Annotated in this window: 226 protein-coding genes, 1 tRNA gene and 3 pseudogenes (1 of these 230 only partly in view); 106 read left to right on the forward strand and 124 right to left on the reverse strand. The window is 61.7% G+C overall.

Going from position 1 to position 226,002, the window contains the following annotated elements; all coding sequences use genetic code 11:
* Positions 1-108: 108 nt before the first annotated feature.
* Complete coding sequence (locus tag N5D53_RS01455) at positions 109-366, forward strand: PAAR domain-containing protein (protein ID WP_003250871.1); 258 nt, start codon at positions 109-111, stop codon at positions 364-366.
* 134 nt (positions 367-500) lie between these two features.
* Here N5D53_RS01455 and N5D53_RS01460 read toward each other — a convergent pair whose 3' ends face one another.
* Positions 501-1,271 carry an IclR family transcriptional regulator gene (locus tag N5D53_RS01460; protein ID WP_190869155.1) on the reverse strand — a complete coding sequence of 257 codons (771 nt, stop codon included), beginning with the start codon at positions 1,269-1,271 and terminating at the stop codon, positions 501-503.
* A gap of 156 nt (positions 1,272-1,427) precedes the next feature.
* Between N5D53_RS01460 and N5D53_RS01465 the strand changes: the two genes are divergently transcribed.
* From N5D53_RS01465 to N5D53_RS01485, 5 genes are all read left to right on the forward strand, one after another.
* Positions 1,428-2,237 (forward strand): shikimate dehydrogenase, encoded by an 810-nt coding sequence (locus tag N5D53_RS01465; RefSeq protein ID WP_104962002.1) that lies wholly within the window; start codon positions 1,428-1,430, stop codon positions 2,235-2,237.
* Between the two features lie 4 nt (positions 2,238-2,241).
* A complete protein-coding gene (locus N5D53_RS01470) occupies positions 2,242-3,975 on the forward strand; it encodes an FAD-dependent oxidoreductase (protein ID WP_190869154.1) in 1,734 nt (577 codons plus the stop codon).
* Entirely contained in the window at positions 3,960-4,280 is a 321-nt protein-coding gene (locus tag N5D53_RS01475; protein ID WP_003250862.1) for an NIPSNAP family protein, read from the forward strand. Before N5D53_RS01470 ends, N5D53_RS01475 begins: the two co-directional genes overlap by 16 nt.
* Positions 4,281-4,321: 41 nt before the next feature.
* On the forward strand, positions 4,322-6,010 hold the full coding sequence (locus N5D53_RS01480) for an FAD-dependent oxidoreductase (protein ID WP_266025046.1): 1,689 nt from the start codon (positions 4,322-4,324) through the stop codon (positions 6,008-6,010).
* A 241-nt stretch (positions 6,011-6,251) separates the two neighbouring features.
* The gene (locus N5D53_RS01485) at positions 6,252-7,577 is read left to right on the forward strand and encodes an MFS transporter (RefSeq protein ID WP_012052802.1); all 1,326 of its coding nucleotides are present in this window, start codon (positions 6,252-6,254) and stop codon (positions 7,575-7,577) included.
* 148 nt (positions 7,578-7,725) lie between these two features.
* Here N5D53_RS01485 and N5D53_RS01490 read toward each other — a convergent pair whose 3' ends face one another.
* The 3 genes from N5D53_RS01490 to N5D53_RS01500 all read right to left on the reverse strand — a co-directional run bounded on the left by N5D53_RS01490 (position 7,726) and on the right by N5D53_RS01500 (position 10,538).
* Positions 7,726-8,541: a sugar phosphate isomerase/epimerase gene (locus N5D53_RS01490; protein WP_190869153.1), complete on the reverse strand. Its 816-nt coding sequence runs from the start codon at positions 8,539-8,541 to the stop codon at positions 7,726-7,728.
* A gap of 29 nt (positions 8,542-8,570) precedes the next feature.
* Positions 8,571-9,623: a Gfo/Idh/MocA family oxidoreductase gene (locus tag N5D53_RS01495; protein WP_190869152.1), complete on the reverse strand. Its 1,053-nt coding sequence runs from the start codon at positions 9,621-9,623 to the stop codon at positions 8,571-8,573.
* A gap of 138 nt (positions 9,624-9,761) precedes the next feature.
* Positions 9,762-10,538 (reverse strand): IclR family transcriptional regulator, encoded by a 777-nt coding sequence (locus N5D53_RS01500; protein WP_104962007.1) that lies wholly within the window; start codon positions 10,536-10,538, stop codon positions 9,762-9,764.
* A 194-nt stretch (positions 10,539-10,732) separates the two neighbouring features.
* Between N5D53_RS01500 and N5D53_RS01505 the strand changes: the two genes are divergently transcribed.
* Positions 10,733-12,445, forward strand: a complete 1,713-nt coding sequence (locus N5D53_RS01505) for an FAD-dependent oxidoreductase (protein WP_190869151.1) — start codon at positions 10,733-10,735, stop codon at positions 12,443-12,445.
* Between the two features lie 108 nt (positions 12,446-12,553).
* On the opposite strand, the gene N5D53_RS01510 is transcribed toward N5D53_RS01505, so the two are convergent.
* From N5D53_RS01510 to N5D53_RS01525, 4 genes are all read right to left on the reverse strand, one after another.
* Entirely contained in the window at positions 12,554-15,460 is a 2,907-nt protein-coding gene (locus N5D53_RS01510) for an HD domain-containing phosphohydrolase (RefSeq protein WP_279839404.1), read from the reverse strand.
* A 152-nt stretch (positions 15,461-15,612) separates the two neighbouring features.
* Entirely contained in the window at positions 15,613-17,106 is a 1,494-nt protein-coding gene (locus N5D53_RS01515) for an aldehyde dehydrogenase (RefSeq protein WP_279839406.1), read from the reverse strand.
* Between the two features lie 195 nt (positions 17,107-17,301).
* A complete protein-coding gene (locus N5D53_RS01520; protein WP_004575424.1) occupies positions 17,302-18,684 on the reverse strand; it encodes an aspartate aminotransferase family protein in 1,383 nt (460 codons plus the stop codon).
* 42 nt (positions 18,685-18,726) lie between these two features.
* Entirely contained in the window at positions 18,727-19,569 is an 843-nt protein-coding gene (locus N5D53_RS01525) for a helix-turn-helix transcriptional regulator (protein ID WP_010953510.1), read from the reverse strand.
* 282 nt (positions 19,570-19,851) lie between these two features.
* Here N5D53_RS01525 and N5D53_RS01530 point away from each other — a divergent pair, with 282 nt between their 5' ends.
* From N5D53_RS01530 to N5D53_RS01540, 3 genes are all read left to right on the forward strand, one after another.
* Entirely contained in the window at positions 19,852-21,234 is a 1,383-nt protein-coding gene (locus tag N5D53_RS01530) for an APC family permease (RefSeq protein ID WP_104887420.1), read from the forward strand.
* Between the two features lie 153 nt (positions 21,235-21,387).
* Entirely contained in the window at positions 21,388-22,968 is a 1,581-nt protein-coding gene (locus N5D53_RS01535; RefSeq protein ID WP_104962011.1) for an aldehyde dehydrogenase (NADP(+)), read from the forward strand.
* A gap of 160 nt (positions 22,969-23,128) precedes the next feature.
* Entirely contained in the window at positions 23,129-24,502 is a 1,374-nt protein-coding gene (locus N5D53_RS01540; protein ID WP_029615658.1) for an 8-oxoguanine deaminase, read from the forward strand.
* Positions 24,503-24,615: 113 nt separating this feature from the next.
* On the opposite strand, the gene N5D53_RS01545 is transcribed toward N5D53_RS01540, so the two are convergent.
* Positions 24,616-25,107, reverse strand: a complete 492-nt coding sequence (locus N5D53_RS01545; RefSeq protein ID WP_279839412.1) for a GNAT family N-acetyltransferase — start codon at positions 25,105-25,107, stop codon at positions 24,616-24,618.
* 162 nt (positions 25,108-25,269) lie between these two features.
* Between N5D53_RS01545 and N5D53_RS01550 the strand changes: the two genes are divergently transcribed.
* Positions 25,270-25,860, forward strand: coding sequence for a biliverdin-producing heme oxygenase (locus N5D53_RS01550; protein ID WP_121161850.1), 591 nt, complete (start codon positions 25,270-25,272; stop codon positions 25,858-25,860).
* Positions 25,861-26,061: 201 nt separating this feature from the next.
* Complete coding sequence (locus tag N5D53_RS01555) at positions 26,062-26,436, forward strand: hypothetical protein (protein WP_104962013.1); 375 nt, start codon at positions 26,062-26,064, stop codon at positions 26,434-26,436.
* A 28-nt stretch (positions 26,437-26,464) separates the two neighbouring features.
* Here N5D53_RS01555 and N5D53_RS01560 read toward each other — a convergent pair whose 3' ends face one another.
* Entirely contained in the window at positions 26,465-26,620 is a 156-nt protein-coding gene (locus N5D53_RS01560) for a DUF2986 domain-containing protein (RefSeq protein ID WP_064493526.1), read from the reverse strand.
* 211 nt (positions 26,621-26,831) lie between these two features.
* On the opposite strand from N5D53_RS01560, the gene N5D53_RS01565 reads away from it, so the two are divergent.
* A complete protein-coding gene (locus N5D53_RS01565) occupies positions 26,832-28,586 on the forward strand; it encodes a phosphoethanolamine transferase CptA (protein ID WP_104962014.1) in 1,755 nt (584 codons plus the stop codon).
* A 10-nt stretch (positions 28,587-28,596) separates the two neighbouring features.
* Here N5D53_RS01565 and N5D53_RS01570 read toward each other — a convergent pair whose 3' ends face one another.
* From N5D53_RS01570 to N5D53_RS01585, 4 genes are read right to left on the reverse strand one after another with little or no spacing between them, the layout of a single operon-like run.
* Positions 28,597-29,127 carry a PqiC family protein gene (locus tag N5D53_RS01570; RefSeq protein WP_104962015.1) on the reverse strand — a complete coding sequence of 177 codons (531 nt, stop codon included), beginning with the start codon at positions 29,125-29,127 and terminating at the stop codon, positions 28,597-28,599.
* 11 nt (positions 29,128-29,138) lie between these two features.
* Entirely contained in the window at positions 29,139-30,779 is a 1,641-nt protein-coding gene (locus N5D53_RS01575) for an MlaD family protein (RefSeq protein ID WP_279839423.1), read from the reverse strand.
* Positions 30,779-31,408, reverse strand: coding sequence for a paraquat-inducible protein A (locus tag N5D53_RS01580; protein ID WP_020190923.1), 630 nt, complete (start codon positions 31,406-31,408; stop codon positions 30,779-30,781). Before N5D53_RS01580 ends, N5D53_RS01575 begins: the two co-directional genes overlap by 1 nt.
* Positions 31,405-32,001, reverse strand: a complete 597-nt coding sequence (locus tag N5D53_RS01585; RefSeq protein ID WP_104962018.1) for a paraquat-inducible protein A — start codon at positions 31,999-32,001, stop codon at positions 31,405-31,407. The genes N5D53_RS01580 and N5D53_RS01585 overlap by 4 nt, the downstream gene beginning before the upstream one ends.
* A gap of 150 nt (positions 32,002-32,151) precedes the next feature.
* Here N5D53_RS01585 and N5D53_RS01590 point away from each other — a divergent pair, with 150 nt between their 5' ends.
* The gene (locus N5D53_RS01590; protein ID WP_014591473.1) at positions 32,152-32,625 is read left to right on the forward strand and encodes a YMGG-like glycine zipper-containing protein; all 474 of its coding nucleotides are present in this window, start codon (positions 32,152-32,154) and stop codon (positions 32,623-32,625) included.
* 45 nt (positions 32,626-32,670) lie between these two features.
* On the opposite strand, the gene N5D53_RS01595 is transcribed toward N5D53_RS01590, so the two are convergent.
* Positions 32,671-33,582, reverse strand: coding sequence for a LysR family transcriptional regulator (locus N5D53_RS01595; protein ID WP_014591474.1), 912 nt, complete (start codon positions 33,580-33,582; stop codon positions 32,671-32,673).
* Positions 33,583-33,859: 277 nt separating this feature from the next.
* On the opposite strand from N5D53_RS01595, the gene N5D53_RS01600 reads away from it, so the two are divergent.
* On the forward strand, positions 33,860-34,246 hold the full coding sequence (locus N5D53_RS01600; RefSeq protein ID WP_003250815.1) for a VOC family protein: 387 nt from the start codon (positions 33,860-33,862) through the stop codon (positions 34,244-34,246).
* Positions 34,247-34,287: 41 nt separating this feature from the next.
* Positions 34,288-34,857 carry a hypothetical protein gene (locus tag N5D53_RS01605; protein ID WP_104887412.1) on the forward strand — a complete coding sequence of 190 codons (570 nt, stop codon included), beginning with the start codon at positions 34,288-34,290 and terminating at the stop codon, positions 34,855-34,857.
* Between the two features lie 238 nt (positions 34,858-35,095).
* Here the strand turns inward: N5D53_RS01605 and N5D53_RS01610 are convergent, their stop codons facing one another.
* The 3 genes from N5D53_RS01610 to N5D53_RS01620 form a co-directional block, all read right to left on the reverse strand.
* Positions 35,096-36,772 carry an MFS transporter gene (locus N5D53_RS01610; RefSeq protein WP_064490777.1) on the reverse strand — a complete coding sequence of 559 codons (1,677 nt, stop codon included), beginning with the start codon at positions 36,770-36,772 and terminating at the stop codon, positions 35,096-35,098.
* Between the two features lie 261 nt (positions 36,773-37,033).
* A complete protein-coding gene (locus N5D53_RS01615; protein WP_003250810.1) occupies positions 37,034-37,453 on the reverse strand; it encodes a VOC family protein in 420 nt (139 codons plus the stop codon).
* A 75-nt stretch (positions 37,454-37,528) separates the two neighbouring features.
* Positions 37,529-38,455, reverse strand: a complete 927-nt coding sequence (locus tag N5D53_RS01620) for an alpha/beta fold hydrolase (RefSeq protein ID WP_010953494.1) — start codon at positions 38,453-38,455, stop codon at positions 37,529-37,531.
* A 182-nt stretch (positions 38,456-38,637) separates the two neighbouring features.
* On the opposite strand from N5D53_RS01620, the gene N5D53_RS01625 reads away from it, so the two are divergent.
* Positions 38,638-43,527 carry an NEL-type E3 ubiquitin ligase domain-containing protein gene (locus N5D53_RS01625; protein ID WP_347881661.1) on the forward strand — a complete coding sequence of 1,630 codons (4,890 nt, stop codon included), beginning with the start codon at positions 38,638-38,640 and terminating at the stop codon, positions 43,525-43,527.
* A gap of 6 nt (positions 43,528-43,533) precedes the next feature.
* On the opposite strand, the gene N5D53_RS01630 is transcribed toward N5D53_RS01625, so the two are convergent.
* A complete protein-coding gene (locus N5D53_RS01630) occupies positions 43,534-46,038 on the reverse strand; it encodes a UvrD-helicase domain-containing protein (RefSeq protein WP_266024311.1) in 2,505 nt (834 codons plus the stop codon).
* A 185-nt stretch (positions 46,039-46,223) separates the two neighbouring features.
* On the opposite strand from N5D53_RS01630, the gene N5D53_RS01635 reads away from it, so the two are divergent.
* Positions 46,224-46,922: a pirin family protein gene (locus tag N5D53_RS01635; RefSeq protein ID WP_010953491.1), complete on the forward strand. Its 699-nt coding sequence runs from the start codon at positions 46,224-46,226 to the stop codon at positions 46,920-46,922.
* A gap of 214 nt (positions 46,923-47,136) precedes the next feature.
* Positions 47,137-49,908 (forward strand): amino acid adenylation domain-containing protein, encoded by a 2,772-nt coding sequence (locus N5D53_RS01640; protein ID WP_190869142.1) that lies wholly within the window; start codon positions 47,137-47,139, stop codon positions 49,906-49,908.
* Between the two features lie 26 nt (positions 49,909-49,934).
* On the opposite strand, the gene N5D53_RS01645 is transcribed toward N5D53_RS01640, so the two are convergent.
* Positions 49,935-50,420, reverse strand: a complete 486-nt coding sequence (locus N5D53_RS01645) for an isochorismatase family protein (RefSeq protein WP_020190308.1) — start codon at positions 50,418-50,420, stop codon at positions 49,935-49,937.
* A gap of 161 nt (positions 50,421-50,581) precedes the next feature.
* A complete protein-coding gene (locus tag N5D53_RS01650) occupies positions 50,582-61,408 on the reverse strand; it encodes a peroxidase family protein (RefSeq protein ID WP_279839436.1) in 10,827 nt (3,608 codons plus the stop codon).
* A 543-nt stretch (positions 61,409-61,951) separates the two neighbouring features.
* Here N5D53_RS01650 and N5D53_RS01655 point away from each other — a divergent pair.
* Genes N5D53_RS01655 through N5D53_RS01665 form a run of 3 tightly spaced genes read left to right on the forward strand, consistent with a single transcriptional unit; the run spans position 61,952 to position 66,365 of the window.
* Complete coding sequence (locus N5D53_RS01655; protein WP_190869141.1) at positions 61,952-63,688, forward strand: type I secretion system permease/ATPase; 1,737 nt, start codon at positions 61,952-61,954, stop codon at positions 63,686-63,688.
* Positions 63,689-63,694: 6 nt separating this feature from the next.
* A complete protein-coding gene (locus tag N5D53_RS01660; RefSeq protein ID WP_010953486.1) occupies positions 63,695-65,035 on the forward strand; it encodes an HlyD family type I secretion periplasmic adaptor subunit in 1,341 nt (446 codons plus the stop codon).
* A 1-nt stretch (position 65,036) separates the two neighbouring features.
* Positions 65,037-66,365, forward strand: a complete 1,329-nt coding sequence (locus tag N5D53_RS01665) for a TolC family outer membrane protein (protein WP_266024301.1) — start codon at positions 65,037-65,039, stop codon at positions 66,363-66,365.
* Positions 66,366-66,558: 193 nt separating this feature from the next.
* On the opposite strand, the gene N5D53_RS01670 is transcribed toward N5D53_RS01665, so the two are convergent.
* On the reverse strand, positions 66,559-68,955 hold the full coding sequence (locus N5D53_RS01670; protein ID WP_266024299.1) for a hypothetical protein: 2,397 nt from the start codon (positions 68,953-68,955) through the stop codon (positions 66,559-66,561).
* Between the two features lie 63 nt (positions 68,956-69,018).
* Positions 69,019-69,252 carry a hypothetical protein gene (locus N5D53_RS01675; protein ID WP_190869140.1) on the reverse strand — a complete coding sequence of 78 codons (234 nt, stop codon included), beginning with the start codon at positions 69,250-69,252 and terminating at the stop codon, positions 69,019-69,021.
* Between N5D53_RS01675 and N5D53_RS01680 the strand changes: the two genes are divergently transcribed.
* Genes N5D53_RS01680 through N5D53_RS01690 form a run of 3 tightly spaced genes read left to right on the forward strand, consistent with a single transcriptional unit; the run spans position 69,251 to position 72,164 of the window.
* Complete coding sequence (locus N5D53_RS01680; RefSeq protein ID WP_104887408.1) at positions 69,251-70,114, forward strand: sensor domain-containing diguanylate cyclase; 864 nt, start codon at positions 69,251-69,253, stop codon at positions 70,112-70,114. The genes N5D53_RS01675 and N5D53_RS01680 overlap by 2 nt on opposite strands.
* A 17-nt stretch (positions 70,115-70,131) precedes the next feature.
* Positions 70,132-71,484 (forward strand): chromate efflux transporter, encoded by a 1,353-nt coding sequence (gene chrA / locus N5D53_RS01685; protein WP_190869139.1) that lies wholly within the window; start codon positions 70,132-70,134, stop codon positions 71,482-71,484.
* Between the two features lie 11 nt (positions 71,485-71,495).
* A complete protein-coding gene (locus N5D53_RS01690; protein WP_266024296.1) occupies positions 71,496-72,164 on the forward strand; it encodes a class I SAM-dependent methyltransferase in 669 nt (222 codons plus the stop codon).
* Between the two features lie 68 nt (positions 72,165-72,232).
* On the opposite strand, the gene quiC is transcribed toward N5D53_RS01690, so the two are convergent.
* The gene (gene quiC / locus N5D53_RS01695; protein WP_003250790.1) at positions 72,233-74,140 is read right to left on the reverse strand and encodes a 3-dehydroshikimate dehydratase QuiC; all 1,908 of its coding nucleotides are present in this window, start codon (positions 74,138-74,140) and stop codon (positions 72,233-72,235) included.
* Between the two features lie 289 nt (positions 74,141-74,429).
* Here quiC and N5D53_RS01700 point away from each other — a divergent pair, with 289 nt between their 5' ends.
* Positions 74,430-75,803, forward strand: coding sequence for an MFS transporter (locus tag N5D53_RS01700; protein ID WP_014860854.1), 1,374 nt, complete (start codon positions 74,430-74,432; stop codon positions 75,801-75,803).
* A 113-nt stretch (positions 75,804-75,916) separates the two neighbouring features.
* Here the strand turns inward: N5D53_RS01700 and N5D53_RS01705 are convergent, their stop codons facing one another.
* The 5 genes and pseudogenes from N5D53_RS01705 to N5D53_RS01725 all read right to left on the reverse strand — a co-directional run.
* Positions 75,917-77,329: a DOPA decarboxylase gene (locus N5D53_RS01705; RefSeq protein WP_266024293.1), complete on the reverse strand. Its 1,413-nt coding sequence runs from the start codon at positions 77,327-77,329 to the stop codon at positions 75,917-75,919.
* 149 nt (positions 77,330-77,478) lie between these two features.
* Positions 77,479-78,423, reverse strand: coding sequence for a LysR family transcriptional regulator (locus N5D53_RS01710; RefSeq protein WP_190869137.1), 945 nt, complete (start codon positions 78,421-78,423; stop codon positions 77,479-77,481).
* 137 nt (positions 78,424-78,560) lie between these two features.
* Positions 78,561-79,274: a YebC/PmpR family DNA-binding transcriptional regulator gene (locus tag N5D53_RS01715; protein ID WP_004575404.1), complete on the reverse strand. Its 714-nt coding sequence runs from the start codon at positions 79,272-79,274 to the stop codon at positions 78,561-78,563.
* 97 nt (positions 79,275-79,371) lie between these two features.
* The gene (locus N5D53_RS01720; protein WP_190869136.1) at positions 79,372-80,763 is read right to left on the reverse strand and encodes an FAD-dependent oxidoreductase; all 1,392 of its coding nucleotides are present in this window, start codon (positions 80,761-80,763) and stop codon (positions 79,372-79,374) included.
* Between the two features lie 80 nt (positions 80,764-80,843).
* Positions 80,844-82,094 (reverse strand): annotated as a pseudogene (locus tag N5D53_RS01725) (MFS transporter); the annotation flags it as partial.
* Between the two features lie 243 nt (positions 82,095-82,337).
* Between N5D53_RS01725 and N5D53_RS01730 the strand changes: the two are divergent.
* Both N5D53_RS01730 and N5D53_RS01735 read left to right on the forward strand, forming a co-directional pair.
* On the forward strand, positions 82,338-83,207 hold the full coding sequence (locus tag N5D53_RS01730; RefSeq protein ID WP_064490792.1) for a LysR substrate-binding domain-containing protein: 870 nt from the start codon (positions 82,338-82,340) through the stop codon (positions 83,205-83,207).
* A 157-nt stretch (positions 83,208-83,364) separates the two neighbouring features.
* Complete coding sequence (locus N5D53_RS01735) at positions 83,365-83,736, forward strand: DUF2784 domain-containing protein (protein ID WP_104962032.1); 372 nt, start codon at positions 83,365-83,367, stop codon at positions 83,734-83,736.
* Here the strand turns inward: N5D53_RS01735 and tam are convergent.
* Positions 83,726-84,502, reverse strand: coding sequence for a trans-aconitate 2-methyltransferase (gene tam, locus N5D53_RS01740; protein ID WP_019438830.1), 777 nt, complete (start codon positions 84,500-84,502; stop codon positions 83,726-83,728). The two genes, N5D53_RS01735 and tam, sit on opposite strands and share 11 nt — an antisense overlap.
* Before the next feature lie 114 nt (positions 84,503-84,616).
* Here tam and N5D53_RS01745 point away from each other — a divergent pair, with 114 nt between their 5' ends.
* Positions 84,617-84,796, forward strand: a complete 180-nt coding sequence (locus tag N5D53_RS01745) for a hypothetical protein (protein WP_004575401.1) — start codon at positions 84,617-84,619, stop codon at positions 84,794-84,796.
* Positions 84,797-84,799: 3 nt separating this feature from the next.
* Here the strand turns inward: N5D53_RS01745 and N5D53_RS01750 are convergent, their stop codons facing one another.
* Positions 84,800-86,212, reverse strand: coding sequence for an amino acid permease (locus N5D53_RS01750; RefSeq protein ID WP_004575400.1), 1,413 nt, complete (start codon positions 86,210-86,212; stop codon positions 84,800-84,802).
* 324 nt (positions 86,213-86,536) lie between these two features.
* Between N5D53_RS01750 and N5D53_RS01755 the strand changes: the two genes are divergently transcribed.
* Positions 86,537-87,961, forward strand: coding sequence for a PLP-dependent aminotransferase family protein (locus N5D53_RS01755; protein WP_104962033.1), 1,425 nt, complete (start codon positions 86,537-86,539; stop codon positions 87,959-87,961).
* 116 nt (positions 87,962-88,077) lie between these two features.
* Here N5D53_RS01755 and N5D53_RS01760 read toward each other — a convergent pair whose 3' ends face one another.
* The 3 genes from N5D53_RS01760 to N5D53_RS01770 are packed head-to-tail and all read right to left on the reverse strand — an operon-like array spanning position 88,078 to position 91,672.
* Positions 88,078-89,100: a histone deacetylase family protein gene (locus tag N5D53_RS01760; protein ID WP_104962034.1), complete on the reverse strand. Its 1,023-nt coding sequence runs from the start codon at positions 89,098-89,100 to the stop codon at positions 88,078-88,080.
* Positions 89,100-90,341, reverse strand: coding sequence for a Zn-dependent hydrolase (locus N5D53_RS01765; protein ID WP_121161852.1), 1,242 nt, complete (start codon positions 90,339-90,341; stop codon positions 89,100-89,102). The genes N5D53_RS01760 and N5D53_RS01765 overlap by 1 nt, the downstream gene beginning before the upstream one ends.
* 26 nt (positions 90,342-90,367) lie before the next feature.
* Positions 90,368-91,672 carry an MFS transporter gene (locus tag N5D53_RS01770; RefSeq protein WP_064490797.1) on the reverse strand — a complete coding sequence of 435 codons (1,305 nt, stop codon included), beginning with the start codon at positions 91,670-91,672 and terminating at the stop codon, positions 90,368-90,370.
* 273 nt (positions 91,673-91,945) lie between these two features.
* On the opposite strand from N5D53_RS01770, the gene N5D53_RS01775 reads away from it, so the two are divergent.
* A complete protein-coding gene (locus N5D53_RS01775) occupies positions 91,946-92,854 on the forward strand; it encodes a LysR family transcriptional regulator (protein WP_014591500.1) in 909 nt (302 codons plus the stop codon).
* Positions 92,855-93,065: 211 nt separating this feature from the next.
* The gene (locus N5D53_RS01780) at positions 93,066-93,620 is read left to right on the forward strand and encodes a WYL domain-containing protein (protein ID WP_041167176.1); all 555 of its coding nucleotides are present in this window, start codon (positions 93,066-93,068) and stop codon (positions 93,618-93,620) included.
* 11 nt (positions 93,621-93,631) lie between these two features.
* On the opposite strand, the gene N5D53_RS01785 is transcribed toward N5D53_RS01780, so the two are convergent.
* The 4 genes from N5D53_RS01785 to N5D53_RS01800 form a co-directional block, all read right to left on the reverse strand.
* On the reverse strand, positions 93,632-94,408 hold the full coding sequence (locus N5D53_RS01785) for an SDR family oxidoreductase (protein ID WP_010953470.1): 777 nt from the start codon (positions 94,406-94,408) through the stop codon (positions 93,632-93,634).
* 167 nt (positions 94,409-94,575) lie between these two features.
* Positions 94,576-95,502 carry a LysR family transcriptional regulator gene (locus N5D53_RS01790; RefSeq protein ID WP_274139228.1) on the reverse strand — a complete coding sequence of 309 codons (927 nt, stop codon included), beginning with the start codon at positions 95,500-95,502 and terminating at the stop codon, positions 94,576-94,578.
* Positions 95,503-95,628: 126 nt separating this feature from the next.
* Entirely contained in the window at positions 95,629-96,351 is a 723-nt protein-coding gene (locus N5D53_RS01795; protein ID WP_190869134.1) for a hypothetical protein, read from the reverse strand.
* Between the two features lie 79 nt (positions 96,352-96,430).
* Positions 96,431-96,733: a DUF3077 domain-containing protein gene (locus N5D53_RS01800; protein ID WP_190869133.1), complete on the reverse strand. Its 303-nt coding sequence runs from the start codon at positions 96,731-96,733 to the stop codon at positions 96,431-96,433.
* A 198-nt stretch (positions 96,734-96,931) separates the two neighbouring features.
* Here N5D53_RS01800 and N5D53_RS01805 point away from each other — a divergent pair, with 198 nt between their 5' ends.
* Complete coding sequence (locus tag N5D53_RS01805) at positions 96,932-97,555, forward strand: glutathione S-transferase (protein WP_010953466.1); 624 nt, start codon at positions 96,932-96,934, stop codon at positions 97,553-97,555.
* A gap of 53 nt (positions 97,556-97,608) precedes the next feature.
* On the opposite strand, the gene N5D53_RS01810 is transcribed toward N5D53_RS01805, so the two are convergent.
* Positions 97,609-98,784 (reverse strand): MFS transporter, encoded by a 1,176-nt coding sequence (locus N5D53_RS01810; protein ID WP_104887405.1) that lies wholly within the window; start codon positions 98,782-98,784, stop codon positions 97,609-97,611.
* 94 nt (positions 98,785-98,878) lie between these two features.
* Here N5D53_RS01810 and N5D53_RS01815 point away from each other — a divergent pair, with 94 nt between their 5' ends.
* The gene (locus N5D53_RS01815) at positions 98,879-99,778 is read left to right on the forward strand and encodes a LysR substrate-binding domain-containing protein (protein WP_104962039.1); all 900 of its coding nucleotides are present in this window, start codon (positions 98,879-98,881) and stop codon (positions 99,776-99,778) included.
* Between the two features lie 52 nt (positions 99,779-99,830).
* On the opposite strand, the gene N5D53_RS01820 is transcribed toward N5D53_RS01815, so the two are convergent.
* Complete coding sequence (locus N5D53_RS01820; RefSeq protein ID WP_190869132.1) at positions 99,831-100,451, reverse strand: TetR/AcrR family transcriptional regulator; 621 nt, start codon at positions 100,449-100,451, stop codon at positions 99,831-99,833.
* 129 nt (positions 100,452-100,580) lie between these two features.
* Between N5D53_RS01820 and N5D53_RS01825 the strand changes: the two genes are divergently transcribed.
* The 3 genes and pseudogenes from N5D53_RS01825 (at position 100,581) to N5D53_RS01835 (ending at position 104,531) form a co-directional block, all read left to right on the forward strand.
* Entirely contained in the window at positions 100,581-102,263 is a 1,683-nt protein-coding gene (locus N5D53_RS01825) for an amidohydrolase (RefSeq protein WP_190869131.1), read from the forward strand.
* Between the two features lie 14 nt (positions 102,264-102,277).
* Positions 102,278-103,435, forward strand: a complete 1,158-nt coding sequence (locus N5D53_RS01830) for a YbfB/YjiJ family MFS transporter (RefSeq protein WP_190869130.1) — start codon at positions 102,278-102,280, stop codon at positions 103,433-103,435.
* A 110-nt stretch (positions 103,436-103,545) separates the two neighbouring features.
* Positions 103,546-104,531 (forward strand): annotated as a pseudogene (locus N5D53_RS01835) (D-2-hydroxyacid dehydrogenase family protein).
* Positions 104,532-104,538: 7 nt separating this feature from the next.
* On the opposite strand, the gene N5D53_RS01840 reads toward N5D53_RS01835, so the two are convergent.
* Positions 104,539-105,024: a hypothetical protein gene (locus N5D53_RS01840; RefSeq protein ID WP_104962042.1), complete on the reverse strand. Its 486-nt coding sequence runs from the start codon at positions 105,022-105,024 to the stop codon at positions 104,539-104,541.
* A gap of 142 nt (positions 105,025-105,166) precedes the next feature.
* Here N5D53_RS01840 and N5D53_RS01845 point away from each other — a divergent pair, with 142 nt between their 5' ends.
* From N5D53_RS01845 to N5D53_RS01855, 3 genes are all read left to right on the forward strand, one after another.
* A complete protein-coding gene (locus N5D53_RS01845; RefSeq protein ID WP_104962043.1) occupies positions 105,167-106,162 on the forward strand; it encodes a 5'-nucleotidase in 996 nt (331 codons plus the stop codon).
* A gap of 82 nt (positions 106,163-106,244) precedes the next feature.
* Positions 106,245-107,522, forward strand: a complete 1,278-nt coding sequence (locus N5D53_RS01850; RefSeq protein WP_004575388.1) for a bifunctional O-acetylhomoserine aminocarboxypropyltransferase/cysteine synthase — start codon at positions 106,245-106,247, stop codon at positions 107,520-107,522.
* 64 nt (positions 107,523-107,586) lie between these two features.
* Positions 107,587-108,351 carry a hypothetical protein gene (locus tag N5D53_RS01855; protein WP_003250736.1) on the forward strand — a complete coding sequence of 255 codons (765 nt, stop codon included), beginning with the start codon at positions 107,587-107,589 and terminating at the stop codon, positions 108,349-108,351.
* Between the two features lie 81 nt (positions 108,352-108,432).
* Here N5D53_RS01855 and N5D53_RS01860 read toward each other — a convergent pair whose 3' ends face one another.
* The gene (locus tag N5D53_RS01860) at positions 108,433-108,906 is read right to left on the reverse strand and encodes an anti-virulence regulator CigR family protein (protein ID WP_012052855.1); all 474 of its coding nucleotides are present in this window, start codon (positions 108,904-108,906) and stop codon (positions 108,433-108,435) included.
* A gap of 146 nt (positions 108,907-109,052) precedes the next feature.
* Here N5D53_RS01860 and N5D53_RS01865 point away from each other — a divergent pair, with 146 nt between their 5' ends.
* Positions 109,053-110,216 (forward strand): AAA family ATPase, encoded by a 1,164-nt coding sequence (locus N5D53_RS01865; RefSeq protein WP_104962045.1) that lies wholly within the window; start codon positions 109,053-109,055, stop codon positions 110,214-110,216.
* Between the two features lie 31 nt (positions 110,217-110,247).
* On the opposite strand, the gene N5D53_RS01870 is transcribed toward N5D53_RS01865, so the two are convergent.
* Together N5D53_RS01870 and glsB are read right to left on the reverse strand one after the other, a co-directional pair.
* Entirely contained in the window at positions 110,248-110,904 is a 657-nt protein-coding gene (locus tag N5D53_RS01870) for an HD domain-containing protein (RefSeq protein WP_129931931.1), read from the reverse strand.
* A gap of 66 nt (positions 110,905-110,970) precedes the next feature.
* Positions 110,971-111,879 (reverse strand): glutaminase B, encoded by a 909-nt coding sequence (gene glsB / locus N5D53_RS01875; protein WP_014591518.1) that lies wholly within the window; start codon positions 111,877-111,879, stop codon positions 110,971-110,973.
* Between the two features lie 391 nt (positions 111,880-112,270).
* On the opposite strand from glsB, the gene N5D53_RS01880 reads away from it, so the two are divergent.
* From N5D53_RS01880 to N5D53_RS01890, 3 genes are all read left to right on the forward strand, one after another.
* A complete protein-coding gene (locus tag N5D53_RS01880) occupies positions 112,271-113,620 on the forward strand; it encodes an aromatic acid/H+ symport family MFS transporter (protein WP_266024266.1) in 1,350 nt (449 codons plus the stop codon).
* 21 nt (positions 113,621-113,641) lie between these two features.
* A complete protein-coding gene (locus N5D53_RS01885; RefSeq protein ID WP_004575382.1) occupies positions 113,642-114,904 on the forward strand; it encodes a gallate dioxygenase in 1,263 nt (420 codons plus the stop codon).
* A 131-nt stretch (positions 114,905-115,035) separates the two neighbouring features.
* The gene (locus N5D53_RS01890) at positions 115,036-116,283 is read left to right on the forward strand and encodes an OprD family porin (RefSeq protein WP_190869129.1); all 1,248 of its coding nucleotides are present in this window, start codon (positions 115,036-115,038) and stop codon (positions 116,281-116,283) included.
* 15 nt (positions 116,284-116,298) lie between these two features.
* Here N5D53_RS01890 and N5D53_RS01895 read toward each other — a convergent pair whose 3' ends face one another.
* A complete protein-coding gene (locus N5D53_RS01895) occupies positions 116,299-117,492 on the reverse strand; it encodes a LysR family transcriptional regulator (RefSeq protein ID WP_010953450.1) in 1,194 nt (397 codons plus the stop codon).
* 117 nt (positions 117,493-117,609) lie between these two features.
* On the opposite strand from N5D53_RS01895, the gene galB reads away from it, so the two are divergent.
* From galB to N5D53_RS01910, 3 genes are read left to right on the forward strand one after another with little or no spacing between them, the layout of a single operon-like run.
* Positions 117,610-118,386: a 4-oxalmesaconate hydratase gene (gene galB / locus N5D53_RS01900; protein WP_104962049.1), complete on the forward strand. Its 777-nt coding sequence runs from the start codon at positions 117,610-117,612 to the stop codon at positions 118,384-118,386.
* Complete coding sequence (locus tag N5D53_RS01905) at positions 118,383-119,099, forward strand: 4-carboxy-4-hydroxy-2-oxoadipate aldolase/oxaloacetate decarboxylase (protein WP_012052864.1); 717 nt, start codon at positions 118,383-118,385, stop codon at positions 119,097-119,099. The genes galB and N5D53_RS01905 overlap by 4 nt, the downstream gene beginning before the upstream one ends.
* Before the next feature lie 2 nt (positions 119,100-119,101).
* Positions 119,102-120,187, forward strand: coding sequence for a 4-oxalomesaconate tautomerase (locus N5D53_RS01910; RefSeq protein ID WP_190869128.1), 1,086 nt, complete (start codon positions 119,102-119,104; stop codon positions 120,185-120,187).
* A 23-nt stretch (positions 120,188-120,210) separates the two neighbouring features.
* On the opposite strand, the gene N5D53_RS01915 is transcribed toward N5D53_RS01910, so the two are convergent.
* From N5D53_RS01915 to N5D53_RS01930, 4 genes are all read right to left on the reverse strand, one after another.
* Entirely contained in the window at positions 120,211-120,669 is a 459-nt protein-coding gene (locus N5D53_RS01915; RefSeq protein ID WP_190869127.1) for a DUF3429 domain-containing protein, read from the reverse strand.
* 35 nt (positions 120,670-120,704) lie between these two features.
* Positions 120,705-121,265: a GTP cyclohydrolase I FolE gene (folE, locus tag N5D53_RS01920; RefSeq protein ID WP_014591526.1), complete on the reverse strand. Its 561-nt coding sequence runs from the start codon at positions 121,263-121,265 to the stop codon at positions 120,705-120,707.
* A complete protein-coding gene (locus N5D53_RS01925) occupies positions 121,250-121,663 on the reverse strand; it encodes a DUF393 domain-containing protein (RefSeq protein WP_274139238.1) in 414 nt (137 codons plus the stop codon). Before N5D53_RS01925 ends, folE begins: the two co-directional genes overlap by 16 nt.
* A 148-nt stretch (positions 121,664-121,811) precedes the next feature.
* Entirely contained in the window at positions 121,812-122,528 is a 717-nt protein-coding gene (locus tag N5D53_RS01930) for a hypothetical protein (protein ID WP_190870160.1), read from the reverse strand.
* A 176-nt stretch (positions 122,529-122,704) separates the two neighbouring features.
* On the opposite strand from N5D53_RS01930, the gene N5D53_RS01935 reads away from it, so the two are divergent.
* From N5D53_RS01935 to N5D53_RS01945, 3 genes are all read left to right on the forward strand, one after another.
* Positions 122,705-122,923 carry a hypothetical protein gene (locus tag N5D53_RS01935; RefSeq protein WP_014591528.1) on the forward strand — a complete coding sequence of 73 codons (219 nt, stop codon included), beginning with the start codon at positions 122,705-122,707 and terminating at the stop codon, positions 122,921-122,923.
* Positions 122,924-123,397: 474 nt separating this feature from the next.
* Positions 123,398-123,640: a hypothetical protein gene (locus N5D53_RS01940; RefSeq protein WP_104962054.1), complete on the forward strand. Its 243-nt coding sequence runs from the start codon at positions 123,398-123,400 to the stop codon at positions 123,638-123,640.
* Between the two features lie 149 nt (positions 123,641-123,789).
* The gene (locus tag N5D53_RS01945; protein ID WP_003250694.1) at positions 123,790-124,053 is read left to right on the forward strand and encodes a DUF3077 domain-containing protein; all 264 of its coding nucleotides are present in this window, start codon (positions 123,790-123,792) and stop codon (positions 124,051-124,053) included.
* A 169-nt stretch (positions 124,054-124,222) separates the two neighbouring features.
* On the opposite strand, the gene N5D53_RS01950 is transcribed toward N5D53_RS01945, so the two are convergent.
* Entirely contained in the window at positions 124,223-124,939 is a 717-nt protein-coding gene (locus N5D53_RS01950) for an SDR family oxidoreductase (RefSeq protein ID WP_119713495.1), read from the reverse strand.
* 45 nt (positions 124,940-124,984) lie between these two features.
* Positions 124,985-125,470, reverse strand: coding sequence for a DUF2165 domain-containing protein (locus N5D53_RS01955; protein ID WP_014591530.1), 486 nt, complete (start codon positions 125,468-125,470; stop codon positions 124,985-124,987).
* Between the two features lie 367 nt (positions 125,471-125,837).
* On the opposite strand from N5D53_RS01955, the gene N5D53_RS01960 reads away from it, so the two are divergent.
* The gene (locus N5D53_RS01960) at positions 125,838-126,875 is read left to right on the forward strand and encodes a sensor domain-containing diguanylate cyclase (protein ID WP_190869126.1); all 1,038 of its coding nucleotides are present in this window, start codon (positions 125,838-125,840) and stop codon (positions 126,873-126,875) included.
* Positions 126,876-127,032: 157 nt separating this feature from the next.
* Here N5D53_RS01960 and N5D53_RS01965 read toward each other — a convergent pair whose 3' ends face one another.
* Entirely contained in the window at positions 127,033-127,242 is a 210-nt protein-coding gene (locus N5D53_RS01965) for a 4-oxalocrotonate tautomerase family protein (protein WP_010953438.1), read from the reverse strand.
* Positions 127,243-127,311: 69 nt separating this feature from the next.
* Complete coding sequence (locus N5D53_RS01970; protein WP_190869125.1) at positions 127,312-128,043, reverse strand: SDR family NAD(P)-dependent oxidoreductase; 732 nt, start codon at positions 128,041-128,043, stop codon at positions 127,312-127,314.
* Positions 128,044-128,156: 113 nt separating this feature from the next.
* Between N5D53_RS01970 and N5D53_RS01975 the strand changes: the two genes are divergently transcribed.
* Positions 128,157-129,083: a LysR family transcriptional regulator gene (locus tag N5D53_RS01975; protein WP_190869124.1), complete on the forward strand. Its 927-nt coding sequence runs from the start codon at positions 128,157-128,159 to the stop codon at positions 129,081-129,083.
* Between the two features lie 497 nt (positions 129,084-129,580).
* Here N5D53_RS01975 and N5D53_RS01980 read toward each other — a convergent pair whose 3' ends face one another.
* From N5D53_RS01980 to N5D53_RS02000, 5 genes are all read right to left on the reverse strand, one after another.
* On the reverse strand, positions 129,581-129,880 hold the full coding sequence (locus N5D53_RS01980; RefSeq protein WP_279839507.1) for a hypothetical protein: 300 nt from the start codon (positions 129,878-129,880) through the stop codon (positions 129,581-129,583).
* Entirely contained in the window at positions 129,877-130,170 is a 294-nt protein-coding gene (locus N5D53_RS01985; protein WP_012052974.1) for a hypothetical protein, read from the reverse strand. The genes N5D53_RS01980 and N5D53_RS01985 overlap by 4 nt, the downstream gene beginning before the upstream one ends.
* A gap of 73 nt (positions 130,171-130,243) precedes the next feature.
* Positions 130,244-130,468 carry a hypothetical protein gene (locus tag N5D53_RS01990; protein WP_279839510.1) on the reverse strand — a complete coding sequence of 75 codons (225 nt, stop codon included), beginning with the start codon at positions 130,466-130,468 and terminating at the stop codon, positions 130,244-130,246.
* 170 nt (positions 130,469-130,638) lie between these two features.
* The gene (locus N5D53_RS01995; protein WP_279839513.1) at positions 130,639-131,172 is read right to left on the reverse strand and encodes a DUF2514 family protein; all 534 of its coding nucleotides are present in this window, start codon (positions 131,170-131,172) and stop codon (positions 130,639-130,641) included.
* Positions 131,169-131,615: a structural protein P5 gene (locus tag N5D53_RS02000; RefSeq protein WP_279839515.1), complete on the reverse strand. Its 447-nt coding sequence runs from the start codon at positions 131,613-131,615 to the stop codon at positions 131,169-131,171. Before N5D53_RS02000 ends, N5D53_RS01995 begins: the two co-directional genes overlap by 4 nt.
* A gap of 219 nt (positions 131,616-131,834) precedes the next feature.
* On the opposite strand from N5D53_RS02000, the gene N5D53_RS02005 reads away from it, so the two are divergent.
* Positions 131,835-132,545, forward strand: coding sequence for a hypothetical protein (locus N5D53_RS02005; protein ID WP_279839517.1), 711 nt, complete (start codon positions 131,835-131,837; stop codon positions 132,543-132,545).
* Positions 132,546-132,665: 120 nt separating this feature from the next.
* On the opposite strand, the gene N5D53_RS02010 is transcribed toward N5D53_RS02005, so the two are convergent.
* Genes N5D53_RS02010 through N5D53_RS02035 form a run of 6 tightly spaced genes read right to left on the reverse strand, consistent with a single transcriptional unit; the run spans position 132,666 to position 139,645 of the window.
* Positions 132,666-133,430 (reverse strand): hypothetical protein, encoded by a 765-nt coding sequence (locus tag N5D53_RS02010; protein WP_279839518.1) that lies wholly within the window; start codon positions 133,428-133,430, stop codon positions 132,666-132,668.
* Between the two features lie 14 nt (positions 133,431-133,444).
* A complete protein-coding gene (locus tag N5D53_RS02015; RefSeq protein ID WP_279839520.1) occupies positions 133,445-135,214 on the reverse strand; it encodes an SGNH/GDSL hydrolase family protein in 1,770 nt (589 codons plus the stop codon).
* A 55-nt stretch (positions 135,215-135,269) separates the two neighbouring features.
* The gene (locus N5D53_RS02020; protein WP_279839522.1) at positions 135,270-138,323 is read right to left on the reverse strand and encodes a host specificity factor TipJ family phage tail protein; all 3,054 of its coding nucleotides are present in this window, start codon (positions 138,321-138,323) and stop codon (positions 135,270-135,272) included.
* The gene (locus tag N5D53_RS02025) at positions 138,301-138,696 is read right to left on the reverse strand and encodes a hypothetical protein (RefSeq protein WP_279839524.1); all 396 of its coding nucleotides are present in this window, start codon (positions 138,694-138,696) and stop codon (positions 138,301-138,303) included. The genes N5D53_RS02020 and N5D53_RS02025 overlap by 23 nt, the downstream gene beginning before the upstream one ends.
* 2 nt (positions 138,697-138,698) lie before the next feature.
* A complete protein-coding gene (locus N5D53_RS02030) occupies positions 138,699-139,178 on the reverse strand; it encodes a DUF1833 family protein (protein ID WP_279839526.1) in 480 nt (159 codons plus the stop codon).
* The gene (locus tag N5D53_RS02035) at positions 139,175-139,645 is read right to left on the reverse strand and encodes a transposase (protein WP_279839527.1); all 471 of its coding nucleotides are present in this window, start codon (positions 139,643-139,645) and stop codon (positions 139,175-139,177) included. The genes N5D53_RS02030 and N5D53_RS02035 overlap by 4 nt, the downstream gene beginning before the upstream one ends.
* 132 nt (positions 139,646-139,777) lie before the next feature.
* On the opposite strand from N5D53_RS02035, the gene N5D53_RS02040 reads away from it, so the two are divergent.
* Entirely contained in the window at positions 139,778-139,984 is a 207-nt protein-coding gene (locus N5D53_RS02040; protein ID WP_265977884.1) for a hypothetical protein, read from the forward strand.
* A 15-nt stretch (positions 139,985-139,999) separates the two neighbouring features.
* Here N5D53_RS02040 and N5D53_RS02045 read toward each other — a convergent pair whose 3' ends face one another.
* From N5D53_RS02045 to N5D53_RS02055, 3 genes are read right to left on the reverse strand one after another with little or no spacing between them, the layout of a single operon-like run.
* A complete protein-coding gene (locus N5D53_RS02045; RefSeq protein WP_279839531.1) occupies positions 140,000-140,398 on the reverse strand; it encodes a hypothetical protein in 399 nt (132 codons plus the stop codon).
* A gap of 21 nt (positions 140,399-140,419) precedes the next feature.
* Complete coding sequence (locus N5D53_RS02050) at positions 140,420-143,341, reverse strand: phage tail length tape measure family protein (RefSeq protein WP_279839533.1); 2,922 nt, start codon at positions 143,339-143,341, stop codon at positions 140,420-140,422.
* A gap of 42 nt (positions 143,342-143,383) precedes the next feature.
* Positions 143,384-143,695 carry a hypothetical protein gene (locus N5D53_RS02055; RefSeq protein ID WP_279839535.1) on the reverse strand — a complete coding sequence of 104 codons (312 nt, stop codon included), beginning with the start codon at positions 143,693-143,695 and terminating at the stop codon, positions 143,384-143,386.
* A 128-nt stretch (positions 143,696-143,823) separates the two neighbouring features.
* On the opposite strand from N5D53_RS02055, the gene N5D53_RS02060 reads away from it, so the two are divergent.
* Positions 143,824-144,012, forward strand: coding sequence for a hypothetical protein (locus N5D53_RS02060; protein ID WP_279839536.1), 189 nt, complete (start codon positions 143,824-143,826; stop codon positions 144,010-144,012).
* Positions 144,013-144,052: 40 nt separating this feature from the next.
* On the opposite strand, the gene N5D53_RS02065 is transcribed toward N5D53_RS02060, so the two are convergent.
* The 16 genes from N5D53_RS02065 to N5D53_RS02140 all read right to left on the reverse strand — a co-directional run bounded on the left by N5D53_RS02065 (position 144,053) and on the right by N5D53_RS02140 (position 155,800).
* Complete coding sequence (locus N5D53_RS02065) at positions 144,053-144,685, reverse strand: hypothetical protein (protein ID WP_279839538.1); 633 nt, start codon at positions 144,683-144,685, stop codon at positions 144,053-144,055.
* An 82-nt stretch (positions 144,686-144,767) separates the two neighbouring features.
* Positions 144,768-145,010, reverse strand: a complete 243-nt coding sequence (locus N5D53_RS02070; protein ID WP_279839539.1) for a hypothetical protein — start codon at positions 145,008-145,010, stop codon at positions 144,768-144,770.
* Positions 145,011-145,117: 107 nt separating this feature from the next.
* Positions 145,118-145,603, reverse strand: coding sequence for a hypothetical protein (locus N5D53_RS02075; protein ID WP_279839541.1), 486 nt, complete (start codon positions 145,601-145,603; stop codon positions 145,118-145,120).
* Between the two features lie 57 nt (positions 145,604-145,660).
* Positions 145,661-146,830 carry a phage tail tube protein gene (locus N5D53_RS02080; protein WP_279839542.1) on the reverse strand — a complete coding sequence of 390 codons (1,170 nt, stop codon included), beginning with the start codon at positions 146,828-146,830 and terminating at the stop codon, positions 145,661-145,663.
* 61 nt (positions 146,831-146,891) lie between these two features.
* A complete protein-coding gene (locus tag N5D53_RS02085) occupies positions 146,892-147,296 on the reverse strand; it encodes a phage tail terminator-like protein (protein ID WP_279839544.1) in 405 nt (134 codons plus the stop codon).
* A complete protein-coding gene (locus N5D53_RS02090; RefSeq protein ID WP_279839547.1) occupies positions 147,293-147,682 on the reverse strand; it encodes an HK97 gp10 family phage protein in 390 nt (129 codons plus the stop codon). Before N5D53_RS02090 ends, N5D53_RS02085 begins: the two co-directional genes overlap by 4 nt.
* A 2-nt stretch (positions 147,683-147,684) precedes the next feature.
* A complete protein-coding gene (locus N5D53_RS02095; protein WP_279839549.1) occupies positions 147,685-148,068 on the reverse strand; it encodes a glutamate 5-kinase in 384 nt (127 codons plus the stop codon).
* Between the two features lie 3 nt (positions 148,069-148,071).
* A complete protein-coding gene (locus N5D53_RS02100; protein WP_188036180.1) occupies positions 148,072-148,464 on the reverse strand; it encodes a protein singed in 393 nt (130 codons plus the stop codon).
* Between the two features lie 39 nt (positions 148,465-148,503).
* The gene (locus N5D53_RS02105; protein ID WP_274141033.1) at positions 148,504-149,100 is read right to left on the reverse strand and encodes a hypothetical protein; all 597 of its coding nucleotides are present in this window, start codon (positions 149,098-149,100) and stop codon (positions 148,504-148,506) included.
* Between the two features lie 42 nt (positions 149,101-149,142).
* Positions 149,143-150,090 carry a major capsid protein gene (locus N5D53_RS02110; protein WP_049273187.1) on the reverse strand — a complete coding sequence of 316 codons (948 nt, stop codon included), beginning with the start codon at positions 150,088-150,090 and terminating at the stop codon, positions 149,143-149,145.
* A 10-nt stretch (positions 150,091-150,100) separates the two neighbouring features.
* Positions 150,101-150,820: a hypothetical protein gene (locus N5D53_RS02115; RefSeq protein WP_274141035.1), complete on the reverse strand. Its 720-nt coding sequence runs from the start codon at positions 150,818-150,820 to the stop codon at positions 150,101-150,103.
* A gap of 116 nt (positions 150,821-150,936) precedes the next feature.
* On the reverse strand, positions 150,937-151,983 hold the full coding sequence (locus N5D53_RS02120) for a phage minor head protein (RefSeq protein ID WP_100774005.1): 1,047 nt from the start codon (positions 151,981-151,983) through the stop codon (positions 150,937-150,939).
* Positions 151,984-153,402: a DUF4055 domain-containing protein gene (locus N5D53_RS02125; protein ID WP_279839559.1), complete on the reverse strand. Its 1,419-nt coding sequence runs from the start codon at positions 153,400-153,402 to the stop codon at positions 151,984-151,986.
* 8 nt (positions 153,403-153,410) lie between these two features.
* Positions 153,411-154,712, reverse strand: coding sequence for a terminase family protein (locus N5D53_RS02130; protein WP_012052999.1), 1,302 nt, complete (start codon positions 154,710-154,712; stop codon positions 153,411-153,413).
* Entirely contained in the window at positions 154,699-155,160 is a 462-nt protein-coding gene (locus N5D53_RS02135) for a DUF2280 domain-containing protein (RefSeq protein WP_012053000.1), read from the reverse strand. The genes N5D53_RS02130 and N5D53_RS02135 overlap by 14 nt, the downstream gene beginning before the upstream one ends.
* Before the next feature lie 31 nt (positions 155,161-155,191).
* Positions 155,192-155,800 (reverse strand): putative metallopeptidase, encoded by a 609-nt coding sequence (locus N5D53_RS02140; protein WP_172229371.1) that lies wholly within the window; start codon positions 155,798-155,800, stop codon positions 155,192-155,194.
* Positions 155,801-156,220: 420 nt separating this feature from the next.
* Between N5D53_RS02140 and N5D53_RS02145 the strand changes: the two genes are divergently transcribed.
* A complete protein-coding gene (locus N5D53_RS02145) occupies positions 156,221-156,550 on the forward strand; it encodes a hypothetical protein (protein WP_172229369.1) in 330 nt (109 codons plus the stop codon).
* Between the two features lie 17 nt (positions 156,551-156,567).
* Here N5D53_RS02145 and N5D53_RS02150 read toward each other — a convergent pair whose 3' ends face one another.
* The 18 genes from N5D53_RS02150 to N5D53_RS02235 form a co-directional block, all read right to left on the reverse strand.
* A complete protein-coding gene (locus N5D53_RS02150; protein WP_279839565.1) occupies positions 156,568-156,999 on the reverse strand; it encodes a proteasome subunit beta in 432 nt (143 codons plus the stop codon).
* Between the two features lie 8 nt (positions 157,000-157,007).
* Entirely contained in the window at positions 157,008-157,238 is a 231-nt protein-coding gene (locus N5D53_RS02155; protein WP_279839567.1) for a hypothetical protein, read from the reverse strand.
* Between the two features lie 312 nt (positions 157,239-157,550).
* A complete protein-coding gene (locus N5D53_RS02160) occupies positions 157,551-157,814 on the reverse strand; it encodes a hypothetical protein (protein WP_279839568.1) in 264 nt (87 codons plus the stop codon).
* Between the two features lies 1 nt (position 157,815).
* Complete coding sequence (locus N5D53_RS02165) at positions 157,816-158,139, reverse strand: hypothetical protein (protein WP_012273046.1); 324 nt, start codon at positions 158,137-158,139, stop codon at positions 157,816-157,818.
* 80 nt (positions 158,140-158,219) lie between these two features.
* A tRNA-Gly gene (locus tag N5D53_RS02170) sits at positions 158,220-158,293 on the reverse strand.
* 371 nt (positions 158,294-158,664) lie between these two features.
* Positions 158,665-159,336: a hypothetical protein gene (locus N5D53_RS02175; RefSeq protein ID WP_070572895.1), complete on the reverse strand. Its 672-nt coding sequence runs from the start codon at positions 159,334-159,336 to the stop codon at positions 158,665-158,667.
* On the reverse strand, positions 159,333-159,479 hold the full coding sequence (locus N5D53_RS02180) for a hypothetical protein (protein WP_279839574.1): 147 nt from the start codon (positions 159,477-159,479) through the stop codon (positions 159,333-159,335). The genes N5D53_RS02175 and N5D53_RS02180 overlap by 4 nt, the downstream gene beginning before the upstream one ends.
* Positions 159,476-160,081 carry a recombination protein NinG gene (locus tag N5D53_RS02185; RefSeq protein WP_279839576.1) on the reverse strand — a complete coding sequence of 202 codons (606 nt, stop codon included), beginning with the start codon at positions 160,079-160,081 and terminating at the stop codon, positions 159,476-159,478. The genes N5D53_RS02180 and N5D53_RS02185 overlap by 4 nt, the downstream gene beginning before the upstream one ends.
* A complete protein-coding gene (locus N5D53_RS02190) occupies positions 160,078-160,308 on the reverse strand; it encodes a hypothetical protein (protein WP_279839578.1) in 231 nt (76 codons plus the stop codon). Before N5D53_RS02190 ends, N5D53_RS02185 begins: the two co-directional genes overlap by 4 nt.
* Positions 160,305-160,775, reverse strand: coding sequence for a hypothetical protein (locus N5D53_RS02195; RefSeq protein WP_279839580.1), 471 nt, complete (start codon positions 160,773-160,775; stop codon positions 160,305-160,307). The genes N5D53_RS02190 and N5D53_RS02195 overlap by 4 nt, the downstream gene beginning before the upstream one ends.
* Positions 160,772-161,173 carry a DNA translocase FtsK gene (locus N5D53_RS02200; RefSeq protein WP_265977914.1) on the reverse strand — a complete coding sequence of 134 codons (402 nt, stop codon included), beginning with the start codon at positions 161,171-161,173 and terminating at the stop codon, positions 160,772-160,774. Before N5D53_RS02200 ends, N5D53_RS02195 begins: the two co-directional genes overlap by 4 nt.
* Positions 161,173-161,382 (reverse strand): hypothetical protein, encoded by a 210-nt coding sequence (locus N5D53_RS02205; protein WP_279839583.1) that lies wholly within the window; start codon positions 161,380-161,382, stop codon positions 161,173-161,175. Before N5D53_RS02205 ends, N5D53_RS02200 begins: the two co-directional genes overlap by 1 nt.
* Positions 161,382-162,143 carry a replication protein P gene (locus N5D53_RS02210; protein WP_279839585.1) on the reverse strand — a complete coding sequence of 254 codons (762 nt, stop codon included), beginning with the start codon at positions 162,141-162,143 and terminating at the stop codon, positions 161,382-161,384. Before N5D53_RS02210 ends, N5D53_RS02205 begins: the two co-directional genes overlap by 1 nt.
* On the reverse strand, positions 162,140-162,916 hold the full coding sequence (locus tag N5D53_RS02215) for a DnaT-like ssDNA-binding domain-containing protein (protein WP_274082958.1): 777 nt from the start codon (positions 162,914-162,916) through the stop codon (positions 162,140-162,142). The genes N5D53_RS02210 and N5D53_RS02215 overlap by 4 nt, the downstream gene beginning before the upstream one ends.
* Positions 162,913-163,152 (reverse strand): hypothetical protein, encoded by a 240-nt coding sequence (locus tag N5D53_RS02220; RefSeq protein ID WP_274082957.1) that lies wholly within the window; start codon positions 163,150-163,152, stop codon positions 162,913-162,915. Before N5D53_RS02220 ends, N5D53_RS02215 begins: the two co-directional genes overlap by 4 nt.
* The gene (locus N5D53_RS02225) at positions 163,149-163,874 is read right to left on the reverse strand and encodes a Rha family transcriptional regulator (protein ID WP_274083001.1); all 726 of its coding nucleotides are present in this window, start codon (positions 163,872-163,874) and stop codon (positions 163,149-163,151) included. The genes N5D53_RS02220 and N5D53_RS02225 overlap by 4 nt, the downstream gene beginning before the upstream one ends.
* Before the next feature lie 428 nt (positions 163,875-164,302).
* Positions 164,303-164,497, reverse strand: a complete 195-nt coding sequence (locus N5D53_RS02230; RefSeq protein ID WP_016487783.1) for a hypothetical protein — start codon at positions 164,495-164,497, stop codon at positions 164,303-164,305.
* 30 nt (positions 164,498-164,527) lie between these two features.
* Entirely contained in the window at positions 164,528-164,767 is a 240-nt protein-coding gene (locus tag N5D53_RS02235; RefSeq protein WP_100633219.1) for a hypothetical protein, read from the reverse strand.
* 38 nt (positions 164,768-164,805) lie between these two features.
* On the opposite strand from N5D53_RS02235, the gene N5D53_RS02240 reads away from it, so the two are divergent.
* The 19 genes from N5D53_RS02240 to N5D53_RS02330 all read left to right on the forward strand — a co-directional run bounded on the left by N5D53_RS02240 (position 164,806) and on the right by N5D53_RS02330 (position 175,106).
* Entirely contained in the window at positions 164,806-165,603 is a 798-nt protein-coding gene (locus N5D53_RS02240; RefSeq protein WP_337994535.1) for a S24 family peptidase, read from the forward strand.
* Between the two features lie 3 nt (positions 165,604-165,606).
* Positions 165,607-166,047, forward strand: coding sequence for a hypothetical protein (locus N5D53_RS02245; protein WP_279839593.1), 441 nt, complete (start codon positions 165,607-165,609; stop codon positions 166,045-166,047).
* A gap of 2 nt (positions 166,048-166,049) precedes the next feature.
* Positions 166,050-166,274 carry a hypothetical protein gene (locus N5D53_RS02250; RefSeq protein WP_279839595.1) on the forward strand — a complete coding sequence of 75 codons (225 nt, stop codon included), beginning with the start codon at positions 166,050-166,052 and terminating at the stop codon, positions 166,272-166,274.
* On the forward strand, positions 166,271-166,507 hold the full coding sequence (locus N5D53_RS02255; RefSeq protein ID WP_020193007.1) for a hypothetical protein: 237 nt from the start codon (positions 166,271-166,273) through the stop codon (positions 166,505-166,507). The genes N5D53_RS02250 and N5D53_RS02255 overlap by 4 nt, the downstream gene beginning before the upstream one ends.
* A 23-nt stretch (positions 166,508-166,530) precedes the next feature.
* Positions 166,531-166,737, forward strand: a complete 207-nt coding sequence (locus N5D53_RS02260) for a hypothetical protein (RefSeq protein ID WP_279839806.1) — start codon at positions 166,531-166,533, stop codon at positions 166,735-166,737.
* A 154-nt stretch (positions 166,738-166,891) separates the two neighbouring features.
* On the forward strand, positions 166,892-168,037 hold the full coding sequence (locus N5D53_RS02265) for an ImmA/IrrE family metallo-endopeptidase (protein WP_064614157.1): 1,146 nt from the start codon (positions 166,892-166,894) through the stop codon (positions 168,035-168,037).
* Positions 168,024-168,500 (forward strand): DUF4411 family protein, encoded by a 477-nt coding sequence (locus N5D53_RS02270; RefSeq protein ID WP_279839599.1) that lies wholly within the window; start codon positions 168,024-168,026, stop codon positions 168,498-168,500. Before N5D53_RS02265 ends, N5D53_RS02270 begins: the two co-directional genes overlap by 14 nt.
* Positions 168,501-168,692: 192 nt before the next feature.
* Positions 168,693-169,001 (forward strand): outer membrane protein assembly factor BamE, encoded by a 309-nt coding sequence (gene bamE, locus N5D53_RS02275; RefSeq protein ID WP_274082951.1) that lies wholly within the window; start codon positions 168,693-168,695, stop codon positions 168,999-169,001.
* 420 nt (positions 169,002-169,421) lie between these two features.
* Positions 169,422-169,763: a hypothetical protein gene (locus N5D53_RS02280; protein ID WP_279839601.1), complete on the forward strand. Its 342-nt coding sequence runs from the start codon at positions 169,422-169,424 to the stop codon at positions 169,761-169,763.
* A gap of 192 nt (positions 169,764-169,955) precedes the next feature.
* Positions 169,956-170,210: a hypothetical protein gene (locus N5D53_RS02285; RefSeq protein ID WP_279839603.1), complete on the forward strand. Its 255-nt coding sequence runs from the start codon at positions 169,956-169,958 to the stop codon at positions 170,208-170,210.
* Between the two features lie 64 nt (positions 170,211-170,274).
* Entirely contained in the window at positions 170,275-170,919 is a 645-nt protein-coding gene (locus tag N5D53_RS02290) for a hypothetical protein (protein WP_279839604.1), read from the forward strand.
* 531 nt (positions 170,920-171,450) lie between these two features.
* Positions 171,451-171,705, forward strand: coding sequence for a hypothetical protein (locus tag N5D53_RS02295; RefSeq protein WP_279839606.1), 255 nt, complete (start codon positions 171,451-171,453; stop codon positions 171,703-171,705).
* Positions 171,702-171,932 carry a hypothetical protein gene (locus N5D53_RS02300; protein ID WP_279839608.1) on the forward strand — a complete coding sequence of 77 codons (231 nt, stop codon included), beginning with the start codon at positions 171,702-171,704 and terminating at the stop codon, positions 171,930-171,932. Before N5D53_RS02295 ends, N5D53_RS02300 begins: the two co-directional genes overlap by 4 nt.
* Positions 171,929-172,123: a hypothetical protein gene (locus tag N5D53_RS02305; protein ID WP_279839610.1), complete on the forward strand. Its 195-nt coding sequence runs from the start codon at positions 171,929-171,931 to the stop codon at positions 172,121-172,123. Before N5D53_RS02300 ends, N5D53_RS02305 begins: the two co-directional genes overlap by 4 nt.
* Positions 172,124-172,243: 120 nt before the next feature.
* A complete protein-coding gene (locus tag N5D53_RS02310; RefSeq protein ID WP_193774200.1) occupies positions 172,244-172,390 on the forward strand; it encodes a hypothetical protein in 147 nt (48 codons plus the stop codon).
* Positions 172,391-172,400: 10 nt separating this feature from the next.
* Positions 172,401-173,267, forward strand: a complete 867-nt coding sequence (locus tag N5D53_RS02315) for an ATP-binding protein (protein ID WP_064614147.1) — start codon at positions 172,401-172,403, stop codon at positions 173,265-173,267.
* Complete coding sequence (locus N5D53_RS02320; protein WP_098090833.1) at positions 173,264-173,935, forward strand: 3'-5' exonuclease; 672 nt, start codon at positions 173,264-173,266, stop codon at positions 173,933-173,935. The genes N5D53_RS02315 and N5D53_RS02320 overlap by 4 nt, the downstream gene beginning before the upstream one ends.
* An 8-nt stretch (positions 173,936-173,943) precedes the next feature.
* The gene (locus N5D53_RS02325) at positions 173,944-174,498 is read left to right on the forward strand and encodes a single-stranded DNA-binding protein (RefSeq protein WP_279839617.1); all 555 of its coding nucleotides are present in this window, start codon (positions 173,944-173,946) and stop codon (positions 174,496-174,498) included.
* Positions 174,499-174,740: 242 nt separating this feature from the next.
* On the forward strand, positions 174,741-175,106 hold the full coding sequence (locus N5D53_RS02330) for a hypothetical protein (protein WP_279839619.1): 366 nt from the start codon (positions 174,741-174,743) through the stop codon (positions 175,104-175,106).
* A gap of 161 nt (positions 175,107-175,267) precedes the next feature.
* Here the strand turns inward: N5D53_RS02330 and N5D53_RS02335 are convergent, their stop codons facing one another.
* Complete coding sequence (locus tag N5D53_RS02335; protein WP_279839621.1) at positions 175,268-175,774, reverse strand: hypothetical protein; 507 nt, start codon at positions 175,772-175,774, stop codon at positions 175,268-175,270.
* Between the two features lie 110 nt (positions 175,775-175,884).
* Between N5D53_RS02335 and N5D53_RS02340 the strand changes: the two genes are divergently transcribed.
* The 3 genes from N5D53_RS02340 to N5D53_RS02350 all read left to right on the forward strand — a co-directional run bounded on the left by N5D53_RS02340 (position 175,885) and on the right by N5D53_RS02350 (position 177,801).
* Positions 175,885-176,430, forward strand: coding sequence for a hypothetical protein (locus tag N5D53_RS02340; RefSeq protein WP_279839623.1), 546 nt, complete (start codon positions 175,885-175,887; stop codon positions 176,428-176,430).
* Between the two features lie 78 nt (positions 176,431-176,508).
* A complete protein-coding gene (locus N5D53_RS02345; protein ID WP_279839625.1) occupies positions 176,509-176,859 on the forward strand; it encodes a hypothetical protein in 351 nt (116 codons plus the stop codon).
* An 18-nt stretch (positions 176,860-176,877) separates the two neighbouring features.
* Positions 176,878-177,801, forward strand: a complete 924-nt coding sequence (locus N5D53_RS02350) for a DNA cytosine methyltransferase (RefSeq protein WP_279839626.1) — start codon at positions 176,878-176,880, stop codon at positions 177,799-177,801.
* Here the strand turns inward: N5D53_RS02350 and N5D53_RS02355 are convergent.
* Entirely contained in the window at positions 177,798-178,061 is a 264-nt protein-coding gene (locus tag N5D53_RS02355; protein WP_279839627.1) for a hypothetical protein, read from the reverse strand. The two genes, N5D53_RS02350 and N5D53_RS02355, sit on opposite strands and share 4 nt — an antisense overlap.
* Positions 178,062-178,108: 47 nt before the next feature.
* Between N5D53_RS02355 and N5D53_RS02360 the strand changes: the two genes are divergently transcribed.
* Positions 178,109-178,852 (forward strand): hypothetical protein, encoded by a 744-nt coding sequence (locus tag N5D53_RS02360; RefSeq protein ID WP_279839630.1) that lies wholly within the window; start codon positions 178,109-178,111, stop codon positions 178,850-178,852.
* A gap of 12 nt (positions 178,853-178,864) precedes the next feature.
* Here the strand turns inward: N5D53_RS02360 and N5D53_RS02365 are convergent, their stop codons facing one another.
* The 3 genes from N5D53_RS02365 to N5D53_RS02375 all read right to left on the reverse strand — a co-directional run bounded on the left by N5D53_RS02365 (position 178,865) and on the right by N5D53_RS02375 (position 179,892).
* Positions 178,865-179,089 carry a hypothetical protein gene (locus tag N5D53_RS02365; protein WP_110160043.1) on the reverse strand — a complete coding sequence of 75 codons (225 nt, stop codon included), beginning with the start codon at positions 179,087-179,089 and terminating at the stop codon, positions 178,865-178,867.
* Between the two features lie 106 nt (positions 179,090-179,195).
* Complete coding sequence (locus N5D53_RS02370) at positions 179,196-179,498, reverse strand: hypothetical protein (protein WP_279839633.1); 303 nt, start codon at positions 179,496-179,498, stop codon at positions 179,196-179,198.
* Positions 179,499-179,655: 157 nt separating this feature from the next.
* A complete protein-coding gene (locus N5D53_RS02375; RefSeq protein ID WP_279839635.1) occupies positions 179,656-179,892 on the reverse strand; it encodes a hypothetical protein in 237 nt (78 codons plus the stop codon).
* Between the two features lie 157 nt (positions 179,893-180,049).
* On the opposite strand from N5D53_RS02375, the gene N5D53_RS02380 reads away from it, so the two are divergent.
* From N5D53_RS02380 to N5D53_RS02425, 10 genes are all read left to right on the forward strand, one after another.
* Positions 180,050-180,301, forward strand: coding sequence for a hypothetical protein (locus tag N5D53_RS02380; RefSeq protein WP_279839637.1), 252 nt, complete (start codon positions 180,050-180,052; stop codon positions 180,299-180,301).
* Positions 180,298-180,633 carry a hypothetical protein gene (locus N5D53_RS02385; RefSeq protein WP_279839639.1) on the forward strand — a complete coding sequence of 112 codons (336 nt, stop codon included), beginning with the start codon at positions 180,298-180,300 and terminating at the stop codon, positions 180,631-180,633. Before N5D53_RS02380 ends, N5D53_RS02385 begins: the two co-directional genes overlap by 4 nt.
* Positions 180,630-181,094, forward strand: coding sequence for a DUF2591 domain-containing protein (locus N5D53_RS02390; protein WP_279839641.1), 465 nt, complete (start codon positions 180,630-180,632; stop codon positions 181,092-181,094). The genes N5D53_RS02385 and N5D53_RS02390 overlap by 4 nt, the downstream gene beginning before the upstream one ends.
* Positions 181,082-181,414 (forward strand): hypothetical protein, encoded by a 333-nt coding sequence (locus tag N5D53_RS02395; RefSeq protein WP_084850563.1) that lies wholly within the window; start codon positions 181,082-181,084, stop codon positions 181,412-181,414. The genes N5D53_RS02390 and N5D53_RS02395 overlap by 13 nt, the downstream gene beginning before the upstream one ends.
* A 46-nt stretch (positions 181,415-181,460) precedes the next feature.
* A complete protein-coding gene (locus N5D53_RS02400; protein ID WP_279839646.1) occupies positions 181,461-181,820 on the forward strand; it encodes a hypothetical protein in 360 nt (119 codons plus the stop codon).
* Positions 181,821-181,876: 56 nt separating this feature from the next.
* Positions 181,877-182,293 (forward strand): hypothetical protein, encoded by a 417-nt coding sequence (locus N5D53_RS02405; RefSeq protein WP_012273088.1) that lies wholly within the window; start codon positions 181,877-181,879, stop codon positions 182,291-182,293.
* 38 nt (positions 182,294-182,331) lie between these two features.
* A complete protein-coding gene (locus N5D53_RS02410) occupies positions 182,332-182,508 on the forward strand; it encodes a hypothetical protein (protein WP_274119424.1) in 177 nt (58 codons plus the stop codon).
* A gap of 17 nt (positions 182,509-182,525) precedes the next feature.
* Positions 182,526-182,927 carry a hypothetical protein gene (locus N5D53_RS02415; RefSeq protein ID WP_230849534.1) on the forward strand — a complete coding sequence of 134 codons (402 nt, stop codon included), beginning with the start codon at positions 182,526-182,528 and terminating at the stop codon, positions 182,925-182,927.
* Positions 182,849-183,976 (forward strand): tyrosine-type recombinase/integrase, encoded by a 1,128-nt coding sequence (locus N5D53_RS02420; protein ID WP_223255154.1) that lies wholly within the window; start codon positions 182,849-182,851, stop codon positions 183,974-183,976. Before N5D53_RS02415 ends, N5D53_RS02420 begins: the two co-directional genes overlap by 79 nt.
* A gap of 303 nt (positions 183,977-184,279) precedes the next feature.
* On the forward strand, positions 184,280-185,671 hold the full coding sequence (locus N5D53_RS02425; RefSeq protein ID WP_279839651.1) for a site-specific integrase: 1,392 nt from the start codon (positions 184,280-184,282) through the stop codon (positions 185,669-185,671).
* Positions 185,672-185,810: 139 nt separating this feature from the next.
* Here N5D53_RS02425 and N5D53_RS02430 read toward each other — a convergent pair whose 3' ends face one another.
* The 3 genes from N5D53_RS02430 to N5D53_RS02440 all read right to left on the reverse strand — a co-directional run bounded on the left by N5D53_RS02430 (position 185,811) and on the right by N5D53_RS02440 (position 188,208).
* Positions 185,811-186,584 (reverse strand): pyrroline-5-carboxylate reductase, encoded by a 774-nt coding sequence (locus N5D53_RS02430; protein WP_279839653.1) that lies wholly within the window; start codon positions 186,582-186,584, stop codon positions 185,811-185,813.
* 95 nt (positions 186,585-186,679) lie between these two features.
* The gene (locus N5D53_RS02435) at positions 186,680-187,408 is read right to left on the reverse strand and encodes an SDR family NAD(P)-dependent oxidoreductase (RefSeq protein ID WP_279839655.1); all 729 of its coding nucleotides are present in this window, start codon (positions 187,406-187,408) and stop codon (positions 186,680-186,682) included.
* A 116-nt stretch (positions 187,409-187,524) separates the two neighbouring features.
* On the reverse strand, positions 187,525-188,208 hold the full coding sequence (locus tag N5D53_RS02440; protein WP_347881662.1) for a transporter substrate-binding domain-containing protein: 684 nt from the start codon (positions 188,206-188,208) through the stop codon (positions 187,525-187,527).
* A gap of 474 nt (positions 188,209-188,682) precedes the next feature.
* On the opposite strand from N5D53_RS02440, the gene N5D53_RS02445 reads away from it, so the two are divergent.
* From N5D53_RS02445 to ppsA, 3 genes are all read left to right on the forward strand, one after another.
* A complete protein-coding gene (locus tag N5D53_RS02445; protein WP_279839659.1) occupies positions 188,683-189,207 on the forward strand; it encodes a heme-degrading domain-containing protein in 525 nt (174 codons plus the stop codon).
* Positions 189,208-189,300: 93 nt separating this feature from the next.
* Positions 189,301-190,701, forward strand: a complete 1,401-nt coding sequence (gene gabP, locus N5D53_RS02450; protein ID WP_279839660.1) for a GABA permease — start codon at positions 189,301-189,303, stop codon at positions 190,699-190,701.
* Between the two features lie 32 nt (positions 190,702-190,733).
* A complete protein-coding gene (gene ppsA, locus N5D53_RS02455; RefSeq protein ID WP_279839662.1) occupies positions 190,734-193,157 on the forward strand; it encodes a phosphoenolpyruvate synthase in 2,424 nt (807 codons plus the stop codon).
* Between the two features lie 80 nt (positions 193,158-193,237).
* Here the strand turns inward: ppsA and N5D53_RS02460 are convergent.
* The 5 genes and pseudogenes from N5D53_RS02460 to N5D53_RS02480 form a co-directional block, all read right to left on the reverse strand.
* A pseudogene (locus tag N5D53_RS02460) lies at positions 193,238-193,345 on the reverse strand (AsnC family transcriptional regulator); the annotation flags it as partial.
* 194 nt (positions 193,346-193,539) lie between these two features.
* Positions 193,540-195,480: a methyl-accepting chemotaxis protein gene (locus N5D53_RS02465; protein WP_279839664.1), complete on the reverse strand. Its 1,941-nt coding sequence runs from the start codon at positions 195,478-195,480 to the stop codon at positions 193,540-193,542.
* A gap of 314 nt (positions 195,481-195,794) precedes the next feature.
* The gene (locus N5D53_RS02470) at positions 195,795-197,099 is read right to left on the reverse strand and encodes an aspartate aminotransferase family protein (RefSeq protein WP_279839666.1); all 1,305 of its coding nucleotides are present in this window, start codon (positions 197,097-197,099) and stop codon (positions 195,795-195,797) included.
* Between the two features lie 120 nt (positions 197,100-197,219).
* Entirely contained in the window at positions 197,220-198,716 is a 1,497-nt protein-coding gene (locus N5D53_RS02475; protein ID WP_279839668.1) for a CoA-acylating methylmalonate-semialdehyde dehydrogenase, read from the reverse strand.
* A 76-nt stretch (positions 198,717-198,792) separates the two neighbouring features.
* Complete coding sequence (locus N5D53_RS02480) at positions 198,793-200,139, reverse strand: aspartate aminotransferase family protein (protein ID WP_279839670.1); 1,347 nt, start codon at positions 200,137-200,139, stop codon at positions 198,793-198,795.
* 101 nt (positions 200,140-200,240) lie between these two features.
* Here N5D53_RS02480 and N5D53_RS02485 point away from each other — a divergent pair, with 101 nt between their 5' ends.
* The 11 genes from N5D53_RS02485 to N5D53_RS02535 all read left to right on the forward strand — a co-directional run bounded on the left by N5D53_RS02485 (position 200,241) and on the right by N5D53_RS02535 (position 211,441).
* A complete protein-coding gene (locus tag N5D53_RS02485) occupies positions 200,241-201,161 on the forward strand; it encodes a LysR family transcriptional regulator (RefSeq protein WP_279839671.1) in 921 nt (306 codons plus the stop codon).
* A gap of 217 nt (positions 201,162-201,378) precedes the next feature.
* The gene (locus N5D53_RS02490) at positions 201,379-202,215 is read left to right on the forward strand and encodes a transporter substrate-binding domain-containing protein (protein WP_279839673.1); all 837 of its coding nucleotides are present in this window, start codon (positions 201,379-201,381) and stop codon (positions 202,213-202,215) included.
* A gap of 53 nt (positions 202,216-202,268) precedes the next feature.
* Positions 202,269-203,090, forward strand: a complete 822-nt coding sequence (locus N5D53_RS02495) for an amino acid ABC transporter ATP-binding protein (RefSeq protein WP_279839675.1) — start codon at positions 202,269-202,271, stop codon at positions 203,088-203,090.
* Positions 203,091-203,100: 10 nt separating this feature from the next.
* Complete coding sequence (locus N5D53_RS02500; RefSeq protein ID WP_279839677.1) at positions 203,101-203,772, forward strand: amino acid ABC transporter permease; 672 nt, start codon at positions 203,101-203,103, stop codon at positions 203,770-203,772.
* Between the two features lie 10 nt (positions 203,773-203,782).
* Positions 203,783-204,448, forward strand: a complete 666-nt coding sequence (locus N5D53_RS02505) for an amino acid ABC transporter permease (protein ID WP_279839679.1) — start codon at positions 203,783-203,785, stop codon at positions 204,446-204,448.
* Between the two features lie 49 nt (positions 204,449-204,497).
* On the forward strand, positions 204,498-205,373 hold the full coding sequence (gene dapA / locus N5D53_RS02510) for a 4-hydroxy-tetrahydrodipicolinate synthase (protein WP_279839681.1): 876 nt from the start codon (positions 204,498-204,500) through the stop codon (positions 205,371-205,373).
* 57 nt (positions 205,374-205,430) lie between these two features.
* The gene (locus N5D53_RS02515) at positions 205,431-206,711 is read left to right on the forward strand and encodes an FAD-dependent oxidoreductase (RefSeq protein ID WP_279839683.1); all 1,281 of its coding nucleotides are present in this window, start codon (positions 205,431-205,433) and stop codon (positions 206,709-206,711) included.
* On the forward strand, positions 206,708-208,189 hold the full coding sequence (locus N5D53_RS02520) for an aldehyde dehydrogenase family protein (protein WP_279839684.1): 1,482 nt from the start codon (positions 206,708-206,710) through the stop codon (positions 208,187-208,189). The genes N5D53_RS02515 and N5D53_RS02520 overlap by 4 nt, the downstream gene beginning before the upstream one ends.
* A 10-nt stretch (positions 208,190-208,199) precedes the next feature.
* Positions 208,200-209,219: a proline racemase family protein gene (locus N5D53_RS02525; RefSeq protein WP_279839686.1), complete on the forward strand. Its 1,020-nt coding sequence runs from the start codon at positions 208,200-208,202 to the stop codon at positions 209,217-209,219.
* Between the two features lie 571 nt (positions 209,220-209,790).
* Entirely contained in the window at positions 209,791-210,495 is a 705-nt protein-coding gene (locus N5D53_RS02530) for a GntR family transcriptional regulator (protein ID WP_279839687.1), read from the forward strand.
* A 307-nt stretch (positions 210,496-210,802) separates the two neighbouring features.
* Positions 210,803-211,441, forward strand: a complete 639-nt coding sequence (locus N5D53_RS02535; RefSeq protein ID WP_279839689.1) for a cupin domain-containing protein — start codon at positions 210,803-210,805, stop codon at positions 211,439-211,441.
* Here N5D53_RS02535 and N5D53_RS02540 read toward each other — a convergent pair.
* On the reverse strand, positions 211,430-212,362 hold the full coding sequence (locus N5D53_RS02540) for a LysR substrate-binding domain-containing protein (protein WP_279839808.1): 933 nt from the start codon (positions 212,360-212,362) through the stop codon (positions 211,430-211,432). The two genes, N5D53_RS02535 and N5D53_RS02540, sit on opposite strands and share 12 nt — an antisense overlap.
* Positions 212,363-212,466: 104 nt before the next feature.
* Between N5D53_RS02540 and N5D53_RS02545 the strand changes: the two genes are divergently transcribed.
* Positions 212,467-213,546 (forward strand): FAD-dependent oxidoreductase, encoded by a 1,080-nt coding sequence (locus N5D53_RS02545; RefSeq protein WP_279839691.1) that lies wholly within the window; start codon positions 212,467-212,469, stop codon positions 213,544-213,546.
* A gap of 71 nt (positions 213,547-213,617) precedes the next feature.
* Here N5D53_RS02545 and N5D53_RS02550 read toward each other — a convergent pair whose 3' ends face one another.
* The 4 genes from N5D53_RS02550 to N5D53_RS02565 all read right to left on the reverse strand — a co-directional run bounded on the left by N5D53_RS02550 (position 213,618) and on the right by N5D53_RS02565 (position 219,660).
* Positions 213,618-215,495 (reverse strand): methyl-accepting chemotaxis protein, encoded by a 1,878-nt coding sequence (locus tag N5D53_RS02550; RefSeq protein WP_279839693.1) that lies wholly within the window; start codon positions 215,493-215,495, stop codon positions 213,618-213,620.
* A 28-nt stretch (positions 215,496-215,523) separates the two neighbouring features.
* Entirely contained in the window at positions 215,524-216,951 is a 1,428-nt protein-coding gene (locus N5D53_RS02555) for a Na+/H+ antiporter NhaC family protein (RefSeq protein ID WP_279839694.1), read from the reverse strand.
* A 55-nt stretch (positions 216,952-217,006) separates the two neighbouring features.
* Complete coding sequence (locus tag N5D53_RS02560) at positions 217,007-218,245, reverse strand: MFS transporter (protein WP_279839695.1); 1,239 nt, start codon at positions 218,243-218,245, stop codon at positions 217,007-217,009.
* A gap of 92 nt (positions 218,246-218,337) precedes the next feature.
* Positions 218,338-219,660: a tetratricopeptide repeat protein gene (locus N5D53_RS02565; protein WP_279839696.1), complete on the reverse strand. Its 1,323-nt coding sequence runs from the start codon at positions 219,658-219,660 to the stop codon at positions 218,338-218,340.
* Positions 219,661-219,938: 278 nt separating this feature from the next.
* Between N5D53_RS02565 and N5D53_RS02570 the strand changes: the two genes are divergently transcribed.
* Entirely contained in the window at positions 219,939-220,739 is an 801-nt protein-coding gene (locus tag N5D53_RS02570; protein ID WP_279839698.1) for a helix-turn-helix transcriptional regulator, read from the forward strand.
* 113 nt (positions 220,740-220,852) lie between these two features.
* Positions 220,853-222,046: an MFS transporter gene (locus tag N5D53_RS02575; RefSeq protein ID WP_279839699.1), complete on the forward strand. Its 1,194-nt coding sequence runs from the start codon at positions 220,853-220,855 to the stop codon at positions 222,044-222,046.
* 47 nt (positions 222,047-222,093) lie between these two features.
* On the opposite strand, the gene N5D53_RS02580 is transcribed toward N5D53_RS02575, so the two are convergent.
* The 5 genes from N5D53_RS02580 to N5D53_RS02600 form a co-directional block, all read right to left on the reverse strand.
* Entirely contained in the window at positions 222,094-222,444 is a 351-nt protein-coding gene (locus N5D53_RS02580) for a DsrE family protein (RefSeq protein ID WP_279839701.1), read from the reverse strand.
* Between the two features lie 81 nt (positions 222,445-222,525).
* A complete protein-coding gene (locus tag N5D53_RS02585; protein ID WP_279839703.1) occupies positions 222,526-223,302 on the reverse strand; it encodes an amino acid ABC transporter ATP-binding protein in 777 nt (258 codons plus the stop codon).
* 13 nt (positions 223,303-223,315) lie between these two features.
* Positions 223,316-224,605: an amino acid ABC transporter permease gene (locus tag N5D53_RS02590; RefSeq protein ID WP_279839704.1), complete on the reverse strand. Its 1,290-nt coding sequence runs from the start codon at positions 224,603-224,605 to the stop codon at positions 223,316-223,318.
* A 1-nt stretch (position 224,606) separates the two neighbouring features.
* Positions 224,607-225,851 carry an ABC transporter permease subunit gene (locus N5D53_RS02595; protein WP_279839705.1) on the reverse strand — a complete coding sequence of 415 codons (1,245 nt, stop codon included), beginning with the start codon at positions 225,849-225,851 and terminating at the stop codon, positions 224,607-224,609.
* A gap of 100 nt (positions 225,852-225,951) precedes the next feature.
* Positions 225,952-226,002, reverse strand: partial view of an amino acid ABC transporter substrate-binding protein gene (locus tag N5D53_RS02600; RefSeq protein WP_279839706.1) — the end only. The gene runs 972 nt beyond the window's last position; the window shows 51 of its 1,023 coding nt (coding positions 973-1,023); its start codon lies off the right edge, out of view; it ends in the stop codon at positions 225,952-225,954.

A 226,002-nucleotide genomic window follows, 5' to 3' on the forward strand; every position in this document is an offset into this window, starting at 1 on the left:
ATTTGCTGGTACGGCATCTGCCGCCTGTTCAACGTCCGAGCAGCGCCACCGCCACCCGAAGCATTTGAGGAAGCCCCAGCGCATTCAACCCGGCAAAAGGAAGCGCAAATGAAACCCATCGTACTGGTAGGCCATCGTCATAGCTGCCCGCTCCATGGCGAAGGCACTGTGGAAACCGGCGCAAATGCAACATTCGTGGATGGCAAGGCCGTCGCTCGTGTGGGCGATCGCATCAGTTGTGGCGCCGTTATCGAAACCGGCGCTGCCTGCACGATCATCGAGGGCCACCCCGCAGCAAGGGAGGGTGACACTACCAGTCATGGAGGGACGTTGATCGAGGGGGACCAGGGTTGGCTCATTGATTGAAAGCCACTACCGGCCACCGAGCCGGAAGCTGAAGTTTGGGCCGTCCAGCGGCCCAAAAGGCGAGCAAAGCCACCTTTCCAGGTGACCCGTTCTCACAACCATGGCGCCAGCCCACAAACTGCGCCATGTCTGCGTCAATCCAGCACTGGCCGAAGCAACGCCTGTGCCTCATACAGGGTCGGTAAATACCGCAACCGTATCTCATCAATACTCAACCGCGATGCATGAGTAGTGATGGTCAGCGTCGCTTTCAACTGACCGGCCCGCCCCAGCAATGGCACCCCCAGCACCCGCATACCGATTTCATATTCCTGATCAACGATACAGAACCCCTGCCCCTTCACGCGCTGTAGCTCAGCGTCCAGCTGCGCCCGGTCTGTCAGTGTGTAGGGCGTCAACGCCCGCAGCGGGTGACGGGCAAAGTATTCGTCCCGCTCCCCCTCATCCAGCCAGGCCAGCCAGATTCGCCCGCTGGCCGTGCAATACATGGGTACCCGCGAGCCCGGCCTGATCGACAAAGACGCCACATGGCTATACCGGCTACGCACCAGATGGATGATCTCATCGCCATCGCGGGTACCCACCGATACGTGCTCCTGGGTCTGCCGCGCCACCTGTTCAACAATCGGCCGCAGCATGCGCGGCAATTGCGCCGAGTCCACATAAGCCTCGCCGATACGCAAGGCCTTGGGGGTCAGCCAGTACTCACGACTGTCTGTTTCGGCAAAGCCCTCATGCACCAAGGTCAGCAGAAACCGCCGCACCGCACTGGGCGTAAGGCCAGATAACCTGGCCGCCTGCGGCACACTCAGACGCGGCTGCTCGGCGCTGAACAGTTGCATCAGCGCCAGGCCTTTCTGCAAGCCTGCGATCAGGTCACGGGGATGGATGACGGGTGTGTTCATGCATTCGACTCGCTACCAGAGGCATAAAAACAGCCGATTACTGCGATAACCGGATCATGACTGCGATTATCGCATTAAGTGGCCGCTTGGCGCATTGTTGCTCACGCCCCTCTGCCTCACCCTTGGCGCCATAACAACGCCAATAAGGAGGTCAGCATGATTCGAGGTTCCACTGAACTGGTCGCCATCGTCGGTTCGCCCATCGCCCAGGTGAAGTCTCCGGAAAACTTCAACACCTGGTTCAACCACAACAACTGCAACCTCGCCATGCTGCCCTTCGACCTGCACGAGGCGGCGCTGGACAGCTTTGCGGATACCCTGCGTGGCTGGCAGAACCTACGCGGTTGCGTGGTCACCGTGCCCTACAAGCAGGCGCTGGCCAACCGCGTGGACGGCCTGAGCGTGCGCGCAGCTGCCCTGGGTTCGGTCAATGTGATACGCCGCGAGCGCGACGGACGCCTGCTGGGCGACAACGTGGACGGCGCCGGCTTCCTCGGCGCTGCGCACAAGCATGGCTTCAAGCCGGCGGGCAAACGGGCACTGGTGATCGGTTGCGGCGGTGTTGGCAGTGCCATTGCCTATGCACTGGCTGAGGCAGGGACCGCCAGTATTACCCTCAGCGACCCCAGCACAGCACGCATGGGTGCTGTATGCGAACTGCTCGGCAACGGCTTCCCCGGGCTTACGGTCAGCACACAGTTCAGTGGGCTGGAAGACTTCGACCTGGTGGCCAACGCGTCCCCAGTCGGCATGGGCACCCGCGCAGAGCTGCCGTTGTCCGCCGCCCTGCTGGCTACCCTGCTGCCAGACACTCTGGTTGCCGACGTGGTCACCTCACCCGAGATCACCCCGCTGCTGAACCGCGCGCGGCAAGTAGGTTGCAGGATCCAGACTGGCCCGGAAATGGCCTTCGCCCAACTGGGCCACCTTGGCGCCTTCATGGGCGTCACGCCGTTGGAGATCTGAGGCCATGACGACTCTGGAGCACACACACAACAGCTTCGACCTGGTTGTGCTGGGCAGCGGTGCCGGTGGTTTTGCCGCTGCCGCCACCGCGGCCCGCCGTGGGCTGAAGGTGCTGATGGTGGAAAAGGCCGAACGCTTTGGCGGCACCTCGGCGATTTCTGGCGGCGCGGTGTGGCTGTACGGCACCGACCAAGCCCGTGACGCCGGCGCCAAGGATTCCCCCGAGGCAATGCGCACCTACCTCAAGCAGGTCATCGGCGACGGCTACGACCCCGCCTTGGGCGACGCCTTCATCGAGCATGGCCACCAGGCGCTGCGCTGGCTGGAGCAGAACACCGAACTGCGTTATGCCCTGCGCCCACTCTCGCCCGACTATTACCCGGATGCACCCGGTGCCACTCAGTTCGGCCGGGCGCTGGAAATGGTCGAATACGACGGCAAGCACCTCGGCACACGCTTCCAGGACCTGCAGATGCCACCGCCCGGCATGCTGCTGTTCGGCGGCATGATGGTCAACCGGGTGGATATCCAGCATTTCCTCAGCATTCGCCGCTCACCCAGGTCACTGTGGCATTGCCTGAAGCTGATGGCGCGTTACGCGCGCGACCGCCTGCAGCACCCACGCGGCACCCGGCTTACCACCGGCAACGCATTGATCGCCCGCCTGGCCACCAGCGCCTTCGCCCACGGCACGCAGTTGTGGTTGCGCAGCGAAGCCGTGGAGCTGATCGCCGAGCGCGGCGTGATCACGGGCGTGGTCGTACAGCGCGAGGGCCGCCGTGAGCGGGTAATGGCCCGTGGTGGCGTGGTGTGCGCCATGGGCGGATTCGCAGCAGGCGCAATGGCCGCCGACTACCGCCCGGCTCAAAAGGCGCCGCACCTGACCCTGTCACCACCGGCCAACGACGGAGCCGCCCTGCGCCTTGCCCAGGCCGTGGCAGCAGCCGAGGGCGAGGGCCTGGCGGCCAACTTCTTCTGGGCACCGGTTTCCGAACTACGTCATGCCGATGGTGAACGTGAGCGCTTCCCGCACCTGGTCACAGACCGCGCCAAGCCGGGCGTTATTGCGGTAGACCAAGCCGGGCGGCGCTTCGTCAACGAGTCCGACTCCTACCACCACTTCGTGCACACCATGTTCGCCAAAGGCATTGCCAGCTGCTGGCTGGTCTGCGATGCCGAGGCAATGAACCGCTACGGGCTTGGCCTGGCGCGGCCCAAGCCCGTCAACAACCAGGCGTTGATCGACGCAGGCTACCTGTATCGCGCCACCACATCGCAGGCACTGGCCCTGGCCATCGGCGTCGATCCACAGGTGTTTGCGCAAACACTTTCACAGTTCAACAGCGATGCCGGCAATGGCATCGACCGCGCCTTTGGCAAAGGCGGCAACAGTTACAACCGCTACATGGGCGACCCACAACATACGCCCAACCCATGCTTGGCACCCCTTACCAAGGGGCCGTTCTACGCCATCCGCATTCACACCGGCGACCTCGGTTCAGCCCGTGGCCTGGTGACCAACGCCGATGCCAACGTGCTGAACCGCAACGGCTTGCCGATTCCCGGGCTGTATGCGGTGGGCAACGACATGAACTCACTGATGAAGGGCACCTACCCCGGCCCCGGCATCACCCTGGGCCCTGCCCTCACCTTCGGCTGGCTTGCTGCCAACCACGTCACCGCGCGCCTGCAGGCGCCGGCTACCCCTACGGAGAACCCGGCATGTACTACGAACTGAGAACCTACACCCTCGACCCATTGAAAATGGCCGACTGGCTGGCCCTGTACCAAAGCCACGCACTCGAGGTGCAGAGCGAACACCTGGGCAACCTGGTGGGCTTTTTCACCAGCGAGTTCGGCGACGTCAACCAAGTGGTGCACATCTGGGGCTATGCCAGCCTCGACGACCGCATGGCACGCCGCGCAGCCATGGCGGCAGACTCGCGCTGGGCGGAATTCTCGCGACGCAACCGCGAGCTGGGCGCGGTACTGCGCCTGCAATCACGGCTGCTGCGCCCGACCGGTTTCTCGCCGCTGCAGTAAGCCACACGCCACTTCTTCCAACAGCCGAGCGGACCCCTTCCATGCCCCCCCTTGAATGTGACGTACTCGTCATCGGCTCCGGCGCCTCTGGCCTGGCTGCCGCCGTAACCGCCGCGCATCATGGCCTGACAGTGGTCGTCGCGGAAAAAGCCAGCCAGCTGGGCGGCACCAGCGCCTGGTCGGGGGGCTGGTTGTGGATACCGCGCAACCCGCTGGCCATCGCCGAAGGCATCGTCGAAGCCGACGATGCCCCGGAGCGCTATCTGCGTGCGCAAACCCACACACGCGAGCTGGACCCGCGTCAACGCGCCTTCCTGCGCCATGGTCCGGAAATGGTGGCGTTCTTCGAGCAACACACAGCCGTGCAGTTCCAGTGCGGTAGCCGTATGCCCGACATGCGTGAAGGCGATGGCAGTGCACGCGGCGGTCGCTCGCTGTGTGCATTACCTTACGACGGGCGACGGCTGGGGCCTTGGCTGCACACGTTACGCCCACCGCTGGACATCGTCAGCCTGGCCGGCATGGGCATTGCCGGGGGCGCCGACATGGCTGCCTTCTTCAACGCCACACGCTCGCCCAAGGCAGCGCTGCATGTTGGCAAGCGCCTGCTGCGCCATGGCCGAGACCTGCTGCTGCACCGTCGCGGCCTGCATCTGGTCAATGGCAACGCGCTGGTGGCGCGCCTGCTGCGCAGCGCCCTTGATCGTGGCGTGACATTGCTGACCGAGAAAGCGGCCAGCCGTCTGTTGTTGTGCGAAGAACGGGTCAACGGCGCGCTGTTTGCCGATGGCCAAGCGATCTACGCACGGCGTGGTGTGGTGCTGGCCTGCGGTGGCTTCCCACATGATCGCCAGCGTATCTCGCAGCTGATGCCGCACGCGCCGGACGGTGACCAGCATTACTCCGCTGCGCCCAGGGAGAATTGCGGTGATGGTTTGCGCCTGGGCGAACAGGCGGGTGGGCGGGTGTCTGCGGCAGGCGCCCACGGGGGCGCCTGGGCGCCGGTATCGCAGGTACCGCGCCGCAATGGCCATTTCGGCCATTTCCCACACCTGATCGACCGTGCCAAGCCCGGTTTCATCGCCGTGCGCCGCGATGGTCGGCGCTTCGTCAACGAAGCCGATTGCTACCACGACTTCATGAACGCGCTGTTCGCCGCCACGCCGCAGGCTGAGCAGCCGGAGGCCTGGCTGATCTGCGACCATGCTGCGCAACGGCGCTATGGCATCGGTTGGGCCAAGCCCTTTCCCTTCCCTACCCGCTTCTATCAGCGCAGTGGCTATTTGCACAGCGGCGCTACCCTGGCGCAACTGGCGCAGCGCTGCGGGATCGACGCCGAGCAGTTGCAGCGCACGGTGGAGGGCTTCAACCATCATGCGGCACAAGGTGAAGACCCTACCTTTCTACGTGGCGCGTCGGCCTACAACCGGGCCCAAGGCGACCCGCAGCAGGCACCTAACCCGTCGCTTCGGCCGTTGCTGAAGGGGCCGTTCCATGCGGTGAAACTGCTGCCAGGCAGCCTTGGCACCTTCGCCGGCCTGGATACAGACGCCTCAGCCCGCGTACTGGACCACGCAGGGCAGCCGATACCCGGGTTGTTTGCAGTGGGTAACGACATGCACAGCGTGATGGGTGGGTACTACCCGAGCGGCGGCATTACCCTTGGCCCTGGGATGACCTTCGGGTATCTGGCCGGTAGAGCGTTGAGCGGGGGCTGTGCACATCATTGATGTCGGTGTTGCGCCCATCAGGCAACGAGGGCCAAAGCCTTCTACCCTTCAGTGAGGTGAATACCTGCCGCGCCCGCAGGCCAACGCAACCGTTCGATAACCGAACAGTAGCCCGTCTCTTGAATTGACGCTGCCGTCTTCACTGCTCACCATGCACCGGCCTTGCGTGCCCCCCTGCCTGGGAAACGGTCACGTACCCGTAGCACCGCAGCTGAATACAATTTCAAGAAACGAGCAGTCTATGAACCACTCCAAGATCCCCCCCGCCGCGCCCCGGATGTCCCAGGGCTCGATCGGCGACAAGCTCCGCGGCGCCTTCGGCGTCGGCAAGACCCGTTGGGGCATGCTGGCCCTGGTGTTCTTCGCCACCACCCTGAACTACATCGACCGCGCCGCCCTCGGCATCATGCAGCCCGTGCTGGCCAAGGAAATGAGCTGGACGGCGATGGACTACGCCAACATCAATTTCTGGTTCCAGGTCGGCTATGCCATCGGCTTTCTGCTGCAAGGCCGACTGATCGACAAGGTCGGGGTCAAACGGGCCTTCTTCTTCGCTGTACTGCTGTGGAGCCTGGCCACGGGTGCCCACGGCCTGGCCACCTCGGCGGCAGGTTTCATGGTCTGCCGCTTCATCCTCGGCCTGACCGAGGCCGCCAACTACCCGGCCTGCGTCAAGACCGTGCGCCTGTGGTTCCCGGCGGGTGAGCGGGCGATTGCAACGGGGCTGTTCAACGCCGGTACCAACGTTGGCGCCATGGTCACCCCCGCGCTGTTGCCGCTGATCCTGGCTGTGTGGGGCTGGCAGGCTGCGTTCATCGCCATGGGCAGCCTGGGCCTGGTGTGGGTCGTGTTTTGGGTGCTGAAATACTACAACCCTGAAGACCACCCCCGCGTGCGTCAGAGCGAGGTGCAGTACATCCAGCAGGATGATGAGCCCGAGCCGACCCGCGTGCCGTTCAGCCGTATCCTGCGCCTGCGTGGCACCTGGGCTTTTGCAGTGGCCTATGCGATTACCGCGCCGGTGTTCTGGTTCTACCTGTACTGGCTGCCGCCGTTCCTGAACCAGCAATACAGCCTGGGCATCAACGTGACCCAGATGGGCATCCCGTTGATCATCATCTGGCTGACGGCAGACTTCGGCAGTATCGGGGGAGGCATCCTGTCGTCGTGGCTGATCGGCCGTGGCGTGCGCGCCACGACAGCGCGCTTGGTGTCCATGCTGATCTTTGCCTGCACCATGCTCAGCGTCATCTTTGCCGCCAACGCCAGTGGACTGTGGGTCGCGGTGGCGGCCATCTCGATCGCGGTAGGCGCGCACCAGGCGTGGACGGCGAATATCTGGAGCCTGGTGATGGACTACACACCCAAGCATCTGGTGAGCACCGTATTCGGCTTCGGCAGCATGTGTGCGGCAATTGGCGGGATGTTCATGACGCAGATTGTCGGCAGCGTGCTGACCGCTACCAACAACAACTATGCCGTGCTGTTTACCATGATCCCCGCCATGTACTTCCTGGCGCTGGTGTGGATGTATTTCATGGCACCGCGCAAGGTCGAGAGCGCCTGAGAGCGCTAGCCACTTACCTCTACGGGGCCCTTGCGGGCCCTTTTTTTGGCTTGGCGTTTCTTGAGAAGCGGACAACGACAATGCAGCGTTCGGTGTGGGTTCACTCGCGAACGTGGCGTAACCAGTGCCATGCGCCACGTTCGCACGATCAGACCGCGGCCAACACCGCCTGGGCTTTCTCCAGCGCCATGCGCGCGCGCTGTTCGCCGCTGATGCCCTGCTCCAGCAATTGCCGCGTGGGGATTTCCAGGCTCAGCGGCACGCTCGGCGGCAAGGCGCGTAACAGGCCAACCAGGTCGGCATCGCCATCACCCGGGAAGCGTCGCTCGTTACGCGCCTGGCGCAGGATCTCGTCCATGTCGGCCGGTACCGGACCAGCAACGTCACACAGTTGGGCATAGCGCATGCGCTGCGGCTTAAGCTGCGCCAGGTCGTCCAGCGAAGACCCGGAGCGGTTGAAGTGGAAGGCATCCACCAGTACGCAGCCATTGGCGCGGTCGGCGTTGGCCACCACCCGCATGGCTTGGCGCAGGTCACGTACGTCGGTCCAGGGCATGAACTCCAGGTGAGGGTGAATGCCGTATTGCGCCGCCAGCTCGCACAATGCGGCAAAGCGTTCGGTCAGGCGCGCTTCGTCGGGGTCGTTGCCCGCTACCAGCAATTCAGTGCCACCCAACCCGGCGCCCACCGCCAGGATCGCTTCGAAATCGGCCACACAGGTTGCCGGCTCAAGACGCAGGATCTCCAGGTCGAGCACCTTGATGCCCGTGTCGCGCAGGCGCGCCTGGGTTTGCCGACGCAGTTCGGCATCGGCAACCAACGGGAAATGCCGCTCCTGTTCGGTGGCTGGCACCAGCCGTAGGCCGACATGGCTGTAACCCGCTCGGGCGGCGGCCTCGACCATGTCCGGTGGAGACAGCTCGAGCACCGTCAGGGCCGCGAGGGAAAAAATTCGATCAGTCATTTATCATCACCAGCAATAGTAAGGTTGTATCAGCCAATGTGCTCGGGCGCGCAAGCCCGACCGCTTTGGGCTGCCTGCCTTATCGCTTCGATCAGCGCCAGTGTGCGCCCCCCGTCGGCAGCGTCGATCAGCGGCGCCTGTTCACCCCGGGCAACCCGCACAAAATGCTGCAATTGCAGGGTCAATGCCTCGCCGGCAGGGATGCTTTCCGAACTTTGCAACAGGGGCGTATGCCAGCCCGAGCCTGCCTCGGCGTAATGCCAGCGCTTGAGCTGGGGAATGCTCAGTGCTCCTTGGGTACCGGCCAGCAGATAGCACGGCTGGCCATCCTGGCGCGGGTACACGGGGCTTTCGCCAGTGTCCAGCTCCCAGCTCCACGGAGCAGCCACCGCGTCAGACCCGGTCAGGCTGCCCAGGGCACCGTTGGCAAACTGCAACAGCACTGCGGCGCTGTCTTCGTTGGCAAAACCGCGTACATCGTTGCGGGTGAAGGCTTGCACCTGCACCACCTCGCCGCACAGGTAACGCAACAGGTCAAGGTCGTGGATCAGGTTGGTCAGCAAGAAACCGGCCCCTGGCTCGCGGCGCCAGGGCGTTTCGAAATAGCTGTCGGGCTTTTGCAATTGCCACAGCGCGGTGACGTTGATCAGACGGCCAAGCTTGCCTTCGTTGATAACCTGGTGCGCCTTGGCGATCAGCGGATTGTGTCGGCGATGGTGCCCTACAAGCACCGGCACACCTCGGCGGCGTGAGGCTTCCACCAGTGCACGCACTTCATCCAGGTTCACGCCCACCGGTTTTTCCAGCAGCACCGGCACCCCGGCCTCGACACAATCCAGGGCGGTCGCGACATGCAGGTTGTTGGGGTTGGCGACGATCACTGCCTCGGGGCGCACCTGCTCCAGCATTTGCCGATGGTCGGCAAAGCAGGGCACGCCGCACTCGGCAGCGAAGGCCTCGGCCTGCGGGCCGGGGTCGGCCACGGCACACAGTTGGGCTTGCGGTACATTGCGCAAGTGCTGGTAATGCTGCCGGCCCATGATGCCGGCGCCAATCAAGGCAATACGAAGGGGTGCGTTCAACAGCCTGTCCTCTTGTCATTGTTGTCATGAAATTCTGAAACCTGGTTCCACAATTCATACTCGACAATTTAGAACCAAGTTCAGCTTTTCAGAAGAACGGGCGCAACAGACTGTGCGGTAATCGACCGGAATATCCCCTCAGGCAAACAGCTCGCTGGCTGGGCTGGCCGCCGACAGCTCTTCTGCCGCCGCCAGCAATAGCGGTGCCAGCGCTGTAAGGCGGCTCTGTGCCAGCCGCGCGCTGGGCCCGGCGATGCTCAGCACGCCAATCACCTCGTCACTTTGCGGGCGGCGCACCACTGCGGCCAGGGCTGAGGTGCCGATGGCGGAGGTTTCCTCGACCCAGGCATAACCACGCTCGCGGGCGCGGTGCAGGTAGGCGAGCAGCTCGTCGGTGGAGCGTGGCGCGTTCGGGCCGAACTGGTCGGGGTCGGCAATACCTTGGCGCAACACCATCTGCAGCGCCTGCTCATCGTCCAGGCTGGCCAGCCAAGCATGCCCGGAGGCGGTATAGAACAGCGGCGCGTCGCGCCCCATATCCGGGTCATAGCGCAGCCCGGAGCGGGCCCCCTGGGACTTGGCGATCCAGGTTTGCCGGGCACCGTCGATCACCCCAAGGCGCACGAGTTCGCCGCTGTCCTGGGCCAGGCGGTCAAGAATCGGCTGGATGATGTCGGCACCGCTGCTGGCCAGGTAACGAAAGCTCAGCGCTACCAGCTTGGCCGACAGCTGATAGCGGCTGTTTTCCCGGTTCTGGCGCACATAGCCCAGCCGCACCAGCTCTGTGAGCATGCGGTGCGCAGCGCTTTTGGGAATGTCCAGGCGCTCGGCCAGGGTTTGTAACGGCAGCCCTTGGGGCTCACCGGTAAGGCTTTCTACAAGACTGAAGGCGCGTTCGATCTGACTACCAGCCATGTCACAGGTCCCTGATTTTTTTGCGAATTCTAGAAGATGATTCCACATCGTCGCTAGCCAGCGCAGCTCGGGCCACCTCGAATGTCCGATGATCGCCCAGTTCTTGCCTGACATGACCAACCTGACCTTGCAGGACCACCCGCTGCTGATAAGAATGTGGAACATTGTTCTAATAAAAGCACAGGAAACCCGCAATGCCTTCCGCTCCTCTCGAAACCGAATGCGATGTACTGGTCATAGGTTCTGGCGCCGCCGGGCTGGCGGCGGCCGTCACGGCTGCCTGGCATGGGCAGAAGGTGATCGTGGCGGAGAAAGAACCGGTGTTTGGCGGTGCCACCGCCTGGTCCGGCGGCTGGGCCTGGGTGCCACGCAACCCGCTGGCGCGCAGGGCCGGCATCGAGGAAGACATCGAACAGCCGCGGACTTATCTGCGCCATGAGCTGGGGGCAAACTACAATGCCGAGCGCGTCGATGCCTTCCTTGAGGCGTGCCCGCACATGGTGGCGTTTTTCGAGAAGTACACGGCGTTGCAGTTTGCCGACGGCAATGGCATCCCGGACATGCATGGCGATACGCCGGGGGCAGCCCTTGGCGGCCACCAGGTGATCGCCGCGCCCTACGATGCCCGCGAGGTTGGCGCCCTGCTGCCACGCTTGCGCAAGACCATGCGCGAAACCTCGTTCATGGGCATGCCGATCATGGCCGGTACCGACCTTGCCGCCTTCCTTAACATGACCCGCTCGCCCAAAGCCCTGCTGCACGTGTGCAAGCGCTTTGGCCGCCACCTGTACCACCTGGCCCGCCATGGTCGGGCCATGCACCTGGTCAACGGTGTGGCACTGGTGGCGCGCCTGGCTAAATCGGCACAGGACCTGGGTGTGCACCTGCAAGCGTCGGCGCCGGCCAAACGCCTGCTGATCGAGGGTGGCCAGGTGCGCGGGGCGTGGGTCGCGACGCCACAGGGCGAGCAGCTGATCCGCGCCAAGGCCGTGGTGCTGGCGGCAGGCGGTTTCCCCAATGACAACGCTCGGCGCCAGCAACTGTTCCCGCGCGATGCCAGCGGCCACGACAACCTGGCGCTGCCGCCCAAGGGGTGTTCTGGCGATGGCCTGCGGCTGGGCGAGTCCGCCGGCGGCGTGGTTGCCACCGACCTGAGGTCGCCAGTGGCTTGGGCACCGGTTTCACAGGTGCCGTATCGCGACGGCAGCGTCGGCCACTTCCCGCACATTATCGAGCGCGGCAAACCGGGCGTTATCGGCGTGCTGGCCAACGGCAAGCGTTTCGTCAACGAAGCGCATGGCTATTACGACTATGTGTCGGCCATGGTCGCTGCAGTGCCGCAGGGTCAGGAGGTGTGCTCGTGGCTGGTTTGCGATCATCGCTTCTTGCGCCGCTATGGCCTGGGGCATGCCCGCCCGGCACCGCTGCCGGTAGGGCCGCATGTGCGCAACGGCTACCTGAAACGCGGCGCCACGCTCGAGCAACTCGCCCAGGCCTGCGGCATTGACCCTTCCGGGCTGCGGGCCACGGTCACTGACTTCAATAGCCATGCCCGTAACGGCCAGGACCCGGCGTTTGGCCGTGGTTCCACGCCGTTCAACCGCAAGCAGGGTGACCCTCAGCACAAGGGCCCTAACCCTTGCGTGGCGCCCATCGAGCACGGGCCGTTCTATGCGGTGAAAGTAAAGCCCGGCTGTTTTGGCACCTTTGCCGGGTTGCGCACCGACGGCAATGCCCGCGTACTGGATGAGGCCGGGCAACCGATTGCAGGCCTGTACGCAGCAGGTACCGACATGGCCAGCGTGTTTGGTGGCTGGTACCCGTCGGGCGGTATCAACCTGGGGCCGGCGCTGACCTTTGGCTATGTCGCCGGGCGGCACATTGCCGGGGTGCAGGGGTACGAGTGAGCTGACCCACAATACCCGGGTGGTCGGCGCTCTGCTGGAGGACGCAGGGAAAGGTCGTGGCGCTTGAATCGAGCGCCACGCGGTCTGATTGTTCAGCGCTGTCGCCCCTCAGCTCACAGGTCTCGCCGCGCTGCGCTCCTGAATTTGCGCCAGCCAGTAGGCCACATCCACCTCGTCGATCTGCTCGGTGCGCAGGAAGCGCTCGGCATATTGGCGGTATACCCCGCTGCTGAGGAACAGCTGTAGCAGTTGCCCGTCGACGTGCCCCTCACGGGCCATGGCCACCAGGATCTTCACCGATTCGGACAGCGTCTTCGGGGGTTTGTATGGCCGGTCTGCTGCCGTCAGTGCTTCGAAGATGTCGGCAATCGCCATCACTCGCTCGGCAATGCCCAGGTCCTGCCCGTCCAACCGGCGCGGATAGCCGCTGCCGTCCATCTTTTCGTGGTGGTTGCCGGCGATGTCGGGTACCCGCTTGAGCTGGCGCGGGAGCGGCAGTGCACTGAGCATGATGATGGTCTGCACGATGTGTTCGTTGATCTTGAAGCGTTCTTCGTCAGTCAGCGTGCCACGGCGGATCGACAGGTTGTACAGCTCGCCGTAGTTGCTGGCGTGGCCTGGCAGGTGCATGTCGAACCCCCAGATATTACGCGGGTCGCCCTTCACCACCGGCGGCGTGCGGGTACCCCAGGGCACGCAGTGCTCGGGGCGGTCGGCCAGCAATGGCTCCTCTGTCGGTAGTTCAGGCTGCGGCACGCCAACAAGGCGTTCCGCCTCGTCACGGGAGATGCCCAGGCGGTTATCGAAATGGCGCAGCCAGCGGCGCTTGCCGATCACCTGCAAGCGCTGGATATCGGTGTCCTGCATGAACTCGCCGCCGATGTTGGCCTGGGCGACGAAAGCGAAGTCGTCCTGCAGCTCGGCCTGGCTTCGGCTCAGGGCGGCTTTCAGTACCTGCTGGTCGACGCCGCTGGCCAGGCCTTGCCAATAAGCCAGCTCCGCATCGCGCCACAGCACTTCGAAACGCATGCGTACTTCGTGAATGCGGTTGTACAGGGTCTCCAGCTTGGTCGCCTTGTCCACCACGTACTCGGGGCTGGTGACCTTGCCACAATCGTGCAGCCAGGCTGCCACATGGAACTCGTATCGCTCTGCCTCGGTCATGCTGAAGCTGGCGAACGGGCCGCTGTCGGCTGCCACTGCCTGATCCAGCAGCATCTGCGCCAGCTGAGGCACCCGCTCGCAGTGGCCACCGGTGTAGGGGCTCTTGGCATCGATGGCGTCTGCCAGCAGCTTGATCATGGCGTCCAGCAGGCGTTGCTGGGCTTCGACCAACTGGCGGGTTTCGATAGCCACCGCAGCCACTCCGGACAATTCCTCGACAAAGCGCCGGAATGCCTCGCCCACCCGCTCCTGCGCCTGCTCTTCGCCCATTTGCAGGACCAGGATGCCCAACAGTGCCCGGCTACGGTCATTAAGCACCACGGCCAGGCTGCGCTCGTGCAGGCCGAGGGCCTGGGTCACTGTTGCAGCCAAGTGCTGCCGGGCGCCTTCATCCACTGCCAGCTCGCTTGGGTAGTGTTCACCGCGGCACGAGGCGGCCAGGCGCAGCAAAGCCTGTTCAGCGTCGTACAGGTAAACCCCGCCGGCGTCGCCCCCGGCAGCTTCTACCAGATGGCTCAGCACGCCATCGAGCATGCGCTCCAGGTCTCGCTCGCGGCTGAGCGCAAGGGTAATCGCCTGAAAGTGGCGAATAGTACCGGACATGCGGCTCAGCACGCGGCTCAACTCGCGCACCTCGGAAACCCGCGAGTGCACGCCCACTTCACGGCTGAAATCAAAGCTGGCCAAGCCTTGAACCTGCTCGCGCAACAGCCGCAGCGGGCGGCCAATGCGCCGGCCAAGCACACCGCCGAGCACCAGCAACACGGCCATCAGCGCCACGGTCCAGAGCAACTGCTCGAACAAGACTTTGCGTGCCCCCACCAGCAGCTCGTGGCCTGGTACGGCAATCAGCACGTGCAAGTCGTGCCCGGCCAGGGTGGTCAGCTGCACACGAATGCCATACCAGGTCTGGCCGTCCACCTGATAAGGCTGAGGCTGGTTGCCCTTCGGCAGGTCAGCGTATAGCTGCGCCAGGCTGGGAGCGCCCAGCTCGGCGACACGTGACAGGCGCACGCCTTGCCCATCGTGCACGATTGCCCGCTGCGGGTCCGGATAAGCCACAACATCGCCTTGGTCATCGACCACAACGATCTCGGTACCCGGGGTCATGCGCAGGTCCTGAATCTCACTGGCCAAGTCATTGACCGAAACGTCCAGGCCGATCACGGCCCCACCGTCGACGCTACGTTGGGCCATGGTCAAGCCGACCTCGCGGGTGGTGAAGAACACATAGGGGCGCGTCAGCACAGTAGAGGGTTGTACCGTGGCTTCAGCGAACCAGGGGCGCAGGCGTGGATCGTAGCGATAGTCAGGTTTGGCCTGGGCCTGCAACAAGTTCAGCGCCCGATCATAAAAGCGCCACTCGCCCTGCACCTTGGCGCCGTCGCCATGGCTGACGCTCTGCACCAGAAAAGCCGTGCCCGGTGGAGCGGCGAAACGCTGCATCAGCTGCGGGTCATGCAGGCGACGCACCAGCAGGAACTCGCCGCTGGGGTAACCCAGATAGGCGGCGCTGAGCATGCGGTTGGCGTCCAGCATTTCCACCAGCTGTGGCAGCCGATCCATGCGCTGTGCCTGGGTGTGAAGCGTCGTGTTGTGGGCAAGCAGGCGGATGCTGCTTTGCGCCGGCTCGATCAGGCGCCTGGCGCGCTCATCGATGGTCTTGGCAACCTGCTGGGCAGCATCGCCAGCAGCAGCCACGAGGGTCTGGCGAATACCGCGATAGCCCTGCCAGGCCAGGGCGGCGCCGAGCAGCAGCATGCCCAGCACGATAGCCAGCGCCACCAGCCACTGCAGTGAAATACCACGTCCTGTATTGCCAACAACACGCCTCGTCGACACGCAGCCCATCCCAGGTACTCCATGTGCGGCACATTGCCTTGGCTGATGTCTGCAGCAGTGTAGAGTGCGCGTGAGCGTTCTGCCGGGCCGGCAACACGTTTACAGACGAGCGTGCAAGGCTTTGTACCGCGACACAGGCGACGTGGGCCATGATCAGGGCATCAGCCGCGCAACTGGTACCAGGTGGTCTTGAGCTGCGAATACTTGTCGAACGAATGCAGTGACAGATCGCGGCCAAACCCCGACTGCTTGCCCCCACCGAACGGCACCGTCACATCCAGCGCATCGACCGTGTTCACCGATACGGTACCGGCTTTCAAGGCCCGCGCTACCCGGTGCACCTGGTTGAAATCGTCGCTCCACACCGAGGCTGCCAGGCCATAGATGCTGTCGTTGGCAAGGCGCACCGCTTCTTCTTCGGTGTCGAAGGCGCTGACCGCCAGTACCGGGCCGAACACCTCCTCGCGTGCCAGGCTCATGCGGCCCTCGACACCGGCAAAAATGGTCGGCTCGATGTAGTTGTCCGAACCTTCGATGGTCAGGCGTCGGCCGCCACACACCAATCGCGCGCCCTCTTGCCCGGCACGCACAATGGCGGCCTCGATGCGGCCGGTCTGCCCGGCATCGACAATGGCCCCGGCGCGGCTCGCCGGATCCAGCGGGTTACCGGGCAGCCACTGGCGAGCCTTGGCCTGCAGCCGCTCGATGAACTCATCGTGGATGGCACGCTGCACGTACAGCCGCGAGTTGGCCGAACACACCTCGCCCTGGTTGAAGAAAATGCCGAAGGCGGCCTTTTCCGCAGCCAGGTCCAGGTCCTGGCAGTTGTCGAACACCAGGTTTGGGCTCTTGCCGCCGCACTCCAGCCACACCTGCTTGAGGTTGGACTGCGCCGAGTACTGCATGAAGTACTTGCCCACCTGGGTGGAGCCGGTGAATACCAGGCAGTCCACATCCGGGTGCAGGCCCAGCGCCTGCCCGGCCTGCTCGCCCAGGCCCGGCACCACGTTCAGTACGCCTTCCGGCAACCCCGCTTCCAGCGCCAGTTGGGCCAGGCGCAGGGCCGAAAACGGTGATTGCTCGGCGGGCTTGAGTACCACGCTGTTACCGGCAGCCAGCGCCGGGGCCAGCTTCCACGCGGCCATGTCGAGGGGGAAGTTCCACGGCACCACGGCCGCGACCACACCGAGTGCTTCGCGGGTGATGGTGGCCAGCGCATTGGCAGCAGTGGGCGCCACCTGGTCATACAGCTTGTCCAGCGCCTCGCCGTACCAGGCGAACACATGGGCAGAGCCCGGCACGTCGATGGTGTAGGCATCCATCACCGGCTTGCCCATGTTCAGCGAGTCCAGCAGGGCCAGCTCCTCGCGATGGGCCATGATCAGCTCGGCCAGGCGCAGCAGCACTTTCTTGCGCTCGCCAGGCGCCATGCGCGGCCAGGGGCCTTGCTCGAAGGCTCGACGGGCGCTGGCGACGGCCAGGTCGACCTCGGCATGGCCGCAGGCGGTAACCTGTGCCATTACGTTGTTGGTGGCGGGGTTGATGGCAGCGAAGGTGGCGCCATCCTGTGCGTTGACGGGTTTGCCGTCGATCAGTGCATGGGCCGGAAGGTAGAGGTCCGAGGCGCGTTGTTGCCAGAATTCGAGAGTGTACATTTGTACTCCAGACGACCGTCGTGGCGGTCCTTCTTGCGCAAGTAACAGGTACCACACAGTCCGCAAGCACGCCGCACTCCCTCTGTGGGAGCGGGCATGCCCGCGAATCAGGCGACACGGTGGATGGCACCGGCTTCGCCGGTGTTCGCGGGCGTGCCCGCTCCCACAGGGAAGTGCGTTGCCCTTGTCAGCGGCTTAGAGCTTGCCGACCAGCCGCGCCGTGCGGTCTACGGCTATCCGGGTCTTCTCCACCAGCTCATCCAGCTCGCTGTGGTTGGCAATCAAGGCCGGGGCCATGATCATCCGGCCCAGGGTCGAGCGAATGATCACCCCTTCCTCGAAACCAAAGGTGCGGCACTGCCAGGCCAGGTCGTTCTCGTTGGCAAAGCGCTTGCGCGTCGGCTTGTGCTCGGCGAACTGCAGCGCCGCCACCAGTCCGGCCCCTTGCACCTGGCCGATCAATGGGTGGTCGGCAAACACTTCCCGCAGGATGCGCTGCAGGTACGGCCCCGTGTCGTCCTTCACCTGGCGCACGATGCCTTCGTCACGCAGCGCCTTCAGGTTGGCGATGGCCACTGCCGCCGCCACCGGGTGGCCGGAATAGGTCAGGCCGTGGGCAAACACCCCGCCGCGTTCCACCAACGCCTCGGCAATGCGCTTGCTCAGCACCAGGCCGCCCATGGGCACATAGCCGCTGGTCAGGCCCTTGGCAATCGACAGGGTGTCGGGCTCGAAGCCGAAGTATTCATGGGCGAACCATTCGCCGGTGCGGCCAAAGCCACCGATCACCTCGTCGGCGCACAGCAGCACGTCGTACTGGCGGCAGATACGCTGGATTTCCGGCCAGTAGCTTTCCGGCGGGAAGATCATGCCGCCGGCCCCCTGGAAGGGTTCGGCAATGAAGCCGGCAACGTTTTCGGCACCCAGTTCGAGGATCTTTTCCTCCAGCTGCAGGGCGCAGCGGCGGCCGAACTCGGCCGGGGTCAGTTCACCGCCCTCGGCGTACCAGTAGGGTTCGTCGATGTGTGCCACATCCGGAATCAACCCGCCCATGTCGTGCATGAACTTCATCCCGCCCAGCGCCGTGGCCGCCAGGGTCGAGCCATGGTAGCCGTTCCAGCGGCCGATCATGACCTTCTTGCCTGGCTGGCCAACCACCTGCCAGTAGCGGCGCACGGTGCGGATCAGTACCTCGTTGGCCTCGGAGCCGGAGTTGGTATAGATCGCGTGGCTGTAGTGCCCCGGCAGCAGGCTGAACAGCAGTTCGGACAGTTCGATCACCGCCGGGTGGGTGGTGTGGAAGAACATGTTGTAGTAGGCCAGCTGATCCATCTGCGTGGCTGCGGCGGCCGTCAGGTCACGACGGCCATAACCGAGCTGGGTGCACCACAGGCCGGACATGCCATCCAGGTAACGCTTGCCCTCGCTGTCCCACAGGTGCAGGCGTTCGCCCCCGACGATCACCCGCGGCCCTTCGGCGTTCAGCGCCTTCTGGTCGAGGAAGGCATGAATGTGGTGGGCGGCATCGGCTGCCTGATAGTCACGGGTCTGGCGTTGCGGGGCGAAAGGCGCGTTCATTGTTGGTTTTCCTTTGCGGTGGGGTTGCAGGGCAGCTGGCGCTCAGCGCAGCTTGCCCATGTAGCTTTCCAGCGGGTCCTTGCCCAGCACGCCCTGGGCATTGGCCAGTGCATCGATGAACAGGGAGAACAGTTCGGACTGGGTGCCGATGTCGAGCTTGGCGTAGACGTTCTTGCGGTGCGACTTGATGGTGTCCTCCGACACTCCCAACCGCTCGGCCAGCGACTTGGTCGAGTGGCCACGCAGGATCAGCTGGGCGATACGGCATTCACGCTCGGTCAGCAGCGAGCTGCCGAAGTTGTTCAGCGCGGCATGGATACGTTGTTCGAGGATGTTCTCGAAGCGCCCTGCGCGGCTGTCCAGCCCGGCAAAATGCTTGCCGAGTACCGCCAGCACCCAAGGCGTGATGAGCCCGAACCGCGTGCGGCTTTGCCCATCCAGCTTGTCGGTGAAGGCCAGCGACACCGCCAGGCTTTGCCCGGGCGCCACCTGCAGGATGTAGTTGAGTTCATCCTCCAGGTGCGAGTGGCGGTAAAACGATTGGTAATATTCGCTGACCTCGAAGTGGTCGGGTGCCACTTCGAACAGGCCGTAGCAGCCGGATTCGACCTGTTCCACACAAGCACCGTAGAACGGGTCGAGCAGGTAGAAGCCCGACAGGTAGCGGCTGACATTGCCCTCGGGCTGCCAGGGCGCCTTGTCATCCTGCTCGAACAGCGCACAGGGCATGCCGTCGTGCGGGTACAGGTACACCGTGGTCGCCTGGATCGGCCGGATCACACCCAGTGCTGCAAACAGGCTGGCGGCAAAGCCCGGCCGGCCGATCGCCTCGGTGACCTTGGCCTGGTGCTCGAACCATTGTTCTGAAAGCAATTGATTGGTCACTGTAAGCCTGCCGTTTCTTCTCAGTGGCACCGCCGCCAGTGCGGTGCGTCGTTGAGCAGATACTCCCACGGCGCTGCAGGCACCGGAATCACCCTTTGGGGTGAGCCGGGCAAGGGCTGTGTCCGCTCACCCCAAAGGGTGATTCCGGGTGCCTGCAGGGTGTGGGAGCATCAACCCGCCCCAGCGCTGCGAGCTTTCGGCTCGACCTCCTTGCACAACACCTGACGGTCGCGAGCCTGCTCGCCTGCCGCGGTGTCCTGCATCCCTTTTCAGGAGTTAGCAATGCATACAACAACAAGTACAGCCCATAGCCCCGCCCCGCATGCACCCTCGCAACCCGGCACCAGCACCGGCCGCTTCCGCAAATCCATGAGCATGACCGCCCTGGTGCTGTTTGGCCTGGCCTACATGGTGCCCCTGGCCGTATTCACCACCTACGGGCTGGTCACCCAGATGACCAAAGGGCACCTGCCCACCGCCTACCTGCTAACGCTCGCCGCCATGCTGCTGACCGCCTACAGTTACGGCCGCATGGTCCAGGCCCACCCCTACTCCGGCTCGGTCTACACCTACACGCGCAAGGCCTTCGGCAGCCATATCGGCTTCATCACCGGTTGGACACTGCTGCTCGACTACATCTTTCTACCGCTGCTCAGCTACCTGCTGATCGGCATCTACATGTCGGAATACTTCCCGACCATCCATGCCTGGGTGTGGGTAGCGGGTTCCATTGCCCTGGTCACCTTCCTCAACCTGATCGGCATCGAGTCGATCACCCGGGTCAACTGGATCCTGGTGGTGGTGCAACTGGTGTTCATCATCGTCTTCGTCGCTTTGTCCATTCTCAAGCTCAGCGGACAGGCGGAGCCGGTGTCGCTGCTGGCCCCTTTGCACCACGATGGCTTCAGCGTGCCGTTGATCATGACCGGCGCCGCCGTGCTGTGCCTGTCGTTCCTCGGCTTCGATGCGGTGTCGACCATGGCTGAGGAAACCAGTAACCCGACCTACCGCATTCCCGTGGCGATTCTGGCGGTGTCGTTGATCGGCGGCCTGCTGTTTCTGGTGGTGTCTTATTGCGCGCAGATGGTGTTCCCCGACTGGGGCAGCTTCGCCGACCCGGATTCGGCGTCGGTGGACGTGATGCGCCGGGTGGGCGGCGAGCTGCTGGTAACCGCCTTCACCGCTACCTACGTGGCGGGCTGCTTCGCCTCGGCCATGGTGTCCCAGGCCAGCGTGTCGCGCGTACTGTTCGCCATGGGTCGCGACGGCGCATTGCCGCGGGCATTCGGCCAGCTGGTGACGAAAAAGCGCGTGCCGGCCACTGCCATCCTGGTGGTCAGCCTGCTGTCGCTGATCGCCCTGGTAATCACCCTGGATACCGTGGCGAACATGATCAGCTTTGGCGCACTGTTCGCCTTTTCGGCGGTGAACCTGGCGGTGGTCAAGCACTACCTGGTTGACCAGAAACTGCGCGGTTGCCGCAACTACCTGCTGTACGGCGCCATTCCCGGCCTGGGCTTTCTCAGCACGTTGTGGCTATGGAGCAGCCTGACCAGCCTGTCGTTCACCATCGGCCTGTGCTGGATGGGCCTGGGCCTGTTGGTGCTACTGGGGCTGACCCGGGCGTTGCGCGTGAAGCTGCCAGAGTTGCAGATGGCCGAGTGAGCCCTGACGCCTTGCATGACCGCTCCTGCAGGGCATCGCGAGAACCCGGGTGATAACTGCTCGTTATCGCCCGATCCGTATTAATCATTATTCAGCCCCCCGTTCGCCCCCTACAGTCCTGACCAACGATTGTCATTGCCAACGGGAAACGAAATGTCCATCGAACACCGCCTGAACCACATCGCCGGCCAGCTCAGTGGCCACGGTGACGTGCTGCTGCACAGCCTCGACGCCCACACCGGTGAAACACTGCCCTACGCCTTCCACCAGGCGACTGGCGATGAAGTCGAGGCCGCCGCCCAGGCCGCCGAGGTGGCCTACCCGAGCTACCGCAGCACCCACCCGGACCAGCGCGCCGCTTTTCTCGACGCTATCGCCAGCGAACTGGACGCGTTGGGTGATGACTTCATCCAGGACGTGATGCGCGAAACCGCACTGCCTGAAGCACGCATCCGCGGCGAACGCAGCCGCACCAGCAACCAGCTGCGCCTGTTTGCCGAGGTGGTACGGCGTGGCGACTTCTACGCTGCACGCATCGACCGCGCCCTGCCCCAGCGCACCCCACTGCCGCGCCCGGACCTGCGCCAGTACCGCATCGGCGTGGGCCCGGTGGCCGTATTCGGCGCCAGCAACTTCCCACTGGCCTTCTCCACCGCTGGCGGTGACACCGCTTCGGCGCTGGCCGCCGGCTGCCCGGTGGTGTTCAAGGCACACAGCGGGCACATGCTCACTGCGGCCCAAGTGGCCGCGGCCATCGACCGTGCAGTGACCGGCAGCGGCATGCCGGCAGGCGTTTTCAACATGATCTACGGTGCCGGTGTGGGCGAAGCACTGGTCAAGCACCCAGCCATTCAGGCGGTCGGCTTTACCGGCTCGCTGCGCGGTGGCCGCGCCCTGTGCGACATGGCCGCAGCGCGCCCGCAGCCGATCCCTGTGTTCGCCGAAATGAGCAGTATCAACCCGGTGATCGTGCTGCCGCAGGCTCTGCAGGCTCGCGGTGAACAGGTGGCGACCGAGCTGGCCGCCTCGGTGGTGCTGGGCTGCGGGCAGTTCTGCACCAACCCGGGCCTGGTGGTGGGTATCCGGTCGCCACACTTCGAGCATTTCCTGCAAACGCTGGTGGCACGCATGGCCGACCAGAGCCCGCAGACCATGCTCAACGCTGGCACCCTGCGCAGCTACCAGAACGCTGTGCAGCACCTGCTGGCGCACCCGGGTATCCAGCATCTGGCCGGCCAACCGCAAACCGGTAACCAGGCTCAGCCGCAGTTGTTCAAGGCCGACGTGAGCCTGCTGCTCAATGGCGACCCGCTGTTGCAGGAAGAAGTGTTCGGCCCTAGCACCGTGGTGGTTGAAGTGGCCGATGCCCAGCAATTGGCCGAAGCATTGCGTCACCTGCAAGGTCAGCTGACTGCCACCCTGATTGCCGAACCTGACGACCTGCGCACCTTTGCCTCACTGGTGCCGTTGCTGGAACGCAAGGCCGGGCGCTTGCTGCTCAATGGCTACCCGACCGGTGTGGAGGTTTCCGATGCCATGGTGCATGGCGGCCCCTACCCGGCCACCTCCGACGCCCGCGGCACTTCGGTCGGCACCTTGGCCATCGACCGCTTCCTGCGCCCGGTGTGCTTCCAGAACTACCCGGACGCACTGCTGCCGGATGCGTTGAAAAACGCTAACCCGCTGGGGATTGCCCGGTTGCTGGAGGGTGTGAGCAGCCGCGAGGCGGTGTGATCTTTCATGGCTGCAACCCGTGCCGGCCTCTTCGCGGCTATAGCCGCCAAGAGGCCGGCACTGGCGCTTCGAGCTGTATACAATCAGTAAAAAGCTTGCTTACAATACCGAGCGCCTATGACATCGGTAATCGCCGATGCGTATTGCGCAGGCTTGCACCATGTCATCTACAAACCCTGCAAAAACGCTCCTCGTCAAAAACGCCGCACTGCTGGTCACCATGGACGGCGAACGCCGCGAAATCAAGAACGGCGGCCTGTTCATCGAAGACAACCTGATCAAGCAAGTCGGCCCCAGCGAAACCCTCCCGCAGCACGCCGACGTGATTCTGGACATGGCCGGCAAGGTGGTCATCCCAGGCCTGGTCAACACCCACCATCACATGTACCAGAGCCTCACCCGCGTGGTACCGGCAGCTCAGGACGGCGAGCTGTTCAACTGGTTGACCAACCTGTACCCGATCTGGGCGCGCCTGACCCCCGAGATGATCGCGGTGTCGACCCAGACCGCCATGGCCGAGCTGATCCTGTCCGGCTGCACCACCTCCAGCGACCACCTGTACATCTACCCCAACGGCTGCAAGCTCGACGACAGCATCCACGCGGCGGCCGAGATCGGCATGCGCTTCCATGCCGCGCGCGGCAGCATGAGCGTGGGCCAGAGCCAAGGCGGCCTGCCACCTGACTCGGTGGTGGAAAAGGAAGCCGACATCCTCAAGGAATCGCAACGCCTGATCGAGGACTACCACGATGCCAGCCACGGCTCGATGCGCCGCATCGTGGTCGCGCCATGCTCGCCGTTCTCGGTCAGCCGCGACCTGATGCGCGAGGCTGCCGTGCTGGCGCGCCAGTATGGGGTGTCGCTGCACACCCACCTGGCCGAGAACGTCAACGACATCGCCTACAGCCGCGAGAAGTTCGGCATGACCCCTGCCGAGTACGCCGAAGACCTTGGCTGGGTCGGCCATGATGTATGGCATGCCCACTGCGTGCAGCTCGACCAGCACGGCATCGAGCTGTTCGCCCGCACCGGCACCGGCGTCGCCCACTGCCCATGCTCGAACATGCGGCTGGCCTCAGGCATCGCCCCGGTACGCAAGATGCGCGACCACGGCGTACCGGTGGGGCTGGGGGTCGATGGCTCTGCCTCCAACGACGGCGCCAGCATGATCGGTGAAGTGCGTCAGGCCCTGCTGCTGCAACGGGTGGGCTTTGGCCCTGACGCGATGACCGCACGCGAAGCACTGGAGATTGCCACCCTGGGTGGCGCGAAAGTGCTCAACCGCAATGATATTGGCGCCCTGGCCCCGGGCATGGTCGCCGATTTCGTCGCCTTCGACCTGGGCCATGTGGCGTATGCTGGCGGCCACCATGACCCATTGGCGGCACTGGTGTTCTGCACCCCGACCCAGGTGCATACCAGCGTGATCAACGGCCGCGTCGTGGTGAAAGACGGCCAGCTGGCCACCGTCGACCTGCCGCGCGTACTGGAACGCCACAACCAGCTGGCCCATCAGCTGGTCAGTGGCACTTGAGGCCAGGCATCAGCTCGGCATCGCCGGGTTGAATGAAGGGCATGCGCAGCCCTTTGGGCTGCGCTGTCACCTAGGCAAGCTGCGGGTAGCGCACACTACGATGTCATGTCCACTCAAAGGTCCATGACCATCTCATGCCAGGCCATGCCGCCGTGGTCCGACGGCGACGGTTTCACGTATCGGTAGCCAAGCTTCTGGTACAGGGCCACATGCTGCTCCTTGCACATCAGGTGAATGGTCTGCTTGCCCGCCGCGTGCATGCGCCCGATGAATTCGTTCATCAACAGTTTGGCGTAGCCTTTGCCCTGGTGGGCCGGGTCTACAACCACCGACATGATCACCACGTTCGCGGCCGCCGGGTGATGGCCAACCAGCTCTTTGAAGGCCTCGTCGGACATCACGACCTCGTGGGCGCAGCCACTGTTGATGAAACCAACAATCTCGCCGTCGCTTTCCAGCACCAGGAAGCCTTGTGGGTACTGCGTGATACGCGTGCGGATTTTCTCCAGCGTGGCCGCCTCATCCCCTTCATAGGCGCCAATTTCGATGGCGTAGCAACGCTCGGCATCGGCGGGAACGGGGGTGCGGAACTGAAGGGCGCTCATGGCAGGTATCCTTGGCAATGGTAAAAGCAGCCGCCATGATAAATGAGCATCGACCTTGCACTCCATCATTGCGAACTCGGTCAGGTCGAGTGTGTGACGCTTGCTGCCTGCCAAGGAGGGCAAGCATCATGGGGACCTTGCTCTATTGCCACGGATACGCCGATGACCGCTGTAACTTTCCCCTTCACCGAACCCAGCCGCTGCAAACGCCTGAAAGCGGCCAGCAGCAGGGATCATGACAGCGTCGATCAACTGGTGATGGCAGCGCGGCCTTTCGAGAACCGCGAGCGTTATGGGCGCTTCCTGCAGGTGCAGCACCGCTTTCATGGCAGCCTGTTGGCGTTGTATCAGGATGAACAGCTCAACCAGCAACTGCCGGGGCTGGAGGCGCTGTCACGGTTCGCGGCAGTCCAGGCCGACCTGCGCGACCTCGGCCTGCCGCTGCCAACGCCCGCCCAACTGGTCCGTGTCAGCTCGGCCCAGGCCCTGGGATGGCTGTATTGCAGTGAAGGTTCGAACCTGGGGGCGGCGTTTCTCTACAAGCAAACGCAACGTCTTGGGCTGGAGGGTGACAAGGGGGCCCGCCACCTGGCCCCTCACCCGGATGGCCGAGCGCTGCATTGGCGCGAATTTGTTGCCAGGCTGGACAGCCTGGTGCTGGGGGAGCAGGAGGAAGCAGAGGTGGTAGCGGGGGCGATTGCAGCGTTCGACAGTTATCGGGGGCATCTGCGTGAGGTATTTGCAGGCAGTTGACCGAGTGCAATGGCACCTTTAGCGGGTGCTGCACAGCACCAACTGCCACGGCGATTTTCTACAAGTTGTTGCTGTAGCGAACTTTTTCTTGATTCCCTGTCTATGTGTGAGGCACAGAAAGGTAGCGGAACGCGAGACAAGGTTCGCCCCCCACACCTGCTGGCCAGATGGCTCATTCGTTATCAGAGGTTGGCTACGCTCATGAAAATACGTGTCGCAAGGTTGGTGCTGCTCGGCCTGTTCTCGCTCGCGGCGGTGGGCACGGCATCGGCAACGCAAATGAAAGCAGCCGAACCGGTTTCACCGGCCGTCCAGTCACCGTTGAAGCCAGCCGGCAACCCTTGGTCGAGCGTGGCCAGCGTGGCCGTTGAACAGCCGGCCACGCTCCTGGCGCATGATGACGATCGCTGGCACGACCACCGAAGCGACTGGCGGCGCGAACAGTGGCGGCGTGAACAAGCCCGCCGGGACTGGGAGCGGCGGCGCGACTGGGAACGGCGCCGTGATTGGGAGCGCCGCCATGAGCGCGCCATGCGCCAGCGTCATCATGACGCGCATTATTACTACCGCCGTTGAAGCCCATGCGATCGGTGCAGGGGCGGTGTCAGTCAGCCAGCTGGGAACTCTCGCTCACCGCCTCTGCCTCCATCTTCAAGCGATCCGCCTTGCAGATATACTTGGGCTTGCGTGGCGCCAGCTTGGCACTGGCCTTTTTGGCATGCGCCTGCAATAGCTGCTTGATCTTCTTACGACGGTTCATGGTCTAGGGGCCTGTCAGTACGTTTTCGCTGCCGCCATCATACCCCGGCGGCGAGGGGAAAACGCGGTGAACGGCCCAGCGTATGCCTGCTACGGCCATGCAGGTCGCAGGATTAAACGCGTTTACGTTATTTTCACAGTCCGCAGATTAGCGTCACGCCCTTTCCGGCCACGCGCACAACCGCTGGCCGCCAAGGTACGACGAGGCATACGTGTCACACACTACATCCCCCGCCGCGCACAAGCGCGTGGACTGGGCCGGCCTCGGCTGGCTCTTGCTGTTCTTCTGGTATTTCTCCGGTGTAACCCAAGCGTTGCTGCTGTTCAGCGGGACGACCGGCTTCGCCGGTTTTCGCGATGCGTTGTTCCTCAGCAGCCTGTGGCTGGCGCCCGTCCTGTTGCTGCCGCGCTTCACTCGCGCCACCGCGGCAATCATCGGTCTGGTGCTGTGGGCGGCTTCGCTGGTGGGCCTGAGCTACTTCGGCATCTATCGCCAGGAATTTTCACAAAGCGTCATCTTTGTGATGTTCGAGTCCAACACCGCCGAGGCTGGTGAGTACTTCAGCCAATACTTCAGCGTGGGGCTGGGCCTGGCACTGGTGCTGTACACGCTGGTTGCGGTCCTGCTGTGGCGGCGCGTGCGCCCGGTCAGCCTGCCACTGCGCAGTCGCCTGCCGGTGGTCGTGCTATTGCTGGTGGCCAACCTGGTCGTGCCGTTCTACAAGCAGATGGTCACCCAGGAGCGCAACTTCGCCGATGCGCTCGAAAAAGTGCAGCAGCGAATGGAACCGGCCGTCCCTTGGCAGTTGCTGGTCGGTTACCGACAGTACCGCCAGCAACTGGACAACATGCAGAAACTGCTGGCCCAGAATGCCGCACTGCCACCGCTGCAAAACCTGCGCGACAGCAGTGGTACAGCGCCACGCACCCTGGTATTGGTGCTCGGCGAGTCGACCACCCGCGAGCACATGCACCTGTATGGCTATGACCGCGACACCACGCCCAACCTCGACGCGCTGGCCGCCAGCGATACGGGCCTGACCGTGTTCCGCGACGTGGTATCGCCGCGCCCGTACACCATCGAAGTGATGCAGCAGATCCTCACGTTCGGCGACGAGCAGAACCCGGACCGTTTCCTCAGCGCCCCGTCGCTGATCAACCTGCTGAAACAGGCAGGTTACAAGACCTTCTGGATCACCAACCAGCAGACCTTGACCAAGCGCAACACCATGCTCACCACCTTCTCGCAGCAAACAGACGCGCCGGTGTACCTGAACAACCAGCGCAACCAGAATGCCCGCCAGTACGATGACGTGGTGCTGGCGCCGTTCGAGAAAGCCCTGCAAGACCCTGCGCCCAACAAGTTCATCATCGTGCACCTGCTGGGCACGCACATGGACTACCGCTACCGCTACCCGGACGACTATGCGCACTTCAACGACAGGCAGGGTGTGCCAGCCAAGCTGACAGCGGACCAGGTAAAAACCTACAACTTCTATGACAACGCGGTGCGCTACAACGACTATGTGGTGTCGAGCCTGATCAAGCGTTATGCGGCAGGCAACCCCAACGGGTTCCTGATGTACCTGTCCGATCATGGTGAAGACGTGTACAGCTCCGGTGACCACGACCGCCTGGGGCGCAATGAAGGCGCACCGACCCGGCCGATGTACACCATCCCGTTCCTGCTGTGGACCTCGCCTAGCTGGCAGGCCGAACACCCGCGTGACTTGCAGGCAATGGCCAACCGCCCCTACAGCAGTTCGCATCTGATCCATACCCTGTCAGACCTGGCCGGATTGAGCTACGACCGCTATGAACCGGCCAAGAGCCTGGTGAGTCCACAGTTCGTGGCAGCACCACGCTGGATCGGCGATCCGTACCGCAAGGATGGCTTGCGCGAGTTCGATCAGCTGCCGCAGGACAAGGCCGACGGGGCACAGGAAACAGCCAGCACCCGGCAGTAATAAGGCCGGTTCATGCCCGGCAGCTACCCTGCAGGGCACTCCCCCGCACCGCCTCGGCCAACTTGCGCAGGTTGGCCTGGTGCGCATTCACCAGGCTGGTGATGCTGTTGTCCGCAGCAGTCTGCACTGACGTACGGCAGGTCAGCTCGACCTGCCCTTGCTGCTTCAGGCGCCACACGGCCTCCAGCGACGCGTAGCGCCCTGGTACCGTGTCGAAGCGTTGCACATCCACCCGCAGCGACGCCTTGCCGCCACCCGCCGGGCCGCCCAACAGGTCCTGCAGGGCGCTGCGGAATTCATCCACCAGGTTGGCGCCCCACCACTCCGTCTCCAGAATGGCCAGGCCGCTCTGCCCTTGCCGCACCACCAACTGTGGGCGGTCGACCTGGGGCGGCACAGCCACCCTGACCACCTGAATGCGCTGGCCGCTGTCACGTACCGGGTCGCTCGGTACCAACGTGTGGTAGTTGTTCGGCGTACTGCTGCAGCCCCCGAGCCACACCAGCAGGCTGGCCACACATGCATTGCGCAGTCGTTGCATCGGCTGTCTCCTCAGGGTTCAAGGTCTGCAGGCCCGGCCGATTTCGGCCGGCCACGAATCAGCGACTCGGGGTGGCGGCCCAGGTAATCGGCAAGGTCACGTAGCGAACGCGACATGCGCTCCAGCTCGTCCAGCGTTTCACCCATTCGCTCGCGCTGCGGCGAGTCTTCGGAAATTGCCGAGTTGGCCGTGCGCAGGGTCTTGTGCACCTCGTCCAGCGCCACTTTCACCTCCGGCAACGTCTGGCCATTGAACTGCTTTAGGCTGGCGCGCAGTTCACGCAGGCTGCCGTCCAGGTTACCGGCGATGCTTTCCAGCGGCAGCTTGGCAATGCGCTCCACTACCCTCTGCAGCTGTTCCTGCAACTGCTCAAGGCTGCCGGGCAGCGTCGGGATCATGATGGGGTTGGCAGCCATGTCGAAGGCCACCTTGGGGGCATCGGGGTAAAAGTCCAGCGAAATGAACATCTGCCCGGTGATCAGGTTGCCGCTACGCGCCTGGGCCCGAAGCCCATGCTCGACAAAGGTGCCAATCAGTTTCCGCGCCCCTTGCATATCGCCCTCGGTGTGCTTGAACACCGCCAGCATCTTGCGGTGCACCGGCCCTAGCCGCTGCGGGTAGATCACCGCATCGACCACTACCGGGAAGCTCTGCCGCGTAGCATCGTAATCGAGCTGGATCGAGGTGACCCGGCCAAACTCCACCCCCTTGAACTCCACTGGCGCGCCCACCGACAGGCCGCGCATGGCCTGGTCGAAGCGCAACTGCAGGTACTGCGCCTGGCCATGCGGAGGCGACAGCGCCATGTCGCGGTCGGCGAATAGCTGGAAGCGGGCCTGGTCGGCAGCAGGCTCGGCTTGCGCCGCGAAATCGGGCGAGCCGAAGGCCAGCCCGCCCACCAGAATCGACGACAGCGATTCGGTATCGACCTTCAGGCCATTGGCACCGATCTGCATGTCGATGCCACTGGCATTCCAGAAGCGCGTGTCAGCAGTGACGAACGTGTCGTAGGGCGCCTGCACGAACACGCCAATCTCTACCCCCTTGCCATCGTCCTGGAGGGCAAAGGACACCACCTCACCCACCGGGATCTTGCGGTAGTAGATCGAAGAGCCGATATCCAGCGAGCCGAGGTCGCTGGCGACAAGAACAAAGCGCTTGCCCTTTTCGTCATAGGTGATCGGCGGTGGCAGCTCCAGCCCGACAAAAGACTTTTCCGGCACCTTCGACTCGCCGGAATCAGCCCCGATGAAACTGCCCGAAAGCAGCGTGTCCACCCCGGAAACCCCGCCCACGCCGATGCGCGGTCGCACCACCCAGAAGCGCGCTCCCCGGGTAGCGAATGAACGGGCATCGTTGGAGAGCTGAACCTTGGCCACCACGCTCTTCTTGTCGTCGGCCAAGTCCACCGTGGTCACTTCGCCAATCACCACGCTGCGGTATTTTACCTGGGTCTTGTGCGCCACCAATCCCTCCCCGCTGTGGAAAGAAATGGTAATCACCGGCCCTTGCTGCATCCAGTTGCGCACCACCAGCGAAGCGCCGATCAGGATCGCCAGGATCGGCACGATCCATACCAGCGACACACTCCAACGTCGGGTGCGCACTTCAACCTGCCCAGGGCCCTCGCGCTTGTCAGTCTGTTGCCCCATCAATGCGGCCTCCCCTCGTTGGCATGGCTATCCCAGATCAGGCGTGGATCAAAGCTCATCGCAGAGAACATGGTCAGCACTACCACCATGCCAAAGAACAGAATGCCCACACGCGGCTCGATGGTGCCCAGCCCGCGCAGTTGCACCAGCGCAGCCACCAGCGCCACTACCATCACATCGAGCATGGACCAATAGCCGATCAGCTCGACGAAGCGGTACAACTGCGAACGCTGCCGGCAGGCCCAGGAAGAACCACGCTGGGCAGTGAACAGCAGCAGGCCAAGGGAGAAGAACTTGATGGCGGGCACACCCACGCTGGCAATGAAAATGATCAGCGCGATGTCCCAGGCCCCGGCTTCCCAGAACTCCAGCACGCCACCGCCAATGGTGCTTTCTGTACCACTGCCGAGCATTTCGGTGTGCATCACCGGCAGCAGGTTGGCGGGGATGTAGAAAACCAGGGCTGCCAGCAGAAACGCCCAGCCACGGCTGATGGCATTGGCCTTGCGTCGGTGAATGACGGCGCCGCAACGGTTGCAGGTGTGCGCGCCACTGCGCGTGTCGCATGCCTGGCCACAGCCATGGCACAGACACAAGCCAAGGTCGTGCGCCTTGACCGGGGCAGTCATACCTGTTCCCACAAGTCGCGGATGTCCTTGCCGGCAATGTGGATGATCAACATGCTCAATGCGGCCAGGGCCAGCAGGCCGATACCGGGGATCACATCGAGCAGCCCCGCCAGTTTGATCACTGCCACCATTGCCCCCAGCAGACACACCTCCAGCATGCTCCAGGGCCGCAGGCTTTCCAGGCCACGCATGCACAGGGCAAAGCCGGGGGCACGCTGGCCGGCAAGGGCAAAACCCAACACCCAGCACAACAGGGCAATTTGCAGCAGCGGCGCAAAAATGATCGACAGCGCCATGACCAGAGCGATGAAGGTGATACTGCCATGACTGAGGATCTGCACGGCGTCCCACAATGTGGCCGAGTGGGTCAGCCCCTGCATGCCGATGGTCATCACCGGGTAATAGTTGGCGAACACCAGCAGGACACCGCCAGTCACACTCAGTGCCAGCCGCTGCTCGATAGTCAGTGACCTGTGCCGGTACAGCACGCCGCCACAGCACGGGCAAAGGGCACGTTGATGTTTGAGCAGCGGTGCACGGTGGTACACCGTGTCGCAATACTCGCAGATGATCACATCTTGCGTCTGGCTCATGGTTTGCCCACAGGTAGCCTTGGATCAGGCCAAGAGGCTAATCGGAACGGCGTCTGATATCCGGTGTAGACCATCTGGGCAAAACTTCCATCACGACATCAAAGGCGAACTATTCTGTGAGGCGGGCTTTCCGCCCGGTGGAGGTGTGCCATGCGTACGTTCACGTGGAGTTACCTGTTGATGCTGCTGTGCGCAGCATCGGCCGCCCAGGCGCAGTCGGTGGTGCCGCTCAAGGGCCAGAGCAGCCAGCAGATGCAACTGGATATCAACGATTGCAATACCGTAGCCACCAATGCCGCAAACGGCACAGCGACGTCCAGCGACCCACATGTCGGTGGCCGGGTTCGCGGTGCAGCTGCGGGTGCCGCCGCCGGTGCTGTAGGCGCGCAGGTGCGCGGCAACCAGCATGACGAGTTGTATGACCGGGTGGGTGACGATGCCAAGCAGCAATACCGGCAGAACCGTGCCGGCGAAGTGGCCGCCGCCGGGGCCGCGGTCGGTGGCATGCGCCAGCGTCAGGACCGGCGCCAGGACCGGCGCGGCCAGGACGAGGCCAAAACCCAGGCCCATGCCAGTGCCTACAGCGGTTGCCTGCAAGGGCGCGGCTACCAGGTCAACCCCTGAGCAATCGCCACGCCATGCTCCTCCTGCCGGGGTGGCATGGCGTGCTCAGTTCAGGAACTTCGCCAGCTCTTCGCGACAAAATTCCACGAACAACTGCGCCGGCTTGGTCAGCTGGACTCGCTTCAACCACGCCGCAGCCAGCCCCGACAGCGCCACCGGCTCGGCAATGTCGAGCATCGCCAGGCGTTGGCCGTCATAGGTGTATTCCGAGTGCGGACGGGTTACCAGCAACGAAAAACCGAAACCCTGACCGACCATGCCGCGCACCATCTCGATCGACGGCGAACTGAAGACGATGTTCGGTGCCAGGCCCATCTCGTTGAACAAGCTGACGAAGTAGGTGCGGCTAGGGGCCACGTCCAGCAGGATCATCGGCTCGGGGCACAGGTCGCGCAGCGAGACCTGGGCCTGGCTGGCAAAGCGGTGGTTCTCGGGTAGCAGCACATAGGGCTTCTGCGGCGGCATCAGCGGCTCGGCCTCGATGGTGCCATCCAGGTCGTGGTCATAGAGAAATGCCAGGTCGAATGTTCCAGCGGTCAGGCCCTGGATCAGGTCCTGCTGCTCACCGTCGCGCAGGCGAATGTCCACACCCGGGTAGCGCTGGCGAAAGCCGGCGATCAGGCGCGGCAGGTACAGTGGCGCCACGGTTTCGAAACAGCCAATGTCGATCTGCCCGGCGACGGTATCGTTGTCGGCCAGGGCGTTCTGTTCGAACTCATGGGCCATCTGCAGCAGCGACTTGGTCTTGGCGTAGAAGCGTTTGCCGCTGGGCGTCAATGACACACCCTGGGCGTGGTGGCGGATGAACAGCTGCACACCGAAACTTTCCTCCAGGCTCTTGATGGCCGTGGAGATGGACGGCTGGGCGATGTACAGCTGGCGTGACGCTTCGGCCACACTGCCCGCTTCCACGGTGGTGACGAAGTACTTCAGTTGTCGCAAGGTATAGGCAGCCACAGGGTACCTCTCTGACGCGGGTCTGGGCAGGCTGGGATCATGCCTCACACTTTACCCTTGGCTGCCGCTCTGCGGGGGCTGAGCGCTGAAGGATTTACCTATGCCTTGAGCAGGTTTTTTGTAGGGTCTGCCAGTACCTCGGCTCACAGGCCTGCGCAAACCGGCGCCGCACCACGCTTGCGCCTGGAACGGGGCCCCGTGGCACAGCAACCACTGGTCAAAAACGCCCGAACGTCTTTACTGATAGTCATCGGCCCCAGGTAAACGGTGTGCGCTTATGAAGATCGTGGTCACCAGCATCCTCGTCGACGACCAGGCCAAGGCCCTGGCTTTCTACCACTACGTACTCGGTTTCGAGCCCAGGCACGACATCCCCATGGGCCGGCACCGCTGGTTGACCCTGACTTCGCCCAACGACCCCAATGGCGTCGAACTGCTGCTGGAACCCGACGCGCACCCGGCGGCCAAGGTGTACAAGGCCGCGCTCAAGCAGGATGGCATCCCCGCCACCTCGTTCGGCGTGCGTGACATCCAGGCCGAATACACCCGGCTATGTGCGGCCGGTGTGCAGTTCATCCGGCCACCAACCCCAATGGGGCCGGTTACCGTGGCGGTGTTCGATGACACGTGCGGCAACCTGATCCAGATTGCCCAGAAGCATTAGCCGGTTGCCCTTAACCCAATGCGCACCCACAAGGAAAACAGATGCGCCACGAATTCAGCGAAGTGCTCAACGACCTGGTCGACTACTTTCTGCTTGGCGATATCCAGTTGCTCGAACGCTTCAAGCAAGACCAGCAACTGCCCGACGACCTGGCCCATGCGTTCACCCACGGTGACAGCGGCGACCAGGCTGTGCGCGAAGGCATCGTGCTGCCGCTGGCCGGTGTCGACAACCTGCCCTACCGCATCCTCTTCACCCTCGATAACCACACACCGGCCCTGCGCGAGGCCGGCAGCCGCCTGAAGCACCGGCGCAATGGCTATGTACTGCGGATCGAGCACGGTGCGCTGATGCTGTACACCTGGCGCATCCTGCAGCACTTCACGCCCAAGACCCTGGGTGACCTGATGGCGCGTTACCGGCTGCCTGGGCGGCCGATCATCGAGCTGGACAATGGCTGGTACGACGTGGAGGTACTGGCGGGGGCACTGGTGCGCGACGGGTTGTACGAGCCAGCGTTCGAGTTCGTGCTGAAGAAGCGCTGGAGCCGGGGTGAGGCGACAGCTGTGGATACCGGGTATGCATTCGGGCTTCGTGGCTACTTCGACTGATTGATCGCCTGTGCCGGCCTCTTCGCGGGTGAACCCGCTCCTACGGGGGGCACAGGGGTTCAGAGATTGTTGGGGCTGCTTTGCAGCCCTTCGCGGGTGAACCCGCTCCTACGGGGGCCGCAGGGGGGCAGAGATTGTTGGGGCTGCTTTGCAGCCCTTCGCGGGTGAACCCGCTCCTACACGGTACCTGTAGGAGCGGGTTCACCCGCGAAGAGGCCGGCACAGGCAAACTCGACCTTCAGGTGTGAGTGATATCCCGATCCTTGGTCTCCGGCAGGAAGAAGATCCCCAGCACCGCCGTCATCACGGCAATCACGATCGGGTACCACAAGCCGTAATAGATATCCCCGGTCGCTGCCACCATGGCAAACGCCACGGTCGGCAGGAAGCCGCCGAACCAGCCATTCCCGATGTGGTAAGGCAGCGACATCGAGGTGTAGCGGATGCGCGCCGGGAACAGCTCCACCAGCCAGGCGGCAATCGGCCCGTAGACCATGGTCACGTAGATCACCAGAATGGTCAGCAGCAACAGCACCATCGGGTAGTGGATTTTCGCCGGGTCGGCCTTTTCCGGGTAGCCCGCCTCTTTCAATGCACCACTCAGGGTTGCGGTAAACGCTTCGCTTTGCACCTTGAAGTCCGCCGCCGCCAGGCTGCTGCCATCAAAGCTCGGCAATACCCGTTCGCCAATGCGGATCTGTGCCACGCTGCCGGGTTCCGCCGCTTCATTGGTATACGGGATGGCGCGCTTGGCCAGCAGGCTCTTGGCAATGTCGCAGGAGCTGGTGAATTTGGCCTTGCCCACCGGGTCGAACTGGAATGCACATTGGCCCGGGTCGGCCACCACCACCACCGGGTTCTGCTCCTGGGCAACGAATACATCCGGGTTGCCATACTCGGTCAGTGCCTTGAAGATCGGGAAATAAGTCAGCGCGGCGATGATGCAGCCGGCCATGATGATCTTCTTGCGGCCAATCCGGTCGGACAGGCTGCCGAAGAAAATGAAGAACGGTGTGCCGATCAACAATGAACCGGCAATCAGCAGGTTGGCGGTCTGCGCCTCGATCTTGAGCGTCTGCAACAGGAAGAACAACGCGTAGAACTGCCCGGTGTACCACACCACGGCCTGGCCGGCGGTGCCGCCGAGCAGCGACATGATCACCACCTTGAGGTTGTCCCAGCGGGCGAACGATTCGGTCAGGGGCGCCTTGGATGCCTTGCCCTCGGCCTTCATCTTCATGAACACTGGCGACTCGTTCAGCTGCAGGCGGATGTACACCGAAATCGCCAGCAGCAGAATCGACAGCAGGAACGGTATCCGCCAGCCCCAGGCCTCGAACGCTTCCGTCCCCATGGCGGTGCGACAGGCCATGATCACCAGCAGCGACAGGAACAGCCCCAGGGTGGCAGTCGTCTGGATCCAGGCAGTGAAAAAGCCGCGGCGGCCCTTGGGCGCATGCTCGGCCACGTAGGTGGCCGCGCCGCCGTACTCACCGCCCAGCGCCAGCCCCTGCAGCAAGCGCAGGGTGATCAGGATGATCGGCGCGGCCACGCCGATCGTGGCGTAGCCCGGTAGCAGGCCCACCACTGCGGTGGACAGGCCCATGATGACAATGGTGATGAGGAAGGTGTACTTGCGCCCGATCATGTCGCCCAGGCGGCCGAACACGATGGCGCCGAACGGTCGGACGGCAAAGCCGGCGGCAAAGGCCAGCAAGGCAAAGATGAACGAGGTGGTTTCATTGACGCCAGCGAAGAAGTGCCTGGCGATAATCGCGGCGAGTGAGCCGTACAGGTAGAAGTCGTACCACTCGAATACCGTGCCCAGGGACGAGGCGAAGATGACCTTGCGCTCCTCCTTGGTGATACCGCGTTGGGGCGCGCTGCCCGTGGATGTGCTGTCGAGAACCGCCATGGGTTGCCTCCGTCATGTTGTCATGCAGGCCGGAGCACCTCACAACCACTTCACCGTCGCACCCAGGCCCTGGCGCTTGCTTTGGTTGCGCGAAGCACGACGAGGCTGGCCGCCTCGGATCGCAGCAAGGTTCATGAAGCATAATCGGGATTGGCTGGATATCCACCCGCCGGGCCCTGCACGAGAGGGCGGCCTGGACGACACGCAGCACCGGGGTGCCGGGCGATAGCGGGTTGGCTGACGATTTTGGCGGGGGCGGTTTCACCCGCCAGGCACTACCGGCCCCTTCAACTCGACCTGATTACCATCCGGGTCGTAGCAGTACAGCGAAAGCCCCTCGCCTTCGGCACCATACCGCTTCTCGGCAGGCTCCACCTTTACCCCGGCGGCTTCCAGATAGGCCGTCAACGCGGCCTCGTCGAACGGCTCGATGCGCAGGCAGAAATGGTGCAGGTTACGCCCTTCCACGCCCGGTGCCGCTCCGCCTGGCTGCCCCAGTGGGCCATCCAGGGTCACCAGGTCGATCATCGCCGTGCCCGTGGCCAGGTGCACCATACCCAGGTCTTCGCGCACGCGGCTGACGGTGCAGCCAAGCAGCTCGGTGTAAAAGGCAACACTGCGCGGCAGGTCGCTGACCCGCAACACCAGGTGGTCGATGTGCTTGATGGTGAAAGGCCGCATGCCGGGCTCCCTGTGGCGTGTTTGCGAATAGGTTCGCCACCATAGCGCAGGTTCACGCGGCGTGACCAGAATCAGCTACTCGTTCACCAAGCGTTGCAGTACGCCCCCTTCATGGCGCGTCAGGATACGCAGCAATTGGTCGACCAGCGCCCGGTCCGGCGCATCCAGGTGGAAGTGGTGCCCGCCTGGGTGCCAGGAGACTTTCGCCTGGCTGGGCAAGGCGGCCTGACGCCGGGTAAAGGCCTCGCCGGTGAAGGCCCCCTGGCGGCCGAACAGCAGGTACAACGGGCAGCGGATCTGGCTGAGCAGGTCGCAGGCTTCGCGCTCGGTCAGTGGCATGGGTTCGGGCAATACCAGCCGCGGGTCGTGGCGCCAGCAATAGCCATCGTCCAGCTGTAGCAGGTCGCGCAGCGCCAGCAGCCGAGCGGCACCTTCCGACAGTTCGGTGTCCAGCCGCTCGCGGCGTTGCGCCAGGGCGTTGTCCAGGTCGTCGAAGCGACCAACATCCGGCTCGGCAAAACCCGGCAACTGGCTGCGCTGTACCATGCGCTTGAGCCGGTAGGCCCGCGCCAGGTGCTGCACGCGATCATCTTCGGCCACCGTGAACGGTGCGCCCATGCCGTCGAGGAAGGTCATGCTGGCAATGCCACTGGTCATCGCCGCCAGCAGCGACGCTATACCGGTGCCCATCCCATGGGCCAGCACATGAAATTGCGCCAGGCCCAGGCTGTCGGTCACCGCCAGCATGTCTTCGGCATGCTCCCACAGGTAATAGCCGCTGTCGTGGCGACGATGGCCAGAACGGCCATGGCCGATCAGGTCGGGGGCCACCACGAAGCAGCCGTCCAGCATCGGTGCCAGGCGCTCGAACGAGGCAGCGTTATCCAGCCAGCCATGCAAGGCCAATATGGGGATACCGTCTTCTGCCCCCCAGGTGCGAACCGCTATTTCAACGCCATCGAGGTCTAGCAGGTGGTCTTTCGGACTGCACAGCGAACGCATTGCAATTCTCCTTGGCTGAAGCCTGCACCATGACCTGCCTCACCCTCTCGCAGATCCTCCCTCGCTGCCAGCCCGCCACCGACCCGCGCATGCGCAGGACCGACCGCAGCCAACAACTATCTACCGCACCCCGGCGCCTTGATCAGCGTGGACTATCTCCCCCCACAAAAGAGATGGTGACCATGACAACCCCGACACCGTTGCATCAAAGCCAGATAACCCGATCGTTACCGAAATGGAGCAAGGCGCTCCAACCCACGCATACACGCAAAGTGGTGCAGAGCCTGTACAAGGAATATCTCGATGAAGATGGCAGCCCTTACGCGTGGTATGCCACTGCCGATGAGCCAACGCGTGAGCAGTTGCACAACGCATTGCAAACCCGTAACAAACGGCTGGCGCAAGTCAAACAGGCGCTGGGCGAGTTCAAGGACATCATCGCGTTCTGCGGCCCGCTGTTGACCGAGCGGTTGAAGCTGAATGTGCCTGTAGACAGGGCGCAGTATGTCTTCCAGCCCTTTGAGTCAGAGGCCAACATCTGGGTCGGCGTTCCCGATGTGGAAACGCCTTTGGTCCCGGACGTGGAAGCGGATGTGCTGGCTACTCGCCCGGTCGGCCAGCCGCAAACACGCAGCTTGCTGGAGGCTGCCCTGCACAACTTCGAGGGGCTGGACGAAGTAGGCCCCTACAGCAGGCTCACCAACGCCGCTGGCAGCGACACGCCCCTGGCAGGCCTGACGATGGCGGACTTCGTCAGACATTGTCGGGCGCTGGACCTTGGCAAACGTTATCAAGACCATCTGCTTGCAACCCATGAAGGCGCCAATCGCGCTGAAATCCAGCGCCTGTCGATTGCAGCGAACCGTGAGGCCTTGAGGGTCCAGGCATTGATCGCCAAGCTCAAAGGCCTGCTGAGCGAGGCCGGGCTCGATGCGCTTGGGCAACTGTGCGACGGCAAGTCTCACCCCACCTATGAAAACGAGGCGTTGCATTGCTGGCACTTCAACCTGTTCGATATCCCCGTCCACGAAATACTGTTCATCGGGCCAGACAACCCTTACCGCACGAACCCCTGCATTGTGTATGTCCCTGGCGACAGCGAGCACCCGGTAAGGGAGTTCGCTTCTCGTCAGGAGGCGGGCAAGCACCTGCGCAGCCGGCTATTGCAAAGCGAGTTTCGCCGCGCCTTGGTGCATTTCGCCTACAAGGACAGGCAAAAAGAACTTGCCGTAAAGCTGGAAATTGCGCTGTTCGAAGAGGATGAAGCGGGCATACGCAAACCCCGAATCATGCCAGTGATCCCTTTCACGCTCTCGCCAATCCGAACCGACCCTTGGACGAACCTATACAACGCACACCTTGCGCGCATGAAGGCCGACGCAAAAACCATTGCAGTCCCTACCGCCGAAGTCGACGCCAACGCCCGCAATGAGCGTCTGAAGTACTGGTTCGACCTGGGGATGAACGTGCTGAATGTCGCCGCGTTCTTCGTGCCGGGGTTGAACACGGTCATGCTAGGCGTTTTTGCTTACGACCTGATGAGCTCTGTTTTCACCGGATTCGAGGCCTGGGAAGAAGGTGATACCCGGCAGGCGCTGGCGCAGCTGGAATCATTGGCCATCAACGCGGGCGTGATTGCCGGCTTTGCAGTGGGCACCAGGATCGTCCAGGCGTCTGGCTTTGTCGATGCACTGAAAAGTGTATGGCATGAAGACAAGGAAGTGCTTTGGCACCCCGACATGAAACCCTATGCGAGCACGGCGGCTATTCCTGAGGAGGCTCAACCCGATTTGCTCGGCCATGTGCACGTCGACGGGAAGACCTACCTGAAGCTGGATGGGACCCTGTACGAGGTGTTTCAGGGCGCTGATCAGCAATGGCGCGTGCGCCACCCCGAGGATGCGCAGGCCTATGCCCCACGCTTGCTGCATCATGGTAACGCCCGTTGGCAACTGGCCCATGAACAGCCTCTGGAATGGGACCGTGAACAGCTTGCGCGCCGCCTCGGCAGCCATAGCGCAGGCCTGGACGACAGCGAACTGGACCATGCCATGCGCACTACCGGTACCGATCCAGACGTGCTGCGCCGTGCCCAGGCAGCGGGCCTGCGTCCACCCGCTTTGTTGCTCGACGCGCTGCAGCGGTTGCAACTGGACAATCAGACCCAACAGATCATCAACTGCGTACGCCATGGGTTGCCGCTGGCTGCGTACAAGAACTTTGCCTTGCCTGAGTTGCTGCGCCTGCCGGGGTGGCCAGAGGGACGCGTGCTGAAGGTTTACCAAGGGCCAGAACCCTGGGGCGAATCGGTGCGCTACGGCCCCCCTCACACGCTGGGCCATACAGAAATCGAAATTACCCGTACCGACCTGGACAATGGCCAGTTGAGCCAGACCGTGCTGGATCAGATGGATGAAGAAGCCATTGAGCAGTTGCTCGGTGACACACCCACTGAGCACCGATCGTCCGCACTGAACAACAAGCTCGCGCAACACCTGGAACAGCATCGCGAGGCGCTGTTCGAGAGCCTGCAACAACGACGCCGTCCCACACACCCACCCACTGCACAAACCCTCGCCCGGCAGTTTCCTGGGCTGCCGGACAGTGCGCTTGAAGAATTGCTTGCCAACCTCAGCAACACCGAACGGGAACGCCTGACAAACGGACGGGTGCCGCTTCGCGTTGCCGAGGAAGCACGTCTTCTGCAAGCTCGAGCGCGGCTTGACCGCGCCCTCCTCGGCCTGTTCAGGCCCAGCCTGGCCAACGACGACAGTCTACGCATCAAGCAGGCGCTGCAAGCCGCGCACCCGCAGGCTGAACCGGCCCGGTTGCTGCAACTTGCCCTTGGTGATCGCCAGCACTGCGCCTCACTGCTTGGCCAACAGCCCATCAACCCCAGGTTCCGCTCCCCTTTGCGATTGGCCAACGGCCAGCTGGGCTATCCCCTGAGCGGCCGTGGCCTGCAGGGACGAGCCTTGCCGGCTGCACGTCGACTCCGGGCGCTCTACCCCGAACTCAGCAGCGAGCAAATCACCGGGCTACAAGCCGAACTGGCTCGAGGAGGCGACCTGGGTAGTGCGATCAACCAGCTGGAGGTCGAGCAGCGTACTCTCAACCGAGATCTCAACCGTTGGGTAAGCACCGCCCGCACCCTTGAAGAGCGCTTTGATCGCCAGCAATGCACCGAGCGACTGATGAGCGCTTCCCGCCGTGAAGGTGGCGCGCAAGCCGAAACACTGGTACTGGACCGTATGCAGCTCGAAGCGCTACCCGCTTTCACTGCACGCATGCCGCATATCCGCAATCTCAGGCTCGAGGGGCTGCAGATGCGGCGCCTGGAGGGCAGCTTCCTGGCAAACTTCCCTAACCTGGAAACCCTGGAAATCGTCGGCAACCCGGACATCGATGCCGAGACATTGTTCGAGGCGCTCAGGTCGGCACCGCGGCTACGCGAGCTGGGCCTGACCGACAATGGCCTGACCACCCTTTCACCCACCGCCCAACAGGCCATCGGAGCAATGCCCGGCTTGCGACTCCTGTGGCTCAGCCGCAACCGGCTGCAACTCGACACCACCAGTTTGGGCTTCCTGACGCGCTTGCCCCTGGATGCCCTCGGCCTGGCCCACAATCAAATCACCCTCGACGAAAGCCTTGCTGCCCAGTTTCAGGACATGATCCACCCCGTACTACTGCACTTTTCAGGCAACCCACTGCAACTGGCACCCGACCTGCGCTTCATGGCCCGTCTTGTCCACCTGGAGCTTGAGCGTTGCGAACTGCAGCAGTGGCCCGACAGCCTGACCGTCCTGATGAGCCAGCCCCAGTACCAACTGCGCTATCTGAACCTTTCGTCCAACCGCATTCGTACCCTGCCAGACTTGCCTGGTGTGCTGCGTACCCCTTTTGCCCGCGATGTCGCCGCGCACTTGCCGGAGCGCCGTTGGCTGTTCAACTACAACACCCTGGAAGCCCAGACACGTGCACGCCTGGGCAGCAGCGGCGTCAACGTCTTCGAACACGCAGAAGACGTGCCACTGTGGCAAGGCGTTTTCCGTGGCGAGGCGAGCAATGCCGAGGAGCAGCTGTGGAGCGACCTGTTCGACCAAGGTGAAAACGCAGCGCTGCTGGGCGTACTCGAACGTCTTGCCCAGTCGGCAGAAGCGCAGCGTGATGGCGAGGCCCTGAGGGCGCGCGTCTGGAAGCTGCTGGATGACGCTGCCCACGACACCGTGCTGCGTGAGCGCCTCGCCACCGTGGCCGGCGACTTCCCGCCAACCTGTGGCGACGCGGGTGCCGACGCGTTCAGTGCCTTGGAGATAGAAGTGCTGGCCCACGAAGCCGCAGCCGTCGCCGGCAGTCGGCCGGCTGATCTACTGAGCCTGTATGGCAAGTTGTATCGACGCAGTCAGGTCAATCAACTGGCCGATCGCATCAGCTGGAGAAGGTCCTTGCGCAAACAGGCGCTGCTCGACGGGGCCTTCGATGAAAACCTCCCCCCCTACGATGAGCTCGACGACCCCTCAGCCTTTCCGGACAGCGAACTTCAAACGGGGCTGGTGGACGATGTGGAGGTACGTTTGGCCTTGCGCCAGTCGTTGGCCAGCGCGCTGGACTACCCCGAGCCGAGCCGAGGCATGCTGTACCGCAATACGGCCAGAATCAACGACACAATCATCGAAATGGTGAAAGCTGCGGTCCTTTCCCTGGACAGGGATGCCATCGCTCGGGAGCAATGGTTGACCCAGCAGCCGGGCTGGGTCGAGTACTTGAAACGAGAGCATGCGGCACAGTTCAGCCTGATCACCGACTTCTGGCGGCCAGGCCTTGATTACCTCTATTACTGCCTGGATGAAACCGCCGAGCCGGTGACATACCTGGACAGCTCGGTGCGACGAGCCTTGGCCAGGGTCATGCCTGAAAGCCCGGTGGATGCTGACGGCAGGCTGCGTCGCGTGGTGCTCAACGAGCAGCAGTATCGCCAGGGCGTTGACGCGCTGACTGCCGAGCAGCAGCAGGTTGAAACCGGTCTGCTGACCAGCCTCACCCGCCAGACGCAAACAATCGGCCGCTGACCCCACTCACTGCCCGCGCAGGTCTTCGAAGAAGGCCTGCTTGCCGTCCACCTGGCTGGACGCCCGTGGGGCCGCTGCGGCGTCACCATTGGCGGCCTCCACGTGCCAATAGCAGTGCTGTACTGCACGGGTCACCGCCACGTAGGCCAAGCGCTGCACTTCTTCCTTCTGTGCCGTATCGAACGGTTGGGCATCACCTGCCTTGCCCAGCCCGGCCTGGCGGTATACCTGGTTCTTGTAGGGTGAGCTGGTCAGGTACTGGCAGTCACCCAGCATGAATACCGCATCGGCCTGCAAACCCTTGGCACTGTGATAGGTCAGCTGGCGCAGCCGGCGCTGTTCGGCCGGTAGCGCCGCCTCGGCGTGCAGCACGCTTTGCAGGTGCTCGTTCATCAAGGCCCGGTCACTGCCCTTGCGGTACAGCATCATGACCGTCTCACCCCGCTGGTAGTGCTCGACAAGCGTTTCGCCCAACGCAGCCTCGTCACGGTCGAACACCTTGACCGGCGAGCCGGGCAACTCGGCCGCCGGGCCACTGGCGCGGGCTTTCTTGCCGGCAATCGCCGGGGTGCCCTTGACCAGGTGCTCGGCCGCATCGATCACCTGTTGCTGGCAGCGGTAGTTGTCGACCAGCATCACCCGCGTGTTGGCCGGCGACGGGAACGCCTTGGTGAACTCCATGAAATACTTGGGCGAACTGCCACGCCAACCGTAGATCGATTGCCAGTCGTCACCCACGCACAGCAACGACGAATGCTGGGCATGGCGCCCGGTGTGCATGGCCGGGCCGCGGCGCCGTATTTCAGCGAGGCTGGCACGCAACCAGCTGACGATCTGCGGCGATACGTCCTGGAACTCGTCGATCATCAGGTGCGCCAGCGGCCGCAGCAACGGATCGGGCAGCAGGCGCAGGTTTTCCGGGTTGTTCTCGCCAAACAGGGCGAACATGCGGTTGTAGCTCATCACCGGCGGCGACTGGTCCAGCAGGTGCGCTTCCAGGGCCTTCCAGTACAGCGCCAGAGCCTCGAAGAACAGTGCATCGCTATCGCCGGACGGGAAGCTCATCGCCGCCACCGCATTGTTCACCTCCAACCCAAGGTTTTCGATGAAATTGGCGGCACTGACGAACGCATCCAGCAGCGGCGCCGGGGCCAGTTCGCCCTTGACCTTGTACTCGAAGCCAGGACCGGCCACGGCATCGCCCGCCAACGATGCCGCCAGGCGCCTGGCCATGGCGTAGTTGTCGAGCCAGATCAGCGGCCTGTCGCAGAACGCCTGCAACAGTGTGCGCTTGACCGCCCACTCGGCACGCACGGTCAGCTTGGCGCCGGGGCGCTGGTATTGCGCGCTTTGTGCGGGGTCGAAGCCCAGCACCACCAAAGGCCCCTGGCCTTCCAGGCGGCCGTGCACATGGAAGCGGCTGCCACGGATGTCGACCGTTTCGCGGCAGGGCTCGATACCCTTGATCGGCCAGACGCCGGCGGCAAACCACAGGTCCTCGATCACGTCGCACAGTTCTTCGTCGCGCTGGGCGGCCAATTGGGTCACCTGTGCGCGCTTCTGCACATCGGGGTTGTTCGGGTCCAGCGGTTTCAGTTGCAAGGCTTCGCTGCGCAACTGGCCGACCAGCTCGGCAAAACGCGGGCTCTCGCCCAGCAAGCTGCTGTAGCACTGGTTCAGCTGCTGGCGCTGGGCATCGTTCAGGCGCAGGTCGAACGGGTTGCTGTCGGCCTCGGCCTCACGCCCCGCAGGCATCTCGTGGCCCAGTGTTTCAAATGCACGCACCTGGCCGAAGCCCGGCAGGCTGCGCACCAGCGGCAGGATGCGCGAATGGAACGTGCGCACCAGCTCGCGGGCCTGCACAGGCTGCAGGTTGATCTGCCAGAGGGCGAACACCTGCAGCAGGCGCTTGATGAAGTCCTTGCGCGATTCGCGGGTGAAGGTGACCACGGTCATCGCATCCAGCTCGTAACCCAGGTAATGACGCAGCAGCAGGATGCGCAGCACCAGCGACGTGGACTTGCCTGCCCCGGCGCCTGCCACCACGCAGGTAGACGGGGTGTCACTGAAGATCAGCTTCCATTGCGCGGCGCTGGGCTGGGCTTCGGCGGGCAGACGCTGGGCGACATCGGCCTTGAAGCGCTTCTTCAACTCGGCCGTCAACGGCAGGCGCCAGTCGTCGAACAAGTTGTCATCCTGGCCTGGCACGGCGGCGCTGTCGGGGCGCGTATCGCGTATCACCAGCACCTGGCGCCCCGCTTCATAGCCCTCCACCCGACCACGCTCGAACCCTTCACGCACGCCATCGGCATGGCCAGTGCGCTGGCCTGTGGCGTGGCCGAGGAACCACGAGTCGCGGTGCTGGGCTTGCAGGCGAGTCAGGCCACGCCCCAGCAGGCGGGCGGCCAGGCGGCGAAACCAGGGCAACTGGGCAGGAGGGGTAAGGTCGGCGGGGGCCAGGGGTTGCTCGTGGGCCACGGTCACTCCGTTGAAATTCAAAACAGCAGGCATGTTCGCCGCATCGACGAAAAATCGCCAGCGAATGCTTGCAGATCAGTGGATTAGGCGATGAAGCGAATAAAACGCCGCAGAAAAAGCATCTATAAATCAGATTGTTTTAAGCCGATATTTACGCTTATTTTCGATGTTTCGATAGCGCATCATGGCGTCATTCCACTGATTCAAGGAGCACGACCATGCTGCAACTGCGACCCTTCGAAAGCCTCGGCCACGCCAACCATGGCTGGCTCGATGCCCACCACCATTTCTCGTTTGCCGAGTACTACGACCCGGCACGCATGCACTGGGGTAACCTGCGGGTTTGGAACGACGACCTGATCGCGGCCGGCAGCGGCTTCCCACCGCACCCGCACCGCGACATGGAAATCATCACGTATGTGCGTGAAGGCGCGATCAGCCACCAGGACAGCCTGGGCAACAAGGGCCGTACCGAAGCCGGTGATGTTCAGGTCATGAGCGCCGGTACCGGCATCGTGCACAGCGAGTACAACCTGGAAGATATCGATACACGTATTTTCCAGATCTGGATCGTGCCGGAGCGCACCGGTGAAGCACCGCAGTGGGGTAGCCGGCCGTTCCCCAAAGGCGAGCGCGGTGAGGGCTTCGTGACCTTGGCCAGCGGCCGCGCGGGTGACGAGGACAGCCTGCAGATCCGTACCGATGCCCGCCTGGTGGCTGCCACCCTGCGAGCCGGTGAAACCGCCGAGTACCGCTTCGATGCCGAACGCCGGGGTTACCTGGTGCCGGCCAAGGGGCTGGTGGAGATCAACGGATTGCGGGCCAAGGCGCGCGATGGCGTGGCGATCGAGCAGGAAGCGGTGCTGCGGGTGACCGCCATCGAGGACAGCGAGATCGTGCTCGTGGATGTGGCCTGAAAACCAGGCCTGTGACAATCCATGTCGCAGCACAAGGCGGCTCCCCTGGAACAACCGCTAACCCGTCGGTTTAGCAGTGTTTCGTGGGGGCTGGCTTGCTGCGCTGGAGCTCCCGGCTATCGCAAGCAGCGATCATGCATTGGCGCCATCAGCCAGCCTGCACTAGCGTTGTGCTACCAGCCAGCCCAACGTTCCTGCGGAGCACTCGATCATCATGCCGGACCTGCGCCCGAACCCGACGCTGTGCCTGGCGTACCGTGCCGAACAGCCCATTCACCACGCGTTCATCAAGCAGGCCAGCCGCTGCCCGGCGGCCATTGCCATCATTGGCCAGCACACAACCTGCAGCTACTCCCAACTGGAGCAGATCAGCGCGGGCATTGCCGCGTTTCTGGTTAAAAACGCCGCCAGCGGCACCGATCGTGTGGTCATCGTCACCCGTCGCAGCGCCGCCCTGGTTTACGCCATGCTCGGCTGCCTGCGGGCCGGCCTGGCCTTCACCGTGGCTGACGCCGCTTACCCAGCCGCACGTATTGAGCAAATCGTCAGCACCCTGAAGCCTGCGGTGATACTGCGCTGCGCCGAGGCCACCGTCGACGTCGGCCAGCCCAAGGTCGTCACGGTGCCTGAAGCCCCCGCTGAAGCGCTGCAGGCCTTCCCTCGCCAACCTGTCGCGCTGCCCACTGTCAGCCCTGAGCAGCCGGCCTACATCACCTTCACCTCGGGCAGCACCGGTGAGCCCAAGGGCATCGTTACCCACCACGCACCGCTGGTGCACTTCATCGACTGGCATGTGCGCCAGCACGGTTTTACCCAGGCCGACACCTTCTCGCTGCTTTCTGGCCTGGGCCACGACCCGGTATACCGCGACGTGTTCACACCACTGTCGCTGGGCGCGACCATTGCCTGCCCGGCCCAGTCGACCCTGACCGACCCCTCACGGCTGGCCAGCTGGCTTCACCAGCACGGTGTGAGCGTGATCCACCTCACACCGCCGCTGGGCAAGCTGATCGAAACTGGCGCACATCTGAACGGCCAGGTTCTCGACCACCTGCGCTCCCTGTTCTGGGGTGGCGATGCACTCAGCCCGACGCAGTACCAGCAGGTCCGCGCCATCGCACCGAATGCCGTCAATGTGAACTTCTACGGCACCACCGAAACCCCACAGGCCATGGCTTTCCACACCCTCGACCCGGAAATGGACAATGCCCGGGTGCCCTTGGGCAAAGGCATTGCCGATGCACAGTTGCTGGTGGTCAACCCGGCCAACCAGCTGGTCAACGAGGGCGAGACAGGCGAAATCCTGATCCGCAGCCCCTACCTGTCGCGGGGATACTGGGACGACCCGGGGCTGACCGAAGCCAAATTCATCGCCAACCCGTTCACCGCTGACGCGGCCGACCGCTGTTACCGCACGGGTGACCTGGGCACCTATCTGGCCGATGGCAGCGCCCGTTTTCTGGGGCGTGCTGACAGCCAGGTGAAAATCCGGGGGCATCGCATCGAGCTGGCGGAAATCGAGAACGCCATCTGCCGTCACCCGCACATAGGGCAATGCGTTGTCCTGGCCAACCACGAGGGTGCATCGACCCGGCTGGTGGCTTATTGCGTCGCGCAGCAGGCCATCCGTGCTGACGAACTGCGCCAGGCCCTCAGCAGCCAGCTGCCTGACTACATGGTTCCGGCGCTGTTCGTGTTCCTTGATGCCCTGCCGCTCACCCCCAACGGCAAGGTCGACAAACGCGCGCTGCCTGCGGCATTTGACGACAGTATCAACCCACCGTTGTCACCCTTGGCCGAAAAGCTGAGTACAGCCTGGGCCCGCATCCTCCAGGTACCGCGCCTGGACGCCAGGTTGAGCTTTGTCGAACTGGGCGGCGACTCGCTGTCGTTCGTGCAGGCCTCGCGTGTGCTGGAGGCGCTTATCGGTCACCTGCCTGAACGTTGGGAAACCCTGCCGGTGTGCCAGCTGGCCGAGCTGAGTGCGCCGCCCAAAGGCGCGTGGCGGGTAATGGAAATGCCGGTGTTCATCCGCATGCTCGCCATCATCCTGATTGTGGTCGGCCACCTGGGTGATTTCGACCACTGGCCGATACTCGGCGAAACCTCGGTGCTGTTCCTGGTCTCCGGCATCGCCCTGGCGCGCTTTCAGCTCAAGGCCATCGAAGCGCGTGGCGATGCACGCACGCTGCTCAGGCCACTGGCAGCCATCGTGGTACCAACACTGTTGTACAGCGCATTGATCCAGCTGGTATTCGCCCGGCTGCACTGGCAATCGCTGCTGCTGGTTTCCAACTGGTTCCCCGCCAGCGAGGTCAGCCTGTTCAACTATTGGTACATCGAAGTGTTGGTGCAGATGATCGTGATCATTGGCCTGGTGCTGTCGATCAGGCGCGTGCGCCAGGTGCTGATTGCCGACCCGTTTCGCTGGCTGATCATCGCTGCCTGTGCACTGGTGGCGCTGGATGTGCTCCTCAACCAGTTCGTATTCGACGCCAGCGCCCTGCTCAACCGGGTGCCCCAGCACTTCCTGGCGGTGATGGTACTGGGCATGGCCGTGCACCATGCCGACACGACCTCACGCAAATGGGTGGCCAGTGCAGTGGCCGTGCTGGTGGTTGGCGAGTTGGACCTGATGGCGCTTGCCGGTGTTGGCTGGCAAGCGTTTACACACTATGTCGACATCGCCCTGCCAGCGATGCTGGCACTTGTCTGGTTCCGCTCGGTGCCGGTACCCGCCCTGGTTGCACGGGCAGGTGCGGTGATCGCTTCGTCAACCTTGTATATCTACCTGACGCATTTCCAGTTCGAGTCGGTAGCGGAGCATGTTTTCAGGCACCCGCTGTTCGAGATAGCCCTGGCACTCGCTGGAGGGGTACTGGTGAGCTATTGCTGGAACACCCTGTTGCGTCTGCTGTTTACCCGCAGGCGCAAGCAGCATCAGGCGCGTGGAGCCGATCCAGCTGAACGCGCCACCTCTGCCTGAACGAAGATGACCCGCCAGCGCATGCACTACTCGCGTCCGGCCAGTTCAGCCAGCACCTCGGCCGAGGTGGTGACCTGGCGGAAGTGGTGCTTCCACAGGTCGGTACCCAGCTTGCCCGAGCGGTCCAGCGACGACCCTATTGTCATGTCTGTCACCAGCGTGGGCATCAGCCCTGCATCGAACAGGGCAAAGCCGGCGGCCAGCACGCAGGTTTCGGTCTGCAGCCCACACACCAGCACCCGCTCTACACCCAGTTGCCGGATGTACTCGATAGCTTCGGCACTTTGCCCATAGCCATGCTTGACGAACACCTGGTCGGCCTCGACCAGGCTCTCGTCCTCGGCCGCCGGGTGCCAGCCGAGCTGGCGCTCGAACGGCGTGACCTGTTCATCGTGCAACTCGACCGAGGCTATGGTGGGAATGTTCGCTGACAACCGCCGCAAACCATCGACCAGCCACTCGGGCGGGCTGAAGGTGGACTGAACATCGACGATGAGCAAAACCTGGCGCATGGGCGGATTCCGGCACGGGCAAAAGGCGCGGAGTATAACGCGAAGCAACTGCCGTGGTCGCTGGACAAGCCCGAGGCAACATTCGGCGACCCCTTGCGCGGGAAAAGGGGGCTGTTGCGCAGCCCCCTGCTGTACCCGTAACAGCTAACCCCTGCGCCCCCTCAACCGGCCAGGATGAAGTCTGCGGCGGTCACCGTGGTTGCATCTGCCACCCCCACCAAACGTATGGAGTCGGCAGCACCGATGCTTACCAAGGTGTCCGCACCAACATCGGCGATGGTCACACTGGCACCAAAGGTGGCTGCGGTGATGTTGAGGGCGGTGATATCCAGCCGGTCCTGGCCACCCGCCGCAATGGCATCGAAATTGATGATCAAGTCGTTGCCAAAGCCTGCAGCGAACTGGAACACATCGTTGCCATCGGTGGCGATCATGGTGTCGTTACCGGCCCCACCCACCACCGTATCGTTACCTGCCGCACCGTTGAGGAAGTCGTTGCCGGCCCCCCCGATCAGGGTGTCGGTACCCACGTCGCCGAACAATGTGTCGTTACCATCGCCGCCCTGCAGGGTGTCATTGCCGTTGCCGCCATCCAGGCTGTCATCGCCAGCGCCCCCGTTCAGGTTGTCGTTACCGGCCTGCCCCAGCAACGTGTCGTTGCCGTCACCGGCATCGAGGCTGTCGTCACCTCCCCCACCGCGCAGTTGGTCGTCACCCAGGCCGCCGAACAGCTGGTCGTTCCCGGTGTCGCCGTTGAGGATGTCGTTGCCGGCATTGCCGTTGAGCACATCGTTACCGCCGTCGCCGCTGAGCGTGTCATTACCTGCCCCACCGTCGATGATGTTGGCCAGCCCGTTACCCGTGCCGGTGAAGTTGCCCACCCCGGTATAGGCCAGGTTCTCGACGTTGGCGGCCATGGTGTGGCTGGCCAGCGTGGTACGCACAAGGTCCGTACCGGCCCCCGTCGCCTCGACCACCACATCCCCGGCGTCATCCACCACATAGGTGTCGTTGCCCACGCCACCCACCAAGCGGTCGGCACCCGCACCGCCGTTGAGCAGGTCGTTGCCGGCCCCCCCCGTGAGGGTGTTGGCCAGCGCGTTACCGGTACCGGTAAAGCCGCTGCTGCCGGTATAGGTCAGGTTCTCGACGTTGGCGTCCAGGGTGTAGCTGGCCAGGCTGGTCTGCACCTGGTCCGTGCCACCATTGAGTGCCTCGGTGACCGTATCCCCGGCGTTGTCGACCAGGAAGGTATCGTTGCCGGCACCGCCATTCATGGCATCTGCGCCAAGCCCGCCGTTGAGGGTATCGTTGCCATCCTCGCCATTGAGGAAGTCAGGGTCGTCACCGCCATTGAGGATGTCGTTGCCAATGCCACCGAACAGCTGGTCGCTGCCGCCCAGGCCGTTGAGCGTGTCGTTGCCGCCCAAGCCCGAGATCACGTCATTGCCTGCGCCACCGGTCAGGGTGTTGGCTCCATTGGTACCAACCAGTACAACACCCGGTGGCACGGTGACTGCAGCGGTCGCCGCCGAGGTCAGCGACTCCAGGGTGCCGAAGCCGTCGGTGTAGCGCACGATCACCCGCAGCTGCTGGTTACCCTGGGCGAAGCCAGGGGTGAAGGTGGCCGCCGTAGCCCCGGCGATATCGGCGAAGGTGCCGCCGGTACCTTGCTGCCACTGGAAGCTGAAGGCCCCCAGGCCGTCGATGTCGGCAATTGCGCCGGTGAGTGCGGTCAGCGTCTGGCCCTGGTCGGGTGTGGTGTCACTGATCAGCAACGCACCGGTCGGCGCATCGTTGACGTTGGCCACCGGGTCGAGGATGTCGGAGGCGACGCTTTCCTGCACGCCAAAGTCATCCACGTAGCTGACCACCACGCGCATGTTCTGCCCCACTTGCGCCTGGGTCAGGACGAACGTGCTGCTGATCGCGCCAGCGATGTTGACCCAACCCACACCCCGGTTGGACTGCCACTGGAAGCTGAACTGAGGGTTGCTCAGGCCGTCAGCATCGACGATGGTGGCCGGGTTGGCGGTGAGCGTCTGGTTCTGCACCAGCAGCCCGGTCACGGTCGGCCCGGCGCTCGGCGCGCTGTTCGGCGACGAATCGACGATTTCCAGCGTGCCCTTGGCATCCTGGTACACCGCACGCACGCGGATGTTCAGGCCGGCGACATCGTCCGTGACGCGGTAGGTCGTACCGGTGGCCCGTGTCGCTTCACCAGCGGCCACTACCGTGATGTCTTCATAAACCCCGGAACCCGGCAGCGCCTCGACTTGCCAGTAGTAGGCCACGGGGCCGTTCACCGCACCGGTCGCATTGGTTGCGCTGACATTGTCCGCGTCATGCACGGCGAGGTTGCTGACCCTCAGCAGCTGGCCACTGACTGGCGTATCGTCGCGCAGGCCGGTGGTAGCATCGAGAATCGCCAGGTTGCCGGTGGGGCCGGCGTTGACTGCCGTACCGACGCCAGAGGCCTGCGAACTGTCAGAGAACTGCAGGCGCTCGATGCCGGTCAGGTGGTCGACGCCGTCACGACCGGCCACCAGGTCGGTGACGATCACCGAGTTGCCATCGACCACCACGCTGTAGTCGGTGGACACCCCTGAGAACACCGCCGTGTCGTAGTGGTCGGTACCGCTGAGGATCTCCCGCACGATCACCAACTGGCCAGGGTTGTAGGTGCCATTGAGCATGAACGGCACCATCGGCTCCATGCTGTTGAAGCTGGCGATTTCCGGGCCGGTGCCATCAGGGTTGGCGCGTACGCTGATGCGCACGTTCAGCCACTTGTCGCCGTCGAGGATATCGTCGCCACCCCGACCTTCGAGCAAGTCGCTGCCGCTGCCGCCGAGGATGATGTTGCCGCCGTCATAGAAGGTCGCACCGGCCGCCAGCAGGCCGGCCAGGCCGTCGATCAGGCTGATGTTGGTCAGCACGCTGCCGGTAGCACCTGCAGTAGGCAGCGAGGTGGCGTCTTCGCTGTCACCGCGCAGGTAGTCGCCATGCGCCGACCCCGACAGGCCTTCCATGATGTCGAACCGCACCAGCGTCGAAGCGCCCGAACCCGGTACCGGTGGCACATCGAAGAAGCGGTCGCTCATGTCGATGGACACGCCCTGGGCCAAGTCCTTGAAGGTTGCCCAGTCGTAGCCCGAGCCACCAATGTAACGGTCGCCAAACCCCAGGCTGCCGACCATGATGTCGTCGCCGCCTTCACCGTTGAACTTGTCGTTCTCGTTGCCGCCGACAAATACGTCGTTGCCGATGACCGGGTCGTTGCCGAGCGGGTCGAAGTTGTCGCCAGGCGCGCCGTCCGAGGTGCCCTTCTCGATCCAGTCGTCACCTTCGTTGCCCATGTCCTGCTCGTTGGCCTTGCTGCCGAGGATGAAGTCATTGCCTTGGCCGCCGATGGCTTCGGAGGCGTCCTCACCGGTGACGATGAAGTCATTGCCGAAACCGCCGATGATCAGGTTGACGCCATTACCGCCGTGCAACACATCGTTGCCGTCGCCGCCCTGGATGTTGTCGTCACCGCCCATGTCGCTGATGATGTCGTCGCCGGCCCCACCGCGCAGCTGGTCGTTGCCGTCGCCACCCTCGATGCGGTCGTTGCCGGCATCACCCCAGACCGTGTCGTCGCCTTCGCTGGAGACCAGAATATCGTCCCCGTTGGTGCCGCCCAGCACGATGTGCTCGGCACCGGCATAACGGATGTAGTGGGTGTCTGGGCCAGCCGTCAGCGGGCTGTCGCGGAACACCACCTGCTCGCCGTTTTCGCCCAGCGGATCGGCGCTGCCAAGGCCCTCGTTGTACTGCTTGGTCTGGTCCAGTTCCAGGTAGAAGCCAGGGTCGGAGAACACCAGGCCTGGCAGGTGGGTGGCCGAGCTGTTGGCCATGATCAGCTTGGCAAACGAGTTGCTTTCCAGCTCGGCGTTCATCGACAGGCCCGCCGTGCGCTCCAGGTAGTAGAAGCGGTCGCCGTCCTGCAGTTTCTCCATCTGGTTCTCGAACACGAAGTTGAAGGTGCTGCCGAGCATGCCGCCAAAGGGCGCTTTTGCTTCCGCCAGGCCGCCGATCCACAGGTCGATGGCATCGACACCGGTCACGGTGACTGCCTTGAGGTCATCGGCAGTACCCAGTACACCGTCCTTGCCGGGCAGGGTTACGTTGGCCCAGGCGCCGCTGCTGTTGAGGAAGTCCATGCGGTCGGCGGGTGCGCCATCGCCGCCGAACACCAGGGCCATGGCCGCGGCGCGTTTTTCCAGCAGGGTGGTGGCATTGGTGATGGTGCTGTGGGTGCCGTAGGCCGCGATGAAGTTGATCAGCGACTCTGGGTGCTTCAGGTGTTGCACCAGGTCGACCCAGCTGGTGTACGGCTTGAGCTGGGTATCGCCGGTTTGCCCGTAGATTTCACGGCGCACAGCGTTCAGCGAAGGGATACCGACGTCGCGGCCACGGGCGATGTTGATCGCTGGCAGGTCCAGTGGCAGGCCGAGCAGGTTGTTGCGCAGCGCCTCGGTGACGAACTCGTCGATTTCGTTACCGGCCTGGCGGGTGACCCCGCGCACGATGGCGCTGGTGGCGTCCTCGGGGGTAACGCCACTGGCGGCATAAGCCAGCGGGTTGAGGAAGGCCGCGATCAGCCCCAGTTGCTGGTCGGGGTTGGCGCTGGCCGGGTCCTGGATGACGTTGAAGTCGATGTCGAAGCGGTCGACAGTCTCGGTCAGCATCGAGTGGCCGAAGCGGTATACGGTGTGGGCGAACTCGGCCACGATCGAGGCATCGAGGTCGACGTCGTATACCTGGGTCGGGGCAAAGAACAGGTCGACCCGAGGTTGCACGGTGCGGGCGAACTCCTCGAACACCAGGTGCTGGTACTGCATTTCGGTGCCGAACTTGGCCGCCTGGAACAGCCGCTCGCCATTCCACACCAAGGCATCGATCTCGGCCGGGGTGACTGGCAAGGCGCTAACCGGGTTGAGCAGCCATTCGTTGAGGAAGGCCAGGTCACCCGAGTCGAGCACGGTGTCCATCGTCTGCGCCACCAGCCGGTTGTGCTCGGAGTGGAAGATCGCATGCACGGCGGTCAGGCCGATGTTCTCGTTGACCCGGCCGTCACCGGCGATGTAGTGCGCGTCCAGCAGTTCGTTGTCGTAGGCCAGGTTGGCACCGGTCTGCGGGTTGGCCGGCACGGCATTGCCGGCCACGTTGTCGGCATCCGGCGCCAGCACGCCGCCACTGAACACCGGCGCGGCATTGTGGGCGATGTCGGCAAGGAACTGATGCCCGGTACGCACGGCGTTGGTCAGGTCGAGCGGTGCCAGCGGGTTGCCTTCGACCTCTTGGTCATCAGCGGTGCCGGCAATACCGTCCAGGCCTTTCATCACCACCATCGGGTAGCCGTTGGGGCCTTTGATGAAGTTGCCGTAGGCGTCGGTGGCCAGCAGCGGCACGTTGTCGACGTCGGCATCGGTCAGGTTGATGCCGAGCAGGTCGCGGGCCTGGGCCTTGACCACTTTCCAGGTGGCCATGCCGCCAATTTCGGTGTCGTCGGCCGTGCCGAACCTGCCATCAGCGCCCAGGTCGCGATTGGTGATCAACCGTCCCGTGGCGACCGGGCCGTCGTCAGTCATTACATAGGCGCGCAGGAACACCTGGTGCGAGGGATGCGAGCTGTAGGTCTGGTTCTGGTCAACGAATGGCGTGGTGGTGTTGGTGTGTTCGCGGATGTCGTCGGCGTTGCCGAGGATGCCGTCCGGCCCAGGCAGGTTGGTGGCACGGGTTACCACCATGAAGTTGGTGAAGCCACCCTCCACGTACAGCGGGTCATCCGGTTGCAGCGGGATGTAGATGGTACCGGAGCCGCCCTTGGTGACCAGGTCCAGGCCATGGTCGAAGAACTGCCCGAAGAAGGTCATCCACGCGTTGAACGGCGCAGACAGCCCGGCATCGGCAGCGGTGTTCTCGAACAGGTACACGTCATGGTCGTCGGTGGTGCCGAACTGGCCGTCCATACCTGGGCTGGCGACGATGCGCACGCCATCCTTGAGCACGTCGTCGTTGCCTGCGGCGCCGAAGTTGAGCACGCCATCGGCACCCGGGTCATAGGCGGTGGCATAGGCTGCCGGGTTGTTGGAGGTCTGGTCGACAATCAGGTTGCTGATGGTACGTGGCTGCGAATCGAACACCGGCCCGCTGGTCTGCTGGTACGACGAGCCCGGGATCGCGGGGGAACCTGGGCCGAAGAAACCGGCTGGCGCACCTTCGGCCGGGTTGAATACCGGGTCGGTCACGCGCGGGAAGACGTTGTCGGCGGCACCGTATTGGGTGTTGTTGTTGCCGTTCAGGTTCATCAGGTTGTTGTTCGAACCATCCACCGCACGCAGGCCCAAGGCTGCGCGGACGTTGGGGATCAGCGAGAGGATGTCCTGCCCGGCGGCATCGGCCTCGGCAATCTTGATTTGCGCGAGGATGAAGTTCAGGTCGGAGCGCACCATGTGCAGGCCGGCACCGCCGTCACTGGCATCCACCACCGGGGTGGCCGCTGTCGGCACCACGGGCGCGCCCGGTTGCACCACGGTGGTAGGCTGCGAGTACAGCACTTCGGTGGTGCCATGGGCATCCTGATAGATCGCCTTGACCCGCAGGCTCAGCCCGGCCAGGTCTGGAGACACCTTGAACGAAGTGCCATCGGCGCTCTGGAAGGCCAGGTCGCCGGCCGGTAGCAGGATGATGTCCTGGAACACACCGCTGCCCGGGTCGGCCTCGAACTGCCAGTAGTAGGACACCGAACGGTCGGCGAGCGAGCCCGTCGGGTTGCCCGCACTGATATTGTCGGCGTCGAGCACAGCGGCCACGCTCACCGTCAGCATGTCACCCACGGTAATCGCACCGCCGTTGCTATCGAGCAGGGTCGGGCTGCCGGTGGGTTGTGCGTTCACCCCCTCCACCAGTACGCGCTGGCTATCGGCAAACTGCAGGCGTTCGATGTGCAACAGGGTATCGACGCCATCGCGGCCGGCCACGGTGTCGGTCACGGTCCAGACGTCATCGGCAACATCGGCGGTGCCCTTGGTGTTCTGGGTCACCACGTACTCGCTCTGTAGCCCAGAGAATATTGCCGTGTCGAAGGCGGCCCCGCCGGTCGAAGTGCCGGGCAGGATTTCGCGCACGGCCTTGAGCTGGCCGGGGTTGTAGGTGCGGTCAAGCATGAACGGAATCATGTCGGCCATGCTGTCGAAGCTGGCGATTTCCGGGCCGGTGTGGTCGACGTCGCCAGGGGCGTACACGGCGATGCGCACGTTGAGCCACTTGTCGCCATCGATCAGGTCATCGCCACCCCGGCCTTCGATCAGGTCACTGCCATTGCCGCCGAGCATGATGTTGCCGGTGGCAAAGCCGGTGGTGGGCAGGCCGGCATCCGCCAGGAACTGCTGCAGCCCACGTATCAGCGCCACGTTGGTCAGCGCACTGCCGGTGGCGCCGCCATGGTTGAGAATGGTCACGGCATCGACGTCGTCGCCCTTGAGCACATCGGCGTAGGCCGAACCGGACACCCCTTCGACCTCGGCGAACCTGTCCAGAATCGATGCCGGCGAAGCGCCCACCGGGTTGAACACGCCAGCGTTCTGGTTAGGCGCGTTGCCATGGGGCTGAGCCAAGGCGGCCAGGCTGAGGTCCACGGTGACACCCACGCGGTCATTCTTGTTGGTGACCCAGTCGAAACCGGACATGCCGTCCATTTTGTCTTGGGCATCGCTGCCGACGAAGATATCGTCGCCGCCCTCACCGATCATTTCGTCAAAGCCGCCGCCCCCGACGAAGATGTCGTTGCCAATGACTTCGTCACCCAGCAAGGGCGCGAAGTTGTCACCAGGTGCGCCGTCCTGGGTACCCTTCTCGATCCAGTCGTCACCCTCGTTACCGGTAGGTGGCAGGTTGGTCTTGGCGCCGAGGATGAAGTCGTCGCCCTGGCCACCGAAGGTGGTGCTGATGTCCTCGGTGGTGATGATGAAGTCCTGGCCATCGCCGCCCAGGATCAGGTTACCGGCAACCCCCATGCTGCCAGCGACGATCACGTCGTTGCCGGCGTTGCCTTCAAGGCGGTTGTCGCCGAACGAATCGGTGATGATGTCGTCGCCCGCGCCGCCCAGCACCGCGTCGTTGCCGGCGCCGCCTTCGAGCACGTCATCACCGGCATCGCCATAGAGGGTGTCGTCACCTTCGCCGGAGATGATGATGTCGTTGCCCGCGGTGCCACCCAGCACCACATGGTCTTCACCGGTGTAATGCAGGAAGTTGCTGTCTGGCCCGACGGTATCGGGGTTATCGCGGATCACCAATGGGACGATTTCAACCCCGTTGATCTCGATGCCGCCAGTGGGGTCGGCCTTGCCGTCGGCGCCCAGCCCGGTGAACTGGTTGGCCTGGTTCACTTCCAGGGTGAACGTGGGAGTGAGGAACACGGTGTTGGACAGGTGGGTGACGTCGGAGTTGGCCATGATCAGCTTGGCAAAGGAGTTGTTTTCCAGCTCCGTACCAAAATTCATGCCCGCCGTGCGCGACAGGTAGTAGAAGCGGTCACCGTTCTGCAGCGCTTCCAGCTGGGTTTCGAAGACAAAGTTGAAGCTGGAGCCAAGCATGCCGCCAAACGGCATTTTCTTCTCGGCCAGGCCGCCGACCCAGAAGTCGATGGCGTCGACCCCGGTCACGGTCACCCCGGCAATGTCGTCGGCCGTGCCGGCGATGCCGTCCGCACCGGCCAGCGTCACGTTGGCATAGGCACCGGTGCCGTTGAGGAAGTCAAGGCGGTCGAGGGGTGCGCCGTCACCGCCAAGTACCAGTGCCACGGCGGCGGCGCGCTTGGCGGCCTCGGTAGTGGCCCCGGTAATGCTGCTGTGGGTGCCGTAGGCGGCAATGAAGTTGATCAGCGACGCCGGGTGCTTGAGGTGATCGGCAAAGTCGACCCAGCTGATGTAGGGCTTGAGCTGGCTGTCGCCGGTGGCGGCATAGAACTCGCGGCGGGCCTCGTTCAGGCTGGGGATGCCGGTATCACGACCGCGGGCGATGTTCAGCGCAGGCAGGTCAAGTGGCAGGCCGAGCAGGTTGTTGCGCAGGGCTTCGGTGACGAACTCGTCGATCTCGTTGCCCACCTGGCGGGTAACGCCGCGGATGATTGCGCCCGCCGCTTCATCGGCCGTGGCCCCGCTACCGGCGAACGCCAGCGGGTTGAGGAACGCGGCAATCAGGCCCAACTGCTGGTCGGGGTTGGCCGGGTCGGCAGAAACCGGGTTGAACGCCGGGTCGTAGCGGTCGACGGTTTCGGTCAGCATCGAGTGGCCGAAGCGGTACACCACATGGGCGAATTCGGCGAGGATGGCCGGATTGATCGAGGTGTCGTAGCCGTTGGGGGCGAGGAACTCATCGATCTGCGGCTGGATGGTGCGGGCGAACTCTTCGAACACCAGGTGCTGGTACTGCATCTCGGTGCCGAACTTGGCAGCCTGGAACAGCCGCTCGCCATCCCACACCAGCGCGGCGATGTCGGCAGGCGCGGTGGGGATAGCGGTGACGTCGTCGATCAGCCACTCATTGAGGAACGCCAGGTCGCCCGCGGCCAGCAGAGTATCCTTGGTCTGCTGCACCAGGCGGTTGTGCTCGGAGTGGAACACATGGTGCACGGCGGTCAGGCCGATGTTCTCGTTCACCCGGCCGTCACCGGCGATGTAGTGCGCGTCGAGCAATTCGTTGTCGTAGGTCAGGTTGTTGCCACCCTGCCCGACCGGCTGTGCGTTGCCCACCAGGGTGTCGGCGTCAGCCTGCAGCACACCCCCAACCACCACGGGCGCGGCATTGTGGGCGATGTCGTCAAGGAAGCCATGCCCGGTGCTCACGGCATTGGCCAGGCTGATCGGCGCATTGCGGTCGCCCTCGACCAGCTGGGTGACGTCATCGGCGGTGCCAGCAATGCCATCGGCGCCGTTGTTCACGCGCATGACCACCTGCGGCATGCCGTTGGGTCCGCGCAGGAAGTTGCCGTAGGCATCGGTGGCCAGCAGCGGCACGCTATGCACGTCGGCATCGGTCAGGTTGATACCCAGCAAGTCGCGGGCCTGGGCCTTGACCACTGCCCAGGTAGCCATGCCACCGCTTTCGCCGTTGCCATCGTCGGCGGTGCCGAACTTGCCATCGGCGCCCAGATCACGGTTGGTGATCAGGCGCCCGGTTGCCACCGGCTCACCTGCGGCGTTGACCGTGTATTCGCGCAGGAACACCTGGTGCGAGGGGTGCGAGCTGTAGGTCTGGCTCTGGTCGACAAAGGGCGAGGTGGTGTTGGGCTGGCTATCGTCGGCGGTACCCACCACGCCATCGGCGCCGGCGGTGCGCACGGCGCGGGACAGCACCATGAAGTTGGTCGGGCTGCCGGCCACGAACAGAGGGTCGTCCGGGCGCAGCGGGATGAACACGATGTCGGTGCTGCTCTTGCTGACCAAGTCCAGGCCGTGGTCGAAGAACTGGCCGAAGAAGGTCATCCAGGCGTTGAAGCCGGCGGTCAGCCCGGCGTCTGGCGACACGTTGGGGATGAAGAACACTGGCTTGTCGTCGGCGGTGCCGAACACGCCGTCGATACCCGGGCTCATCACCGGCGCGGCACCGCCGTTGGCCTCGACTGCGGCCGGGTTGTTGGCTGTCTGGTCGACGATCAGGTTGCTGATGGTGCGCGGTTGCGAATCGACGACATTGCCGGTGCCGACATAGTTGGCGCGGTAAGACGCTTCGAGCAGGCGCAGGAACGAGTTGTCGGCTGCGCCGAACTCGCTCTGCCCGGTGACCAGGTTGTTGTAGCTGCCGTCCACCGTGCGCAGGCCAAAGGGTACCTGGCTGTTGGGCAACAGATCGATCAGGCTGGCGCCGTCGGCGTGTGCCTCAGCGATGAAGATCTGTTTGAGGATGAATTCAAGGTCCGACTTGCTGAAATTGGCCATTGCAGTTGCCCTCGATCTGTCCGGAGATGACACAGGGCAGCAGGGTCCTTCCCGCGCCCAGTCAGTGTTGACGTGCGCAGAATCTGGTTGGGTGTACCGGGCTCAGTAGCGCAGCACTCGTGTGCTGAAACCTCTGACCTCTTCTTGGCAAGCAGGCACCCCGTTGCGGAGGGCCCCTGTAAACCGTGCGCAACAGGTGTAACGCACGTGCATCGATCCCAGCTCGCACAGGGCCCGAATACTTCAGACTAAAGTCGTAGGCCAAAAGCTTGTCAATATTTCGTCAAAAAAAATGTTAGACGATGATAATGCGATGCAACTCACTGTTTTTCTGCAACTTATAAAAAGTTCAAAGTATTTATAGAGCGAAATGATATTACTGGATGTTTCGTTGCAACCTACGCTGCTGTCTGTGGGAGCAACGCAGCGTTTGGGCAATATCGCCATCAGTGCGACCCGCCTGCGAGCCGACCAAGAAGCCACAACAGCCGTTGTACGGGGCGCCGCAAGGGCTTCCCGTTTTGTGATAAAGGGAGGCCTCAGATGCCTAAGCCACCACGCACCCGCTCCGAACTGGCCGACGTGCTGTTTCGCTTGCGCCGCAGCTTCTACGCCCTGGCCGCCTTCAGCGGCGTGATAAACGTCATGATGTTGACGCCAGCCATTTATATGTTGCAGGTGTACGACCGCGCCCTGGTCAGCCGCAATGTCACGACCTTGGGCATGCTCACCTTGCTGGTGGTCGGGCTGTTCCTGCTGATGTCAGCCCTGGAGATGGTTCGCACCCGGGTGTTGATAAGGGTGGGCAACGGCCTGGACATGAGCCTGAACCGGCGCATTTTCAGCGCTGCCTTCGAACGCAACCTCAGCCGTGCCGGAGGTAACCCGGCCCAGGCCCTGCAGGACTTGGCGCAGGTACGGCAGTTTCTCACCGGTAACGGCCTGTTCGCGTTCTTCGACGCCCCCTGGACGCCGATCTACCTGCTGGTTTGCTACCTGATCCACCCGTGGCTCGGGCTGGTCACCACGATTGGCTCGCTGATCCTCGTCGGCCTGGCCTACCTCACTGAAAAGGCCACGCAAAAACCCTTGGCCGAAGCCAACCAGGCAGCCATGTCGTCGGCCAGCTACGCCAACAACAACCTGCGCAACGCCGAAGTGATCGAAGCCATGGGCATGCTGCCGTCAATCGGCAAGCGCTGGTACCAGGGCCACTTGCGTATCCTGCAGATGCAGACCCTGGCCTCCGACCGCGCAGCGCTGATCAGCAGCATCGGGCGCTTCGTGCGCATCACCCTGCAGTCGCTGATCCTCGGCACCGGCGCGCTGCTGGCGATCGAGGGCACGATCACCCCCGGCATGATGATCGCCTGCTCGATCCTGACCGGCCGAGCCCTGGGCCCAGTGGAACAGGTGATCGCCGCGTGGAAACAACTGCTGGGCTGCCGCCTGGCCTGGGGCAGGCTCAATGACCTGCTGCAGGACTACCCGCAACGGCCACCGAGCATGTCGCTGCAGCGGCCAATGGGCATGCTGGCCGTGGAGAACGTGATCGCCGGCGCCCCTGGCAGCAGCACCAGCATCGTACGCGGGGTGAGTTTCAGCCTGGCCCCGGGTGACAGCCTGGGTGTCATCGGCCCTTCGGCCTCGGGCAAGTCTACCCTCGCCCGCCTGTTGGTAGGCGTGTGGCCGGCCCAGGCCGGCAAGGTGCGCCTGGACGGCGCCGATATCTTCACCTGGAACAAAGCCGAACTGGGCCCGTGGCTGGGCTACCTGCCGCAGGACGTGGAGCTGTTCGAAGGCACCATCGCCGAAAACATCGCCCGCTTTGCCGAGGTGGACAGCGACGCGGTGATCCGTGCCGCCCGCAGCAGCGGTGTACACGACATGATTCTGCGCTTCCCGCAGGGTTACGACACCCGCCTGGCCGCCGATGGCAGCCCATTGTCTGGCGGCCAGAAGCAACGCATCGCGCTGGCCCGCGCCCTGTATGGCGAGCCCAACCTGGTGGTGCTGGACGAACCCAACGCCAACCTCGATGACGTGGGTGAAAAAGCCCTGGTCGATGCCCTGGCCGAGCTCAAGGCACGCGGCGCCACGGTGGTGCTGATTTCCCACCGGCCCAATGTGCTGTGCGCGGTCGACCAGATACTGATGCTGCGCGACGGTGGTGTGCACATGCTTGGCAGCCGCGACGAAGTGTTCGCCGCGCTGCGCAAGGCCGCGGTGATTCCGGCAACGGCTGCGGCACCGCTGGCTTCGGTCAAAGTACGGGAGTAACCGACCATGCAGATGACTCAACATGCCGAACTGATCCCCGCCGAGAGCAGCCACCTGATCGATCTGGACGCGGGCCGCCCGGTACGCTGGGGCGTATGGCTGGTCATCGCCGGCTTCGGCGGTTTCCTGCTGTGGTCCTGCCTGGCGCCACTGGACGCCGGCGTGGTCGCCACCGGTACGGTCAAGGTCACCAGCAACCGAAAGGCGGTCCAGCACCTGAGCGGTGGCACCGTTGAGGCGATCATGGTGCGCGAAGGCGATGTGGTGAAGAAAGGCCAGGAAGTGGTGCGCCTCGATGCCCTGCGTGCAGTGGCCGAACAAGGCGCACTCAGCGCCCAGTACATCGTCAGCAAGACCGTGGAAAACCGACTGGAAGCCGAGCGCGATGGCCGCGATACCGTCACGTTCGACCCTGCCCTGCTGGAACACTACGCCAATGACCCACGCCTGCTGGCCGCCATGGACCTGCAACAGCGCCTGCTCGATACCCGCCGCGCGGGCCTTGCCGGTGAACTGAGCATCCTTGAAGAAAACCTCACGGCCTCGGCAGTGCAACTGAAGGGCCTGCAGCAGGTGTACGGCGCCCGCGCCTCGCAGATCGGCTTCCTCAACCAGGAACTGCAGGGCACTCGGGTACTGGCCGCCGAAGGTTATGTACCCCGCAACCGCCTGCTGGAGCTGGAGCGCAGCAATGCCGACCTGTCCGCCGGCCAGGCCGAAAACCTCAACAACATTGCCCGGGCGCGCAGCCAGGCCACCGAGATCAAGCTGCGCATCCTGCAGCGCCAGCACGATTACCTGAAGGAGGTGGAGTCGCAACTGACCGATACCGCCAAGGAAAACACCACCCTGGCCGACCGCTTGCGCGCACTGGACTATGAAGTGACCCACACGGTGATCCGCTCGCCGATCGACGGCATGGTCCAGGGCCTGAGCATCGCCACGGTCGGCGGCATCATCCAGCCCGGCGCCAAGATCATGGAAGTGGTGCCGCTCGACCAACCGCTGCAGGTCGATGCGATGATCCCGGTGCAGGCGATCGACAAGATGGTCCCAGGCCTTGCCGTGGACATCGCCTTCCCGGCCTTCAACCATGCGCAGACGCCGAACATTCCCGGCCGGGTAAAAACCATTTCCGCCGACCGGCTGCTCGACGAAGAAAGCAAGCAGCCGTTCTACCTGGCCCAGGTGGAAGTGACGCCGGCCGGCATGGGCTTGCTGGGCAGCAACCACATCCGCCCCGGCATGCCTGCCACCGTCACCATCAAGACCGGCGAGCGCAACCTGCTCAGCTACCTGCTCAAACCAATGCTCGAACGTGTGGACGCCGCGTTCAAGGAGCAATGACATGAAACGCCCATGCCTGATGGTGTGCCTGCTGGGAGTTGCCGTACAGGCCAGTGCCATGGACCTGAAGCAAGCCTGGGACCTGTTGCAGTACCAGGGCCCGATCTACCGCGCTGCCGTGCATGAAAAACAAGCCGGTGGCGAAAACCGCGCCATCGGCGAGGCCGGCCTGCTGCCGCAGATCAACGCCTCGGCCTACTTCAACCAGGTCAATGGCAGCCAGCGCCAGCATGGCCAGGACAATGACCTCGACTATGACTCCAAGGGCGCCAACGTGCGCCTGCGCCAGCCGCTGTTCAACAAGCAGAAGATGGCCGAGTACCGCCAGGGCCAGCAACGGGCCGACTACAGCGTGGCGGTGTTCGACGCCAAGAGCCAGGACGCAGCGGTGCGCCTGGCCGACGCTTACTTCGACGTGCTGCTGGCCAGCGAAACCATCACCCTGGCCAAGGCCAAGCTGAACGCTTTCGAGGAACAGCTGGCATCGGCGAAGCGGCGCAAGGAACTGGGCGCCGGCACCATCACCGACATCGACGAGTCGGTGGCCCGGCGCGACCTGGCCGAGGCCGACCTGATCGACGCCCAGGACAACCTGGTCAATGCCCGGCGCAAGCTGGAGGAATACATTGGTGAAACCCCGCAGGCGTTGACCACCCTGCAGGCGGGCTTCAGCACCCCGCCGCTGATGCCGGGCAACCTGCAGGAGTGGCTGGTCAAGGCCCAGGCTGACAGCCCGCTGATTCATGCACGCCGGCACAGCTACGCGCTGGCCGAGGAAGAAGTCAACCGCACCCGTGCCGGCCATTACCCGACCCTGGATTTCGTTGCGGGCTACACCGCGGGCAGCAGCCAGTCGATTTCCGAGCTGAACCAGCGCAACCACTACAGCTCGATCGGGCTGGAGCTGAACATCCCGCTGTACAGCGGTGGCAGCACCAGTGCCCTGGCCCGCCAGGCCAGCGCCAACAGCTCCAAGGCCCTGGATGAGCTGGACGCCACTCGCCAGGAGGTGATTTCCAACACGACCCGCGAATACCGTGGCGTACAGAGTGGCGCCCTGCGCATTCAAGCATTGGAAAAGGCCGTGGCCTCCAACGAACGTTCGCTGACCTCGACCCGCAAGGGCTTCAAGGAAGGTGGCACCAGCACCAACTCGGATGTGCTCAATGCCGAGGAGCTGCTGTATGACGCCCGCCATGACCTGTTCGAGGCCAAGCTCAACTACCTGATGTCGCGCCTGCGGCTGGCCTCGTCGGTGGGCAGCCTGGGGGATGATGATATCGAGCAGATCAATGATTACCTGGGGCCGGAGCTGATAGTCAGCAATTGATAGCCACCTCAAGCCATGCAGTGTCCCTGCACGAGCAGCCTTGAACTGCGAACAGGCCAGCAAGGCCTGACCGGTGGCAACGGTCCCCAAGGCTGATCAGCAGCGCGCCGGTGGGCGCGGAGTATTACGCGTGGCGCCAGGGCCTGGTCAACGCTCATTGGCGCAGTGGGGGTTGATACCATCTACCCATCGTTCAATCTGCCTGAACGCTTGTGATATTTCGGTGTTCGGCAAGTGGCAGGACTAGCAGGACATACCCTTCGAAAACACCGTAATCACCGCTATCGAAGGTTGCGCTTATCAATGCGAAGCGGGCTGTCTCGTCTATACCCGGTGTATAAACTCCTGCCGAAACGCTACCGGGTCCGTAGCGCACCTCCCAGTTGAAGCCCTCCGGCGGGAACGGGGTTTGACTGACATCCAACACCGCTTTCGTACCAGCCGGGTCAACAGTGGCGCTCAACGTCATGGGCGTCAACTGCCCCATCTCGGTGATCAGTACACAGGTACTGGTTTGTTGGCTTTCAGGGTCTGTCACCTGGATTTCTTCGACGACATAAGCAACCGTGCCCGTGTCGGCTGGGCTGGTGACCGTCACTGCCTGCCCCGTGCCCACAGGTTCGTCCTGATAACGCCATTGCAAGGTCGCAGGATTGCCGAGCGTCCAGGCATTGAAATCGACGTTTCTGCCTGCCTGGGCAACCACAACCGCAGGGTTGGCTTGCAGCGTTTCGCGAACCACGGTGATCAAGGCCTTGCTTTGAATTGCCGGAATCAAAATATTGGTGGCTGTTACCAGCAGGTGTGCGCATGACTTTGTCATGTCGCTGGCACTGGGTGCGGTAAAGAAGCCTCCGTTGATAGAAAGAGGAACACCTTCTGCAATGCCGGAAACGGCCTCAACGGACCAACGTACCCGCGCCCAGGCAGGCTCGGCCTCGAATTTCGTGGTTTTACCTGCGAGCAGGGTAGTTTCCATCGGACTGACGTTGAAATAACCAGCAGCGGGATTTACCTTGCCGAAAAAAGCTATATCGTGCGGGGCCAAGAGTTTTGTCCCCGTAAAAATGCTCTGAAAATTTAACCTCAGCACATCGCTCGCTATTTTACTTGTGCGAGACTCGAAAATCAGATTGGTTTTCAGGTTTTCCACCAAACCATCCTGAAGCGAGACAAACCCCGAAGTACCAAAGCTGGTAAGACGTTTCCTGAGCGACAAACTTAACCAGAACATCGCCGGCCCTACCAAATACGCGAGAAACTCGCTCGCAGAGCCGGAAGAATCACGTGCAGGCGGAGGCTTTATGTTGCCAAAAACCGGTTGAAAGCCAACCTGTTCGGCAAATTCATAGGATTCGCACACCAGTTGTGTCACGCCTTCGGGATCAAAGCTGTATGCCAGCTCTGCGTCATAGTGAAAATCTGCTTGCACAGGCGCCAGGAAATCATCCAGGTCAAAGTCTTCAAAGATCAGTCTGTTGCGTAGTTCGCCCGTGGCATCATCGATATTATTATACTGAACCTTCAGGTTGCCACGCATAGACAAATTCATCTTCCACTGGTCACCTTCATTGCTGATGGTCAACGCATCGGCCATGTCTATGTTGGCTTCGAAAAACTCAAAAGTCCCCGTCACTTCCCACAGAGTGTCAAACGCAATAGTCAGTATCGTCTCGTCAACCCACTGGTGCGGCAGTGTAATATATCCCGCCTTGCAGGTAACTGTCGGTAAATCGCCATCATGCCGGAGCAACTCAAACTCAGCATCCTTGATCACACGGCTCGCGGCGGCCACTAACTGCGCAAGCAACAAACGCTCCTTATTGAACAGCACAGTTGCCGAATAGTCACCATCATTGGGTATTGCGTACTTGTAATCCGCGCCAGGAAAATCCCCCCCCGCTCCATCCTTCATATCGACAAACAGCACGACTGCACCCTCCACATCGGTGGGCCCCCTTCCCCTGGCCTGGGTACGCAGGCTAAACGAGACGGGGCGATGCAAATCGACATTGAGCTTTGACAAATGGCCAATCGGAAACTGACGCTGTTCATCAGGCAGCGCCGAAAATTTCTGCCTGAAAAACTCGGTCAACAAGCGGGTCTCGCCGGTGTAGCACGGCATGGAAAAATTTTCCGTTTCACTGAGATCCAGACTGATCGTGTCAGTTTCATCCACGTGGCCACCAGACGCTTCCAGATCAATGTCCAGACTCAGATCAGCGTGTTGCACACCCCCTAGCACATCCAACTGGCGCACTTGCCACTGTTGACTCTTGTACATCAGCGAGTACACATTGGCTTCAGCAATTGTCATCAGCAGGTGCGCCTTGTTACCGGCAAGGTTCACATCGAAAATCAATCTGGGCAAAGTGAGATTACAATTGGACAAGGCAAAACGATAGTCAGCCCCGTTGCTGATGAATCCGGAAATGGGCGGTAAACGATCCGCTGTATTGAAGCGCCGGATGGATGTTTGCTTCAATAGCGCATTAATCTTTCCTCCATCAAAGAAGAAAACCATGTCCCAGCCCAACAGACGTGATTCTTCACCTAACCACTTGACCAGTTCTTCGGTAGAATAGTCCATGGCACTCTCCATTTGTACATGCGGGAGTCAAACACTCGAGCGGCTGTTCAGAACACTCGCGCATCATTTGATGTGTGGACGGACTTTGTTGCAACTGGCAGTTTTGTCAGGTGCCATGCCATTTACCTGGTTCATTTTGCCCCTGCCTAGGCCCGAACCACCGCTGTACAGACCGCCCTTTTCGATGCGGTCGTTCACGGTTTCAAGGAAGGTGGTACCAACCCTGAAGGCTGCCGTAGCTGCGACGTATTCCTTCAGGCTATGATCGGTCACCCTGCCGCGGACACCCTGAGCCATGCCCGTAGACCTGCAAGCGTTGTATCCCAGGCTGATCCACCTGATGCTGGATACGGTATTCGTGGTCGACAGGGACAACCAGATCGTGTTCGTCAGTGATGCCTGCAAGACACTGCTGGGCTACGAGGCCTGCGAACTGATCGGTACGCCGATCACCCGCTACATGCACCCTGACGACCTCGCGGCCACGCGCGCCTCGATCATGCGGGTGATGAACGGCCAGCCGCACTACGACTTTTGCAACCGTTACCTTCGCAAGGACGGCAGCGTGGTGCACATTCTGTGGTCGGCCTGCTGGTCTGATGAGGCCCAGGCGCGTATCGGCGTGGCACGGGACGTTACCGCCCAGCGCAAGGCCGAAGACGAACTGCGCTTCCTCGCCCATCATGACCCGCTGACCCGGCTGGCCAACCGCGCCATGTTCAATGAACGGCTGGACACCGCCCTGGCCGCGGCCCGGCGTCACAACCGCAGGCTGGCCTTGCTGTTCCTCGATATCAATGACTTCAAGCAGATCAACGACAACCACGGCCACAGCGTGGGTGACCGGGTACTGTGCACGCTGGCCCGCCGCCTGGAACGCTGCGTAGGGGCGGCTGGCACGGTAGCGCGGATGGGCGGCGACGAATTCACCGTACTGTTGCCCGACTGCCCGTCGCCGGAGGCCATTGCCACGCACGTACAGCACATTCTCGCGGTCATGGCCGAACCGCTCGACGCCGAGTTTGCCGGCATCGATGCACCGTCCTGCAGTATTGGCGTGGCCCGCTTTCCCGAAGACGGCAACGATGCCGACATGTTACTGCGCCATGCTGACGGGCACATGTACCGAATCAAGCGCCAACGCGCTGCGACTGGCTGAAAGCAAGGGCACACCGCATGGCTGAACACCTGCAAGAAACTGCCGGGCAAACACCCGCCTCTGTCGGCCTGGGCCAGGCATTGCTGTTCTGGCTGAAGCTGGGTTTCGTCAGTTTCGGCGGCCCGGCCGGGCAGATTGCGATCATGCACCAGGAGCTGGTGGAGCGGCGCCGCTGGATCAGTGAGCGGCGTTTCCTGCATGCCCTCAACTACTGCATGTTGCTGCCCGGGCCCGAAGCCCAGCAACTGGCCACCTACATCGGCTGGCTGATGCACCGCACCTGGGGCGGGGTGATTGCCGGCGCTCTGTTCGTGCTCCCGTCGCTGTTCATCCTGATCGGCCTGTCGTGGGTGTACCTGACCTGGCGCGAAGTTCCGGTGGTCACCGGGCTTTTCGAAGGGATCAAGCCGGCCGTGACCGCCATCGTCGTGCATGCCGCCCACCGCATTGGCACGCGGGCGTTGAAGAACGGCTGGCTATGGGCGATTGCCGCGGCCTCGTTCGTGGCCATTTTCGCGCTTGACGTCCCCTTCCCGCTGATCGTGCTGGCGGCCGCACTGCTGGGTTATGTCGGCGGCCGGCTGCGGCCAGCACAGTTCGCGCCCGGTGGGGGCCACAGCGCAGTCAGGGCCCGCCAGTGCCCGGCGCTGATAGACGACAATACCCCGATACCCGCGCACGCCTGCTTCAGCTGGGGCCGCCTGGTGACCTTGCTGCTGACGGTTGCGGCGCTTTGGCTTCTGCCCATGGGCCTGCTGATGGCGACCTTTGGCTGGCACGGCACACTGACGCAAATGGGCTGGTTCTTCACCAAGGCGGCGCTGCTGACTTTCGGCGGTGCCTATGCGGTGCTGCCCTATGTCTATCAAGGGGCTGTCGGCCACTATGGCTGGCTGTCGCCCACGCAGATGATCGATGGCCTGGCGCTGGGCGAGACCACGCCCGGGCCGCTGATCATGGTGGTGGCCTTCGTCGGTTTCGTCGGTGGCTACCTGCAGCCGATGTTCGGCGCCCACCAGGCGTTCCTAGCGGGCGCAGTGGCAGCGAGCCTGGTGACCTGGTTCACCTTCCTGCCCTCGTTCCTGTTCATCCTCGCCGGAGGCCCGCTGGTGGAGTCGACCCATAACGAACTGAAGTTCACCGCCCCACTGACCGGGATCACTGCGGCGGTGGTGGGGGTAATCCTCAACCTTGCGCTGTTCTTCGGCTACCACGTGCTGTGGCCGAACGGGTTCGATGGCGCGTTCCACTGGTCCTCGGCGGTGATAGCGCTCGCGGCGGCTGTGGCGCTGTTCCGCTACAAGCGCGGGGTGATACACGTGTTGATCGGCTGCGCCGTTGCCGGGCTCGCCCTTCACCTTTTCCGCTGATGGAGCCGATCATGCGCAACCCTGAAGACGCCTTGCTCGACAGTTGGCACCATAACGCCCAAGTCTGGATCGACGCCGTACGCAACAGCGCCATCGAGAGCCGTCGCCAGGTCACTGACCAGGCCATCCTGCTGGCCATCCTTGGCCGCCAGCCCGAACGGGTGCTCGACCTGGGCTGCGGTGAGGGCTGGCTGCTGCGCACGCTGGCCGACCGGGGTATCGAGGCCGTGGGCGTCGACGGCGACAGAACGCTGGTGGATGCAGCGCGTGCTGCGGGCGCGGGTGAGGTGCACCTGGCCAGCTATGCGCAGTTGGCTGAGGCGAAGGTGCATGTTGGCAAGGACTATGACCTGATCTGCGCCAACTTCGCGCTGTTGCACCAGGACATCATTGAACTGTTGTCGGCCATGCGTACTTTGCTGGTGCCAGGCGGTGCGCTGGTGATCCAGACCCTGCACCCGTGGAGCGTGGCCGGCGGGGATTATCAGGATGGCTGGCGAGAGGAGTCTTTTGCCGGGTTTGCCGGGGATTGGCAACCGATGCCTTGGTATTTCCGCACCCTGGCCAGCTGGCTGAATGCGCTGGACATGGCGGGGTTGAGGCTGGTCAGCCTGCAGGAACCGCAGCATCCGCAGAGCGCGCTGCCGCAGTCGTTGTTGATGGTGGCTGAGCATCACTGAATCGGGCCGCAATAATCCTGTGGAAGCAGGGTTCACCCCACTCCCACAAGACAGACCGGTGCAGGCGACTACAGCACCGGCTTGCGCGCCGCCCCGCTACGGGCCTTGGCCATGGCTGCCAGGCGCACCGCAACGTTGGCAGCGCCGTAACCAGCGTACCCCGCCTTGCGCTGAATGATCTCGAAGAAGAAACGCTCCTCGAACGGCTCGGTATAGACGTGGAACAGTTCGCCACCTTGAGCGTCGCGGTCGTACAGCACGTTGTAGTACGCCAGCTCACTGAGGAACTCGTCGTCGAAATCGAAACGCGCCGCCAGGTCGTCGTAGTAGTTCAGCGGGATTTCCAGCAGCGGTACCCCTGCCAGCTTGGCCCGCGCCACTTCGCGGAAGATGTCGTCACAATCGAAAGCGATGTGATGCACGCCCGAACCACGGTAGCTTGACAGCGCATGGGCGATGGCGGTGTTGCGGTTTTCCGAGATGTTCAGCGGCAGGCGCAAGGTGCCGCACTGGCTGCGCAGGGCGCGGCTCTTGACCAGGCCATACGGGTCGGGCAGCACCACTTCGTCGTCGGCGGCGAAGTCGAACAAACTCTTGTAGAACAGCACCCAGCTGTCCAGCGACTCGGCCGGCAGGGCCAGGGCCATGTGGTCGATGCGGCGCAGGCCGCCGGTAGCGGTTGCGTTGTTGTCCAGGCTGAAGTCGGTGTCGTACAGGGTGTGGCCGGCAGTGCCCTGCTCTACCAGGTACAGCAGGCTGCCATCGGGCGCACGCACCGCCGGCACTTCGCATTCGTTGGGGCCGACCAGGCCGCGGAACGGCTGGCCACGGAAGGCGGTGGCCCGCTTCAGGGCCGCTTGCTGGTCCTTGACCCGCAGCGCTGTGGCGCACAGCGACGGGCCATGCGCCTCGAAGAAGTTGTGGCCGAAGGAATACGGTTCGGCGTTCAGCACAATGTTGATGTCACCCTGGCGCAGCAGTTGCACTTCTTTGCTGCGGTGCTTGCCGGCTTCGGCAAAGCCCAGGCGCTTCAGCCAGTTGCCCAGGCGCGCGCCGACGGCTTCGTCGACCGCGAACTCCAGGAACTCCACGCCGTCATAAGCGCTGGCCGGCGGCGGGGAGAACAGCACGCCAGGTTCGATCGGCGTGTTTTCCTGCTCCAGGCGCAAGCGGGTCTGCTCTTCGAGGTACAGCAGCGAACGCAAGCCGTCGGCGGCATTCTGCCGGGTCGGTGCGGCGCGGAAGCCGTCGTTGAAGATTTCCAGCGACAGCGGGCCACGGTAACCCGTGGCGAGGATCGGCGCCAGGAAACCGGCCATGTCCATTTCGCCCTGCCCCGGGAAGCAGCGAAAGTGGCGGCTCCACTCCAGCACATCCATGGCCAGGATCGGCGCATCGGCCATTTGCACGAAGAAGATCTTGTCGCCGGGGATGTCGCGGATCGCGCTGGGGTCACCTTTGAGCGACAAGGTGTGGAAGCTGTCGAGGATCACCCCGAGTGCCGGGTGGTCGGCCTGGCGCACCAGGTTCCACACTTGCTGGTAAGTGTTGACGTGGCGGCCCCAGGCCAGCGCTTCGTAACCAATGCGCAGGCCACGCTTGCCGGCATGTTCGCCCAGCAGGCGCAGGTCGTCGACCAACAGTTGCTCGTCACCCAGGGCATCGGCCTGGACGTTGCTGCACACCAGCACCAGGTCGGTACCCAGCTCCTGCATCAGGTCGAACTTGCGTTCGGCGCGGTCGAGGTTTTTCTGCAGGCGGTCACGGCGGCAACCTTCAAAGTCGCGGAAAGGCTGGAACAAGGTGATGGCAATGCCCAGGTCGGCGCACATCTGGCGCACCTGGCGCGGGCTGCCAGCGTAATAGAGCAGATCGTTCTCGAAGATCTCGACGCCGTCAAAACCGGCGGCGGCGATGGCTTCGAGCTTTTCCGGCAGAGTGCCGCTCAAGGACACGGTAGCGATCGAACGCTGCATGGCGGGAGTTCCTTGTTGTTGGAGGAATACGGTGCCATTCGGGCAAACAACCCCTGTAACAGTTTATGGCACGATCGATTATTCGCAGGTAAAGTCGTCGCTTCAATCTCTTTGTACGGAATGGTTAGTTTTGCGTTCGATTATCGCACAAAACCCGTTCTAGCGAATTGCTAGACCGCGGGCCCGTGGTCAACATGGACCACAGACGCAGGCACACCGACCGTTGCCTCCTGCCTTGGCATAACCTCTGGCGGAACCTGCGCAAACAACAATAACAACGGAGACAACGATGGCTCACTCCAGCTCGCAAGCAAAGAAAGCGACCGCCAGTGGATGGATAGGCTCGGCACTCGAGTACTACGACTTCTTCATCTACGCCCAGGCCGCTGCGCTGATTTTCCCGCAGATTTTCTTCCCTAACACCGACCCGAAAATGGCCATCATTGCCTCGTTGGCCACCTATGGCGTGGGCTACCTGGCACGCCCGATCGGCGCTTTCGTACTGGGCCACTGGGGTGACACCCGCGGTCGCAAGAACGTCCTGCTGCTGTGCATGTTCCTGATGGGCCTGTCGACCATGGCTGTCGGCCTGCTACCCACCTACCACGACATCGGCTACCTCGCACCGGCCTTGCTGGTGGTGTTGCGCCTGATCCAGGGCTTTGCCGTGGCCGGGGAAATTTCCGGTGCCAGCTCGATGATCATGGAGCACGCGCCGTTTGGCCGAAGAGGCTACTACGCCAGTTTCACCCTGCAAGGTGTGCAAGCGGGCCAGGTCCTGGCGGCGGCGGTATTCCTGCCACTGGCTTACTTCATGCCCAGCGAAGCCTTTACCGAATGGGGCTGGCGCATTCCGTTCCTGATGAGCGCCATCGTGCTGATTGCCGGCTTCATCATCCGTAAGGAAGTGCACGAAACCCCAGCGTTCGTTCAAGAAGAGAAACAGGACAAGGTTGCCAAGTCGCCCATCAGCGAGGCCTTCCGCCACAGCTGGAAGCACATGGTGCTGGTGATGTTCATGGCCCTGATGAACGTGATCCCGGTCGTGGCCACCATCTTCGGTGCGGCCTACGCGGTGCAGCCGGCGTATGGCATCGGCTTCGACAAGAGCGTGTACCTGTGGATTCCGGTGGTCGGCAACATCGTCGCGGTGCTGGTGATCCCGTTCGTGGGCAACCTGTCGGACAAGATCGGCCGTCGCCCGACCATGATCGCTGGCTGCCTGGGCTCTGGCCTGCTGGCCTTCGTCTACCTGTATGCGATCAGCATCCAGAACGTGCCAATGGCGTTCGCCGCCTCGATCGTCATGTGGGGCATGGTCTACCAGGGTTACAACGCGGTGTTCCCAAGCTTCTACCCAGAGCTGTTCCACACCCGCTACCGCGTTACGGCCATGGCCATCGCGCAGAACATCGGCACCATGCTGACCGCCATGCTGCCCGCGCTGTTCGCAATGGTTGCCCCACCCGGCTCGGACAACATTCCGCTGGTAGTCGGTGGGCTGGCCTTCTTCATCACCGGCGTGTGCGCCCTGGCGGCCTACATTGCCCCGGAAACCCACCGCCTGGCGATGGACGACCTGGGCAACCCAGACGCCAAGCCGATGGAAAAGGCTGCCTATGAAGCCAGCCGTAAAGGTAGCTTTCAGGCGGTGAGTCACTGATAGATTGCAGGGGCTGCCTTGCAGCCCCTTCGCGGGCAAGCCCGCTCACACAGGTACCGTACAGGCTTCAGCCCTGATGCGATGCTGTGAGAGCGGGCTTGCCCGCGAAGGCTTCAGCCTTTGATCACGTCCTGCAGACGTGCCCACAGCCGCTGCACATCCTCCCGCTCGGTCGGCAGCGCACCGATCGAAACCCGCACCATCCACCGCCCGTCCAGTGTAGCCGGCGTCACATAAGCATCGCCGGATGCATTCAGCCGCTCGGCCCAGCCCTTGGTATGCGCATCCAGCGCCTCCCCTTCAAGCCCCGCCGGTCGATGGCGAATGCACAAGGTCTGCAGCGGTACTGGCGCCAGCACTTCCCACTCCGCCGCCGCCTCGACCTGCCCCGCCAGCCACTGGGCATTATCCAGGTCACGCCGCAGCCGCGCCTGCAATGCGTCGACACCCTCGCTGCGCAACATGAACCACAGCTTCAACGCACGGAACCGACGGCCCAGCGGAATGCCCCAGTCGCGCAGGTTCTTCACCTCGCCATCCACCGCCGACTGCAGGTAGCTGGGATTGGTGCTCATCACCCGGATCAGGTGCTGCGGATCGCGCACGTAGTAGATCGAGCAATCGAAGGCCACACCCAGCCATTTGTGCGCGTTGACCACCACCGAATCGGCCAGCTCGATGCCGTCCCACATCCAGCGGCACTCGGGCAGGATCATCGCCGAACCGGCCATGGCCGAGTCAACGTGCAACCAAAGCCCATTGGCCTGGGTGATTTCGCCCACCGCGCGCAGCGGGTCGAGGGCAGTGGTCGTCGTGGTGCCGGTGGTGGCAACCACGGCGCACGGCTGGTTGCCGGCAGCCAGGTCCTGTTCGATCGCCGCCTGCAGTGCCTCTGGGCGCAGGGCATAGCGTTCGTCGGTGGGAATCAGGCGGATATTGTCGCGGCCAAAACCTGCCAGCAGTGCAGCCTTGTCCACCGAGCTGTGGGCGTGGGCGCTGACATACACGATCAAAGGCTTGGGCTCGGCCTGCAGGCCACCACGTACCAGGGCGTAGTCAGTGGCGCGTTCACGGGCACTGATCAGCGCCACCAGGGTGCTGGTCGAGGCGGTGTCCTGGATCACCCCACTCCACCGGCCAGACAGGCCAAGCAACTGGCGCAGCCAGTCGAGGGTAGTTTCTTCCAGTTCGCTCAGGGCCGGGCTGGATTGCCATGACAGGCCCAGCACGCCCAGACCGGTACTGAGGAAGTCCCCCAGCACCGAGGACAGGGTGCCATTGGAAGGGAAATAGCCATAGAAGTCCGGGTGCTGCCAATGGGACAGGCCGGGCATGACCAGGTTATTGACGTCGTCGAGAATGGACGCGAAAGGTTCGCCTTGTTGAGGGGCAGTTGCGGGCAAGGCAGCCTTGAGGTAGCCAGGTTCGACCTGGGCCATGACCGGGCGTTCGCCCACGGTCTGACGGTAGTCGGCAATCAGGTCGATCAGTTGGTGGCCGTACTGGCGGAATTGTTCGGGGGTCACGCTAGCTCTCCTGGGGGTTATCCATTGCCTGTGCTGGCCCTTTCGCGGGTAAACCCGCTCCTACAGCCGCGAAGAAGCAGCACAATCAACACAATGCCCCAGTCTAGGCACCTATCCCCAGCCGAATAACCCCGCTTCACGCATAGCTGCTATGGCGAACCCGCATGCCCACCCTGTACCCCGAACTGCGACTGGCGCCACAACTCGAATACCCGGTTACGCAACCAGCGGTGCTCGGCCGAGGCCTGCAGGCGCTGGTGCCATACGACCCAGTACCGCTGGCTGTGGTCGATGAAGCCCAGTGGTCGCCAGGCCAGGTCATGCAAACGGCTCAGCTGTCGGGCAATGTGCTCGGGGACCGTGGCCACTGCCTGACTGTTGGCAATCACTTTTACCGTGGCGCAAAAGAACGGCACCTCCAGGCTGACCCGCCGCTGCAGGCCCTGTGCACGCAAGTGCCGGTCGATGAAGCTGTCCTTGTCGCCACCGCCCGAAATGCGCACATGCTTGTACGCCAGGTAGTCGGCCTGGCTGAGCGCGGCCTGCGCGGCCAGCGGGTGATCCTGGCGCATCAGGCATACCGCGCGGTCCTCACCCAACAGCCGTCCATGCAGGTTGGGCGGCGACTCGTCGAACAAGGTGGTCGCCAGGTCGATTTCTCCGCTGGCCAGCAAGGCGTACTGGCCGGCCTGCCAGGTGCGGTACTCCAGCGACACACCTGGCGCTTCGCGCTCCAGCGCCGCCATCAGCAGCGGCAGCATGTGCTCGGCCACATAGTCCGAAGCGGCCAGGCAGAACCGCCGCTCGCAACGCGCCGGGTCGAAGATGGCGGGCTGGCGCAGCGCGTGCAGTTCTTCGAGCACCTGGCGCAAAGGCTCGACCAGGGCTTCGGCGTGTTCGCTAAGCACGTAACCACGCCCTTGGCGCACCAGCAACGGATCATCGAAGGCTTCGCGCAGGTGGGCCAGCTGGCGGCTCAGGGCCGATTGGCTGACACCCAGGCGCTCGGCCGCGTGGCTGAGGTTTTTAAGCTGCAACAGGTGGTCGAGGGTGCGCAGGTGGGCGAGGCTGAGGGAGGCGAAGGTGGGGTTCATGCAGGCTCCCTGCGGTGGAATTCAAGGGCCCTCTCGCGGGCAAGCCCGCTCTCACAGGGTTCTCACACGGTTCAGCATCGTGAAAACCCTGCGGGAGCGGGCTTGCCCGCGAACAGGCCGCAACGCGGCCCCGACGATTACTCGGTCAGGCCAACATAGACGTTCTGCACGTCATCGTGCTCGTCGATTGCCTCGAGGAACGCTTCGACCTCGGCCAACGCTTCAGCACTCAGGCTGGCCGCGCTTACCGGGTTTTTAGGGGTGTAACCGATTTTCGCCGCGGTCACGGTGAAACCATGCTCCGGCAGGGCCTTCTGCACCGCGTCCAGGTCGGTGGTGTCGGTAATGAACAGGGTCGAGCCCTCTTCTTCACCTTCCTCGAAGTCCTGGGCACCGGCTTCGATCGCGGCCATTTCCGGATCAGCGTCAGCGCTCGCAGGCGTGGCTTCGATCAGGCCTACATGGTTGAAGTCCCACGCTACAGAACCGCTGGCACCCAACTGGCCCTTGCGGAACAGCACGCGGATCTGCGCGACGGTGCGGTTGATGTTGTCGGTCAGGCACTCGACGATCAACGGCACCTGGTGCGGAGCGAAACCTTCATAGCTCACCGCATGGTATTGCACGGCATCACCGTCCAGGCCAGCGCCCTTGCGGATTGCCCGATCCAGGGTCTCGCGGGTCATCGAAGCCTTCTTGGCTTGCACGATGGCCAGGCGCAGGCGCGGGTTCATGTCGGGATCGGCACCCGACTTGGCCGCGATCTGGATTTCCTTGGACAGCTTGCCCATGATCTTGCCTTTGGCATTGGCCGCTGTTTCTCTATGTTTGGCTTTCCACTGTGCGCCCATGTCGACTCTCTTGTTTCAGCGGCCGGTTCAGGAAGCGACCGGCCAAAAGTGGGTGCATTTTATACGCCCTCGAGCATGGGATCGACAAGAAATCTCATCAGCCTTTATCGGCCTTGCCCGCCGCTGCGGCAAACCGCGCCAACCGCACGTCCAGCCTTCGCGGGCGCACACCACGATCTTCGGCCTGCTCCTTGCGGCGGATGGCATTGCGCACCATCAGCGAGCCCAGGTAGCGGATCGGCTCGGGCGGGAACAGCCCCAGCGGCCCTTTGACCAGCGGCGACCGGGTCCACGGGTTGTCCAGCCCCAGCGCCAGCGACGAAAGAATCTGCCCGCCCATGTGGCACGGGCCAACACCGCTGCCGGAGTAACCAAAGCCGTAGAACACGTTGCCCTGCCCGTCCAACCGACCAAAGAACGGCAGGCCGGTCACCGAGCGATCTGACGGCCCGTTCCAGCTGGCCGCCAGTGGCACCTCGGCCAAGGCCGGGAAAAAGCCGCCAAGGCTTTCGCGCAGCAACCGCCGATACGGCGACGGCTGGTCGAATACCGGCAACATGCGCCCGCCATAGGCAAACGTGTTGCCGCCCTTGCCGAGCATCAGCCGGCCATCGGAGGTGTTGTGGTAGTAGTGCACGAAAATACGCGAGTCGAGCACGCTGATCCCGCTGTCCAGGCCGATCTGGCGCAGCAGCTCGGGGCACGGTTCGGTAATGACCATGTCGCTGGAAACGATTGCCACACTGCGCTCGAACTGCGGGAAGACGCGCGCCATCCAGGCATTGAGGCCCAGCACTACACGGTCGGCGCGCAGCGTGCCGTGGGCCGTGCGTACCTGCACCGGGGCGCCGTGTTCCAGGCCGGTCATAGCGGTGCCTTCGTAGAGGCGCACGCCGCGCTGCAAGGCCACCCGGCGCAGGCCGCGCACCAGTTTGCCCGGCTGCACGGTGGCGGCGGCCGGCGAGAACCAGCCTTCCAGGTGCCGTGCCGAACCGGCCAGGCGCTGCACCTGCTCCAGCGGCAAGCGGCGGAACGAGTTGATGCCCTTGTGCTCCAGCGCGGCGATCACCGCGTCGGTGGCACCGACCTGGGCTGCGTTGGTGGCCGTGTACAGCGTGCCGTCCAGGCGGAAGTCGCAGTCGATGCCATTGGCCGCACAGAACACCCCGATGTCTGTGATGCTGCGCTCCGACTCGCGCACCAGCCGCACCGCCTCCGCCGCCCCAAACAGGCGTTCGAGGGTGAAGTACTTGGCCGACCAGGACAACGCACAGCCCCCATTGCGGCCGCTGGCACCGGCACCACAGATGTCGGCCTCGATCAGCACCACATCCAGGGCCGGTACCGCTTCCTTGAGCATCAGCGCCGTCCACAGGCCGGTGTACCCACCGCCGACAATGCACACATCGCAACGGGTATCGCCTTGTAGCGGCGGGCATACCGCCTCCTGCGCCGATTCAAGGGCCTGTTGCAGCCAGAAGGGTCTCATTCGCTCGCTTTCCTTTAAGTACGCAGTGGCTTGATTGCCATGCTGGTGTTCGGTGCCACGTCAGTGCCTTGCGCGCTGCTGGCCGGGCGGCTGTTCCAGTGCGGCAGCAACACCAGCGCCGAGAACAGCGCGCAGCCCGCGAACACGATGAACACCGTGACGCCGTCGAAGTAACCCGGCAGCAGCCCGCCCAGCACCGCGCCCACCGAGCCACAGCCGTTGACGAAACCTGCTGCGGTGGCGCCGGCCTTGGCGGTGCCGAAGTCGATGGCTGCAGCGCCGCTGATCATCGAGTCCGGCCCGTACAGGGTCAGGCCCATGACGAACAGCAAGGCCACCACCAGCAGCACGCTGCCGGTGTGCATGGCCGCCATGAACAACGCCAGTGTCACGGTCAGCAGCACCAGGCTGATCACGCAGGCCGGCATGCGCCGGGCGCCAAACAGTTTGTCCGAGGCCAGGCCGATCATGATCGGGCCAAGCAGCCCGGCCAGTTCGAAAGCAGTCGGGATGATTGCCGCGCCCACTTTGCCCACTGAGGGCATCTGCTCGAAGACGATCACAGGGCCCCACAGCAAGATGGCGTAGCGCGCCGGCTTCAGCAGGAAGTACGCCAGGCCCAGGGTCAACACCGTGCGGTTGCGCAGGATCTCCCTCAGGGGTGCCCACACGCTGCACAGGTTGCCGGCCGGAGCCATGCTTTGCGGCTCGGGCTCAACCGCCGGCAAGCCGACGTCCTCGGGTTTGTTGCGCTGCAGGAAGAAGAACAGCACCGCCACCAGCGCCACCACTGCCGCGCTGGAGAAGAACGCCGCGTGCCAGGTACCCACCAGGGTGTAGGCCCACCAGCCCGCGAACGGCGAGGCCACCAGGCCGCCGAAGGCATAGCAGGAACTCCACAGGCCCAGCACCCGCCCGCGCTGCGAAGCCGGGAAGAAGCTGCCGATGTTCTTGCACAAGCCGGCCCAGCCGGTGGATTGCGCCAGGCCCTGCACCAGCATGCAGGTAGCGAAGATCGGGAAGGTTGCGTAACTGCCCATCACGACTGCCGCCGCCGCAGAAATCAGCAACCCGCCCAACACGACCACGCGCGGGCCAAAGCGGTCGGCAAGCATGCCCCAGGTGAATTGGCCCACGGCATAGGCGGCCAGGTAGATGGCGTCCAGGTTGGCCATGGCGGCCTTGTCGAGCATGAAACCTGGGTCTTCAGCGATGCCCAGCTTGGCCACCGAGAAGGCTTTGCGGGTGAAGTAGAAGGCGGCGTAAGCCAGCCAGGTGATGGCGAAAATCTGGATGCGCCAGCGTTTGAACGCGGCTAGGGATTGATTCATGTAAGTCTGACCTCTTGCTCAAGTGTGCCGGCAGAATGTGAAGAAACGCCTGTCTTGTTCTTGTGTTACGCACAGCGATGACGAGGCTGTCATCGGGTCAGGTGGCGCCGTGTGAGCGCCATGGCCCTGGCGGCATTCGTGGTGCCAGCGTCGGGCTGAAATCCATGGAAACAGTTGCTGTAAGATAAATAAAATCGATTTATCGTATTACACACATAAGCCCAGCTTGTTACTGAGGTCGTCATGTCGGTTTCCCACGCTCAACTCAAGGCTTTCCATGCGGTGGCCGTGCACGGCAGCTTTACCCGCGCCGCCGAAAAGCTGTTTCTTACCCAGCCTGCGGTGTCCGACCAGGTGCGCAAACTGGAGGAGCGCTTCGGCGTATTGCTGTTCCACCGCAACAAACGCTCGGTGCAGCTCACCGACCTTGGCGAGCGGCTGCTGGGCATCAGCCAGCGCCTGTTCGCCTGCGAGGCCGAAGCCCAGGAACTGCTGCACGACTCGCGTGCGCTGCACACCGGCAGCCTGGTGCTGGCAGTGGATGCGCCGGTGCACGTGCTGCCGCAGATCGCCCGCTTCTGCCAGCGCTATCCGGGTATCCAGGTGAAGATCGAAACCGGCAATACCGACGAATCGCTGGCGCGGCTGTTCAGCTATCAGGCCGACCTGGCCCTGCTGGGGCGGGATGTCGACGACGAGCGCCTGCATTGCCTGCCGCTGCGTCGTGACCCGATGGTGGCGTTCGTTTCCCACCACCACCCATGGGCCAGCCGTGGCTCGATCAGCCTGGCCGACCTCGATGACACGCCACTGGTGCTGCGCGAGCCCGGTTCGGTGACGCGGCAGACGCTGGAGGAAGAGATGCAACGTGCCGGCCTGCGGATACGCGCAGCGATCCAGGTGGAAGGCCGGGAAGCGGCGCGTGAAGCGGTGGTGGTAGGCATTGGCGTGGGCGTGGTGTCGGCGGCGGAGTTCGGTGCCGATGCGCGGGTGTGTGCATTGCCGATCGTCGATTGCCAGCGGCATTTGACCGAGACCCTGGTGTGCCTGAGCGAGCAGCGTACGCGCCGGGTGGTGGCGACTTTCCTGCAGATGGTCGAGGAAGGAGTCTAGGCCTGTGCTGGCCTTTTCGCGGGCTCGCCCGCTCCCACAGGTCCTGCGCGGCATCCGGAATCTGTGGTGATGCTGTGGGAGCGGGCGACCCTGCGAAGGGGCCAGATCAGGCAACCCGACTATGCTGGGATAACCCCAATCCCCGGGCACCCAACCCATGCTCTACCGCCTTGCCGCCGACACCCTGGTGCTGCTGCACCTGGCCTTCATCCTGCTGGTGCTGTTCGGCGGGCTGCTGGTGCTGCGCTGGCGCCCTGCCCTGTTGCTGCACTTGCCGGTCCTGGCCTGGGGCCTGGCGGTGGAGTGCCTGCACCTGGGCTGCCCGCTCACCACCTGGGAAAACCGCATGCGCAATGCCGCCGGTGATGCAGGTTACCAGGGCAGCTTCGTCGAGCACTACGTCTGGCCACTGATCTACCCCACCGGCCTGACCCCGCAGATCCAGCTGCTGCTGGGCACCCTCGTGCTGGCGCTGAACCTCGGCATCTACAGCTACGTGGCCTGGCGCTGGCGCCGCCCTAGCGGGTAGCGATCACGAACAACCGCGGGAAGGGCAACAGGACCTTGCCATCAGAGGCCGGCGGATAGTCGCGCTGCATGGCCTGCAGGTACATCTGCAGGAAGTCGGCCTGCTCCTGCTCATCAAGCCTGGCCAGATAAGGCCGCAACGCCGAGCCCTTGAACCATTCCACTACCGCTTCGGCGCCCCCCACCAACGGGTGATGATAGGTGGTGCGCCACACGTCCACCCGCGCGCACAGCGGGCTGAGCAAGTCGTAGTAGAACGCCGCGTTGTGCCGTGGCGGCAGCTGCAAGTCGGCGAACTTCGCCGCCCAGGGGCCTTGGCTTGCGATCTCGCGCAACTGCCGGTGGGCCGGCTCGTCGAGGTTGTCCGGGGTCTGCACAGCCAGGCTGGCGCCTTCGCTGAGCTGGCGCACCAGGTGCGGATACAGCAAGGCGTGGTCAGGTACCCATTGCAGCGAGGCATTGGCCAGGATCAGGTCCTGCGGCTCGGGGGCAGTCCAGCCGGCAATGTCGGCAATGACCGTGCGCACACGCGGGATGCACAGCCGCTTGCGCTCACGGGCCTTGTCGATCATGTCCGGGTCGCTGTCCAATGCCGTCACCTGGGCATCGGGGTAACGCTGCAGCAGCACTTCGGTCGAGTTGCCGGGGCCGCACCCCAGGTCGGTGGCGTGGCGCACCGGCCGTGGCGGGATGGCGGCAATCAGGTCGCGTACGGCGCGTGTGCGTTCGTCTTCGAACAGGGAATACTGGTTGGCGGACCAGGCCATGTGCGGCTCCTTTGGGCGGGCAATGTGCCTAGCATATGCCATCTGTCGCCCGGCGGGACGGTTGCGAACGGATTACGCCGGAACTGATCACCTGTGCTTGAAGTCAGTCCTTGCATGCGCACGCCCGTGAAGACCTACATCGCCCTCGCCATCCTGGCCCTGATCGCTGCGGCCGCCCTGCTCGGTTCACCGTGGATGAACCAGCGTTTCCACATGCCCGCAGAAAAAGCCCAGGCCCAACAACGCGAAACGGCCGGGTCCCCAAGGGAGCCGGCCGTTTCCAGACGCGAGTGACGCTTAGTGCTGCTTGCTACCAGAGCGGATCTGGTGCACCACACCCATCGCCACCACGACCGCCGCAGCGATACCGGTGGAAATGACCAGGATCTGGTAGTCAGGCATGAAGGCCATGGTGACCAGGGCAGCCACGATGAACGCGATCACCAGGTAGGTCAGCCACGGGAACAACCACATCTTCAGGCGTACTTCCTTGCCCTCGGCAATCAGCTTGCGGCGCATGCGCAGCTGCGAGAAGGCGATAACCAGGTACACCAGCAGGGCGATCATGCCGGTGGTGTTCATCAGGGTGTCCAGCACGTCTTTCGGGCGCAGGGTCTCGCTGAAGTTGATCAATGCACACACCACGGCCACGGCGCACGAACCCATGATCGCGTACACCGGTACACCGGTACCGGCGCGGGTGATCTTGAAGAACGACGGCGCATCGCCACGCTGGGCCAGGGAGAACAGCATGCGCGAAGCGGTGTAGTGGCCCGAGATCAGGCAGCTGCTCACCGAAGTCAGCACCACGAAGTTCATCAGCAGCTCGGCATACGGCACGCCCAGCAGTTCCAGGGTACGGCGATAGGCGCCATAGCCAGAAACACCCAGGTGCGGGTCGTTCCACGGTACCAGGCAGACGATCAGGAAGATCGAGCCGACGTAGAACAGGCACACACGCCAGACCACCGAGTTGGTGGCCTTGACGATCTGCGCAGCCGGGTCTTTGGCTTCGGAAGCGGCGATGGTGACGATTTCGGCGCCGAGGAAGGCGAACATCACCCCGAGCAAGGCACCGATCACAGTGGTGATGCCATTGGGCATGAAGCCTTCGGCGGTGAGGTGGCTGATGCCACGCACTTCACCGAACTGCCAGATGTTCATCACGGCAGCCGTACACACGATCAGGAAGCAGACGATCGCAATCACCTTGATCAAGGCGAACCAGAACTCGAACTCACCGTAGTGCTTGACGTTGAAGAAGTTGACGGTGATCAGCAACAAGGTCGTGGCCAGCACGAACACGTTGACGCTGACGTCGGGGAAGAAGCCATGCAGGATCTTGCCCGCCACATAGGCTTCCCAGGCCATGAGGATGACCCAGTACCACCAGTACAGCCAGCCAATGGTGAAACCGGCCCAACGGCCAATGGCGCGGTCGGCGTAGGTTGAGAACGAGCCGGTGTCAGGCGAGGAAGTCGCCATTTCACCCAGCATGCGCATGATCAGCACCACCAGGATGCCGCCTGCCAGGTAGGCCAGGACAGCGGCTGGGCCGGCACTGTGGATCACGCTGCCGGAACCGACGAACAAGGCGCCGCCGATAACCCCGGCGATCGACATCATCGTCAGGTGGCGCGACTTCAGCGAGGCACTGAGCTTGCTCTCGTGCCCGCTTTTCGCGGTGGTGGTTGTGGATGTTGCGTCCATCAGTTGTGTACCCCGTGCTTCTTCTTATCCAAGGAAAACTGTGAAATCCCGATGGCTGGCGATTTCACCTGTACATCAGTGCTAATGCGGGCAGGATGGTGTGAATTACACACGCAGGCCTTCCATGGCGGCCTGCTGACGCGCCCCAGGGCGACTGCCTGAGGCGAACTGAACATGCTTTATGTGGCGATATCCGACACCTAATGTAAAAATGTCCGACGCAGAGAGCCATGCACAGTGGCATGAATCTCGCACTGCACTGTATAGGTCGCCCATGCAGTACACCCTGCAGACGCCAGGCGATACGCACCCTGAAGGCCCCGAATGTTCGAATTACATCCAGACTCCTCAACCCCGCTGGTCAACCAGATCATCGATGGGCTGCGCGAGCTGATCGACAACCAAACCCTCAAGCCAGGCGCCAAGGTCCCGTCGATTCGCGCCTTTGCCGCAAGCTATTCGGTGAGTACCTTCACCGTGGTCGAGGCCTACGACCGCCTGGTCGCCCAAGGGCTGCTGGTGAGCCGTGGCAATGCGGGGTTCTTCGTCAACCGTGCGGCGGGCGAACTGCTGGAGCAGCACAACACCGAGGCCGACACCAGTCGACCAACGTTCAACTCCGAGTGGTACCTGCAGCAGATTTTCGAAATCCGCCAGTTGCCGTACAAACCGGGGTGCGGCTGGCTGCCCAACGACTGGATGTACGAAGACGGCCTGCGCCGCGGCCTGCGCCAGGTGGCCGGCAGCCCGCTGGAGTTGTCGGGGTACGGCGACCCCATGGGCCTGATGGAGCTGCGTGCGCTGACCGCCCAGAACCTGCAACAAGAGCTGTCGATCGTCGCCAACCCGGCACAGCTGATGCTCACCCACGGCGCCAGCCAGGCCCTGGACCTGGCCGCACGCACACTGGTGCGCCCGGGCGATGTGGTGCTGGTGGACGACCCCGGCTACCCGAACCTCATGAGCATCCTGCGCACCCAAGGCGCAACCCTGGTAGGCGTGCCACGTACACCGGCCGGCTACGACCTGAACCAGCTGGAGCAATTGCTCAGCCACCACCGCCCGACGGCGTTCTTCACCCAGCCGCACCTGCACAGCCCGACGTGCTCGCGCACCCCGCTGCCGCAGTTGCACCGCCTGCTGCAGCTTGCCAGCCAGCATGGCTTCCGCCTGGTGGAGAACAACCTGTACGCCGACATGGTCGCCGAGCCGCAGCCATGCCTGGCCAGCCTCGACCATCTGCAGCAGGTAGTGTACGTGGGCAGCTATTCCAAGAGCATTTCGCCCAACGTGCGGGTCGGCTACATGCTGGCCAACCCCGAGCTGATGCAAAAACTGCTGCACCTGAAGATGCGCTCAGGCCTGACCACCTCGCAGGTGATGGAGCGCGTGGTGTATGCGGCGATCATCGACGGGCGCTGGCGCAAGCACCTCAAGCGCCTGCGCCAGCGGCTGGCCGAGGCGCATCAGGAAGTTGGCCGGCATCTGCATCGATTGGGCTTCGAACTGTTCACCGAATCGGATGAAGGCATGTACATCTGGACCCGCCACCCGGCGATTCCCGACAGTGCCGCGTTGCTGGACGATGCGCTGGAGAAAGGCATCATGCTAGGCCCTGGGCAGTTGTTCATGGTCGACGCCAAGGCGACCGGGTGGATGCGGTTCAACGTGGCGTTCAGTACGGACCCGGCGATGTGGGAGTTGTTGGAGAAGGTGTTGGTGAAGCATGTGCGACGGGGTGGGATGTAGGGGGTGTCGCCCCCTATCGATGGCGGGCAAAAACTCGAAAGCCGCAAAGCGCCCATGGGAATGGGTTCAGACGCGAAAAGGCCGGCAGCCAAACCACCGATGCCGGCCTCTGGCACTTATCGCCAGTCCGCCTGTTCAGCAAAGAACGCCTGCGCATTCACCTCCAGGCTCTCCAGGTGATAGCCCCCCTCCTGGACAATCAGGCAAGGCAAGCGCAACGCCCGAATTCGCTCACCCAACGCAGCGAACCCTGCAGTGGTCACAGCCACCTTGCTCTGCGGGTCCAGTTCGTAGATATCGAACCCCAGCGACAGCACCAGTACCTCGGCACCAAAGTCCGTCACTGCAGCCAGCGCAACCTCCAGCTGCCCCATGAAGTCCGCCTCGCTCGCCCCATGCGCCATCGGCAGGTTGAGGTTGTAACCCTCCCCCTCACCCCTGCCACGCTCGTCCGCGAACCCGGCCACGCCCGGGTAGAAGTTGGTCGGGTCGCCATGGGTCGACACATACAGCACATCACGGCGATCGTAGAAGATCTCCTGAATCCCTTGTCCATGGTGCATGTCGGTATCGAGGATCGCTACACGGTTGTAGCGGCTGCGCAGGGCCTGGGCGGCCACGGCGGCGTTGTTGATGTAGCAGAAGCCGCCAGCGGCATCGAACCGCGCATGGTGCCCCGGTGGTCGGCACAAGGCATAGGCGGCAGGCTCCCCGTCGAGGATGGCCTTGGCCGCTGCAACCGCGCTTTGCGCCGACCAATAGGCCGAGTGCCAGGTGTGTTCGCCCACCGGGCAGCTACCGTCTGCCAGGTAGCGGCCGGCCTGGGCGAGGATGCCGCGCAGAGCGTTGGGCTCACGCACGAAAATGTTGGACATGACCTCGTCACCCCAGTCTTCGGGCACTTCTTTCCAACGTGCATGGGCCTCTTCGAGAAAGGCCAGGTAGGCCTCACCATGCACGGCCTTTAGCGGTTCAAGGCCGGCATCGTCGGGCTGGCGGATGTCGAAACCCAGGTCTTTGGCCGCCTTCAGCAGGCGCTGGGCGCGCTCGGGGACTTCCTGCGGGGTGCGCATGGCGCCGCGCGAGTAGTAACTGCGTGGGTGGTGCAGCAGTTGTTCGGGGTGGAAGTAGCAACGCATCAGCCTTCTCCTTGTTCGACACGGCCCGCACGGGCCAACACGGCGTTCAGCAGCACATCGGCACCCTGTCGGGCATCGTCGGGTAATACGTCTTCGGCTTCGTTGTGGCTCAGGCCGCCGACGCAGGGGATGAACACCATGGCCGTCGGGCAGTATCGGGCCAGCAGGATGGCATCGTGACCGGCACCGCTGACGATTGATTGCTGGGCGTAGCCCAGTTCGTCCACCGCCTGCTGCACGGCAGCCACACATGCAGGGTCGAACGGCGTGGCCGGGCTGACCCAGTGGCGTTCGATGCGTACCTGCAGGCCGCGCTGGCTGGCAATGGTTTGCAGCTTCAGGCTCAGGTCGCGCTCCATGGCTTCGATGGCTTCATCGCAGTGGTGGCGCAAGTCGACCGTAAAGCGCAGCAGACCAGGAATGGTGTTGCGCGAGGACTTGGCAATCGACAACTCGCCCACAGTGGTCAGCCCTTCGGGTGCGAAGTCCGCTGCCAACTGCTCGACCGCCTGGATCATCCGCGCCGCGCCATACAGGGCATCCTTGCGCAGGGGCATCGGTGTCGTACCCGCGTGGGCCGCCATGCCTTCGACCGTGACGTCCAACCAGCGAATCGCTTGCCCGCCGCTGACGACACCAATGGCCTTGGCGTTGTCTTCAAGGATCGGACCTTGCTCAATATGCGCTTCAAAATAGGCATCCACCGGGCCACCTAAAGGGCGCTGGCCGGCGAAGCCCGTTCGCTGCAGTTCGTCGGCGACGCTGAGGCCATCGGCATCGCGGATAGCCAGCGCTTCGGCCAGCGCGAGGCTGCCGGTGAACACTGCCGAGCCAAACATGGCCGGCGTGAAGCGCGCGCCCTCCTCGTTCGTCCACACGGCAATTTCCAGCGGCTTGCGAGTGTGGATGTTCAGCTCGTTGAGGCGGCGCACCACTTCAAGCCCGGCCAGCACGCCATAGACACCGTCGAAACGACCGCCTTCGGGCTGAGTGTCGAGATGGCTGCCCATCATTACCGGTGCGGCATTCGGGTCACGACCTGGACGACGGGCGAACAGGTTGCCTATGGCATCCACCGTCAGCGTCAGGCCGGCTTCGCGGCACCAGTGGCTGAACAGTTCACGGCCCGCCTTGTCCTCGTCGCTGAGCGCCAGGCGGCAGCTACCGCCGCGGGCGGTGGCGCCGATTTCGGCCATGGCTATCAGGCTCGCCCACAGGCGTTCGCCATTGCTTTTCAACATGTGCGGGTACTCCAGAGTCAATCGGATCAGGCCAGTTCCAGGTGCTGGCTACGGGCGTACTGGCGCGCCAGGGCAAGCACGCAGACCAGCGAAAGGGTGGCGATGAAGGTGTAGAACACTGCCATCGGCCACCACTGGCCACTAAAGGTGTGGGCCAACCAGGTGCCGATCAGCGGGGTCAGGCCGCCGGCAAGGGCGCCGCAGATCTGGTAAGCCAGGGAAATGGCGGTGTAGCGCACGCGGGTTTCGAACATGCCACTGACGTAGCCGGCGATCACCGCGTAGAAAGAGGCCATGCAGGCAGCGGCCAAGGCGATGCCTAGCACAATCAGGGGCCCGTGGCCCGAGCTCACCAGCACAAACATCGGGTAGGGCGAGGCCATCGCCAGCAGGGCGACCAGGGCCAGGAAGCGAGTTGCACCGATCTTCTCCGACAGCCAGGCCGCCAGGGGCTGCACACAGAACTGGATGATCGCCACGAAGAACAGGCATTCCAGAATCAACGAGCGCTCCAGGTGCAATTGCTGGGTGGTGTAACTGATCATGAAGGTATTGGTGAAGTAGACCCCGGCAATGCCCAGGGTATTGGCGCCGATACACAGCAACAGCGGGCGCCAGGCGGTGCGCAGCACCTCGAGGGCCGGAGCCTGCTCCTTGCACCTGGCCTTTTCTGCCTGCTCGCGGCTGGCCATGAACTCGGGCGACTCATTCACGCCCAGGCGAATAGCCAGCCCCACCAGTAGCAGCAGTGCACTGGCCAGGAACGGCACGCGCCAGCCCCAGCTCATCAGCGCCTCTTCAGGCAGACGGGTGACCGCACCAAACGCCAGCAGCGACAGGATAAGGCCCGCCGGGCTACCCAACTGGGCGAACGACGCGAAGAAGTTGCGGCGGCCCTTGGGCGCATGCTCGCCGGCCATCAGTACCGCCCCGCCCCACTCGCCGCCCACGGCAATCCCCTGGACGATGCGCAGCAAGATCAACAGCACCGGCGCGGCCGCACCGATTTGTGCGTAAGTCGGCAGCAGGCCGATGCAGACAGTGACGATGCCCATCATCAGCAGGGTGATGACCAACGACTTCTTGCGACCGATACGGTCGCCCACGTGACCGAAGATGATGCCGCCAAGCGGCCGGGCGAAGAAGCCCACGGCGAAGGTACCGAACGCGGCCATGGTGCTGAACAGGCTGTCGTCGGAGGGGAAGAACAAGGCACCGAAGACGAGCGCGGCGGCGGTGGCATAGATGTAGAAATCGTACCACTCGATCATGGTGCCGATGAATGCGGCGGCGGCGGCACGACGCGGTTGAGCGGAAGCGGTCGGCTTCATGGGGGCTCCTTTGCTTGTTGTTCTGGCAGGAGTTGCAAGGGTCACGGGGCGCTCTGCTGGCGCTTGGCCTGTTGACTCGATGGTGCCTTTTCAGCGGGACAACCCGCTTCCACAGCGTCTGCGCGATCACTGCAGGCGGGGATTCACCCGCGAAGAGGGGCAACGTCGATCCAACAGGTTTCGATGACTGCGATTTATCGGCCGGAGGCTATGATTAGTCAATTTTCTATTTATTATGCGCACTATTAGCCATGCTTATCATCGAGCCCTGCCATGCCTGACCGCTTGCTCAACGACCGCCTCGACTGGAACCTGCTGCGCACCTTCCGGGTCATCGGCCAGGAGCTGTCCATCAGCCGTGCCGCCGCCCGCCTGCACCTCACCCAGCCGGCAGTGAGTCAGGCGCTCAAACGCCTTGAAGAGCAGCTTGGCCGCCAGCTCATTGCCCGTCGCGGACCGCGCTTCGTATTGACAGAAATGGGCGAGCAGCTGTTCCAGCTGGCTGGCGAGGTGTACGGGCAGATGTCGCAGATCGGCGGCTTGCTGGAGCAACCGGCGGACGAGCTGGTGGGCAAAGTGCGCCTGCTGATGATCAGTCGCATCGTCAGCGAACGTTTCGATGACTTCCTGGCCAACTTCCATCGCCAGCACCCAAGGGTCGAGCTGGAAATCGACGTGATGCGCAGCTCCGATATCGTCGCCGCCCTGCAGGAGAAAACCGCTACAGCGGGCCTCAGCCTCAACCGGCGTGCACAGCCACGGCTGGAGCAGCGGCTGTTTCTGCGCCAACGATATGCATTCTTCTGTGGCAAGCACCATGCCTTGTTCGGTCAGGCCGAAGGCGATTTACAGCGGGAGAACTTTGTCAGTTTCACCAGCGACCAAATTGGCGGCATGTTGTCGCCGCTGACCATTTTCCGCGACCAACAAGGGTTTGCCGGGCGTATCGTGGCGTCATCGCCAAGCCTTGAGGAAGTGCGCCGACTGGTGATTGCCGGGTTTGGCATCGGCTGCCTGCCCGAACATGTGGTGGCACCGGATGTTGACGCGGGCTTGCTTTGGAAGCTGTCGCCGCACGAAGGGATTGCCGATGTGGACATTCACCTGCTGTGGAACAGAGAGCAGCGATTCAGCCGGGCGGAGGAGATGTTTATCGAGGCGTTGCAGCGGGTCATCACCTGACGCGCTGGGCCGCTCGATAGACCGCTCAGCATTCGCGCTTGCCAACTGATTACCACTACCACAACGACACGCTCGTCGTTGACTTGGCGGCGCACCACTTGACCGAGGCCTTACGCCACAACTTGGATCCCATCTTGTGACGGGGTATGCTAGGCAATAGCTAAACGCCACTACCCAGGCAGGCTCGGTGCCTGCCTTCAAGGACGAGCCTTTGCCCAGCCACCCGACCCGCCACACCATCGCCCGCCAGTGGCAACTGCTCAAGTTGCTGCCCGGCCGCCACCCAGGAATGAGCTCCACCCAGTTGCAGGCTGCCCTGACAACCGTGGGCCATACCACCAGCAAACGCACCGTCGAGCGCGACCTGGTCGAGCTCGCCGCACTGTTCCCCCTACAGTGCAACAGTAAAGGCATGCCTTATGGCTGGTACTGGCAACCGGGCTTGAGCCTGGGCGAAGCGCAGCAGCTGCAACCCGACGCACTTGCCCCACCGACACACGTCGTACTGTATGCCTGGGTCGATGACGCGCTGGCCCGCCGCCTGGAGCAATCCCCCCTGTCCGTCGATATGCAACTGACGCCGCAGGCTGGCGGCGGCGCCGCGCTGGTGGCCACCGTCGACGACAACCGCGCGCTGATGGGCTGGCTGCTGTCCCAGGCGGGGTCGATCCGCATCCAGGCGCCGCAGGCGCTGCGCGCGGCCATGATTGAACAATTGCGCCAGAGCCTGGCGCTGCATGAGGGCGAAGGCGGCTGCAAGCAATAGCGCCAACGGCGTCAGTAGGTTCCCGGATACGCCCCGCCATCGATCAGCAGGTTCTGCCCGGTGATGTACCCGGCATGCGCGCTGCACAGAAATGCGCAATACGCGCCAAACTCCGCGGCATCGCCAAAACGCGACGCCGGAATGGCCTTGCGCCGCGCCTGGGCAGTGACTTCCACATCACCACCCGCAGCCTTCAAGGTCTTTTGCAGGCGCGCCGTGTCGAACGCCCCAGGCAACAGGTTGTTGAGTGTCACATTGCAGCCCGCCAGACGCTGCTGCCGGGCCAGGCCGGCAATGAATCCGGTCAGGCCACTGCGGGCACCGTTGGATAAACCCAGCATGTCGATCGGTGCCTTCACCGCGCCGGAGGTGATATTCACCACCCGGCCAAAACCACGCTCGGCCATGCCATCTACCACCGCCTTGATCAGCTCGATGGGCGTGAGCATGTTGGCGTCCAGCGCCTTCAGCCAGTCATCACGCCCCCAATCACGGAAGTCCCCCGGTGGCGGGCCACCGGCGTTGTTGACCAGAATGTCGACCTGCGGGCAGGCCGCCAACAGCGCCTGGCGCACCTTGGGATCGGCAACATCGCCTGCCACGGTATGGACCTCGATGCCCGGGCAGGCCCTGCGCAACTCGCTGGCGGTCTGCTCCAGAGTGGCTTGGGTACGGGCATTGATGACCAGGTTGACGCCTTCTTTGCCCAACGCTTCGGCGCAGCCTTTGCCAAGGCCTTGGCTGGCCGCGCAGACGATGGCCCAGCGGCCGGTGATGCCTAGATCCATTGGTTTGCTCCTTGATGCAATCAGGGTGACAGGGTGACTGACAGGCGCTGCCGGGGCAATTTAGAGGACGGGACAGGGCCACCGATAATGAAAAGAACTGATCCACCGATAACCGCCGCTTATCCCTGCCAGCGCTTCGGCAACGGACTGGAAATCAATGGGGACCGTCACACTTCACCCGCCGTCAGTTCCTCCACCAGCAATCGTGCCGCAGGCGATAACGGCGCCGCGACCCGGTGCACGATGCCGAACGGCTCGCTCAGCGCCCGTAGCGGCACCGCCAGCGACACCAGCAACCCGCGCTGCTCGGCAAAGGCCGCCACCGCACGGGGAATGACTGCCACCAACGTCGGGTCATCTTCAAGCAGCATGAAGGTGGCGAAGGTGGAAAAGGTCTCCAGTGGATACCGTGACACCTCCACCCCCGCCTCGCTCAACTCGCGTTCCAGCGCTTGGCGCATGGGCATGTTGGCCGGATAAACCACCCAGCGATAATGGCTAAGGTCGCTGATCTTGAGTGCCGCCGCCCCGGCCAGCGGATGCTGCGGATGCGCGACCACCGCCAACGGCTCCTGGGCCAGTTCGACAAAGCCATACTCCGCCGTGTTACGGCCCAGCCCTGGCCGGCAGATGGCCAGGTCCAGGCGCCCTTCGTCCAGCTGGGCGAGCAGGTTGGCGCTGGTATTCTCGGCGATTTCCACTGCCAGCTGCGGCTGTTTGCGGCGCAAGCGCCCGAGGGCGCTGACCAGTGTGGGCATAGCCCCCATGATACTGCCCACCGCCAGCCGCCCGCCCTGGCCTTGGACGATGCCCAACACCTCTTCGCGCAGATGCCCCAGGTCGCTGTGGATCAGCCGCGCGTAGCGCACCACGCAGCGGCCCACGTCGTTGGCAACCAGGCCGCTGGGCATTCGCTGGAACAACGGTACGCCCAGCACCTCCTCGACCTCGCGCAGGGCCTTGGTGGCACCGGGCTGGGAAATGGCCATGGCTTCAGCTGCCTTGTGCAGCGAGCCACAGCGGTCCAGCTCGATCAGCAAACGCAACTGGCGAAGGCGCAGGCGAGAAAAAATGGCGTCCAGAGAAGGGATCATCAGGCAGGCTCGGTAGGGGTTTCGTCATGCCGAGCACTATAGAGCGTCGTCTGCGGGGGCGTGTTGAGTTTTGCGCAAATGACCCTTGATTGCAGAACGAATGCACGCACCTTTCTGCAGGCTGTTTTACCGCGGCGCACGACGTGCCAGGCAGGCATAGGCCAAGGCCAGTACACTGGCCGCCAGTATGCCAAGCAGTATCATCAGCTCACGGCTGTAACGGGCTACCATGGCCGGAAAACCGATGACCTCGCGGTACACCTGCACATGGGCCTCACCGTCGGCGTGGCTGATACTGACCCCGCCATGGCGGATCTGCGAGTAGTCGGCATCGAAATACACCCACACCTTGCAGGTGCCACCTGGCTCGATGGCCGGGATATCAACCTGGGCGATGGCGGTTTCCAGCAGCGTGTCGTTGCCGGCAGCATCGCGCACCTGCACCAGGCCCTTGGCTGGCAGGCGGATTTTCACCTGCCGGACCTGCGCATCACCACTGTTGTGCAGTTCGATCAGCAGGCCGGTACGGTGGTCCACCAGCCCGGCCTCGAAAGGCTTGGCGAACAGCTGGGCATAAGGGGCCTGCGCCATTTCGATGAGCCGCTCGACCTGATCATGGGCCAGCTGGCCTTGAACGATACCGTTGATTCGCCCCTGCAACTGCTCGTACTTGAGCTGCTCGCTGGCCTTGCTGATCCGCTCGCTGAACTGGCTGGGGTAAGTGAGGTAGGCATAGGTCAGTGACGCCTCAAGGCGCGGATTGCCCCTGAGCACCGCGTAGGCGGCCAACAGGACCATCAGGCCGATCAGCACGGCGACGAGAAGCTTCCCCACCTTGTCCCAGCTCAATGCATGCTTCCTTCTGTCGTGTTACAGACGATTAAAACCGCCCAAGGGTGCCAAGTTCGCGCCCCCCAGGCAAGCCTGGCTAGGCTTCGCCCCCGCCTTCGCGCGCCTGACGCATCTGCAGCAACTGGCCGTCGATCAGTGACTTGGCCATCCCGGCCAGGTAGTACGTGGCCTTCATCATCACCGGGCGGTCTTCAGGCCTGTCGATGGCCTTGCGGGTAATTTCGGTGATGCAGCCCATGATGCCCGAAGCTTCCATCAGTGCGGTGCGTATTGGCAGTTGCGGTTTCATTTGCACCAGTTCGGCATCGCTGTTGCCAAAGCGGCTCGCGGCTTGCACGACATAGGGCTTGCTGCTGTTTTTCGGCGTTTCGCTGTCCATGTCCATTCCTCAAGGTTAGGCGCTTGCCGAGGCTAGGCCGCCGCCTACCCCATTACAATGACAAACGGGTGGAAAGGGTGACTTTAGGAAATGGACTACAAGAACCCTGTACAGGGAGCGCCAAGCCACCGCTCAGCCCCCTTGACCCGCCCCCCGCAGTGGCGGACGATCAACCTCCCCCACACAAGGACGAACACCATGCTGCGGATACTGGGAAGAGCCTCTTCCATCAATGTGCGAAAAGTCCTGTGGGCCTGCGCCGAATTCGAGATCGCGTTCGAGCGCGAAGACTGGGGTTCTGGCTTCAAGGCCACTGACAGCACCGAGTTCCTCGCGCTGAACCCCAACGCCATGATTCCGGTGATCCAGGACGGCGACTTCACCCTGTGGGAATCCAATAGCATCATCCGTTACCTGGCCAGCCGCTACGGCGCCACCGCGTTCTATCCCGGCGAGGCCCAGGCGCGGGCGCGGATCGACCAGTGGATCGACTGGCAGGCCTCGGACCTGAACCGCTCATGGAGCTACGCGTTCATGTCGCTGGTCAGGCATTCGCCCGCTCACCAGGACCCGCAAGCACTGGCTGCCGGTTGTGCCGAGTGGTCACGCTACATGCGCATCCTCGACCGCCAGTTGGCCAGCACCGGTGCCTATGTGGCCGGCAGCCAGTTCACCCTGGCCGACATCCCGATCGGCCTGTCGGTCAACCGCTGGTTTGAAACGCCGTTCGAGCACCCACACCTGCCCGCGGTGCGCGATTACTACGAGCGCCTGAGCGAGCGCCCTGCCTATCACTTGCATGGCCGAAACGGTACCCCGTAGTACCCGCAAGGAAGTGTATCGAGGGGCGCAAAGCGCCCCAAGGTTCCGACCTGTTACACCGCAACCTGCCGCCCGGCTAGCCCCCCTCGCCCACGCCAGGCAAACAGCAGCACCAGCACCAGCCCCAGCGTCGCCATCGCAGCCCCCGCCAGGGAAATCGCCGGGTAGCCCAGCCCCGCGTTGATCACCGCGCCACCCAGCGCCGCACCGATCGCATTGCCCAGGTTGAACGCGCCAATGTTCACCGCCGAGGCCAGGTTGGGCGCATCCTTGGCCGCTTCCATGACCCGCATTTGCAGCGGCGGCACCAGGGCAAAGCTGGCCGCACCCCAGACCAGGATCGCCAAGGCGGTCGGCAGCGGCCAGTCCAGTACCAGCGGAAACACCAGCAGCACGGCAATCAGCCCAGCCAGTGACAGGATCAGGGTGCGATCGATCGAGCGGTCCGCCGCCTTGCCGCCCCATACGTTGCCCAAGGTCAGGCCGACACCGAACAGCACCAGCATCGCCGTCACGAAGGGGGTGGACGCCGCCGCTTCATGCTGCAGGATCGGCGCAATGTAGGTGAACACGGTGAACATTGCGCTGGAACCCACCACGGTCAGCAACAAGGCCGCCAGTACCGGCCTGCGGCCCAGCACACGGATCTCGGCCATGGCCCCCTCGCCCTTGGGCGACGCAACATTGGGCAGTGCGTACCAGAGTGTGGTCATCGCCACCAGGCCAAGCCCGGCAATACCCCAGAACGCCATGCGCCAACCCAGCATTTCACCCAACCAGGTCGCCAACGGCACGCCGCCGATGGTGGCCAGGGTCAAACCCATGAACATTGCAGCCACGGCCCCGGCGCGCTTCTCGGGCGGCACCACACTGGCCGCGACGATCGAGCCGATGCCAAAGAAGGCGCCGTGGTTGAGTGAAGTGACCACGCGGGCCACCAGCAGGCTGGCGTAGTCGCTGGCCAGGGCCGACATCAGGTTGCCCAAGGTGAAAATGGCCATCAGCCCGATCAACAAGTAACGGCGCGGGATCTTCACCGTGGCCAGGGTCATCAGCGGCGCGCCGATCAGCACGCCGAGGGCATAGGCACTGACCAGCAGCCCGGCAGCAGGAATGGAAACGCCAAGGTCGGTAGCGATACTGGGCAACATGCCCATGGGGGCGAACTCTGTAACGCCGATGCCGAAGGCACCGATGGCGAGTGCGACAAGCGGTGGATTGATACGCATGGCAAGCTCCTTATCTATGCCGCAAATGCTACGATCCGTTTAAAACGCGCACTAGACTGCATTTTTGCGAACCACCTTTGCTTTAGAGGCACAAATGGACTTCAGTGGCAGATCCGGCGAGATGGAGATTTTTGCCAAGGTGGCGCAAGCGGGCAGCCTGTCTGCTGCCGCCCGAGCGCTAGGCCTGACGCCCTCGGCGGTCAGCCGCATTCTCGCCCGCACCGAACAGCGCCTGGGTACCCGCCTGCTGCTGCGCACGACCCGGGCGCTCACCCTCACCCCCGAGGGAGAGGCCTACCTGCGCGGCGCACGGCGGGTGCTGGCAGACATGCTCGAAGTGGAAGAAGCCATCACTGACCAAGGCGTGCCACGCGGGCGCTTGCGGGTCAGCGCTGCGCTGGGCCATGCCCGGTTGACCGTAGTGCCGCTGCTGGCGGCCTTCAGCGCACGCTACCCGCAAGTGCTGGTTGATCTGACCCTCAGCGACGAGGTGGCCGACATACTCGGCGGCCAGGCCGACGTGGCGCTGCGCTTCGGTCACCTGCCGGACAGCTCGTTGAGCGCTCGCGCCATTGGCGAGACCGGCCAGGTAGTGGTGGCCTCGCCAGAATACCTGCAACGCTACGGTACCCCGCTTGAACCTGAAGACCTTGCCAGGCACAACTGCCTGCGCTTCAACTTCCGCCGCGCGATGCCTGACTGGCCGTTTCACCGCGACGGGCATACGTTCTCACTGAAGGTGAAAGGGAATATCGAATGCAGCAGCGGCGAGGCGCTGGCGCAGCTGGCCAGGCTGGGCGCCGGCGTGGCGCGTATCGGCACCTTTACCGTGGCCGATGACCTGGCCAACGGGCAACTGGTGCCGTTGCTGGAGGCTTACAACCCGGGTGATCGGGAACCGATTCATGCGGTGTTCGTCGGCGGCCCGGCGATGCCGGCGCGGGTGCGGGTGTTTGTGGATTTTCTGGTGGAACAGCTATCTGACGGCCTGTAGGGTCGGCCTCATGTCGCGACAGGGCCGCCCACGCGCGCCCTGATCAGTCTCATCACGCTTGCATGCCGGCCAGGATAAAGCCCATGAACCGCCGCACATCCGCCCGGTGTGCCGTCATGTCCAGCGGCTCGCGGCTGCAAAGGCGCAGCAACTGAAGGTGCCCGTAATCGTTGATCAGGAACGCCGCATAGCCCACGTCCAGCCCAGCCGCCAGCCTGCCGCTGTCGCACAAGTCCTGTAGCAGGCATTTCAACTCGTTGACCAACGCGTCGTTGACGCGCCTGTAGGCATCCGGCACGCCCTGCTGCTCAGCCCCCAGCAACGGCAGCAACGGCGGCAATATCTCGCGCCAGAGCGGTGCAGGCAGCACCTCGAATGCGTAATCGGTCAAGTGCGCTTCGTAGCAGCACAGGGCCTCCAGCGCATCGTCGAATTCCGGCAGGCGCCGCCGGGCTTCGGTCACCGCCCGGTGGTCGGCCTCGCGGAGCTTCTCCAGCAAAATTTCCTGCTTGCTGCCGAAATAAGCAAACACCGTGGGCACCGACACTGCGGCCAAGCGCGCGATCTGCTCCATGGTGGTGGTCTGGTAACCCTGCGTTTCAAACAGGCCTAGCGCCGTTCGGCTGATGGTTTCACGACGCATCGCCTTCTGCTGCTCGCGCAGTCCGCTCACATTCACACCTTTTTCGAATCGTACACGTCGGCGCACAGCATAACGCAAAGCTGCGCCGTAAAAATATTTTATTGACTAAATGTTTTAATGAACTCAAAACTAATGCTCCATTCTGACCTGGGAGTTGCCATGTCCACCGCCGCAGACCTCATTATTCACAATGCCCGCATCTACACGGTCGACCCGCACAGGCCTTGGGCTGAGGCGGTGGCCATCTGCGGCGAACGCATCGTTTGCGTGGGCGACCACGGCAGCGTCATGGCATACGCCGGCCCTGCCACACGCCTGCTGGATGCCGGCGGCAAACTGGTGCTGCCGGGCTTCGTCGAGTCTCACTGGCATTTTTCCTCTACCGCCTTTGCCTTTCAGGCGCTGGTCAACCATACCGACCCGCTACAGGTGCTGGCCCTGCTCCAGGCCTACGTCGAGGCCAACCCCTGTGAAAAAGCCATTACCGGCATGGGCTGGATCCAGCCATTGATGCCTGGGCATATGTTGCGCCGCGAAGTACTGGATGCCATCTGTGCGGACAAGCCCGTGTGCTTGCTGTCCACCGACTATCACACCATGTGGGTCAACAGCTTCGCCCTGAACGCTGCCGGCATCGACCGCAACACCCCGCCAGTAGAAGAGGGCGCCAGCTGGTTCGAAAAGGACCCGATCACCGGCGAGCCCACGGGTGTGATCATTGACTGCGCCGCCTATTCGCTGCTGATGCAACGTCTGAGCGAAGCCGGCTACCTACCGACAGGCATCGACCTGTACCTGCGCTCGATTCCCTTTTGGCAAGAGAAACTGGTGGCGGCCGGGATTACCACGGTATTCGATGCCGGGTTCCTCGACCCCGCTGGCGACCAGTCGCTGCTGTATGAAACCCTGCAGCAACTGGAGCGTGAGGAGCGCCTGAAACTGCGGGTGGTCGGCAGCTACATCAACATGGGCACCGAGGACGATCCGGTCACGCGGCTGCAGGCCCTGCGCGAACGCTACGACTCGCCGCTGGTCAAGGCGCAGACTCTCAAGCTGATGCTGGACGGGACCGAGCTGAACCACACCGCGTTCCTGCTCGAGCCCTATTGCGACAAGCCACACAGCTGCGGGTCGACGACCATGCCCGAGGAAGTGTTCGAGGGCCATGTGCGCAAGGCCGACGCCCTCGGTATCGACGTGATGGTGCATGCAGTGGGCGATGCAGCCGTGCGCATGGCGCTGGACGTGTTCGAGCGCACGTTCTCCAGCAATCCGCCCCGCGACCGTCGTCACGTCATCACTCACGCCTTTCTCACCCACCCCGACGACATCCCGCGCTTTCGCCGTATCGGCGTCATGGCCAACACCCAGTTACAGTGGGGCGTGGTCGACGCCTACGCCGAGGCCATCCAGCAGACCTATGGCTACCCACGCTGGGCGTCGATGTATAAATTCCGCAGCTTCATCGACCAAGGTGTGACCGTGTCCATCGGCATGGACGGCCTGGTGTGCCAATGCCGATGCCAGCACAAGCCGGTGGAACACATCGAATCGGGCCACACCCGCCAGCTCAGTGGCGAACCCGATGCCCCTGTGATGCCCGATGCCGACGAGCGCCTGAGTATCCCGCAACTGATCGCCGCCTATACCCTCAACGGTGCCTACCAACTGGGCCTGGAACGGGAAATCGGTTCGATCACCGTTGGCAAGCGTGCCGACATCATCGTGCTGGAGCAGGACCTGTTCGAACTGGACCGCTACCAGATCGGCAATACCGAAGTAGCGCTGACCGTAATGAACGGCCGCATCACCCACGACGCAGGTACCCTGCCCCGCGCCTGACCCCGGACCCGACCATGCACAACAATAACAACACCCTGCTTCTGCGTGCTGCGCTGATCTACATCGCCGCCACGGCCTTGATCATCATTGGCGTACAACCCATCTTCATCGGCCTGCTGGCCGAGCGGTTGCATCTGGACCTTAGCCAACAGGGCTGGGTACTTTCCAGTGAAATGAGCGGAACACTGCTCGGCTGCCTGCTGCTATCGATACCAAGGCGTCATCCAAGTGGCCGTGGGCTGTACCTGGCGGCAGCCTTTGCAGCGCTGATGTTGAACCTCCTCAGCGCTGCGCTGGACACTTTGACGAACCTGATTCTGTGCCGTTTTGCCTGTGGTATCGCTGCGGGCCTGCTGTATGCCGGGTCGATCAGCGGGCTTGGCCGGCTGCCGGGCCAGGATCGCTCGTACGGCCTGTCGCTGCTGATTCAAACCGCTGTCTTTGCCCTGTACGCGACCTGCCTGCCACAACTGGCAGAGCAGTTCGGTCACCGCACGGCGATTGCATCACTGGGTTTCTGGTTCGTGCTGATCGCTATGGCTGCGTTGTTCATTCCGGTACGGCTGCAGCGCGTAACCCCCGTGCGCCTGGCGCAGCCAGGCGGCGGCTCCGCGATTATCGGGCGCTACGCCCTGCTGGGGATGCTGTGCCTGCAGTTGGCGATCTATTCGTTGTGGGGGTTTGTCGAACAGTTGGCGCGCGAACGTGGCATCGAGGCGGTGGATGTGGGCTGGGCGTTCGGGCTGGGAATACTGGGTGGCTTGCCTGGCGGCGCCCTGCCCAGCCTGCTGGGCGCACGGGTGAGCCGTGGCCCGATGATCGGCCTGGGCTCGCTGGTAGTGCTTGTGTCAATCACCCTGCTGGCGCGCTATACACATGATGCCGATCAGCTGTGCATGGCACTGTTTCTGATGAACTTCGGCTGGGTGCTGGCGCTAACCTACTACATGGGGGCAATTGCCACCAATGACCCACGCGGCACGTTGACACCCTGGGTCAGTGCGCTGCAACTGGGGGCCGCGGCGGCAGCGCCGGCGTTAGTGGCGTTGCAGCAACAGAGTGCCGGGCGAGAAATGATCTTTGCCAGTGCAGGGACGGCGGTGGTGTTGGGGTGCGTGCTGAAGAGCGTGGCCGGCGTGGTTCATCGGCGGGCAGTTCGTGAAGCTGCTTGATGGAGCGCATGAGCCGGTGATGGTGTGCGACGACTGCAGCCCGATCTGACACCGAAACCGCCCGTTAGGTTATCTTCGACACTTCACTGTACCGACCGGGTCAGACCAACATGCGTATTGTCATTCCCGACGACTACCAGGATGTAATCCGTACGCTCGATTGCTTCGGCAAGCTGAGCGGGCATGCTGTCAGCGTCCTTCATGAGCTCCCGCCTGCCACGCTGGAACAACTTGCAGCACGTTTTGCCGATGCCGACGCCCTGGTACTCACCCGCGAACGCACACGCATCGACGCCGCCTTGCTCGACCGCCTGCCCAACCTCAAGCTGATCAGCCAGACCGGCAAGGTATCCGCCACCTCGACCTGGCTGCCTGCACCGCGCGCGGCATTGCCGTGACCGAGGGGCGCGGATCGCCGGTAGCGCCTGCCGAACTGGCCTGGGCGCTGATCCTCAATGCCCGCCGGCAACTGCTGCCGGCCATTGATGCCTTCCGCCAAGGCCAATGGCAGGTCAACCTAGGCCAGGCGCTGGCCGGGCAGACGCTGGGCATCTGGGGCTATGGCAAGATCGGCCAGCGCCTGGCGCGTTATGCGCAGGCCTTCGACATGCCCGTGCTGGTGTGGGGCAGCGACAACAGCCGCGCCGCAGCCAAAGCCGATGGCCACGCTGCTGCCGCCTCGCGTGAGGCGTTTTTTGCCGAGGTGGATATTGTCAGCCTGAACCTGCGCCTTTCGGATCAGACACGCCATGGGGTGACCTTCGACGACCTGTCCCACATGAAGCCCGACGCCTTGCTGGTGAACGTCAGCCGCGCGGAACTGATTGCACCAGGCGCATTACTGCAGGCATTGGATGCCGGGCGGCCGGGCTACGCGGCGGTGGATGTTTATGAGGACGAGCCGTTACTCGACCCGGCCCATCCACTGCTGCGCCACCCACGGGTACTCAGCACGCCCCACCTGGGGTATGTGGAGAAGAACGGCTACGAGCTGTACGCCTTCGACAATGTGCTGGCGTTTTTCGACGGGGTGCCGAAGAACGTCGCCAACCCTCAAGCTTTGGCAATTCAACGCTTGAACCCGGCGCAGCCTTGAAGTTGCACTACCCGAGCAAATGCAGCCCCAGCGTAAACACAGCCACGGCCAAGGCAACCAACGACACGGCATGACGCTCCAGATACGCGGGCCAACCGGCTGCTGACTGCGACGTGCATTCACATTGGCGCTCAGCCAGGCGGGTCAAGCGCGCCTCCACACTGTCCACGCGGTCTGCCTGGGTGCTCGCTGCCAGCGCGAGCTTCTTCAGCGCCGTGGTCACCGTGATGGACAGCCCTTCCCGAGCCTGATTGCTGGCGGCCAGTTGCTGCTGGCACTGCTCAAGACGCTTGTGGATCGCACCTTCCTTCTGCACACGGGCCAGGGTAGTTGCCACGAGCTTTTTGTTCAGCGCCTCGATACTGGCCAGCAGTGCTTCGTGCTCGGTGGCCTGCTGGGCCGACGCGTCTGCCTCAAGGTGGCTTTCGTGCATCGTGTTCCCATTCGCCTCGGCAAGCGGAGTCAGGGTGCCGTGTTCATGTAGCTGGTTCATCAATCACTGTCCGGATACTGCGGTAAGGGGCGAGAAGCTATCAAAATGACACTACCGGATCCACTGATCAGTCGCGCAATTGACGGCTTTCGTCAGAACGTGCGCGTACACTTGCCTTCATGCCACTCGCAGGAGCCGCTGCATGCCCTACCCCATTGAAGAAAAACTGGTCATCGGCGTAGCCTCGAGTGCGCTGTTCGACCTCTCCGTCTCCGATGACATCTACCAGACACAAGGTGTCGAGGCTTACCGCCAACACCAGGAGCAGAACCTGGACGAGCCGTTCCCCAGGGGGGTGGCGCTCCCGTTCATTCGCCGCTTCCTGAGCATCAACAAGGCGTTCCCCGACCAGTTGCCGGTGGAAGTGGTGCTGCTCTCGCGCAACTCGCCGGAAACCGGCCTGCGGGTGTTCCGCTCCATCAGCCACTATCAGCTGGACATCACCCGCGCGGCATTCATGTCGGGCCGCTCGCCCTACGAATACATCCCGGCGTTCAATGCCTCGCTGTTTCTCAGCGCCAACGAGGAAGATGTGCAAAAGGCCATCGACGCCAACTACCCTGCCGGGCGTGTGCTGCCTACGCGCATCTACGATGATGAAATCGACACCGAGCTGCGGGTGGCCTTCGACTTCGATGGCGTGATTGCCGACGACGAGGCAGAGAGTGTTTACAAGCGCAACGACAACCTGGACGACTTCCAGGAACACGAGCGCATGCACAAGGGCACCCCGCATTCGCCGGGGCCACTGGCAGACCTTTACCGCAAGCTTTCGCGGATACGCATGCTGGAGGACCGCAAGCTGGCCGAGGACCCGACGTACCAGCGGATTCTGCGCATTGCCATCGTCACGGCGCGCAACGCGCCTTCGCATGAGCGGGTGGTGACGACCTTGAAGGATTGGGGCGTATCCCCGGATGAGTGCTTTTTCCTAGGCGGCATGGATAAGCCCAGGGTGTTGTCGATATTGAAGCCGCATGTGTTTTTCGACGACCAGCGCACGCACTTGCAATCGCCAGCGGGAAACCTGCCGATGGTGCATGTACCGTTTGGGGTGGCGAACAGAGTGCGCTCGCCTCAGGCACCCGACGTGAAGCAGGATCAACTGCCGATCAGCGAATTGTCACGCGAACCGTAAACCGCCAGAGCGACACCCTTGACCCATGCGCGCTCGCCGCCGCATGCTCGAACGCTTCCACCCACGCTCAAGGAACGATTGCATGAAGCTGGAAACGCTTGCCATCCATGCGGGCTTCAGCCCCGACCCGACCACCAAGGCGGTGGCCGTACCGATCTACCAGACCACCTCCTTCGCCTTCGACGACACCCAGCACGGCGCCGACCTGTTTGACCTGAAGGTTGCCGGCAACATCTATTCGCGCATCATGAACCCCACCAACGACGTGCTCGAGCAGCGCATGGCCGCCCTGGAAGGCGGGGTTGGCGCGCTGGCCGTAGCCTCGGGCATGGCGGCTATCACCTACGCCATCCAGACCGTCGCCGAAGCCGGCGACAATATCGTCTCGGTGGCCAAGCTGTACGGCGGCACCTACAACCTGCTGGCGCACACCCTGCCGCGCATGGGTATCCACACCCGCTTCGCGGCCCATGACGATATCGCCGCCCTCGAAGCGCTGATCGACGCGCGTACCAAAGCGGTATTCTGCGAGTCCATCGGCAACCCCGCCGGCAATATCGTCGATATCGCCGCGCTGGCCGAAGCCGCCCACCGCCACGGTGTGCCGCTGATCGTCGACAACACCGTGGCCACCCCGGTGCTGTGCCGGCCGTTCGAGCACGGCGCCGACATCGTCGTGCACTCGCTGACCAAGTACATCGGCGGTCACGGCACCAGCATCGGCGGGATCGTCATCGACTCCGGCAAATTCCCCTGGGCCGAAAACAAGGAACGCTTCGCCCTGCTCAACACCCCCGACCCGTCCTACCACGGCGTCACCTACACCGAAGCCTTCGGGCCTGCCGCCTTCATCGGCCGCTGCCGTGTGGTGCCCTTGCGCAACACCGGCGCGGCGCTGTCGCCGTTCAACGCCTTCCTGATCCTGCAAGGCCTTGAAACCCTCGCCCTGCGCATGGAGCGCCATACCGAGAACGCACTAAAGGTCGCCCATTACCTGCAGGCCCACGAGCAAGTGGCCTGGGTGAAGTTCGCCGGGCTGCCCGACCATCCCGAACATGAACTGGCCCAGCGCTACACCGGCGGCAAGCCGGCGTCGATCCTGTCGTTCGGCATCAAGGGTGGCCAGGCGGCTGGCGCGCGTTTCATCGACGCGTTGCAGTTGGTGGTACGCCTGGTGAACATCGGCGACGCCAAGTCACTGGCCTGCCACCCCGCTTCCACTACCCACCGTCAGCTCAACGACGAGGAACTGGAGAAGGCCGGCGTGCCGCGGGACATGGTGCGCCTGTCGATCGGCATCGAACACAGTGACGACATCATCGCCGACCTGGCCCAGGCCTTGGAGGCCAGCCGCGGCTGATTCACCCGCGCCCTACCCAATGTCGAAGGCGGGCGCACCTTCATCAAGCCTGGATGCACCCGCAATGACCCTGTTTTACCTGAAACTCACCATCACACCCCTGCTGATGTGGGCCATCTCCCTCGCCTCCCGGCGCTGGGGCGGCCTGCTAGGCGGATTGCTGTCCGGCTTGCCGATCACCTCGGCGCTGGTGATGACCTTCCTGTGCCTGGAACAGGGCACGGCCTTCGCCCTGGGCGCATTGCCCGGCGCACTGGGCGGCCTGGCGGCGGTGCAGGCCACCTACACCGTCTACCTGCTGGCCACGCGCACACTCGGCATCGCCGTGGCCGTACTGCTGGCGTTGCTGTTCTATGGCCTGGCCGCCTATGCCTTTACCCACTGGGGCAGCCTGTACCTGTCGATTGCAGTGGCGTTGGTGCTGATCGGCGTGCTGATCCGCGCCAGCGGCCGCGAGCCCAAACCTGATACCTTGGCCCGCCCCCGGCACCGGCACTGGGAAATCCCGTTGCGCATGGTATCTGCCACTTCCCTGCTGATGATCACCACCAGCCTGGCCAGTTGGCTGGGCCCGGCGACCAGCGGGATGCTGGCGCCGATTCCGGTGATTGCCTGGCCGCTGGTGGTGTTCGCCCATGTGCAGGGCGGGCGAGCCGGGATGGCGGCGATGGTGCGGGGGAATGCGATCGGCGCGGTGGGGGTGATTGCGTTCTATCTGGTATTGGCGGGGCTGCTGGAAACGTGGGGCGTTGGCGTTACCATCGGGCTGGCCATGCTGTGCGCTGTGGTGCTGACCCTTGGGCTGGCCGCGGTGTTGCGGCGGCGTTGATAGGCCGTTGGGCTGCTGCGCAGCCCATCGCAGGCACGCCAACGCCTGCAGGGACCGAGCGGACTGCTCGCACCTGCGGCCTTAGTCGAACGCCCCGTTCAACACCTCATAAATGATCCCGGTCGCCACGGCGACCAGAATCAGGTCTGCGCCCGCTTGCATCCACTCATACCCGTCGTAGTGAGGCAGCTGCCCCAACAGACGGCCATCCAGTTTCTTGGCGATACCAGGTGGCAGGGGCTTGCCGCGGGCCAGGTTCTTCTGAATACCTGGAGGCAATGCCGGGCCCGGGCTCCAGTAGTTGCGGTGGCCACCGAGGATGCCCAATACATCGCCACGGTCGATGGACGGGCCGCCGTGCCAGTCATTGCCGCCGACGCTCTGCTTGTGGCCGCCCGAATTGCCCTGGCCCTGGGCGTGCGGCGCCTGGCCCTTGCCGTGCCCCTGACCTTGGCCCTGGCCTTTGCCATTACCCGGGTCGGCGAGCACCGGGCCAGAGGCCAAGGCCACCGCCAATGAGGTGACAACGGCTGTCATGATTGTTGATCTGGCCATGTGAGCATCCTTTGCGAGAGAGGTTGCCCCACACTATAGACGGTGCGCACGCCTGCTTCACTTGCAACCGCCTCAGCAGGGATGGCTGACAAGGGAGGCACGCTTCGGCCACAATCGGTCGCCTGGTCCACGCTGGGAAGCACTGCATGCTCACTACCCTCGCCATCGGCAACTACCGCTCGATCAACCACCTGGTGCTGCCGCTGAGCCAACTCAACCTGGTGACCGGTGCCAACGGCAGCGGCAAATCCAACCTGTACAAGGCGCTGCGCCTGCTGGCCGAAACCGCACAGGGCGGCGTGGTCGAAGCGCTCGCCCGTGAGGGCGGGCTGGATTCGACCTGGTGGGCTGGCCCGGAAACCAGCGCACGAATGCGGCGCGGCGAAGTGCCCATCCAAGGCCAGCATCCGAGCGAAGCCAGGCGCCTGCGCCTGGGCTTTGCCACCGAGGACCTCGGGTTTGCCATCACCCTCGGCCTGCCAATTCCCCTGCCGTATCCGAGCGCGTTCATGCTCGACCCTGAAATAAAGTGCGAGGCCATCTGGGGCGCTGGCGCCTATCGGCCCTCGTCCTTGCTGGTCGAGCGCAAGAACGCCCTGGTGCGGGCCCGCGAGGGCAACAGCTGGGCGGTGCTCGATCAGCATGCTGACAGCGGCGAGAGCTTCTTCAACATCGTCGGCCGGCCCCGCCAGGCACCGGAAATCGGTGACCTGCGCGCGTTCATCAACAGCTGGCGGTTTTACGATCACTTCCGGATTGACCGTGACGCGCCTTGCCGTCAACCCCAACTGGGCACTCGCTCGCCGGTGCTGCATCACGACGGGCGCAACCTGGCCTCGGCGTTGCAGACCATTATCGAAATTGGCGATGTGGAGGATCTGGTGGAAGCGCTGAATGACGCGTTTCCCGGCAGCCGTCTGGAGATCAATGCGCCACCTGGCGGGCTGTTCAGTGTACGGCTGCACCAGCACGGGCTTTTGCGCCCGCTCGACGGTGCTGAATTGTCGGACGGTACCCTGCGTTATCTTCTCCTGATGGCCGCCCTGCTCACACCACGGCCGCCATCGCTGATGGTCTTGAACGAACCGGAAACCAGTCTGCACGCGGACCTGCTCCCGGCCTTGGCGCGGCTGATCATTCGTGCATCACGCCGTAGCCAGGTTTGGGTGGTATCGCACAGTGCGCCATTAATCAACGCGCTGGCAGCCTGTGACGGGTGCAATGTGCTAGAGCTGGAAAAAATACAAGGGCAAACCCAGCTGCGGGGGGTTGGGTTGCTGGATGAGCCGCTGTGGCGCTGGGCTGACTGAGCTCAAGCACGACGGTACAAGCCCGGCATGACTAACCTGCCCCGGTAATCTCGTCCATGAACTGGGTAAGAAAGGTTTCAAGCCGGGTATGACGCTCGGCAGCAAGGCGCGCCCCTTCTTGGGTTTTAAAGCCCGAGGCGAGCTTGAGCAGTTTGGTCTGGAAGTGCTCGATGGCATACGCCCCGTCCTGGTACGCCCTCTGCTGCGCGAAAGGATTCTCGAAGTCATAGAGCGCCGACCCCATTCGCCCGGAGACGTAAAAACACCGGGCAATACCCACCGCGCCTATGGCGTCAAGCCGGTCACTGTCCTGAAGGATGCAGGCCTCACGTGTCAGCGGTTCCAACCCCGCCGAGTAACTGTGCGTTTTGATCGCATGCACTACCTGCTCAACACGCCCGCTCGGCCAGCCCATCTCAGCAAGGACTGATGCAGCCTTGTTCGCCGACAACGTCGAGGCCTGCCCACGTAACGGCGAATGCTTTTCCACCGCCACACAGTCGTGCAGCACCGTCGCCGCAAGCAAGATTTCAAGGTCGCCACCCTCCACCCGCTGGATCCGGTGCGCATTGACCCACACACGATGAATATGGGCCAAGTCGTGGGAGCCATCATTCTGGTCAGACGGCAGATACTTCAGCAAGTCAGTGGCAAGGCACTGATAAGGAGCAAACGCTTCGCGGGTCATCTTCGGTAGGTTCCATTTCCGGTGTGCCCCGCCAAGGCGACGCCTGATGGCCCCTGAGTTCGCAGATCAGAACACCGACCATCCGATCCGCGAACTGAGCAGCTCAAGCGCCGCCATCCCGGCCAGGGAGTTGCCCGCCGCATTCAGCTCTGGCGACCACACGCATACGGTAAATTGCCCCGGTACGATCGCCACGATCCCGCCACCCACACCACTCTTGCCAGGCAAACCCACCCTGAAGGCGAAATTCCCCGCCTCATCATACAGCCCGCTGGTGGCCATGATCGAGTTCACTTGTTGGGTCTGGCGCCGCGTCAGGATCTGCTCACCGCTGTGCTTGCAGAACCCATCATTGGCCAGGAAGCAGAATGCCCGCGCCAGGTCCAGGCAGTTCATTTGCAGTGCACAGTAACTGAAGTAACTGCGCAGCACCGTCTCGACCTCGTTATGGAAGTTGCCAAAGGACTGCATCAGGTACGCCATGGCAGCGTTGCGCGCGCGAAACTGATATTCCGAATCAGCGACCCGGGTATTGATCGAGATGTGAGGGTTGCCTGAAAGCCGTCGGACAAAATCGCGCATCGACAACGTGGGGGCAGCGAAGCGCGACTGATTGATATCGCAGATCACCAATGCCCCTGCATTGATGAACGGGTTACGCGGCCGCCCGCGCTCGAACTCCAGCTGCACCAGCGAGTTGAACGGCTGCCCCGAAGGCTCATGCCCCAACCGCTCCCAAATGGCTTCCCCCGAATGGCCAATGGCCTGAACCAGGCTGAACACCTTGGAAATGCTCTGCACCGAGAATGGCACCTGCGCGTCGCCTGCGCAGTGGTAACTGCCATCGTTGCCATAGACAGCGATACCCAGTTGGTTCGCCGGCACGTCAGCCAGCGCGGGAATGTAGTCAGCGACTTTGCCCTTGCCGATCAAGGGACGTACTTCTTCGAGAATCTCGTTCAACAGCGTTTGCATGGAAGGCCCTGTATCAATCCCCAGACGACGGCGAGGGGCACTCTTCTTGACGAAGACTGAGCGGGAGAGATCACACATTCAGAAACAAATCACCGTAAGCGTCGTCATCGCCAGGAAGCCTGACGACGCCAGCAGCGCATCAGGTCTTTTACAGGGCAACAGCTTGCTGCCGAGCGGCACAGCTTGACGCGACATTAGCGCCGCGAAGTCTGCGATAAAAAAATTGGATATCTCATTAAAGAAATCCCGCAGGCGCTGCCCTGGACCATGGGATTACAGTCCGCCTCACGCCGTCGTCCGGCGGGGTGGTTGCTGCTGGGCCATTACGCGTTCGAAGCCTTACCGGAACCCGGCGCAACTCACACCAATACAAGAACAAAGGTGACCACGCATGCTTAAGCCTCCTGTCGATGCCCCCATCGATGTCAAAGACTGGATCGATAACCGCCCCATTGCTGCCTACCAGTGGCTGATCCTGGTGCTGTGCTTCCTGATCGTGCTGTTCGATGGCTTCGATGTCGCCGTCATGGGTTTCATCGCGCCTTCGCTGATGCAGGACTGGGGCCTGTCGCGCGCCGCCTTTGGCCCGGTGATGAGTGCCGGCATGGTCGGCCTTGCCATCGGCGCGCTGACCGCCGGCCCGTACGCCGACCGGTTGGGCCGCAAGAAAGTGCTGCTGATCGCGGTCAGCGGTTTCAGCCTGCTGAGCCTGGCCTGCGCCTTCGCCCGCAACCCCTATGAGCTGGCTGTGTTACGGCTGCTGACCGGCATTGCCCTGGGTGCGGCCATGCCCAACTGCACCACCCTGCTTGCCGAGTACCTGCCCACACGCAACCGCTCGCTGATGATCACCATCATGTTCACCGGCTTCAACATGGGCTCGGGCCTGGGCGGCTTCCTGTCCGCCTGGCTGATCCCTCATCACGGCTGGCAATCGGTACTGCTGGCCGGCGGCCTGCTGCCACTGGCCTTGCTGCCCTTGCTGTGGTGGCTGCTGCCAGAGTCCGCTCGCTTCCTCGCCGCACGCCAGGCACCGGCCAGCCAGATTGCGGCAGCCTTGGCCAAGCTTGGCGGCCGCTTCGCTGCCGGCACCCGCTTTACCGTCAGTGAGCCAACCACGCAGCACAAGGCACCGGCCCGGCAGCTGTTCAGCGAGCGCTACCGGTTGGGCACCCTGGCCCTGTGGCTGACCTATTTCATGGGCCTGCTGGTGATCTACCTGACCATGGGTTGGTTGCCGACCCTGCTGCGTGATGGCGGGCTGTCCATCGAGCGCGCCGCCACCATTACCGGCCTGTTCCAGATCGGGGGCGCAGTGGGCGCAATCGTGGTCGGCTGGATCATGGACCGACGCAACCCTAACCGGGTCATCGCCATCGCCTACGCCCTCGGCGGCCTGTGCATCGTCTCACTGGGCGCCCTGAGCCTGGAGTCGAGCCTGCTGGTGGTGGGCGTGGCGGCTGCCGGGTTCTGCATGAGCGGTGCGCAGACCGGCCTGAACGCCTTCGCCCCTGGTTACTACCCGACCGAGTTCCGCGCCACAGGTGTAAGCTGGATGCTCGGTATCGGGCGCTTCGGGGCCATTTTCGGCTCCCTCATCGGTGGTGCCGTGCTCAGCCTGGGGCTGGGCCTGCCGCTGCTGTTCACCCTCCTCGGCCTGCCGGCATTCGCCGCTGCCCTGGCGATCCTGGCCAACGGCCACGCCCGGCTGCGCGCGACCCCCGCAGTAACCGCGCCGTAACCTGTAACAGAGGACTTTCGCATGGCTCGTATCATTGGTGGCCTGGCCGTCTCCCACACCCCAACCATCGGCTTCGCAGTCGACCACGACAAACAGGAAGAAGCCGCCTGGGCGCCGATCTTCGAAAGCTTCGAGCCGATTCGCACGTGGCTGCAGCAGCGCCAGCCGGACGTACTCTTCTATATCTTCAACGACCACATCACCTCGTTCTTCTTTGACCATTACAGCGCCTTCACCCTGGGCGTAGACGAGCAATATGGCGTGGCCGATGAAGGGGGCAACCCGCGGGACCTGCCGCCAGTCGGCGGCCACGCAGCGCTGTCGCGGCACATCGGCCAGAGCCTGATGGCCGATGAGTTCGACATGAGCTTTTTCCGCGACAAGCCGCTGGACCACGGCTTCTTCTCGCCCATGTCGGCCCTACTGCCCTGCGATGAAAGCTGGCCCGTACAGATCGTGCCGCTGCAGGTCGGCGTACTGCAGCTGCCGATCCCCACGGCACGGCGCTGCTACAAACTGGGCCAGGCATTGCGCCGCGCCATCGAGAGCTACCCCGAAGACCTCAAGGTGGCGATCGTCGCCACCGGCGGGGTGTCACACCAGGTGCATGGCGAGCGTTGCGGCTTCAACAACCCAGAGTGGGACGCGCAGTTCCTTGACCTGCTGGTGAACGACCCGCAGCGCCTTACCGAGATGACACTGGCCGAGTACGCCACGCTCGGCGGCATGGAAGGTGCCGAGGTGATTACCTGGTTGATCATGCGTGGCGCGTTGTCTGCCAACGTTGAGCGCAAGCACCAAAGCTACTACCTGCCGTCGATGACCGGCATCGCCACCCTGCTGCTGGAAAACCGCGACCAGGCACTGCCGGCACCGGTCAACGAACGCCACCGCCAGCACATGCAGCATCAGCTGGCAGGGGCTGAGCAGCTTGAAGGCACCTACCCCTACACCCTGGAGCGCAGTGCCAAAGGCTACCGCCTGAACAAGTTCTTGCATCGCATGATTGAGCCGCAGTGGCGCCAGCGTTTCCTGAGCGAACCCGAAGCGCTGTACCGCGAGGCGGGCCTGAGCGAAGAGGAAAGCGACCTGCTGCGCCGCCGCGACTGGCGTGGGCTGATCCACTACGGGGTGATCTTCTTCGTGCTGGAGAAGCTGGGCGCCGTACTGGGTGTATCCAACCTGGACATTTACGCCGCCATGCGCGGGCAGAGCATCGAAGACTTCATGAAGACCCGTAACCAGCAGGTTCGCTACTCGGTGGCCGGCAAAGCACCCAACTGACCGATGCAGCCCGCTTGATCGTGTGGCGGCGCGTCCCGCGCCACCACCCCCACCGCTCCCTGATTCAACCTGCCCAGCGCCGATGCGCCGCTGGCGGGCAGCGCTTTGCCCATCCCTGGAGAATAAAAATAATGAAATGCCTCACCCTGTACCCGCTCGTCCCCACATTCGCACTGGCAGCCAGCCTGCCACTGCAAGCCCTGGCCGAAGGCTTCGTCGACGATGCCAAGGCAAGCCTGACGTTGCGTAACTTCTACATGAACCGCGACTACACGGGCACGGCAAGCCAAGGCAAAGCCGAGGAATGGACGCAAAGTTTCATCCTCGACTTCAAGTCCGGCTTCACCCCCGGCGTGGTCGGTTTCGGCGTTGACGTGCTGGGCCTTTACAGCATCAAACTCGATGGCGGCAAGGGCACCGCCGGCACGCAGTTGCTGCCTGTTCATGACGACGGGCGCCCGGCGGACGACTTTGGCCGCACGGCGCTGGCGGGCAAGATGCGGGTGTCCAAGACGGAACTCAAAGTCGGTGAGTGGTCGCCTACCCTGCCCATCCTGCGCGCCGATGACGGCCGCTCGCTACCACAAACCTTGCAGGGCGCGCAGGTCACCTCCAACGAGCTGGCCGGCCTGACCCTGTATGGCGGCCAGTTCCGCCAGAACAGCCCGCGCAACGACGCCAGCATGCAGGACATGAGCCTGTTCACCCGCACAGCCTTCACCTCGGACCGTTTCAACTTCGCCGGCGGCGAATACCGCTTCAACCAGGAGCGCACCCTGGTCGGCGCCTGGTATGCCCAGCTGGAAGACATCTACCAGCAGCGCTACTTCCAGGTGCAGCATCAACAGCCGCTGGGCAACTGGGTACTGGGCGCCAACCTGGGCTACTTCTGGGGCAAGGACGACGGTGGCGCCAAAGCCGGCGAACTGGACAACCGCACCGCTTCGGGCCTGTTCTCGGCGAAGCTGGGTGGCAACACGTTCTACGTCGGCTTGCAGAAGGTCATGGGCGATGATGAATGGTTCCGGGTCAACGGCGCCAGCGGCGGCACGCTGGCCAACGACGCCTTCGGCTCCAGCTACGAAAGCGCCCGCGAACGCTCCTGGCAGGTGCGCCACGACTTCAACTTCGTGGTGCTTGGCATACCCGGCCTGACCCTGATGAACCGCTATATCCACGGCGACAACGTGCACAACGCCAGCACCCAGGACGGCACCGAGTGGGGCCGCGAAAGCGAGCTGGCCTATGTGATCCAGTCCGGGCCGTTCAAGGCCCTGAACCTCAAGTGGCGCAACTCCAGCCAGCGCCGGGACTGGGGCAGCACCAACAGTTTCGATGAGAACAGGCTGATCGTCAGCTACCCGCTGAGCCTGCTTTAAGGCACCCTCCTGGGCTCACGCCTGCTCGGTGATGACCTGGCGGATACAGGCCATCAGCGCGACTGCCGCCGGTGACTGCAGGCAGCCACTGCGCTGCATGAGGCCGATGGCGCGGGCAGTGCCGGGCAGTGCCAGCGGCAGGCGTTGCAGTTCGCCGCTGGCAATCTCGTAAGCCAACTGGTGCGCAGACACCGCCGCCAGCATGTCCGAACGCACCAGCAGGCCACGGATAACCGCCAGATCAGCGCTTTCCACCACCGGCCACGGCGCTGTCAGGCCCGCGGCGGCGAAGCAGTTGTCGAGCAGCTGACGGGCCGGCGAGCCGGCCCGCGGCAACACCCAGCGCGCCTGGTGCACGCCCTTGAGCGTCAGGTGAGTGTGCAACAGCGGGTGCCCCCGACGGGCCAGCACCACCATTTCCTCGTTGATGAGCGGCTCGCCCACCAGGTCGCTGGCATAGTCGTGAGGCCGCAACGCGCCCAAGACGAAATCCACATCCCCTACCCGCAGCTCGGTTGCCAGCAGGTCGAACGGGCTTTCGTTGGTCACCACCCGAACCTGTGGGTGCTGGGCCGTGAAGCGTAAAATGGCATCCGGCAGAATGCGCGAGCGGCCCAACGGCAACGCGCCGACATGCACCACCCCGCGCAGGGTGCCTTGCATCGCGCTCAGGTCACTGTCCAGCAGGCGCAACTCGTTCAGCGCCCGGCGGATGGGAAACAGAATGTCCCGGCTGGCCACAGTGGGCTGCAGGCCGCGCGACGTGCGCACGAACAAGGGCTGTCCGCAGCCGCCTTCGAGCACTTTCAAGGCAGCACTGACCGCCGGCTGGCTAAGGCCGAAGTGCCGCGCCACGGTTTGCATGTGCCGTGTTTCACAGAGCTTCACGAACACCTGCAGGCGCCGCGCCTGAAACAGATAGAGGGGCTCGCCCTGCGCGGTGCCCAGCAAACTCGGCACACCGTCCAGTTCCGCCAGCACGCGCTGTGCACGCGGCAGCAGGCACTCGCCATAGTCGGTCAGGCGCATGCCATTGGCATGGCGCTCGAACAGGGGCACGGCAAAGCGCGCCTCCAGCTCGGCGATGGCGCGGGTGACCACGGACTGAGCACGGAACAGCACCTCCGTCGCCCGCGAAACGCTGCCCAGCTCGGCTACCCGAATGAACGCGCGCACTTGCATCAGGTTGGGCAGTTCGACATCGATCATAAGGGCTCCCGGCGCTCGGCTCGTGACTGCGGCGACTATGCCTCTACCCCGCTTGCCCGGCAATAAATAAAACGCATAGCCGCTGCAAATGAACGCATTAGTGCCCTGCACAGGCCAATGACATCCTGCGCCCACCCCCACTGCAGGAGCCAGCGAACCATGAATACCCCACAAAAATCCGCCCTGGTGGTCAGCGCACATTCCGCCGACTTTGTCTGGCGTGCCGGTGGCGCCATTGCGCTGCACGCTGAGCAAGGCTATGCCATGCACGTGGTCTGCCTGTCTTTCGGTGAGCGTGGTGAGTCTGCCAAGCTGTGGCGCAAGGGTGAAATGACCGAAGCCAAGGTCAAGGACGCACGCCGTGAAGAGGCCCTGGCGGCGGCCGAAATCCTCGGTGCCAGCGTGGAGTTCTTCGACATCGGCGACTACCCGATGCGCGCCGACAAGGACACCCTGTTCCGCCTGGCCGATGTGTATCGCCGGGTACAACCGGAGTTCGTACTCAGCCACTCCCTCAAAGACCCTTACAACTACGACCACCCGCTGGCCATGCACCTGGCCCAGGAAGCCCGCATTATCGCGCAGGCTGAAGGCTACAAGCCGGGCGAGAAGATCGTTGGCGCACCGCCGGTGTACGCCTTTGAGCCGCACCAGCCCGAGCAGTGCGAATGGCGCCCGGACACCTTCCTGGACATCACCCCGGTGTGGGACAAAAAGTATGCCGCCATCCAGTGCATGGCCGGCCAGGAACACCTCTGGGAGTACTACACCCGTGTAGCCCTGCAGCGCGGCGTGCAGGCCAAGCGTAACGTGGGCATCACCAGCGCACGCAACATCGTCTACGCCGAAGGCCTGCAGAGCGTGTTCCCACGCGTGACGGAGAACCTGGCATGAGCGGGCTGATCGGCAAGACCGGCATCGTCGTGCGTAATATCCCACGCGTTGAGCCACACATCATCGATGCCCTGGGCCGGCTGGGTGTCGCCACGGTGCATGAGGCCCAAGGTCGCAAGGGGCTGCTCAATACTGCCGTGCGCCCTATCCAGCAAGGTGTGGCGGTGGCCGGCAGCGCGGTAACCGTGCTGGTGGCCCCAGGCGACAACTGGATGTTCCATGTTGCCGTGGAGCAGTGCCGCCCAGGCGACGTACTGGTGGTGGCGCCCAGCTCGCCGTGCAGCGATGGCTATTTCGGCGACCTGCTGGCGACCTCGCTCCAGGCCCGCGGCGTGCGCGGCCTGGTGATCGATGCGGGCGTGCGCGACAGCCAGACACTGCGCGACATGGGCTTTGCCGTGTGGTCCCGCGCCATCAACGCCCAAGGTACGGTGAAAGAGGTGCTGGGCTCGGTGAACCTGCCGCTGCTGTGTGCCGGGCAGCTCGTCAATGCCGGTGACATCGTGGTGGCCGATGACGACGGCGTAGTGGTGGTGCGCCATGGCGAAGCCCAGGCGGTACTCGAGGCCGCCACCCAGCGCGCCGACCTGGAAGAACGCAAACGCCTGCGCCTGGCCGCCGGCGAGCTTGGCCTGGACATCTACGAGATGCGCCCGCGCCTGGCGGCGAAGGGCCTGCGTTATGTCGACCACCTCACCGACCTGGAAGGCTGAACATGGGCCAGACCCGCATACCCTGCCTGCTGATGCGCGGCGGCACCTCCAAGGGCGCCTATTTTTTGCATGACGACCTGCCCGCCCCCGGCCCGCTACGTGACCGGGTGCTGCTGGCGGTGATGGGCTCGCCCGATGCCCGGCAGATTGACGGCATCGGCGGCGCCGACTCGCTCACCAGCAAAGTCGCCATCATCCGCGCTTCGCAGCGCGATGACGCCGACGTGGACTACCTGTTCGCTCAGGTGGTGGTGGACGAGGCGCGGGTGGACTATGGGCAAAACTGCGGCAACATTCTGGCCGGCGTAGGGCCGTTCGCCCTTGAGCGCGGCCTGGTGGCCGCCAGCGGCGCGAGCACACCGGTGCGCATCTTCATGGAAAACACCGGGCAGATCGCCGTCGCCCAGGTGCCGACCGCCGATGGCCAGGTGGAGTATGCCGGCGATACCCGTATTGATGGGGTGCCGGGCCGTGCGGCGGCGCTGGTGGTCACGTTTGCCGACGTGGCCGGCGCCAGCTGCGGAGCCCTGTTGCCCACCGGCAACAGCCGCGACTGTGTCGAGGGTGTGGAAGTCACCTGCATCGACAACGGCATGCCGGTGGTACTGCTGCGTGCCGAGGACCTTGGCGTGACCGGTTACGAGCCGTGCGAAACGCTGGAGGCCGACAGCGCCCTGAAAACACGCCTGGAAGCCATCCGCCTGCAACTGGGCCCACGCATGAACCTGGGTGATGTCAGCCAGCGCAATGTGCCGAAGATGTGCCTGCTATCGGCACCGCGCAACGGCGGCACGGTCAATACGCGCTCGTTCATCCCGCACCGCTGCCATGCGTCCATCGGGGTGTTTGGTGCGGTGAGTGTTGCCACGGCCTGCTTGATTGAGGGGTCGGTTGCACAGGGCCTTGCCAGCGCGTCCGGCGGTGATCGTCAGCGTTTGGCGGTGGAGCATCCGAGTGGGGAATTTACGGTGGAAATCAGCCTGGAACATGGCGTGATCAAGGGGTGCGGGTTGGTGAGGACGGCGCGTTTGCTGTTTGACGGGGTTGTGTGCATCGGGCGAGATATTTGGGGTGGGCCACAGAAGTGACTCATCAATGGTTGCTTGGGGTTTCAAAAATGAATGGACACCGCAAGTGCACTGACCAGCAAACAGAGGCTCGCGACAGCCGTTAAATGCACGCGCATCGGCAGATACCACCCAGGCACGGCTTGCGCCAGTTTGCGATCCTGCCAAAGATGGCCGACAAAACCGAAGGTCAACACCAGACACCCCAATGGCACAGGCAGCAACGTGCCAACCCAACCGATCAGGGCCGGTATAACGCTCCACACCAGTCGCTCTTGACGCTGCTTCGCGGGCAAACTCTGCAACGTCATGGCAAACCCCCAGTGCAGGGCACCAACGAAGCTCAATATCACCGCGCCATAGCCAACCATCATCATCGAGAAAAACGCTCGATATTCAGCCCCAAAAAGAATGAGCAGCGTCAAACCAATAAACGGCAGCAGACCGCCGTAACCCAGGACAGCGTAGCGGCTTGGAGATAAAGCAGTAGCATCGGTATTCATCTGGGCGCCCCTTCGCGACGGTTCAGGACCGGACGTCAGTTGTGTCGTCCAATGAGGTTAAGGAATTCGTGCCGCGTCGAGGGGGCGTCGCGAAATGCACCTAACATCACGGATGAAATCATCACCGAGTTCTGCTTCTCTACACCGCGCATCATCATGCACATATGCTTGGCTTCGATCACGACCGCCACCCCTGCGGCATCCGTGACTTCCTGCACGGCATACGCAATTTGCCGCGTCAGGTTTTCCTGTATCTGTAAACGACGGGCGAACATGTCCACTACGCGTGCAACCTTGGAAAGCCCTAACACGCGCCCTGTTGGCAGGTACGCGACATGCGCCTTGCCAATGAATGGCAACATGTGGTGTTCGCACAATGAGTAGAGTTCAATGTCACGCACCACAATCATTTCATCGTTTTCACTCTCGAACAAAGCACCGTTCACGACCTCGTGAAGATTCTGTGCATACCCGTTGCACAAGTACTGCATCGCTTTGGCCGCACGCTGGGGGGTGTCCAGAAGCCCTTCGCGCTGCGGGTTTTCACCAATACCGACCAGGATTTCATGATAGTGCTCGGCTAACGAGTGTGACATTTGGACTCCTCACCGTTACAACGGTGCCCGCCAGCGGGATGTGGTAGCCAGGCCAAGTGTGGCCTCAATCGACAGAACAGCCTGTAAAGAACCGAAAACAGGGGACGTAGCGGACGCCAAGCCAGTGGCGCGACCCACAGGCCCACATCGGCAGCACGCCAACTCCACAAGGTGGCGTCCAAGCCTGTAACCCACTGCCCGCTAGCGAACCTTCCATGCAGGCATGACCTCAGTTGCTCAACCGTCAAGCCCAACGCCCCTGCATCGAAATCATCAGCACTGATGTCAACCAGGATGAGCTTTCCCCCAGTCGATTTCCTGCGCAGGAAGGCTATCTCCCGAGCGCACAACGGGCAGGCGCCGTCAAAGTACAGGGTGAAGGGCCACTTACAATACATGTACAACCTCTCATGCTTGTACAGGTTTTTGTATAAGTTAGCTGAAACCAGGAAATTCGCAATGGGGGGCGGGGGGGTGTTCGCCGGTGGGTTTGTATTGCCGGTGAGATCGAGCGCCGCCAAACCTCCCATGGCGGACACCTTCCACTCAAGGCCGCATGAGCGGCTCGATCCCGATCCATTTCTTAACGGGGTGATAGCAGAGCTTCAGCGGCGGAATCTGCACCTTGCGGCCCTGCACATCCAGTGCCCCCAGATGAATCGTCCACTTGGAATCTGCCTCGAACCTGTCCGTCTGAAAGATCACGTAAGCCGAGCCATAGCGCTTGTTGTTGGTCATCCTGGGAATCATCCGGTGCACTTCATCGCTGTTGATGTCGTATGGCGATGGCCGGGCGGTCTTCTCATTCACCAACGGAAAGTCGTAGGTCTCGTTGATGCCCAAGTACACCTCGGGCCGCGCATTCAGGCGCGAGCCGTCTTCAAAGGTGATGTAAGCCTGACGGCTGTCGTACAGCACCGGTATCGGCGGCTCGCCACGCTTGGAATCGGTCGACGGGCGTTGGCGGTCTTTGTTGTAGGCGATCATTTGCACAAAGAATTCCTGCCGCGAGTACTTCTCGCCCGGGTACTGCACGTACAGGCTTTGCTCATAGCGCTTTTCGCCCCATAGGGCGGCGTGGTCGTAGAGGTAGGTTTCCAGGTAGAGGGTGGCCTCCCCCTGCGGGCCTGGCACTTTGAACTGGAACTCGGATTCGCAAAGGTCCGCGTAGGCGGCGCGTTCGCGTTTCCACGGGACGCAGGCGGTCAACGAAGCGGCTGCCAGCAGCAGCATGAGAGAGAGTGTGCGTTGCAGGTTATTCATGACCGGCCCTGGTCCAGATGCGAATGGATCAGTTTCGAGGGCTGGGTCGCGCAAGTCCATACTGACCCTTTGCCATTATCGCGATACAGACAACACACCTTGCAACCGCTCTGGAGGTGACCACAACGCCGCAACCGGATTTGCTAAGATCGCGACCTTTCCGCTGGGTGAACTGCATGTTCACCCGAGCCATTTGCAGCCTGCTGGAAGACCCGATGAACAAACTGATCCTGCCTTTCGCCATCTTCGTTAGCGTCATCATCACAGGGAAGATCGCCGAGCATTACGGCCTGGAGGGCAGCTGGAAAGTCGGCCTACTGTGCCTCGTGGCAGCTGCCGTCCAGATCGCGGTTACCCGCTTTCAGCGCCACCAGCGGCAGAAAGCCGAGCTTTAAAGGGCGCGGGGCCCTCTGGATGATCACGTTATGGGGACCTTTCTTTCACCCAATTTTCACAGTGGCTTGGGCAGGATGAAGCTATCCCTACGTGATAGTACTTAGCCCGCCTCGGCGGGTTTTCTTTTGCCCGCATGTTTCCTGTCGACGTTTTGGGGAACGGGAGCGGGTCGAAAAATCAGAAATTACCCCTTCCTTGTAGGCCATTTCCCAAAGATACTCCTCGCGCCTGATTTTCGTTGCACATGGAAATAGTCAGCCCTAGTCTCGGCCTGTCGCTGCCAATTCAGCGACCGGTTTTGACAGACCGCTGACGTTGTCCTCATGTGCTCGCTTTCATGGCGGCTGTACGTGTGGGCACCCTGTGGTGCGCCGAGTGCCAACGTCTCGGTCTGTCAACCCGCGTACAGCTGCCACCATCTTGTTTGACAGCAAGGTTGAGGTAGCTCCACTTTCCGACGTTGGAGTTACGCCATGCTCAAGATCGTTCCAGATCCACCCCACAGAACCCTCTGCCTTGAAGACACCCTGATCCAGGCCACGGATTACGCGCTTTGCGCTGCAACTGTCGTGCATCAGGCAATGCTGCTGCAGCCCAAGTCACCCGCGTCGATTCTGATGATGACCTCGATGCATGAACTGGAGACCTTGAGAGCTTTGCTCGAGTCCGCAATAGCCCAAGTGCAGATGCCCAGTGAACCTCGGACTATGCATTGACGTGTCGCTGATGTACTGCCTGGGCCGGCCTCTTCGCGGATACCCTCCCAGGCACTCCCTCAGCCTTGAAGACTGCCGTGCTCCCGTAGGAGCGGGTTCACCCGCGAATAGGCCCGTACAGGCTGAAGCAATCTTGGGGAAACTGAACAATGTCCACAGAAGAAACCAAATTCACCGTCGGCAAAACCACCTTCTACCAAGGTGAAAACCAGACCCATCCCCTCTTCCGCATCGAAGCCGGCATCCCTTGCCAAAGCGCCCGTGAACAGGCGTCCGAGCTGATGGGCTATGCACGGGACATGACCCTGGATGGATTGATGGAAGATAAACCTCAGTTGATCTGGGCTTCGCACTACCTTTGCGCGTTGGCCAAGGCACTGATGGATGATGCGGAACTGGGCATGATGCGCTGAATGACTCATCATTGACTGGGTGCCTTCAAGACCTATGCGACTCCCGGTTTTGAAGGCGACTCAGCGACCTACCCCCTGCCCCTTTCTTGCTAGACGTGATCCAAGACTCAGTTCCATCGATTGCGACATCAAAGCCGAACCCTCACGCAAAGGCTCCGGTGCTTTGGCGTCAGAAGCGCTCATCACCGATAGCCGGCAAGATCAGCTCCCGTACGAACGAAGCCCCGGACAAGCGCAACAGCGCGTCGACCATGGTGACCACATCATGCACCGGTACCTGGCGTCGCTCGCCACGTGCTGCGGCTTGCGCCAATGGCGTGTTCAGGGAGTCGTCGGTATTCAGATAACCCAGTTGAAGCACGGTCACCGCCAGGTTGTCATCCCTGAAACCTTCGCGCAGCGCATCAGCCATGCCGTTGAGGGCGAACTTTGAGGCGCCGAACGCTACCTCCGGGCGCCCACTCTGGCGAAGAGCTGAGGTCGAACCGGTAAGGATCAACTGCGGCCGGGGCGCACCAAGCAACTTGGGCACCAGGCGCTTAAGCAGAAGCAGCGTGGCCGTGATGTTCACCTCGACCAGCCTGGTGATCGATTCGTCGCTGTCGTCAAGGAAGGCATAGTGCTCGCTGAAGGCGTGTTCTTCCCAGATGCCAACGTTGTAGATCAGGACATCCAGATCGGCAGGTGCCCGATCCGCGATCTGTGCTACAGCCGCCGCTGGCTTGGCAAGGTCGGCATCGACCCAGTGCAGATCGATGTCCGGGGCAAGGGCCAAGTCTGACGGCTGTTTGCGCGATACGCCGATCAGCGTGTCCCCTGGCTGGCCGAGCCCTTCGAGCAAAGCCCGGCCCAACCCTCTGCCGGCGCCTACGATCATCATCTTCATCTGTTGCTCCTTTTAGTTAAAACTCTCCAAACTTCCCTGGGCCGTTCAAATCCACCGGACATTCAGTACGACGAAGTGCAGCAGGATCCAGACCATCAACAGCAGATGGGTCAGTTGCAACCCTTCCTGGCGGATCCAGTAGCCGAACCATATCCCGCCCAGCAGCATCGCGAACAGGAACCCGAGCGTTGCGCTCAAGGCCAGGTTCAACCAGGGCCGCGCCACCTCCAGGCCGGCGCCAAGCAGCAGTTCATAGCAGCCAACCCAAGCCGCGAGAACGGCGGCTGCCTGTGTCAGCACGATGATCGACAAGGCCAAGCGATGGATGGCGTGAGAGGTCATCGCTCGCACCAGCAGAGGGAGGCTGATTCCGGGAGGTTGGGTCAGCGGCGCCATCGACATGGTCTCCCCGATCGCCCCGGCTGAGCTGGCAAAGGCCTGCAGGTTGTTGATCAGGCTGATACTCAGCCACAGGCTCAAGCCAATGCAGCAGGTGATCTGGAAAATCAGCAGTGAAGTCGGAGTGTCCATTCCTGGTCCTTTGTGAGTTCGTTTCCGAAAGCAGCGAGAGCGTCCGGACGCCACTCTAAAACCTTGACTTAACTCGAGGTCAATACCGGATTTCCAATAAGGCAGGCAGGGGCGACAACCTCAACCGTTTGTTCAAGCCGTCTGTAGGTCTGAGAAGTTTGTCGAGGTCTTGGGCGACCGATCGAGCCGCGCCGATCTACGCCACAGGTATTACCCACTGGAGGATCCGGGATAGAGCCAACCGGTTTGCTATGCTCTCTACTTCGGCTGGCCTGAAGGCGCCGAGCGTGTGCGGCATTGGCCAAGATGCTTGAGAGTTTTCTATCCGCATTTGTGAAAAAACGAACCAAGGAGTGGAGTAACAGACATGCCAGCTTGTCCCCTACCCTCTGATGAAGCACTTCGTCAGCGCACACTTGATGATATGGACTTGGTCGATACGCCGGCCGAGCATTATCTTGATACCTTGGTACGACTCACCCAAGAACTAGCCCAGGTGGAGACCGTTCTGATCAGCCTAATCGATCAGGATCGGCAGTGGTTCAAGGCTCGAATCGGTATCGAGGTAAGCGAGACGAAGCGTAATGTGTCTTTTTGCGGCTACGCGATTCTCGGTGAAGATACCTTGATGGTTTCCGACGCCAGGTGCGATACACGCTTCGAGGACAATCCCCTCGTGCTGAACCCACCCTATATCCGGTTCTATGCGGGCCACCCGTTACGTGCCTCAAATGGCAAAGCCATTGGCACCCTGTGCATGTTCGATCCTCGGCCGCGGAAGCTCAGCGAAGCGCAACAGGCTAATTTTCGGGACTTAGCCACGCTCACCGAGGGTTATTTGCAACTGCGGAGCCTAGCTCAGGTCAATCGCGCTCTGCGTGTTGAAATGGATCGCGGGCAGCGCAGGGCTTTGCTTGATCCTTTGACACAACTATGGAACCGCGGGGCATTGGCAGCATTTCAGAATCGAGAGCTTCGTTTGGCTGAGGAGCGAGGTTTACAGCTAGGTGCCGTATACGCAGACCTCGACCGTTTCAAATCGGTCAATGACGAGCATGGCCACGATGCCGGCGATAAAGTGCTCTGCGAGTGCGCCCGCCGCCTGCGGGCTACGCTTCGGCCAGATGACCTGCTGGTACGCCAGGGAGGAGAGGAGTTCGTGGCCCTGCTACGGGTTAAAGATAGCCAAGAATTAACGCAGATTGCGGAGCGCTTGCGTCAGTCAATCGGCACCGCGCCGTTTTTGTTGCCCGGCGGCCCTCGGAAGATGACCATGAGCATCGGATGCACCCTGCTCACCCAGGGTGAGCAGATTGATGATGCAATAAAGCGCGCTGATGGCGGTCTCTATGCGGCCAAACATGGGGGGCGTGACCAGGTTGTCTATGTGCCAGCGTTATCCTGAGGAAGTTGAGACTCGGTAACATGGGGCAAGGCTCTCCCTATACGAGATGCGCTAGCGTATTGGCCACCCCGGTCTCCAAGTGGGTTCTCCTTCGCAAGCGTATCGAGCCAAGGCCGCCCTGGAGGCGCTGATTCGCGCCGCCGGGGCAGTTCGGAACTCATCCCTGAGTTTCTTTGCTGCGGTACTCGGTGGTGGTCATGCCGGCGTAGCCCCAGTTATCGGTGTCGACCTCCTCGATCACGATATGGGTGAGCTCAGGTTTCTTTCCGAGCACTCGCTGCAAGGTCTCGGTGATTTCCTTGATGACCTGGGCTTTCTGATCACGAGTGACGCCGTCGCGAGTGATGCGGACGCTGACGAAGGGCATGGTATTACTCCTATGGGGTGGGGAAATCAGGGCAAGGAGGCGGGATGCCTCCCCGTTACGTTCAGCCTATTACCATTTGCCGACACTCATACCGCCGTCGACCGGCAACACCACGCCCGTGGTGAACCCGGCGTTGGCCAGGTAAAGCACAGCGTCGGCAATGTCGCTGACGCGGCCGATGTGTCCGGCCGGCTGCAGGCCGTTGAGGAAGTCGAAGCTGGCCGGATCGTGCATCGGCGTCTCGATGATGCCGGGAGCCACCGCGTTAACCTGGATGTTGTGCGACGACAGCTCCAGCGCCAGGGCGCGGGTGACCTGGTTGAGGCCCCCCTTGATCAGCACCGGCAGGGCGGCGGGCACGGCGATGTTGGGTTGCAGCGCCACGGCAGCGGTGATGTTGATGATGTGACCCTGGCGCCGCTCGATCATGTGCGCGGCGGCGGCCTGGGAGGCGTAGACCACGCCCTTGAGGTTGGTCTCCAGCATGCCTTGGATGTCTTCCGGGCCGTATTCGATGAAGGGTTTGGGCAGGAAGAAGCCAGCGTTGTTGACCAACACGTCGACCTGGCCGAAGGCGTCGATGCTGGCCTGAATCAGGCGGCGGGCGGTCTCAGGCTTGGCGATGTCGCCGGCCACGCCGATGAAGGCGGGGCTGTCCAGTTGTGCCTTGGCCTCGGCGAGGCGTCCGGCGGAGCGGGCATTGCCGACCACATTGAAGCCACTGGCGAGGAAAGCCTTGGCCAGGCCGAAGCCGATGCCGCTGGAGGCGCCGGTGATCACTACCGTTTTGCTGTTGCTCATGTCATTTCTCCCAATCAGGTGGCGCCGAAGTGCGCCGTTGGGAGGACTATATTTTTGCTTCAGATAAGGATAAATATGGCAGCGAGAACTTCAGTTGATACATGGTGTAATCAATGCAGCGGCATTTCGACGACGTCCTACTCGGCAGCATCGAGCTGTTCTGTCTGGCGGCGGAGCTGGGCAGTTTCACCGCGGCCGGTCTCGCGGCGGGCGTGACGCCGGCAGCGGTCAGTCGCTCGATCAGCCGCCTGGAAGAGCGCTTGGGCTCCAGACTGTTCGTCCGTACCACCCGCAGCATCCGCCTGACCGAGGGCGGGCGAGGCTACTACGAACAGTGTCGTCAGGCGCTGACCCAGCTGGTGGAGGCCGAGCGGGTGGTGACCGGTCAGCAGCAGGAGCCTTCGGGCACACTGCGCATCAGCCTGCCCACGACCTACGGGCACCACCGCATCCTGCCGCTGCTGCCCGAGTTTCGCCGGTGCTACCCGAAGGTGCAAGTCGACATCCACCTGGGCAACCGCAACATCGACTTTGTCGGCGAGGGCTACGACCTGGCCATCCGCGTGCGTGCACAGCCGGATTCGACCCTGATCGCCCGGCCGCTGGAAGACGCCCGGCTGGTGGTGGTGGCCACTCCAGATTATTTGGAACACGCGGGCGAGCCGCAGAGCCTTGAAGAACTGGCGCGGCATGACTGCATCCAGTTCGAACTGCCCAGTAGCGGTCGGCGCATCGCCTGGCTGTTCGACGAGGAGGGACGCGAGCGGGAAGTCCTCACCGAGGGCGGCTACGTCTGCTCGGACGACGTGCTCGGGGGCGTGACCTTGGCCAAGCACGGCGCGGGACTGTTCCAGACCTACCGCTTCATCGTCGAGCGCGAGCTTGCCGAGGGCTCGCTGGTCGAGGTGCTGCGGCCCTTCGCGGGCCGCTCGCGGCCGTTCACCCTGCTGTATCCCCAAGGCCGACACATGCCGTTGCGCCTGCGAGCCTTCGTCGACTTCATCATGGACAAGCGGCGCCACTGGGCCGCTGGCAGCTGAGGGGACGTATCACTCTGTATCAGTGCCATGGTGGATGCGGCGCCGATGGGCCAGCCTGTAGTTGGCCTTGGACCGATGTGCGGTTTAGCACGTGTCGGCCCAGCACCGGCCGAGCCGGTGGCATGGATGGACTCACGCTGCTACGCGCAAGGGCTAGGTCGCCCAGGTACGGGTCGAGCTGTTGCAAGCACAGTGCCGGCAGGCGTAAAACCCTGAGAAGTGACGCAAAAGTCACGCACATGAAAAAGGCCACTCCTTTCGGAAATGGCCTAAGTCATTGAATATATGGTCGGGACGGAGTGATTCGAACACTCGACCCCTTGCACCCCATGCGTGCAGGATACACCTAAAGCCTTACGGATCAAGGCCTTGAGCGGGCGCTCGCTGCAAACGGTGCCGCACTGTGCCATACCCGATTTCACCATCCCCCGAAAATCTCCCCACGGGCTTCGGCCTGCATCCGGCGTTCTGCCGACCGTTTCCCTTCCTTTATATAGCTACTCACAGCTGGCCGGTTTTCCGGAACCCTTGATCACCTGGTACCCGGCCTGATGGTCAGTCTGGTAATCGCCGAAGAGACCGATAGACCAGGCCTCCTCGTGCTCCATCAGCGCCCATACCCTGCCCGCCTCGGCAAGCTCGAGCATGTCGACTAGGTTCTCCGAATTAACTTCATGCCGGCGGTGAGCGGCATAGGCCATCTCATCGAGCACAGCGGCGCGGCCGTCTGGATCGGTTACCAAGGAAAATTGGTCGTTCAGCTCATCCAACCAAGCTTTCGGTATCCCCTCCATCATTCTGCCCTGCACCACCAGGACTGCGCGTAGAGCACGCCGTCGACCTCCTCCACCCCGTTGATGTTGATCCCGAGCTGGGCCATGCCGTTGACCTTGGCATCGTGCAGCCGCGGGATGATGTCCGGCCCAGGCGACGGGTTGAACACCCAGGCCTGGGTCGATACCCGGCCCAGCGGCTCACTGTGGTGGTCGCCGATGTGGATGTCGGCTCGGATGGGTGTGATCTTGCCGAGCTGATTCGTAGGGATGGCCACGCCATTCACGCGCCGGCGAACGAGGAGGAAGTACATAGGGCACCAATACTGTATGGATAAACAGTATCGTATAGGCAGGATCGGTCGCGGGCAATTGCCGGTCAGCGGATCAGTGAAGAGGTGGCAGATCCTTTCCTCTGGCCTTGGTGATGACGCGGAGCTGGTAATCGGACACCACCTGGAACAGCGACTCGGCCAGTAGGCGCAACCGCTCAATCTCTTCCGCCAGCGCGCCGCGATCCTGGGCCTGGTGATACTCCCGCAGGGCGTCGACAGCCTGCTGAATCAGCGGCTCGCCGGCCTCAACCATTCCTATTAAGGTGCGCTTGTCCAAAATGCGATGCCCTGTCCAGTTGATGGCCTGAGTATAGGACCGGATCTGCTGGTGACTCTAAGGCATCGGACTGATATTATCTCGCCACGCTAACTTTCCTCTCATAGGGACCAAGATAGCCAGAAGCCCCGGACGCCAGCATCCGGGGCTTCGTTTTTTCTGCAGGTCATCTACGGCCCCTTCATCCGTTCAACCACAGCCTCGCATGCCAGGCCGGCTATTCGGCTTCTCTCAAGCGCTGCTGCGCAGCTGCCCGCCATTCGGTCAGACTCTTCAAGCAATCCCCCGAGCACCACGACGGCAGAGGTTCCTGCCTGGCGCTGCTGGGTAGCGATGGCACCGCAGGTTGCTGCTCGGCCGGCGCGCAGTCGTTCGATTTCCCCGCGCAGCCCGCCAGCAGCAGACTCAGCATCAGCTGCGCGGCTTTCGGCCAGTTCCAGTTTCTGTCGTGCACTCTCTCCCTCCTCGTCCGCCAGGGCTTGGCGGCGCTGTTCTTCGGTTCTGGCCTGGGCGGCGGCGCGACGGTCGCGCTCGGACACCTCAAGTCGGTAATCGGCCAAGGCCTTTTCGGACCTGGCTGTCTCCGCACGGGCATCCGCCGCCACGCCCTCAGCAACCACGACCCGGTACTGCTGGCCGCCGGCGACCAGCGCCAAGGCGATCAGCCACCAGCACCAGCCCGGTACAGCGGCCAACCAGTTCATGCCAGCGCCCGCCGCACGCCTTCATCAATGATTGCAGCCGAATACGGATTGCCGCCGTTCTCATGCATGATGATGCCCACGACAGCCTCACGCAGCACGGCGCGCTTGGAGATGTCGATGGAGTCGCGCACGCCCACGCCGAGGCGCTTGGCGATGGCCTGCGCATAGGCCAAGGTGTTGTTCTCGCTGGACGGCGCCCAGCGGTTGATGAATTCCAGTGGGGTGTCGATGCCAGGTCGACCCACGCCGGGCATGCCATCCTTGCCGCGGTAGTTGAGCAGTAGCTTGGCCAAGGCCCGGATGCCGTTCTCGGCTTGGTCAAAGCGGGCGAAGCGCGGGCTGGCCACGCCCACCTCCAAGCCAAGCTGGCCCTGCCACGCATTACGGGGGTTGAAATCTATGTTGCCAGGGTTGTTGTTGCGGACGCCGCGTGGTGTGGACATGGTTTCTCCAGGCACAAAAAAATCCCGTGCAGGGCGGGTAATTGAGATTGCGCAGCAGGAGAAATCCCGCCACGATCAGATCATGTGCAGCTTCAAGGCCTTTCTTTTGTTCTCCTATATTCGCGTAGAGCCGAGCGGAGCGGTCCGGATTTCCTTAACCCAAAAAACAGTACCGCTGCGATCAAAATAGAAAACCCCAAAATAACTAACGCCAGATAAATGAAAATGAAGTCCATGCTTAATATCTCATTAGAAGCAGCCAACACAATTCATACTTCAGCTTCCCTGATCGCAATAACCTGCGCATTGATTGCCTCCATCGCCGGTGTGGTAACCTATATGGCATCAACAGTCCAGTCTCGATACAACGATCAAGCAATTGCTAACGCAAATAGCGTTAGCGCACAAGCCCGCAACGCCGCAGCGCAAGCGGAGTTGAAGACGGAAGAAATCACCAAAGCAAACCTAGAGCTATCGATAAAGCTCGAAACAGAAAAGCTTAAGCGCTTAAAGATAGAAGAGAACTTGACGCCTAGGACCTTCTCCACACAGGTGGCAAAAGCTTTCACCTCAAACCTGAAAGGACTGGATGGCAAGCCAGTTATAATAATCAATATTGCAAAATCAGAAGACGAGGTTACTCGACTCGCAGGTAGTCTGTCGGCTATTTTGAAAGACGCCGGCGTACACGTTGTAGTAACGAAAGTACATGTGATTTCAACGGGGAGCAACACCGGCATCAAAGCTATGCTTTATGACGGCTTTGGAAATAAACAAATTGAGTTGGCGATCAAAGAATCAGGTATCACATCTAAAATCTCACGCTATTATCCAAAGCCGAACCGCCTCCCTCCAAGATTCGACACCTCTCAAGTTGCTGCGGAAATATCAATTTTTACCAAAGACCTTGTAATGACAGCCAGCCCGTAACGTTGATTTTATATTTGTACTGGAGTCACCTTGCAATCGATAACCTGCGGAAACGCCCGCGCATGGCGGGGTGACCATCTCATTAACCGCTCTAGGCGGTCTGGTACTGTCCGGTGATCTTCAGACGGTTACGCCCAAGGCTGCCATATGCTTGCGCCAGGAGTCAGCGACGAGCGCCAGCTCGGAGTCGGTCAGGGCGACTGAGTAGATCGCCACCCCCGCGATATCAACCTCAGCCGCGAAGCCGGTGGTGCCGCTGCCAATCCGCATCTTGTTCGAGGACAGGACGCGGGGGGTGGCCTGCAAGCGATCGGCCTTTGCGTTTCTGGTGGAGTTGATGATCGAGTCAGTGCCCGAAGGGCCTACCCGCAGCGTGCGAATGGCCCAGCTGGTAGGCGTTTCACCTGCCAGGGACACGGTGTAGTTGGAAAAACCGCCCGCCCCGTTGTCCTTGGAACTGCCGCCGCCAGTGGCGTCAGGCAGCACATGGTAGATGGCGGAGCCATAGACCTGGCCGGTGTAACCCGGGGTCATGGATTCGCCGCGATGGTTGCCGGCGTAGAACGGTGTGTTGGCGTCGCCGGTGCTGCTTGCCCCGGCCGGGATAGCGTTGACAGCCTTGCCCACCACCACAATGGTCAACTGATCGGTCTCGGAAATCTGGGTCTGGATGTAGTTGGCCAGCCCCTTGAAGCGACCGTGGGTCGGATAAGCAACCGGGTTGCCCACAATGATCCCGTTCTCTTTGCCGATCGCCCGGTTGATGTTGAAACGCGCCGCGTCGGTGTTGAAGGTGAACCAGGCTTCAAGGCCGCGGGTCACTGGCGGGATCACCTTCGAATACCAAGGTGCGGTCACGTCATTAGCGATGATTCGAGTACCCATGGAATTTCCTTAACTTAGAGTGCGTTGATGGCAGCGCCCGCCACATAGGCAGCAAGGGCCTTGTAGAGCGCCGCGCGGGAAGATGCGATCGGATGGATGGGGTCTTGCCAGTCGCCGTGGGTGACTCCGTTTTCGTCGGCGTTGGCGGTCTGTATGAAATAGCCTGATTCGGGGTCGCTCATCGCCCACAGCGGAGCCAGGTACAGCTTGGAATCGGCGCGCGCTTTCACTGCTGCCTGAATCGAGCGGATCATCGGCAGGTAGTGGCTTGTCCAGAGGATGTTGCGATCCTCGTTGATTGCTGTGCCTGGCAGGCAGCGGATGATCTTGCAGTCTGGCCAGGCCGTTCTGATCTGCGACAGCATGATCGTGTCGTTGGCCAGAACATCGGCCTGAATAGTCGACGCCAACCTGTCTCGGGCATCGTTCGTGCCGGGCATAACCACCACCACGTCAGGTGTGGCCAGTGAGAACCTGGACTGGTAGTAGGCCGGGTCGAAAATGTTGCCATTGCGGATGAACGAGGCCGGATCAGATCCTGAAGCAGAGCGAAGGAAAGGATTGATGCTGGCCTTCTGTGCTTTCGTCATGGCCATGTAGCTCGCCTCACCACCTGGCGCCACGACCGACACGCGATCGGTGACGGCGTTGGTGAAGTCGCCAGTCTCCCACCCCTCTCGGCACTCGCCCAGCTCACCCGTGTCATCGTTGGAGTTGGTCGGGTTGCCTGACCCTGGGAATGTGCCGATGAACGTCGGTGCGTAGCCATGTGCCTCCAGGAACTGGCGAAGCAGCTTTCCACCGTATCGGTTGCCGATACTGTCGCCGATCAGCAGTACCTTGATAGGAACAGGGGTGGACTGTGTTGGAACGTTTCGCACGGCCAGAGTGATGAATCGGTGGCTGGTAGCATCCGCCTTGTTCCTGAACTGCAAGACCGCATCAGAACCGAATTGCCCATACGAGACAGGAATCTTCCGCCCCGTCTCCACCGCCTCGTTGACGGCACTAGAGACAGTGGCAACCGCCCCCTCGAAGCGTGACCGCCTGGCCAGCATGTTCTGCGGGTATAGATAGACCGGCTCACTGCCAAACGTCGCGATCAGCGGCGAGAACAGAATGCCGCTCTTGAAGGGTGACGCATCGACAGGATCGGCCTCTCGCGAGCTCAGATCGACCAGGACGCCGCCGGCGGTGTCGGTGATGTACACGCCCGGCACCGTGGCCGGCTGAAACTCCGCAGGGCCGAAGATCGCCCGCAGCGCATCCACATACATGATCTGGCCACCATCAGCGGCCGACATCGAGGTGACACCGTCCTCGCTACTGATGATGTCGAATGCGGTCGACCGGAACGCCTTACTGGTAATCCGAGCCAGAACACCGTTCAAGACATCGGTTACCGTCAGATAATCAACTTCACCTCCAGCAGACTGGAAGCCAGCAATCAGACTGCTGACGGCCTTGATGGCCTCGGCGTTTGGATAGGTATCGACCAGTTCTGCAGCCCCACCAACGTTCCGGTAGACGTTCACATATTCGTCTTGGGCGCTGGAGACAACGCTGAAGTTGGTGCCGTCTGAAGTCCCGGCCAGGCCTTCTGCGACAGAAACATAAGGCATCGCACCGCCCAGCAGTGTGGCCAGGTTGGTCATCACCATGGCATTGGTCGGGCGCATCACGCCTCCACCAACGTCCATCATCTTCACTTCGGGCGACAGCAGTAGCTCGTTCGTCGTCCCGACAATCCGGTCCAGCTCCTGAATGGTCTGTTGGCCGCTCATCAAATCTTCCTCAATAAAAAGCCCGCACTGGGCGGGCTTGGTAACTGCTGCGGCGTCATGCCGGCGGGAACTGGTCGTCGTAGGTGTAAACGCGGGCGTCGTAGGGCATGCCCTTCATCGCCGTGTTGCCGTTGGCTGGGTCAGAACTGGTGACCAGCACCGGGTAGGCCCAGCGGGTGGCCGGGCCGAACAGGATGTGCGGCGGCTCCAGCGACGAATCAAAGACAGGCGTGAAGTCGAGAGCATCGACACGCACCGTGTACTGATCCACCTGCGTGGCAGTCCATGGCCCAGATAGCGTGCCGTCCAGCTTGCGCACACCGATCCGGTGCTCGCCGCCGGCGCTGAAGTCCAGCGGCTCCGATGAGGTCAGCAGCGTTCCCGATCCCGTCACCTCGAAGTCCAGCAGGATCGCGCTCTGGCAACGCTTTGGCGCGTCATCCGCAACGGCCGCGAAGCTCAGGTAGCCGCTGTTGCTGCCGTCCATCTCGGTTTCCCAGGTGTAGATGTCGGTCCTGAACTTCTGATGGCCACGCCGGCGCATACCAATCCGCCAGGCCCTGGTCCTGTCGCTGATGCCGGGCATCTTGATCTTTTCGACCTTGGTGCCAAGGTCGCCTGGCCACCGGCACTCGACCGTTTCCCACGCCCAGGTGGTGCGCGAAAAGAACTCCACATCCACGCCGTCGAAGTCGTTGATCGACGGCATGGCGCCGCTGATCTTGAGCATCTTGGTCATGTTCTGTGGCGAGTAGGTCTGCGTTTTCGGGCCGTAGGTCACGTCGAACGCGGCCCTGGCACTGTCCCGGACAGGACGCAGCAGGCCACGGAAGGTCACCAGCTCACCAAAGCCGCACGCCAGGGCGTTGTTGATCATGTCCTTGACGGTGATCGTCGACTCCAGCGTCTCGTCGTAGGTGTCCCCCCGGGCTACGCAGATGTTGTGGAACGCCTGCCACTCCGGCAGATCCAGATCGTCGTCCGTGTACCCGCGCTGCTTCAGCTGGTAAATGCACCAGGGCACGATGTCGCGGCTTGGCCCGGTACCGCCCTCCATCAGCGGCAGAATGCGGGTTGCCTCGGCGCTGACCTGGCTCTCGGACTGCGCAGAAAGCCGGTCACCGCCACGGATGTTGCAGGTCATCACCGTCAGGCCGGGGTAGCTGGTGGGCGAGTTCTGCATCCGCCCGCGCAGATCCGTCCAAGTGGCGTCATCCCGCGCTTCATCATTGATACGGCCAGGCCGGTCCACATACTGCTTGCGGATACGGGCCTCGGCCCGCATTGCATACGGCAGCGACACGCGTTCGGTGAAGCCTTGGGCATCGAGAGAGCCGCCCACGTTCATGTACTGGAGCTGCGTCCAGGCACCGGCCACGTCCATGTCGCGGTACTCGAACACGTAGTAGGTCGGGATCTCGTAAATCTGCCCTTCCCGGCCGATACCGGCCAGGCCATTGGCGTAGGTGACAGTCCACTCTAGCTGGGTGACCTTCTCGTTTTCCGGGCAGCAGGCGAATGGCCCACGGTAGCCGCCCTGCAGGTTCGAAGCGTCCAGCGTGATGAGGCCGTTCACGGTCTGCATGGCGTTGAAGCCGGGCCAGCCCGCGTCAGTCAACCCGGATGAGGTCAGGCGCTCAACCTCGAGCAAGCTCGTGCTGAACGCCGTGATCCGGTACCGCAGCCCGCGCGGGCCGATGGTGGCCAGCCCCTGACCCAGTGCCAGACCTACCACAGGCGACCCACCGTCATAGTCCAGCGTCATTTCCGCTGGCTGCTCGGGAATGGCGCTGGTCGTTGCCATGCCGGTCACGCCGACGGGCGACGAGCCCAGGATGGTCGATGCGCCGGTGGCCGTGATGGCCTGGCCGGCGAACGGCGTTAGCTCAACGAACCGCACCATACCGCTGCTCTGCTGCGCCTGGAATGGCGTCCCGCTGAGCTGGGTATTCAGTGCAGATACCAGGCCCGCGAGATCGGTTGTGGCGGTGTTCAGCGTCACTGGGTAGGTGGACGCGCCCCGTACCAGGCTAAAGCTCAGTGACGTGACGTCGAAGTCATACCGGCTCGGTGCGGCTGAGCCAGTGAGCGTAGAAGCGGTTCCAGGGTTGGCCGGCACTGCTGGGCTGTATGGTGTGTAGCTATGCACGACGTACAAGCCAGCATTCGCCCCGGCCACCTCGATGAGCATCCCAGCCGTGGGATTCAGCATTTCCAGCGGGCCACGGATGATGTCGCGACCTGCACCACCGTCGATCACCGTGTAGGTATACGGCGCAAGCACACGGACGATGATGCCGTTCGACCAGTCGGCCGGGAACTGGCCAGAGCCGGACGGCACGCTGATCGTATCGCCGACGAACTGGTAGGCCGAAGCCGTGGCCGACCTGGTGAGGTCGGTGGCCATGGTCAGTTCCAGGCCGGCCGAGCCGCTGGAGCTTGCCCCTACCTCAGGAACGTTGAACCAGTTGATGTGGGCTGGGTCGCCCGACAGATCAGCGCCTGGCGGGTAAATCGTGAAGGTTGCGTCGGATCCCAAGGAGATCAGCGGGGTTTCGCCAACCTTGACCTTGGCCAGCGGTACGTCGTACTCGCCTTCGCCGATGTACAGCAGCATTTCCACGCGCTGGTCACGCGGGGCGACATGCGCCCGGCGGGGCTGGGTCAGGTACGACGGATAAACCCGCTGATGGCCGGCGATCTGGCGCACTGGCTCTCCCAGCTTGACCTTGTTGCCCTTGGCGCTGGCCTCGGTCAGGGGGTCGCCCTGCTGAGTACCTGCGCTGGATGGCATGCCGGGCATCTTGGGCATGATCGACTTCAGCACCGCCTTGGCGCCTTTGAACAGCGCGAAGGTGATGGAGAACGGATCCGTACCTTTGGGCTCGCGGTAGATCTGCAGCAGGTCGGCAGGCTTGAACTTCACCTTATGCCACAGGTGCTGCTCGATCAGCTCATCATTGAGCACAACACTGATTGGCGGGCTTTCTCGGCGCTCGTAGGACGGGGCCAGGGACTTCAGCCACTCCTCGATCGACATTCGGCGGTCTGTCTTCCAGGTGCCGAGGGGCGCCGTGTTGCTCAGCTTATTCGGGAAAAATTCGATCACGGTAGTACACCACCTTCGGGTGAGCGGCTTCGAACTCGCCAGTTGTTCGGAGGCAGGCGCCGCCGGGGTTTGTGTCCAGCACCTTCAATCTGCCCTCGCTTTCCACTACCACGCCTACGTGCAGACACAGCGAGCCGCGGAACACGGCGGCGATCGCTCCGGGCTCGGGCTGGCACTCCTCCATGCCCTGGCGCAGGTCGTGATAGGCCTCGGTGTTGGCCTTGAGCTTGTTCTTGCCCACGGCGCCCAGGCTGGGCAGCAGCGGCAGGCCGAACACCTCATGGCGCACGGCGATGCACAGACCCCAGCAATCGAAGGCAATAGGACCCCGTGCACCCTCGCGATACGGGGCGCGTATGAATTTCTCGATCATGGTTAGAGGTACTTGAGGCCAGGTGCCAGGGTGGTGGTCAGCACGGTGCGCAGACCGTTGGTGTTGAGCAGGTCGAAGAAGCCGGCGGTGAGCTTGGCCACGTCGTCTTCGTACTCCCGGCTGAGCAGCGTCATGCGGTACCGCTCTTGCGGGAACGTCAGGTCTTCGACCAGGTAGCGCCGAAAGGTGATGATGAAGCGGTCATCGGCTGCCTTGGCTTCCTCAACGACCTCCTGCACCTCGCCCGTGACGTTGTCCAGGCCCAGCACCAGGTTCTGGAACGCGCTGTTGTCGTTCTTGGGCAGGGCCAGGTCCATGGCCATTGCGACGAAGGTCAGCGTGCGGCCGTCCTCGGTGGCGCACACCCGGTCTTCCCAGCCCGAGCAGTAGCAGTGCGAGACCGTGCCGCCCTCCTTCCGCGCCTCGATCGTATCCACCAGCTCCCCGCGCCCCGAGGCATAGCACTCTTCTATCAGGCTCATCCGAAGTAATCCGTATGCCATTTCTCAAGGATGGATTGCAGGCCGGCGTTGAACTGGTCTAGCGGCATGCCCAGGTAGGCGCCGAGGTACTGGTCCTCGGTGTAGACCGGCCGTTTCTTGAACTCCAAGCGAGCAGAGAACCGCCAGCGCTTGATCTGAGCCAGTTCACCGCCGGTATACATACCTTTGAAGTGCACCAGGTGCACCTGCATACCCAGCGGGGTCTGAAGTGGCATCTCGAACCACTCGACGCCAAGGTTCAGAGCCCAGGTATGCCAACCCTCGAACAGCGCAGCCTCTTCCTGGCTGAAGTTGAATGTGAACTGAGCGGAGGTCGGAGGATTGCTGGTTACCCGTCGATACCGAGACCGGCCGGTGACCATCGGCGTAGCCCGCATCGGGTCGACCGTGCTCAGGCCATACCCCTCCTGCAGAGGAAGTGGCAATTCTGCCGGGTATTGAATCATTGCCATTCCTCGTTGAGGCGTACCTTAGATAGCAATGTGCTGGCTATCTGTCCTATGCTCGACCCCCTCCGCTTCCCGGGCGTGAGGGCCCAGCAAGGGAGGTGGGGTTTCTAGGTAAATAAGGAGCTAGACATGATCGGACGACACAATGTCGCCAGAGACGAACTGGAGCGGTTCAAGTCGCACTTGAATGATTACGCCAACACCCCAGTCACTGATGAGATGAGCAAGGCGCACCTGAATGCGGCCCTTGGTCGGCTTGGATCGACCATAAACATCATCCTGATGGACTTGCAGCAGCTGAACGAGGAGAGCCCGGCTAACCGAAAGTCTGAGTGACAGGATGGCCAGGCGTTAGGCTAATGCTCGGCGCCTGGCTACCAGGGCTACATCGTCGCGTACATCACTAGTTGGCTGCGCAGATTTCCTTGCGCGGATCAGAACCATGTCTTCGCCAGGAACCTTGATCTCCTCCTCATGCGTGTCGAGCGAGCCCAAGGTCCATGCATTCTTGAATGCCGAGGCCCATTCGCCGCCATCGCGCTTAACCTGAACCTCCACCTCTGAAGTCGCAGGGCGAATCGCCCCATCGCGCGTGATTGTCGCCAAGCCGCACTGAAAGCACACGCCAAGCTCAAAATCAGCTAGGTCGACCAGTTCACCGAGGGTGATCTCGATCCAATCTTCATCCAAGAGGAATGACTTAGCCCGGCCAGCCGGGAATTTGGATTCTGCAACTGCTTGTTGTTCCATGTGAATCTCCTGATTTGTTGGTTAGCCGCCTGGGCGCCTCCACCCATAAGCACCTTCCCCGGCATCCACTACGTTGCCGTAACCTGAAGCGAGCTGCCCAGCGACCTCTTGAACAGCTCGGTCAGTTGCCTCCCGGATGACAAACTCAAGGTCTCCGTTAGGCATGCGTCGTTGCTCCACCTGCGCAGTGGTGTGGTTCTGGATGTAGATGTTCTGCTGAATGCCGGATGCCCCGGACGAACCTGGCTGCGTCGAAACAACCGAACCGCCACCACCAGCCACCGATACCCGCTCATTCGAGTTGATCGCCTCCAGCAGCGCCCGGTTACGCTTGGTCGCCGCGGCGTTCACCACGAACTCGCCATCGCTCAGCCTGGCCATGATGCTGTCGGAGGTTCCGGTTCCGGCCCCTGAGACGTAGCCACCGGTGGCGAAGCCCGGGATCACAGCCAGGCTGGATGCCAGAGCAGTGGTCGAGGTCAGCGCTGCAGCCGCGGGCACGGAGTTGGCGCCCAGCGTTGCAAGAGAAGCCATCGCCGCCGCCGGTGCCCAGGCCGTGGCCGTGGTGCCCGCCAGGATCATGCTCTGGCTCGCCGCAGCCGTGCCCAGCGTGGCATTCAGCGCCGCATTCAGCGCCATCTGCACGCCCATCTTCACGAAGCCCGCGAGGATGTCGCGCACCACGTTACCGGCGATGTCACCCAGGTTGCTGAACGACAACTGCCCATCCATTATCGCGTCGGTGATGTCGGTGGAGATGTTGTTGAACGCGCTGGAGAAGATGTACTCCGTCTGCCCGGCGATGTCGCGCGCCTGGTTGCCGAAGTTCTGCACCGCCGCCGTCCACCCGTTGATCGGGTTGAGCATGGCCTGGTCCATCTGCGCCCAGCCGGCCTGCATCGCTGCAAGCTGCTGGGGCAGGAACTCGTTGATGGCGTCGATCTGACCTTGGAGTGCCTGGCGCTGCTTCTCGTCCGTGGCGTTGGCCAGTTCGGTTTGCAGTTGGAGCAGGCGATCGTTGGTCTGCATCTCCAGGTTCAGCCGCTGCTGCATGCGCGAGGTCTGCAGGTCGCCCATTCCGACACTGGCGGCATCAAGCTGGTACTGAGCCTGCTCGTTGACCAACTGGCGCTGCAGCTGGGCGCGGTACTGCTCCACGGCGGTCAGGCCCTGGGCACCCTTGAGTGCTGCTGCGTAGTTGATCGAAGCCTGGGCCAGCGCCTTGCTGTATTCCTCCTGCGTGATCTTGCCCTTGGTCAGGGCCAGGTCGAGCTGGCCCTGCTCCTTGGTGAGTGCCCGTACGGCCTGGGCTGCAGGGTCGTACTGGCCGTAAAGTCGAGCGAAGGTGTTCTCCGCCTCAGCCACGCCGCGGTTGACGTTCTTCGGCGCGTTCTTCTTCGCCTCGCGGGTTTTGATGTCCGCGATTTCCTGCTCGATGTTCTTCCGGGCAGTGGCGTACTTGGCCTCTTCTGCAGCAGTGAAGACTCCAGCAGCAACAGCCTTGGCCTTTGCCTTGTCGAGGTCTGTTAGATCTTTATTCAGGCGCTGCGTTTGTGTCAGCGCACTCTTGTAGGAGGAATCCAGCGCTTCCAGACCCTTGCGGCCTTCCTCCTGGATGCGGCGCCGCTTCTCCTCCTCTTCCAATGTCTTTCGGTTGAGGTCGAGAATCTCTTTTTTCTGAGCGATCTCTTTTTCAATCTCGGCTATTCGCGACCTGGTGGTGTCATCTTCGTAGCCTGTATCAAGAAGACTTGTGCGGTAGGCAAGCTCTTGCTGGAGTCGAGTAATAGCCGACTGCTCGCTCTCAGCGCTATTGCGGCCGATGCTGGCAAAGGCGTCAAGGACCTCATTTGTCGCGTCCTTGATATTGAGCCATCCTCGCTCAATCACGCCAAGGTTTTCGCGGATCTTGGAGGTGCGCTGACCCATTGCCTCGGCGTAGGTGCGCTCCGCCAAGTCGGCAGCAGCCACGGCTTTACCCTGATCCGACAGGGCCTTGATTTGGGCATACACCGATGCGGTCAGGAATCGGTATTTCTCGTCCAGTTCGACAATGCCCGCGACCGGATCCTTGCCGAGCTTGATGAACTCGGCGACCGTTTCTTCTATGGCCTTGCCGGTGACTCGCTGCATCTCGACGGCTGTGGTCGTGATCAGCTTAAAATTCCCGGTTGTGTTCTCGCCGGCGGCGGTCAATTGCGCCAACGCTCCGGCAGCCTGACCGAACGTCCCCGTTACCTGGTCGGCCGACTCCGCCAAGCTGATCAATTGCGCCTCGGACGCCTTGGAGAAGTTGCCTGTCAGAATCAGGCTGTTTCGAAGGGCATCCGATTGCTCGGAGCCCTTGTAGTAGGCCAGGGCCAGAGCGCCGGCGGCGGCAGCAGCAACGGTGAATGGATTCACCAAGCCAAGGATGTACCCGCCAAGCGCCTGGGCTGCAGGGCCGACACCGCCGAACATATCCTTGAGCTGGCCGCCCTGTTGCAGTAGCACAGTCAGCGGAGCCTGCCCGCTCTGGAGGCTCACAGCGATGTCGGTGAACTGAGCCGGAACGCCGCGCAGGGCAGCCTGGTAGGCCTTGGCCGACATGCCAGCCTTATTCATGCCTTCGGCAGTTTCACCAAGGGCATCTCGCATCGTGTTTATGCGCTGTGTGTACTCGACGAACGTGTCGCTCTCGACGATTCCGGCCTTTTTGAACTTGGCCAGCTTTTCCTGCATGTCGTCAAGACGACCGAGCGCTGCAACCGTTGGGTTGATCTGACCAAGCAGCTGGGAAAGCTCCTTGCGTTGATCGTCAAGGCTGGAAGAAACGCCATCAGCAGATGCCGCAGCCGCGTCACCTGCGCGCGTCATGTCATTGAGCGAACCAGTCAGGTCATCCGCATTGCGCTTGGCGCCCCGCGAGTCGATTGTTACCGCCAGGCGGGATTCCTGCGCCATACCTTTCTCCGGAGGTTAAAAAACCCGCCGGAGCGGGTTCTGTTATTTCATTGGCTCGATGATGTTTTTGTAGCACTCGGCGTAAGCCGCGTTTCTGAAGTCAGACACGAGCTTTTTCTTGCCGGCAGAACTGCTCGCGACCGGCGCGGTGTACGCCTTCACCACCATGGCGTCAGAGAATTTGCTTTGGTCGCCTACGGATGACATGGCGTCCTCGAGCAAATCGCCGTCCTGGCGCGCCTCCATTGCTTTACCCGCCATGGCAGATATTTTCTTGCAGGTCTCTTCGCCGCTTGCGGCAAGCGCTGGTACAGGCAGGCAGACAAGGGCGGCGATCAATAGCGTTCGATTCATGGCTTCCTCCATAAAGATGGCCAGAATCTACCACAGCCATTCCAGGCCCGGCGCCAACAGACAAGCGAAGTCAGCCCCCATCTGGTCTACCCTTACCGCTGCCAACCACTCACGCGAAGGGTGCCAAGATGCCCGAAGATGAGAACCAGAGGTTCGCCGAGGCGCTGGAGCACTGGGCGGAGGTCGTGGACGAGATCCGCGCCCGGGAGCGCGCCCAGGAGATAGCCCAGGCCGAGGAGCTTGAAAAGCTGCATATCTGGCGAGCTTTCCATGCCAGCGCCATGGGGAAGCATCACGCCGGAAAGCGCCGGAAATGAAGCGGATGCAAAAAGCCCAGCGCGGGGCTGGGCTTTCGAATTAGTCGCTCATCTCGCAATCACGATGCTCAAGGCCGCCTTTCAGAAGATCAACCACGGACCATGCACCGCCGTTGTAAATCAGGTCGTCGTACGCCATGCATGACTGACGATAATGGCCGTTCAGCACCTCAAGCACGTTGCAGATTGCGTCCAGGCCAGCCTTTATTTTCTGCCGGCTCGCAGGCGGCAGGGGGTTAGCAACCTTGTCTTGAATATGCACTAGATCATTGTGAGCGATCCGCTTATTACGATGAGCCCTTGTAAACTCAGCGTCGACCAATGCCTTGGAGATCGCGCTTTCAACTTGCGCTTTTACACCTGGATCAGTGACTAGATCAGGAATCGCCCGGATGGATAGGGTTTTCTTGCCAGCACTAACAGGTGGATCCGTGAGTCTTGAAATACCCAACATCACCCCATCCCAAAGCTGGGCCTGGACGATGCCGAAGAACGTGGGTGCCGACTGGTTCAGAATCCGGACGGTTTCGGGATCTACGCCAAAGAGCGCCTCGTATTGCTTCCACAACAGAAGAATGTCAAGCAGGTGATCGTTGAGGTCGCAGTACATCGCCCCAAGATCCGACCCCATATCCTTGATGCACAGGTTCCGCTTTTCATCCGCTCCGATCATTGTCGATGCTCCATACCTCTTCTAGAAGTAGCGGAGCCTGCCACATTACCAAAAACTCCTCCAGCCTGGCCGTACCAATTGACTACCGCTTGTTCGGCGCGGCTTTGCCCTGCTCTTTTTCCTGCTGCTCAGCCCACCGCCGGCGGAACTCGTCGTCCAAGGCGAAGATAGCGGCATCGAACTCTTCGCGGCATATCACCGAGGGGTAGCGGTCGAGATACTCGGCGATCGCGGACGGTGCGATCGGCGCCGGAGCGCCCATCATGCCGACGTACTGCCGGGACCGGCCGATATGCCCGTAGGCCTCAAGGATCTCGGCGACCACGTCGTCAATCTCCGGCGGTTCCTGCGCCGCCAGCCCGAGGCGCTCATGCTTCCAACGCTTCTTTTCGTTGTCAGGCCCGGCCCAGTCCCTACCCCAGCGATATGCCGCTACTGCTTTTCCGCAGTGGCCTGGGCCTGCTCCTCGATGCGCTTGGCAATGTCCAGGCCGGTGCGCAGGGCCAGGAAGTAGATGCTGGGCATCTGCTCGATCAGCGCCTTGCACAGCTGCGGGGTGTACTTGGCCGGCTCGCCCGGGCGCTCTTCGAGGTCGATACCCTGCCAATCCTTGATCAGGTGCTTGGTGGCCAGGTCGATGAACAGATCGTCGTCGGTTTCGAGCTCAACATCGGGGATGGAGTCGATGGTGAAGCCTGCAGTGCCCACGCCAGCCTGCTGATTCAGCGCGGCAAGGTGTCGGCGGATCACGGCTTGGTGCGACTTGTAGATCGGGTTGGCAATGGATGCGACCAGAATCGCCGCCGTGTCCGGGCCCTGATCGCACTTCACAGCCATGCCGCCCGGGCCGACCTTGAAGTGCACCCAGCGCTCGCCGTTGATATCCAGCTCAGGCTTTCTTGCAATGGTGATGCCCATGGTATTCCTCTGCGGTAAAAGGCCCGACGCACACCGCAGGGCGCGCCGGGCAAAGGGTTAAGCGGTGACGGTGACAGCACAGGTATCGGTCTTGGTGCCGTCTGCGACGCTGGTGGCCGTGATGGTGGCGGTGCCGACTGCCAGGGCGGTGACAAGGCCGGTCTCGCTCACGCTGGCGATGGTCGGGGCGGAACTGGTCCAGGTTACTTGCTGGCTGGCACCGGCCGGGGTGACCACGACTTCGAGGTCGTCGGTATCACCTACTTCCAGGCTCAGAGTGGCCGGAGTGACATCCACCGCAGCCACAACGATCGGTGCCGGCAGGCGGGTGATGGTCGGAGCAACACGGCGCGCGGTGTAGTTCAGTTCCACCTGGATGATGTCGGTCGATCCGCCATCAGGCCAGTCGGCGGTCACTTCCATCTCAGGGATCAGGAAGCGATACCCGCCGTCAGCGTTGCCGATGGTGAATTCCAGGCTGATCGCGTCATTACCCTTCTGGGCCTTCCACAGCTCGTAGGCCATCTTCGACCAGCTGATGGTGATCGCACCGGACGGGGTGAAGGTGGTGGCAATGATGTTGCCCGGGTACGGGTTGCCGTTGCCGATGCAGCGCTGGGTCTGAACCGCGTTGTCGAACTGCAGGTTGAAGCTGTCGACGCAGGCGTTGTCCTCGCCAACCTGGACCCCGTTGATACGCAGGCCGCTGACGTCTTTGAAGCTGAACCGCCGCTGGCTGGACTCGGGCTGGGCGTTGACGATGAACGACGTGTTGTCGCCCTTGTCGTCCCAGGAGCGCGCCGCCATGGTCATGGTGACCGTGACTTCGTTGTCGCCTGGGAAATCGAAGTTCATGTTGGCGACTTGCACGCCGCGGGCAATGGCAGAGACGCCGATGTCGGTTGCGTATGATGCGATCGAGAAGGTGATGCGGTCGTCGCCCATGGTCAGGACGTTGCCGGCCCAGTCCTTGCCGAAGCAGGAGGCCATGAAATCGTCCAGTGCGCCAAAACGCCACTTGGTTTCGATATCGCCGCCCACGTCCACGGTGGTTTGGGCAGTACCCTGAGACATGCGGGTGAAGCCGATTTCGTTGTTCTCTTCCGAGTTGAAGGTAGGCATAAGGCCGTTGCTGATGCGGGTTAGCACCTTCCAATCACCAGCCGGCGTTACGCCTGGCGTCACCTCTTTGATGGAGGCAAGCTGTACTTTTGCACCGCTCGACATGGGGTGTTTCTCCTATGAGTAGGCGTAAAAAAACCGCCATGTGGCGGTGGATGTTGAGGGCTCAGTAGGCCCGGTATGGGATCGACACGTTGACCTGGTACCAGCCATGGCCGTCATCGCCAATCGTCGCAGCCGACGCCGCGTAGCAGTCGAATGGCCCGGTCGGGTCGCTGTAGAACTGGAAGTGCTGCACCAGCGTGTCAGCGGCCTTGGTGATGGCAAGGGTGCCCTTGTAGCTGGGCACGAACAGCTGGACGATGATGATGCCGGTGCGGCGCACGCACGGGCCGATGCCGATCTCCGGTGCGCTGGAAAGCCCTGGCACATCGGCCAGCCTGGCCCAGATCGGCTTGCCGGCCGGGTCGAAGGGCGCGCTGTTGTTCGGGTAGTCAACTGCGCCAGCCGGGATACCGACCCACTGCTGCATGCGCCCTATCACGATGGCGCGGATCTGTTCGAAGGTCATGAGCTGTAGGCCTGGGAAACGCCGTTGAAAGACACCGCATAGACGCCGCCGGGCGCCTGCTTCGAATGGCCGTCCTCCAGCGCGGTGGCGTATGGAAGGTTGTTCTGGATATAGACCTGCGTGTACGGCTCCAGGCCGCTCATCGCGGATAGCCCGCGCTGGATGGTCTCAGACCCCGATGGATCGAGGTTCTCGCTGCTGGCATACACCGGCGCGCCCACACTCACGATGTTGTTGCCGCGGAACCGGCCGGTATCGACCGGCGACCGCAGCACGATTTCATTGAGCATGGCCAGTGCAATGACGCGCACACGCTGCGCCAGGGCCTCTTCGACCAGGCCGGTGAACAGGCTTGGCGGTGTGCTCCATCCCCTGCTCTTGGCCATGGCTACTTCCTCAGCTGCAATCGGTAGGTGGCTGAAGCCGGGTCGGAGCGCACCGACTTGACCAGGTAGGCCACCTGCTTGGACCGGTCCATCAGGTCTGGCGCAGTGATCTTGTGCCCAACATCCGGGGTATCGGTGACCTCGTTGGCAAGCGCGGTGAGGCGCAGGTCGCCGACCAGGATGTTCACGTTGTCGATACGGCTATCTTCGTAGCGGGACAGCACGCCTCGGCCCGTGTACGTCACTGGCTGGGCCGTGGTGGTCTCGCTGACCGGATCCCAGACGCCGGGCCCCATGTAGGTGCCGGTGAACTCGGACACGGCATCAGCCAGGTCATCGTCGAAGGCCTCGGCCAGATCGGCCTGAATGTCGTCGCGTAGGCCCATGCCCTACCCCCTCGACACGCGGAAGGCGAATGGATTGCTGCGCCATGGCGTGAGCAGGGCCAGAGCCAGCTGCACGCACGCCGGCTGTGCGGCCGTGCTGGTCTTGTCGATCGAGCCGAAGGTCTTGCTGGTGGATACCGAGCCAGCCTTGACCGTTTTGGCCTCGAGCGATCCCTCGGTCTGCTGTTGGTACAGCTTGCCCTGGGATGCGCACTTGGCCAGCCGGGCACCAGCCTCCTTCACGTCGTCGGGGATGTCGTCCATGTCGATGCCAACCAGGTTGAGCGCGGTCAGGTAGGCGTTCGCCTCGAATACCGCTTCTTCCTTGTCGGCGTCGGGAGCCCAGGCAGCCCCGAGGATGCTATCCACGTCGGCCACGGTGATGTAGGTAGCCATCCGGCCTCCGCTGAAATGAGAGGGGCCAAGGCCCCGGGATTACTGCTGGCCGAGTTCGGCAACCTGCTTCTGCAGCGACTCTTTAGAGGCGTTGGCGCGGTAGGTAACGTTCGCAGCGTCCAGCTTGGCTTTAAGCTCGGCGACCTCATTGGCCTCTCGAGCTTCTTCGGTCTCGAGCTCACGCTTGGCTGCTTGGGCCAGCAGGTCATCCACTTGCTTCTGCAGCAATCTGGCTTTCTCGGCTTCGCCGTCACGCTCGCGCTGCAAGCTGGCGATGCCGGCATTGACCGCTTCCAGAACCTGGAACAAGCGGCCTGCGGTTTCGCCAAGTTCGCCTTGCGGACGCTCCAGGCTCTGCTCGGCGAACGACTCGACGATCATGCCGATGGAGGCCAGTTCGGCAATCAGACGATCAAGCTCAGCCTGGTCAGGACCTTCGACGATAGCCACACGCTTCGGAGCCTCGACAACCGACACCTCGGCACCGGCCTCCTCATAAGCGGCTGCCACCTTGGGCCACTCGCCAACGATCACGACAGCCTTCACGCCTGGCTCCGGGCGATCGAAGTGCTGAGGGTTACGGTAGCGCTTACCCGGCTCAAAACCAGACGCCTGCGCGGTATAGATTAGTTCCATGGTGATCTCCAAGGCGACCCACGCATGAGTCGCCCAACGTGGTTACGGGGTGCCGAGATCGATCAGGACGCCAGCAGTGGCTTTGTCGCTGGTCGCATACTTCGCCCAGTTGGCGCCCGCGCCGACAGCAGCCAGGTTCGGGTTGATGCCGCCGGTGGCGTCTGCCCAGCTGTAACCCAGCAGGTCCAGGTTGAAGGTGCCCTCGGCACGGAAGCCCATCGCCAAGTTTTCCTGGTTGTCGATGTTGTACGAGCGGAAGCCTGGAGCCTGGGATTCGGTGACGCGAATCGCGCCCGATTGCAGTCCGAAGATGGTTTCGGCTGGGTGAGTGTCGGTAACCAGTACCGGCTTGCCCATGGTGCCCGGCTGGCCGCCGTAGATCACCACGCCCGCTTCTTCGTAGATCTTCTCGCTGATCGCTTGGTCGACCATGTCGAAGTAGGTGGCCGAGTCCATGGTCCACAGCGCGATGCGGCCGAAGCGGTCACCGAACTTGCGCATGCCCTTGGTCAGCACCTTCTTGCCGTCAGTGGCAAAGCTCCCGGTAGCCACCATGTTGGCGTTCGCGCCGATAGAGGCCTTGAGGGCGGCCATCGCGTACTGGATGTAGCCTTCCAGCACTGCGTCAGCGTAGTCCTGACCAACCAGCTCGGAGAACTCTTCAGGCGAGCGAGCACGGCGCTTGAAGGCCTCTTCGGTGGTCTCGTACGGGCCGTACTTGAACGGAACCTTCACGCCGACCATCTCGCCAGCACCGATCTTGGAGCCGGTCACGGTAGCGCTGGAGTTCACGTCGCGGTGACCGATCGCGCCGCCGATCTTGTAGAAGGCCCGCTTGCGCAGGTCACCTTCGATAAGCTCGTTGTTCAGCACGATTGCGCCATTCGACGAGGCGTTGAAGACATCGATCACGTCCTGGATGCGCTCCAGGTAGGCGGTTTGGGCAAGATCGTTGTAAACGATCATGTCCGAGTTGACGGTGGTCGCCATGTGTTACTCCCTATTTGGGCAATTTGAGGTAGGCGCTCTGCCCGTGCGCTTCAATGAACTCGCGCTTCTGAGTAGAGGACATTTCGGAACGTTTCAGCGCGGCCCCGCCGCCACCTTTTGCACCGCCGGCCCCGCCGCCAGATGCTTTACTGCCAACAATCAACGGGCCAAAGGCCGGATCGTTGGTAAATTCTGCTTTCAGCTCGTCCAGCGTTGCCGCCGAGAGCTTGCCGGCGGCGTCCAGCACCACAACGGTTGGTTTACCGTCGCGCTGCTCGACGCTCAGCCGGCGTTCGATGTGGGGAAGCAATGCCTTGGCGCTGCCTGGAACAGCCAGGGTGGTCGCGATCTCGGTAGCGGTGCGCCCCACGGTCAGATCCCGGATCTGGCCTTGCAGGGTGCTGTTGGTGCTTTCGAGTTGGCTGGTCAGCTCTGCCTCGCGGCGGGCGTACTTCTCGGACCAAGACTTTTCGAGCTCTTCGACGTTGCCCGACTTGCGAGCAGCCTCCTCGGCCTCGGCGCGTGCCTTGTCTTCGGCCTCGCGACGGGCCTTCTCGGCGGCCTTCTTCTCGCCCAGTAGCTCTTCCACTTTGGCCTTCAGCCCGGTGACGTCCTCCTGCTGCGGCAGGCCCTCAATGCCGAGGACAAACTTGCCCTCCTTCTCGACGTACAGGGCTGCTACCGATTCTTCGACGCCTTCGAGGCTGTCCAGTTGGAATTTCAAGGTCATTGCTGTCTCCCAGAGACGTTGAGCAGGCCCTGCCTGCGGATACAAAAAAGCCCCGGCTCAGCCAGGGCTTGGAACTGCGCGCCACGAAATCGAGGCGCTGTGTTTTGTGGCGCGGATCAGTTCAGGCCAGCCCGCTCGAAAGCCTCAGGCTCGCGCTCGCGCAGCTGTTGAAGATTCAGCGTTTTGCCGTTGGCATCCGTGAATCGCTCAATAGGCAATTCGCCTTTCTTGAACAGGGCATACCGGGAGGGCCCAAGCACCTCCTTCTGGAAGCCCGCAGACTGTCGCGCCAGCCATTCGGGGTAGCTGGTGTCGCTAGCCACAGGCTTCGTGCCGTCAGGCCCGACCGATGGCCGCGTTGAGCCAGGGATCTTCCGCTCGTACTCAGGCTTCAGCACGGGGATGACGGTGGTCCGACAGTTCCAGTGGTACGGCGGCCTTGGTCCGTCGAGCGGGATAACCGTCCGGTCAATGCTCATGCAATAGAGCGATGTCCTGGAGTCCAACGTGGCGATGCGGCGCATGCCCAGCAGAATGTCGTCGTTCGCCTTCAGGGTTTCGACCCTGGCGGTGCTGGCGATGTGGTTTGTGGCCGTCCTGACAAGGGCCGACGCCTGATCACGCTGCACCTGGTGCAGGCTGTTGAGGCGCCGGGCGATTGCCGGGGTGGTTTCGCCAAGCGCAGAGCCGATCTTGATCTCGCTGAGGATGTCGGCAGCCTTCTTGGTACCGAACTCGTCCAGCGCGCCGCTGATGCTGATCTTCTGGACGCCCTTGCGAGCCTCCAATGCCATCGGATCGAGCTTGGCCGCCGAAGTGACGATCTGCGGAGAAGGCGTGTTGAGCTGCACCCTCGGCTTCACCACCTGCTCCAGCAGGTCGATGTTGTACTTGGCCTCCACCCCGGCAAAGGACTGAAGCTCAAGCTCCATTTGGCCTTTCATCCCGGTGTAGATCCCGGCCAAGTCCTTCTGCAGAACCCGGATCTGCTGCTCGTAGCGCCTGGTGCCGTATGCGCTCAGGCCTTCAGCCACCCTACTCTTGGCAACAACGATGGCCTGAGCGATGAATACCGCGATCTCTTCGGCGTTGTGCGCCGCGTAGAGCTGGACGTAGATGGCGTGCCGGGTGGCCTCATCCTCCAGATATCCGTCAGCGCTCATTTACTCCTCCGTCTCGACCGTGACCCCGCCACTTACCGGAGCCTCGGTCTCGCGCTCCAGGTCAATCTTCTCGTCAGTGCGGTCAGCCTCAATCACGCCCCCCTGGCGCAGATTGGTGCGCAAGTCGGACTTCGCGATCAGGCCCTGCTGCCACAGCTGGACCTGGGCGAGAATGTCCTGGGCGGTCATCGTCTCGTCGAAGAACGATTGGTTGAGCCAGAAGACCGTACCTTCCTCATCAGGCTCGCCCAGCATGAAGCGCTCGGCGTCGAGGATGGCCCGTTTCAGGGCCTCAGAGACGTTGCCGGCGATGGTGCCCAACACGCTGTTGTCCGAGCTGTAGCGGATGCGCACGGCCTCTGCAGTCTCAGCGCCGCCGGCCTTCTGGACGATGCGGGCGCCGATCATCAGCATCTGCTCTTCCTTGTCCTTCATCAGCGTACGAGCCAGTTGGCTCTCCGTTGCCTGGACAAGCTTTGCGTCACCGGACTTGCCGAGGTTGTAGCCCCGGGTCGATCCGATGTGCATGCCGTTCGGGTTCACCTTGGCGAACTCGTCGGCGCTGATATCGGTGGTGATGAACAGCGTGGGCTGGCTGCTGATGAACCCGCTCTCTTCCACCGTGGCGCTGTTGCCGTAGTGCAGGATGTTCACGTCGGCCAGGTCTTCAAGTGGCGACTTGTCGACACTGGCGTCGTTGTTCTGCGAGCCGTAGAAACTGAACAGAATGTGATCGAAGGGGCGGCCATTCTTGTCGAGCGGCGCGACTTCGCTATAGGTGTTGCCGTCCTCGGCGTAAACACGCTGCACATAGCGGCCATCAACCAGCAGCAACACGCGGTATTGGGTGCTCGTTGTGCGCTCCAGGCTGTCCGGACTGAACGTAGACACGCATTCCAGCAGGCAGACATAGACCAGTCGCTTCACGCCATCGACCACCTGCTCATCCCAGTCGATGATCGACTCGGCGCCATAGTGATGGATCAGCGCGCTGCGCCCCTGCATGTCGGCCATGGAGGACACGCCCTCAACCGCAGGGAAGTCCACGAGGAACCCACCCCGGCCTGCGTCAAGGCACTCGCCCACGGCATCCTTGGACAGCTGCTCCAGGCTCGTGCCGTCGCCGCTAGCGTTCTCTTTGAGGTATTCGACCCCGGCGGGCAACTCCAGCTCTGCAGTCTTGCGAAACACCGCACCCAGCAGGCCGGTACGCGTGCGCCCGGTGATGTTTAGGAACATCGCCCGCTTCTTGTACTGCTTGTACCGCGCCTGGTTCTCAGGAGACTTATTCTCCGGGTCCGGCATCGGCAGGTAGATATCGTGCTTGCGCACCTCTCGGGCGCCCGCCACGCAGCGCTTGACCAGCTGCCAGCCGGGCAAGGCCTCCGAGTACTCTGCCCGGGGTAGGAAATTAGGCATGGATGGCCTCAGAAAGTGAACGAGATCGGCACGTGAGTAACCGGCCTGCTGATCGGATAGTCGTGGTGGATGAAGTAGCCGCCGGCGTCGTTCGCGTGGTCGACGCCAGATTTCTTGTCGGGCTCGCCATTGGGCGCCCACACCTGCTGCTCCAAGCCATCCGCGTAGGTCGGGCAGCGCAGCGGGTTAATCAGGTAGCGGCGCTCGCCATTCGCGTTGCAGAACATCGCGTTCATGGCGTTGATGCGGTCTTTAACCGGTGGGTTGGCATCGGGGGCGATCACGCTGAACCCGGCCTGACGCAGGATGGCGATGTCCGTCTCGCTGGCATTGACCGACTTGCGCGACCCGCCCGAGGCGTCCGGGTAGATCCTGATCTCGCAGGTCTTCTCGTACGTGTTGCCGTTGTGCCGCCAGTAGCGCTCCTTGATGCGCCGGATCATGTCCGGGGTGTCGAAGCCGTCTATCAGCTCATCCACTGCCCTGGGCTTTCCGTCAGGCCGTTTGACATGGACAATCGCCGCCATCTTGCCGACGTTGAAGTCCATACCGATAAACAAGGGCTCACCAGGCTCTACGGTATCGAAGCAGGAATTCAGCTTCCGGTCGTAGGCGTGGTAGATCGACCCGGCGTTCAGGTTGACGAACTGGCCATTCAGGTACGCCAGGATCAGCTGTGCTGGGTACGACTCCATCAGCGATGGGATGTAGTCCGGCGGCAGGTTCAGTTCGTTGTCGAACGTGCTGGCCTGCACCAGGCCGTACATACCCTGCAGGGCCGGCTTCTCGCGCAACTGCTTCACGAACTGCTGATAGACGAACTTGAACCCCTCAGGGGTGGTGGTCACGTCAACGCCGTTCTTCAACCCGGGCACGTTGTAGCGCATCCGGGCAATGATCTTGCGCCAGGCGTGTTCAGCCTTCAGCGCGGGCAGAACGTCGAGTTCGTCGACAAGGGCGTGCCCGATCTTGAAGCCGACAATGGTCTGCGGCTTCTCCATAGAGCGGCAGATGGTCGTGCTGCGGTACTGGCCGCCGCTGTAGAACTCGACCTCCTTGTCGCTCTCCTTCGTCTTGACCTTCAGGCCCCAGTCGAAGGCGACCTCCTCGATGGTCGGGAAGAAGATGTCACGGATCTGCGGGTAAGTCGGGGCGAAGTAGCCGGAGTCGATCCGTGGCCATTCCCACACATGCTTGCACAGCGCGGCGCAGCCCACCCAAGTCTTGCCTGAGCCGAACCCGGCGACGAAGCCGCGGAACTTGTTCTCCATGCGCAGGAAGCTGGCTTGAGGCACGTTAAGTGACGGCATCAGGCTTCCTCGCATCCACCACGTCGACCTGCACCCGGGTAGGCGGCACGTTGTCGTGGGGATTTTCGTTCTTGGTCTGGCGGTTCACGTATACATCGCCGACCTCTTTGGCCGCCTGCTCGAGCAACTGCGCAGTCAGGGCCATGTTCTTCATGGCCTCGGCCTTCTCAGCCATCCTTCCCAGCGCACGAAGCCGGAATGCCCGGTTGGCGATAGGGATCTCGGATGTCTCTTCACGGAATCGCTTGCGCGTGTCTTCGAACAGGGTCCGCCAGCGCTTGGCCAGATCTCGGCCTGCGCTCTTGGTGGGGTCATGCGATTCGCACTGCTGGCGGCTCACCTCGATGCCGAATTCTTCTCGGACAGAGGTCGCCACCTGTGCGGGGGTATCGAAACAGGCCAGGGCCTGAACGATAAAGGCTTTCACCTCGTTGCTCAGGGCCGCCATAGGTTCAATTCCGTCTTAGGTCTGTCAAAGGTCAGGCAGACTTGAGCAGACAGGTTCCGCAGGCCCTCGAAATGTTGATCTTGGCCACCTCTGGCGGCCGGCTTGCAGCGTCAATCAGCTGCTGTACGTCTTGGCTGGCACCGTAGCGCCTCACCACTCCGACGAACTCTTCCACGTCATGGCCGCGCAGGTAGAGCTTGGGCAGCCCCTCCTGGGTGAACTTGGGTGCGCCGTACTCATCAGTCGCCTGGGCGATGTGGTAGAGCTCGTGTTCGACCAGTGCGCAGAACTCAGCGTCGCTGCACTGGGAGCAGTAGTCAGCTGCCAGGGTGATGAGGTAGGTCGGCTCCTCGCCGAACCACTGCCGCATCTGCTGCTCTTGCCGGGCCTTCTGCCATCCGCCAGCACGGAACATCAGCTGCTCAGCCTGACCAAGGACGACCCGCCCCTGCTTGGCGAACCCAGTCGATGCCCACAGCACGCCGATGTTGGCGTCTATCAGGTGAGCATGCTCAGGGTTATGGATGCTGCCGGTGTCGGCGAGGATCTCACTCTGTATCCACTCCCAGACTTCAGGCGCTGGGCGCAGAGCAAGCCAGACCGACTCAAGCAGATCTTCCGGTGGATTTGGCCGCCCCATAGATCACCGCCGAGAAAAGCATAAAAAAAGAGAGGAATTCGAAAGTTGACGAAAATCCGTCGCAAACTGAGGCTTGCTCAAAAAAAAATCAGGAACACTAGGGGCTCAAACCAAACGGAGATACACAATGAGCACTCTGGCAATTACCACACTCGGACTATTCGCGACGTACTTGGCGACTAAACGAATCCGGTCCACCACCACCCTGCTGATACTCGGATTGGGGTCCTTAGCACTGTTCGAAATCTGGAAGCTCTAGAGAGGAGTGCCGGCAGGGTGCGCTTGACTGCACTCTGCCCGGAAGGCTCGTTCGATCGCCTCCCAGTCGGGTTGCTTAGAGGTCATGAATAAATCCTGATGCTTGAAATGGTGGCAGGTTGCCGGTATTGGTAGCGATCCACTCAACGCAGGAGCTGACGCATGGCTTTCGAAACAGCAGATGTTGATATCGACCAGGGCTCTGACAGCCACGTTAGGCTTTCCGCAGTACCTTTCCATTTCAACCCAGGCGAGCGCTCTCTGTACACCGGCGCTGACGGGTCTAGCGGCGTTGTTCAGCGTGCTGGTTGGCTGGGCCTAAATACGTATCCTTTCACTGGCTGGTTTTCCGCCCACACCATATCGGTGACCGGTAGCAAAGGTTCCGACTACGTGTTTGAGGTGAAGCGCAACTTCTCCACCCCCATCCAAGATGACGAGTGGCTGTGGTTCCCAGTTTCGCGCCAACGGGTCGAGCCCTACCGCGACTGAGTCGTCGTGCGGCAGGGTCAGAAATCCTTGATGGTTATTACCCTGATCTTGCCGCCGGTGCTGGTGTCTCGCCTTGCCGCCATCTCGACGGCCTTCTCAGCGGAAGCACCCATATCCATCGCAGCGAAGGCGTATGGCGTGCCACTGCCGATGGCGTATGGACGATCAGGCTTGATTGGCGACTTCCATAGGCCGGTATCGTCATCTACGGCAACCGTCATCAGTCTGCCGCCATCAAGGACGATTGCAGATGCGTCGACCTTCCCCGATGGGGCAGTGCCGAAGTAGGCAGCCACCAGCGCGTCATAGTCACAGAGGGCGCCCGACATGAAGAACTTCACGCCATCACGCTCAATGCACTTGTCACAGTCGTCATCGGTGATCAGGTCGCCGCGGGTTACCCGAGAGTCGTAGGCGATCACGCCGTCCTTGTAGGCGATGGTGGTCATGGCTGCACTCAGTCGAAAGGATCGGCCGGCTTGGCGATCGAGCGCACAAACCACATGAAACCCTGCTGCAGGTTGGTCTTGGCCAGGGCCAGCAGTCGCGGGTCAACACCTTCGATCTGGCCGATCTGCTTGAACAGCTCGCCGGCATCGGTCTCCAGGGCCTTGATTGAGTTCATGCCGTCGATCTCGCTCTGGGTGAGGTCGCGGTAGCCGGTGATCTTCTTGTGCTGGTTGTCCATGGGTGATCCTCTATGCTGTTTGCAAGGTTCAATGGAGAAGGACGCTATGGAAGGAAAAAAGGATCTCGCCAGAAAGCATCTAGAGCTGATCGGCCAACTCAAACGACTGTCCAGCATGCTGCACGATCACTCAGGCAGCACCGATCCATTGGTGGTCATGCGGCTTGATCATCGAATACACCAGCTAGAACAGGCTGTCTCGAAGGAGAAAGGCTGGCGATCTCCATTTTCGACAGGGGCCAAAAGATAGGTGCCTTATCTGTCAGTCAGCCTCGAGCCACGAAACGGCGCATGTCGATTTTGTGGCGCGGATCAGCTGAAGACGTGACCGCGACGGGCCCAGGCATAAGTAACCACCCCGGCATGAAGCATCGCGCCGAATGGGTTTACCCAATGCCCCTGCAGGGATGTAATGAATGCACCGAAGCCGCCAATGGCGACCAGGTAGAACGCAACGCTCAGCAGCGGCTGATCTGCCGGGCGAACCTTGCGCAGGTAGTCGCACGCTGCCACCACCACCAACACGCAAAGGAACACGTCCAGGGCGGTCAGCGCTGAAACCAGGATGTTGTTCATATCAGGCACCTCGCGCCGTGACGAACGACCCCATGGCAGCCTTGATCGCGGGGATAATGTTCATTGCAGTGAGGCCAAGCACGAACGCTACCCCGCACAGCAGATCATCGGTGACCGCAAGCTCAAGCTTTGGGGCAAGCCAGGCGGTGACGGGCTGGGTCAGGTAGACCGAGAAGCCGAAGCCAGTGGCGACCGCAGTAGCGGCCTGGAAGCGGGTCAGATCCTTCAGGAAGCCCAGAGAGAGGATCGAGCCGATGAAAGCAGCCATCACCAACCCGTATTTGCCCAGCACTACGCTGGCAGCGGCGCTTGTTGGTTCGGCCATAGGGGTGTCCTTGGAATAAAGGGCCCGGGGAGTCCCTATTGAGGGACCGGGCAAGTGTGCGGAGCAGCACATAACGAAATTGGAGCGGGCAGAGGGAATCGAACCCTTCTCTGCTCAGCTTGGAAGGCTGGCGGCAAACCTGCTGCTTGCCCGCTATGCGTGGGTCTTTCCCCACCTGTCCGCCGAAGACCCTCCCGACGCCAGCGCCCTACTGCACTGGTCTCGCCGGTCAGATCTCGCGCCACCCCGGAGCATGTGAGGCAAGGGTGGGCGGGCTGCCGGTGTTTTTCTGCATCGCGCGGCACTACCGGCTTATCCGCGTCCAGTTATCCCTTTCGGGCCACACTGGCAGTGGGTCCCTGCACCAGAAACAGAAATCCCGGCACTGGGCCGGGACTCTTGAGGCCCTCATGGGGCAAATAAAAAACCCGGCGCGGTGGCCGGGTTTGTGTGTCACTCCTCAACTAGCGCAGGAATGACAGGATGGGTGAATATTCGGCGAAGCGGCATGTCATGTCAAGCGGTCTATGCGGCGTCCTGGTCATCGAATAAAACCCCCTCGCTGCTCAGGATCTCGCCAGCCTCCACCAGCGCTTCATCCACCATCTTGTCCAACCCCTTGAAGATTTTGCGGCGCCAGTCTCGCCGGGTACGCTCTGGGTTCCCATCAAGATCCCAGGTGTTCATGTCGTAGTTGTGCGCGGGCAGAATGATCACCCCTTCGCACGGCGCTTCCTGCCGCTGCTTCAGCTTTGCGTTGATGGCCTGCTGAGCTTTTGCGACGGCGGCCTTTCGCCAAGCGGGGGCATCGTCGTCAACATCGAGGGTCACCTTTTCAGCAGTCGGTCGCTCAGCACCCCCGAGCTGCGGGTAGGCCCAGGCGGTCACGGCCTTGGTGAGGAACAGCCTGGGTGCCGGCGAGGTAACGTGAGCAACGATCCGGCCTATGGCCCCAACCTTGGAGGCCATGTGAGTCGAGTAGCGGGCATTCAGGGCCAGCCAATGCTTTTGGTCAAGGCAGGAATGCAGCCTCCCAAATACCCAGCAGTCGGTGAGGAATGCCGCATCCTTGCCGACGATCTCACCCTTGAGCTTGCTGGCCTGCACCTTGGGGGTGTAGTCACAGCCGCCTGCGCTGTTGATCGTCTCAGACGCCAGCGCTCGAATTACTGCGGAAATCACGTCTCGATAGATCATTGCTTACCCCCTGCCCGCTTGGCGTTGCTCAAAATGAATTCTTCGTAGTACCGCTTGCGGCGCACTGCCCCAGCCCAGGACAGCGACACACCACCCACCACCATGAGGGCGGCCAAAATCAGGAATCCCCATGCTGGCGTCATGCCGCCGCCCTCCTCAGGTCTTTGAGCTTCTGTCTGTATAGGACCTTGATGGCCTGCAGGTCTTCGATGGTCAGCCGCTGGGGCTTATGAGGCCCTTCGAGGAACTCCACGGCTTCGGCGCCGATGCGCTTCACCAACCGGATGCGGTACTCGACCGCGTTACCCGACAGGTTGCGGTTGCACTTCACACACTGGCGGTGGACGTTGAGCGGCTCGAAGCGCAGCTCCGGGCAGGCGCCCACCGACCGGTAATGCCCGGCGTCCCAGCGGCTGCCGGTGATGAGGTCGTGGTCGCTCGGGTTTGAGTCGCAACTGATGCACGGCAGGCCGGCGTCGCGCTCGCGGATGTAGGCATTGAACGCGGTCTGCGCCTCGGTCATGTGCTCACGGCGGGTCTTCAGCTTCTCCCGGCGCTCCTGGAGGTCCTGGCGGGCCTGCTTGGTGATGGCTTTGGCAGCGACCTTCTGCAGCTTCGGATCCTTGGCCATGGCCTTGGCGCAGGCGATACTGCACACCTTCTGCGTGGACATGGACGGCTTGAAGCGCTGGCCGCAGCCTGGCGCCTTGCACTTCTTCGGTTTGATCTCCTTGGCCAGACTCATGCCGACCTCCATATCTGTTCGCGCGTTTTCTTGCCGTTCTTCTTCGCTTCGCGCTTCACCTTACGCAACTCGTCCTGAACCTGCTGGATAGTCATTTCGCCCGACTGAAGCTTGGCGACCAGCGCCTGCCTGAGCTCAGTGCTGTCGGCCACAATCCCTTGCTCTTCGGCAATCTGAAGCGCTACTCGCTTGTCGATACGACGGTCATACCAGTCACGACTTCTCATGCGGCTTCCTCCCCCAGCAAGTCAGCGAAGTGCACACCGCGGGCGGCAAACTCCTCAACGATCCGGTCGGTGTACTGGCAGCCCTGGGCCCGGTCGAACAGCCGTGTTACCGGGAAGCCATCCGGCCCGAACATGGCACACGGCCCCATCAGGCGCAGCTTCACGTCGTAATCCAGGTGGATGAACGACTCAGCCCAGCCGGTGCGGAACTCGGCGCAGCCGGCGCGCATGATCGGCACGCCCAGGTGCAGCTTGCAGTAGCGGCGCACGTCCTCGATGTCACCCATCTCGGTGCTCTTGGCGATGCGCTCGTACATGGCGAACCACAGGGCGTTCTGGTCCAGGGTGCGGTCCTTGCCTGGGCGCATGCTGACCACGACGAACTTCTTGTCGCGGAACATCCGGGTGATCGTGGTGATCGCCTCCGACAGCTTGGCCTGGCTGTTGACGCTGATCTTCTCGGTCATGGTGTTACCTTTGGCAGGACCTGGCGGCGGCCATCCGAGTCAATTGGGCTGACAACGCCGTCAGCAACCAGCCGATCCATAAGCCGGCACGCAGACCCATAGGCGATCTTGAAATGCCGCTGAAGGGCGGAGATCGAGGCGCGCCCCGATTCGCGGACGAACACCTCAGCACGCAGCGCCTGCCCACGCTCCTCGTCATCGATACGCTGCATTAGCGCAGAGGCTTCCGGACTGATTGAGTAGACCTGTAAAGCCTCGCGGGATGCCTGCCAGGCCTTCCAGCAGTGCTCGACCGTGAAGCCCTGGTATTCGCCGGTAGTGAAACGGGCCAGCGATTGCTCAGGCCATTCCCGAAGGACCCACGCCTCGAACTGCTCGCGCATCTTGTTGGTGTCCATCAGTGCTTCTCCTCGAGTTTTTTCAGCACCCAGGCAACTGGGATTGCAGCGAGTAACACCACCGGCGTGATGTAGATGCCGAAGCGAACAGGCTTTGGCAGGTCCAGCGATATCGCGAACTCGCACCACAGGTAGGCCATCACCGATCCGGCGATCACGGCCGACGGCAAAAGCACGATCATCAGCACGGCTTTGAGATAGGTGCGCATCACACCCCCTCCCCGGCCGGCTGCCCGGCGCGCTTGATGTTCAACTTGGCCAGCAGGTGTGCACGGCAGGCGGCGGCGCTGGTGGGGATCTGCTGCAGGTCCAGCAGGCGCACCTGGCGCTGGGCGGCGTACTCGTCGGCCAGCTGGGCCAGGCTCTTCTGGCTGTCGTGGCCGATGCCGGTGGCGATGTCGCCAAGGGGCTCGCCGGCGACCAGCATGCGGATCGTGATGTCGTAGGCCCGGGCGAACACCTTCTCGGCTCGCTCCACCTCCATCGACCCCAGGTTCTGCGCCTCGCACTGCAGGGCCGCGTGGCGCACCGCTGCGTGCGACCAGGTGCGGGAACCCGCCCTGCTGGGGTGGAAGTTCTCCAGCGCTTCTGCCAGGGCCCGCGCAAGTGGCGGGATGCCCATCTCTTCCGGGGTCGGCTGGCACAGCTTGATGAACTTGCCGCTGCTCGGGGCGAAGTCGGTACCCAGCACCCGGCACTTCTGGATGCCGAAGCGGATCTGCTCGAGCGTGTTGATGCCTGCGGCGACGAAGGACTTGATCCAGCTGCGCTTGGCAGCCTTCAGCGCCTCGTCATCCGGCCAGGCCTGCTTCCAAGCCGGGAAGATGGCCTGCAGCTCCTTGAACAGGGCGTTGACCACTTCGGTGGTGCCTGGGTCCAGCTGCTTGGCCGGGGCCTGGACCTCGGCGGGCAGGTTGCGGGCCGTGGCCATGATCTGCGTCACGCTGCGCAGTTTCGGTTGTGCGCTCATAAGCCCCCCAGGTCATCAGCCCAGCTGGTGTCGTTGAAGTCAGGGCCATTCGCCTGGCGCTTCAGCGGGAATGGACGAACGTTGCTCGCGCTGGCCATGTCACGCTTCACCCACTTGACCAGCAGACTCACCCACGAGGCTTGCGTCTCGCAGCGTCCAGATGCCGAGTAGTGACAAACGAACGCGGCGGTCGCTTCATCGGTGAACAGGTCGACAGGGATACCCATGCGCTTGGCATAGGCCTTCAGCAGCTTGTCGTCAGGCTTCCACTCAAGGTCCATCTCGGTCGGCAGCTTTGGATCAACGCCGGATTCCTCGCCCGCGCGTTGTGTGTTGTGTTCTTCCCTTCCATTCCCTTCCCTTCCGGGGTCAACCGGTCGACGACCAGTCGGCGACTCCTCGGCGAATTGTCGGCGACCACTCTCCGACTCATCTTCGATTTCTGCGGGAGGGGCTGGGTATTTGAAGTTCTTTTTCTCGATCTTCTGGTGCTTCCAGCCACAGATGTGCAGGTAGTTCTTCCCTGCCACCCAGTAGCTGCGAGTCAGTTCGGCGCCTTCCAGTTCGACAAGGAGCGCGCTCACCTCTTCTGTGGTGATGTCGTCACCGGGAAACACCAGAGCCTTGATCGTGCGGGCTGCCAGCGGGTGGTTGCCGCCGTCATCACAGAAGTTCCACAGGCCGATGAACAGCAGGCGTGCAAGTGGCCGGCAAGACATCACCTGCTCGCTCGACCAGAATTCTGGCTTGATAGTGCGAATGCGGGCCATCATTGGGCCTCCAGCTTGGTGATGATCTCGCGAGCAGTGCGCACTGCAGCGTCGAGCTGCTCATGGCCTGGCGGGATTCCGTTTTCGAGCAGTAGCACTAGCTCCTGAGCGGCCTCCATGAGTTCGGTGTAGGCGCAGTAGTCACCAACCCCAGCGGCAGTGACCCGGCCACCAACGATTTGCATGCCCAGGCGAATCGGATCGACAGGATTTGCTACAACGATCGTCACGAGCTTCATAGGCGGCCCTTCCCTACAAGCTCCACCAGTTCATCGAACCGCTCGACATACCAATGAGGCTGGGTTTCGCGTGGGCTGTTAGGGCTGGTCAGGTTCTTGCCGAAATGCAGCCCCTTTTCAGTGATCGCCCAGAACTCCACGACGCCGCGCCTGGTGCTGTTCCGCTGGCATTTCTTGATTAACCCCTTTTCGGCTAGGTACCGATTGAACACCCTGGCAGTGCTGCGAATGCCACGATCTTTCAGCAGATCGGTCAGAGGCAGGGTTTGCATGGATGAGCCTCCAGTAGCATCTGGAGCGGCATCAATGGCGTAACTAGGCAAGAAGCTGGATTCCAGGCCATTATTGGCGGCGATTCTGTTCAGCATGGCCATTTGGCTGGAAGGCGAAGGCTTGAGGAGGCGCGTGTAGCATTCAAAGATCGCGATCTCGCCGTTGACCTTGGCGCCGTTCACCTTCTTGGCTGGATCAAGAACTATCTTTTCCAGCTCCCGCCAACGGCGAATTACGCGCATACGCAGCATGGCGCTGTAGCCAGTCAGCAGGCACTCCGTGTGCTCGCGATCAAGGAGGTATTCGGTTTGCCTGCGATTGCGACCATCAAGATAAATGTGAGCAAAACTGCTCACATCGACTTTCAGATCGGAAGCCATTACATGAATGTCGCGCTTCACGTCGGGATGGCGTTTCCCGGTGAGCTCGGCAATCTCTCGCGAACTCATGGTTTGCCGCGCCACGTTTTCATTATCTTCAATTTGTGGCGCGGGACTGATTAGCCCCTTGCCTGGGAGTTTCGATTCCGTCATGATTCACCCTACAGATGAGTTACCACTGTGCTTAGAAGGAGCCGCCCCGCCAGGCGGCTTTTTTGTGTCCGCGATTCAGCGGATTCGCTAATCTGGGCCTTCATCAGTCCCTCCTTTTTCAGGGCCTATTGAGTCCTGATTCCTTTGTGGTACCGGGAGGTTTCGGATTTTTCCGGCTCCCCTCGGCCTGGTCTTTTCGAAGAAGCGCTCTGTTCCCAGCTTTGCGGCGTACTGCTCAGGCGACATGCCTGCCTGTTTCGCCAGTCGCTCAAGCTTTTCGTAGAGGCGTCCATCGATCCCGTGGCAGATCGTGGTTTCGGGCACGTAGGCCTCCTTCCGGGCCTTCAGGCCGTCTGGCTTTTGTCGTTAACATCGCTCTCGATGATGCTTTCCAGTTTTTCCTCCACGCACATACGCACGAAGACAGCCAGCTGAAGCTTGTGCAGCCGAGCTACGGCCTTAAGCGCCTCATAGGTCTCCTCGTCGTAGCGCGACTTAATCTCCCGGTCTTTCAGGTGACTTTGGTCGTGATAGGCCATACGGGTACTGCTCCTTGCGGTTGAAATGGATTAGGCGGCGGTCTTGGTTGGCGCAGTGGCAGCCAGAAGGCGCTGAGCCTTGAGCGGCTTTCCATTGGCCTTTGCCAGGGCTGCGATCTTTTCGGCGTAGGTTGTTTCGCCGGTGTATTCGGTGCGCGGGAGGCAGCCAGCGGTGAGCCACTTGTAGACGGCGCGCGGCGTTTTCCCGCAAGCGAGCGCAACGGCGGTCACGCCACCTGCATCATCGATTGCCTTCTTGAGCTCCTGCATGGGGCCTCCAAACGAAATATGAACTGTCAGTACATATTATGTCGGAACTGAAAGTACATGCAAGCGCGTGCGATATTGAACCTATGGTTCAGATAGAAGAAATACGAGCGTCCTTCGCGGCGCGCTTGAGAGAAGCCCTGCTTGCCAACGACATTCCTTCGTGGGGCGGCGGCGCTCGCCTGGCGAAACTCGCCGGGGTCACACCAAAGGCAAGCAGCAAGTGGCTGAACGGAGAATCGATGCCAGGCGGAGCTAAGATGCTCGCCCTTGCATCCGCGCTTAAGGTTCGGGTTGAGTGGCTTGAATATGGGCGCGGCGACATGCGGGACGACGATCAAGGAGCCGAAAAGCTGTTGGCGTCGCAACCTGCCGACATTCCCGCCTTCCCCACCGAGGATGACAAAGAGGACGCCTACGTCCACATCAAGCAGTACACCGCTCTAGTTTCTGCGGGGCCAGGTCAATCCAATGACCACGTCGAGGTTAGGGGGACGCTCGCGTTCAAGCGCGAGTGGATCCGGTTCATGGGCCTTAACCCGAAGAACCTGAAGGTAATTTACGCGCAGGGCTCAAGCATGGAGCCAACCATAAGTGATCGCGACGTATTACTGATTGATGAGTCACGGATCGATCCTGTAGACGGCCAGGTGTTCGCGCTCTTCAGCGAGAACAAGGGTGCCATCGTCAAGCGCCTGATCTTCTCCGACCTGGAGGGATGGATAATTCGCAGCGATAACCCAGACAAAGCACTCTATGCAGATCTCAAGGTTCCGGACGGAGAGATCCATGAGCACCGAATCCTGGGCCGCGTAATTTGGCGTGGCGGAGTCCTCTAGCCCATGGAATACAAAGCTGCCAACCAGTCATGGCCTGGCGACTTCGTCACAAACTTCATGTTTGTCGCGACCATGCAGCTTCGGACGCCGTACTGCGTCCTTGAGCGCCATGGCGAGACCTATTGGGATCGATCTGCGCCGCCTCCAATCTTCGTCAGTGAGGAATGGCAGGGAATATGGGTCCCTCAAACAGAGCTTTCTGACCGCATGATGCCCTTCTCGACAATGGCGTCTGAGATAGGCCCTGTGCCGACACACGGAAGCGACTTTCACCGGTTTCTGCTCTCGGTCCGACAGCTAGCCGAAAGCATTGATGATCCCGATGAGCGTTGCGAGGCCATCCAACAAGAGTGCCGAAGGGAGCCCTGGGCCGAGCTCGTCGAGAAGCTTGGCGGTGCAGAGAAGATCTCCGACCGGTTTTCAGGCGATGTGAAGAAGGTATAACCATGCCCCTAACCAAGCCCAACCAGCAGCTACGCCGAGACCTGAAGGATGCTGCCTTCGCCTTGGAAAGCGCCGCACTGGAGATCTTCCACAAGGCCCAGGGTAGCGAAGAGGCTCAGTTTCTGGAGGCGATGAAGCGCGTCGGGGAGCTGCATGAACTGGCCGATCGGCTGGTGGGGTACGCTGATGAAGTGAAGTTAGGCCGAGTGGCAAGGACAAAGGAATGACCCTGGACAAACCGAATCAAGACCTCCGTCGCGACCTTCAGGGCCTGGCGTCTGACCTCAAATGGTCAGCGGTCGAGCTGATGCGCATTGCCGAACGACTGAGCCAGGCCGGAAACGAGCACGATGCCCAGGCAGTGATCAGGATCTGCCAGGTGATGCAGGCTGGAGAGGACAAACTTGCCGGGTATGCAGAAGAGGCTAAAGCAGGTCGAGTGAGCAGGACTACGGAGTGACCCGGAAAAACTGTAACCGGGGCCTGCCTCGCGGCCTGTACGATCTCGCCGAAGTACTGAGCCACTCAGCGAAAGAGCTGGTGCACATCGCGGCACGCCTGAATGAGGCAGGGAACGAGGAAGAAGCGAGAGCAGTGCTGAGAATCGGCCTGGTGATGCAGGCCGGGGAGGATCGGTTGGTGGGGTATGGGGATGAGGTGAAGGCGGGGTGGATTGAGCGCTGCGTCTAGGCATAATTGGTCTAGGCTCGAAGTGTCAGAGTGACCAGAGATTGGCATGAGGCATCTCAGCACCGTGACGAATGACAACCGTCGGCAAAATTATGATGGCCACAAGCTGTCCGATAGACTGAAACGCAAGGTACCTGAACGGGCTGGTGGGTAGATGGACCGTATCGAATTTAATCATGGACGTATCGCGTGGTGCTGTGCTGACAGCGGCATAACGCTGCATGAACTAGCCGCAGAAACAGGAGTGGCGGAGGCAACCCTTTCGAAAGCGTCAGCTGGGGAAAGGGGGCTTACTTACGCCCAGCTTAAAAGGATCGCTGATTATTTTGGGCGTGGCGTCCTGTTCTTTATGGAGGAAGGCGAGGCTGATCCAGACAAGGTTCACACTCCGGCCTTCCGAAGCATTGCCAATCAGAAACCTGAAATTGGTAACAAGCTTCGGCGGCTAATCGAGCGAGCTGAGCGTCAGCGCGATATTTATCTAGATCTGCTGGAAGATGTAGATAGTGAGGACGTGCCAACGTATGACCCGCCACTGCTTCCTGGTGACTTAAAGCAAGCCTCGCTTTTGGTTAGAGAGTGGCTCGGGCTAAAAAACCAAAACACCTTCGACCAATATCGATCAGCAATTGAGTCAAAAGGCATCTTGGTTTTTCGCAGCAATGGCTACCATGGACAATGGCAAATAGCCAAAGACAATCCCGTTCTTGGCTTTTCGTTGTATGACAAAAATTGCCCGCTTATTTTTGTCAAAAAACAATATTTCGAGACATTGCAGACGTTCACGCTCATTCATGAGCTGAGCCATGTTCTCCTGCACAAAATCAGCTCTATCGATGATGATAGCGACCTGCACCACTCAAGTGGGCTTGAAAGAGAGGCTAATCAGTTTGCTGGCTTGGTTTTAGTTCCAGATGAGTATCTGAAAAAAATAATCATGCGGGACAAACCAGAGCTAGCCGATGAGTTTGATTACTGGCTGGAGCCACATAGAAAAGCGTGGGGTGTCAGCGGCGAGGTTATCGTCAGAAGGATGCTCGACGAAGGTCTTTTGCGCGCTGAAGACTATGAAGCCTATCGGCGCTACAGGGCTGGACTGCGGATTCCGGAGCAGGATGCGGGAGGCACTAGACTGTACAGACATCGTGAGCCTAAGCACATTTTTGGCGACAGGTTCGTACGAGTTGTTCTTGACTCGCTTAACGCCAAGAACATTAGCCTAGCGAAGGCTAGCAGTTACTTAGACGGTATTAAGACCAGGGATATAGATAGCCTTAAGGGATTCTATGTGGGCGTTTGATGCTTCATCTATGATTTATGCTTGGGACAACTACCCGGAAAAACATTTCCCAAGGCTCTGGGAGTGGCTAGGCATCCAGATAGCGTCGGGCATCATTACTATGCCCTTAGTGGCCTTTGAAGAGACCTCATCAAAGTCTCCTGACTGTGGGAAGTGGCTAAAGGATGCCAACCTGAGTATTCTACACCCCAGCACCGCAATCCTAAAATGCGCCGCCAACCTTAAATCGCTCCTAGGTATAGAGGGCGATCGTTACGGGGTGGGCGTTGGCGAAAATGATTTAATAATCATCGCAACCGCTGAGATCAATGGATTACCTCTTGTGTCAAATGAAGCTGTGCAGATGAGCCTACCTAAAGTCCTTTCAAAATACAAAATCCCGGCGGTATGCTCACTTAAAAAGCCCCCGACCACAGTTATTGACTTTCTAGCCTATATCAAGCAATCAGGCGCCAAATTCTGATTATGATCCGTAATAAGCCCGCCTCGGCGGGCTTTTTCATGCCTTCACGCTTTTTTCACGGCCTTCCCTGCACATTGAAGACTCATCCGCTTCCCTACGTTAGCCCGCATAGCAGTGCGGGCTTTTCTTTGGGCGCGTGATGGCGTATGGCCAGAGTGGTAGGATGGCGGCTCAATTCACAGGGAGGTCGCCATGCTTCGCCACATTCACCGATTCCTTCTCGCCGCTGTAGTAGTCGTCCTGGCTGGTTGCGCCGGCACGCCATTCACCTTTGGCCAGGCCAGCCAGGTCAAGGTCGGCATGACCGAAGATCAGCTCTACGAGATCATGGGCAACCCCTACATGGTCACCTCAAGAGAAGACGGCCAGATATGGGTGTACAGCCATGCCACGGCCTTCAGTGGCGCCAAGTCGGTTTCGTTTGAAACCAAAGACGGCAAGGTGACCAAGGTGCCGTACATCCCGAAGGACTACATCGCCAAGCCCAGTCCTGACGAGTGATTCATCCGAATCCATGAAGCCCGCCTAGCGCGGGCTTTTTTGTGGGCGCAGGAGAAATGTGTACTTTTGGTACTTGACGACTGTGAACCACTGGTACATATTTACACCCATCGAGGCGCTACACAGCCCCTCGGGAGGCCCTAAAGCTTCACCGCTCTTTACACAACCAGACGTGACCCAACGACGTACCGGCCAACCCGGTGGTGAGAAAGCTAAACCGTCGTCCATGCAGCCTCTGGATAGCTGCCGTGCTTCCACATGCAAGCACGCGAAACCACGCACACAAACTGGCAATGCATCGAACACGAAATGTGCGGCGCCGGTGAGAGATGACTCGCAACGATGCGTGGTGGAGACAGGAAATTTCACTGATGCAGCTTGGCGACAGGCTGCATTGGGAAATCAACCGGAGAAAAATCCATGTACCAGCCACCAGATCCGTCTGGCGTAGGCCGCTGCCTGCGCTGCTCAAGCTGTATTGAAGAATCCGAGCAAATCGGTGGCATTTGCTACGACTGCCAGCCAATTGCGCAAGGCGAACAGCCGGCCTTCCCTGTCCAGGCTAGCGACTATGGCGGGCACGGCACCTGCTTCGGTTTGACGATCCGCGACTATTTCGCAGCTAAGGCCATGCAAGCCCTGTTGACTCGAATGAACTCCGGACCAGGCAATCCAGCAGCAGCCGAGCGAATGACCCGTGAGTCGGCGGAATATGCCTACGCCACTGCCGATGCAATGCTCACTGCGCGGGTTAAGCCATGAGCAGCTGGATCAAGTGCAGCGACAGTCTGCCTGACCTCGATACCCCCGTATGGCTGCGAATGACCGGCAACATCATGATCGTCGGAGAACGCTCATCAGGCACAGACGGCTGGATGTGGTCGGCCTGCTACGGCTTCTACTTCAACGCCAAAGGCGAGTGGGACGCCGTCGAAAGCGATGCTAGCGATGAGTATGAGCCAACTCACTGGCAGCCCCTACCCTCTCCACCCGCCGATGGCTCGCCAACTGGAGATCACCGAAATGACCAACCGTGAAGCACTCCGCAATGCCAATCACCAGCGCGACATGGCGCAGGCCGAATCTCGCCGGTGGCAGCTCAAGGCGCAAGTCAGTGGCGATGAGGCCGACTGGGTGCAGCACCGCATGGCCCAGAAGGACGTCGTGCACTGGGGCTTGCAGGCCGACTACTACAGCCGCGCTGCCTGACAGACGATTCCCAGGTGCGCCTCAAGCGGGGCGCATCAGGGGGAATCCACTGGAGGAATACGAAATGCCAAATTGGGTAACCAACAAGGTCAAGGCGCCGCAGGAAGTCATCCAGGCCTTGGTCAACGAGGAAGGCCGCATCGACTTTGGAATGATCCTCAAGTTCGAGGGCGAATTCCCATGGAATGGCGTTTTCGGCGATGCCGAGACTGCCGCCGAGGCCGTGCTTCGACTGCCAGTCAGCGACCATCCATTGGTTGGTGGCATGCAACGAGAAAGCCGGAGCCGCTTCGATCTGTCGAAGTTGAGCGACGAAAGCTTCGAGCAGTTCGTGCAGATGCTGCGCAACCATCGCAAGACTGGGTTCATGCATAGCATGGACTTCGCCCGTTCCGCCTGGGGCACCAAGTGGAACGCTTGCGACCAGAGCATTGAAGAGCCTGGCCTGGCCAAGTTCGACACTGCCTGGTCTTTCCCTGAGCCGGTTTTCCTCAAACTAAGCCAGATGTTCCCGGAGGCAACCATCGAGCTTGCCTACGCCGACGAAGACATCGGCAGCAACTGCGGCACCGTCACCTTCAAGGGCGGCGAAGCAGTTTCCCGAGAGGAGTCGGCCGACTGGAACAGCATGTCAGAGGCTGACCAGCAGAAATGGCAAGCCTTCGCTTACGAGGTGAAGGGATGGGAGCCTGAGCCAGACGAAGACTGAAAAACCAGCACCTCGACAGCTTGTCGTTAACTGCCCGATGCCCTGCTCCCCATCGCAGGCTGCATCGGAGTGTGATCTGAATGCGCAGGCTGATGCGCGAGTGTAAGACCTGGTGGATCGCGGGAATCATGGCCGGCAAAGTGAGTAAGCGCCCAGATGGCCATGGCGAGTCCAACAATAAGCGGCTGAAACCTTCGCCCCGGTGAAACCCCGGTGTCACTGAGGCCGCTAATAGCCAAGCCGGAGATCAGCGCCGGCCAGATCACACCCCGATGCAGAGTAGCGCCCAGCTCAGGGCGCGGTTACCGAAGCACCTGTGGACGTCCCTTCCCTCGCACTGGGGGTAAACGAATTGCGCCGCTGGATTGGTCCACGCCAAGCCAGCTGCCGGGGTAGCGCCCGGCCTCTGCATCACCCCCTTCCCTTCACTTCGACCGCATTAGGCAGGCGCCAGGCCACCTTTCACGGTGGGTTTGGTCACCCGTGCCTGGCTCCTGACCAATGCGGCCGCATAACCACCCGGAGCCGACCATGAATGATCAGCTCGATCTCTACGCCGACAGCGCCCAGGCGCGTGCCATGGATCGGCGCTTGTCCGGTGATACAGAAGTTCACTGGACAGCTGGCGTCACGCCCCAACAGGCGGCGGAGAACAACCGCACCTGGCTGGAGATGATCCGCAAGCGCGACAAGGTCCAAGCTACCAACAGCCGGAAGGCCATCGCCTCAGCACTCGACAAGATGGAAGCCATGTGCGGCACAGGCGCCGCCCGGAGGACAGCATGAACAAGAGTACCCGCCAGGCCGTGGTCGATATCATCGACTCTCGATTCACTGCCATCTGCGAGAACTTCAGCGACACGCTTCGCGGCGAACTGGTCATGGCCATTGACCTGGCCGGCCTGACTGGCGCCATCGACATTGGCGAGCAGCGCAGCTACACCGAGCGCCTTAACCGCATCATTGCGCGCGACCACGAACAGTGGATGGAGATGCACGGGAGGGTGGCATGAGCACAGCGCCTGTGAAATCGCTCATCGATGAGCAGTTGGAGCAGATCGAGCGCACCCTGGCGGTGATCAGCTTCGGCCTTCCGTTTAACGAGGCCGTCGGCCTTCCGCGAGAGACGCCAGTCTCTAGCCTGACCCGTCGCCTCAGCGCAACCATGAAGGGCCGGCGAATCGCCGTCCGTGTGCGGCCATGACCGGATATCAGCGCGCCCGACGATTCGCCATGTGGCGCGGGGGCTTCTTCACCATTTCCCTTTGCACTGCCTGGATGCTCGCCAGCGCATACGCGGGCTGCATCACCTCCTGAGGTAACCATGAGCACGACACCCCGCCTGGCCGCCCAGCTCGACTGGATGACGGTCGGATCGTTCTCGCCTGAGCGGTACCAGGGCGACGAGCGAAAAGAGTACGAAGAAGAGGCCGCTCGCATTGAGCGGCAGTGGGACAACCAACCGAACTGAGGGCATCCCAATGTTCAAGAAAGCCGAACGTAAGCAGGCAAGGCTACGGCTAGCACTTACCGGCCCATCTGGATCAGGCAAGACCTATTCCGCGCTGCAACTGGCCATCGGCCTGGGCGGCCCGATCGCGGTAATCGATACCGAGCACGAAAGCGCCTCGCTGTACGCCGACCTGACCGACTTCGATGTCACGGGGCTGAGCGCACCGTATTCGCCGGAACGGTACATCGAGGCCATAAAGGCTGCAGAGGCAGGCGGCTACTCGACGCTGATCATCGACAGCTACTCCCACGAGTGGGTCGGTTCCGGTGGCTGCCTTGAGATCAACGACACGATCGCCAAGCAGCGCTACAAGGGCAACACCTGGTCGGCTTGGAACGAGACGACGCCGCGCCACCGCAAGCTGGTCGACACCATCCTGACCAGCCCGCTGCACATCATCTGCACGATGCGCAGCAAGACCGAGACGGTCCAGGGCGAAGGCAAGAAGATCCTCAAGCTTGGCATGAAGTCCGAGCAGCGTGACGGTTCTGACTACGAGTTCACCGTAGTGCTCGACCTCCTCCACGACGGCAACGTTGCCGTGGCCACCAAGGACCGTACCCGGCTCTTCGATCAGCCTGAAGTGATCAGCCCGGATACCGGCCGGCGCCTCTTGGCCTGGCTGAACGATGGCAAGTCTCAAGCTGATCTCCAAGCTGCGGCACTCGACGACGCCCTGTCGAAGATTCCGATCACAGAAACGATGCAGGAGCTGCAGAGCGTGTTCTCGGCAGCCTATCGCGTCCTCGAGCAGTCCCCTCACCTCCTTGCGCAGTTGAACGCCGCGAAGGACCAACGCAAGTACGAACTTACCCCTCAGGAGCAATCGGCATGAATGCATTCATCTTCGACAGCGAGACCACTGGCTTCAACGAGCCGCACTTGGTCGAGGCCGCCTGGCTGCAACTTGCAGCGATCCCTGGCCTGCCAGTGGCTGACGAATTCCTACAGCGCTATAAACCGGGCAAGCCGATTGAGCTCGGCGCCCTGGCCACCAGCCACATCCTTGATGAGGAACTGGCGGATTGCCCGGACCATACCGAGTTCGCGCTGCCTACCGAGGTTGAGTATCTGATCGGTCACAACGTCGACTACGACTGGGGCGTCATCGGCCAGCCAGCGATCAAGCGGATCTGCACCGCAGCCCTGAGCCGCCGACTGTGGCCCGACGCCGACTCTCATTCGCAGTCGGCGATGATTTACCTGCACTACCGCGAGCAAGCTCCGGGCCTGCTCCGCAATGCCCACGCTGCCCTGGATGATGTGAAGAACTGCCGACTGCTGCTGGTCAAAATTCTCGATGCCCTGGCTGGCGAGCTGGGCCGCCCGGTGGCCGACTGGGAAGAACTCTGGAGTATCTCCGAAGATGCCCGCATCCCGACCGTGATCGGCTTCGGCAAGCACCGCGGCACCAAGTTCAGCGATCTGCCGGCCGACTACCGCCGCTGGCTGCTCAACCAGCCTGACCTCGACCCGTTCGTTCGCAAAGCACTGCAGCGCTAGGAGACAACATGGCTCGCGGAGTAAACAAAGTCATCCTGGTCGGCACCTGCGGCCAGGATCCCGAGGTCCGCTACCTGCCCAACGGCAACGCGGTCACGAATCTAAGCCTGGCCACCAGCGAATCGTGGAACGACAGACAGACCAGCCAGAAGGTCGAGAAGACCGAGTGGCACCGGGTGGTGCTGTTCGGCAAGGTCGCTGAGATTGCCGGCGAGTACCTGCGCAAGGGATCCCAGTGCTACATCGAGGGCAAGCTGAAAACCCGGGAATGGGAGAAAGACGGGATCAAACGCTACGCCACAGAGGTGCACGTCGACATCAACGGCACCCTGCAGCTGCTCGGGGGACGGCCTGACAACCAGGGCGGCGGCCAGCAGCAACAGCAACAACGCCAGCCTCAGCAGCAACGACAGCAACAACGTCAGCAGCCGCAGCGCCAGCAGTACCAACAGCCGCGCCAGGCGCCGCAGCAACAGAACCAGCAAGCAGGGTATGGGCCGGACCCCGAAAGCTTCGACGACGATATCCCGTTCGCCCCGCTCCACCACCTGGCGGGCGCATGATTGCCACCATGTCTCAGCCTGTGCCCGCCGTGAAGTACGCGGCGGCCATGGCCAGGTCCACTGGTCAGCCTTGGGGCGTATACCGAGGAAACAAGCGTCTACTGGTGGTTATGCCGTCTGGCTCGACGAAGAAAACGCCCATTGAGGTGTGCCACCCATGAGACGAATCCAGAAGCTCACGCAGCAGCGTCGCCGCCAGCTGCACATACACATCCCGCCCAGCGGAATCATGGAGGTGCCGTATGGCGATGTCACCCAAGGAACGCGACGAGAAGCGCCGCGCCAAAGCCGCCCGGTTGCAGGAAGAAGACCTGCGCTTGAAGGTTCGACCAGGGACTAAACAGGCCCTGCTGGAACTGATGGAGTGGGCCGGGATCGAGGAACAGGGCGAGGCGATGACTGTAATGATCCATCGCCTGCATGAACTCACCCGCGATGAGGCGGTGAAGCTGCTCACGCCTCCGCGCCACAAAATCGAGCTTCGCGGAAACGTGGCGCGCAAGCTCGACCAGTTCAGGTTGAGACGCGAGCTGCGCGCGCCAGGCCTAGAGCTCGGCGAAGACCCGGACGATACCGGCATCTACGTGATCGAGCACATGAACAGCTAACCCGATTGCTGCTGGGCGGGCCGGGATGGCTGACGAATCACTTTTTCTCGGGTTTTAGCGGTTTAACCTTCGGCATTGGGGTTCCGCTACGAACTGGCGGCAATCCGTGATCGAATGCTGGCGTCCCCTGCTTCTTGTCTTGGTTGCCTGTCTTCTGTTCGTTACTCATCATCCGCTCCGGTGTAGAAGTTACTGAAATACGCTCTCATTTTCGCCTCTGCTTCCCGCATAAGCTCTTTGTCTTCGGGAAGTGAAATGCCAGTGAATGAAGCTTTCATGATGGCTGACTTTTTCGAGCGAATTTTGAAGCGCATCTCGTTGACCTTGCTTCCAGTCAACTCGCCCTCTGCCACGTCATGCCAACCCTTTTCTGCTTCATCAGCTAGCGAAAAAAGCTCAATCGAGGCTGCATTCAACGGCTTGATTCGTGCTTTGAAGGGTAGGAATTTGTATACAACACCTACGACTTGACTTGCCGCGATGATTCCGCCCCACACCATTGATGCCTTTGTCCAAATCGTCCAGGCCCCGATGCTTGCCGAGGAGGCTACGGCCAAGAAAATCCCTATGCCCGTCTCGATTCGCTCACTTCGCTGCTGGTACAACTCCAAATAGTATGCATGGGCCCGGAGGTCCTGCAGTTCGGTCCAGTACTGCGATTGATACATGCCTGCCAATGCTCGCCTCAGCTCATCTAGGGGCGACGTAATACCTTATCCCCTCAGAAATTTCCACTGCCGCCACCGGCATAGAGGGCGGCGCATGCATGGAGAAAGCCATGAACGTCGAGACCTCGACAGTCACCAAGCTGCTGATCACTGAGGCTCAGGGCCTTGACCCGATCAGCGTGTACCTCGAAGACCTGGCGCCCTGCAAAGGCAAGATCACCGTCAGCTGCTACGACAAGACCTGGCACGCCTACTGGGGCGGCATGTGGGATGGCCTGACCATCGGTCAGTTCTTCTGCAAGCTGCACGACGCCTACATCATCGGCTACTTCGACCGGGCGCTGAGCTCTCGCCGGTTCAGTGCTGAAGCGCTGGCCGACAAAGCGCGGAAGGTCATTGTGCAAATGCGGCGTGACCGGGATCTGGACGCAGAAGATGCCCGAAGCCTGCTCGACGAAGCAGAGGATGTTCGCTACACCAGCTCGCTCGATGAGTGCGGCGGCGCCCACCGCGAGTTCATGCACCGCGTCTTCGGTGACGACTGGTGGAACCTGCCGGCCGACGCAATGGAGCGCAACCCCGACTGGGACTACCTCTGCCGCATCATCGCCACAGTTCAGCAGGCCCTGGCCAAGCAGTTCCCGATCGACGCCTGACCCGCGCTGCCCGCCAGCGCCTTCCCCTATTCAACGATAACGCCACCCCGACGAGGGCGGCGCCTGCCTGGAGGCACTATGAAGATTCAGATCAGGACGCTCTACAAGTGCGGCTCCTGTGGCGACATCCACGACGATGAAGATGGAGCCCGGGAGTGCTGCCAGCCAGAAGTGGAAGAGATGTTCGAATGCCCAGCATGCAAGACCATCCACGACGGCGAGGACGAAGCTCGCTTGTGTTGCGGCAGCGACTCGATCAAGTGCCCCTCCTGCTACCGGGACCACTCATCCATCACGCTGTCGTTCCAGGCAATCAAGATCGCCGGCCACTGCACTACCTGTAACCCGATGTTCACCATCGACCAACAGCAGGCCATCCAAGACTTGCACTACCACGAGACCGGGCGCCGCGAGCACCTGTTCGACTGATCCTCCAGCGAGACCACCATGACCACAGCAATCGACCTGTTCGCCGGCCTCGGCGGATGGAGCACCGGCGCGCGCGCCGCAGGCGTCCAGGTTCTCTGGGCGGCAAACCATTGGCCTGTGGCCGTTGAATGGCACAGCGCCAACCACCCCGACACGCAGCACGTCTGCCAAGACCTGCACCAGGCCCGCTGGGAGCAGGTGCCGGCACACGACATCTTGCTTGCCTCGCCCTGCTGCCAAGGACACGCCAAGGCCCGCGGCAAGAAGTCCGGCAACCCAGAACACGACGCTTCGCGCTCGACGGCCTGGGCGCCGGTATCGGCACTGGAGTTCCACCGACCGCAGGCGGCAGTAATCGAGAACGTGCCGGAGTTCACCGACTGGGTGCTCTACCCCGCCTGGCTTCAAGCGGTACAGGCGCTGGGATATCAGGCAGCGCCGCACATCGTCGACTGCGCCGACCTCGGAGTACCGCAGCACCGGGTGCGCCTTTTCATGGTCCTGACCCGCAGCAAGGCCCCGCTGATGCTGCAGCTGCCGCAGGAGCGACATGTGCCAGCCGCCAGCTTCCTCGACTTCGACGCCGGGCGCTGGTCGCAGATAGAGAAGCCGGGCCGGGCCCAGGCCACACTCGACCGGGTGCGCAACGGCCGCCAGCGCTTCGGCGACCGCTTCATCATGCCCTACTACGGCAAAGGCTCCGGCACCACCGGCCGCGACATCAACAGGCCGATCGGCACCATCACAACGCTGGACCGCTGGGCCCTGGTCGACGGTGACCGGATGCGGATGCTGAGCGCCAGCGAAGCCCTGGCCGCAATGTCGTTCCCGGCCGACACCCTGCGTCCGGACAGCCACCGGCTAACCATGCATATGGCTGGCAATGCGGTGCCGCCGCTCGCCGGGCAGAGAGTCATCGAAGCACTCCTCAAAGCAGCCTAGTTGTCTTGCCCAGGATCCCGAGCAATCGAGTAAAGGCAATTGTCCTGATCATCTGGGATCAAAAATTCTTTTCCAAGTTGGTAGATGGGGCCAACTAGTTCACTGCTCATCGCATACAAGCTGCCATCAATTACCTGGAAGCGCTGCACCCCTTCTGCGTCGACAACAGAACCGTCAGGCCGTATAGGTCCAACTGGAGCTCCAACAGGCCAGCGCCCCTGATACAGCGTGTGTCGGTACTTCTTGAACTCCTCATTCATCCCATTGCTCCCGTGGCTAAAACACAAACTGTAGCCGAGGTATCCCCATGCCCACAGAAAACCGATCCAGCAACACAGAGATGGTCAGCGTGCCCGAAGGGTTCATGCTGGTAGAACGCAGCATCTGGACAGAGCAGCAGGTCGAGGCCGCCACAGCGTGCATCACTCGACTGAAGGGTGTGCCAGGCATGCGCGACTGCGACCTGGCGATGGCTGCCATAGATGCCGCCCAATGCAAAGCGCCCGATATCACTCTGGCCGATCTGCTTCCTGCCCCGTACCCCCACCCCGACCCTATCGCCTGGATGGTTGGTACTGCCATCTGGTGGACCAAAGAAGAGGCAGAGCGGGATGCGGCAGAGACTGGGCTGCCGATTGTTGGCCTGGGGCCGATGTCAGGCGTAACACCCGAGCAGCTTCAAGGAGAGCCAGTGGCATGGATGGACCCGCGCTCACCTCATATGCACGCCACGATCTCGAATGAGGTCAAACAGCACAACCTGAAGTTCGGCGGGGCGCCAGCCTCAGCAGTCAATGGCTACACCATCCCGCTCTACACCCACGCCGACCCTGCCGAGGTTGAGCGGCTGCGCCTAGAGCGCCGGCGAATGGATCAGGCGTTGTCAGCGTGCGCGAACGAGCGCGACACCCTGCGCACCCTGCTGGTCGAAGCGCTAGCCTTCCTTGATGAAGCCTACAAGCATGACATCGGAACGCAGCTCAAGCGCGAGATCAAGGCCTTTTACCTATCCGCCAGCGCAGAGCCGAGCGCGCCGGTTGCGCAAGCCTGAAATAAAGTCGTTTTAACCAGCCTCCTCTGGCTCTTGCTCCAGCAGCCAGAGAGCACTTTCGATCTCCGCAATTGCGCCAGGCACCAGCTCGGCATTTACCCATTGCCAGGACGTGTTGCCTATGAGCCCGCCAATGGCTTGGCGGCGCAGTTCACCGATGTCGATGCCCTGTTGCTCCGCTGCTGCAAAGGCCGCCGCCAGCGCGTGCTCCAAATGCATAACCCTTTCTGTGGTCATGGCTGCTCTCCAGTTGGGGAGCTGAGTTTAGCCCTCTACCGATGACCCGTATGTGAAAAACGCACAAGAGCACACTTGTACTCTATTGATGTAGCCCACCACTCCTCTACTTCGAGCAGGCTGAGAGCTTTTCCGTTACAACTCCCCCCTCAGTGGCGATCTGACGAGCACGCCCAACGCCCCAGGCCAAAGCTCTGGTCATCGACTCACCTGGTCTTGAGTCAAACGCCTCTTCATGAAGAGCACTTCCAGCCGGCGCGTAGACGCCGATGAACATCTGGGTAGTGCCTGTGCGGGACAATCTGACCTGAACATCAACCATGGTGCCGTCGTCGAGAATTTCGTCATGGGTACGATGGTGAAGCGTTGGGTCGGCCCAGTCCCAATATGCCGGTCCTCGAATTCTCATAATTCCTCCGTTCCAGCTGTTCTGCTTTAGGTCGTGAAAAACAACATAGCGAACCTAACCATAGAGACAACTAAAACGACCGAAACTGAGAACTCGTTCCGACAATTGGCCAAAAACTATACATATTTACGATTTTGTATAATTTTCGCCGAAGTTCTTACACGTCATCCCGGATAGTCACGGCAAAATCGCTCCACTCTTGAAACGCCTTACGCTGAGCTTCGAGATCCTCCTCCCAGCAAATTTTACCCCCGTGGCTGTAGGCCACTCGATTCATCAATGCAGCAGTCGATTTATCGAGCTCCTTCAACAATTGATAAGCACGATATCTCTGGTCGGCGTTCAGCATCTTGTTTTCTCTCGCGGCGCCCGCAGCCCACTCTCTGTTGAGCATGGCTTGCTGGCCGTCTGCTATCTAGACCCTTCAGTAACCAATTTTATTCCCAGCACACGCTGAAATCAGCAGCGTAAGGAGAAGTCATGCCTGAAGAAATCAAGCTAATCCAACGTGTGGCCGTCGAACGAGGCAAAGACAGCCAGGCGGCTCAGCCATGACCCGCCTCGCCCTCTGCCTCCTGCTGCTGGCCACCGGCGCCAGCGCAAACGAGCGCTACATCGACGTGCAGCACGACGCCCGCCGCGGCGTCACCTGCTACATCCTCAACGAGTCGGCGATCAGCTGCATCCCCGACAGCCAGCTGCAGGCCGGCAACGAGCGCCAGCTCTCCCCGCACGAAACACAACCCGAACCTACACCCGCACTGGCGCCTGGGCGCTGGATTGATGAGAGGTATCAGCTGTGACCGAACTGGAAGAACTGCTGCTCGCCGCAAAGGCCGCTGGGATTGAAGTAGAGCCGTGCACCTGCAGCGATCCGAAATGGCCGCTGCGCATCAAGGGCCAGTCGGGCACCCGGGCACATTGGAACCCTCACATCAACGACGGCGACGCATTCAAGCTGGCCATTGACCTGGGCATCCAGATCCACATTGAAGGGTCCGGCGAGTCTGAGGCCGTCTGGGCTGATGACACCATGATCTGGGTGGACAGCGAATATGCCCAAGGTGATCGCAGAAAGGCTGCACGCACTGCCATCGTCAGCGTTGCCGCCCAGCGCGGGGAGAAGATGCCATGACCGACCTGATCGAAGTGAAGACGGCAGACCTGCTCGGCGAGGCTCTGGGGTGGACTGTCGGCAAGGCCGAGGGGCTGGATGTGTATTTGGAGCCGCCTGGGTACAACGGCGTGCCATGGCGGGTGTTCGCCCGGTACCGGGGCGAGGCCATCGAGCACACCAAACGCTACAACCCGTGGGAAGACTGGGCGCTGGGCGGGAAGTTGATCGAGAAGTACCAGGTTTCGCTGTCGCCACCGACAAGCGCCGTGCACCGCAACTTCGGCTACATGGACAAGCGCAACGGTTACTACGAGTCGGGCCTTTGGAGCAGCACGATCTTTGGCAAAGAGCGAAGGCACCGGCGCACCGCGTTCCACCATACCGACAACCCTCTGACCGTAGCCATGCGGGCGATCGCCCAGTTCGAGCTCGGCGATATCGTCCAAGTGCCCAAGGAGCTGATCCCATGCCCAGCATGATCAAGGTTTCAACCTGCGACCTTGCCGGCAAGGCGCTGCTCTGGGCCGTCGAGCTGGTGGACGGTCCGGTGCCAGCGGCGGCTGGCCAGCTGCAACTGTCACTGGGCGACCAGGTCATCGACGACGCAACCGGCGAGCACCTGATCCAGAAGCATGGCATGTGGATCGAGCGCGGGTACAGCTGGCCCTGGCTGGCCTGCGTGTCAGGTCACCCTCTCGACCGCCAGCCCGGCGATACCCGGGCAGAAGCTGCAGCCCGGGCCGTCGTGCACCATGCCCGTGGCGAAACCATCAACGTGCCGAAGGAGCTATGCCAATGATCCTGCCCCTGATGTACATGGCCTACCTGATCTACAGGGGGCCGCGATGAGCAACATCTTCGGAATCACCGATGAGGAGTGCTTCGAGATCATGCGGGCGGCCGACGAGGCGCTGATCCAGTACCAACTGGATCAGCAGGCGCGCAACGCCCCTGTGCTGGAAATGGTAAAGGCGCTGGTTGGTGATGAGGTGTTCGCCCAGGTAGAGGAAGAGATTGAAGCGGCCGAGAACACCTACGACTACGTGATCATCGATGAGCCGGCCGGCGCCCCTCAGGACAATGGATTTGCCCTCGGTGACGTGTACGTCGATCAGGAGTGCGGCATGTCCGGCGATGACTTCTCCGGCACCGTAGCCATCCCCCTGCCTGACGGCCGCTATTTCCAATTCGCCTTCAACTGCTAACCCCTCCCCCTACAACTCAAGCCCGCCGACATGCGCGGGCATGGAAAACTATTGCCATGACGAAAGAAGAACTGGCCGCCCAACTGAACGGCCTCGAATACCCGACCCGCATCCCCGGCGCGCTGATCGTCGCAGCACAGAGCGCTGGACTGGTGATCCTCTGCGGAGCCAGCGACGACCTGATGGAATTCTACGGCGCCCGGCGTGAGGAGATCGGCTGCTACGACGGTGGCACCGCATTCGTCGATGCAGATGGCGTCCTGCCTGATCGCGATTGCCTGGATGGCGATGAGGAGCTCGCCGAGTACGTGCAGCGACAGAAGTCGGCCAAATCGATCGAGGCCCTGTGGTGTAAGGAGGACGGCTACAGCTGGACCTATAAAACCGAGATCCCGCACGCCACCTTCGAAGTCGTGGAAGACGAAGAGCCATATTGCCGCGGGATCGTTTTCGCCCTGGCTGACCTGGCCTAACCACCAACCTGCCGCCACCGGCAGCGTGGAGACCATCCATGAACCTGATCGACTGCTACGTCACGAAGATCCTCGGCGAGCCGTACCGCAAGTTCGGCCACTGGTGGGTATCCGTGGAATACACGGCCGAGGGCTGGCCTGGAACCAAAGAACTCATGTTTCGAACCGAGGAAGCCGCCCGGGCGGCGCAGGTCGGATATCACTTCACGGCCTGAACGGCATGGAGAAAGACATGGCGAATGCCACAGCAGCAAAGCCCTCAAGCATTCAGCCACGGTTCATCCGGTTCGGCGATGCGCCTGGGTATCTCGGTATGTGCCGGGATGAGTTCAACAAGACGGTCAGGCCGAACGTGCGGGAATTCCCCATCGGAAAACAGGGCGTGGCCTTTGACCGCCAGGAGCTTGATGAGTGGGCGGACGCCTACATCGAAGCCAAGGCGATTGAAAAAGCCACCGGACAGGACAACAATCGGCCCCGCAGCGAGCGCCGAGGAGATGATACATGGCGCGAAAAACGATCACCGGCCTCTACGAGAAGGGCGGTGTCTGGCAAATCGACAAAGTCTACAAAGGGGAGCGAATTCGAGAGAGTACTGGAACTGGTGACCGGGAAGAAGCAGAGCAGTACTTGATCCACAAGCTCGAGCAGATGCGTCAACGGAAGGTGTACGGCGTTCGGCAGGTGCACACCTGGGAGGAGGCGGCAATGCGCTACCTCCTTGAGGTCAAGGATCAACCCTCCATTCACCTGACTGCCTTGTGCATGAAGCAGCTTCACCCGTACCTGGGCCACCTGCCGCTGACGCACATCGATGACCAGGCGCTTGAGCCGTTTATCAGGGATCGGCAGACAGAAAAGGTTCTGCCGGATGGGACCATTGAAAAGGCCGTGAGCAACCGGACGATCAACATCGCCATCGAGCGCGCGGTCCGGGTTTTGACGTTATGCGCCAGGAAGTGGCGAGACGACGATCGCCGGCCATGGCTGGACAGTGTGCCCATGCTGAGGAAGCTCGAAGAGAAGAAGTCGAGCCGCAAGCCCTACCCAATGTCATGGGAAGAGCAGTCGATCCTCTTCAACGAGCTGCCTGGTCACCTGCAAACGATGGCCCTGTTCAAGGTAAACACGGGCTGCCGGGAGCAAGAGGTGTGCAAGCTGAGGTGGGATTGGGAGATATCGGTGCCGGAACTGGGAACCAGTGTTTTCCTGATCCCTGCTGACTTCGGCGGGAGACACGCCCGGTCGGGCGTAAAGAATGGCGACGAGCGTCTGGTGGTGCTGAACAACGTGGCCAAGTCGATCATTGAAAGGCAGCGCGGGATCAGCAAGGAATGGGTATTCCCATACAACGGCACCGCGATGCACCGGATGAACGACTCGGCCTGGAAGAAGGCACGGGTGAGAGCGGCGAAACTCTGGCAGGAGGAAAACCTTCGCCCCGCTCACCCTGGATATGCCTCGATCAGGATTCACGACTTGAAGCACACCTTCGGTCGACGACTGCGGGCAGCAGGCGTTACTGAAGAGGATCGGAAGTCACTGCTCGGGCACAAGAACGGCAGCATCACCAGCCACTACTCCGGCGCTGAGCTGGGCAAGCTGATTGAGGCTGCGAACATGGTATCAACAACTGACTCTCGCGGGCCGGTGTTGACGATCTTGAAGAGGAAAATCGGATGAAGTCCCGAAAAACTCCCCACATGCAAAAACGACAAAGCCACCCTAAGGTGGCTAAGTCGTTGAAATATATGGTCGGGACGGAGTGATTCGAACACTCGACCCCTTGCACCCCATGCGCATTTTACGTGGTTCTTCATGGATGTGAATGGCCATCCTTGGCAGGCCAAAACCCAGTAAAATCGGGCACTACAGCCCCGATCGCCTTCCACCTCGATCCGCCGGAATCCACCGAAAGCCGAGTCACTCGGTGGGGTAAAAGTGGGGTAAAATTCAAGGTAACCGGTTCGAGCATCGGGGTGATGCATGGCCAAGCTGACTGCAAAAAAATTGGAAGCTTTCACGGCGAACGATCACGGCACTATCTTCCGAGAAGACGGCGGGTTAGTCGCAAAAGTCCGCGCCGGTGTGCGTGGCGTAACGATACTTTTTCGTTTCGAGTTCAAGCACGAAGGTGTGAAACGCGACTTGAGCCTGGGCAGTTGGCCAAAAAAATCGCTTGCTCAGATCCGCGCCGAGCGCGATGAAGTAAAGGCCGTTACCACTAAAGGGATTCTTCCCGTAGCTGCTCGCAAGGCCGCCAACATAGAAGCTCAGGCAGCCGTAGCCGCCACCATTGCTCAAGCCGAGCGGCGCATCGCCGAAAACAAGACTGTTTCGGACCTCTTCGAAGAATGGATACGCGACGGTGTGTCTCGCGAGGATGCCAATGCAGAGCTCCGTCGGAGCTTTACCAAAGATGTACTCCCCATCATTGGGAAGAAACCACTACGTGACCTTACCGAGAAGGACCTGCTCATGGTCTTCCGTTCGGTGAAAGCCCGCGGGCTAAACCGGACTGTCGTGATTCGCAGTAACGATATCGGACAGATGCTGCGCTGGGCTGAAAAACGCAAGCCATGGCGGTCTTTAATGGTCGACGGCAACCCCGCAGACCTGATAGATGTGAAGCAACTGCTTGATCACGATTATCAGGAGGAGCGTAACCGCCTGCTCTCTCCTGACGAAATTCGCGAGTTGCGTGATATTTTCGCCCGTCTGAAGCTCGACTACGAAGCTTTGGATGCAGGCCAGAGATACTCAGGCGTCCGCCCAGTCAACAAACGTGTGCAATGTGCCGTCTGGATTTGCCTAGGTACGCTCTGCCGCATCGGTGAACTGCTGAAAGCCGAATGGAAGCACCTGGATCTCGAAAAGGGGAACTGGTTCATCCCGGCCAATGCCACCAAGGGACGTAAGGGGAAACGCCAAGATCATCACGTTTTCCTCTCCGCTTTCGCCTTAGAACAATTCAAGGTGTTGAACGCACTCACCGGACATACGCGGTTCTGCTACCCCAGCAGAGACGAAAATAGTCACGTCGACACCAAGACAATCAGCAAACTGATAGGCGACCGGCAGTGCACCCTCAAAAATCGCAGCAAACCGCTGCCTGGCCGCCACCACGATGACTCGCTGGTGCTGAGTAAAGGAACGAAAGGCGAATGGACACCGCACGACTTACGTCGCACTGGAGCGACTCTTATGCAGGAACTGGGTGTTAACCTGGACATCATCGACCGCTGTCAGAACCACCAACTCGGAGGATCAAAAGTCCGTCGGCATTATCTACATTATGATTATGCGAAAGAAAAGAGCGAAGCGTGGCGTGTCTTAGGGGAGCATCTTATAGATATTCTCTCGCGCTCGTACGAATGATCAGTGGAGCGGGAAACGATACTTGCATCGGGCTTGCGAGCTGATGAGGCAAAGGGTTTCACACACTCCCCAGAAGGGAACAACCTTGATTCTGAACTCAACCTGCTTCACTAGCAAACCAGACATGGGTAAGCGGCATTCAGTCTTGGATTTTGATCAAGACGTTATCCAAAGCTGCCAGCAGTGCCCGGCTACCACCTCCGTTATCAAAGTCAAGGAACACCTGCTCATTCAAGCCTCCCTTCGTGGAGAAATCACTGCGCAGCCCCGCGAAATCAACCCCTTCTGACTCATGTGTAAAATTGCCCAAGCTTGCAAAGAGTGGTTTCAGGTAGCCCTGCGCTTTGGCTTTGGGCATTCCCTTGGCCTGCAGCCAACTGGCGACCTGATCAAGAATGCCGAAATAGGTACCCATTAAAGCGCTCGCAACCGCCAACTGATCGAATTCAGCTTTGCTGTCGCAGCACACAGCAGTACCCAAAGCGTCAAAAAACTCGCTGACAACCGGGTCCCGCGGATAGATGGCTGTCACGCCTTCACACTGCGCAACAAACGGTAGTGGGATTGCCCTGACAATGCGCTCAACCGGGACATCTGCCCAGCGCCCAAGTGCTTGATGGTCCGTGGCGGCAATCACACTAATGATCCTGGTATTTGCAGGGATTACCAGATCTCGCAGCACCTCCTCCGCAACCTGCCAACGGATAGCCAGTACCAGAATGTCGCATGAATCTGCTACCTGCTGATTACTCCGTCCCACCGTAACCTGTTGGTATTGAGCACAAAGACGAGAGGAAACGAGTTCATTGCGGGGCGACACGATCACCGACGAGCAGGCTGATAGTGCCGATGCCATCAATCCGTGGATCATGGCTTCAGTGATAGTGCCCGTACCAATGAAGCCATAAATCATTCGCTCAACTCCTACGACACGTTCGTTATCCGCAAACTTGACTACGCCCCTCAACAGGGCCGTTTTTTAACCCGAGCACTGTTGGAACTGGAGCCTCAGCGAATATAGCTACCGCCATTGACATCCAGAGTGGCACCGTTCAGCGAAGCCTGTGAGGGCCGCAAAGTGAAGGCGACCAACTCTGCCACTTCTGAGGGACTCGCCATACGGCCAACGGGAATATCACTCACCGCCGCAGCCTCTCCATACTGAGCAACAAACTGCTCCGCCATGTCGGTGCGCACCCAACCCGGCGCGATGGCCACTGCCACCACCCCGTAACCACCCACGCTACGGGCAAGGGACTTGGTCAGATTGATCAACGCAGCCTTACTGGTGCCGTAAGGCAGAGCATCCGCAGCGTAGCCGCGTTGGGCCGCACGACTGGCCATGTTGATGATTCGTCCGCCACCATGGGAGCGGTAGTGCTGGACGGCTTCGCGACTCAGATCGGCGGCAGCGAAGAAGTTGACCTGAAACTCACGACGCCAAGCCGCACGCCACTGTGCCGAGTTGGCCTCTAGCGCAATCTCGGTGCGGATGCCGGCATTGTTCACGAGGCCGTGGATACGGCCACCGCTCAACTCGAGTGCTGCGTGCCAAAGCTGCTCTGGCCCGACCTCATCACTCAGGTCGCCCTGTACGATCCAACCATTACCGCCGATGCGCTCAAGCAATGCGCTAGCACCCTGCTCGTCCCGACTGTAATGAATGATCGGGCGTGCGCCCTCAGCCGCCAACTGTTCGACGATCGCGGCACCAATACCACCAGATGCACCGGTCACCAGTACGGTTTGTCCTGCCAGGGGGCGTGTCGGGTCACACATTAGTTATCACCTTCTTGTTTCAAGAATGGGAAATGCTGCCCGCTTCAGAAGCTCGGGCAGCATGCCAGGGAGTGCTATTTGGCAGCATTAGCCTCAATTGAAGCCTTGTCGACCAGTTGCTGGATATCACCGTTGTCGCGTCGTTGACGCAGATAGATGTTCAGCACTTCCAGGTCAGCAGGCGAAATATCGCGCCGCACACCGAACGATACGCCCTGCTTGGCCAAAGCCGGCTTGGGCAGAATCTCACGCGTCCAGGTGGGGTTGGCGAGCGCGAACAAGTGGTTGGTATCGCTGGCGTCAACCAGCACGTCCGCGCGCTTGGACATGACCGCAAGGCGAGCTTCATCCATGCCCGGCAGGCGCATGATCTTGCCGCTGCGAATCACCGAGGAAATGGCCTTGTCCTGTGCGGTACCAGACATCACGGCAAAGGTCACCTCCGGTTTGTCGAGGGCGGCAATGTCATCCTTCACATCAGCGACCTTGGGGTTGTCCTTGTTCACCAGCAGCGATACCTGGTAATCGGTGGCTGGCACGGTGAAGGCAACCGCCAGCGCACGCTCGGGAGTCTGGTTCAGCGCCATGGCCAAATCCCACTTGTTGCTTTGCAAACCGGCCACGAGGTTGTCCCAGTTGGTGTCGACGAAAGACACCTTCACCTTCAGCACCTTCTCCCCAAAATCGCGGCACAAGTCGACAAAGTAGCCGCTGTACTGACCCGTCTTAGCGTCGCGCATCACATAGGGCGCGGCCACCGCCGCACCGCAGCGCAACTCGCCTGCCTTTTGAATATCTTGCCAAACAGATGTTTCTGCAGCTTGGGCAGCGGACTGAGCCAGCAGTGCGCCACACAGGCTTGCGCCAACGAAGAGACCTTTCAGATACGACGGGACCGGAAGAACCATTTCACACCTCACTGATATTCATTGTTTTTTGGCAGGAAGGTACGGCACTTGCTGCATGCGATTTTGTGTGCATGACTGCATTCACAATAAAAACTATGGCGGAGGCTGTCAACAGCATCGCACTGTAGCAATTTAGACCTCAAAGACTCTTTTGAGTCCGGGAATGCTAAATCCTAGAGCACTTGATATCCTGGCTAGTAATAGGTGAGTATTTTAAAAACATAGCGTGAGAATAAATGGATTTAACTCAACAATGCTTTAGCCCCAAGCTTTTGTGATCTGTAGGGTCCGCGCGGGTAGCGGACCGCTGAATGGAGGTCGACCATGAGCCTGAACGATGAACTGGCACTTTTGATTCGCCAGGAAGAAACCCTCCAATTCCCACGTTTCAACGAGGAAACGGCTTGGCAACTGGGCAGTCTTCTATACCAGCAGGCAGTGGCCAAGTCTTGGCCGCTAGTGATTGATGTGAGGCGTTTCGACCGCCCCCTGTTCTTCGCCGCAAGGCCCGGCATCACCTCTGACAACCTCGCGTGGGTAGCCCGCAAGAACAACACCGTTCAGCGTTTCCTGCGCAGCTCCTATCGGATCCGCTACCAGCTGGCCTTGGAAGGCTTGGACATTAGCGAGCGTTATTTCCTTTCACCGGCCGACTACGCCAGCGTCGGTGGCGGCTTCCCAATCATCGTACGAGGCTCAGGTGTCATCGGCTCGGTAACGGTTTCCGGCCTACCTGATCGGCAAGATCACCAAATCATCGTCGACGCGCTCTGCGAGCTGCTCGGCCATACCCCAGACACTTTGGCACTGTCACCAGACTGCCCGTTCCAGAGGGCAAGCCTGCGCTAGCGCTTTTCCCCACCGCACGACGTCACTCAGTGCGTTGGGGCCTTGCCTGTTGTACGGATTAGAACGCTCCAAGAACAAATAATGAGTCTATCCATGTCAAATACATCCCTCGCTCCCGGCTTGAAGCAGCGCCACGTCACCATGCTGTCGATTGCCGGCGTCATCGGTGCAGGCCTGTTCGTCTTCTCAGGGCATGCCATCGCCAAGGCCGGTCCGGCCGTTATCCTGGCCTACATATTTACTGGCGCGCTTGTCGTGTTGGTCATGCGAATGCTGGGCGAAATGGCGGTCGCGGCACCGGATACCGGTTCGTTTTCAACCTATGCCGACCGGGCCATCGGCCCTTGGGCCGGTTTCAGCATCGGCTGGCTGTATTGGTGGTTCTGGGTACTGGCCATTCCATTGGAAGCCATTGCTGCAGCGAACATCGTCAATGCGTGGGTGCCGGCCATCGACACCTGGATCACTGCCATGGCCGTGATCGTGCTGCTGACATGCTCCAACTTCTTCAGTGTCGCCCGCTACGGTGAGTTCGAGTTCTGGTTTGGCCTGATCAAGATTGTCGCCATCATCTCCTTCATTGCGCTATGCGCAGCTGCACTGATGGGGTTGCTGCCCAATCGTGAAGTCAGCGGCATCGGGCAACTGATGGCCCAGCACGGAGGCTTCGCACCGAACGGGCTATCAGCGGTCATCGGTGCCATGCTGACAACCATGTTCAGCTTCATCGGCGCCGAAGTGGTAACCATCGCCGCCGCAGAGTCGAAGAATCCCGCACGCCAGATCACCCGCGCCACCAACTCGGTGGTATGGCGTATCTGCGTCTTCTACCTGCTGTCCATTCTGATGATTCTCTCCGTCGTACCTTGGGACGACCCTCGCCTGCCAGAAGTGGGCTCGTTCCAGCGCGCGCTGGAGATCATGAATATCCCCAACGCTAGCTTGCTGATCGACATTGTCGTCCTGCTCGCAGTCGCCAGCTGCATGAACTCCCAGGTATATACCGCTTCGCGCATGCTCTACTCGTTGGCCAAACGCGGTGATGCGCCACGACTCTACATGTACACCACCAAAGAGAACGTGCCTCTCGCCGCGGTGGTTGGTTCGACGGTGATCGGCATAGCAGCAACCTTCATCAACTATTTCGCCCCCGAGAACGTGTTCAAGTTCTTGCTTTCCACTTCCGGTGCAGTTGCACTCCTCGTCTACTTGGTCATCGCCATCTCGCAGCTGTGCCTGCGCAAGAAGATGATGGCCACAGGCAAGACGCCTGAGTTTCGCATGTGGCTGTTCCCGTGGCTGACTTGGGCAGTGATTCTGTTCATCAGTGGCGCACTGATCGGCATGTTCTTCATCCCGGCCTATCGCTCAGAGATTACAGCCACCGGGCTCTTGGCCGTGATGATCATCTGCCTCGGCCTGATCCACCAGAGAAGGACTCATGCCACAGGCGCCCAGAATCACGAACAACATGCCGCGCTGTCTGAGCGATGAGCGTGCCTGCAATGTCTACTGGAGATTCAAACGTGGTTGAGTACGTAGTTTCCCTCGATAAGCTCGGCGTCCATGATGTGGAGCATGTGGGGGGCAAGAACGCATCCCTGGGCGAGATGATCAGCAACCTCGCAGGTGCTGGTGTATCGGTGCCGGGCGGCTTTGCCACTACGGCTCAGGCGTACCGCGATTTTCTCGAGCAGAGTGGCCTGAACGACCGCATCCACGCCGCGCTTGACGCGCTCGACGTGGACGATGTCAACGCCTTGGCCAAAACCGGCGCCCAGATCCGTCAGTGGGTCATGGAAGCCGAATTCCCGGAGCGTCTGAATTCGGAAATCCGAACCGCCTTCGGCGAAATGTCCAAGGGCAACGACAACATGGCCGTGGCCGTGCGTTCCTCGGCCACCGCCGAAGACTTGCCGGACGCCTCGTTCGCCGGCCAGCAGGAAACCTTCCTCAACATCCGTGGCGTCGACAACGTAATCCGCGCGGCCAAGGAAGTGTTCGCCTCGCTGTTCAATGACCGCGCCATCGCCTACCGCGTGCACCAGGGCTTCGATCACAAGCTGGTTGCCTTGTCTGCCGGTGTGCAGCGCATGGTCCGCTCCGAAACCGGCACCGCCGGCGTCATGTTCACCCTCGACACCGAGTCGGGCTTCCGCGACGTGGTGTTCATCACCGGCGCCTATGGCTTGGGCGAAACCGTCGTACAGGGTGCGGTCAACCCAGACGAATTCTACGTGCACAAGAACACCCTGCAGGCCGGCCGCCCGGCCATCCTGCGCCGTAACCTGGGCAGCAAGGCGATCAAGATGGTCTATGGCGACGAAGCCAAGGCCGGCCGTTCGGTCAAGACCGTCGAAGTCGACCGCGCCGACCGCGCACGCTTCTGCCTGACCGATGCCGAGGTCAGCGAGCTGGCCAAGCAGGCCATGATCATCGAGCAGCACTACCAGCGCCCGATGGACATCGAGTGGGCCAAGGACGGTGACGATGGCAAGCTGTACATCGTCCAGGCCCGCCCTGAGACGGTGAAGAGCCGTTCCAGCGCCAACGTCATGGAACGCTACCTGCTCAAAGAGAAAGGCACCGTGCTGGTCGAAGGCCGCGCCATTGGCCAGCGTATCGGCGCCGGCAAGGTTCGCGTCATCAACGACGTCTCGGAAATGGACAAGGTCCAGCCGGGCGACGTGCTGGTCTCCGACATGACCGACCCGGACTGGGAGCCGGTGATGAAGCGCGCCAGCGCCATCGTCACCAACCGCGGTGGCCGTACTTGCCACGCGGCGATCATCGCCCGTGAGCTGGGTATCCCGGCGGTTGTCGGTTGCGGCAACGCGACCCAGGTGCTGAAAGACGGCCAGGGCGTGACCGTTTCCTGTGCCGAAGGCGACACTGGCTTCATCTTCGAAGGTGAGCTGGGCTTCGACATCAAGCAGAACTCGGTCGATGCCATGCCGGAACTGCCGTTCAAGATCATGATGAACGTCGGCAACCCGGACCGTGCCTTCGACTTCGCCCAGCTGCCCAACGCCGGTGTCGGTCTGGCACGCCTGGAGTTCATCATCAACCGCATGATCGGCGTGCACCCCAAGGCGCTGCTGAACTATGCGGGCCTGCCTGCCGACCTGAAAGACAGCGTCGACAAGCGCATTGCCGGCTACAACGACCCGGTCGGCTTCTATGTCGAGAAGCTGGTCGAGGGTATCAGCACCCTGGCGGCGGCCTTCTACCCGAAAAAGGTCATCGTGCGCCTGTCGGACTTCAAGTCCAACGAGTACGCCAACCTGATCGGCGGCAAGCTGTACGAGCCGGAAGAAGAAAACCCGATGCTGGGCTTCCGCGGGGCTTCGCGCTACATCAGCGAATCGTTCCGTGACTGCTTCGAACTCGAATGCCGTGCGCTGAAGCGTGTGCGCAACGAGATGGGCCTGACCAACGTTGAGATCATGGTGCCGTTCGTGCGCACCCTGGGCGAAGCCAGCCAGGTCGTCGACCTGCTTGCTGAAAACGGCCTGGCCCGCGGCGACAACGGCCTGCGCGTGATCATGATGTGCGAGCTGCCGTCCAACGCCATTCTGGCCGAAGAGTTCCTGGAGTACTTCGACGGCTTCTCGATCGGCTCCAATGACCTGACCCAGTTGACCCTGGGCCTGGACCGTGACTCGGGCATCATTGCCCACCTGTTCGACGAGCGTAACCCTGCGGTGAAAAAGCTGCTGGCCAACGCCATCCAGGCGTGCAACAAGGCCGGCAAGTACATCGGCATTTGCGGCCAGGGCCCATCGGACCACCCGGACCTGGCCAAGTGGTTGATGGAGCAGGGCATAGACAGCGTGTCCTTGAACCCGGACTCTGTGATCGAGACCTGGCTCTTCCTGGCGGATAATGAAGAACCGGAAACCATTGAGTTCCCAGCACTCGAAGCCTTGGTGGGCCTCGCCCAGCGATAACGGGTAGCAGGCAGGTTCAGCAGCACCGGGCAGGGGCAACGACAGTTGACCCCCGCCTCATTACAGTCTTGGCCTTTCAGGTCGGTCGGCACAGCGAACCCGGTTTTCACATTGCTCATTGAAACCAGTGTCTTGAAGCGCTTGACGTTGTTGCTTTGGAACAAGAGCGCCCTGGTCAATTGCGTGTAAGTAGTTTCCCTAGATAAGCTCGGGGCCCATGATCTGGCGAATGCGGGATGACAACAACGCTTTCGTCGGCGTGCAACGTATGATCCGCTTGGAAACCGGCATTGCCGGCGTCCAAGGAGGCCCCAACTCCGTGTTCTCGGAGCGTTTAGACCCATCGCCCGCAGGCTAACTGCGGGCGATGGGTTTCATCCCGTCACGTGCGGAAGCGACGCACGAGACCATCAAGTTCGTCGGACAGCCCAGCAAGGTGATGCGAGTCTTGTCGTGCCGATTGCGCCAACTCGGCCACGCGTTGTGCTTCACCATGAATATTGGAGATATGCCGGTTGATATCTTCAGCTACTTGGTGCTGCTCCTCGGCAGCCGTCGCGATCTGATTGTTCATATCTCGGATGTTATCGACCGCTGCCCTGATTTGTCCGAAGCTATCGCGGGCCATCCCAATCCGGCTCACTGACTGCGCCGACACCTCAAGACTGGCGTGCATCTGCGCGGCAACCTCGGCTGTACGCCCTGAAAGGTTACCCAGCAGGCCATCGATTTCAGCTGTCGAGTCGGCAGTGCGCTTGGCCAATGCACGCACCTCATCGGCGACCACGGCAAAACCTCGCCCCTGCTCACCTGCGCGAGCGGCTTCGATTGCAGCATTGAGTGCCAACAGGTTGGTCTGTTCGGCGATAGAGCGGATGGTACCCAAAATCGACTGGATAGAATGACTGTCGCGCTCCAGTTGCTGAATCGACTGAGCTGACTGATCAATCTCAAGGCTTAGGCGCTCGACACTCTGCACGGCAGCATCTATCTGCTGCTGTCCCACACGGGCCTGCTCCTGGCCGCTGTCGGCGGAAAGCGCGGCCTGGCTGCAGGAACGTGCCACCTCGTTAGCCGTGGCGACCATTTCATGAAATGCCGTCGACACGAGATCGACGGCTTCGCGTTGCCGATCTGCAGCGTCGGCCATTTCCGAGGAGACACGCGTGGAAGTGACTGAAGTCGAGAGTATTCTGCCGGCAGCCGTTCCGATTTGCTGAATGAGGCTGTGAATCGAGCCGAGGAACTGGTTGAACCAGCCAGCCAGTTGTGCGGTTTCGTCTCGGCCACGGATGTGCAGGCTGCGCGTCAGGTCCCCTTCTCCTTGAGCAATCTGCTCCAGGCCGTCACTGACACTGTTGATCGGCTGCACGATCATCTTGGCAAAGGCGGCGCCGACCAACGCGAACATCGCCGCTAGCGACAGCGTCATGACTGTGATCAACCAAGTCAGTTGGATCGTAGACTCCATGACCTCGGCCTTGCGAATCAGGCCTATGAAAGTCCAGCCCAGCCCTTTGGCTGGATACACATTCGCCATGTACAGATCGCCATCGATCTCGACCTCAACCAAGCCTTGTTTGACAGCCGCAAGCGCTGCATAGGCCGGCCCGAGGCTCGCAAGCTGCTTGAAGTTGTGATTGGGATCGTGGGGGTCGACCATCACGTTCCCATCATCCTCAATGAGCATCAGATACCCGCTTTCACCCAGCTTGATCTGCTTGATGATCTCAGTGAGCCCCTTGAGCGAAACGTCGATATTGATCACTCCTCCCACGCTACCCAATGCATTGGACACCGTACGCACCGTACTGACTAGAACATCATCTGCCCAACTGTAGGGGGCTGTACGTAACACTTTGCCAGGATTAGTCGTAGCCAATTGGTACCAAGGGCGTACGCGCGGGTCGTATTCGGAAAGGACCTGGCCTGCCGGCCAGGTAACATGCCCACCATCGGCCAGGCCATAGGAGATGTAGGCATAGCTGGGGTGGCTGCGCCCTAGCCGGTCAAAGACTTCCAGCAAGCGCTGATCCTGCTGGCCTGGTTCGACGCTATGACTACTTACTTTAAAATACTTATTGAGGCCACCGTCCGCGTTGGCCACTTCCGGCTGAGCCGCCAGAAGATCCACATTCTGCGCGATGCCTTCAAAGAAAATGGCCATCGCATTACTGACCTGGCGCATTTCCCGATTGCTGTTATCCAGGAAACGATCACTGGCTTCTTCTCGCAAGTTGAACGTGATCAAAATTGCCACCAAGGCGAGGGGTAGCCCCGCGATGCCGGCAAATGTCCATGTCAGTTTCTGTTTGATCTTCATCGACGCCCTCATGTTGTTATCGTTGTTGCACAAGGTTGCTCCCGATCCGCCAGAGCGGTTCGGTTGGTTGGACAAAGGTGGGTGCTGTTTAAACAAAAAAGGCCGCCAGCGTGGTGGCGGCCAGGTCTTGGGCCGAAGCTTCGACTAAGTGGTGAGGAGGTGTGTGCCCGCCGCCCAGGTTGGCTGCGGGCAATCGCAGAGAGCGCTCTGCGTGCACGGATAACTGCTTCATCAATACGCTGGGTGAGAACAGCCGATGACGCCGATACCCGAACCTGTGGCCAACATCCAAGAAGGCTGGCCCTATACAACGATCAACCCAATACCGAGCCGATCACTTCATCGAGGATAGCGATACCGGCCTCGATCTCTTCAGCGGTGATGATGCAGGGCGGCGCGACGTGGATACGGTTCTCGACCACGAACGGCAGCAGGCCACGCTCCAGCAGCTTGTTCTTCAGCGCAAGCATGGTCTGGGCAGCCAACGGCGCGCGGGTCGCCTTGTCGCTGACGAATTCCAGGGCCCAGAAGACGCCGGCGCCACGGACCTCACCAATGGCCGAGTGACGCTGCTGCAGTTCACGCAGACGCGGGCCCAAGTGCTTCTCGCCGATTTCCTGGGCGTTCTCGACCACGCGCTCTTTGCGCATGGCGTCGATCGAGGCGACGATCGAAGCCATGGCCAGCGGGTGACCGGAGTAAGTCAGGCCGCCTGGGAAGAAGTGGGTGTCGAAGTAGGTGCTCAGTTGTTCCGAGATCACCACGCCACCGACAGGTACGTAACCCGAGTTCACTCCCTTGGCGAAGGTGATCAAGTCTGGGATCACACCGTAGTGTTCGAAGGCGAACCACTTGCCAGTACGACCAAAGCCCGCCATCACTTCGTCGAGGATCAGCATGATGCCGAACTCGTTGGCCAATTGGCGCACGCCCTGCATGTAGGCGGCCGGGGTCACCAGCACACCGGCGGTACCCGGCAGGCTCTCCAGCAGAATCGCGGCGATCGAGTTCGCGCCTTCGCATTCGATCACCCGACGCAGGTGACGCAGGGCGCGCTCGGTTTCTTCCGCCTCGGTCTGGGCGTTGAACTCGCTGCGGTACAGGTACGGGGTGAAGAAGTGCACGTGGCCACGGGCGTACTCGTTCGGTACACGGCGTGGGTCGCCGGTGGCGACGATCGCCGAACCGGTGTTGCCGTGGTAGGAACGGTAGGACGACAGCACTTTGTCACGACCGGTGAACAAACGCGCCATGCGGATCGCGTTTTCGTTGGCGTCAGCGCCACCGTTGGTGAAGAAGACCTTCTTGAAGCCGGCCGGGGCCTGCTCGATGATGCGTTTGGCGGCTTCGCCGCGCACCAGGTTGGCGGTTGCCGGGGCAATGGTAGCCAGAGCGCCGGCTTGTTCCTGGATTGCCGCGATGACCGCCGGGTGCTGATGCCCCAGGTTGGTGTTGATCAGCTGGCTGGAGAAGTCCAGGTAACGCTTGCCGTCGTAGTCCCAGACAGTACTGCCCTCGCCGCCGGCGATCACCAGAGGGTTGAGTGTTCCTTGGGTAGACCACGAGTGGAATACATACTCGCGATCAAGATCTTTCACGTATTGATTGGTAATCGCCATGATTCTTGTCGACCTATTTATAGAGTGAGCCAGACGCTGTAAGGGGGACGAACGCCTGCGCCATCGCGGTTCTCCGTCAGAACAGTGGATCACGCAGGCATTCGAACCAGGGGGCTTGCCTTAGCTGTTGCTAGGGAAAGCGAATTGAGCGGCCTCATGGCTGGTGCGTTTCGGCCAACGCTGGGTGATCGCCTTCTTGCGGGTGTAGAAGCGCACACCGTCCGGGCCGTAGGCATGCAGGTCGCCGAACAGCGAACGCTTCCAGCCGCCAAAGCTGTGGTAGCTGACCGGTACCGGCAGCGGCACGTTGACGCCGACCATGCCGACTTCGATCTCGTCGCAGAACAGGCGCGCCGACTCACCGTCGCGGGTGAAGATGCAGGTGCCGTTGCCGTACTCGTGGTCGTTGATCAGCTTGATCGCGTCTTCCAGGCTGTTCACGCGTACCACGCACAGTACTGGGCCGAAGATCTCTTCCTTATAGATGCGCATTTCCGGAGTAACACGGTCGAACAGGGTGCCGCCCACGAAGTAGCCGTCTTCGTTGCCTGCCACTTTGAAGCCACGACCGTCCACAACGACCTTGGCACCAGCGGCAACGCCGTCATCGATGTAACCCAGCACCTTGTCACGCGCAGCAGCGGTGACTAGCGGGCCCATGTCCAGGCCGCAAGAAGTACCGGCACCGATCTTCAGCGCCTTGATCTGGGGTTCGAGCTTGGCGATCAGGGCGTCTGCCACCTGGTCACCCACGCACACGGCCACGGAGATCGCCATGCAGCGCTCGCCGCACGAACCGTAGGCAGCGCCCATCAATGCGCTGACGGCGTTGTCCAGCTCGGCGTCTGGCATCAGCACCGCGTGGTTCTTGGCGCCGCCCAGGGCTTGTACGCGCTTGCCGCGCTTGGTGCCTTCGGCGTAGATGTATTCAGCGATCGGGGTCGATCCGACGAAGCTCAGGGCCTTGACTTCAGGCGCCTCGATCAGTGCGTCCACCGCTTCCTTGTCACCGTGCACCACGTTAAGCACGCCTTTTGGCAGGCCGGCTTCGTGCAGCAGTTCGGCGATCAGCAGGGTCGAGCTTGGATCGCGCTCGGACGGCTTGAGGATGAAGCAGTTACCGCAGGCGATGGCCAGCGGATACATCCACAGCGGTACCATCGCCGGGAAGTTGAACGGGGTGATGCCGGCCACTACGCCGATCGGCTGCAGATCGCTCCAGGCATCGATGTTCGGACCTACGTTACGGCTGTACTCGCCCTTGAGGATCTCGGGAGCTGCACTGGCGAATTCGACGTTCTCGATACCGCGCTTAAGTTCACCGATGGCATCTTCAATGGTCTTGCCGTGCTCTTCGCTGATCAGCTGGGCAATACGCTGCTCGTTCGCCTCCAGCAGCTGCTTGAAGCGGAACATCACCTGGGCGCGCTTGGCCGGCGGAGTGTTGCGCCAGGCCGGGAAGGCGGCTTGGGCCGAGTCGATGGCCTTTTGCACAGTGGCGCGGCTCGCCAGGCCCAACTTGTGGATAGCCTGGCCAGTGGACGGATTGAACACATCCGTGGTGCGGGCGTCGTCCGCGATGTGTTCACCATGGATCAAGTGCTTGATAGTTGCCATCTTCTTTCCTCGAGCTTGGTGACAAGCTGTCTATTTGTTGTATGAAGGAAGCTCTCGTCGCGCGAGAGCGTGCTGATCAGTCGATACCGTGCAAGGCTTCGCCCACGGCATCGAACAGACGATCCAGTTCCTGGGGTTGGGTGTTGAATGTTGGGCCGAATTGCAGCGTGTCGCCGCCAAAGCGCACGTAGAAACCTGCTTTCCACAACGCCATACCTGCTTCGAACGGGCGAATGAGCGCATCGCCATCCCGTGGCGCAATCTGCAACGCACCGGCCAAGCCGCAGTTGCGGATGTCGACGATGTGCCGGCTGCCCTTCAGGCCATGAATGGCCTTTTCGAAGTGCGGTGCCAGTTCCGCCGACTGCTTGACCAAGTTGTCCTTTTCCAGCAGGTCCAAGGTGGCCAGGGCAGCTGCGCACGCAACCGGGTGGGCCGAATAGGTGTAACCGTGGGCGAACTCGACCGCGTATTCGGGAGACGCCTGGTACATGAAGGTGTTGTAGATCTCGCTCGAGGCAACCACGGCACCCATCGGGATGGCACCGTTGGTGACCTGCTTGGCGATGTTCATCAGGTCCGGAGTGACGCCGAAGTACTCGGCACCGGTCATGGTTCCCATGCGCCCAAAAGCCGTGATTACCTCATCGAAGATCAATAGAATGTTGTGCTGGTCGCAGATCTCGCGCAGGCGCTGAAGGTAGCCTTGCGGCGGAACGATGACACCCGCCGAGCCGGACATCGGTTCGACGATGACCGCCGCGATGTTGGAGGCATCATGCAGCTCGATCAGCTTTAGCAATTCATTGGCCAAGGCCACGCCGCCCGTCTCGGCAGCCCCCTTGGTGAAGGCCAAGTCTGGCTGCAAGGTGTGCGGGAGGTGATCTACATCCATCAAGGGGCCGAACATCTTGCGGTTGCCGCCAATGCCACCCAGCGAGGTGCCAGCAACGTTCACGCCGTGATAACCGCGGGCACGCCCAATCAGCTTGGTTTTTTGTGGCTGACCTTTCAGGCGCCAGTACGCGCGGGCCATCTTGATAGAGGTATCGGCGCTCTCGGACCCCGACCCCGTGAAGAAAACGTGGTTGAGATTACCGGGTACCAAACCGGCAATCTTCTCAGCCAGCTGGAACGACAAGGGGTGGCCATACTGAAACGCTGGCGAGTAATCCAGGGACACCAATTGCTTTGCAACAGCGTCAGCAATTTCCTGCCGGGAATGGCCCGCTCCGCACGTCCACAATCCCGAGAGGCTATCGAACACCTCGCGGCCATGCTCATCAATCAGGCAATTACCTTTGGCACCCACGATGAAGCGTGGGTCTTTCTTGAAATTCCGATTGGAGGAAAATGGCATCCAGTGCGATTCGAGCTGGAGGCCACTGGCCAAGGAGAGAGGTGTCTGCAAGGCCTGGTTCATGACGGTAATCCTGAGCGTGGAGTGATGGGCCTAGCTTGTGCTGGAAAGTCATGTGCGATAAATCTATATTTTCTTGCACTCAGTTATTGGATAACTCACGCATGACCAAGAAAACGCCCCTGCATCAGGTAAGTGATTTTGATCTCAGGCTGCTGCGGGTTTTCAAAACCGTCGCCGAATGCGGCAGTTTTTCCGGCGCCGAAAGTGCGTTGGGCATCACACGGTCCGCCATCAGCTTGCACATGGGCGACCTGGAAAAGCGCCTGGGGATGCGCTTGTGTCAGCGGGGTCGCGCAGGCTTCGCCCTCACCGATGAAGGCCGTGAGGTGCTGCGCGCCAGTGAAACCGTGCTGGTGGCCATCGAGGGCTTTCGCAGCGAAGTGAACCAGATGCACCAACAGTTGCGTGGCGACCTCAACGTCGCGATCGTCAACAACCTGGTCACCCAGCCAAAGATGCGCATCACCCATGCGCTAAAGGCCGTGCGCGCCGAGGGCAGTGGCGTGCGTATCAACCTGAGCATGAGTACCCCCGGCGAAATCGAGCGCGGCCTTCTGGATGGCCACCTGCACGTCGGTGCAGTGCCGCTGATCTCACCCCTGTCCGGCCTGGACTACAGCCTGCTCTATGAGGAGCGTTCGAATCTGTACTGCAGCCACGAGCATCCGCTGTTCGCCCATGCCGCCAGTGTCACTGACGAACAACTGGCACAGGCCGATGCCGTAGTGCCGACCTACCGGATGACCGCCGAGGCGATCGGGCTGCACCAACTGCTCAACTTCGGGGCTTCGGCGACTGACCGTGAGGGCATTGCGTTTCTGATTCTGACCGGCAGCTACATCGGTTTCCTGCCCGATCATTACGCCGCCACCTGGGTGGAAAAAGGCATCATGGCAGCGCTTGACCCCAACCGCCTGTACTTCGATGCCAAGCTCGCCATCGCAACCCGCAAGGGGCGCCGACCAAACATGATCCTTGAGCGTTTTCTCAACGAATTGCAGTTGACCGGCAGCCCCGCCTAGCTTCGCCCCCTCCTCCCCCACAGCGCCCACGCCAATCACTTTTGCAAGTGATCGGGGGGGCTTTGCTTCAAAAAATTCTTTCAAGCGTGTTGACAGCTTGCGCAGACTCGCAATAGCCTGAATGCATCGCTGCACACATTGCGGCATTCAAATAAAACACAGCGATTCGTTTGCTTGCTCTTCTGCCTACAAAAACAAATTACCGGAGAGATTCAACATGGCACGGTCCCTTTCACGCAAAGTCAGCGCTGGCGTTGCATGCCTTACCGCAGCCCTGGCGTTGCTGTCGCAACCTGCGGCGCACGCCGACACGCAAACCTGGCAAAACGTTCAAAAAGCCGGCGTACTGCGGTGCGGCGCAGCTGTCGCAGCCCCCTATGTAATGCGCGACCCGGCCTCGGGCCAGTACAGCGGCTACTTCGTCGATCTGTGCCGCGATTTCGCCGAGAACGTACTCAAGGTAAAAGCGCAGTTCGTCGACACTAGCTGGGATAACCAGGTGGCTGGCCTGCAAAGCGGCAAGTGGGACATGGCCATGGCGCTCAACATGACGCCTGAGCGTGCAAAAGCAGTGGCCTTCTCCACTCCCGCCACTGACTACCAGGTTTCGTTGCTGATCAATGAGAAGAACCCGAAGTTCAGCGGTGCCGGTAACGCCATCGCTGATTTCGACAAACCTGGCGTCACCATCGCGGTCATCTCCGGTACCGCAGCCGACAAAGCTGTCACTGCGGCCATCAAGAACGCCACGCTGATGCGTCTGCCAGGCTCGGACGAAACGCGCATGGCACTGATGTCGCGCCGCGCCGATGTGCTGGCTGACGCCAACGACACCAACCACCTTTTCGCCATGGCCAACAGCTGGGTCAAGGAAGTGCTCCCTGTCCCCGCCATGGCCAAGCAAGGGGTGTCCTTCGCCCTTGCCCATGACACGCCTGCTGCAGACCTTGCCCAGCTCGATGCCTACCTGACTCAGCGTCGCGAGTCGGGCGAAATCGACAAGCTGGTGGACAAGGCCAGCGCCGAAATCATCGCGGGCAGCAAAGCCCAGTAACTCCAGCGGACATACAGAGGGCCCGGCTCAGGGCCCTTCCGGAGACGACTGCAATGACCACTCCTCATTTGGTGGCTTCCCAGCCACAGGCTTCGCTCAACCCGAATTCAGACATGAACGGCAATTTCATCCAACTGCGCGGCGTGCGCAAAGCCTACAGCGAACAACTGGTCGTCATGGACCAGATGAACCTGGACATGCGTGCCGATGACCGTCTCGTCATCATCGGCCCATCGGGCAGCGGCAAAAGCTCGTTGCTTCGTGTGTTGATGGGCCTGGAAGGCATCCAGGGCGGCAGCATCCAGTTCCAGGGCAAGCCTTACATCGACGGTGCGCGCAAACACGGCAAACCTCTGGATGAAGTCCTGCACAAGCAGATCGGCATGGTGTTTCAGCATTACACCCTGTTCCCGCACCTGTCAGTGCTGGGCAACCTGATCCTGGCGCCAGTCAAGGTCCATGGCCTGAGCAAGGCAGAAGCCACCGAGAAAGCCCGCGCCTACCTCGCCCGCCTGGGTCTGGAAAGCAAACTGCACGCCTACCCGAGCCAGCTGTCCGGCGGCCAGAAGCAACGCGTGGCCATTGCCCGTGCACTGATGCTGGAACCGCGCCTGATGCTGTTCGATGAAGTGACCTCGGCGCTGGACCCGGAGATGGTCATCGAAGTTCAGAACGTGATGATGCAACTGGCCGAACAGAAGATGGCGATGATCATCGTCACCCACGACATGCACTTCGCCCGCCACATCGCCACCCGCGTGGTGTTCTGCGCCAACGGCAAGGTCGTCGAGCAAGGCCATCCCGAACAGATCTTCACCCAACCCAAGGAAGCCCGCACCCGCGAGTTTCTGGAAAAGGTCGTGCATTTCGATTGAGGGCACTGCCATGAACTACCAATTTGACTTCCACTTCCTCAGCGGCAGCCTCCCGGCGCTGCTCGACGGGCTCAAGGTGACGCTGGAACTGGCGCTGGTCTCGAACCTTATCGGCCTGACCTGCGGTTTCCTGCTGTGCCTGATGACCCTGAGCCGCTGGTTCTTCATCCGCTGGCCGGCACAGTTGTTCATCGAGTTCTTCCGCTGCACTCCGGCGCTGCTGCAGATCGTCTGGTTTTTCTACTGCGTGCCGATGCTGTTCGACGTGTTCATCGACCCGATCGCAATGGGCTTCCTGGCGCTGGGCCTGAACCTCACCGCGTTCAATGCCGAGGCGTACCGCGCTGGTGTACAGGCGGTGCCGCGTGAACACCTGGACGCCTCGATCGCCCTGGGCCTGAAAAACTGGCAACGCACCCTTTACGTCATCCTGCCGCAATCGCTGCGCAGCGCCCTGCCTGTGCTGATCACCAACGGCATCGGCACCCTGCAGCAAAGCGCATTGGTCGCCATCGTCGCAGTCGCCGACCTGATGTACGTGGGCAAGAGCTTGGCCACCGAAGCTTACCGCCCGTTGGAAACCTACACCCTGATCGCCCTTATCTACTTCGCCATGTCGCTGCCGATCGCGCAGCTGGTGCAGTGGTTCGAGCGGCGCCAGGAACTGGCCGGACAGCGCTGAGGAAATCACCATGCCACTCGATTTTTCGGTTGTGCTGGGCTATTGGCCCGTACTGCTCAAGGGCCTGGCCCTGACCCTGGCCTTCACCGGCCTCTGCGCCCTGCTCGGCAGCCTGCTTGGTTTTGCAGTCAGCATGCTGCGCCAGGTAAAACTCAAATTGGTGCGCTTGCCGCTGACCCTTTATGTGGAGTTCTTCCGCGGCACGCCCTTGCTGATCCAGCTGTTCTGGGTGTTCTTCTGCTTCCCGGTGGTGTTTCGCCTTGATATCCCACCGTATGTGTCGGTGCTGATTGCCCTGACTTTGTACATGGGTGCGATCACCAGCGAGACCTTCCGTGGCGCGCTGAAGTCGATCGCCAGTGAGCAGCATGACGCCTGCACTGCACTGGGCCTGACTTCGAAGGTGAAGGTGCTCTACGTCATCTTCCCGCAGGCTCTGCTGCGCTCGGTTCCGCCGCTGTTGTCGAACATCGTCAGCCTGTTCAAGGAGAGCGCATTGATCTCTTCGGTAGGTGTTGCTGACCTGATGTTCGTCGGCCAGAACATTTCCAACAGCACTGCCCGCCCGGTCGAGTTCCTCTCGGCGGTGGCGGTCATTTATTTCCTCGTAGCCTTCCCGCTGACCCGCTTGGTCGGCGTGGTCGAAGGGCGCCTGCTGCGCCGCTATGCCTACTGACGCGACCTGACCGGTCTTGATTACTGTAATAACCCTACGGAGATTCAACATGAAACTGAACGGTATCCTGCCAGCTCTGGTCACCCCATTCGACGCCGCTGGCAAAGTCGACCACGACACCCTGGCTTCGATCCTTGAGCATCAACTGAAGGCAGGCGTGAGCGGCTTCGTTCCTCTGGGCTCGACCGGTGAATACTACGCACTGGCCAATGAAGAGCGCCGCCAGATCCTGGCAACCGTCAAGGAAGTGGTCGGTGACCGCGGCACCCTGATCGCGGGCGCCAACGGCTCCTGCACCCGTGAAGTGCTGGAGCAGATCAAGCAGACCGTCGATGCCGGTTACACCAATCTGCTGATCGCCCCTCCGTACTACGCGCTACCGTCCCAGGAAGAGCTGCTGGCTCACTACAACACCATTCTCGAGACCTTCCCCGAGATCAATGTTGTCCTCTACAACTACCCTATCCGTACCAACGTCGAGGTTGGCCTGGACGTGATTGCCGCACTGCACGAGCACCCACGTGTAATTGGCATCAAAGAGAGCAGCGGCAATCTGTTGCGCGCCATCGAAATCGGTGAAAAATACAAAGGCATCCAGCTGTCCTGCGGTTCCGATGACCAAGCCCTGGACTTCTACCTGTGGGGCGCCGACAGCTGGATCTGCGGCCCGGCCAACATCTTCCCGGAGAAGGTCGTGGCCTTCCACAAAGCCTTCACCAGCGGCGACATCCGTGGCGCCCAGCAAGTCATGCGCAGCCTGTTCCCGGCCATGGCCAACCTGGAAAGCGGCAAGTTCGTGCAGAAGGTCAAGTACGGAGCCGAGCTGGCTGGTTTCAAGGTCGGCAACGCCCGCGCACCGCTGCTGCCACTGACTGATGAAGAAAAAGCCGAGTTCCGTAAAGTGTTCGAAGCTTCGCAGCAGTAAGCAACACGGGGCCGCCCAGCGGCCCCTTCGCAATCTCTCTGGATACGAGACAGACTCATGAACACCCCACAATCGTCATCGCAGAACGCCGTAGTCATCGGCGGCGGTATCGTCGGTGTCTGCTGCGCGCTGTACCTGCAGCGCGAAGGCCACAAGGTCACGCTCATCGACCCTGCCGCACCGGGCGACAGTACCGCCAAGTGGAGTTGCGGTCAGATGGCGGTCAGTGAAGTCATTCCGCTGTCCAAGCCGGGCATTCTGATGAAGATCCCAGGCTGGCTGCTGGACCAGAAAGGCCCCCTGGCCCTGCGCCCGAGCGCGCTGCCAGGTATCCTGCCCTGGTTCCTGCGTTTTCTGGCCTGCGCACGTTCGTCGAAGATCCACGAGATCGCCGAGGACATGGCGCGCCTGACTCAACATGTCTACACCGACTACGCCCCGCTTCTGGATGCCTGCCCGGACAAAACTTTACTGGGCGACCGCCCTATTCTTGAAGTGTTCGACTCGCCAGCCGGCCTGGCTCACGAGCGCCCGCACCTGGAGCTGCGCAAGCAGTTGGGCTTCAAGTCCGAAGAACTCGACGGCGCCGCCATTGGCGATCTGGAGCCGGCACTGGCCGGAAAATTTCAGCATGGGCTGATGTTCCCTGACTGGCGCGCCGTCAGCGATACCGAAGGGTTCATTGCCGCACTGACCGAAAGCTTCATCGCCCAAGGTGGCGTGCGCCTGCGTCAGAAGGCCGTGAAAATCGATGAGAACCACGATCGCGCCAGCGGCGTGACCCTGGCCGACGGCACACGCCTGCCTGCCGACCACGTGGTAGTGGCGGCCGGGACGGGTGCACGTCCGTTCTTCGACAGCCTTGGGGTGAACATCCCGCTGGCGGGCATTGCGGGTTATCAGGCCGTTTTGCCCACGCCTGATGTCGAAATCCGCCATTCGGTGATCTACGCCGATGGCGGTTTCTGCTTCGCCCCGATGACCCGCGGCCTGCAGATCGGCGGCACCATCGAATTCGCCGCCCCTGGCGCCGAACCGAACTTCAAGCGCGCCGAAATCATCATGGAAAAGGCCCGCCGCGTACTGCCACATCTCAATACCCAGGGGATGGAGTTCGGCGTCGGCTACCGGCCGTTCTTGCCAGACACCAAACCGGTCATCGACCGCTCGCCCCGCCTGAACAACGTGATCATGGCCTTCGGCCACGGCCAGCTCGGCCTGACTCTGGGCGCCACCACCGGCCGCCTGGTCGCCGACCTGGCTGCAAACCGTACACCAGCACAAAACCTGTCCGCTTTCAGCGCTCGTCGCTTCGCCCTTATTGGAGGTACTGCATGAATCGCTACGACCAGTTCTACATCAATGGCCAATGGGTCAGCCCTGTCCAGGGCGGCAGCTTCAACTCGTATGACCCGAGCGACGAAAGCCTGATCACCAGCGTGGCCTCGGGAACCGAAGAAGACATCGATATCGCGGTCAAGGCAGCCCGCGCCGCTTTCGACGAGGGCCCGTGGCCGCGCCTGAGCGGTGCCGAGCGTGGCGAGTACCTGCGCAAGATTGCCGACGGCATCCGTGCCCGCCAGGAGGAACTGGCTGAACTGGAAGTGCGCGACAACGGCAAACCATTCCCGGAAGCCATGTGGGACATCGGCGACACCGCCGGCTGCTTCGACTTCTACGCCAAGCTGGCCGAGGAGCTGGACCGCAACCGCGAGAAGGATGTGCCCCTGTCCGACGACCGTTTCAGCTCGCTCGCCCGCAAAGAGCCGATCGGTGTGGCCGGTGCCATCGTGCCGTGGAACTTCCCGATGCTGATGGCTTCCTGGAAGATCGCCCCGGCCCTGGCCGCAGGTTGCAGCATCATCCTCAAGCCCGCCGAGCAGACCTCGCTGACCGCACTGGAACTGGCTCGCATCGCCGATGAAGCCGGCCTGCCTGCTGGCGTGCTGAACATCGTCACCGGCCCAGGTTCCAAAGTGGGTGCCGCCCTCACCGCCCACCCAGGCGTGGACAAGCTGGCCTTCACTGGCAGCGTGCCGGTCGGCAGCCGCATCATGCAAGCCGCTGCCCAGGACATAAAGAACGTGACTCTGGAGCTGGGTGGCAAATCGCCATTTGTGATCTTCGCCGACAGCGACATCGAAAAAGCCGTCGAGTGGATCATGTTCGGCATCTTCTGGAACAAGGGCGAAGTCTGCTCGGCCACTTCCCGCGTGCTGGTCGAGCGCTCCGCCTACGAGCCACTGCTGGCCCGCCTGGCCCAGGAAACTCGCAAGATCAAGATCGGCAACGGCATGGAAGAAGGCGTGCTGCTCGGCCCGCTGGTCAACCGCAGCCAATACGAAGGTACACTGAAAGCCATCGCGCGCGGCCTGGAAGAAGGTGCACGCCTGGTCTGCGGCGGCGAGCGCCCAGCGCACTTGGACAAAGGCTTCTACCTGCAGCCGACCGTGTTCGCCGATGTGCCGGAAGACAGCTGGATCTGGAACGAAGAAATCTTCGCTCCCGTCGTGTGCATCCGCCCGTTCGACTCCGAAGAGGAAGCGGTCAAGTCGGCCAACAACTCGCGCTTCGGCTTGGGTGCCGCGGTCATGTCCAAGGACATCGAGCGCTGCGAGCGTGTCGCACGCAAGTTCCGCGCCGGCATCGTCTGGATCAACTGCTCGCAACCGACCTTCACCGAAGCACCGTGGGGCGGCTACAAGACCAGCGGCATCGGTCGCGAGCTGGGCGAGTGGGGCCTGAACAACTACCTGGAAACCAAGCAGATCACCCGCTACGACAGCGAACAGCCTTGGGGCTGGTACATCAAGTGAGGTAACTCCCATGCGTTGGAAACAGACGCTTCAGCTGGCTGAGGTGCACTGCGAAGGCGAGATCGGCAAGGTCATCACCGGGGGCGTTATCGGCGTCCCGGGTGCCACCATGCTCGACAAGATGAACTACATCAACGAAGTCGACGACAGCCTGCGCCGCCTGGTGACCCTGGAGCCGCGCGGTTGCCTGCAGATGTCGGTCAACCTGTTGCTTCCACCGACCCGGTCTGAGGCTCACGCCGGCTTCATCGTGCTGCAGGCCGACAAGGCACATCCGATGTCAGGCAGCAACTGCATCTGTGTGGTCACTGCCCTGCTCGAACTGGGCATGGTGCCGATGCAGGAGCCAGAAACCACCGTGGTGCTGGATACACCAGCAGGCCTGGTAACCGCTCGGGCTCAGTGCGCGGACGGCCGCTGCCTGAACGTGTCGCTGGATATGGTTCCGGCCTTTGTCGAGCACTTGGACCTGGCAGTCGAGACCGAAGCCTTCGGCGCGATCAAGATCGACGTGGCGTTCGGCGGTGTGTATTACGCGCTGATCGACGTCGAGCAAGTCGGGCTTTCGATCGCACCGGAGAATGCCCGGCAGCTGGCCGATGCTGGCGTAGCGCTGAGGGAGGTGATCAACCGACAGCTGGACATTCAGCACCCTCTGCTGCCGTCGGTGAACGAGGTGGCCTATGTGATGTTCCGCAACCGTCTGGATAATCGCACCTACCAGACGTGCACCACCCTGCCACCGGGCCGGGTCGACCGTTCGCCCTGCGGCACCGGCAGTTCGGCCAATTTGGCCACCCTGGCCGCACGCGGCAAGGTGCAGGCCGGTGACCACCTGGTATCGCGCTCGACCATCGGCGGCCAGTTCCAGGTAGCCCTGCTCGGCCACACGGAAGTTGCAGGCAAGCCGGCGGTACTGCCACGCGTGACCGGGCGAGCCTGGCTGTACGGGCTTCAGCAGCTGGGGGTCGACCCAGATGATCCGCTCGCTGCAGGCTTCATGCTCAGCGACACCTGGGGAGAAGGCTGACCGCATCGCCCCTGCAACCGTGCCCGGACACCTCGGGCACGGTTTCCTGATGCCGTAAACGGAGTAAAGTCTATAGAGCCCCCGCTCAACCCGGCGATTTCGGGCATCACCAATACCGAGTTCATGGGCCCGCTGCGCCGTGAGAACGGTGTACTCAGTGCCAGACACTGCGTAGTCGTATCACCGGGGCGCTGTGATCGCTCCCCTTGCGGCACTGGCTCCTCGGCGCGACTGGCTTTGTTACACGCACAAGGCCTGATTGTTCCTGGTGAGTCATTAATACATCAGTCGATCACCGGTAGCCGATTCACCTGTAGTATCGAAATCTTGAGCGAAGTAGGCCCTTATGCTGCGGTGATTCCCGCCATCGCTGGTCAGGCGTGGATTACAGGCTTCTATCAGATGGGAATAGACCCTACCGACCCTTATCCAGCGGGCTTCACACTGTCCGATACTTGAATGGAAAGCATCTGACTCAGCGACTGCCATGACTCATTGGGCGGCCGACAGGAGTTGTACCATGACAAGGCCCGGCCTGTATGATAAAGACCAGAGCTAATGAGACCTGATGATGGCTAAAGATAACGATAAAGAAAGTGGCGTACGTCGCCACAGTGGGCGCTACATCTATGAAGAGCTGCGCAAGCAGATCCTGACTCTGAAACTCAAGCCCGGGGTGCAGCTTGACGAAGTGTCGCTTGCCGCCCAATTCGGCCTGTCTCGCTCCCCCGTGCGGGATGCACTCGCCCGGCTGATCACTGAAGGTCTGGTGGTCATCCTTCCGAACCGTACCACGTTGGTTACTCCGTTCGAGATTGAAGAGTTTCCCAACTACATCTCTGCGCTGGATTTGATGCAACGTGCAGTCACACGCCTGGCAGCCACTCAGCATCGTCCGGAAGACCTCGAAAAAATCCGCAAGGCCGACGCCGACTACCTCAAGGCAGTAACAGCAGGCGACTTCCAGTCCATGTCGGAGCTGAACAAAGCCTTCCACATGGCCATTGCCCACGCCGGTCGCAATCCTTACTTCATCAACTACTACGAACGCCTGCTTGGCGAAGGTCAGCGTTTGCTTCACCTGCACTTCGACCATATCGTAAGTTCGGCCAGCACCCACAAACTGGGGCGCGACCATGACGAGATCATTGAGGCCATCGCTGCGCGTGATGCCGATGCCGCAGAAGCTGCTGCGCATGAGCACACCATGTTGTTCCAGCGGCGCTTCCTTGATTACATGCAGCAGAACCTTACAGCACGCATGTCGGTGGCTTAAGGTACGAGAAGTATCCTGGCGCGGACCGAGCCCTCAACCTGAGAGCAAAGGCCGCGCGTACCTGTATTACAGCAACGCTAATACTTCCCCCTGATGACTCTCATGGACTTGACGCCCGAGGTCCTGTCGGTGTGCTGGACGTCTTGTAGTGCCGGAAGATCCAAAATAGCGGACTGACAAATCGCCCCTGGACCCAGAAAACTTGTGCCCCCTTAAAGATAATGTGGCTGGTGCATCTCCCTGTGAGCAGTAATCATGAGGACAGCCGCACAGCGCCAGGCACAACGTGAACAGCGAGTAACCGCTCATGCAGAACCTTCTGAATAGCAACCTACAGACAACCGTGCTGATGCACGCCGACGAGCAACCCTGGATTGCCAGCCCGCAGGCTGGCGTGATGCGGCGTCTGCTATTTCGTATTGGGGAAGAGCAGGCCAGGGCCACATCACTGGTTCAGTACAGCGCTGGCAGCCAGTTCACCCCCCATGTGCATACGGGAGGTGAAGAGTTTCTGGTGTTATCCGGCGTGTTCGAGGATGAGTGGGGCAGTTACCCGCAAGGCAGCTATGTCCGTAACCCTCCAGGCAGCCAACACACGCCCCGTTCGCCGTTGGGCTGCACGATTTTTGTCAAACTGCGCCAGTTTCATGCAGACGATAATCAACGCGTTGTCGCCCACCTGCCCATGGAAGGCAGTCAGATGCTCTGGCACGACGCGAACGAAGAAGTCTGGTTGCATGATGTACCGCCTGGCGTTGCCCTGAACGTCGACAACATCCAAGGCCTGGAAGTGTTCGTCCTGAATGGCACGTTGCATGGCGACGGTTTCACATTACGCCCCTGGAGCTGGATGCGGCTACCGCCGGCAGCCCCGTTGCACCTTGAGGGAGGCGAGCCAGGGGGCAAGGTTTGGGTCAAGCACGCCGCCTTGGACCTAGGGTTTTGAAACGAAGACATCGGCCTCGGCCATCAACCAGTCGCGAAATACCCGCACGTTAGACAAATCGCCACGCTCGGGTCGGTAGACAATGTAATAGGCTTGCTGCAGCGGCCACTCCACTTCACCTTCAAGCAACGGCCGGATCAACCGGCCCGCATTGAGATCATCCTGTACCATCACGCTTCGCGCCAGCGCCAACCCCTGCCGCTCCACAGCAGCTTGCAGCACTGCCGCGGAATTGTTTATACGCAGGCCATGATCGGCACGTACTTGCGTGTATCCCACCCGGTCAAGCCAGGTCCGCCAACTGGGATAACCAGGGTCATTGCTCATCGACAAGTCATGAATCAACGTACACTGCATCAGCGCGGATGCGTCCAGTCGACCATGGCGTAACAGTGGAAAATCTGGCGCGCAGACCGGGAAAAGTGTTTCGCTCATGAGTTTTTCCGAGGCCAACCCCGCCCACTGCCCGCTGCCATAGCGAACGCCGATATCCAGACGCTCCACCGTGAAGTCCAACGACCGTGCGTCGGTATCCAATTGCACATCCAGGGCCGGAAAAGCCCGCTGAAAACGCTCAAGGCGAGGCACCAGCCATTTCGCGGCAAACGCGGGGCTGACCGTGACATTGATGCCAGTGTGAGCGCTGGCCTCCTTCAGTCGGGCAACGCCGACTGCTAACCGCTCGAAAGCGGCCTGGATATCGGGCAAGGCACGCTGTGCATTAACCGTCAGCTCAAGCTGCCCTGCCCCACGCCCAGCCCTGACGAACAAGGCAATACCCAGCCAGGCCTCAAGGTTTCTCACCTGCTGACCGACTGCCGCTGCGGTGACGTTCAATTCAGTGGCTGCCGCGGAAAAACTGCCATGCCGGGCAGTGGCTTCAAAGGCCCGAAGCGCGTTGAGATAGGCAGGGGTAGCCATGTCAGATTTCCTTCTTCGTTCAGCAAGATTTAATGTGTTGAGCACCGACCGGCAGCGCCCGAGAATACTGCAAGGTTCACGAGAACAGCTGAACCGGTTTCCAAATGCGTGCGAGCCAGTCGATGACCTCTGCAGACCCTACCCAACACACCATCGCTATCGTCGGGGGCGGCTTGGCCGGCCTGCACGCCGCATGGCAGCTTCAGCAACGCGGGATAGCCTTCGAGTTGTTCGAAGCGCGCTCGCGATGGGGTGGAAGGATCCTGTCCACGCCCGAATCCGGGATCGACCTGGGCCCTACCTGGTTCTGGCCAGCCTTCCAGCCGCGCATGAGCAAACTGCTCGAAATGCTCCAACTGCCGAGCTTCGCCCAGTACACCGAGGGGTCGAGCCTGTTGGAGCATTGGAACGGGCAAATTGCCCGGTATGACGGGCCATTGATGGCCGATACCAGCCTGCGCATCGCGGGTGGCTGCGCTCGGTTGATCCAGCGACTCGTCGACCACCTGCCCAGCGAAAGGCTGCACCTGAACGCGACGGTCGAGTCGATCAGCATCGGTGCCGAAGGCATCTCCATCACTGTACCTGCTGCCAGCACCCTGCCCTACCGGCAAGTCTGGCTGGCAATTCCACCGCGACTGATACCAGCAATCCACTTCGCACCCGCCCTTGCGCCGGCGACCGTGAATGCGCTGAAGGCAATCCCCACCTGGATGGCAGCCCACGCCAAGTACGTGGCCCTGTACGACAAACCGTTTTGGCGAGAGCAGCGACTGAATGGCGACGCATTCAGCCATGTCGGCCCGTTGGCGGAGATACACGATGCCAGCCAAAGCGGATATGCGGCGCTTTTCGGCTTTTTCCGCATCCCCCACGGCGAACGCGCAAGCTACGGTGAGCATGCCCTCAAAGCTGCATGCCGTGCCCAACTGGCCAGACTCTTCGGCCCGCAAGCCTTGGCTCCGGAGCAGGATCACCTTCAGGACTGGGCACAGGAACCCCACACCGCGACAACCCGTGACCATGCCAATGGACATGAACACGGTATTGCTTCGCTGGCCAACGTCTTCCCGACGCCGTGGCAAGCGTGTTTGCGTCTGATCGGCAGTGAGGCCGGCTCGGACCAGGCTGGCTATATGGAAGGTGCCCTGCATGACATCGACACCCTGCTTAACAGCGCATGATTGCCAGGTGCCGGGCAGCCTCCAGCGGCGATGACCAGCTTGACCGTCGCCGGCTATCGCTGCGCGGCCTTTCAAACCCTGAACCGCTCCACCTGGGACGTGAGATTTTGCACTTGATCGCGCAATTGCGCACACGCATCCAGTGTTGAGCGCATCTGCTCGGTGCCGGCCTGATTGAGCCGTTCGATTTCGCTGATGTCGCCCTGTAGCGCATCCACTACCGCGCTCTGTTCCTCGGTTGCAGCTGCCACCGACTGGTTCATGCCATCCATCTGCTCGATGCTGTCTGTTACCTGCGCCAGGCTCTGCCCTGCCAGCCGGGCGATTTCCACACTCTGTCCACTGTGCGACTGACTCTGTGCCATGGCACCGACGACAGCCCCCGCACCGTTCTGCAGTTCTTCGATCAGAAGCTTGACCTGTTGCGCTGACTGCTGGGTCCGGTGAGCAAGGTTACGCACCTCGTCAGCGACCACTGCGAAGCCGCGGCCCGCTTCACCCGCACGTGCTGCTTCAATGGCTGCGTTGAGTGCCAGCAGATTGGTCTGCTGCGAGATAGCACTGATGACTTCGAGGATCTGACCGATGTCCTCGGTCTTGCCGTTGAGCTGGCCTATGTGCGCGCCGGAACTGGCAATCAATGTCGAGAGATGGGTCATGGCCTCAATGTTGCGATCCACCACTGCGCGCCCCTCTAACGACTGGGCCCGTGCAGTGCCGGCCTGAACTGAGGCATGTGAGGCGTTACTGGCGATTTCCTGGGCGGCCGCGCCCAATTGGTTGATGGCAGCAACCACGCTGCGGGTGCGATCAGTCTGGATTTCGGAGTCCTCAAGGGTCCGTGTGGTCGAGCCAATGACCTGGCTGGCGACCCGTTCGACCTGCCCCATGGTCAGGCCCACATCACGAATCGACCCCTGAATTCGCTCGACGAAGTGATTGAAGGCACCTGCCAGCCGACCTAACTCGTCTCGACTGTTAACGGGTAACCGCCGGGTGAGGTCGCCCTCTCCGTGAGCAATGTTCGTCATTGCCTTTGCCATGTCACGCAACGGCCGCAAGAGCAGGTGGACCAGGCTCCCCATTACGACCAGGAGGCTGCACACCGCCACCAGCGTTGCGGTCAGCACCGTCCACCTGAAATCCTGTTGCATTGCATAGGCATGATTACGTGCCAGCGAGATGCCCAAATACCAGTCAACACCCGGCAGCCCCTGCACAGGCATGAACATGACTACCTGCTCACCTTCAAGGCTGGCCGCTTCACTCAGGGTGCCCGCCTTCAGGCTGGGCACAGCGCCTGGAAACAAAACACTCAAAGGTTGCATCAGGAACTTGGTGTCGGGATGCACCAGGACCTTGCCTTTGCCGTCGACCAGGAACGCATAGCCCATGCCGTCAAAGTCCAGCGCATTGATCGACTTGACCAGCGCCTGAAGGTCAAGGTCAGCGCCTACCACCCCAAGCCCCGCCACCGGTGCTGCAATCGTCATGGTCAGCTGCCCGGTATTGGCATCGACATAAGGCTCGGTGAGTTGGCTGCCTGACGCATTGCGTGCAGCTGCGTACCACGGTCGAGTACGTGGATCGTAGCCTTCCGGCATTTGGGTAGGAGGTGACACATCGAACTGACCTTGCTCGGTACCGAAGTAAACGAAGGCAACCGCGTCCTTGAGGGTTTGCTGGCGCAACCACTGACCACGCTGCCCTTCGTCTGACCCGGACAGTACTTCGGCAAGGCTCTCAAGCAAGCGCTGCCTACCTGCCAACCAGTTTTGGATGTTCCCCGCAGTGACCTGCGTAATGCCGTGCAAGTTACGCTGCAAGTCGCGATGTATAGCCCTGCCCTGCTGCTGGTCGTTGTACACGGCGAAAGCACCGAATGCAGCCACCAACAGCAGCGCGGCAACCAGCAGGATCTTCTGACCAAAGCCAAGTCGATTGTTCACGTCGTCTGTACCTGCCGCGCTGTTGGAGTCAAAGGATCTGCGCCACGCCCAGCACCACGAAGCCCGCCAGGGCGATACCCGCCGCAGTCAGGCAATAGGGCAACTGAGTCTTGATGTGGTCCATGAGGTCATTGCCCGTGGCAGTCGCCGTGACGATGCCACTGTCGCTGATAGGCGATGTGGTATCGCCGAAAATGGCCCCAGAGATGGCGGCACCGACCACCAGGTAAGGATCGGCACCCGACGAGACAGCTAACTGGATACCGATCGGGATCATGATCGAGAACGTGCCCCAGGATGTACCGGTAGACAACGAAATCAGCGCAGCCACCAGAAACACGAACGCGGCGATCAGGCTGACCGGCATCAGCACACTGAAATGCGTGGAAAGGAACTGACCAATCTTGAGCTGGCTGGAAAGGTCACCAATCAGAAACGCCAGGGTGAGTACCACCACCAGAGGGACCATGGCCTGATAACCTTCGACCAGATGGTTGATGTAGGCGCTGATGTTCATCACGCGCTTGATCCATACGTAATGGATACAACCCATGACCTGACCGAAAATCACGGCCCAAAGGATCGCGGTGGAGGCAGAACCATCACCGATGACACCGTTGCCTGTAATGTACAAGCCCACAGGAACGAACACGAACAGCGACAGCAACGGCACCAGCAGGTTGGACACACTGGCTGGGGCAATCACTTTCTGTTCGCCAAGCGCCGCCAGCGGTGCGGCGCCCGAGCGTACTTCGACACCCGCAGCCGCACGCTGTTTGGCACGGCGCATCGCCGGGAACGCGAACGGGGTGAAGATGCTTATCAGCACCAGGGCAAGGCTAGCCCAGGCGAACAGGTTGTAGGCAATCGAATGGGCAAGAATGTTGAGAGGGTTGCCGTGAATACTGCCGTTTTCTACCTGAACGGCGATGATGCCCAGCATCATCGCCCCCCAGCCATTGAATATCATGGACGACCAGGCACTGATACCCGCATTTTTGATGACGTACGCCACCTGCTCTCGAGCGATGCGGTGCTTGCTCACCAGCTCTGCGCTTGCCGCTCCGGATGTCAGCATGGCCAGGTAGCTGTCGATGAATACCACGACGGCCAGAAAGCCCGCCAGCAATTGCGTGCTGACAGGCCCTTTAACGATTTTCAGTCGCTCCGAGATCAGGTTGACCAACCCCTGCATGCCGCCGGTGAGCCTTGCGAGGTGAATCACACCACTGATCATGATGGTGAAGATCAGGGTTCTGACTACGCCATCAGACTTGAACACGTCGATTGCACCCTGGATCGAGCTCTGCAGACCTTGCCCAATATGGAAATTGGAGAGCACCAGGAAGCCGGCTACGCAACCGACCATCAGCGACAGAATCACCTGTCGAGTGAGAATTGCCAGACAAATCGTCACTGCTGGGGACAACAACCCCCATACACCTACTTCATGCATCGCAAAGACCTCAAGTTTTGTTCTTATTCGAAAAGTTATGCTGCAAACGCGGCAGTCAGGCGTCCGTTTGCCGATGGGACCAGATGAACCCGAGCAGCCCTAGCACCGGCCCTGGCACCAGCAGCCACAAGGCATCGACACCTATGCGGCCGAATAACCAGGTAGTGCAGGCAATCGACACGACGGTAATGGCAAAGCCGATGCTGTTCTGAATGGCCAGTGCACTGCCCACTGCATCCCGTGGGCAAGCCTTGGCAGCCAGGGCAGAGAATTGCGGGGAATCGGCCACGACACTGGCGCCCCAGAGACCGAGCAGCGCCAACAGCACCCAAGGCTCCATCTGATTACGCAACAGCACGAATACCAGGCCGCAAAGCCCCGAGATGCTCAAGGCACCAAGTGCTACCCGAGCGCTGCCAACCCGCTGGGACAGCACACCTCCCAGCAAAGAACCAACAGCGCCTAGGGCCATCACGCCGAAAGACAGGCCCGACACCCCTAGGGCGGGATAGGCCTTGGCCAGTGAGGTACTGCTCACAATCAGTGGCACGACGGTCCAGAAGGTGTACAACTCCCACATGTGGCCGAAGTAGCCGAGCGTCGCTGCGCGGAATCGGCTGATCCTGAACGCGCCGAGAATGGCCCCCGCTCGCTTGACCTGCCCCGCGCCGCTCACCTGACAACTGCGGGCATGGGGCCCGTCGCCCAGCACCGCGATCAATACGGCACCGAGCAAAGCCAACACCGAGGATGCGGTAATGATCAGTTGCCACGGCCAATCAGCCCCCAGCAGCCGCAGGGCATGGGGCAACGCAGTGCCCAGCGTCAACATCGACACCAGCTGCGCCAAGGCAAGGCCCGTGCGCTCGGGCGCCCAGCCAACGATCAGCTTCATGCCCATGGGATAGATACCCGCCAGGGTGACGCCTACGCAAAAGCGCAGCGCAGCGCCGACTGCCAGGCCATCGGCCAACCAGGCAAAGGCCAGGTTGAACAGCGACCCAGCAATGGCACAGCAAAGAAACAGGCTGCTGGCTCGAAACCGATCAGCCGCACCACTCAATGACAGCGTCAGCGTACCGAGGATGAACCCCAGCTGGACTGCATTGGTCAACCATCCGATATCGGCAGCGGTCGCCTGCCAGGACGCCATGAGCGAATCGGCCGCGCCATTGGCGCTGAACCACAACGAGGTACCGAACAACTGGGCGATGGCGATGATCGCCACCGGGCTCAGCCACTTCAACAGCAAACCGCGAGGCCCGATGGGGCCTGCAGTGACGGTAATGCTCATGGTGCAAATCCCCTTCGCCAGGGTGCAGAACAGCGGGCCGACCTGTTAACAGATCAGCCTGCCGAATTGCGCATCAACGGTTTGAACGTGGGTCAGCTCGGGGCCAGGCCTGCCAGCCAACGGCTGTCGCGCGGGGAAGGCCGACGGTGCAGGCGCTGATCGAGCAGCGCTCGGGCCTTTTCGGCCTCACCGGCGCGCATGAGCGAAACCAGCAATGTGTCCTGAACGATCTCCCGCTGCGCACCGCTACCGCCGATACGCACGACTTCATGGGCAACCGGTTCGAGGATTCGGGCGCAGTCGGTGTAGTGTCCGTCGGCGAAGGCCATTACGGCATGGCATAGTGCGGGTACCACCGCGCCAGCGCGCAGCTTGCCATCGCCCACCAACGTGGAAAGCGCAGCGGCCCGCTGTTCGAGTGCACGCTGGTCGCCTGTTGCGGCAGCCAGCAGCGCCATGTGGAAGTCAGCGAACGGGAAGCCCGGCTGCTGGAAGTAACTGGACGCATAACGCGCCGCGTCTTCCCACATGCTCGCTGGCACTTCATGCCCATAAGCCTGCATACGCCAGAGGAACGAAGAGGTGTCACTGATCACATTGATAGGCAGGCCAGTGGCGACTGCCGGCGCAACATTGTCAGCATAAATGCCGAGGGCAGACTCCAGATCATCCCGCTCCAGCGCAATCAACGCACCATGCCAGGCGATGTGATTGTGCAACGTGCCACTGCGGTCGTAACCGGGGAGCCAGGCCTTGATGACCTCTCCTGCCTCATCGTTGGCACCGGCCTCGTACAACACGTGCGCCACGGCATGCACCGCGTTCACGTTGTTGCGGCGCAACTCCAGCGAACGTTGAGTGAGCGCGCGCCCCAGGGATACATCGCCATTCTCACCATGAGCCCAGCCGCGGTAGTTGAGGAACCACCAGTCGTTCTCAGGGAAGTGGCGAGCGTGGCGTTCGCAGAGGTCCACACGGGCTTGGTCATGGTCGTGCATGCCGGAAAATGCGAACAGGCCGAACGCCCCCAGCGGCAACGACATGATCACGATGTCGTTAGGCCAGCTGTCCAGGTGCTGCAAAGCATTGGCCAAGGCTTTGGCCGGCTCGCCGTTAATGACATAGGATAACGTCTGCACATGGCTGCGTTCACGCTCGGTGCCGTTCTTCTGCACCAACTCACTGGCCTTGGCAATCTTGGCCTTGGCATCCACGATTTCGGTACGCACTGCGTGAAAACGGGCACGCGCTGCGTAGGCCAGGGCGAATTCAGGGTCCGCTGCAATGGCCTCATCCAGCGTTTCTGCGACACCGGTCCACAGCGAAAGCAGCAGATCCACACCTGTCCGGTAACGCTCGGCCGCGGTTTCGGAAGTGGTCGAAAGAGGCAGACTGTAACGGTCGACACAGGCCATGTTGATTGCAACTCCTCATATGGATCGAAGCGAAAAAGTACGAGATGACCGCTTTCAATAAATGCCCTGTGCGCGGTCGGGTGGGCCATCTCGTACTCACATTAGATCGCAATCCACCCTGGCAGGCTTTCGACTACCCGCCACGTGATGTAGAGCAAAAGACACAACGCCGCAGAACATGAGTAAACTTGCAGGACGCGTGAAAATGGCTCCGTTTACATGGCTTTGCCAGCCACTACTTTTGTCTTTGCACTTGCTCTTAATAAACGAGTCCATCCATGAACTGGGACACCATTGAGGCACCTCACGGGCTAGCACCACCTGATCCGCTGAAAGTCCGCGTACAGTCCATTCCAGCGCGGCACAGCTTTCCTGAACACGCCCACGACTGGCACCAGATGGTCTATGCCATTTCAGGTGTATTGACCGTCACCACCAAAGCTGGCTCTTTCGTCATATCGCCGGAACAGGCGGCATGGTTGCCTACGGGGCTGGATCACAAGGTCGGCTCGATGTTCGGTGCCGAGTTTCGCAGCCTGTGGATTGATGACCGCATCGCTTCAGGCTTGCCGGCAGAACATGCAACATTGTTCGGCGTATCGCCGCTGCTCAAGGCCTTGATCGTCGAGGCGGCACGTATCGAGGGTGAGCCAGATGAGGACGGGTACGCAGGCCGGATCACACAGCTGATACTGGACCAGCTACGACGCGCCACGCCTATCTCCACGGCATTGCCCTGGCCAACCAGTACGGCACTCGTGGGCCTGTGCGAGACCCTCTATGCCGACCCCGCCGATCCGACTGAAATGGAAACCTGGGCTCGGACACTGGGAATGTCCGAGCGAACGCTTGCCCGCCGCTTCCTGGCGGAGACCGGCATGAGTCTGCGCACTTGGCGCAGACGATTACGCTTGTTCAGAGCCATCGAAATGCTCGGCGGCGGCCTGGATGTAACACGCACTGCCCTGGAACTGGGGTACGGCTCAACTTCAGCGTTCATCTATGCATTTCGCCAAGAACTGGGTAGTAGCCCGCAGGCCTATATGAAGGGTGACGCGCCCACCACAGCGACTAGGTGAGTACGAAACAGGTTTTGTTGCCAAGGCTAAACATTTTCTGCTTTGCAGCCATCTCAGCGGCTTACCGAGAATGCTCCCCGTGCGCCCTTACCTGAAGTTTGCGGAAAATCTCGATGTCCAGAGCCAGAATCAATCCGAATGTATTTCGCCTCACAGTCGCACAGGCACTGTCAGGCGCCAACTCCGTCGTGGTGTATGCCACCGGGGCGATCATCGGCAACATGCTTGCCCCCAACGCAGCATTGGCCACCCTGCCCATCTCGGTATTTGTCATCGGCATGGCATTGGCAACACTGCCGATCGGCCACGTCGCTCGCCGATGGGGGCGTACTGTCGCCTTCATGATTGGCAACGGTTGCGGCGTCTTGATGGGCGCCCTTGCCGCCTACGCCTTGGCCCTTGGTTCCTTCACCCTGTTCTGTGTGGCCATGCTGTTCGGCGGCGCCTATGCGGCGGTGGTGTTGACCTTCCGCTTCGCCGCCGCCGAATGCGTCGAGGCCCAAGAGCGCCCCAAAGCACTGTCGACCGTGCTGGCCGGTGGCGTTGTCGCAGGCGTATTAGGGCCGCAATTGGTCAGCGCCACCATGAGCCTCTCTAGCCATGCCTATGTGGTGACCTATCTCGCGGCAACTGCCGTCGCAGCATTGTCGGCCTGCGTGCTGATTGGTGTGCGGTTCAACCCGTTGCCCGTGCAATCCACTCGGCAAACTGCCGGCAGTATTAGTGCCGTGGTCCGCCACCCGCGATTCATCATTGCCATGCTCTGTGGCGTGGTCAGCTACATGATGATGAACTTCATGATGACCTCTGCCCCACTGGCGATGGAGCTTTGTGGCATCGCCAGGGTGCATTCGAACACTGGCATCGAAATGCATGTGATCGCCATGTACGCGCCAAGCTTTTTCACCGGGCGCCTGATCAGCCGTTTCGGTGCCCCGATGATGATTCAATGTGGTTTGGTACTGATTGGCCTGGCGGCGCTGGTGGGGATGTCTGGTATGGCCATTGGAAACTTTTGGTTGGCGCTGGTCCTGCTCGGTGTTGGCTGGAACTTCGGTTTCCTGGGCGCTTCGGCGCTGGTCCTGACCTGCCACACACCCGAGGATGGTCCCAAGGTTCAAGCAGTCAACGATTTCGTGGTGTTCGGCACAATGGTCGTCGGTTCGTTCCTCTCCGGTGGCCTGCTCGATGCGTTCGGCTGGACAGTGGTGTCCGGCATGATCCTGCCCCCCGCCCTGTTGGCGATGGCAGGCTTGCTGTGGCTTCAGCGCAGACAGCGCATGGTGCACGCACAACCCCTGTCCTGATCCCCGGCGTCATCAGGTCGTCCCGGCCCCCTGGACGACCGCCGGGGTCAGAAGATCAGAACCTTGTCGGCTTCGAACGTCCAGTCCGCCAGCTCACTTGGTGCCGCACGCCGCGCCCCTGCCACCAGTTCGACTTCCTTCATGCCACGGGCATCCATGCCATCGCCACACAGCGCCACTTCACCTTTACGCAGAATCTTGTTCAAGACCAGTTCAAGGTTGTAGTGCCCGGTTGGTACCTTTTGCCCCGCACGGGCACAGCCAACCGCGTCCGACTGCAGGTACACACGTACCTGCGCTTGCTTGCGCGCCGAAAGCGAGCCCGCCAGGCGCAGTGCGTTATAAGCCCGCTCCGAACCGTAGCTGGCATCGTTGATGATGAATAGAAATGCACTCATGTGCGGCTCCTTTGATAAAAAAGCGAGGAGAGGGACGAGCCCACCTCCTCGAAAACGGATGACGCCTGAAACAACGGTAAATCAGTGCCGCAGGATCTGGCTCAAGAACGCCCTGGTGCGATCGGACTGCGGGTTGCTGAAGAAAGCCTTGGGCTCGTTCTGCTCGACGATCTGACCTTGGTCCATGAAGATCACGCGGTTCGCGACCGCTTGGGCAAAGCCCATTTCATGGGTGACGCAGAGCATGGTCATGCCCTCCTCTGCCAACTGGATCATGGTGTCGAGCACCTCTTTGATCATTTCCGGGTCCAGGGCTGAGGTGGGCTCATCGAACAGCATCACCCGTGGGTTCATGCACAACGCGCGGGCAATGGCCACCCGTTGCTGCTGGCCACCGGAAAGCTGCCCGGGAAACTTGTGTGCATGCTCGGGAATCCTGACCTTGGCCAGGTAGTGCATGGCCAGCTCCTCAGCCTGCTTGCGCGGCACCTGGCGTACCCAGATCGGCGCCAGCGTGCAGTTTTCCAGGATCGTCAGATGGGGGAACAGGTTGAAATGCTGGAAGACCATGCCCACTTCTTGGCGCACCTCATCGATCTTGCGCAGGTCGCTGGTCAGCTCGGTACCATCGACCACGATTCGCCCTTGCTGGAACTCTTCCAGGCGGTTGATGCAGCGAATCATGGTGGACTTGCCCGATCCAGACGGCCCGCAGATCACGATCCGCTCACCGCGAGTAACCGTGAGGTTGATGTCACGCAGGGCATGGTAATTGCCATACCACTTGTTCACGCCAGTGATCTGGATGGCAACTTCCTGGGTAGACGCCTGGTTGGCGTCGAGTGGCGCGTTTTTCATTGTTGTGGGCTCCTCAACGGTGATCGGTCTTGAGCCTGCGCTCAAGGTAAATCGAATAACGCGACATGCCGAAGCAGAAGACGAAGAACACGCCGCCGATGAACAGGAACAGCTCCCAGTAAATGCCTTGCCATTGCGTACTGGCGCGGATCGCCGTAGATAACGCGATAGGGTCGAGCAGACCGATGAACACCACCAGAGTGGTGTCCTTGAACAGGCCAATGAAGGTGCTGACGATCATCGGGATCGAGATCTTCAGCGCCTGCGGCATGATCACCAGGCGTTGTGCTTTCCAGTAATCCAGGCCAAGTGCCTGGGCGGCTTCCGTCTGCCCTTGCGGCAGCGCTGCCAGACCGCCACGAATCACCTCCGCCATGTAGGCCGTGGAAAACACGGTCACCATGATGATGACCCGCAGGATCAGGTCGAACGAGGTGCCGGGCGGCAGGAAGTAGTTCAGCAACAGCGAGGCGGTGAACAGCAGTGTGATCAACGGCACACCACGAACGAACTCGATGAAGGTCACGCTGATCAGCCGGATCAGCGGCATCGAGGAACGACGCCCCAAAGCCAGCAGGATCCCCAGGGGCAAAGACATGGCAATGCCGCTGACGCCCACCACGAAAGACAGCAAAAAGCCGCCCAGCTCACGGGAGCTGACTGCAACCAGCTGCAATGGAGCCTGATGATCGACAAAGGCCAACAGCACGTGCATGCCGTGCAGCCACCAGGCACTCGCAACGCCGAACGCGCAAATCAGTGCAACACCGATCCCAAAACGCCGCGCCAGGGAAAAGCACAGCATCGCCAGGGCAAGCCCTGCGTAAACCAGCACCGGTGCCCACAGCGAGCCGCCCCAGACTAGCCAGAATGCGAGTCCCGGGTACGCTGCACTGAACCACAGCACACCGCGCGGCACACGCTTGAACAGAATTGGACCCAGTGCCACGAACAACAGCACGAACGCCGCCAACGGACGCCAGTACAACGCCTGCGGGTAGAAGCCGAACAGCAACTGCGGCCAACGCTCGCGAATGACACCCCAGCATGCACCCGACTCGCCATTGAGCACACGGCGGCACTCGCCCAGCGAGTCGGCCTGCCAAACCGAGTTGGCCAACCAAGGCAATACAGCGTTGACCAAGGCAAAGAGCACCAGCAAGGCGACGACCGTCAGCAGGCTGCTCCACCATCCGTTGAACAGACGAGCACGCAGCCAGTGAATGACGCCGGTCTGCCCGGCCGGTGGTTCAGCCTGCGGCAGCAACGTGTCGCGGAACCAGGCAATGGAAGAATGGCTCATGTCAGCGCACCTGCAGTTTCACGCGGTTGTTGAAGAGGTTCATCACGCCAGAGATCAGCAGGCTCATGGCCAGGTAGATCAGCATCATCAGCAGGATGCCTTCCAGCTCGCGACCGGTCTGGTTGATGGTGATGCCGCCAAGGGTGGAGCGCAGGTCCATGTAGCCCACCGCGAGGCCCAGCGAGGTATGCTTGGTGATATCCAGGTACTGCGAGGTGAGCGGCGGTACGATGACCCGCAGGGCCTGCGGTAGGATGACCAGGCGCATGGTGCGCCCAGGACGCAAGCCCAATGCATGGGCAGCTTCGGTTTGCCCACGCGCTATGGACTGGATGCCGCTGCGTACGATTTCGGCGATGAACGCTCCGGTATAGACACTCAGGCCAATCCACATGGCGATCAGTGCGTTGCCCAGTTGCAGGCCGCCCTGGAAATTGAACCCACGCAACTGGGGGTAGCCAAGCTGAAAGCCCAACGCGTAGAGCAGAATGGCGGTTGGTAGCAGCAACACGGTCAAGCGCTTCCACCAGAGCACTGGGCGCTTGCCGGTGGCGCTTTGCACGCCCTCGGCATGACGGCGCAAGCGCCGGTCCGCCCACAGACACAACAAGAACAAGGCGATGATTGCCAGGGCGCTCAGGCTGGGCTGCACAATCCCCAGGTCCACGCTCCCCAGGTCATGGGTGAACAAGGGCTCCGGCACATAGATCCCGCGATTGGTGACCGCGATCGCCGTTTCGGCAGCACCCCGATAGCTGCTCGGAGCGGGCATCGACTGAGCCATCACCGCACCGATCACCAGAATGCACAACAGCGCTGGAACGTTGCGGAACAACTCAATGTAACCGCCCATCAGGCGGGAAACGATCCAGTTGTTGGACAGGCGCAGCACACCCGCCATCACGCCGATCGCGGTCGCCGTCACACAGGCAAGGACCGCCAAGATGACCGTATTGAGTAACCCGACCAATGCAGCCCGGCCGTGGGTCATCTGGCTGTCGTAGGCAATGGGTTGCTGGTTGATATCGTAGCCCGCGGCACTCCACAGGAAACTGAACGAGAAATCCTTGCCCAGCGCAGCCAGGTTGCGCACGGTATTGTCCAGCAACCAGGCTGCAGCGAGCATCAGGCACATCAGGGCAATGATCTGGATGGTGTATCCGCGGTAACGCTTGTCATGAATAAGCATGCTCAACGAGAAAGTCGGAACTGCAGCCTTCTGGTCGGTCACTGTAAGGGTGGACATCGGACATCACTCCCGGTGGGGCGGGCGAATCGGGGCACATGTCGCACCCGATCAGCCCTTCGCAACAATGGTCGTACGGCGCGCCTGCAGACGCGCCGGCTCAGCGAAACGGCTCGGCGTACAGCAGGCCGCCCTGATTCCATTGGGCGTT

The sequence above is a fragment of the Pseudomonas sp. GD03862 genome (assembly GCF_029840855.1).
Lineage (GTDB): Bacteria > Pseudomonadota > Gammaproteobacteria > Pseudomonadales > Pseudomonadaceae > Aquipseudomonas > Aquipseudomonas alloputida.

Coding starts and splice junctions, on each gene's coding strand:
- N5D53_RS02230 (WP_016487783.1), bottom strand. CDS start 164,497: ATGGCCTATCACGACCAAAGTCACCTGAAAGACCGGGAGATTAAGTCG.
- N5D53_RS02090 (WP_279839547.1), bottom strand. CDS start 147,682: ATGGCCAAGAGCAGGGGATGGAGCACACCGCCAAGCCTGTTCACCGGC.
- N5D53_RS02025 (WP_279839524.1), bottom strand. CDS start 138,696: ATGATCGAGAAATTCATACGCGCCCCGTATCGCGAGGGTGCACGGGGT.
- N5D53_RS02410 (WP_274119424.1), top strand. CDS start 182,332: ATGAACCTGATCGACTGCTACGTCACGAAGATCCTCGGCGAGCCGTAC.
- N5D53_RS01965 (WP_010953438.1), bottom strand. CDS start 127,242: ATGCCCTTCGTCAGCGTCCGCATCACTCGCGACGGCGTCACTCGTGAT.
- N5D53_RS01620 (WP_010953494.1), bottom strand. CDS start 38,455: ATGCGTTCGCTGTGCAGTCCGAAAGACCACCTGCTAGACCTCGATGGC.
- N5D53_RS02250 (WP_279839595.1), top strand. CDS start 166,050: ATGCCCCTAACCAAGCCCAACCAGCAGCTACGCCGAGACCTGAAGGAT.
- N5D53_RS01950 (WP_119713495.1), bottom strand. CDS start 124,939: ATGAAGATGATGATCGTAGGCGCCGGCAGAGGGTTGGGCCGGGCTTTG.
- N5D53_RS01655 (WP_190869141.1), top strand. CDS start 61,952: ATGCCTAAGCCACCACGCACCCGCTCCGAACTGGCCGACGTGCTGTTT.
- N5D53_RS02470 (WP_279839666.1), bottom strand. CDS start 197,099: ATGGCGATTACCAATCAATACGTGAAAGATCTTGATCGCGAGTATGTA.
- N5D53_RS02010 (WP_279839518.1), bottom strand. CDS start 133,430: ATGGGTACTCGAATCATCGCTAATGACGTGACCGCACCTTGGTATTCG.
- N5D53_RS02575 (WP_279839699.1), top strand. CDS start 220,853: ATGTCCAGAGCCAGAATCAATCCGAATGTATTTCGCCTCACAGTCGCA.
- N5D53_RS01540 (WP_029615658.1), top strand. CDS start 23,129: ATGTCATCTACAAACCCTGCAAAAACGCTCCTCGTCAAAAACGCCGCA.
- N5D53_RS01880 (WP_266024266.1), top strand. CDS start 112,271: ATGCTTAAGCCTCCTGTCGATGCCCCCATCGATGTCAAAGACTGGATC.
- N5D53_RS01995 (WP_279839513.1), bottom strand. CDS start 131,172: ATGAACTGGTTGGCCGCTGTACCGGGCTGGTGCTGGTGGCTGATCGCC.
- N5D53_RS02195 (WP_279839580.1), bottom strand. CDS start 160,775: ATGACCGAGAAGATCAGCGTCAACAGCCAGGCCAAGCTGTCGGAGGCG.
- N5D53_RS01980 (WP_279839507.1), bottom strand. CDS start 129,880: ATGATGGAGGGGATACCGAAAGCTTGGTTGGATGAGCTGAACGACCAA.
- N5D53_RS02200 (WP_265977914.1), bottom strand. CDS start 161,173: ATGGACACCAACAAGATGCGCGAGCAGTTCGAGGCGTGGGTCCTTCGG.
- N5D53_RS02255 (WP_020193007.1), top strand. CDS start 166,271: ATGACCCTGGACAAACCGAATCAAGACCTCCGTCGCGACCTTCAGGGC.
- N5D53_RS02045 (WP_279839531.1), bottom strand. CDS start 140,398: ATGGAACAACAAGCAGTTGCAGAATCCAAATTCCCGGCTGGCCGGGCT.
- N5D53_RS01890 (WP_190869129.1), top strand. CDS start 115,036: ATGAAATGCCTCACCCTGTACCCGCTCGTCCCCACATTCGCACTGGCA.
- N5D53_RS01535 (WP_104962011.1), top strand. CDS start 21,388: ATGTCCATCGAACACCGCCTGAACCACATCGCCGGCCAGCTCAGTGGC.
- N5D53_RS01455 (WP_003250871.1), top strand. CDS start 109: ATGAAACCCATCGTACTGGTAGGCCATCGTCATAGCTGCCCGCTCCAT.
- N5D53_RS01640 (WP_190869142.1), top strand. CDS start 47,137: ATGCCGGACCTGCGCCCGAACCCGACGCTGTGCCTGGCGTACCGTGCC.
- N5D53_RS02565 (WP_279839696.1), bottom strand. CDS start 219,660: ATGGCCTGTGTCGACCGTTACAGTCTGCCTCTTTCGACCACTTCCGAA.
- N5D53_RS01630 (WP_266024311.1), bottom strand. CDS start 46,038: ATGCCTGCTGTTTTGAATTTCAACGGAGTGACCGTGGCCCACGAGCAA.
- N5D53_RS02415 (WP_230849534.1), top strand. CDS start 182,526: ATGGCGAATGCCACAGCAGCAAAGCCCTCAAGCATTCAGCCACGGTTC.
- N5D53_RS02180 (WP_279839574.1), bottom strand. CDS start 159,479: ATGACGCCAGCATGGGGATTCCTGATTTTGGCCGCCCTCATGGTGGTG.
- N5D53_RS02075 (WP_279839541.1), bottom strand. CDS start 145,603: ATGGGCATCACCATTGCAAGAAAGCCTGAGCTGGATATCAACGGCGAG.
- N5D53_RS01500 (WP_104962007.1), bottom strand. CDS start 10,538: ATGGCTGGTAGTCAGATCGAACGCGCCTTCAGTCTTGTAGAAAGCCTT.
- N5D53_RS02105 (WP_274141033.1), bottom strand. CDS start 149,100: ATGGAACTAATCTATACCGCGCAGGCGTCTGGTTTTGAGCCGGGTAAG.
- N5D53_RS01755 (WP_104962033.1), top strand. CDS start 86,537: ATGTTCGAATTACATCCAGACTCCTCAACCCCGCTGGTCAACCAGATC.
- N5D53_RS02145 (WP_172229369.1), top strand. CDS start 156,221: ATGGCTTTCGAAACAGCAGATGTTGATATCGACCAGGGCTCTGACAGC.
- N5D53_RS02465 (WP_279839664.1), bottom strand. CDS start 195,480: ATGAAGATCAAACAGAAACTGACATGGACATTTGCCGGCATCGCGGGG.
- N5D53_RS01480 (WP_266025046.1), top strand. CDS start 4,322: ATGCCCCCCCTTGAATGTGACGTACTCGTCATCGGCTCCGGCGCCTCT.
- tam (WP_019438830.1), bottom strand. CDS start 84,502: ATGGCCTGGTCCGCCAACCAGTATTCCCTGTTCGAAGACGAACGCACA.
- N5D53_RS01760 (WP_104962034.1), bottom strand. CDS start 89,100: ATGCGTTGCTACTTCCACCCCGAACAACTGCTGCACCACCCACGCAGT.
- N5D53_RS01825 (WP_190869131.1), top strand. CDS start 100,581: ATGTCCACCGCCGCAGACCTCATTATTCACAATGCCCGCATCTACACG.
- glsB (WP_014591518.1), bottom strand. CDS start 111,879: ATGCAAACGCTGTTGAACGAGATTCTCGAAGAAGTACGTCCCTTGATC.
- N5D53_RS01765 (WP_121161852.1), bottom strand. CDS start 90,341: ATGTTGAAAAGCAATGGCGAACGCCTGTGGGCGAGCCTGATAGCCATG.
- N5D53_RS01710 (WP_190869137.1), bottom strand. CDS start 78,423: ATGAACCCCACCTTCGCCTCCCTCAGCCTCGCCCACCTGCGCACCCTC.
- N5D53_RS02540 (WP_279839808.1), bottom strand. CDS start 212,362: ATGGCTACCCCTGCCTATCTCAACGCGCTTCGGGCCTTTGAAGCCACT.
- N5D53_RS02190 (WP_279839578.1), bottom strand. CDS start 160,308: ATGAGAAGTCGTGACTGGTATGACCGTCGTATCGACAAGCGAGTAGCG.
- N5D53_RS01905 (WP_012052864.1), top strand. CDS start 118,383: ATGAGCGGGCTGATCGGCAAGACCGGCATCGTCGTGCGTAATATCCCA.
- N5D53_RS01555 (WP_104962013.1), top strand. CDS start 26,062: ATGAAAATACGTGTCGCAAGGTTGGTGCTGCTCGGCCTGTTCTCGCTC.
- N5D53_RS02400 (WP_279839646.1), top strand. CDS start 181,461: ATGAGCAACATCTTCGGAATCACCGATGAGGAGTGCTTCGAGATCATG.
- N5D53_RS02280 (WP_279839601.1), top strand. CDS start 169,422: ATGTACCAGCCACCAGATCCGTCTGGCGTAGGCCGCTGCCTGCGCTGC.
- N5D53_RS02245 (WP_279839593.1), top strand. CDS start 165,607: ATGGAATACAAAGCTGCCAACCAGTCATGGCCTGGCGACTTCGTCACA.
- N5D53_RS02405 (WP_012273088.1), top strand. CDS start 181,877: ATGACGAAAGAAGAACTGGCCGCCCAACTGAACGGCCTCGAATACCCG.
- N5D53_RS02060 (WP_279839536.1), top strand. CDS start 143,824: ATGCCCGAAGATGAGAACCAGAGGTTCGCCGAGGCGCTGGAGCACTGG.
- N5D53_RS01505 (WP_190869151.1), top strand. CDS start 10,733: ATGCCTTCCGCTCCTCTCGAAACCGAATGCGATGTACTGGTCATAGGT.
- N5D53_RS02520 (WP_279839684.1), top strand. CDS start 206,708: ATGAATCGCTACGACCAGTTCTACATCAATGGCCAATGGGTCAGCCCT.
- N5D53_RS02585 (WP_279839703.1), bottom strand. CDS start 223,302: ATGAAAAACGCGCCACTCGACGCCAACCAGGCGTCTACCCAGGAAGTT.
- gabP (WP_279839660.1), top strand. CDS start 189,301: ATGTCAAATACATCCCTCGCTCCCGGCTTGAAGCAGCGCCACGTCACC.
- N5D53_RS01610 (WP_064490777.1), bottom strand. CDS start 36,772: ATGGCGGTTCTCGACAGCACATCCACGGGCAGCGCGCCCCAACGCGGT.
- N5D53_RS01840 (WP_104962042.1), bottom strand. CDS start 105,024: ATGAACCAGCTACATGAACACGGCACCCTGACTCCGCTTGCCGAGGCG.
- N5D53_RS02360 (WP_279839630.1), top strand. CDS start 178,109: ATGCCCACAGAAAACCGATCCAGCAACACAGAGATGGTCAGCGTGCCC.
- N5D53_RS02290 (WP_279839604.1), top strand. CDS start 170,275: ATGCCAAATTGGGTAACCAACAAGGTCAAGGCGCCGCAGGAAGTCATC.
- N5D53_RS01860 (WP_012052855.1), bottom strand. CDS start 108,906: ATGGCCAGATCAACAATCATGACAGCCGTTGTCACCTCATTGGCGGTG.
- N5D53_RS01970 (WP_190869125.1), bottom strand. CDS start 128,043: ATGAGCAACAGCAAAACGGTAGTGATCACCGGCGCCTCCAGCGGCATC.
- N5D53_RS01785 (WP_010953470.1), bottom strand. CDS start 94,408: ATGGATCTAGGCATCACCGGCCGCTGGGCCATCGTCTGCGCGGCCAGC.
- N5D53_RS02335 (WP_279839621.1), bottom strand. CDS start 175,774: ATGTATCAATCGCAGTACTGGACCGAACTGCAGGACCTCCGGGCCCAT.
- N5D53_RS01770 (WP_064490797.1), bottom strand. CDS start 91,672: ATGAAGCCGACCGCTTCCGCTCAACCGCGTCGTGCCGCCGCCGCCGCA.
- N5D53_RS01865 (WP_104962045.1), top strand. CDS start 109,053: ATGCTCACTACCCTCGCCATCGGCAACTACCGCTCGATCAACCACCTG.
- N5D53_RS02530 (WP_279839687.1), top strand. CDS start 209,791: ATGGCTAAAGATAACGATAAAGAAAGTGGCGTACGTCGCCACAGTGGG.
- N5D53_RS02375 (WP_279839635.1), bottom strand. CDS start 179,892: ATGCTCAACAGAGAGTGGGCTGCGGGCGCCGCGAGAGAAAACAAGATG.
- N5D53_RS01680 (WP_104887408.1), top strand. CDS start 69,251: ATGCCCGTAGACCTGCAAGCGTTGTATCCCAGGCTGATCCACCTGATG.
- N5D53_RS01815 (WP_104962039.1), top strand. CDS start 98,879: ATGGACTTCAGTGGCAGATCCGGCGAGATGGAGATTTTTGCCAAGGTG.
- N5D53_RS01530 (WP_104887420.1), top strand. CDS start 19,852: ATGCATACAACAACAAGTACAGCCCATAGCCCCGCCCCGCATGCACCC.
- N5D53_RS02030 (WP_279839526.1), bottom strand. CDS start 139,178: ATGAGCCTGATAGAAGAGTGCTATGCCTCGGGGCGCGGGGAGCTGGTG.
- N5D53_RS02285 (WP_279839603.1), top strand. CDS start 169,956: ATGAGCCAACTCACTGGCAGCCCCTACCCTCTCCACCCGCCGATGGCT.
- N5D53_RS02500 (WP_279839677.1), top strand. CDS start 203,101: ATGAACTACCAATTTGACTTCCACTTCCTCAGCGGCAGCCTCCCGGCG.
- N5D53_RS01625 (WP_347881661.1), top strand. CDS start 38,638: ATGACAACCCCGACACCGTTGCATCAAAGCCAGATAACCCGATCGTTA.
- N5D53_RS02085 (WP_279839544.1), bottom strand. CDS start 147,296: ATGACCTTCGAACAGATCCGCGCCATCGTGATAGGGCGCATGCAGCAG.
- chrA (WP_190869139.1), top strand. CDS start 70,132: ATGGCTGAACACCTGCAAGAAACTGCCGGGCAAACACCCGCCTCTGTC.
- N5D53_RS02125 (WP_279839559.1), bottom strand. CDS start 153,402: ATGCCTAATTTCCTACCCCGGGCAGAGTACTCGGAGGCCTTGCCCGGC.
- N5D53_RS02320 (WP_098090833.1), top strand. CDS start 173,264: ATGAATGCATTCATCTTCGACAGCGAGACCACTGGCTTCAACGAGCCG.
- N5D53_RS01745 (WP_004575401.1), top strand. CDS start 84,617: ATGCGCACGCCCGTGAAGACCTACATCGCCCTCGCCATCCTGGCCCTG.
- N5D53_RS02130 (WP_012052999.1), bottom strand. CDS start 154,712: ATGCCGTCACTTAACGTGCCTCAAGCCAGCTTCCTGCGCATGGAGAAC.
- N5D53_RS01575 (WP_279839423.1), bottom strand. CDS start 30,779: ATGGGGCAACAGACTGACAAGCGCGAGGGCCCTGGGCAGGTTGAAGTG.
- N5D53_RS02445 (WP_279839659.1), top strand. CDS start 188,683: ATGAGCCTGAACGATGAACTGGCACTTTTGATTCGCCAGGAAGAAACC.
- N5D53_RS02205 (WP_279839583.1), bottom strand. CDS start 161,382: ATGCGCACCTATCTCAAAGCCGTGCTGATGATCGTGCTTTTGCCGTCG.
- N5D53_RS02215 (WP_274082958.1), bottom strand. CDS start 162,916: ATGATGGCCCGCATTCGCACTATCAAGCCAGAATTCTGGTCGAGCGAG.
- N5D53_RS02265 (WP_064614157.1), top strand. CDS start 166,892: ATGGACCGTATCGAATTTAATCATGGACGTATCGCGTGGTGCTGTGCT.
- N5D53_RS01800 (WP_190869133.1), bottom strand. CDS start 96,733: ATGGACAGCGAAACGCCGAAAAACAGCAGCAAGCCCTATGTCGTGCAA.
- N5D53_RS02325 (WP_279839617.1), top strand. CDS start 173,944: ATGGCTCGCGGAGTAAACAAAGTCATCCTGGTCGGCACCTGCGGCCAG.
- N5D53_RS02545 (WP_279839691.1), top strand. CDS start 212,467: ATGCGTGCGAGCCAGTCGATGACCTCTGCAGACCCTACCCAACACACC.
- N5D53_RS02300 (WP_279839608.1), top strand. CDS start 171,702: ATGAACAAGAGTACCCGCCAGGCCGTGGTCGATATCATCGACTCTCGA.
- N5D53_RS01570 (WP_104962015.1), bottom strand. CDS start 29,127: ATGCAACGACTGCGCAATGCATGTGTGGCCAGCCTGCTGGTGTGGCTC.
- N5D53_RS02235 (WP_100633219.1), bottom strand. CDS start 164,767: ATGCAGGAGCTCAAGAAGGCAATCGATGATGCAGGTGGCGTGACCGCC.
- N5D53_RS01985 (WP_012052974.1), bottom strand. CDS start 130,170: ATGTACTTCCTCCTCGTTCGCCGGCGCGTGAATGGCGTGGCCATCCCT.
- N5D53_RS02100 (WP_188036180.1), bottom strand. CDS start 148,464: ATGGCTACCTACATCACCGTGGCCGACGTGGATAGCATCCTCGGGGCT.
- bamE (WP_274082951.1), top strand. CDS start 168,693: ATGCTTCGCCACATTCACCGATTCCTTCTCGCCGCTGTAGTAGTCGTC.
- N5D53_RS02135 (WP_012053000.1), bottom strand. CDS start 155,160: ATGGCGGCCCTGAGCAACGAGGTGAAAGCCTTTATCGTTCAGGCCCTG.
- N5D53_RS02155 (WP_279839567.1), bottom strand. CDS start 157,238: ATGGACAACCAGCACAAGAAGATCACCGGCTACCGCGACCTCACCCAG.
- N5D53_RS01775 (WP_014591500.1), top strand. CDS start 91,946: ATGCCTGACCGCTTGCTCAACGACCGCCTCGACTGGAACCTGCTGCGC.
- N5D53_RS01715 (WP_004575404.1), bottom strand. CDS start 79,274: ATGGGCGCACAGTGGAAAGCCAAACATAGAGAAACAGCGGCCAATGCC.
- N5D53_RS01485 (WP_012052802.1), top strand. CDS start 6,252: ATGAACCACTCCAAGATCCCCCCCGCCGCGCCCCGGATGTCCCAGGGC.
- galB (WP_104962049.1), top strand. CDS start 117,610: ATGACATCCTGCGCCCACCCCCACTGCAGGAGCCAGCGAACCATGAAT.
- N5D53_RS01470 (WP_190869154.1), top strand. CDS start 2,242: ATGACGACTCTGGAGCACACACACAACAGCTTCGACCTGGTTGTGCTG.
- N5D53_RS01550 (WP_121161850.1), top strand. CDS start 25,270: ATGACCGCTGTAACTTTCCCCTTCACCGAACCCAGCCGCTGCAAACGC.
- N5D53_RS01945 (WP_003250694.1), top strand. CDS start 123,790: ATGTCCACAGAAGAAACCAAATTCACCGTCGGCAAAACCACCTTCTAC.
- N5D53_RS01600 (WP_003250815.1), top strand. CDS start 33,860: ATGAAGATCGTGGTCACCAGCATCCTCGTCGACGACCAGGCCAAGGCC.
- N5D53_RS01560 (WP_064493526.1), bottom strand. CDS start 26,620: ATGAACCGTCGTAAGAAGATCAAGCAGCTATTGCAGGCGCATGCCAAA.
- N5D53_RS01750 (WP_004575400.1), bottom strand. CDS start 86,212: ATGGACGCAACATCCACAACCACCACCGCGAAAAGCGGGCACGAGAGC.
- N5D53_RS02210 (WP_279839585.1), bottom strand. CDS start 162,143: ATGAGCGCACAACCGAAACTGCGCAGCGTGACGCAGATCATGGCCACG.
- N5D53_RS02095 (WP_279839549.1), bottom strand. CDS start 148,068: ATGGGCCTACGCGACGACATTCAGGCCGATCTGGCCGAGGCCTTCGAC.
- N5D53_RS01590 (WP_014591473.1), top strand. CDS start 32,152: ATGCGTACGTTCACGTGGAGTTACCTGTTGATGCTGCTGTGCGCAGCA.
- N5D53_RS02355 (WP_279839627.1), bottom strand. CDS start 178,061: ATGAATGAGGAGTTCAAGAAGTACCGACACACGCTGTATCAGGGGCGC.
- N5D53_RS02270 (WP_279839599.1), top strand. CDS start 168,024: ATGTGGGCGTTTGATGCTTCATCTATGATTTATGCTTGGGACAACTAC.
- N5D53_RS02425 (WP_279839651.1), top strand. CDS start 184,280: ATGGCCAAGCTGACTGCAAAAAAATTGGAAGCTTTCACGGCGAACGAT.
- N5D53_RS02555 (WP_279839694.1), bottom strand. CDS start 216,951: ATGCATGAAGTAGGTGTATGGGGGTTGTTGTCCCCAGCAGTGACGATT.
- N5D53_RS02560 (WP_279839695.1), bottom strand. CDS start 218,245: ATGAGCATTACCGTCACTGCAGGCCCCATCGGGCCTCGCGGTTTGCTG.
- N5D53_RS02220 (WP_274082957.1), bottom strand. CDS start 163,152: ATGAAGCTCGTGACGATCGTTGTAGCAAATCCTGTCGATCCGATTCGC.
- N5D53_RS01520 (WP_004575424.1), bottom strand. CDS start 18,684: ATGAACGCGCCTTTCGCCCCGCAACGCCAGACCCGTGACTATCAGGCA.
- N5D53_RS01635 (WP_010953491.1), top strand. CDS start 46,224: ATGCTGCAACTGCGACCCTTCGAAAGCCTCGGCCACGCCAACCATGGC.
- N5D53_RS02175 (WP_070572895.1), bottom strand. CDS start 159,336: ATGATCTATCGAGACGTGATTTCCGCAGTAATTCGAGCGCTGGCGTCT.
- N5D53_RS02295 (WP_279839606.1), top strand. CDS start 171,451: ATGAATGATCAGCTCGATCTCTACGCCGACAGCGCCCAGGCGCGTGCC.
- N5D53_RS02365 (WP_110160043.1), bottom strand. CDS start 179,089: ATGACCACAGAAAGGGTTATGCATTTGGAGCACGCGCTGGCGGCGGCC.
- N5D53_RS01850 (WP_004575388.1), top strand. CDS start 106,245: ATGAAGCTGGAAACGCTTGCCATCCATGCGGGCTTCAGCCCCGACCCG.
- N5D53_RS01730 (WP_064490792.1), top strand. CDS start 82,338: ATGTCGGTTTCCCACGCTCAACTCAAGGCTTTCCATGCGGTGGCCGTG.
- N5D53_RS02380 (WP_279839637.1), top strand. CDS start 180,050: ATGACCCGCCTCGCCCTCTGCCTCCTGCTGCTGGCCACCGGCGCCAGC.
- N5D53_RS01975 (WP_190869124.1), top strand. CDS start 128,157: ATGCAGCGGCATTTCGACGACGTCCTACTCGGCAGCATCGAGCTGTTC.
- N5D53_RS01675 (WP_190869140.1), bottom strand. CDS start 69,252: ATGGCTCAGGGTGTCCGCGGCAGGGTGACCGATCATAGCCTGAAGGAA.
- N5D53_RS02580 (WP_279839701.1), bottom strand. CDS start 222,444: ATGAGTGCATTTCTATTCATCATCAACGATGCCAGCTACGGTTCGGAG.
- N5D53_RS02120 (WP_100774005.1), bottom strand. CDS start 151,983: ATGAGCGCTGACGGATATCTGGAGGATGAGGCCACCCGGCACGCCATC.
- N5D53_RS01955 (WP_014591530.1), bottom strand. CDS start 125,470: ATGGACACTCCGACTTCACTGCTGATTTTCCAGATCACCTGCTGCATT.
- N5D53_RS02165 (WP_012273046.1), bottom strand. CDS start 158,139: ATGGCCGAACCAACAAGCGCCGCTGCCAGCGTAGTGCTGGGCAAATAC.
- N5D53_RS02475 (WP_279839668.1), bottom strand. CDS start 198,716: ATGGCAACTATCAAGCACTTGATCCATGGTGAACACATCGCGGACGAC.
- N5D53_RS01605 (WP_104887412.1), top strand. CDS start 34,288: ATGCGCCACGAATTCAGCGAAGTGCTCAACGACCTGGTCGACTACTTT.
- N5D53_RS02015 (WP_279839520.1), bottom strand. CDS start 135,214: ATGAGCGGCCAACAGACCATTCAGGAGCTGGACCGGATTGTCGGGACG.
- N5D53_RS01545 (WP_279839412.1), bottom strand. CDS start 25,107: ATGAGCGCCCTTCAGTTCCGCACCCCCGTTCCCGCCGATGCCGAGCGT.
- N5D53_RS01830 (WP_190869130.1), top strand. CDS start 102,278: ATGCACAACAATAACAACACCCTGCTTCTGCGTGCTGCGCTGATCTAC.
- N5D53_RS01465 (WP_104962002.1), top strand. CDS start 1,428: ATGATTCGAGGTTCCACTGAACTGGTCGCCATCGTCGGTTCGCCCATC.
- N5D53_RS02110 (WP_049273187.1), bottom strand. CDS start 150,090: ATGGCGACCACCGTCAACTCGGACATGATCGTTTACAACGATCTTGCC.
- N5D53_RS02390 (WP_279839641.1), top strand. CDS start 180,630: ATGACCGACCTGATCGAAGTGAAGACGGCAGACCTGCTCGGCGAGGCT.
- N5D53_RS02485 (WP_279839671.1), top strand. CDS start 200,241: ATGACCAAGAAAACGCCCCTGCATCAGGTAAGTGATTTTGATCTCAGG.
- N5D53_RS02225 (WP_274083001.1), bottom strand. CDS start 163,874: ATGAGTTCGCGAGAGATTGCCGAGCTCACCGGGAAACGCCATCCCGAC.
- N5D53_RS02065 (WP_279839538.1), bottom strand. CDS start 144,685: ATGATCGGAGCGGATGAAAAGCGGAACCTGTGCATCAAGGATATGGGG.
- N5D53_RS02515 (WP_279839683.1), top strand. CDS start 205,431: ATGAACACCCCACAATCGTCATCGCAGAACGCCGTAGTCATCGGCGGC.
- folE (WP_014591526.1), bottom strand. CDS start 121,265: ATGTCACACTCGTTAGCCGAGCACTATCATGAAATCCTGGTCGGTATT.
- N5D53_RS02040 (WP_265977884.1), top strand. CDS start 139,778: ATGATCGGACGACACAATGTCGCCAGAGACGAACTGGAGCGGTTCAAG.
- N5D53_RS02150 (WP_279839565.1), bottom strand. CDS start 156,999: ATGACCACCATCGCCTACAAGGACGGCGTGATCGCCTACGACTCTCGG.
- N5D53_RS02185 (WP_279839576.1), bottom strand. CDS start 160,081: ATGAGTCTGGCCAAGGAGATCAAACCGAAGAAGTGCAAGGCGCCAGGC.
- N5D53_RS01845 (WP_104962043.1), top strand. CDS start 105,167: ATGCCCTACCCCATTGAAGAAAAACTGGTCATCGGCGTAGCCTCGAGT.
- N5D53_RS01700 (WP_014860854.1), top strand. CDS start 74,430: ATGGCTCACTCCAGCTCGCAAGCAAAGAAAGCGACCGCCAGTGGATGG.
- N5D53_RS01895 (WP_010953450.1), bottom strand. CDS start 117,492: ATGATCGATGTCGAACTGCCCAACCTGATGCAAGTGCGCGCGTTCATT.
- N5D53_RS02340 (WP_279839623.1), top strand. CDS start 175,885: ATGAACGTCGAGACCTCGACAGTCACCAAGCTGCTGATCACTGAGGCT.
- N5D53_RS01650 (WP_279839436.1), bottom strand. CDS start 61,408: ATGGCCAATTTCAGCAAGTCGGACCTTGAATTCATCCTCAAACAGATC.
- N5D53_RS01940 (WP_104962054.1), top strand. CDS start 123,398: ATGCTCAAGATCGTTCCAGATCCACCCCACAGAACCCTCTGCCTTGAA.
- N5D53_RS02000 (WP_279839515.1), bottom strand. CDS start 131,615: ATGTCCACACCACGCGGCGTCCGCAACAACAACCCTGGCAACATAGAT.
- N5D53_RS02590 (WP_279839704.1), bottom strand. CDS start 224,605: ATGAGCCATTCTTCCATTGCCTGGTTCCGCGACACGTTGCTGCCGCAG.
- N5D53_RS02140 (WP_172229371.1), bottom strand. CDS start 155,800: ATGGGGCGGCCAAATCCACCGGAAGATCTGCTTGAGTCGGTCTGGCTT.
- N5D53_RS01790 (WP_274139228.1), bottom strand. CDS start 95,502: ATGATCCCTTCTCTGGACGCCATTTTTTCTCGCCTGCGCCTTCGCCAG.
- N5D53_RS01690 (WP_266024296.1), top strand. CDS start 71,496: ATGCGCAACCCTGAAGACGCCTTGCTCGACAGTTGGCACCATAACGCC.
- N5D53_RS01580 (WP_020190923.1), bottom strand. CDS start 31,408: ATGACTGCCCCGGTCAAGGCGCACGACCTTGGCTTGTGTCTGTGCCAT.
- N5D53_RS02505 (WP_279839679.1), top strand. CDS start 203,783: ATGCCACTCGATTTTTCGGTTGTGCTGGGCTATTGGCCCGTACTGCTC.
- N5D53_RS01735 (WP_104962032.1), top strand. CDS start 83,365: ATGCTCTACCGCCTTGCCGCCGACACCCTGGTGCTGCTGCACCTGGCC.
- N5D53_RS02080 (WP_279839542.1), bottom strand. CDS start 146,830: ATGTCGAGCGGTGCAAAAGTACAGCTTGCCTCCATCAAAGAGGTGACG.
- N5D53_RS02055 (WP_279839535.1), bottom strand. CDS start 143,695: ATGAATCGAACGCTATTGATCGCCGCCCTTGTCTGCCTGCCTGTACCA.
- N5D53_RS02595 (WP_279839705.1), bottom strand. CDS start 225,851: ATGTCCACCCTTACAGTGACCGACCAGAAGGCTGCAGTTCCGACTTTC.
- N5D53_RS01960 (WP_190869126.1), top strand. CDS start 125,838: ATGCCAGCTTGTCCCCTACCCTCTGATGAAGCACTTCGTCAGCGCACA.
- N5D53_RS01810 (WP_104887405.1), bottom strand. CDS start 98,784: ATGCGTATCAATCCACCGCTTGTCGCACTCGCCATCGGTGCCTTCGGC.
- N5D53_RS02570 (WP_279839698.1), top strand. CDS start 219,939: ATGAACTGGGACACCATTGAGGCACCTCACGGGCTAGCACCACCTGAT.
- N5D53_RS01910 (WP_190869128.1), top strand. CDS start 119,102: ATGGGCCAGACCCGCATACCCTGCCTGCTGATGCGCGGCGGCACCTCC.
- N5D53_RS01930 (WP_190870160.1), bottom strand. CDS start 122,528: ATGAATAACCTGCAACGCACACTCTCTCTCATGCTGCTGCTGGCAGCC.
- N5D53_RS02160 (WP_279839568.1), bottom strand. CDS start 157,814: ATGAACAACATCCTGGTTTCAGCGCTGACCGCCCTGGACGTGTTCCTT.
- N5D53_RS02490 (WP_279839673.1), top strand. CDS start 201,379: ATGGCACGGTCCCTTTCACGCAAAGTCAGCGCTGGCGTTGCATGCCTT.
- N5D53_RS02330 (WP_279839619.1), top strand. CDS start 174,741: ATGGCGATGTCACCCAAGGAACGCGACGAGAAGCGCCGCGCCAAAGCC.
- N5D53_RS01935 (WP_014591528.1), top strand. CDS start 122,705: ATGTTCACCCGAGCCATTTGCAGCCTGCTGGAAGACCCGATGAACAAA.
- N5D53_RS02495 (WP_279839675.1), top strand. CDS start 202,269: ATGACCACTCCTCATTTGGTGGCTTCCCAGCCACAGGCTTCGCTCAAC.
- N5D53_RS02305 (WP_279839610.1), top strand. CDS start 171,929: ATGAGCACAGCGCCTGTGAAATCGCTCATCGATGAGCAGTTGGAGCAG.
- N5D53_RS02395 (WP_084850563.1), top strand. CDS start 181,082: ATGCCCAGCATGATCAAGGTTTCAACCTGCGACCTTGCCGGCAAGGCG.
- N5D53_RS02525 (WP_279839686.1), top strand. CDS start 208,200: ATGCGTTGGAAACAGACGCTTCAGCTGGCTGAGGTGCACTGCGAAGGC.
- N5D53_RS01665 (WP_266024301.1), top strand. CDS start 65,037: ATGAAACGCCCATGCCTGATGGTGTGCCTGCTGGGAGTTGCCGTACAG.
- N5D53_RS02430 (WP_279839653.1), bottom strand. CDS start 186,584: ATGATTTATGGCTTCATTGGTACGGGCACTATCACTGAAGCCATGATC.
- N5D53_RS02480 (WP_279839670.1), bottom strand. CDS start 200,139: ATGAACCAGGCCTTGCAGACACCTCTCTCCTTGGCCAGTGGCCTCCAG.
- N5D53_RS01855 (WP_003250736.1), top strand. CDS start 107,587: ATGACCCTGTTTTACCTGAAACTCACCATCACACCCCTGCTGATGTGG.
- N5D53_RS01805 (WP_010953466.1), top strand. CDS start 96,932: ATGCTGCGGATACTGGGAAGAGCCTCTTCCATCAATGTGCGAAAAGTC.
- N5D53_RS02370 (WP_279839633.1), bottom strand. CDS start 179,498: ATGAGAATTCGAGGACCGGCATATTGGGACTGGGCCGACCCAACGCTT.
- N5D53_RS02350 (WP_279839626.1), top strand. CDS start 176,878: ATGACCACAGCAATCGACCTGTTCGCCGGCCTCGGCGGATGGAGCACC.
- quiC (WP_003250790.1), bottom strand. CDS start 74,140: ATGCAGCGTTCGATCGCTACCGTGTCCTTGAGCGGCACTCTGCCGGAA.
- N5D53_RS02115 (WP_274141035.1), bottom strand. CDS start 150,820: ATGACCTTGAAATTCCAACTGGACAGCCTCGAAGGCGTCGAAGAATCG.
- N5D53_RS01870 (WP_129931931.1), bottom strand. CDS start 110,904: ATGACCCGCGAAGCGTTTGCTCCTTATCAGTGCCTTGCCACTGACTTG.
- N5D53_RS02315 (WP_064614147.1), top strand. CDS start 172,401: ATGTTCAAGAAAGCCGAACGTAAGCAGGCAAGGCTACGGCTAGCACTT.
- N5D53_RS01515 (WP_279839406.1), bottom strand. CDS start 17,106: ATGTACACTCTCGAATTCTGGCAACAACGCGCCTCGGACCTCTACCTT.
- N5D53_RS02240 (WP_337994535.1), top strand. CDS start 164,806: ATGTCGGAACTGAAAGTACATGCAAGCGCGTGCGATATTGAACCTATG.
- N5D53_RS01615 (WP_003250810.1), bottom strand. CDS start 37,453: ATGCGGCCTTTCACCATCAAGCACATCGACCACCTGGTGTTGCGGGTC.
- N5D53_RS02345 (WP_279839625.1), top strand. CDS start 176,509: ATGAAGATTCAGATCAGGACGCTCTACAAGTGCGGCTCCTGTGGCGAC.
- N5D53_RS01490 (WP_190869153.1), bottom strand. CDS start 8,541: ATGACTGATCGAATTTTTTCCCTCGCGGCCCTGACGGTGCTCGAGCTG.
- N5D53_RS02535 (WP_279839689.1), top strand. CDS start 210,803: ATGCAGAACCTTCTGAATAGCAACCTACAGACAACCGTGCTGATGCAC.
- N5D53_RS01670 (WP_266024299.1), bottom strand. CDS start 68,955: ATGGACTATTCTACCGAAGAACTGGTCAAGTGGTTAGGTGAAGAATCA.
- N5D53_RS01475 (WP_003250862.1), top strand. CDS start 3,960: ATGTACTACGAACTGAGAACCTACACCCTCGACCCATTGAAAATGGCC.
- N5D53_RS01925 (WP_274139238.1), bottom strand. CDS start 121,663: ATGTATTGTAAGTGGCCCTTCACCCTGTACTTTGACGGCGCCTGCCCG.
- N5D53_RS02310 (WP_193774200.1), top strand. CDS start 172,244: ATGAGCACGACACCCCGCCTGGCCGCCCAGCTCGACTGGATGACGGTC.
- N5D53_RS02005 (WP_279839517.1), top strand. CDS start 131,835: ATGAAAATGAAGTCCATGCTTAATATCTCATTAGAAGCAGCCAACACA.
- N5D53_RS01645 (WP_020190308.1), bottom strand. CDS start 50,420: ATGCGCCAGGTTTTGCTCATCGTCGATGTTCAGTCCACCTTCAGCCCG.
- N5D53_RS01885 (WP_004575382.1), top strand. CDS start 113,642: ATGGCTCGTATCATTGGTGGCCTGGCCGTCTCCCACACCCCAACCATC.
- N5D53_RS01720 (WP_190869136.1), bottom strand. CDS start 80,763: ATGAGACCCTTCTGGCTGCAACAGGCCCTTGAATCGGCGCAGGAGGCG.
- N5D53_RS02035 (WP_279839527.1), bottom strand. CDS start 139,645: ATGATTCAATACCCGGCAGAATTGCCACTTCCTCTGCAGGAGGGGTAT.
- N5D53_RS01585 (WP_104962018.1), bottom strand. CDS start 32,001: ATGAGCCAGACGCAAGATGTGATCATCTGCGAGTATTGCGACACGGTG.
- N5D53_RS02050 (WP_279839533.1), bottom strand. CDS start 143,341: ATGGCGCAGGAATCCCGCCTGGCGGTAACAATCGACTCGCGGGGCGCC.
- N5D53_RS01460 (WP_190869155.1), bottom strand. CDS start 1,271: ATGAACACACCCGTCATCCATCCCCGTGACCTGATCGCAGGCTTGCAG.
- dapA (WP_279839681.1), top strand. CDS start 204,498: ATGAAACTGAACGGTATCCTGCCAGCTCTGGTCACCCCATTCGACGCC.
- N5D53_RS01915 (WP_190869127.1), bottom strand. CDS start 120,669: ATGAATACCGATGCTACTGCTTTATCTCCAAGCCGCTACGCTGTCCTG.
- N5D53_RS01510 (WP_279839404.1), bottom strand. CDS start 15,460: ATGGGCTGCGTGTCGACGAGGCGTGTTGTTGGCAATACAGGACGTGGT.
- N5D53_RS01660 (WP_010953486.1), top strand. CDS start 63,695: ATGCAGATGACTCAACATGCCGAACTGATCCCCGCCGAGAGCAGCCAC.